Annotated in this window: 159 protein-coding genes, 1 tRNA gene and 4 pseudogenes (2 of these 164 only partly in view); 97 read left to right on the top strand and 67 right to left on the bottom strand. The window is 60.7% G+C overall.

Annotation, left to right across the window (positions count from 1 at the left end):
* The 3 genes from PSUM_RS03670 to PSUM_RS03680 all read right to left on the bottom strand — a co-directional run.
* A protein-coding gene (locus PSUM_RS03670; protein WP_083348996.1) for a DUF1254 domain-containing protein crosses the window boundary here: on the bottom strand, positions 1 to 346 show its beginning. It extends 1,106 nt beyond the left edge of the window; 346 of the gene's 1,452 nt are visible here — the first part of the coding sequence; it begins with the start codon at positions 344 to 346; the stop codon falls past the left edge of the window.
* Positions 347 to 358: 12 nt separating this feature from the next.
* On the bottom strand, positions 359 to 1,150 hold the full coding sequence (locus PSUM_RS03675; protein WP_083348997.1) for a hypothetical protein: 792 nt from the start codon (positions 1,148 to 1,150) through the stop codon (positions 359 to 361).
* Between the two features lie 330 nt (positions 1,151 to 1,480).
* Complete coding sequence (locus tag PSUM_RS03680; protein ID WP_020800094.1) at positions 1,481 to 1,906, bottom strand: YciI family protein; 426 nt, start codon at positions 1,904 to 1,906, stop codon at positions 1,481 to 1,483.
* Between the two features lie 336 nt (positions 1,907 to 2,242).
* Here PSUM_RS03680 and tpx point away from each other — a divergent pair, with 336 nt between their 5' ends.
* The 7 genes from tpx to PSUM_RS03715 all read left to right on the top strand — a co-directional run bounded on the left by tpx (position 2,243) and on the right by PSUM_RS03715 (position 15,219).
* Positions 2,243 to 2,743, top strand: a complete 501-nt coding sequence (gene tpx / locus PSUM_RS03685) for a thiol peroxidase (protein WP_020800095.1) — start codon at positions 2,243 to 2,245, stop codon at positions 2,741 to 2,743.
* Between the two features lie 177 nt (positions 2,744 to 2,920).
* A complete protein-coding gene (locus tag PSUM_RS03690; RefSeq protein WP_083348998.1) occupies positions 2,921 to 4,237 on the top strand; it encodes an MdtA/MuxA family multidrug efflux RND transporter periplasmic adaptor subunit in 1,317 nt (438 codons plus the stop codon).
* Complete coding sequence (locus PSUM_RS03695) at positions 4,234 to 7,329, top strand: MdtB/MuxB family multidrug efflux RND transporter permease subunit (RefSeq protein WP_083348999.1); 3,096 nt, start codon at positions 4,234 to 4,236, stop codon at positions 7,327 to 7,329. The genes PSUM_RS03690 and PSUM_RS03695 overlap by 4 nt, the downstream gene beginning before the upstream one ends.
* A 115-nt stretch (positions 7,330 to 7,444) precedes the next feature.
* On the top strand, positions 7,445 to 10,552 hold the full coding sequence (locus PSUM_RS03700) for an efflux RND transporter permease subunit (RefSeq protein WP_083349000.1): 3,108 nt from the start codon (positions 7,445 to 7,447) through the stop codon (positions 10,550 to 10,552).
* Positions 10,549 to 12,030, top strand: coding sequence for an efflux transporter outer membrane subunit (locus PSUM_RS03705; protein WP_020800099.1), 1,482 nt, complete (start codon positions 10,549 to 10,551; stop codon positions 12,028 to 12,030). Before PSUM_RS03700 ends, PSUM_RS03705 begins: the two co-directional genes overlap by 4 nt.
* Before the next feature lie 269 nt (positions 12,031 to 12,299).
* Positions 12,300 to 14,381, top strand: a complete 2,082-nt coding sequence (locus PSUM_RS03710; protein WP_083349001.1) for a putative bifunctional diguanylate cyclase/phosphodiesterase — start codon at positions 12,300 to 12,302, stop codon at positions 14,379 to 14,381.
* 91 nt (positions 14,382 to 14,472) lie between these two features.
* A complete protein-coding gene (locus PSUM_RS03715; protein WP_020800101.1) occupies positions 14,473 to 15,219 on the top strand; it encodes an SDR family oxidoreductase in 747 nt (248 codons plus the stop codon).
* A gap of 90 nt (positions 15,220 to 15,309) precedes the next feature.
* Here PSUM_RS03715 and mapR read toward each other — a convergent pair whose 3' ends face one another.
* The 3 genes from mapR to PSUM_RS03730 form a co-directional block, all read right to left on the bottom strand.
* Positions 15,310 to 16,719 (bottom strand): GntR family transcriptional regulator MpaR, encoded by a 1,410-nt coding sequence (gene mapR / locus PSUM_RS03720; RefSeq protein ID WP_020800103.1) that lies wholly within the window; start codon positions 16,717 to 16,719, stop codon positions 15,310 to 15,312.
* Between the two features lie 116 nt (positions 16,720 to 16,835).
* Complete coding sequence (gene ccoG, locus PSUM_RS03725; RefSeq protein WP_083349002.1) at positions 16,836 to 18,266, bottom strand: cytochrome c oxidase accessory protein CcoG; 1,431 nt, start codon at positions 18,264 to 18,266, stop codon at positions 16,836 to 16,838.
* Positions 18,267 to 18,461: 195 nt separating this feature from the next.
* Entirely contained in the window at positions 18,462 to 18,695 is a 234-nt protein-coding gene (locus tag PSUM_RS03730) for a DUF3203 family protein (RefSeq protein ID WP_020800105.1), read from the bottom strand.
* Between the two features lie 136 nt (positions 18,696 to 18,831).
* On the opposite strand from PSUM_RS03730, the gene PSUM_RS03735 reads away from it, so the two are divergent.
* Complete coding sequence (locus tag PSUM_RS03735) at positions 18,832 to 19,335, top strand: MgtC/SapB family protein (protein ID WP_083349003.1); 504 nt, start codon at positions 18,832 to 18,834, stop codon at positions 19,333 to 19,335.
* A 515-nt stretch (positions 19,336 to 19,850) separates the two neighbouring features.
* Here the strand turns inward: PSUM_RS03735 and PSUM_RS31770 are convergent.
* Positions 19,851 to 20,018: a hypothetical protein gene (locus tag PSUM_RS31770; protein WP_020800108.1), complete on the bottom strand. Its 168-nt coding sequence runs from the start codon at positions 20,016 to 20,018 to the stop codon at positions 19,851 to 19,853.
* Positions 20,019 to 20,223: 205 nt separating this feature from the next.
* Between PSUM_RS31770 and PSUM_RS03740 the strand changes: the two genes are divergently transcribed.
* The 3 genes from PSUM_RS03740 (at position 20,224) to glgB (ending at position 27,872) form a co-directional block, all read left to right on the top strand.
* Complete coding sequence (locus PSUM_RS03740; RefSeq protein WP_083349004.1) at positions 20,224 to 22,218, top strand: alpha-1,4-glucan--maltose-1-phosphate maltosyltransferase; 1,995 nt, start codon at positions 20,224 to 20,226, stop codon at positions 22,216 to 22,218.
* 75 nt (positions 22,219 to 22,293) lie between these two features.
* Positions 22,294 to 25,635, top strand: a complete 3,342-nt coding sequence (gene treS, locus PSUM_RS03745; RefSeq protein ID WP_083349005.1) for a maltose alpha-D-glucosyltransferase — start codon at positions 22,294 to 22,296, stop codon at positions 25,633 to 25,635.
* Positions 25,636 to 25,637: 2 nt separating this feature from the next.
* Positions 25,638 to 27,872 (top strand): 1,4-alpha-glucan branching protein GlgB, encoded by a 2,235-nt coding sequence (glgB, locus tag PSUM_RS03750; protein ID WP_020800627.1) that lies wholly within the window; start codon positions 25,638 to 25,640, stop codon positions 27,870 to 27,872.
* Positions 27,873 to 27,984: 112 nt separating this feature from the next.
* On the opposite strand, the gene PSUM_RS03755 is transcribed toward glgB, so the two are convergent.
* From PSUM_RS03755 to glgA, 12 genes are all read right to left on the bottom strand, one after another.
* A complete protein-coding gene (locus tag PSUM_RS03755; RefSeq protein WP_083349006.1) occupies positions 27,985 to 30,732 on the bottom strand; it encodes an autotransporter outer membrane beta-barrel domain-containing protein in 2,748 nt (915 codons plus the stop codon).
* Between the two features lie 340 nt (positions 30,733 to 31,072).
* Positions 31,073 to 32,140, bottom strand: a complete 1,068-nt coding sequence (locus PSUM_RS03760) for an autotransporter domain-containing protein (protein ID WP_033042701.1) — start codon at positions 32,138 to 32,140, stop codon at positions 31,073 to 31,075.
* A 312-nt stretch (positions 32,141 to 32,452) separates the two neighbouring features.
* Positions 32,453 to 35,008, bottom strand: a complete 2,556-nt coding sequence (locus tag PSUM_RS03765; protein WP_083349007.1) for an autotransporter family protein — start codon at positions 35,006 to 35,008, stop codon at positions 32,453 to 32,455.
* A gap of 229 nt (positions 35,009 to 35,237) precedes the next feature.
* The gene (locus tag PSUM_RS03770) at positions 35,238 to 36,038 is read right to left on the bottom strand and encodes an endonuclease/exonuclease/phosphatase family protein (RefSeq protein ID WP_020800631.1); all 801 of its coding nucleotides are present in this window, start codon (positions 36,036 to 36,038) and stop codon (positions 35,238 to 35,240) included.
* Positions 36,039 to 37,069: 1,031 nt separating this feature from the next.
* Positions 37,070 to 38,248: an integrase core domain-containing protein gene (locus PSUM_RS03780; RefSeq protein ID WP_020800720.1), complete on the bottom strand. Its 1,179-nt coding sequence runs from the start codon at positions 38,246 to 38,248 to the stop codon at positions 37,070 to 37,072.
* 408 nt (positions 38,249 to 38,656) lie between these two features.
* Positions 38,657 to 39,415, bottom strand: a complete 759-nt coding sequence (locus tag PSUM_RS03785) for a PIG-L deacetylase family protein (protein WP_033044621.1) — start codon at positions 39,413 to 39,415, stop codon at positions 38,657 to 38,659.
* A gap of 193 nt (positions 39,416 to 39,608) precedes the next feature.
* Complete coding sequence (glgX, locus tag PSUM_RS03790; protein WP_083349008.1) at positions 39,609 to 41,768, bottom strand: glycogen debranching protein GlgX; 2,160 nt, start codon at positions 41,766 to 41,768, stop codon at positions 39,609 to 39,611.
* Between the two features lie 115 nt (positions 41,769 to 41,883).
* Positions 41,884 to 42,207: a DUF2934 domain-containing protein gene (locus PSUM_RS03795; RefSeq protein WP_020799186.1), complete on the bottom strand. Its 324-nt coding sequence runs from the start codon at positions 42,205 to 42,207 to the stop codon at positions 41,884 to 41,886.
* A gap of 21 nt (positions 42,208 to 42,228) precedes the next feature.
* Positions 42,229 to 45,003, bottom strand: coding sequence for a malto-oligosyltrehalose synthase (locus PSUM_RS03800; RefSeq protein WP_083349009.1), 2,775 nt, complete (start codon positions 45,001 to 45,003; stop codon positions 42,229 to 42,231).
* Positions 45,000 to 47,078, bottom strand: coding sequence for a 4-alpha-glucanotransferase (malQ, locus tag PSUM_RS03805; RefSeq protein WP_020799188.1), 2,079 nt, complete (start codon positions 47,076 to 47,078; stop codon positions 45,000 to 45,002). The genes PSUM_RS03800 and malQ overlap by 4 nt, the downstream gene beginning before the upstream one ends.
* Positions 47,075 to 48,871, bottom strand: a complete 1,797-nt coding sequence (treZ, locus tag PSUM_RS03810; protein WP_083349010.1) for a malto-oligosyltrehalose trehalohydrolase — start codon at positions 48,869 to 48,871, stop codon at positions 47,075 to 47,077. Before treZ ends, malQ begins: the two co-directional genes overlap by 4 nt.
* Positions 48,872 to 48,883: 12 nt before the next feature.
* A complete protein-coding gene (gene glgA / locus PSUM_RS03815; protein WP_083349011.1) occupies positions 48,884 to 50,470 on the bottom strand; it encodes a glycogen synthase GlgA in 1,587 nt (528 codons plus the stop codon).
* Positions 50,471 to 51,011: 541 nt separating this feature from the next.
* Here glgA and PSUM_RS03820 point away from each other — a divergent pair.
* Both PSUM_RS03820 and nudC read left to right on the top strand, forming a co-directional pair.
* Positions 51,012 to 51,824 carry a crotonase/enoyl-CoA hydratase family protein gene (locus tag PSUM_RS03820; protein WP_020799191.1) on the top strand — a complete coding sequence of 271 codons (813 nt, stop codon included), beginning with the start codon at positions 51,012 to 51,014 and terminating at the stop codon, positions 51,822 to 51,824.
* Between the two features lie 7 nt (positions 51,825 to 51,831).
* Entirely contained in the window at positions 51,832 to 52,662 is an 831-nt protein-coding gene (gene nudC, locus PSUM_RS03825) for an NAD(+) diphosphatase (protein WP_020799192.1), read from the top strand.
* On the opposite strand, the gene PSUM_RS03830 is transcribed toward nudC, so the two are convergent.
* Together PSUM_RS03830 and PSUM_RS03835 are read right to left on the bottom strand one after the other, a co-directional pair.
* Positions 52,630 to 53,409 (bottom strand): TSUP family transporter, encoded by a 780-nt coding sequence (locus PSUM_RS03830; RefSeq protein ID WP_020799193.1) that lies wholly within the window; start codon positions 53,407 to 53,409, stop codon positions 52,630 to 52,632. The genes nudC and PSUM_RS03830 overlap by 33 nt on opposite strands.
* Positions 53,410 to 53,604: 195 nt before the next feature.
* On the bottom strand, positions 53,605 to 54,846 hold the full coding sequence (locus tag PSUM_RS03835) for an acyl-CoA dehydrogenase family protein (RefSeq protein WP_033045418.1): 1,242 nt from the start codon (positions 54,844 to 54,846) through the stop codon (positions 53,605 to 53,607).
* Between the two features lie 357 nt (positions 54,847 to 55,203).
* Between PSUM_RS03835 and sfnG the strand changes: the two genes are divergently transcribed.
* Complete coding sequence (sfnG, locus tag PSUM_RS03840) at positions 55,204 to 56,298, top strand: dimethylsulfone monooxygenase SfnG (RefSeq protein WP_083349012.1); 1,095 nt, start codon at positions 55,204 to 55,206, stop codon at positions 56,296 to 56,298.
* Between the two features lie 124 nt (positions 56,299 to 56,422).
* On the opposite strand, the gene PSUM_RS03850 is transcribed toward sfnG, so the two are convergent.
* Both PSUM_RS03850 and PSUM_RS03855 read right to left on the bottom strand, forming a co-directional pair.
* A complete protein-coding gene (locus tag PSUM_RS03850) occupies positions 56,423 to 56,899 on the bottom strand; it encodes a nuclear transport factor 2 family protein (protein WP_020799197.1) in 477 nt (158 codons plus the stop codon).
* Positions 56,900 to 56,955: 56 nt separating this feature from the next.
* A complete protein-coding gene (locus tag PSUM_RS03855; protein ID WP_083349013.1) occupies positions 56,956 to 57,519 on the bottom strand; it encodes a TetR/AcrR family transcriptional regulator in 564 nt (187 codons plus the stop codon).
* A gap of 203 nt (positions 57,520 to 57,722) precedes the next feature.
* Here PSUM_RS03855 and pssA point away from each other — a divergent pair, with 203 nt between their 5' ends.
* Positions 57,723 to 59,066, top strand: coding sequence for a CDP-diacylglycerol--serine O-phosphatidyltransferase (gene pssA / locus PSUM_RS03860; RefSeq protein ID WP_083349014.1), 1,344 nt, complete (start codon positions 57,723 to 57,725; stop codon positions 59,064 to 59,066).
* A 131-nt stretch (positions 59,067 to 59,197) separates the two neighbouring features.
* Here the strand turns inward: pssA and PSUM_RS30945 are convergent.
* Together PSUM_RS30945 and PSUM_RS03865 are read right to left on the bottom strand one after the other, a co-directional pair.
* Positions 59,198 to 59,293 (bottom strand): annotated as a pseudogene (locus PSUM_RS30945) (iron uptake system protein EfeO); the annotation flags it as partial.
* Positions 59,294 to 59,379: 86 nt separating this feature from the next.
* Complete coding sequence (locus tag PSUM_RS03865; protein WP_083349015.1) at positions 59,380 to 60,534, bottom strand: MalY/PatB family protein; 1,155 nt, start codon at positions 60,532 to 60,534, stop codon at positions 59,380 to 59,382.
* Positions 60,535 to 60,754: 220 nt separating this feature from the next.
* Between PSUM_RS03865 and fdnG the strand changes: the two genes are divergently transcribed.
* The 8 genes from fdnG (at position 60,755) to PSUM_RS03910 (ending at position 71,388) form a co-directional block, all read left to right on the top strand.
* Positions 60,755 to 63,820 (top strand): formate dehydrogenase-N subunit alpha, encoded by a 3,066-nt coding sequence (gene fdnG / locus PSUM_RS03875; RefSeq protein ID WP_141195475.1) that lies wholly within the window; start codon positions 60,755 to 60,757, stop codon positions 63,818 to 63,820.
* Entirely contained in the window at positions 63,821 to 64,756 is a 936-nt protein-coding gene (gene fdxH / locus PSUM_RS03880; RefSeq protein ID WP_083349017.1) for a formate dehydrogenase subunit beta, read from the top strand. It abuts the gene before it with no gap.
* A complete protein-coding gene (locus tag PSUM_RS03885) occupies positions 64,753 to 65,406 on the top strand; it encodes a formate dehydrogenase subunit gamma (RefSeq protein ID WP_020799205.1) in 654 nt (217 codons plus the stop codon). The genes fdxH and PSUM_RS03885 overlap by 4 nt, the downstream gene beginning before the upstream one ends.
* Positions 65,407 to 65,410: 4 nt before the next feature.
* Positions 65,411 to 66,337, top strand: a complete 927-nt coding sequence (fdhE, locus tag PSUM_RS03890) for a formate dehydrogenase accessory protein FdhE (protein ID WP_083349018.1) — start codon at positions 65,411 to 65,413, stop codon at positions 66,335 to 66,337.
* A gap of 45 nt (positions 66,338 to 66,382) precedes the next feature.
* Positions 66,383 to 67,813, top strand: coding sequence for an L-seryl-tRNA(Sec) selenium transferase (gene selA, locus PSUM_RS03895; protein ID WP_083349019.1), 1,431 nt, complete (start codon positions 66,383 to 66,385; stop codon positions 67,811 to 67,813).
* Positions 67,810 to 69,717, top strand: coding sequence for a selenocysteine-specific translation elongation factor (selB, locus tag PSUM_RS03900; protein ID WP_083349020.1), 1,908 nt, complete (start codon positions 67,810 to 67,812; stop codon positions 69,715 to 69,717). The genes selA and selB overlap by 4 nt, the downstream gene beginning before the upstream one ends.
* Positions 69,718 to 69,734: 17 nt before the next feature.
* Positions 69,735 to 69,830 (top strand) — tRNA-Sec (locus tag PSUM_RS03905).
* 469 nt (positions 69,831 to 70,299) lie between these two features.
* The gene (locus PSUM_RS03910) at positions 70,300 to 71,388 is read left to right on the top strand and encodes an AI-2E family transporter (protein WP_020801045.1); all 1,089 of its coding nucleotides are present in this window, start codon (positions 70,300 to 70,302) and stop codon (positions 71,386 to 71,388) included.
* A 59-nt stretch (positions 71,389 to 71,447) separates the two neighbouring features.
* On the opposite strand, the gene PSUM_RS03915 is transcribed toward PSUM_RS03910, so the two are convergent.
* The 3 genes from PSUM_RS03915 to PSUM_RS03925 all read right to left on the bottom strand — a co-directional run bounded on the left by PSUM_RS03915 (position 71,448) and on the right by PSUM_RS03925 (position 74,359).
* A complete protein-coding gene (locus PSUM_RS03915) occupies positions 71,448 to 72,032 on the bottom strand; it encodes a hypothetical protein (RefSeq protein WP_020801044.1) in 585 nt (194 codons plus the stop codon).
* Between the two features lie 170 nt (positions 72,033 to 72,202).
* Positions 72,203 to 72,646 carry a hypothetical protein gene (locus PSUM_RS03920; protein ID WP_020801043.1) on the bottom strand — a complete coding sequence of 148 codons (444 nt, stop codon included), beginning with the start codon at positions 72,644 to 72,646 and terminating at the stop codon, positions 72,203 to 72,205.
* A gap of 144 nt (positions 72,647 to 72,790) precedes the next feature.
* A complete protein-coding gene (locus PSUM_RS03925; protein WP_083349021.1) occupies positions 72,791 to 74,359 on the bottom strand; it encodes a sensor domain-containing diguanylate cyclase in 1,569 nt (522 codons plus the stop codon).
* 377 nt (positions 74,360 to 74,736) lie between these two features.
* Here PSUM_RS03925 and PSUM_RS03930 point away from each other — a divergent pair, with 377 nt between their 5' ends.
* The gene (locus PSUM_RS03930; RefSeq protein WP_020801041.1) at positions 74,737 to 75,954 is read left to right on the top strand and encodes a DUF3422 domain-containing protein; all 1,218 of its coding nucleotides are present in this window, start codon (positions 74,737 to 74,739) and stop codon (positions 75,952 to 75,954) included.
* Positions 75,955 to 77,590: 1,636 nt separating this feature from the next.
* On the opposite strand, the gene PSUM_RS03935 is transcribed toward PSUM_RS03930, so the two are convergent.
* Entirely contained in the window at positions 77,591 to 78,865 is a 1,275-nt protein-coding gene (locus PSUM_RS03935) for a peptidase MATCAP family protein (protein ID WP_083349022.1), read from the bottom strand.
* Positions 78,866 to 79,071: 206 nt separating this feature from the next.
* Here PSUM_RS03935 and PSUM_RS03940 point away from each other — a divergent pair, with 206 nt between their 5' ends.
* Genes PSUM_RS03940 through PSUM_RS03950 form a run of 3 tightly spaced genes read left to right on the top strand, consistent with a single transcriptional unit; the run spans position 79,072 to position 82,421 of the window.
* Positions 79,072 to 79,734: a VIT1/CCC1 transporter family protein gene (locus tag PSUM_RS03940; RefSeq protein ID WP_083349023.1), complete on the top strand. Its 663-nt coding sequence runs from the start codon at positions 79,072 to 79,074 to the stop codon at positions 79,732 to 79,734.
* A gap of 57 nt (positions 79,735 to 79,791) precedes the next feature.
* A complete protein-coding gene (gene ppk2, locus PSUM_RS03945) occupies positions 79,792 to 80,613 on the top strand; it encodes a polyphosphate kinase 2 (protein ID WP_020800806.1) in 822 nt (273 codons plus the stop codon).
* 47 nt (positions 80,614 to 80,660) lie between these two features.
* On the top strand, positions 80,661 to 82,421 hold the full coding sequence (locus PSUM_RS03950; protein ID WP_083349024.1) for a SulP family inorganic anion transporter: 1,761 nt from the start codon (positions 80,661 to 80,663) through the stop codon (positions 82,419 to 82,421).
* A 76-nt stretch (positions 82,422 to 82,497) separates the two neighbouring features.
* On the opposite strand, the gene yghU is transcribed toward PSUM_RS03950, so the two are convergent.
* Positions 82,498 to 83,337, bottom strand: a complete 840-nt coding sequence (gene yghU, locus PSUM_RS03955; protein ID WP_083349025.1) for a glutathione-dependent disulfide-bond oxidoreductase — start codon at positions 83,335 to 83,337, stop codon at positions 82,498 to 82,500.
* A 123-nt stretch (positions 83,338 to 83,460) separates the two neighbouring features.
* Between yghU and PSUM_RS32545 the strand changes: the two are divergent.
* Positions 83,461 to 83,601: pseudogene (locus tag PSUM_RS32545) on the top strand (dihydrofolate reductase family protein); the annotation flags it as partial.
* Positions 83,602 to 83,819: 218 nt separating this feature from the next.
* Here PSUM_RS32545 and PSUM_RS03960 read toward each other — a convergent pair.
* Positions 83,820 to 85,502 (bottom strand): sigma-54-dependent Fis family transcriptional regulator, encoded by a 1,683-nt coding sequence (locus tag PSUM_RS03960; protein ID WP_083349026.1) that lies wholly within the window; start codon positions 85,500 to 85,502, stop codon positions 83,820 to 83,822.
* 440 nt (positions 85,503 to 85,942) lie between these two features.
* Here PSUM_RS03960 and PSUM_RS03965 point away from each other — a divergent pair, with 440 nt between their 5' ends.
* The 7 genes from PSUM_RS03965 to PSUM_RS03995 all read left to right on the top strand — a co-directional run bounded on the left by PSUM_RS03965 (position 85,943) and on the right by PSUM_RS03995 (position 91,612).
* Positions 85,943 to 86,218, top strand: a complete 276-nt coding sequence (locus tag PSUM_RS03965; RefSeq protein ID WP_020800812.1) for a phenol hydroxylase subunit — start codon at positions 85,943 to 85,945, stop codon at positions 86,216 to 86,218.
* Positions 86,219 to 86,235: 17 nt separating this feature from the next.
* A complete protein-coding gene (locus PSUM_RS03970; RefSeq protein ID WP_083349027.1) occupies positions 86,236 to 87,231 on the top strand; it encodes an aromatic/alkene monooxygenase hydroxylase subunit beta in 996 nt (331 codons plus the stop codon).
* Entirely contained in the window at positions 87,228 to 87,500 is a 273-nt protein-coding gene (locus PSUM_RS03975; RefSeq protein ID WP_020800814.1) for an MmoB/DmpM family protein, read from the top strand. The genes PSUM_RS03970 and PSUM_RS03975 overlap by 4 nt, the downstream gene beginning before the upstream one ends.
* A gap of 53 nt (positions 87,501 to 87,553) precedes the next feature.
* Complete coding sequence (locus PSUM_RS03980; RefSeq protein ID WP_083349028.1) at positions 87,554 to 89,110, top strand: aromatic/alkene/methane monooxygenase hydroxylase/oxygenase subunit alpha; 1,557 nt, start codon at positions 87,554 to 87,556, stop codon at positions 89,108 to 89,110.
* Between the two features lie 63 nt (positions 89,111 to 89,173).
* Positions 89,174 to 89,533, top strand: coding sequence for a phenol hydroxylase subunit P4 (locus PSUM_RS03985; RefSeq protein ID WP_083349029.1), 360 nt, complete (start codon positions 89,174 to 89,176; stop codon positions 89,531 to 89,533).
* 10 nt (positions 89,534 to 89,543) lie between these two features.
* The gene (locus tag PSUM_RS03990) at positions 89,544 to 90,605 is read left to right on the top strand and encodes an NADH:ubiquinone reductase (Na(+)-transporting) subunit F (protein WP_083349030.1); all 1,062 of its coding nucleotides are present in this window, start codon (positions 89,544 to 89,546) and stop codon (positions 90,603 to 90,605) included.
* A gap of 95 nt (positions 90,606 to 90,700) precedes the next feature.
* The gene (locus tag PSUM_RS03995; RefSeq protein WP_083349031.1) at positions 90,701 to 91,612 is read left to right on the top strand and encodes a SphA family protein; all 912 of its coding nucleotides are present in this window, start codon (positions 90,701 to 90,703) and stop codon (positions 91,610 to 91,612) included.
* Between the two features lie 19 nt (positions 91,613 to 91,631).
* On the opposite strand, the gene PSUM_RS04000 is transcribed toward PSUM_RS03995, so the two are convergent.
* Positions 91,632 to 92,954 carry a DUF1329 domain-containing protein gene (locus PSUM_RS04000; RefSeq protein ID WP_020800819.1) on the bottom strand — a complete coding sequence of 441 codons (1,323 nt, stop codon included), beginning with the start codon at positions 92,952 to 92,954 and terminating at the stop codon, positions 91,632 to 91,634.
* Between the two features lie 316 nt (positions 92,955 to 93,270).
* On the opposite strand from PSUM_RS04000, the gene PSUM_RS04005 reads away from it, so the two are divergent.
* Complete coding sequence (locus PSUM_RS04005) at positions 93,271 to 94,134, top strand: MBL fold metallo-hydrolase (protein ID WP_020800820.1); 864 nt, start codon at positions 93,271 to 93,273, stop codon at positions 94,132 to 94,134.
* Between the two features lie 304 nt (positions 94,135 to 94,438).
* On the opposite strand, the gene PSUM_RS04010 is transcribed toward PSUM_RS04005, so the two are convergent.
* The 5 genes from PSUM_RS04010 to PSUM_RS04030 are packed head-to-tail and all read right to left on the bottom strand — an operon-like array spanning position 94,439 to position 99,807.
* Positions 94,439 to 96,034, bottom strand: a complete 1,596-nt coding sequence (locus tag PSUM_RS04010) for an arylsulfatase (protein ID WP_197677869.1) — start codon at positions 96,032 to 96,034, stop codon at positions 94,439 to 94,441.
* A gap of 44 nt (positions 96,035 to 96,078) precedes the next feature.
* Positions 96,079 to 96,981, bottom strand: a complete 903-nt coding sequence (locus tag PSUM_RS04015) for an SDR family oxidoreductase (RefSeq protein WP_083349032.1) — start codon at positions 96,979 to 96,981, stop codon at positions 96,079 to 96,081.
* The gene (locus PSUM_RS04020) at positions 96,978 to 97,418 is read right to left on the bottom strand and encodes an acyl-CoA thioesterase (protein ID WP_020796396.1); all 441 of its coding nucleotides are present in this window, start codon (positions 97,416 to 97,418) and stop codon (positions 96,978 to 96,980) included. Before PSUM_RS04020 ends, PSUM_RS04015 begins: the two co-directional genes overlap by 4 nt.
* Positions 97,419 to 97,422: 4 nt before the next feature.
* A complete protein-coding gene (gene hisD / locus PSUM_RS04025) occupies positions 97,423 to 98,706 on the bottom strand; it encodes a histidinol dehydrogenase (RefSeq protein WP_083349033.1) in 1,284 nt (427 codons plus the stop codon).
* 54 nt (positions 98,707 to 98,760) lie between these two features.
* Positions 98,761 to 99,807, bottom strand: a complete 1,047-nt coding sequence (locus PSUM_RS04030; RefSeq protein ID WP_083349034.1) for a LacI family DNA-binding transcriptional regulator — start codon at positions 99,805 to 99,807, stop codon at positions 98,761 to 98,763.
* 180 nt (positions 99,808 to 99,987) lie between these two features.
* On the opposite strand from PSUM_RS04030, the gene PSUM_RS04035 reads away from it, so the two are divergent.
* The 4 genes from PSUM_RS04035 (at position 99,988) to PSUM_RS04050 (ending at position 106,291) form a co-directional block, all read left to right on the top strand.
* Positions 99,988 to 100,677 carry a TetR/AcrR family transcriptional regulator gene (locus tag PSUM_RS04035; RefSeq protein ID WP_020796399.1) on the top strand — a complete coding sequence of 230 codons (690 nt, stop codon included), beginning with the start codon at positions 99,988 to 99,990 and terminating at the stop codon, positions 100,675 to 100,677.
* A 137-nt stretch (positions 100,678 to 100,814) separates the two neighbouring features.
* The gene (locus tag PSUM_RS04040; RefSeq protein WP_020796400.1) at positions 100,815 to 101,957 is read left to right on the top strand and encodes an acyl-CoA dehydrogenase family protein; all 1,143 of its coding nucleotides are present in this window, start codon (positions 100,815 to 100,817) and stop codon (positions 101,955 to 101,957) included.
* Between the two features lie 328 nt (positions 101,958 to 102,285).
* Positions 102,286 to 104,967: a winged helix-turn-helix domain-containing protein gene (locus PSUM_RS04045; RefSeq protein ID WP_083349035.1), complete on the top strand. Its 2,682-nt coding sequence runs from the start codon at positions 102,286 to 102,288 to the stop codon at positions 104,965 to 104,967.
* 493 nt (positions 104,968 to 105,460) lie between these two features.
* Complete coding sequence (locus tag PSUM_RS04050) at positions 105,461 to 106,291, top strand: SDR family oxidoreductase (protein WP_083349036.1); 831 nt, start codon at positions 105,461 to 105,463, stop codon at positions 106,289 to 106,291.
* 108 nt (positions 106,292 to 106,399) lie between these two features.
* On the opposite strand, the gene gfa is transcribed toward PSUM_RS04050, so the two are convergent.
* The gene (gene gfa, locus PSUM_RS04055) at positions 106,400 to 106,978 is read right to left on the bottom strand and encodes an S-(hydroxymethyl)glutathione synthase (RefSeq protein WP_020796403.1); all 579 of its coding nucleotides are present in this window, start codon (positions 106,976 to 106,978) and stop codon (positions 106,400 to 106,402) included.
* 185 nt (positions 106,979 to 107,163) lie between these two features.
* Between gfa and PSUM_RS04060 the strand changes: the two genes are divergently transcribed.
* The 5 genes from PSUM_RS04060 to PSUM_RS04080 all read left to right on the top strand — a co-directional run bounded on the left by PSUM_RS04060 (position 107,164) and on the right by PSUM_RS04080 (position 114,248).
* On the top strand, positions 107,164 to 108,309 hold the full coding sequence (locus PSUM_RS04060; protein WP_020796404.1) for an acyl-CoA dehydrogenase family protein: 1,146 nt from the start codon (positions 107,164 to 107,166) through the stop codon (positions 108,307 to 108,309).
* 31 nt (positions 108,310 to 108,340) lie between these two features.
* Positions 108,341 to 109,483, top strand: a complete 1,143-nt coding sequence (locus PSUM_RS04065; protein ID WP_231989923.1) for an acyl-CoA dehydrogenase family protein — start codon at positions 108,341 to 108,343, stop codon at positions 109,481 to 109,483.
* 22 nt (positions 109,484 to 109,505) lie between these two features.
* Complete coding sequence (locus PSUM_RS04070) at positions 109,506 to 111,323, top strand: SDR family oxidoreductase (protein WP_083349037.1); 1,818 nt, start codon at positions 109,506 to 109,508, stop codon at positions 111,321 to 111,323.
* 64 nt (positions 111,324 to 111,387) lie between these two features.
* Positions 111,388 to 112,479, top strand: a complete 1,092-nt coding sequence (locus tag PSUM_RS04075; RefSeq protein ID WP_020796407.1) for a thiolase C-terminal domain-containing protein — start codon at positions 111,388 to 111,390, stop codon at positions 112,477 to 112,479.
* Positions 112,480 to 112,550: 71 nt separating this feature from the next.
* Positions 112,551 to 114,248, top strand: coding sequence for an AMP-binding protein (locus tag PSUM_RS04080; RefSeq protein ID WP_083349038.1), 1,698 nt, complete (start codon positions 112,551 to 112,553; stop codon positions 114,246 to 114,248).
* Positions 114,249 to 114,811: 563 nt separating this feature from the next.
* On the opposite strand, the gene PSUM_RS04085 is transcribed toward PSUM_RS04080, so the two are convergent.
* Positions 114,812 to 116,182 (bottom strand): DUF1329 domain-containing protein, encoded by a 1,371-nt coding sequence (locus tag PSUM_RS04085; RefSeq protein ID WP_083349039.1) that lies wholly within the window; start codon positions 116,180 to 116,182, stop codon positions 114,812 to 114,814.
* A 25-nt stretch (positions 116,183 to 116,207) separates the two neighbouring features.
* Positions 116,208 to 118,076, bottom strand: coding sequence for a DUF1302 domain-containing protein (locus tag PSUM_RS04090; RefSeq protein WP_169840434.1), 1,869 nt, complete (start codon positions 118,074 to 118,076; stop codon positions 116,208 to 116,210).
* Positions 118,077 to 118,398: 322 nt separating this feature from the next.
* On the opposite strand from PSUM_RS04090, the gene PSUM_RS04095 reads away from it, so the two are divergent.
* The 4 genes from PSUM_RS04095 to PSUM_RS04110 are packed head-to-tail and all read left to right on the top strand — an operon-like array spanning position 118,399 to position 121,368.
* The gene (locus PSUM_RS04095; protein ID WP_083349041.1) at positions 118,399 to 119,586 is read left to right on the top strand and encodes a lipid-transfer protein; all 1,188 of its coding nucleotides are present in this window, start codon (positions 118,399 to 118,401) and stop codon (positions 119,584 to 119,586) included.
* A 56-nt stretch (positions 119,587 to 119,642) separates the two neighbouring features.
* A complete protein-coding gene (locus tag PSUM_RS04100) occupies positions 119,643 to 120,083 on the top strand; it encodes a MaoC family dehydratase N-terminal domain-containing protein (protein ID WP_083349042.1) in 441 nt (146 codons plus the stop codon).
* A 10-nt stretch (positions 120,084 to 120,093) separates the two neighbouring features.
* The gene (locus tag PSUM_RS04105; RefSeq protein ID WP_020798317.1) at positions 120,094 to 120,513 is read left to right on the top strand and encodes a MaoC/PaaZ C-terminal domain-containing protein; all 420 of its coding nucleotides are present in this window, start codon (positions 120,094 to 120,096) and stop codon (positions 120,511 to 120,513) included.
* Between the two features lie 27 nt (positions 120,514 to 120,540).
* The gene (locus tag PSUM_RS04110) at positions 120,541 to 121,368 is read left to right on the top strand and encodes an SDR family NAD(P)-dependent oxidoreductase (RefSeq protein WP_020798318.1); all 828 of its coding nucleotides are present in this window, start codon (positions 120,541 to 120,543) and stop codon (positions 121,366 to 121,368) included.
* Positions 121,369 to 121,648: 280 nt separating this feature from the next.
* Here PSUM_RS04110 and PSUM_RS04115 read toward each other — a convergent pair whose 3' ends face one another.
* A complete protein-coding gene (locus PSUM_RS04115; protein WP_083349043.1) occupies positions 121,649 to 123,157 on the bottom strand; it encodes a wax ester/triacylglycerol synthase family O-acyltransferase in 1,509 nt (502 codons plus the stop codon).
* A gap of 243 nt (positions 123,158 to 123,400) precedes the next feature.
* Between PSUM_RS04115 and PSUM_RS04120 the strand changes: the two genes are divergently transcribed.
* A complete protein-coding gene (locus PSUM_RS04120) occupies positions 123,401 to 124,585 on the top strand; it encodes an alpha/beta hydrolase family protein (protein ID WP_020798320.1) in 1,185 nt (394 codons plus the stop codon).
* A gap of 174 nt (positions 124,586 to 124,759) precedes the next feature.
* On the opposite strand, the gene PSUM_RS04125 is transcribed toward PSUM_RS04120, so the two are convergent.
* Positions 124,760 to 126,088: an MFS transporter gene (locus PSUM_RS04125; RefSeq protein ID WP_083349044.1), complete on the bottom strand. Its 1,329-nt coding sequence runs from the start codon at positions 126,086 to 126,088 to the stop codon at positions 124,760 to 124,762.
* A 46-nt stretch (positions 126,089 to 126,134) separates the two neighbouring features.
* Positions 126,135 to 127,694 carry an acetolactate synthase large subunit gene (locus PSUM_RS04130; RefSeq protein WP_020798322.1) on the bottom strand — a complete coding sequence of 520 codons (1,560 nt, stop codon included), beginning with the start codon at positions 127,692 to 127,694 and terminating at the stop codon, positions 126,135 to 126,137.
* A 292-nt stretch (positions 127,695 to 127,986) separates the two neighbouring features.
* Here PSUM_RS04130 and PSUM_RS04135 point away from each other — a divergent pair, with 292 nt between their 5' ends.
* Positions 127,987 to 129,138 carry an iron-containing alcohol dehydrogenase gene (locus PSUM_RS04135; protein WP_083349045.1) on the top strand — a complete coding sequence of 384 codons (1,152 nt, stop codon included), beginning with the start codon at positions 127,987 to 127,989 and terminating at the stop codon, positions 129,136 to 129,138.
* The gene (locus PSUM_RS04140) at positions 129,135 to 129,572 is read left to right on the top strand and encodes an acyl-CoA thioesterase (protein WP_083349046.1); all 438 of its coding nucleotides are present in this window, start codon (positions 129,135 to 129,137) and stop codon (positions 129,570 to 129,572) included. The genes PSUM_RS04135 and PSUM_RS04140 overlap by 4 nt, the downstream gene beginning before the upstream one ends.
* Before the next feature lie 108 nt (positions 129,573 to 129,680).
* Here the strand turns inward: PSUM_RS04140 and PSUM_RS04145 are convergent, their stop codons facing one another.
* Positions 129,681 to 131,468, bottom strand: a complete 1,788-nt coding sequence (locus PSUM_RS04145) for an IlvD/Edd family dehydratase (RefSeq protein ID WP_020798325.1) — start codon at positions 131,466 to 131,468, stop codon at positions 129,681 to 129,683.
* Positions 131,469 to 131,516: 48 nt separating this feature from the next.
* Positions 131,517 to 132,698 carry a fumarylacetoacetate hydrolase family protein gene (locus tag PSUM_RS04150; protein WP_020798326.1) on the bottom strand — a complete coding sequence of 394 codons (1,182 nt, stop codon included), beginning with the start codon at positions 132,696 to 132,698 and terminating at the stop codon, positions 131,517 to 131,519.
* 112 nt (positions 132,699 to 132,810) lie between these two features.
* Here PSUM_RS04150 and PSUM_RS04155 point away from each other — a divergent pair, with 112 nt between their 5' ends.
* The 7 genes from PSUM_RS04155 to PSUM_RS04205 all read left to right on the top strand — a co-directional run bounded on the left by PSUM_RS04155 (position 132,811) and on the right by PSUM_RS04205 (position 142,708).
* Positions 132,811 to 133,752 carry a LysR family transcriptional regulator gene (locus tag PSUM_RS04155; protein WP_020798327.1) on the top strand — a complete coding sequence of 314 codons (942 nt, stop codon included), beginning with the start codon at positions 132,811 to 132,813 and terminating at the stop codon, positions 133,750 to 133,752.
* A gap of 2,460 nt (positions 133,753 to 136,212) precedes the next feature.
* On the top strand, positions 136,213 to 137,793 hold the full coding sequence (locus tag PSUM_RS04180) for an aldehyde dehydrogenase (NADP(+)) (RefSeq protein WP_083349049.1): 1,581 nt from the start codon (positions 136,213 to 136,215) through the stop codon (positions 137,791 to 137,793).
* 90 nt (positions 137,794 to 137,883) lie between these two features.
* A complete protein-coding gene (locus PSUM_RS04185) occupies positions 137,884 to 139,266 on the top strand; it encodes an MFS transporter (protein WP_083349050.1) in 1,383 nt (460 codons plus the stop codon).
* Positions 139,263 to 140,003: an SDR family oxidoreductase gene (locus PSUM_RS04190; RefSeq protein ID WP_083349051.1), complete on the top strand. Its 741-nt coding sequence runs from the start codon at positions 139,263 to 139,265 to the stop codon at positions 140,001 to 140,003. Before PSUM_RS04185 ends, PSUM_RS04190 begins: the two co-directional genes overlap by 4 nt.
* 39 nt (positions 140,004 to 140,042) lie before the next feature.
* Positions 140,043 to 140,891, top strand: a complete 849-nt coding sequence (locus tag PSUM_RS04195; protein WP_083349052.1) for an ureidoglycolate lyase — start codon at positions 140,043 to 140,045, stop codon at positions 140,889 to 140,891.
* Between the two features lie 126 nt (positions 140,892 to 141,017).
* Complete coding sequence (locus PSUM_RS04200) at positions 141,018 to 141,767, top strand: electron transfer flavoprotein subunit beta/FixA family protein (protein WP_083349053.1); 750 nt, start codon at positions 141,018 to 141,020, stop codon at positions 141,765 to 141,767.
* The gene (locus tag PSUM_RS04205; RefSeq protein WP_083349054.1) at positions 141,767 to 142,708 is read left to right on the top strand and encodes an electron transfer flavoprotein subunit alpha/FixB family protein; all 942 of its coding nucleotides are present in this window, start codon (positions 141,767 to 141,769) and stop codon (positions 142,706 to 142,708) included. The genes PSUM_RS04200 and PSUM_RS04205 overlap by 1 nt, the downstream gene beginning before the upstream one ends.
* A gap of 34 nt (positions 142,709 to 142,742) precedes the next feature.
* Here the strand turns inward: PSUM_RS04205 and PSUM_RS04210 are convergent.
* Positions 142,743 to 142,925 (bottom strand): annotated as a pseudogene (locus tag PSUM_RS04210) (LysR family transcriptional regulator); the annotation flags it as partial.
* Between the two features lie 131 nt (positions 142,926 to 143,056).
* On the opposite strand from PSUM_RS04210, the gene PSUM_RS04215 reads away from it, so the two are divergent.
* Positions 143,057 to 144,838, top strand: a complete 1,782-nt coding sequence (locus PSUM_RS04215) for an acyl-CoA dehydrogenase C-terminal domain-containing protein (protein WP_083349055.1) — start codon at positions 143,057 to 143,059, stop codon at positions 144,836 to 144,838.
* A gap of 204 nt (positions 144,839 to 145,042) precedes the next feature.
* The gene (locus PSUM_RS04220; protein ID WP_020799135.1) at positions 145,043 to 146,227 is read left to right on the top strand and encodes an acetyl-CoA C-acyltransferase; all 1,185 of its coding nucleotides are present in this window, start codon (positions 145,043 to 145,045) and stop codon (positions 146,225 to 146,227) included.
* 48 nt (positions 146,228 to 146,275) lie between these two features.
* Here PSUM_RS04220 and PSUM_RS04225 read toward each other — a convergent pair whose 3' ends face one another.
* Positions 146,276 to 148,972 (bottom strand): winged helix-turn-helix domain-containing protein, encoded by a 2,697-nt coding sequence (locus PSUM_RS04225; RefSeq protein WP_083349056.1) that lies wholly within the window; start codon positions 148,970 to 148,972, stop codon positions 146,276 to 146,278.
* 222 nt (positions 148,973 to 149,194) lie between these two features.
* Between PSUM_RS04225 and PSUM_RS04230 the strand changes: the two genes are divergently transcribed.
* Positions 149,195 to 149,947 (top strand): SDR family NAD(P)-dependent oxidoreductase, encoded by a 753-nt coding sequence (locus PSUM_RS04230; RefSeq protein ID WP_083349057.1) that lies wholly within the window; start codon positions 149,195 to 149,197, stop codon positions 149,945 to 149,947.
* 329 nt (positions 149,948 to 150,276) lie between these two features.
* On the opposite strand, the gene PSUM_RS04245 is transcribed toward PSUM_RS04230, so the two are convergent.
* Positions 150,277 to 151,338 carry an MBL fold metallo-hydrolase gene (locus PSUM_RS04245; protein WP_083349060.1) on the bottom strand — a complete coding sequence of 354 codons (1,062 nt, stop codon included), beginning with the start codon at positions 151,336 to 151,338 and terminating at the stop codon, positions 150,277 to 150,279.
* Positions 151,339 to 151,559: 221 nt separating this feature from the next.
* Here PSUM_RS04245 and PSUM_RS04250 point away from each other — a divergent pair, with 221 nt between their 5' ends.
* From PSUM_RS04250 to PSUM_RS04295, 10 genes are all read left to right on the top strand, one after another.
* Positions 151,560 to 153,254 (top strand): DUF1302 domain-containing protein, encoded by a 1,695-nt coding sequence (locus tag PSUM_RS04250; RefSeq protein ID WP_020799130.1) that lies wholly within the window; start codon positions 151,560 to 151,562, stop codon positions 153,252 to 153,254.
* A gap of 99 nt (positions 153,255 to 153,353) precedes the next feature.
* Positions 153,354 to 154,439 carry a WD40/YVTN/BNR-like repeat-containing protein gene (locus PSUM_RS04255; protein ID WP_020799129.1) on the top strand — a complete coding sequence of 362 codons (1,086 nt, stop codon included), beginning with the start codon at positions 153,354 to 153,356 and terminating at the stop codon, positions 154,437 to 154,439.
* Positions 154,439 to 156,931 carry an efflux RND transporter permease subunit gene (locus tag PSUM_RS04260; protein ID WP_020799128.1) on the top strand — a complete coding sequence of 831 codons (2,493 nt, stop codon included), beginning with the start codon at positions 154,439 to 154,441 and terminating at the stop codon, positions 156,929 to 156,931. The genes PSUM_RS04255 and PSUM_RS04260 overlap by 1 nt, the downstream gene beginning before the upstream one ends.
* Before the next feature lie 25 nt (positions 156,932 to 156,956).
* Positions 156,957 to 158,105, top strand: coding sequence for an acyl-CoA dehydrogenase family protein (locus PSUM_RS04265; protein ID WP_083349061.1), 1,149 nt, complete (start codon positions 156,957 to 156,959; stop codon positions 158,103 to 158,105).
* Between the two features lie 120 nt (positions 158,106 to 158,225).
* Positions 158,226 to 159,371 carry an acyl-CoA dehydrogenase family protein gene (locus PSUM_RS04270; protein WP_083349062.1) on the top strand — a complete coding sequence of 382 codons (1,146 nt, stop codon included), beginning with the start codon at positions 158,226 to 158,228 and terminating at the stop codon, positions 159,369 to 159,371.
* 67 nt (positions 159,372 to 159,438) lie between these two features.
* On the top strand, positions 159,439 to 161,409 hold the full coding sequence (locus PSUM_RS04275) for an alkyl/aryl-sulfatase (RefSeq protein WP_020799125.1): 1,971 nt from the start codon (positions 159,439 to 159,441) through the stop codon (positions 161,407 to 161,409).
* A 252-nt stretch (positions 161,410 to 161,661) separates the two neighbouring features.
* The gene (locus PSUM_RS04280; protein ID WP_083349063.1) at positions 161,662 to 163,092 is read left to right on the top strand and encodes a hypothetical protein; all 1,431 of its coding nucleotides are present in this window, start codon (positions 161,662 to 161,664) and stop codon (positions 163,090 to 163,092) included.
* A gap of 3 nt (positions 163,093 to 163,095) precedes the next feature.
* Entirely contained in the window at positions 163,096 to 164,553 is a 1,458-nt protein-coding gene (locus PSUM_RS04285) for an acyl-CoA reductase (protein ID WP_020799123.1), read from the top strand.
* A gap of 144 nt (positions 164,554 to 164,697) precedes the next feature.
* Positions 164,698 to 165,759, top strand: coding sequence for an NAD(P)-dependent alcohol dehydrogenase (locus tag PSUM_RS04290; RefSeq protein ID WP_020799122.1), 1,062 nt, complete (start codon positions 164,698 to 164,700; stop codon positions 165,757 to 165,759).
* 110 nt (positions 165,760 to 165,869) lie between these two features.
* Entirely contained in the window at positions 165,870 to 167,222 is a 1,353-nt protein-coding gene (locus tag PSUM_RS04295) for a DUF1214 domain-containing protein (RefSeq protein WP_231989914.1), read from the top strand.
* Positions 167,223 to 167,501: 279 nt separating this feature from the next.
* Here PSUM_RS04295 and PSUM_RS04300 read toward each other — a convergent pair whose 3' ends face one another.
* The 4 genes from PSUM_RS04300 to PSUM_RS04315 all read right to left on the bottom strand — a co-directional run bounded on the left by PSUM_RS04300 (position 167,502) and on the right by PSUM_RS04315 (position 172,336).
* Complete coding sequence (locus PSUM_RS04300; RefSeq protein ID WP_141195478.1) at positions 167,502 to 169,073, bottom strand: AMP-binding protein; 1,572 nt, start codon at positions 169,071 to 169,073, stop codon at positions 167,502 to 167,504.
* Between the two features lie 85 nt (positions 169,074 to 169,158).
* Positions 169,159 to 170,079 (bottom strand): SDR family NAD(P)-dependent oxidoreductase, encoded by a 921-nt coding sequence (locus PSUM_RS04305; RefSeq protein WP_042955605.1) that lies wholly within the window; start codon positions 170,077 to 170,079, stop codon positions 169,159 to 169,161.
* A gap of 87 nt (positions 170,080 to 170,166) precedes the next feature.
* On the bottom strand, positions 170,167 to 171,411 hold the full coding sequence (locus tag PSUM_RS04310; protein ID WP_020799117.1) for a thiolase family protein: 1,245 nt from the start codon (positions 171,409 to 171,411) through the stop codon (positions 170,167 to 170,169).
* Between the two features lie 151 nt (positions 171,412 to 171,562).
* Complete coding sequence (locus PSUM_RS04315; RefSeq protein ID WP_020799116.1) at positions 171,563 to 172,336, bottom strand: enoyl-CoA hydratase/isomerase family protein; 774 nt, start codon at positions 172,334 to 172,336, stop codon at positions 171,563 to 171,565.
* A 164-nt stretch (positions 172,337 to 172,500) separates the two neighbouring features.
* On the opposite strand from PSUM_RS04315, the gene PSUM_RS04320 reads away from it, so the two are divergent.
* From PSUM_RS04320 to PSUM_RS04355, 8 genes are all read left to right on the top strand, one after another.
* Positions 172,501 to 175,212, top strand: coding sequence for a winged helix-turn-helix domain-containing protein (locus tag PSUM_RS04320; protein WP_020799115.1), 2,712 nt, complete (start codon positions 172,501 to 172,503; stop codon positions 175,210 to 175,212).
* A 114-nt stretch (positions 175,213 to 175,326) separates the two neighbouring features.
* The gene (locus PSUM_RS04325) at positions 175,327 to 176,472 is read left to right on the top strand and encodes an acyl-CoA dehydrogenase family protein (RefSeq protein ID WP_042955607.1); all 1,146 of its coding nucleotides are present in this window, start codon (positions 175,327 to 175,329) and stop codon (positions 176,470 to 176,472) included.
* 83 nt (positions 176,473 to 176,555) lie between these two features.
* Positions 176,556 to 177,356: an enoyl-CoA hydratase/isomerase family protein gene (locus PSUM_RS04330; RefSeq protein WP_020799113.1), complete on the top strand. Its 801-nt coding sequence runs from the start codon at positions 176,556 to 176,558 to the stop codon at positions 177,354 to 177,356.
* Between the two features lie 130 nt (positions 177,357 to 177,486).
* On the top strand, positions 177,487 to 178,674 hold the full coding sequence (locus PSUM_RS04335) for a lipid-transfer protein (protein ID WP_020799112.1): 1,188 nt from the start codon (positions 177,487 to 177,489) through the stop codon (positions 178,672 to 178,674).
* A 13-nt stretch (positions 178,675 to 178,687) separates the two neighbouring features.
* The gene (locus tag PSUM_RS04340) at positions 178,688 to 179,884 is read left to right on the top strand and encodes an acyl-CoA dehydrogenase family protein (protein ID WP_083349065.1); all 1,197 of its coding nucleotides are present in this window, start codon (positions 178,688 to 178,690) and stop codon (positions 179,882 to 179,884) included.
* A 15-nt stretch (positions 179,885 to 179,899) separates the two neighbouring features.
* Positions 179,900 to 181,039 (top strand): acyl-CoA dehydrogenase family protein, encoded by a 1,140-nt coding sequence (locus PSUM_RS04345; protein WP_020799110.1) that lies wholly within the window; start codon positions 179,900 to 179,902, stop codon positions 181,037 to 181,039.
* Positions 181,040 to 181,075: 36 nt separating this feature from the next.
* Complete coding sequence (locus PSUM_RS04350; protein WP_020799109.1) at positions 181,076 to 181,531, top strand: MaoC family dehydratase; 456 nt, start codon at positions 181,076 to 181,078, stop codon at positions 181,529 to 181,531.
* Positions 181,532 to 181,776: 245 nt separating this feature from the next.
* Positions 181,777 to 183,126 carry a DUF1329 domain-containing protein gene (locus PSUM_RS04355; protein ID WP_371106616.1) on the top strand — a complete coding sequence of 450 codons (1,350 nt, stop codon included), beginning with the start codon at positions 181,777 to 181,779 and terminating at the stop codon, positions 183,124 to 183,126.
* A gap of 652 nt (positions 183,127 to 183,778) precedes the next feature.
* Here PSUM_RS04355 and PSUM_RS04360 read toward each other — a convergent pair.
* Positions 183,779 to 185,356 carry an AMP-binding protein gene (locus PSUM_RS04360; protein WP_020801051.1) on the bottom strand — a complete coding sequence of 526 codons (1,578 nt, stop codon included), beginning with the start codon at positions 185,354 to 185,356 and terminating at the stop codon, positions 183,779 to 183,781.
* A gap of 235 nt (positions 185,357 to 185,591) precedes the next feature.
* Here PSUM_RS04360 and PSUM_RS04365 point away from each other — a divergent pair, with 235 nt between their 5' ends.
* Positions 185,592 to 186,536, top strand: a complete 945-nt coding sequence (locus PSUM_RS04365) for a SphA family protein (RefSeq protein WP_042955920.1) — start codon at positions 185,592 to 185,594, stop codon at positions 186,534 to 186,536.
* 188 nt (positions 186,537 to 186,724) lie between these two features.
* On the top strand, positions 186,725 to 188,185 hold the full coding sequence (locus PSUM_RS04370; protein ID WP_083349066.1) for a flavin monoamine oxidase family protein: 1,461 nt from the start codon (positions 186,725 to 186,727) through the stop codon (positions 188,183 to 188,185).
* Positions 188,186 to 188,221: 36 nt separating this feature from the next.
* On the opposite strand, the gene qhpR is transcribed toward PSUM_RS04370, so the two are convergent.
* Positions 188,222 to 189,232: an AraC-like transcriptional regulator QhpR gene (gene qhpR, locus PSUM_RS04375; RefSeq protein ID WP_083349067.1), complete on the bottom strand. Its 1,011-nt coding sequence runs from the start codon at positions 189,230 to 189,232 to the stop codon at positions 188,222 to 188,224.
* A gap of 259 nt (positions 189,233 to 189,491) precedes the next feature.
* Here qhpR and PSUM_RS04380 point away from each other — a divergent pair, with 259 nt between their 5' ends.
* The 7 genes from PSUM_RS04380 to PSUM_RS04420 all read left to right on the top strand — a co-directional run bounded on the left by PSUM_RS04380 (position 189,492) and on the right by PSUM_RS04420 (position 200,773).
* Positions 189,492 to 190,940: an arylsulfatase gene (locus PSUM_RS04380; RefSeq protein WP_083349068.1), complete on the top strand. Its 1,449-nt coding sequence runs from the start codon at positions 189,492 to 189,494 to the stop codon at positions 190,938 to 190,940.
* A gap of 141 nt (positions 190,941 to 191,081) precedes the next feature.
* Positions 191,082 to 191,453 carry a c-type cytochrome gene (locus PSUM_RS04385; RefSeq protein ID WP_020801056.1) on the top strand — a complete coding sequence of 124 codons (372 nt, stop codon included), beginning with the start codon at positions 191,082 to 191,084 and terminating at the stop codon, positions 191,451 to 191,453.
* A gap of 102 nt (positions 191,454 to 191,555) precedes the next feature.
* On the top strand, positions 191,556 to 193,313 hold the full coding sequence (locus PSUM_RS04390) for a DUF1302 domain-containing protein (protein ID WP_083350154.1): 1,758 nt from the start codon (positions 191,556 to 191,558) through the stop codon (positions 193,311 to 193,313).
* Positions 193,314 to 193,332: 19 nt separating this feature from the next.
* A complete protein-coding gene (locus PSUM_RS04395) occupies positions 193,333 to 194,703 on the top strand; it encodes a DUF1329 domain-containing protein (protein WP_083349069.1) in 1,371 nt (456 codons plus the stop codon).
* Positions 194,704 to 196,336: 1,633 nt separating this feature from the next.
* On the top strand, positions 196,337 to 198,058 hold the full coding sequence (locus PSUM_RS04410) for a type I secretion system permease/ATPase (protein ID WP_033043595.1): 1,722 nt from the start codon (positions 196,337 to 196,339) through the stop codon (positions 198,056 to 198,058).
* Entirely contained in the window at positions 198,051 to 199,421 is a 1,371-nt protein-coding gene (locus tag PSUM_RS04415; protein WP_020797467.1) for an HlyD family type I secretion periplasmic adaptor subunit, read from the top strand. Before PSUM_RS04410 ends, PSUM_RS04415 begins: the two co-directional genes overlap by 8 nt.
* 2 nt (positions 199,422 to 199,423) lie before the next feature.
* The gene (locus tag PSUM_RS04420; protein ID WP_083349071.1) at positions 199,424 to 200,773 is read left to right on the top strand and encodes a TolC family outer membrane protein; all 1,350 of its coding nucleotides are present in this window, start codon (positions 199,424 to 199,426) and stop codon (positions 200,771 to 200,773) included.
* Positions 200,774 to 200,998: 225 nt separating this feature from the next.
* Here PSUM_RS04420 and PSUM_RS04425 read toward each other — a convergent pair whose 3' ends face one another.
* From PSUM_RS04425 to PSUM_RS04435, 3 genes are all read right to left on the bottom strand, one after another.
* Positions 200,999 to 206,614 (bottom strand): putative Ig domain-containing protein, encoded by a 5,616-nt coding sequence (locus PSUM_RS04425; protein WP_033043591.1) that lies wholly within the window; start codon positions 206,612 to 206,614, stop codon positions 200,999 to 201,001.
* Between the two features lie 199 nt (positions 206,615 to 206,813).
* Entirely contained in the window at positions 206,814 to 207,779 is a 966-nt protein-coding gene (locus tag PSUM_RS04430) for an endonuclease (protein WP_042955351.1), read from the bottom strand.
* A gap of 126 nt (positions 207,780 to 207,905) precedes the next feature.
* Positions 207,906 to 209,729: an NAD(P)/FAD-dependent oxidoreductase gene (locus tag PSUM_RS04435; RefSeq protein ID WP_083349072.1), complete on the bottom strand. Its 1,824-nt coding sequence runs from the start codon at positions 209,727 to 209,729 to the stop codon at positions 207,906 to 207,908.
* A 245-nt stretch (positions 209,730 to 209,974) separates the two neighbouring features.
* Here PSUM_RS04435 and PSUM_RS04440 point away from each other — a divergent pair, with 245 nt between their 5' ends.
* Together PSUM_RS04440 and PSUM_RS32550 are read left to right on the top strand one after the other, a co-directional pair.
* Complete coding sequence (locus PSUM_RS04440; RefSeq protein ID WP_083349073.1) at positions 209,975 to 211,870, top strand: sigma-54-dependent Fis family transcriptional regulator; 1,896 nt, start codon at positions 209,975 to 209,977, stop codon at positions 211,868 to 211,870.
* A 795-nt stretch (positions 211,871 to 212,665) separates the two neighbouring features.
* Positions 212,666 to 213,058 (top strand): annotated as a pseudogene (locus tag PSUM_RS32550) (methyl-accepting chemotaxis protein); the annotation flags it as partial.
* Positions 213,059 to 213,226: 168 nt separating this feature from the next.
* Here PSUM_RS32550 and PSUM_RS04450 read toward each other — a convergent pair.
* On the bottom strand, positions 213,227 to 213,868 hold the full coding sequence (locus tag PSUM_RS04450) for a 3-oxoacid CoA-transferase subunit B (RefSeq protein ID WP_033043343.1): 642 nt from the start codon (positions 213,866 to 213,868) through the stop codon (positions 213,227 to 213,229).
* Between the two features lie 8 nt (positions 213,869 to 213,876).
* Positions 213,877 to 214,569, bottom strand: a complete 693-nt coding sequence (locus PSUM_RS04455) for a 3-oxoacid CoA-transferase subunit A (RefSeq protein WP_083349074.1) — start codon at positions 214,567 to 214,569, stop codon at positions 213,877 to 213,879.
* Positions 214,570 to 214,940: 371 nt separating this feature from the next.
* On the opposite strand from PSUM_RS04455, the gene PSUM_RS32040 reads away from it, so the two are divergent.
* Positions 214,941 to 215,177 carry a hypothetical protein gene (locus PSUM_RS32040; RefSeq protein ID WP_404821811.1) on the top strand — a complete coding sequence of 79 codons (237 nt, stop codon included), beginning with the start codon at positions 214,941 to 214,943 and terminating at the stop codon, positions 215,175 to 215,177.
* Here PSUM_RS32040 and PSUM_RS32045 read toward each other — a convergent pair.
* The 3 genes from PSUM_RS32045 to PSUM_RS04475 all read right to left on the bottom strand — a co-directional run bounded on the left by PSUM_RS32045 (position 215,164) and on the right by PSUM_RS04475 (position 216,694).
* Positions 215,164 to 215,415, bottom strand: coding sequence for a hypothetical protein (locus PSUM_RS32045; protein WP_370628215.1), 252 nt, complete (start codon positions 215,413 to 215,415; stop codon positions 215,164 to 215,166). The genes PSUM_RS32040 and PSUM_RS32045 overlap by 14 nt on opposite strands.
* Before the next feature lie 78 nt (positions 215,416 to 215,493).
* Positions 215,494 to 215,742 (bottom strand): hypothetical protein, encoded by a 249-nt coding sequence (locus tag PSUM_RS04470; protein WP_042955357.1) that lies wholly within the window; start codon positions 215,740 to 215,742, stop codon positions 215,494 to 215,496.
* 136 nt (positions 215,743 to 215,878) lie between these two features.
* Entirely contained in the window at positions 215,879 to 216,694 is an 816-nt protein-coding gene (locus tag PSUM_RS04475; protein WP_083349076.1) for a DUF1206 domain-containing protein, read from the bottom strand.
* Between the two features lie 495 nt (positions 216,695 to 217,189).
* On the opposite strand from PSUM_RS04475, the gene ilvA reads away from it, so the two are divergent.
* A complete protein-coding gene (ilvA, locus tag PSUM_RS04480) occupies positions 217,190 to 218,203 on the top strand; it encodes a threonine ammonia-lyase, biosynthetic (RefSeq protein ID WP_083349077.1) in 1,014 nt (337 codons plus the stop codon).
* A gap of 180 nt (positions 218,204 to 218,383) precedes the next feature.
* Here the strand turns inward: ilvA and PSUM_RS04485 are convergent, their stop codons facing one another.
* Both PSUM_RS04485 and PSUM_RS04490 read right to left on the bottom strand, forming a co-directional pair.
* Positions 218,384 to 220,168, bottom strand: a complete 1,785-nt coding sequence (locus tag PSUM_RS04485; protein ID WP_083349078.1) for an amidohydrolase — start codon at positions 220,166 to 220,168, stop codon at positions 218,384 to 218,386.
* Positions 220,169 to 220,476: 308 nt separating this feature from the next.
* Positions 220,477 to 221,367: a LysR family transcriptional regulator gene (locus tag PSUM_RS04490; protein ID WP_020797481.1), complete on the bottom strand. Its 891-nt coding sequence runs from the start codon at positions 221,365 to 221,367 to the stop codon at positions 220,477 to 220,479.
* A 167-nt stretch (positions 221,368 to 221,534) separates the two neighbouring features.
* Between PSUM_RS04490 and PSUM_RS04495 the strand changes: the two genes are divergently transcribed.
* The 4 genes from PSUM_RS04495 to PSUM_RS04510 all read left to right on the top strand — a co-directional run bounded on the left by PSUM_RS04495 (position 221,535) and on the right by PSUM_RS04510 (position 226,785).
* Positions 221,535 to 222,617, top strand: coding sequence for a 4-oxalomesaconate tautomerase (locus tag PSUM_RS04495; RefSeq protein WP_083349079.1), 1,083 nt, complete (start codon positions 221,535 to 221,537; stop codon positions 222,615 to 222,617).
* A gap of 44 nt (positions 222,618 to 222,661) precedes the next feature.
* Positions 222,662 to 223,993, top strand: a complete 1,332-nt coding sequence (gene dctA / locus PSUM_RS04500) for a C4-dicarboxylate transporter DctA (protein WP_083349080.1) — start codon at positions 222,662 to 222,664, stop codon at positions 223,991 to 223,993.
* A gap of 140 nt (positions 223,994 to 224,133) precedes the next feature.
* Positions 224,134 to 225,438 (top strand): CitMHS family transporter, encoded by a 1,305-nt coding sequence (locus PSUM_RS04505; RefSeq protein WP_020797484.1) that lies wholly within the window; start codon positions 224,134 to 224,136, stop codon positions 225,436 to 225,438.
* Positions 225,439 to 225,531: 93 nt separating this feature from the next.
* A complete protein-coding gene (locus PSUM_RS04510) occupies positions 225,532 to 226,785 on the top strand; it encodes an OprD family porin (protein ID WP_083349081.1) in 1,254 nt (417 codons plus the stop codon).
* 190 nt (positions 226,786 to 226,975) lie between these two features.
* Here the strand turns inward: PSUM_RS04510 and tcuC are convergent, their stop codons facing one another.
* The 3 genes in view from tcuC to tcuA are tightly spaced (at most 47 nt apart) and all read right to left on the bottom strand, a layout consistent with a single transcriptional unit that may run on beyond the window.
* Positions 226,976 to 228,274 (bottom strand): MFS transporter, encoded by a 1,299-nt coding sequence (gene tcuC, locus PSUM_RS04515; RefSeq protein ID WP_020797486.1) that lies wholly within the window; start codon positions 228,272 to 228,274, stop codon positions 226,976 to 226,978.
* A 47-nt stretch (positions 228,275 to 228,321) separates the two neighbouring features.
* On the bottom strand, positions 228,322 to 229,479 hold the full coding sequence (gene tcuB, locus PSUM_RS04520; protein ID WP_020797487.1) for a tricarballylate utilization 4Fe-4S protein TcuB: 1,158 nt from the start codon (positions 229,477 to 229,479) through the stop codon (positions 228,322 to 228,324).
* Positions 229,466 to 230,686 carry the 3' portion of an FAD-dependent tricarballylate dehydrogenase TcuA gene (tcuA, locus tag PSUM_RS04525; RefSeq protein ID WP_020797488.1) on the bottom strand. It continues 231 nt past the right edge of the window, so only the last 1,221 of its 1,452 coding nucleotides appear in the window; its start codon lies off the right edge, out of view; its stop codon occupies positions 229,466 to 229,468. Before tcuA ends, tcuB begins: the two co-directional genes overlap by 14 nt.

Raw genomic sequence — 230,686 nt, forward strand, 5'->3', positions numbered from 1 at the left:
GATCGACGAAACCAAGGATGTAGGGCGTGGTAGCGTTGGCGGTAATGACGCCGAGCTTGTCTTCGTAACTGTCGAGCACCATCAGGTCGCCACTGCGGGCACCCAGCTTGTCGCGGAACTCCTCCTGCCATTGCGCGTACGTCACCAGCGGCAACGCCCACAGATAACTCTGCGTGGCTTGCTGGAAATCCAGTTCGGCATAGAGTTTGGCGATGGATTCATGGGCCGGCAGTTCACCTTCCATGACGATCTGGCCGATTCGGGTATCCGGATCCTGGGCTCCGACCCCGCAACTGACGAACATCGTCATCAGGCTGAAACCGGCTGCGCGAATGGCTCCATGCATAGGGGGAGTTCCTTATTTGCCGAAGGTGGCGTTGAGGCCGACAAACAGCGTGAATTGCGGCATGCCATCGCCTTTCTTCTCGACGGTCCATTGCGGTTCGATGAAGGCGTTGAGGATATTGGACCCGTCTTTCCACACTTTGCCACCACCCAAGCCGAGTGGGATGTAGTGGGTGTCGTTCTTCAGGTCGAACGTCCAGATGCCGGTGGAGCGCAGGTACCAGCCCTTTTCCAGGTTATGGATGATGAAGGGTTGCATCGTTGCGCTTTCGACGTGGGGCCGGTCGTTGTCACCGGCGAACGAACTCTGGTATTGCACCAGCGCGCCCAGCAGCCCCCGTGGCGAAGAGTCGATGGCGATTGCAGCGAGGCCGCCTTGCCATTTGCCCGTGCCGAGCTCGTCCTGATCGGCAGTGGGGGCGGTTATCATCGGGCCGATGCCCAACTGCACGCCTTCAGTCTTCACCAGGAAAATATCGAACAGGTTCAGGTCACCTTCGCCGGTGCTGTAGCCACTGTTCGGGTCCGGGTGGGTACTGATTGGTGCCGTGGCGCGGATCAATTGCGGCACGCCGATGTAATCGTTGGGCGCAATCGGCAGCGTGCCGCGTATCAGCAGGTCATTGGTATGGATATTGGAGTCGTAATACCTGGGCGTGTAGTAGTCCTGAGCGCTCATGCCTGGCGCGAAGTTCAGCGGGTTGTTGCTTTTGTTGGCGGTCTCGGCATTGTCCGCCTGGGCGCACACAACAGGCGCAAGCGAAGCCACCAAAAGACAGGCGCGGATCCCCATTTTGTTTGTCATGATTCCCCAATTCCATGGTGGCTCATTTGGACAACCCGGCACTTGGTGGCCGTTACGACGTAGTCTCTTTGCCATGAAGTCTGTAGGACACGTCTCTTGAAACTAGCAGCAAAATGGGGGTTAGCCAGCCCAACGGATTAATTCTTTGGTTTCTTGTACTGAAAAGTTAATGCCAATCAATGGGTTGGAAAACACCAAGCCCGTCATCGGTATGAGCCAATGGCGGGCTTGTGGTTTCTTTGTAGGAAGTCGGTAGAGGTGGCGAAGGAGGAATCAAGGTTATCCAGACTCCGCTACCCAGCTGTCATCATGAGGATCGATAGTGAAATCTCAGCACTTCTTCCCCAGCCCAAACGCTCGCTCTTCCTGCTCGCGCAACTCGGGCGTTAATTCCTCGCCGAAATCCTCCAGCTCGAACACCTGGCGTATCTCGATTTCGGCTTCGGTGCCTGGCATCGGGTTGGGGCAGCGCTTGACCCATTCGATGGCTTCTTCTTTGGATTTCACTTGCCACAGCCAGTAGCCGGCGATCAGTTCCTTGGTTTCGGCGAAGGGGCCGTCGATCACCGTGCGCTTGTCTCCTTCGAAACGTACACGGGCACCTTTGCTGCTCGGCTGCAGGCCTTCGCCGGCGAGGAGGATGCCGGCCTTGGCCAGTTCTTCATTGTAGTTGCCCATGGCCGTCAGCAGTTCGGTGCTGGGCATGATGCCGGCTTCGGAGTCTTTGCTTGCCTTGATGATGATCATGAAACGCATGGTGTAGTCTCCGCTGGAGTGGAATTGTTCACTTATAGTCGAAGGATCACCGGCTGAATCGACAGCGATGGGTCAACATATTCCTGGATACCCCACCGAACCCTGTAGGAGCTGCCGCAGGCTGCGATCTTTTGATGTTGCTTTTGAAAGGTGCATCGAAGATCAAGATCAAAAGATCGCAGCCTGCGGCAGCTCCTACGGGGAAGTGCGGCGTGCGCCGGGTTTGTGCACCGACACATGACAATTTGTATCCACCCCATAGGTCGCCGGAGCATTTCGTGGTTAACTTCTGCCTCTTCAAGATTCTCTACACCAACGTTCAGAAGGACTCCGTTCATGGCTCAAGTCACTCTTAAAGGCAACCCGGTTCAAGTCAACGGCCAACTGCCTCAAGCCGGTTCCAAGGCGCCAGCCTTTTCCCTGGTTGCCGGCAATCTGTCCGACGTCACCCTGAAAGACTTTGCCGGCAAGCGCAAAGTGCTGAACATCTTCCCAAGCATCGATACCCCGACCTGCGCCACTTCCGTGCGCCAGTTCAACGCCAAGGCGAGCAGCGTCGACAACACCGTTGTGCTGTGCATCTCCGCTGACCTGCCGTTCGCCCAGGCCCGTTTCTGCGGCGCCGAAGGCCTTGAAAACGTGCAGAACCTGTCGACCCTGCGCGGTGCCGAGTTCATCGAGAACTACGGCGTTGCCATCGCCGACGGTCCGCTCAAGGGCCTGACCGCCCGTGCCGTGGTGGTTCTGGACGAGAACGACAACGTGCTGCACAGCGAACTGGTCAAGGAAATCGCTGATGAGCCGAACTACGAGGCTGCACTCGCTGTCTTGAAATAAGTACGGTTTTACAATTGTTAACGGCCTGGCCCTGTCCAGGCCGTTTTCATTTGTGTTTCAGTGTCTTGGATATATCTCCTGTTACGTAAGCCGAAGGTAAATTGCCGGTAAAGGCGCTTTGCTTCAGACCCGCCAGTGCTTATCGTTCAGCCTCATGTAATAAAGCCCACGCGCCCAATGGTTGATCACTCAATGCAATCCTCCGCTTCCCGTAGTCCCCGTCGCTGGCTGTTTGGCCTGCTTGTCCTGTTGGTCATCGCTGCCCTGTGCTGGAAGTTCTGGCCAGGCAGCGCTGCGCCGAAAGAGGGTGCGCAGCCAAAAGCCGTGGCCGGCCACACTGGCAGGTCAGGCGGGATGCGACCAGGATTCGGTGGCGCGGCAGGGCCGGTTCCGGTGCGCGTTGCGCCAGCGGTCACAGGGGATTTCCCGCTGTATTACAAGGCGCTGGGTACGGTGACGGCGCTGAACACCATCAACGTGCGCAGCCGTGTCGGCGGTGAGCTGATGAAGATCTATTTCGAGGAAGGGCAGATGGTCAAGGCTGGCGATTTGCTGGCAGAAATCGACCCGCGCCCCTACCAGAACGCCTTGCTCCAGGCTGAAGGTACCTTGCTGCAGAACCAGGCGCAGTTGAAGAATGCCCAGGTGGATGTCGAGCGTTATACCGGCCTGTACCGCGAGGACAGCATCGCCAAGCAGACCCTGGACACCGCCGTAGCGCTGGTCGGTCAGTTCCAGGGCACGGTCAAGACCAATCAGGCAGCGGTCAACGACGCCAAGCTCAACCTCGAATTCACCAAGATCCGCGCTCCCATCACCGGACGCGTCGGCCTGCGCCAGCTCGATGTTGGCAACCTGGTAGCGGCCAACGACACCACGGCGCTGGCCATCATCACCCAGACCCAACCGATCAGCGTGGTCTTCACCTTGCCGGAAAACAGTCTCGATGTGGTGCTGGCACGCTATCGCAGCGGCGCCAAACTGCCGGCCGAAGCCTGGGATCGCGGTGATACCAAGCTGCAAGCCACCGGCGTACTGCAGAGCCTGGACAACCAGATCGACGTCACCACCGGTACCCTGAAATTCAAGGCACGATACGAGAACCGCGACCAATCGTTGTTCCCCAACCAGTTCGTCAATGTGCGCCTGCTGGCGGACACCCTCAAAGGCGTGGTGCTTGCGCCATCGGCGGCGATCCAGTTCGGCACCAACGGCACGTTCGTCTATGCCCTGGACGGCGACAAGAAGGTCAAGATCCGCCCACTGAAGATCGGCGCCAGCGACGGCGAAAACACCGTGGTCACCGAAGGCCTTGCCGCCGGTGATCGTGTGGTGCTGGAAGGCACCGACCGCCTCAAGGACGGCAGCGACGTGGAAGTGGTCAATGAGCCGCAGCAAGTCCCGACCAGTCCCGCGGGCCACCTGCAGGGTAAATCGGCAGCCAACGCGCCTGAGCCGGCTGTTGCGGACAAGGCGAAAAAGGGCGGCGCATGAATCTCTCGCGGCTGTTCATCCTTCGCCCGGTAGCGACCACCCTGAGCATGCTGGCCATTATCCTGGCTGGCGTAATTGCCTATCGCTTGTTGCCGGTGTCGGCCTTGCCTCAGGTCGATTACCCGACCATCCGCGTCATGACCCTGTATCCCGGCGCGAGCCCGGATGTCATGACCAGCGCCGTGACCGCGCCGCTTGAGCGACAATTCGGGCAGATGCCCGGCCTGACCCAGATGGCGTCCACCAGCTCCGGTGGCGCTTCGGTGCTGACCCTGCGTTTCAGCCTCGACATCAACATGGACGTCGCTGAACAGCAGGTGCAGGCGGCCATCAACGCCGCGACCAATTTGCTGCCCAAGGATCTGCCGGCACCGCCGGTGTACAACAAGGTCAACCCGGCCGACACCCCCGTACTGACCCTGGCCATCACCTCCAAGACCATGCTGCTGCCCAAGCTCAATGACCTGGTCGACACCCGCATGGCGCAGAAAATCGCCCAGATCAGCGGCGTCGGCATGGTCAGCATTGCGGGCGGCCAGCGCCAGGCCGTGCGGATCAAGGTCAATCCCGAGGCCCTGGCGGCCAACGGCCTGAACCTGGCGGACGTGCGCACCCTGATCGGCGCATCCAACGTCAACCAGCCCAAGGGCAACTTCGACGGCCCGACCCGGGTCTCGATGCTCGATGCAAACGATCAACTGACCTCGCCCAAAGACTACGCCAACCTGATCCTGGCCTACGCCAACGGCGCGCCGCTGCGGCTCAAGGACGTGGCGGAGATCGTCGACGGTGCCGAGAACGAACGTCTTGCAGCCTGGGCCAACGAAAACCAGGCGGTATTGCTGAACATCCAGCGTCAGCCCGGGGCCAACGTCATCGAGGTAGTTGACCGGATCAAGGCCTTGCTGCCGAGCATTACCGACAACCTGCCAGCTGGCCTTGACGTCACGGTGCTCACCGACCGCACCCAGACCATCCGCGCTTCGGTCACGGACGTACAGCACGAATTGCTGATCGCCATCGCCCTGGTGGTGATGGTGACCTTCCTGTTCCTGCGTCGGGCCAGTGCCACGATCATTCCGTCGGTGGCCGTGCCGCTGTCGTTGATCGGCACCTTCGGCGTGATGTACCTCGCCGGCTTCTCGGTCAATAACCTGACCCTGATGGCCCTGACCATCGCCACCGGTTTTGTGGTGGACGATGCGATCGTGATGCTGGAAAACATTTCCCGGTTCATCGAAGAGGGCGACAGCCCGATGAACGCGGCGCTCAAGGGCGCCAAGCAGATCGGTTTCACCCTGATCTCCCTGACCCTGTCGCTGATAGCCGTGCTGATCCCGTTGTTGTTCATGGCCGACGTGGTGGGGCGGCTGTTCCGCGAATTCGCCATCACCCTGGCGGTGGCTATCCTGATTTCCCTGGTGGTGTCCCTGACCCTGACGCCGATGATGTGCGCGCGGCTGCTCAAGCGTGAACCCAAGGAAGCGGAGCAGGGGCGTTTCTATCGAGCCAGTGGCGCGGTAATTGATTGGATGATCGCAGCTTACGGGCGAAAGTTAACGTGGGTTCTCAAGCATCAGCCGCTGACGTTGCTGGTGGCCGTCGCCACCCTGGCGTTGACCGTGTTCCTGTACATGGTGGTGCCCAAGGGGTTCTTTCCGGTACAGGACACTGGGGTGATCCAGGGCATTTCCGAGGCACCGCAGTCGATTTCCTTCGCGGCGATGAGCGAACGTCAGCAGGAACTGGCCAAGGTGATCCTGGCTGACCCGGCGGTGGAGAGTCTTTCGTCCTACATCGGCGTCGACGGTGACAACTCGACGCTCAACAGCGGCCGTCTGCTGATCAACCTCAAGTCCCACAGCGACCGAGATCTGAGCGCGATGCAAGTGATCGCTCGCTTGCAACCGGAACTGGACAAACTGGTCGGTATTCGCCTGTTCATGCAACCGGTGCAGGACCTGACCATCGAGGATCGGGTCAGCCGAACGCAGTACCAGTTCAGCATGTCGTCGCCGGATTCCGAACTTCTCACCCTGTGGAGCGGGCGCCTGGTCGAAGCGTTGGCCCAGCGGCCGGAACTGACCGATGTCGCCAGCGACTTGCAGGACAAGGGCTTGCAGGTCTACCTGGTGATTGATCGCGACGCCGCGTCGCGGGTCGGGGTATCGGTGTCGGACATCACCGACGCGCTGTACGACGCCTTCGGCCAGCGGCAGATTTCCACCATCTACACCCAGGCCAGCCAGTACCGCGTGGTGTTGCAATCGCAGTCCGGCGAGAAGATCGGCCCACAGGCGCTGGACCAGATCCACGTCAAGACCGGCGATGGCGGGCAGGTGCGCCTGTCCAGCCTGGCGCACGTCGAAGAGCGCCAGGCGCAACTGGCGATTACTCACATCGGCCAGTTCCCGGCGGTGATGATGTCGTTCAACCTGGCCCCCGGCGTGGCGCTGGGGCATGCGGTAGAGATCATCGAACAGGTGCAGCAGGACATCGGCATGCCGATCGGCGTGCAGACCCAGTTCCAGGGCGCGGCCGAAGCGTTCCAGGCGTCGCTGTCGAGCACCTTGCTGCTGATCCTGGCGGCGGTGGTGACCATGTACATCGTGCTGGGCGTGCTCTACGAGAGCTATATCCACCCGATCACCATTCTGTCGACCTTGCCCTCGGCGGCCGTCGGCGCGTTGTTGGCGCTGATCCTCAGTGGCAATGACCTGGGGATGATCGCGATCATCGGCATTATCCTGCTGATCGGTATCGTGAAGAAAAACGCGATCATGATGATCGACTTCGCCCTAGACGCTGAACGCAATCAGGGCATGGACCCGCAAACGGCGATCTACCAGGCGGCCCTCCTGCGTTTCCGGCCGATCCTGATGACCACCCTGGCGGCCTTGTTCGGCGCGGTGCCGTTGATGCTGGCCACTGGCTCTGGCGCGGAACTGCGCCAGCCGCTGGGCCTGGTGATGGTCGGCGGCTTGCTGTTGAGCCAGGTGCTGACCCTGTTCACCACGCCAGTAATCTACCTGTACTTCGACCGCCTCGGTCGACGTTTTGGCAAAACCGACGTTCAGGAGACGGCGGTATGACGGCATGCACAACCTGTGGGAGCGAGCCTGCTCGCGAAAGCGGTGGGTCGGTGAGCATCGATGTTGAACGTGCAGGCCTCTTCGCGAGCAGGCTCGCTCCCACAGAGGTGGGTCAATGAACCTCTCGGGACCTTTCATCAAGCGCCCGGTCGCAACCATGCTGCTGAGCTTGGCCATTATGCTCCTGGGCGGTGTAAGTTTCGGCCTGTTGCCGGTCTCACCCCTGCCGCAAATGGACTTCCCGGTGATCGTGGTGCAGGCCAGCCTGCCGGGCGCCAGCCCCGAGGTCATGGCCTCGACGGTGGCGACCCCGCTGGAACGTTCCTTCGGCGCCATCGCCGGGGTCAACACCATGAGCAGCCGCTCCAGCCAGGGTTCGACCCGGGTCATCCTGCAATTTGACCTCGACCGCGACATCAACGGCGCGGCGCGGGAAGTGCAGGCGGCGATCAACGCCTCGCGCAACCTGCTGCCCAGCGGGATGCGCAGCATGCCGACCTACAAGAAGATCAACCCGTCCCAGGCACCGATCATGGTGCTGTCGCTGACCTCGGACGTGCTGGAAAAAGGCCAGCTCTATGACCTGGCCTCGACGATCCTGTCCCAGAGCCTGTCGCAGGTGCAGGGCGTTGGCGAAGTGCAGATCGGCGGCAGCTCCCTGCCGGCGGTGCGCATCGAACTTGAGCCCCAGGCGCTCAACCAGTACGGCGTGGCCCTGGACGATGTGCGCAACACCATCGCCAATGCCAACGTGCGCCGGCCCAAGGGTTCGGTCGAAGACGATCAACGCTTGTGGCAGGTACAGGCCAACGATCAGCTGGAAAAAGCCAAGGACTACGAGTCGCTGATCATCCACTACGCGGACGGCGCAGCCCTGCGCCTGAAGGATGTGGCCAAGGTCAGCGACGGCGTCGAGGATCGCTACAACAGCGGCTTCTTCAATAACGATTCGGCGGTACTGCTGGTGATCAACCGCCAGGCCGGTGCCAACATCATCGAGACGGTCAACGAGATCAAGGCCCAGTTGCCGGCGTTGCAGGCCGTGCTGCCGGCCAGCGTCAAGCTGAACCTGGCCATGGACCGCTCGCCGGTGATCAAGGCCACGCTGCACGAGGCGGAGATGACCCTGCTGATCGCCGTGGCGCTGGTGATCCTGGTGGTGTTCCTGTTTCTCGGCAACTTTCGCGCCTCGCTGATCCCGACCCTGGCGGTGCCGGTATCGCTGGTCGGCACCTTTGCCGTGATGTACCTCTATGGCTTCTCGCTGAACAACCTGTCGCTGATGGCGTTGATCCTGGCCACCGGGCTGGTGGTGGACGATGCCATCGTGGTGCTGGAGAACATCTCTCGGCACATCGACGCGGGTGTACGACCGATGAAGGCGGCGTACCTCGGCGCCCAGGAAGTCGGCTTTACCCTGCTATCGATGAACGTGTCGCTGGTGGCGGTGTTCCTGTCGATCCTGTTCATGGGCGGGATCATCGAGAGCCTGTTCCGCGAGTTCTCCATCACCCTGGCGGCGGCTATCGTGGTGTCGCTGGTGGTCTCGCTGACCTTGACGCCGATGCTCTGCGCCCGTTGGCTCAAGCCGCACACGCCAGGCCAGGAAAACCGCCTGCAACGCTGGAGTCAGCAGGCCAACGAATGGATGGTCGGCAAATACGCCACCAGCCTTGACTGGGTGTTGCGCCACCGTCGCCTGACCTTGCTCAGTTTATTCGTGACAATTGGCGTTAATATTGCGCTGTATGTTGTTGTTCCTAAAATATTTCTTCCTCAGCAAGACACTGGCCAACTGATCGGTTTCGTGCGTGGCGATGACGGTTTGTCGTTCAGTGTGATGCAACCGAAAATGGAGACCTTCCGCCGCGCCGTGCTCAAGGACGAAGCCGTTGAAAGCGTCGCCGGTTTCATTGGTGGCAGCAACGGCACCAACAACGCGTTCATGCTGGTGCGCCTCAAACCCATCAAGGAACGCAACCTTTCCGCGCAGAAGGTCATTGAACGCCTGCGCAAGGAAATGCCCAAGGTTGCCGGTGCGCAACTGATGCTGATGGCCGACCAGGACCTGCAGTTTGGCGGTGGCCGCGAACAGACCTCGTCGCAATATTCCTACATCCTGCAAAGCGGTGACCTGGGGGCGCTGCGCGAGTGGTATCCAAAAGTGCTGACGGCGCTCAAGGCGCTACCGGAACTGACCGCGATCGATGCCCGCGAAGGCCGGGGCGCCCAGCAGGTGAAGTTGATCGTCGATCGCGACCAGGCCAAGCGCCTGGGCGTGGACATGGCGATGGTCACGGCGGTGCTCAACAACGCCTATGCCCAGCGGCAGATTTCGACCATCTACGACAGCCTCAACCAGTATCAGGTGGTGATGGAGGTCAATCCCAAGTACGCCCAGGACCCGATCACGCTCAAACAGGTGCAGGTGATCACCGCGGACGGCGCGCGGATTCCGCTGTCGACCATCGCCCATTACGAGAACAGCCTGGCAGACGATCGGGTTAGCCATGAAGGCCAGTTCGCCTCGGAAAGCATCGCCTTCGACATGGCCGAAGGCGTGACCGTGGAGCAGGGCAGTGCCGCCATCGAGCGAGCGATTGCTTTGGTGGGCCTGCCGGAAGACGTCATCGCGAAAATGGCCGGCACCGCCGATGCCTTCGCCGCGACCCAGAAAAGCCAGCCGTGGATGATCCTTGGCGCGCTGGTGGCGGTGTACCTGGTGCTGGGCGTGCTATATGAGAGCTACATTCATCCGCTGACCATTCTGTCCACCTTGCCTTCGGCGGGTGTCGGCGCGTTGCTGTCGATCTACGCCCTGGGCGGTGAGTTCAGCCTGATCTCGTTGCTCGGCCTGTTCCTGTTGATCGGCGTGGTGAAGAAGAACGCCATCCTGATGATCGACCTGGCGTTGCAGCTTGAGCGGCATCAGGGCATGGCGCCGCTGGAGTCGATTCGCAACGCGTGCCTGCAACGTTTGCGGCCGATTTTGATGACGACCCTTGCCGCGATCCTCGGCGCCTTGCCGCTGTTGCTGAGCCGCGCGGAAGGTGCGGAAATGCGCCAACCGCTTGGCCTGACCATCATCGGCGGACTGATCTTCAGCCAGGTGCTGACCCTTTACACCACCCCGGTGGTCTATCTCTATCTCGACAAACTGCGCCATCGCTTCAACCACTGGCGTGGGGTGCGTACCGATGCTGCTTTGGAAACTCCGCTATGACTGACCGTTCGCTATTCAACCTGGCTGCACCGCTGATCAGCGCTCGAGGGTCGCGGTTGCTGAGCCTGTCGCTGTGCGTCGCGATGCTCAGTGCCTGCGCCATCGGCCCGGATTACCAGCGCCCGCAAACCGCAGAACCTGCGCAGTACAAGGAAGCAGCCGGCTGGCGCCAGGCCAACCCGAGCGATTCCCTGGCTCGCGGTGCGTGGTGGGAGCTGTACGGCGACCGGCAACTCAATGGCTTGATCGAGAAGCTCAACAGCGCCAACCAGACCGTTGCCCAGTCCGAAGCCCAGTACCGCCAGGCCCAGGCCTTGGTACGTAGCGCCCGTGGCGCGTTTTTTCCGACGGTGGACCTGACACTGGGGAAAAACCGCTCCAGCCAGGGTACCGGCAGTAGCAGTTCCAGCCTGACCAGTTCGTCCAGCGGTATTCGAGACACCTACACCGCCCAGGCCGGGGTCAGTTGGGAGGCCGATGTCTGGGGCAAGTTGCGCCGTGGTCTTGAAGCCGACACCGCCAATGCCCAAGCGAGTTTTGCCGACCTGGCGGCGATGCGCCTGAGCCAGCAGTCGGAGCTGGTGCAGAACTACCTGCAGTTGCGGGTGATCGACGAGCAGAAACGCTTGCTTGAAGCGACTGTCGCGGCCTACCAGCGTTCGCTGAAAATGACCGAAAACCAGTACCGTGCCGGGGTATCCGGCAAGGACGCGGTGGCCCAGGCCCAGACGCAACTCAAGGGCACCGAGGCAGACATGGTCGATCTGATCTGGCAACGCGCGCAGTTGGAAAACGCCATCGCGGTGCTGATCGGCTTACCACCGGCCGAATTCAGCCTGGCGGAAACACAAACGATCCCAGCCTTGCCCGAGGTGCCGCTGAGCCTGCCTTCGCAACTGCTGGAACGCCGGCCTGACATTGCTTCGGCTGAACGCTCGGTCATCGCCGCCAACGCCAACATCGGCGTGGCCAAGGCCGCCTATTACCCGGACCTGACCCTGAGTTTGAACGGTGGCTACAGCAGCAGCACGTCGAAAGACCTGTTCAGCCTGCCGAACCGTTTCTGGTCGGTCGGCCCGCAACTGGCAATGACCCTGTTCGACGGTGGGCAGCGTTCGGCGGAAGTGGACCGTAGCGAAGCAGCCTATGACGAAACCGTGGCCAAATATCGCCAGACTGTACTCGACGGTTTCCGGGAGGTGGAAAACTATCTGGTCCAGCTCAAGGTGCTGAAGGACGAAGCCGTGGTGCGACAACAGGCGTTGGACGCAGCCCGTGAGTCGTTGCGACTGACCGAGAACCAGTACAAGGCGGGGGTGATCGCTTATCTGGATGTAGTGGTGGTCCAGGCCGCGGCTTTGAGCAATGAACGCAGTAACCTGGACCTGTTGCAGAGCCGCCTGATCGCCAGCGTGCAGTTGATTGCGGCCCTGGGCGGCGGCTGGGACGGCCAGCTTCAGGTGACTGATAACCCCTGACGCCACCCCTCACTGTAGGAGCTGCCGCAGGCTGCGATCTTTTGACGTTGCTTTTTAAAAACAAGATCAAAGGATCGCAGCCTGCGGCAGCTCCTACAGGGATTAACATGTGCCGATGGAGTTAATGTAAAACCTTAAAACAAGCGTTTCATCGCCTTGCTGGCCTTTTGCTCATTTTGTGAGTGCGTTCTCATTTGGAATCAGTACAATCCCTCGGATTTACACCTCCGAGAACGGAAGCAGTACGGAGGTGATTGCGAGACATCTCCATGCTCATCGGTAGCTACTCCCCAACGCTGGTCATCATTTCGCTCTGTGTGGCAATTCTCGCGTCATACACTGCACTGGACCTGACCGGGCGCATTGCCACGGCCAAGGGCCGGGCGGTGCATTGCTGGACGGCCGGCGGTGCGTTCGCCATGGGCATCGGCGTATGGTCGATGCATTTCATCGGCATGCTAGCCTTCAAGCTACCCATCGACCTGGGGTACGACCTCTCTATTACCTTGCTGTCGCTGTTGATCGGCATCCTGTCCTGCGGCTTCGCCCTGTGGCTGGTCAGCCAGGCGCAGTTACCGGCCTGGCAGCTGGCGTTCGGTGCGCTGGTCATGGGCGCCGGGATCAGTGCCATGCACTACACCGGCATGGCGGCGATGCGCATGCAGCCGGGAATCGACTACGACCCGACGCTGTTCGGCGCATCCTTGCTCATAGCCGTAGTCGCCTCCGGCGCAGCACTATGGATTGCGTTCCGCCTGCGCCAGCACGCGCCTTATGTGCGCCTGATCCGCGGTGGCGCGGCGGTGCTGATGGGCATTGCCATTGTCGGCATGCACTACACCGGCATGGCCGCCGCGCAGTTTCCCGCAGGCAGCTTTTGCGGCGCAGCCGCCAATGGCCTGAGCGGCAACGGCCTCGACAACCTGGTGCTGATCACCACCCTGGCGGTATTGAGCATCGCCTTGCTGACTTCGATCCTCGATGCGCGCCTGGAGGCCCGTACCGCCAGTCTTGCCCAGGCGCTGACCGAAGCCAACCGCGAACTGACCCAACTGGCCTTGCACGACACCCTGACCGGTCTGCCGAATCGGATGTTGCTGGCCGACCGCATCGATCAGGGGATCTCCAGGGCCGACAACGAGGGTGGTTGCCTGGCGTTGATGTTCATCGATCTCGATGGCTTCAAGCCGGTCAATGACGCCTTCGGTCACCATATGGGCGACCAGTTGCTGCGTGAAGTCAGCTTGCGCCTGCGCGAAGACCTGCGTGGCCAGGACACCCTGGCACGCATCGGCGGCGATGAGTTCGTGCTGCTCGTTCAATTGAGCGTACCGGATGACGCAGTGAGCCTCGCAGCCCGGCAAGTGAGCTTGATCGCCCGGGCATTCCGGGTGGCCGAGCATGATCTGCAGATATCCGCCAGTGTCGGCATCGCCCTGTATCCGGGCAATGGCCAGACGGCTCATGAATTGCTGATGAACGCCGATGCGGCGATGTATCACGCCAAGGGGACGGGAAAGAACGGCTACAGTTTTTTCGATGTCTCGATGAACAGCAACGCGCGCAAGCAGCTGCAATTGCTGCAAGACCTGCGCAACGCCGTGGACCAGAACGAGTTCAGCCTGCATTACCAGCCCAAATTCGACGCTCACAACGGCCGTCCGGTGGGCGCTGAAGCGTTACTGCGCTGGGAGCATCCGACCCAGGGCATGCTGCTGCCGGACAAATTCATCGAGCTGGCGGAGAAAACCGGGCTGATCATTCCCATCGGCGAATGGGTCCTCAACGAAGCCTGTCGCCAGATGCGCGAATGGTATGTGCTCGGCTACACCCACTGGCGCATCGCGGTTAATCTCTCGGCGTTGCAGTTCTGCCACGCGGGCCTGGTGCAGAGCGTCGCCAAGGCGCTGGCCACCCACCATTTGCCAGCCAACAGCCTGACCCTGGAGATCACTGAAACCACGGCCATGAGCGACGCCGATGCCAGCATGACGGTGCTGCAGGAGCTGTCGGATATGGGCGTTGATTTGTCCATCGACGATTTCGGTACCGGCTATTCGAGCTTGATGTACCTCAAGCGCCTGCCGGCCAACGAGCTGAAAATCGACCGCGGTTTCGTCCGCGACCTGGAGCGTGACAGCGACGACGCCGCCATCGTTTCAGCCATCGTCGCCCTCGGCCAGGCACTGGGCTTGCGGATCGTCGCGGAAGGCGTCGAAACAGGCTCGCAGCAGGACTTCCTGACCCAACTCGGTTGCGATTCGCTGCAGGGTTATTTGCTGGGGCACCCGCTGCCGGCCGAACGCTTCATGAAGGAAATCCACCGCAGCGAGCAATTGGAACTGGCTTGATCTGGCGGGACCGATGACGGTGCCATGCAAAATCCGCAAATGGCGGTTATTCTTCCCCCCGACTGCATAGGTTTGAAGGGGGAAAGTGGGCATGGACAAAGTCATCGTCATCACCGGTGGAAGTCGCGGCATCGGTGCCGCCACTGCGCTGTTGGCCGCCAGGCAAGGTTATAGGATCTGCATCAACTACCAGTCCGATGAGCAGGCGGCGCAAACGGTGCTGGACCAGGTCCGCGCCTTGGGTGCCCAAGCCATCGCCGTGCGCGCCGACGTCAGCATCGAAGACGAAGTCGTCGCTTTGTTCAACCGGGTGGACAGCGAGCTGGGTCGAGTCACCGCGCTGGTGAATAACGCCGGCACCGTGGGGCAAAAATCCCGGGTCGACGAAATGTCCGAATTCCGCATCCTCAAAATTCTCAAGACCAACGTGTTGGCGCCAGTCCTCTGCGCCAAGCACGCCATCTTGCGCATGTCGCCCAAGCACGGCGGGCAGGGCGGCAGCATTGTCAACGTATCCTCGGTCGCCGCGCGTTTGGGCGCCCCCAACGAATACGTCGACTATGCAGCCTCCAAGGGTGCGCTCGACACCTTCACCATTGGCCTGTCCAAGGAAGTGGCCGGTGAGGGGATTCGAGTCAACGCCGTGCGTCCGGGCTATATCTACACCGATTTTCACGCCCTGAGCGGCGATCCGGATCGGGTCAGCAAGCTGGAGTCGGCGATTCCAATGGCCCGTGGCGGGCGCCCGGATGAGGTGGCGGAGGCGATTGTGTGGTTGTTGTCGGATAAAGCGTCCTATGCAACCGGGACCTTTGTCGACCTTGGCGGCGGCCGGTAAACATCAAGATCAAAAGATCGCAGCCTGCGGCAGCTCCTACATGGGATTGCATTTCCTTGTAGGAGCTGCCGCAGGCTGCGATCTTTGCTTTTAGAAGGATCTTACAATCCGCCCCAGCGTCTCCATCGCCTTCTCCGAAGCCTCATCCCACGGGCTGCCATAATTCAGCCGAATACAATTCCTGAAGCGCTGCGTTGGCGAGAAAATCGGCCCTGGCGCAATGCTGATCCCTTGCGCCAACGCCATCTGGAACAACTTCAGCGAATCCATCTGCTCGGGTAATTCCAGCCAGAGGAAGTAGCCGCCAGCGGGTTGACTGACGCGGGTCTGCGCCGGGAAATAGCGGGCAATGGCCGACAGCATGGCGCTTTGCTGTTCCTCCAGGGCATAACGCAACCTGCGCAAATGCCGATCATAACCCCCGTGCTGCAGGTAGTCGGCAATGGCTGCCTGGGCCGGCATCGAAGCGCAAAGGGAGGTCATGAGTTTTAACCGCTCGATCTTCTGTGCATACCGCCCGGCGGCGACCCAGCCAATGCGGTAACCCGGGGCCAGGCTCTTGGCGAAAGACCCACAGTGCATCACCAGTCCTTCGGTATCAAAGGCCTTTGCCGGTTTCGGTGCCTGCTGACCGTAATAGAGTTCGGCGTAGACATCGTCCTCGATCAACGGCACTTGATGGACGCGCAGCAATTCCACCAGTTCGCGCTTTTTCGCTTCGGGCATGGTCGCGCCCATGGGGTTCTGGAAACTGGTCATGCACCAGCAGGCCTTGATCGGGTGGCGTTCCAGGGTTTGCGCGAGCACCCCGAGGTCGATGCCGTCGCGCGGGTGCACGGGGATTTCCACGGCCTTGAGTTTCAAGCGTTCGAGCACTTGCAGGCAGGCGTAGAACGCCGGGGCCTCGATGGCTACCAGGTCGCCGGGTTGTGTCACGGCTTGCAGGCACAGGTTCAGCGCTTCCAACGCACCGTTGGTGATCAGCAATTCTTCCATGGGCAGCATCAAGCCGCCCACCATGTAGCGCAGGGCAATTTGTCGGCGCAATTGCGGGTTGCCCGGCGACATGTCGGTGACCACCATGCGCGGGTCCATGTCTCGGGCAGCGCTGGCCAGGGAGCGCGACAGGCGCTGCAGCGGAAACAGGGTCGGGCTGGGGAATGCCGAGCCGAAGGCTACGGTGTTCGGGTCCTTGATCGATTCAAGGACCGAGAACACCAGTTCGCTGACATCGACTTCGGTGGATTCATTGACCTGGCTGCTGATCCCCGGCTCGGAAAATGGCCGTGGTGCATGGGCGTTGACGAAGTATCCAGAGCGCGGTCGGGCGCGAATCAGGCCGCGACGCTCAAGCAAGTAATACGCCTGGAACACCGTTGACGGGCTTACCCCATGGGTCTGGCTGGCATAGCGCACCGACGGCACACGCTGGCCGGGCCCGAGAACGCCGGTGCGGATCAGTTCAGCAATGTCATCGGCGAATTTTTCGTAGCGTTTCATCGTATGCCCGGATTGGTGTCTTTCAGAAAAGACGAGGTGACTTCTTCGCGAGCAGGCTCGCTCCCACAAGAACGATGCGGCGTCTGCTCGCGAATGGCGCACTGCAGTCTAAGGGATCAACGGTTCATGGGTGCAACAAACCGGCTCTTGGCCTCGCTGAAGATGCCCGGCTCATCGCTGTCGACGATCTTGAAGACGATGCTTTGCGAACTGCTGCCCGGCCGCTCCGTGGTCATCGCCACCGACACGGGAACATCAACAATCTCACCCGGCGCCAGGCTCAAGTCGGTCTTGCCCTGTAGTTGGAAGCCATCGCCATCCACCAGCGTCAGGCGGTAGTCCTGGCGTTGCTGGGTCTTGTTGATGACCTTGAGGCTGTAGATGTTTTCGATCTGCCCCTGGCTGTTCTCACGGAACAGTCCACGGTCCTTGCTCACGTCCAGCGACACCATCGGCCGTTCCATCAGCGCAACGACCAGCGCACCGATCATCACCAGCAACACGGCGGTGTAACCAATCAATCGTGGCCGCAACAGGCGGGTCTTGCCGCCTTGCAGTTGGTGCTCCGAGGTATAGCTGATCAGCCCGCGCTCGTAGCCCATTTTGTCCATGATCGAATCACAGGCGTCGATGCATGCCGCGCAACCGATGCATTCCATCTGCAAACCGTCGCGAATGTCGATGCCGGTCGGACAGACCTGCACGCAGAGCTGGCAATCGATGCAGTCACCCAGGCCGACCTCAGCCGGCTTGACCTCGCGCTTTCTTGGGCCACGGTGCTCGCCACGAGCCACGTCGTAGGAAATGGTCAGGGTATCCTTGTCGAACATCACGCTCTGGAATCGCGCATACGGGCACATGTGCATGCACACCGCTTCACGCAGCCAGCCTGCATTGATGTAGGTGGCACCGGTGAAGAACAGCACCCAGAACAGGCTGACGCCACCCATTTGCCAGGTCAGGAGTTCTTCGGCCAGCGGGCGGATCGGCGTGAAATAGCCAACGAAGGTCAGGCCGGTCAACAGGCTGATGGCCAGCCACAGGGTGTGTTTGGCCGAGCGGCGCAGCAGTTTGTTCAGTCCCCAGGGCGCCGCTTGCAGTTTGATCCGCTGGTTGCGTTCGCCTTCGGTGATCTTCTCGCACCACATGAAAATCCAGGTCCAGGAGCTCTGCGGGCAGGTATAGCCGCACCATACGCGGCCGGCGAACACTGTGATCGCGAACAAGCCGAACGCGGCAATGATCAGCAGCGCCGAGAGCAGGATGAAATCCTGTGGCCAGAACGTCGCGCCAAAAATGTGGAATTTACTTTCGGAAAGGTCCCAGAGCACCGCCTGGCGGCCACCCCAGTTCAGCCATACGGTGCCGAAGAACAGCAGGAACAGAAAACCCGCGCCGCTGATGCGCAGGGAACGGAACAGGCCGGTGAAACTACGGGTGTGGATCAGGTTGTCGCTGGACTTGGCCTTCATCTTTGGACGCGAGGGCTCGAAAGTCTTGACTACGGGGGCGCTTTCCAGGGTTCGGACGGGGATTCTATCGCTCATGGTCTTTCGCTCATCAGCCTCCATCAGGCAGGAGCACTATGAGCGCCGATCTGTTTGCATAACAGACTCAGGTATTGCTTTAAAAACCGGATCAGATGGTCGCGGTACCCCCGCCTGCGACAAGTTGAAGCAGCTGGCGCTGCGGGGCCGGGGGACCTATACCAGACGTTTTCGGGCTTTATTGATCCAGGGCAGTCAAATCACCGAATCACTGTCGGTCGCTTTCAAATGCCGGCGACCATCCACCGCACCTGCTACGGTCAATGCGTCCGCTTCTGCTTCGGTGATGTAGATGCGCTGGCCGTCGAGATCGACCGCCGACATGGCTTTTTCCCCGTCGGTGATGATAGTCACATCGGGACACAGGCGAATTTCCTCGCCGTTTGCGGTGATAAAGAAGCAGGTCTGGTTCTCAATGCGTACGGTCATGGCGTAATCCTGGTTTTTTACGATGGATGAAACATTAGGCTTTCGGCATCGAGCATCGTTCTGTGCAACTGATTAATGGTCGGCGCGGTCCATCCTCCATGACCCATTTGCAAAGCTCTCTACAAGGGAATTCGCCATGAATGCCTGGTGGCACGAAGTCTGGGTTACCCTGCAAGCCGAGTTCGCCGACATCGGCGATGCCTCGCAATTGACCCGCATCACCGTGCGCCTGTTGATGGCCGCGGTACTGGGCGGCATTCTCGGTTTCGAGCGCGAGCACAAGGGCAAGGCCGCGGGGGTGCGCACCCACATGCTGGTGGCGCTGGGCGCGGCGTTGTTCGTACTGGTGCCACAAATGTCCGGCTCCCAGGCGGATGCCATGAGCCGGGTCGTCCAGGGGGTGATCGCCGGGATCGGCTTCCTCGGTGCCGGCACCATCCTGAAAAACCAGGAAGGCGACGAAGGCCACGTTAAAGGCCTGACCACCGCCGCCGGATTGTGGATGACTGCCGCGATCGGGGTGTCTGCGGGGTTGGGAAGGGAAGCCACGGCGGTGTTGAGTACATTGCTGGCGTTAGTGATTCTTGGCGTGATGCCTAGGATCGTGAATATGCTGGATAAAGAAAAAGACCAACTGTAGGAGCGAGCACGCTCGCGAAAAACTCAAGACCGCCTCGGGGTGCCTGGCTACCAGCATTATCGTTCACGATCTTCGCGAGCATGCTCGCTCCTACAGTCGTGAAGTTCATGCTGGCTATAGTCGAAGTCACGATGGGTTAGCTGATTCTCCAGTTCCTTGAGTATCGAGCTTCTAGTGTCCTCTTGAAGACTGCGTTCGATATGGAAGCAGAGAAACTCGTAATTGAAGATTTTCAAAGTGAGGCCAGCCGTCGACGATGGGTTCACGAATAAGCGTGTTTTGCCGTGCGCTTGCTCTTTCGGTGAATCTGCTGCCGTCGAAAAAGGTGTTCATGGCTGGCCGTACTCAAGGGGGGTGAAGTAGTTGCTATGTAAAGCCCTGGGCAAATTCCCGTAAAGCGCCGCCTGGGCAAAAAAATCCAATTCAGGACCGGTACTACACGTTCGCCGGAAACGTCATTCGGACTATTCCTTCGATCGGTCCCCCAGCGCGGCAGGGGGACCGATCAACTGTCTTCATTCAGGGGTCACAATCACCGGTGGCATTGTCGTAGGCGGCTCTTCCCTGGGTGGCGGATTGCTCCCCGGAGGGTCCTGCTCAGGCACAGGCTGCGGATCGCTGGGTGGTATCACCGGGTTGTCGATGTTCGGATCGGGTGTTTCTGCCGGGAATGGATTGTTCATTGTTCATACCTCCAGTGGCACATGGCGTGAGTCGTGCTTAAGTTGGTTGACCACTGTGTAAAGGGTTTGATTCCAGCCAATTGCCGATGAACTTTTCCCGACGCCCGTCGCTCGGAACCTAAGTGAGTTCATTCGGTGAGGGACTGACCGATGTGGATGACAATTGCAGACATGAGCGTCCTTGGGGCGTAAGGAGAGATGCTCGATGACGGCTGAAAAACCTGGTGAGTTGAGCTACAACCCGCACATTCCACTGTCACAGGCGTTGTTATTGCCGCGAATCGTAATCGAAAACACCATGCCGACCCTGGATGGCGGGCAGTTCGCCGTCAAGGCCGTGGAAGGCCAGGATGTGGTGGTGACCAGCAAGGTTTTTGCCGACGGTCACGACAAACTGGCCGTGCGGATTCGCTGGCAGGCCGATGGCGATGAGGCCTGGCATAGCGAGGTCATGATCGAGCTGGGTAATAATGGCTGGCAGGGGCAGTTTCGCGTGCAGGCGCAGGGGCGTCATGTTTTCTGTATCGAGGCCTGGATCGATCAGTTCGCCAGCTTTTGCTATGAACTGGAGAAAAAGCACACTGCGGGCGTGCCTGTCAGCCTGGAACTGCAAGAAGGTCGCCTTCACGTTCAGCAAGCCGCCGAACGCACCGAAGGTCAATTGAGTGAGCAATTGGCAGCCTTGCATCACGAACTGTCGGGGCTGCTCGAAACCGAGCAGGTTGCACTGTTTCTGCACCCTCGTAGCGCTGATTTGATGGCCCAGGCCAATCATCGTGCCTACCTGAGCCTGAGCCCGGAGTACCCGGTCGATGTGGAACGTGAGCTGGCGCAGTTCGCCAGCTGGTATGAACTGTTCCCGCGCTCGATCACCGACGATCCCGCGCGCCACGGTACTTTCAATGACGTGCATTCGCGGCTGGCGATGATCCAGGACATGGGCTTCGACGTGTTGTACTTCCCGCCGATCCACCCCATCGGTCGCAGTTATCGCAAAGGCCCGAACAACTCCCTGACCGCCGGTCCCGACGATCCCGGCAGCCCCTATGCCATCGGCAGTGAAGAGGGCGGGCACGAGGCGATTCATTCGCAGTTGGGCACCCGCGAAGACTTCCGCCGCCTGGTCGCAGCCGCGGCTGATCATGGTCTGGAAATTGCCCTCGATTTTGCCATTCAATGTTCCCAGGACCACCCATGGCTGCAGCAACATCCGGGCTGGTTCAATTGGCGGCCGGACGGCACGATCAAGTACGCGGAGAACCCGCCGAAAAAATACCAGGACATCGTCAATGTCGACTTTTATGCCGTCGAGGCGATTCCCAGCCTCTGGATCGAGTTGCGCGATATCGTCGTGGGTTGGGTGCTGGAGGGCGTGAAGTTGTTTCGCGTGGACAATCCGCACACCAAACCGTTGCCGTTCTGGCAATGGCTGATCGCCGATGTGCGGGCGCTGTACCCTGACGTGATCTTCCTCGCCGAAGCGTTTACCACTCCGGCGATGATGGCGCGGCTGGGCAAGGTCGGTTATTCGCAGAGCTACACCTACTTCACCTGGCGCAACACCAAGCAGGAGCTGGCCACCTATTTCACCGAACTCAACGAGTCGCCGTGGCGCGAGTGCTACCGGCCGAATTTCTTCGTCAATACGCCGGACATCAACCCGGCATTCCTGCATGAATCCGGCCGCCCCGGTTTTCTGATTCGCGCCGCCCTGGCAACCATGGGTTCGGGGTTGTGGGGCATGTACTCCGGCTTTGAATTGTGTGAGTCGGCGGCGATTCCAGGCAAGGAGGAATACCTCGACTCCGAGAAGTACGAGATCCGACCCAGGGACTTCAACGCCCCCGGCAACATCATTGCCGAGATCGCCCAGCTCAATCGTATCCGCCGGCAAAACCCGGCGCTGCACACGCACCTGGGCCTGAAGGTCTACAACACCTGGAACGACAACATCCTCTACTTCGGCAAGCGTAGCGCCGATGGCAGCAATTTCATCCTGGTGGCGGTCAACCTCGATCCGCACAACGTGCAGGAGGCGAATTTCGAGTTGCCGCTGTGGGAGATGGGTTTGCCGGACGATGCCAGCACCCAGGGCGAAGACTTGATGAACGGCCATCGCTGGACCTGGCACGGCAAGTACCAGTTCATGCGCATCGATCCGGCGTATCAGCCGTTCGGGATCTGGCGAATTACCCCCTAGCCCAAGATCGTTCCCACGCTCTGCGTGGGAACGATCCGCGTCAGGGCGTTCTTTCGTATTCAACAGGAGTTTCAAATGGCGAAGAAACCCAAGGCAGCCACCTTTATCAAGGACCCGCTCTGGTACAAGGACGCGGTCATCTATCAAGTTCACGTCAAATCCTATTTCGACTCCAATAACGACGGGATCGGCGATTTTCCGGGCCTGATCGCCAAGCTCGACTACATTGCCGACCTGGGCGTCAATACTATCTGGCTGTTGCCGTTCTATCCTTCGCCGCGTCGCGACGATGGTTATGACATCGCCGAATATCGTGGCGTGCACAGCGACTACGGCACCATGGCCGACGCCAAGCGCTTCATCGCCGAGGCGCATAAACGTGGTCTGCGGGTGATCACCGAACTGGTCATCAACCACACCTCGGACCAGCACGCCTGGTTCCAGCGCGCACGCAAGGCCAAGAAAGGTTCGGCCGCGCGGGATTTCTACGTGTGGTCCGATGACGATCAAAAGTACGACGGCACCCGCATCATCTTTCTCGACACTGAAAAATCCAACTGGACCTGGGACCCGGTGGCCGGCCAATACTTTTGGCACCGCTTCTATTCACACCAGCCCGATCTGAATTTCGATAACCCGCAGGTGATGAAAGCGGTGCTGTCGGTCATGCGCTACTGGCTGGACATGGGCATCGACGGGTTGCGCCTCGACGCGATCCCGTACCTGATCGAGCGCGACGGCACCAACAACGAGAACCTGCCGGAAACCCACGACGTTCTCAAAAAGATCCGTGCCGAAATCGACGCCAATTACCCCGACCGCATGCTGCTGGCCGAGGCCAACCAATGGCCGGAGGACACGCAGCTGTATTTCGGCGACACCGATAAAAAGGGCCTGAACGGCGACGAATGCCACATGGCGTTTCACTTCCCGTTGATGCCGCGCATGTACATGGCGCTGGCCCAGGAAGACCGTTTTCCGATCACCGACATCTTGCGCCAGACCCCGGAGATCCCGGCCAATTGCCAATGGGCGATTTTCCTGCGCAACCACGATGAGCTCACCTTGGAGATGGTCACCGACAAGGAGCGTGACTACCTGTGGAATTACTACGCGGCCGATCGACGGGCGCGGATCAACCTGGGGATTCGCCGGCGCCTGGCGCCGTTGATGGAGCGTGATCGCCGGCGCGTGGAGTTGCTCAACAGCCTGTTGCTGTCGATGCCCGGCACGCCGACCTTGTACTACGGTGACGAGATCGGCATGGGCGACAACATCTACCTCGGCGATCGCGACGGTGTGCGCACGCCGATGCAGTGGTCGATCGACCGCAACGGCGGGTTTTCCCGCGCCGACCCGGCCAGCCTGGTGCTGCCGCCGATCATGGACCCGCAATATGGCTACCTGTCGGTCAATGTCGAAACCCAGGCCGGCGACCCGCATTCGCTGTTGAACTGGACCAGGCGCATGTTAACGGTGCGCAAGCAGTCCAAGGCGTTCGGGCGCGGTACCTTGAAAATGCTCTCGCCGACCAATCGCCGGGTGCTGGCCTATACCCGCGAATACACCGGGCCTGACGGCAAGCATGAAATCATCCTGTGCGTGGCCAACGTTTCGCGCAGCGCCCAGGCCGTGGAGCTGGACCTGTCGGCATACGTCGGCATGGTGCCTGTGGAGATGCTTGGCGGTAATGCGTTTCCACCCATCGGCCAATTGAGCTTCCTCCTGACCCTGGCGCCCTATGGGTTCTACTGGTTCGGCCTCGCCGCGGAGAACCAGATGCCGAGCTGGCATGTGGAACCGGCGCAAAGCCTACCGGACTTCACCACGCTGGTGCTGAAAAAGCGCATGGAAGAGTTGCTCGAAGCGCCTTCACGCACCACGCTGGAGCAGGGCATCCTGCCGAACTGGCTGCAGAACCGCCGCTGGTTCGCCGGCAAGGACGCGGCCATCGAGAAGGTCAATCTGGCCTACGGTGTGCGATTTGGCGATGCGCAGCACCCCGTGTTGTTGAGTGAAATCGAAGTCACCGGTGGCGGCCAGACCAGTCGCTACCAACTGCCGTTCGGCTTTATTGCCGAAGACCAGGTCGGCACGGCATTGCCCCAGCAACTGGCCTTGTCACGGGTGCGCCGTGGCCCGCAGGTTGGCCTGATCACTGATGCCTTCAGCCTGGAAAACTTTATTCGCGCGGTATTGCAGGGCATGCAGAACAGCACGGTGTTGCCTTCCGATGGCGGTGAAATCCGTTTTGAACCCACCGCCGAGCTCGCCAAACTGGGCCTGACGGCAGAGTCGGATGTGCGTTACCTGTCCGCCGAGCAATCCAACAGTTCGGTGGTGGTCGGCAACAGCCTGGTGTTGAAACTGATCCGCAAGGTTGCGTCGGGCGTGCACCCGGAACTGGAAATGAGCGCCTATCTGACCGCTGCCGGCTTCGGCAATATCTCGCCGTTGCTGGGCGCGGTAGTGCGTCGGGATGCGGCAGGCGAAGATAACCTGCTGATGATCGCCCAAGGCTACTTGAGTAATCAGGGCGATGCCTGGGAATGGACCCAGAACAATCTGGAGCGAGCGTTGCGCGACGAACTCGCGGACGCCATGTCCGAGCAGGAACAGCATTACAACGCACTTGGCGAGTTGAAGGATTTCGCCGCCATGCTCGGCCAGCGCCTGGGTGAAATGCACCAAGTGCTGGCGGCATCAAGTGAAAATCCTGACTTTGATCCGCAGATCACTACGCAAAAGGATGCGTCCGCGACGGGCAAGGATGTCGTGGCACAAATCGAGCATGCATTGAAATTGCTCAAGCAGCATCAACATGAACTGAACCCTGCGGACAAAACCCTGGTCAGCCGTTTACTGGAGCATAAAAAGGCCATTCTCAGCCATGTCCAGGAGTTGGCCAAAAAGACCGCGGGTGGACTGCGGATCCGTGTACACGGTGATTTGCACCTCGGCCAGGTGCTGGTGATCAAGGGTGACGCGTACCTGATCGACTTCGAAGGCGAACCGGCGCGGCCTTTGCCGGAGCGTCGGGGCAAGCACAGCCCGTACAAGGATGTCAGTGGTGTACTGCGCTCTTTCGACTATGCGGCGGCCATGACCATCAACGTGCATAACGTTGATAACACAGCCCATGCCCAGGACGCTCGCCGGCGGGTCGGCGATCGCTATTTGAGTGAGGCAAGGCAGGCATTTATCCACGCTTATCGGCTGGCGGCAGCTACGCTTGGCCATGCGTGGCAAGATCCGGATGGCGAAGATGCCGCCTTGGCATTGTTCGGCCTGGAGAAGGCGGCGTATGAAGTGGCCTACGAGGCGGAAAACCGCCCCGGCTGGCTGCCCGTGCCGTTGCACGGTTTATATGGATTATTGAGTGGGCTTAAACCCTTTTCCGATCTTGGTGGAGAGTAGTCATGAGTTTCTCGAACAAGGAACAGGGTCATCATCACAGTGAAGCGCTGCTACCCAGGGCGCGGGATATCGATGCGCTGGTGCGTGCCGAGCATCGCGATCCCTTTGCCATTCTCGGCCCCCACGGCGATGGTGCCGGCGGACAATTCATCCGCGCTTATCTACCGGGCGCCTTGAGCGTGCAGGTGGTGGGCAAGGAATCCGGGGAGGAGCTGGGCAACCTGGAAGCGACCCAGACCCCAGGGTTGTTCGTCGGGCATTTCCCGCGGGCACAGCCGTATCTGTTGCGAACCCGCTGGGCCGGTGGCGAACAAATTTCCGAAGATCCCTACAGTTTTGGTCCATTGCTGGGTGACATGGATTTGTACCTGTTTGCCGAAGGCAATCACCGCGACTTGAGCAGCGCCCTGGGTGCCCAGTTGAAGACCGTGGACGGTGTCGATGGCGTGCGGTTCGCCGTATGGGCACCGAACGCCAGGCGGGTGTCGGTGGTAGGTGACTTCAACGTCTGGGACGGTCGTCGCCACCCCATGCGCCTGCGCCATCCCACCGGTGTCTGGGAACTGTTCATTCCACGCCTGCAAGCGGGGGAGGCCTACAAATACGAAATCCTCGGCAAGGACGGAATCCTGCCGCTCAAGGCAGACCCCATGGCGCTGGCCACCAGCCTGCCACCGGACACCGCCTCGAAAGTCGCCCCACCTTTACGGATCGACTGGCAGGATCAGGACTGGATGCAGTCGCGTGGCGAGCGCCAGCGCCCGACGGCGCCGTTGTCGATCTACGAATTGCACGCCGGTTCCTGGCAGTGCGAGCTGGACGACCTGGGTGAAGTGGCCCGTCAATACACCTGGCCGGAACTGGCCGAGCGGCTGATTCCGTATGTCAAGGAGCTGGGTTTTACCCACATTGAGCTGATGCCGATCATGGAACACCCGTTCGGCGGCTCCTGGGGCTATCAGTTGCTTTCGCAGTTTGCCACCAGCGCCCGCTACGGAACGGGCGACGAATTCGCTGCCTTCGTCAACGATTGTCACGTGGCGGGAATCGGCGTGATCCTCGACTGGGTGCCGGCGCATTTCCCCACCGACACCCATGGCCTGGCCCAGTTCGACGGCACTGCGCTGTACGAATACGGTAATCCTCAGGAAGGCTTTCACCAGGACTGGGACACCCTGATCTACAACCTGGGCCGCACCGAAGTGCACGGCTACATGCTGGCGTCGGCGCTGCACTGGCTCAAGCATTTCCACGTCGATGGCCTGCGGGTCGATGCAGTGGCGTCGATGCTGTACCGCGATTACTCGCGCAAGGCCGGCGAGTGGGTGCCCAACCGCCATGGCGGTCGCGAGAACCTGGAGGCCATCGACTTCCTGCGTCACCTCAATGACGTCGTGGCAGTGGAAGCTCCCGGGGCGCTGGTGATCGCCGAAGAGTCCACGGCCTGGCCCGGCGTCAGCCAGAGCACACAGCAGGGTGGCCTGGGTTTCGCCTATAAGTGGAACATGGGCTGGATGCACGATTCGCTGCACTACATTCAGCAAGACCCGGTGTACCGCGCCCATCACCACAACGAACTCAGTTTCGGCCTGGTGTACGCCTGGTCCGAGCGATTCATCCTGCCGATTTCCCACGATGAAGTGGTGCACGGCAAGCACTCGCTGATCGACAAGATGCCCGGCGACCGCTGGCAGAAATTCGCCAACCTGCGAGCCTACCTGAGTTTCATGTGGACCCACCCGGGCAAGAAACTGTTGTTCATGGGTTGCGAGTTCGGCCAATGGCGCGAGTGGAACCACGACCAGCAGCTCGATTGGTACCTGTTGCAGTACTCCGAGCACAAAGGCGTGCAGAAGCTGGTGAGTGACCTCAATCGGCTGTATCGCGAGGAGCCGGCGCTGCATGAGCAGGACGACGTGCCCCAAGGCTTCCAGTGGCTGATCGGCGACGACGCGATCAACAGTGTCTACGCCTGGATGCGCTGGAGCAAGGACGGCCAGCCGATCCTGGTGGTTGCCAACTTCACGCCGGTGCCACGCGAGGGTTATCGGGTGGGCGTGCCGTTTGCCGGGCAGTGGAGCGAGATGTTCAACAGCGATTCGTCGATCTATGCCGGGTCCAACTATGGCAACAGTGGCGGGGTGACCGCCGAGCAAACGCCGAGCCATGGCCAGGCCCTGTCGCTGGCGCTGAACCTGCCGCCGCTGGCGGTGTTGATGTTGCGGCCGGCGGGGTAAGTCAGGCAGCCTGCGCTATCTCCGAATCGCTCTCCAGAGCGGGCTCGCCTCTACAGGGTATTGATCACGACATCAATCCACTCTGGAGGCGGGCCCGCCTGGATGTCGCCCATCAAAAATCCAGCCTCAGCCCGATTGTCGTCTTGCGACCATTCAACTCATTACTGTCAAGCTGGGTGTCGTAGCCTGCTTCGCCATACAGGCTCAAGGCGTCCGACACTTGCAGCGTCATGCCCATGCTCAGGTTCAGTGTCGTGGATTTCTGCTGGGTGTCGATCGCTGTGGTGTCATTGAATGTCACCCGGTCGGTGCCGGACAAGGTATGCCAGACATGGGTGCGCACGTAGGGCTGCAGGGGCATATGGGCAACCTGATAAGTGCCGCGCAGTCGGGCACCGAAACGGGCTGTCAGGCTATTATCGGCATCGAAGGTGACATCGGAGATGCCGTCGTTCTGGCTATCCAGGGCGCGTTGCTGGTGGATAAGTTGTACCTGCGGCTCCAGGACCCAGTCGCCGGAAACCTTTAGCGGGTAACCGGCCTCAAGCGAGAACGTAACGGCATGCCCATGGGTGTTGAGCTTGATCCCGCGGTTGGATTCGCTGTTGATATCCACACCCGTCCACATCAGTACAGTGTCGACGTACCAGCCGTAGGGGTCGATGAGCGTCCAGTACAGGCCCACGCTATCGCCACGCAGTGTGCTTGTACCGGCGTCCCGATGTTCGATTGCGCGATTGAATCCATCGATATCGCCTTGCGATTGGCTGTGACCGACGAAGATACCCAACTTTTGCGTCTGTCCATCGTCGCGGGTCCATCCATACAAATCACTGCCGACCTGGTAACCCGATATCGAGCCGTCCAGACGTGGGCTGACCGTGCCGGCAAAACCTTGGCGACTGTCACTGGCATACATCCGGCCCCAGCCTGCCGGGAAGGCGCCGGCCTGATGCTGTTGGCTTTGGTCGCCTTGGCGTTCATGGAAAGTACCGAGTGCATTGAGCAGCATCTGATTGATGGCAGGTAACAGCGCCGAATACACCGGGACTTCAGGGCGATAGGTCGGGATCGGCGGCTTGCCTGGTTCGATTTCCGGTAACTCCGGTCGAGTCGGCGGAAGCTCGTCTTCGGGGCTATCGATAATACCTGGCAGGGGCACGGGTGGATGTTCCGGCTCTGGCAATGGTACAGGCGGATTTTCCGGCTCGGGCAGAGGCACGTGTGGATCTTCCGGCCCCGGCAGGGGCACAGGCGGGTTTTCGGGCTCGGGCAGGGGCACCGGTGGATGTTCCGGCCCCGGCAAGGGCACAGGTGGATGTTCCGGTTCGGGCAGAGGAGGTGCTACCACGGCGGAGCGCAAGTACCAGTTCTGCGCAGTGCCCGGGATGACCCCTCCCTTGTACAGGTAATACTCAAAGGCACCTGCGGAGATGGGCCCGGGGTAAGTGAATGCCCGGTCACTGCCTGTGGCGCCCTTGAGTGCTTCCACCACCAGGATGCCGTTTTCCCGGGTCAAGTCTCCGGGGCCGGCGAGGTTGGTGATGTGCAGTGCGGTGGAACCTTGCAAAGTGCCTCGCTCCACAACCAGTTTGTCGCTGGCGGCGTTATCACCCGCCAACACGCTGTGCAGCCGCAGTTCGCCCTTGTCGCCAATGTAGTTGCCCTCGACGGTAAGTCGATTGTCTGCACGGGCGTTGCCACTGGTCATGTCGATCAGCCCTTTGTTGTTCAAAGTGGCGAGCTGGCCAGAGTCATAAGGAGTGATGCTGCCCTGTTCGACCAGCAACACACTGCTGCCATGAATGTTGAGCGTGCCGGTGCCTGATACGCTGTCACCGAGGACGAAATTGCCGTCCAGGTTAAACCGCGAACCATTGTCCATGTTCACGGTTTCCCAGTGGGGATAGCGTGTGGGGCTCGCCGATTGGCTGTTGTCGAACGTCAGGGTGTCGCTGCCCAGGCCACCATCGATACTGGGAGTCGATGCCAGGCTGGTTTCCGTGTGATTGAGCAGTAGTGATTGATCGTCGCCGCCATTCAACAGCACAGCCGAGTGAATGAGCCCATGGGTGTCCCAGGTGAACAGGTCGTTGCCGCTGCCGGCAGGGACCTGGCCATGGATCTCGCCGCCGCTGACCGTGATGAAGTTTGCACCGCCACTGACCATGATATTACCGCCGACGGTGCCGCCCTTGATGATGACGTTGTTGTTGTCGGTGCCGGCATCCAGATCACCGAGGATCCGACCGCCAAGCATTTCAAAGGTGTTGGCGTCCTGATTCATCGCGACCGCGCCAATCTGTCCTCCACTCATGAGTGCATGCTCGCCGTTTTCTAAAAGTCCGGTGATGACGCCGGTGCTCATGGTGAAGGTGTCATCGCCTGGCCCCTGGTTCACGGATATGAGGGTGCCACCGCTGATCGCCAATCGGTCGTTGCCGGCCCCTTGGTCGATAAGAGCTGCCGTACCGGCGCTGACCTGTGCGATGTCGGCACCGTCGCCCTGGCGGACCGTGCCACCAATGGTCCCATTGAAGAGTTGAAAGATGTTTGCGCCATCGCCCATGTCCACCGGGCCGAGGATGGCACCGGAGTTCATTGTCAGCAGATCATGGCCAGCGCCGAAAATAACAGGGCCATTGATGTTGCCGTTTCCGCTCTCGGGGAAAACCAGGCTGTTATTGCCGCTTGTGTCGGTGAGCCCTGGGCTGCTTCCGCTGCTGCAGGTGAAGCTGTCATCGGCGTTGGTGGGCACGAGCGTGCAGTCAGCATGGGAGGCCAGGGGCCAGAAAAACAGGGTAAAAATCGACAGGGCAATAGTGCCCGGGAGCCTGAAGGCTGAAAACGGATTGCTCATGATCCATCCTCGCAAGACGTGCTGCTCCCGCTCCTGCGGGGCAGGCCATGGCAACGTCAAGAGCGATACGGATCAGGAACTGCAGGTTTCCTGCGCGAAGTCATCGGGCAATGCAACCGGTCGGCATGGTTTTTACGACTGCGCATTACAAGGCACAGTGTTTTCCCACGGTACCAACAGGTTGTTTGAGGCGCTACTGTCAGAAATAACAGGTGACGAACTATTGGGGCTGGCGAACCTCCGGTTCAGGCGTCATGGGGTAGCCGGCATTGCGGTGTGTCGGACACACCGCATCGTTGCCTTCACCAGCAAATTGGCTATCACCAGTGCGCGCAGCTGCTCACCAACGCATCCGCACGCCCAGGCTGCCGATCAAGCCATTCAAGTCATTGTCATCCACATCGCTGCTGTAGTCGGCGCTGACGTACAGGCTCACGGTCGGCGTCATTCTGGCCACCAGGCCCAAGCCCAGTTCGACCGTCGAGGAGTTTCGGCTGCTGCTGATCTTGTCGACCTGGTCGAGGGTTACGGTATTGCCGGTGTACACCGTGTGCCACAAGTTGGTTCGAACATAGGGTTCGACGGGCAGGCCGTTGATGTCGTAGCTACCTTTCAACTTGGCACCGACCCGGCCGCTCCAGGAGGAGAGGTCGCTGGAGGATGCATTCCCTGAACCCGCATAGGGAGTGTCCAGGGTGATTCGCTGGTTGATCAATTGCGCTTGGGGTTCCACCACCCAGTTCTCACTGATGCCAATCGGGAATCCGCCTTCGACCGAGAGGGTCACTGCGCTGCCTTCGGTGGCTTGCCTCGCGCCTTGTTCATTGCGACTGAAACCGTTGACCCGACCACCACTGGCCGACAGATCGACGTGCCAGCCTTGTGGGCCGGTCAGGCTCCAGTAGGCGCCGAGGCTCTGTCCCTGCAGGTTGAGGGTGTCGGTGTGCGGGTCCGATTGTGCGCGATTGGTCAGCAAGCCGTTGCCGGTGCCGTGGAACTCAGCGGTGCCGCCGATCAGGCCGACCCGTTGGGTATGGCCACTGTTGCTTTGCAAGGTCAGGATCGCCGGGCTTTTCAGTTCGCCGGAGCCGGCAATGGAAAACCCCTGGGCCATGGCGTCGGTTTGCGCCTGGCGTGAAGCCTGGCCATACAGTTGATCCCAGGCTCCGGGTGCAGCCGCTTCGACGGTCAGGCTCGAGCTTCGCGTATCGGCAATCGGGCTGAAGCGGCCGGGATAGGACGTTGTTGGTGCAGACAAGGTAAGCGACGGGACGTCCTGGCGGTACCAGGGCGTGGTTTCTTCCTCTGTGGGGGAAGCCTGCACTTCCATGGAAGAACATAACAGCAGTGTACTGGAGACGGTGCAAACACTAATCCGGATCTCTTGAGGGGTGAATGAAGTTTTCATGGAGGTCTACCTTGCAATCGCATGCGGTATCTCGCTGTGGCGTCTCTCCTACCCCGAGTGAGGGGCGACCGAAAGAATTAGGGCAAGCCGACTCCCGCCCGTTTTTACGGGTAGTCATCGGATTGATCCTGGTGGTGGTTCCGGGGTAGTAACGTGAAGTCAAGAGGACCCCTGGCATTGCGTCAAGAAAATGGCCGATAAGTGGTAGAGGTATTTTAGATCATATAAGTGACTGATTTACGACGCATGCTTAAGTGCTTGTTTATTGGTTGAAACGTCAAAAAACTCTCGAGCTAGAGCCTTTGCTCAGTCTTACCAGCTCATCCTGATTCCCAGGTTACCGCTCATTCCCCGCAAAGGATTGCTGTCGATATTGCTGCTGTAATCTGCATTGGCGTAAACGCTGACAGCTTGCGCTAGTGTCAGGATGGCACCCAAACCCAGATCCGCCGATGAGGAGCGTTGGCGGGTGTTGATTTCGGTGCTGTCGTCGAAAGTCACCGTGTCGGTTCCCGACATGGTGTGCCACAGGTTCACGCGCAGGTAGGGTTCCAGCGGCAGGCCGGCGACGTCGTAGCGCCCCTTGAGCCGGGCGCCGAGACGACCGGTCCAGGCGGTGTCGGAATCGAACGACACCTTTGAAATGCCGTCGTCCTGACGCTTCAGGTCAACCGTTTGATTGATGGCTTGCAGCTGGGGTTCGACCACCCAGTTGTCCGCCACGGCAACAGGGTAGCCGGCCTCGACGGAGAGGGTCATGGCGTGGCCGTCATTATCGATTTTCAGGCCGCGCTCGGAGTGACTGTCGCCGTTGAGCCAGGTGTACATCGCCACCGTATCGAGATACCAACCCTTGGGGTCGGTCAGGGTCCAGTAGAGCCCGAGGCTATCGCCTTGCAATTCGACCTTGCCGGCACGTTTGTCCTGGAAACCCTGGTTGAAACCGTCGACGTCACCCTTCAAGCGGCTATGGCCGACGAAGAAGCCGGTGCGCTGGGTTTGCCCACCGGAAGTTTGCGAGCCGAACAGGTCGTTGCCCACCTGAAATCCGTTCAGCGAGCCGTCGAGTCGTGGCGTGACGGTGCCGGCCCAGGTCTGCTCGATGTTTTTGCCATAGACCCGGCCCCAGCCCGCGCCAAAGGCGCCGGTTTCTTTCAGCAGGCGTTGATCACCCTGTCGATCATGGAAGGTGCCGAGTGCCGTCAGGGCCAACTGCGCGGCCGCCGGAGGCAACGCTGACCAGACCGGGACTTCCTGGCGGTACAGGAGAATGGGCGCCGCGCCGGCAACGGGCGTCGGCAAGGGTGGTGTGCCGACAGCCGCCACCGGTAACGGCACTAGAGGCACCAGGACGGGCGGCACGGTTGGATCGGGATTGGGCACTGCCGCTGCAACCAGCGGCGGCGCAACAACGGACGAACGCAGGTACCAGCTGTTTGCGCTGCCGGCAGTGACGCCCCCCTTGAATAGTCGATAATCAAACGCGCCGACCGACAACGGGGCTTTGAGTCTGAAGGCGCCACTGTCGCTGATGGCCGTGCCTTGGGCCTGGACAACTTGAATACCGTTTTGCAAGGTGGCGGCGCCCGTGCCGCCAAGGTTGCTGACGGTAATGGACGTGGACCCAGCCAAGGTACCGTCGTTGACCACCAGTTTGTCACTGGGGGAGCTGTCATCGCCCAGTACGCTTTGCAGCCATAGCTGGCCGCCGTTGCCCGCATAGTTGCCCTGTACTGTCAGGGTGTCGCTGGTGCGACTGTTGCCACTGCCAAGGTCGATGATCCCGGCGTTGTTCAGCGTCGCCCGCTGGCCTGCGGAGAAGGGGGTGAGGCTACCCCTGGCCGAGGTCACGACACTGCTGCTGTCAATGTTGAATACACCGCTACCGCTGGTGCTGTCACCCAGGACAAAGTTGCCGTCGAAGTCCAGTTGAGACTTATTGTTCAGGTTGACGGTCTCCCAATTGATGTAGCGAGCGACGCCGCTGGTGGTGGTGTTATCGAAAGTCAGCAGATCGCTGCCGTTGCCCCCATCCAGGGTCGGAGTCTGGGCCAGGCGGCTGGCACTGAGATTGCGCAGGGTTGCCCGGTCATCGCCATCACCCATCAGGATCGCCGAACGGATGATGCCGCCGCCATCCCAGGTCAAGCTGTCACTGCCCGCGCTGGCCCGGATCTCCCCGACGATTTCGCCTCCAGTCACCGTAATGCTGTCATTGCCACCGCTGACACTGATGTTGCCGCCAATCCTGCCACCGGACACGATGATGGTGTCAGTCCCAAACCCGGTGACCAGATTGCCGAGGATCTCGCCACCAGACAGGTCGAACAGATTGTCATCGAGCTTCATATCGACCCGGCCGATGCTGCCACCTGTCATTTTGGCGGTGTCACCGTCTTCGAAGGCGCCAATGATCGTGCCTGCGCTCATCTGGAAAAAGTCGCGACTGTCGCCCTGGGCCAGCGACTGGATAGTCCCGCCACGTATGAGGGCGGTGTCGACGCCATTGCCCTGGTTCACCGCCCCGGTGATCTGGCCGGCGTCAATGCTGAAAGTATCGCTGCCGTCCCCCAGTTGGACGATCCCGCTAATGACGCCGGACTTCATGTCCAGGGTATCGTTGCCGGCGCCGAACGTCACATTGCCTGTGTTCGTGCCGGTGCCATTGGCGGGGAAGGCCAGGTTGTTGTTTCCCGTCAAATCAGTCAGCGGCCCGTTGTTGCCGCTGTCGCACACGAAGTTGTCGTTGCCAGTGGAAGGGACCAAGGTACAAGCCGCCTGGCCGGGCAGGGACCAGCCCATGCACAGCCAGATCGAAATGGCACAGGCGCTGTAACGGTAGCTGGGCAGTGCTTTACAAAGGTCCATGCGCGTCTCCGCTCAAGATTCGACACCCGATGCCTTGCAGGAACGGCAAGGTAGGGGGTGTATCTGCAGCGCGAGTCGCGAGACATCATCAGGAAGGCATAAGACCCTTCAGGCAACGACGGCTACGGGGCATGTCCATCCGAGTCATTCGAACGGACGAGAGCACCGTAGCAAGTGTTTTTGGATGTATCTACTGTCATAAATGACAGTTAGAGATCAGTTTTACGTGTTACAGGTGCACTTCAACCGCCAATGGCAAATGATCCGACAGGTGTGTCCAGGGCTTGTGGCCGAGGATTTTCGGATCGTGGCTACTGGCGTTGCGCAGGTAGATCCGATCCAGGCGCAGCAGCGGGAAGCGTGCCGGGTAGGTTTTTGCCGGCCGGCCATGGTGGCGTTCGAACGCTTCGTGCAAGTAGTCGCGGCGCGAGAGAGCGGCGTTGCCCTGCAACTGCCAGTCGTTGAAGTCGCCGGCAATGATGACGGGGGCGTCATCGGGCAAGGATTCGAGCAACTGGCAGAGCAACTGCAACTGCAACTGTCGATGACTCTCCAGCAGGCTCAGGTGTACGCAGATAGCATGGACCTCGGCATGGCCCGGTACATCCAGCACGCAGTGCAACAGCCCCCGGCGCTCTGGGCCGGTAATGGAGACGTCAAGGTTGCGGTATTCACGGATCGGGTATTTGGACAGCAGTGCGTTGCCATGGTGACCGTCGGGGTAAACCGCATTTCGCCCGTAGGCGAAGTCGCTCCACATGCTGTCGGCCAGGAACTCGTACTGCGAGGTTTGTGGCCAATCGTTGTAGCGCGAAGAATGGCGCTCGTGTTCACCGACGACTTCTTGCAGGAACACCAGGTCCGCTGAGGTACTGCGTACCGCTTCACGTAATTCCGGGAGGATGAAACGCCGATTGAGGGCGGTAAAGCCTTTGTGGGTGTTGACGGTCAACACGCGCAGTCGATGGATAGCCTCGGGGCTGTTCAACGGCACTGATCCTGCTGCCAGCCGATTAGAGTCACTGCTCACTTTCACTCCTCTGAATCCGGGTTGCTTATGCATGCGACTGATAGGGGAGCGTGCAGTTCAGCGCGTTATGCCGTGATGCCAAAAAATCGTCCGAACGCAGCGGGAATCGCATCGCAGCGATGGCGTTCTGTTCGCCGACCTGATTATAGGTTTGTCCGCCATGCCATTGCGGGAGCCAGCCCGCTGGTGAAATACGTCCAGACAGCGCGTTCATCCAGACAGGGCGCGTTATCGTTGACCTCCATCGCCAGCAGGCTGGCTCCCCACAGGGGATTGGGGGTATCTGTAAAAGTCAGGTCGGCTTTAAGGCCGCCTCGCTTTGGCTTTTGATCGCGCGCGCCCCGTTAACCACGATGGCCGAACGCAGGCATTGCGCAGTGGGTGAACCGGCAGGACGCCGGTTTAGCCGCGCTGGGCCATGGATGGCCCATCGCGGCGACCCACGGAGCAATGCCGGAGAGAGGGCATGCCGAGCCTTGGCGAGGCACCGAGTGGTGGGGCAAAGCCTTTTGCTTCCTTTTTGGTGTTTGAAAAAGGGAGTCGCCGTAAGGGCGAAACCATAGGAGGCCGTTACCGCAGCAATGGATATGCACTCCGACAGCCAATTTCACACAGGGCTTCCTGTGACGCCCGTATCACCGTTGCGCACGGCTCAACTAATGCGTCGTCAGTGGAACGCGGAGCGTCCCTGGCGGCATTCCCACGCAGAGCGTGGGAACGATCAACATGCTCGCTCCTACAGGGGATCGAGGTACACCCGTCAAAGTTAGGTCGGCTTTAAGGCCGCCTCGCTTTGCTGTTGATCGCGGGCGCCCCGTTAACCACGATGGCCGAACGCAGGCATTGCGCAGTGGGGAAACCGGCAGGACGCCGGTTTAGCCGCGCTGGGCCATGGATGGCCCATCGCGGCGACCCACGGAGCAATGCCGGAGAGAGGGCATGCCGAGCCTAAGCGAGGCACCGAGTGGTGGGGCAAGAATGGAACAACCACATAGGTAACAGTAAAGTTCAGGCACATGGGTAACACCTGATCACTTATTTTTGATTACTTTGAGCGTCAGATAACCATCCTTAGCGTCTCGTTCATCAACCCGTCCCAGTAGAACAGGCCCAAAGATGATGTCCCAAGCCCCTTCGCTGATGTTCTCCAATCCGACTATCTGATGTTTCAGGACATAGCCGACATAGATTCTGAGCCTTCCTTTGTTCACCACGCCGTTGGAGTCCGTTCGGTATGCCTCAACATGGCTTGGGTACTTCATCTCCGGCAGCTTCCTCGGAAATGCCCGTGACGAGCTTGTATAGCAGGAGCCTGGTGTTTTCTGCCCCAAAGCCTCATGAAGACGTTCATGATTATAGTGCTGCATGAACAGGTCAAAATGCTTCTGCTGGGCTCCCCACTCAATTTCCGGCGGCCTTGGCAATGTGCTCTTAAGCGTGCGGTGCATGCGCTCATGCCGTCCATTCTGCTCGGGTCGACCCGGCTGAATCCTTTCGTGAATGATGCCCAGGCGGGCCCACCAGATAGACAACTGCGATAACCCGGCACGCCCACCGCTGGCGAAAGGGACTCCGTTGTCCGTACGGATCCGCTCAGGCATTCCATACATCTTGAATAACCGCTCGAAGGTGGCCTTGGCGTCCTTGAAAGTCGTGCTCGGCATGCTTTCACAAGCCAGTAAAAATCGACTGGCGTGATCCATTACCGTCAACGGGTAACACCAGACACCGTCTCCTGTCAGGTATTGGCCTTTGTAATCAGCGCTCCAGAGCTGGTTAGGAAGGTCGGCTTTCTGAAGTGGTTTGGGATAAACGGCGACACGTTGGCGCAACCGCCGAGACACCACCAATCCCGCTTTTTTAAGCACGTTGTAGATCGTGGTTTTGGAGGGTGGCGGCTGATCTGGAAACCGCTCTCTCAGGGCTGTCTGGATCTTTTTCGGGCCTGGCGTGGTTTGCCCTTGGCCGCGCAGCTCAAGAATGGCCTCTTTGACCGCAAACGGCACAGCCTGAGCTTGAGAGTGGCGCTTGCGACTGCACTCCGCCAATCCGTTGATGCTGTCCGCGTTGTAGCGGGCTACCCACTTGTAACCGGTCTTGCGACTGATGCTGTGAGCCGCACAAAGTTGGCTGAAATTAAGTCGACCGGACAGATAGTCGGCAATGAACATCACTTTCAGGTCCATAGGTTTGAGCTCTCGCCACGGCATGGTCAGATCCTCGGAATCGACCAGTGCCAGTTAAAAACTGTTACCTATGTGCTTGAACTGTTTTGTTACCTATGTGGGTGAGTCATACCGGCAAAGCCTTTTGCTTCCTTTTTGGCGTTTGAAAAAGGGAGTCGCTGTAAAAGCGAAACCATAAGCCGCCGTTACCGCACCAATGGATATGTACGCAGGCAGCAAATTTCACACAGGGCTTCCTGTGACGCCCCGCATCACCGTTGCGCACGCCTCAATTAATGCGTTGTCAGTGGAACGCGGAGCGTCCCTGGCGGCATTCCCACGCAGAGCGTGGGAACGATCAAAACAAAGGCATCACCAAAAGTCAGGTCGGCTTTAAGGCCGCCTCGCTTTGGCTTTTGATCGCGCGCGCCCCGTTAAACACGCTGGTCACTTTCAGACAAACACAATCTCATAAGGCAACCGCATCCGCTCCAGCAAAATCCGCGGCAGCCGTGGCGCAATCCCGACGGCCGGTTCACCGTCAAGTTGACTGGCATAGGCATGGGTAGCATGGCTCTTGCGCGCCACCGTCCAGGTGTCCAGGCGCACTTTGCGTGCCCGGTGCCAGGGGATCAAGGCGCTGTCTCGCGATGGCCAATGCCAGGCCCAGACCGGTATCTCGGTGAAAACTGCACCGGCGATGGTGGCGGCATTGGCGCTGGCGCGGCCGACGGCGTCATGGTCGCTGTTGCCATCCTCGCACCAGGTGCTGAACACCACATCGCCCGGCCGTAGATAACGGACGATGAATTGGGTGAGCGCCTGTTCATGCTCCGCCAGGGTATGGTCGGTGAAGCCGCCGCGTATCCATTTCAGGCTGTGCATCGGCAAGCCAAGCCGGCGCAAGGCCTCGACACTTTCCTGGGAGCGAAACACGCTCAGGCGTTTCTCCGACCACTGTTGGGAGCCTGGATGACTGGCGCTGCCATCGGTCACCGAAATCAATTGCAAGGGGTGTCCCATGGCGCTGAGCAACTGCAGCAGACCGCCGCAAGTCAACACTTCGTCGCCGGGATGTGGGGCGATCACCACGGCGCGCGCACCCGGGGGGAGAAGGGATTGAGTACCGATGACCGGAATATTGGCCAGTTGCGGGGCGCTGTTCCAGATTTGCTCTGTACAGCTGCTGTCACTGATGGACACAGATTTCATGGCGTTACGTCCTTGTTCCATACGCCCCCAGTCCTGCGCAACGCAAGCGCTGCTACAGCCGTGAGGGCGGGTTGATAGCGAAGCGCGGCGCTCCGGACCCTGGACAGCCGCGCATCGAGTATTGCTCATGTATCGCTATTCGTCGCGCCGGAAGTGCACGCATGGCTCAATTTTTCCATTGCGCCGGTGATTTCTACTCCTCTTCCTCACGTTGCAATTCGAACAACAGCAGCGAACGTCCGGTGACCGAGTACTCGCGCCCGAAATCGAAGCGTTCCTGACCGCGTATGGACGGTTGATTGGTGTCCATCAGGCAGGTCCAGAAGCTGCCGTCCGGTACCTCCGGCAGGAGGAAGTTGACGATGTCGTGATGGGCGTTGACCACCAGCAACAACGTGGCGTCCGCGCCTTTGCGGCGGATCCCGGTTTCCTGGGCTCGCCCGTCGAGCAACATGCCCAGGCAGCGATTGTGCGCATCGTGCCAGTGCTCGGTGGTCATCTCGCTACCATCGGGCGCCAGCCAGGTGACATCCTTGACGCCGATGTCCTCATTGTAGTTGCCCACCAGGAAGCGCCCCCGGCGCAAAATCGGATAGGCCAGGCGCAACTTGATCAGACGCTTGACGAACTTGAGCAACGCCTTGCCGTCCTCGCTCAGGTCCCAATTGACCCAGCCGATCTCGCTGTCCTGGCAATAAGCATTGTTGTTGCCTTCCTGAGTCCGGGCGAATTCGTCGCCGGCCACGATCATTGGCGTACCCTGCGCCAGCAGCAAAGTGGCGAAGAAGTTGCGCATCTGTCGAAAGCGCAGTTCGTTGATTTGCGGATCGTCGGTGGGGCCTTCTACGCCATGGTTCCAGGACAGGTTGTTGTTGCTGCCGTCCTGATTGTTCTCGTCATTGGCTTCGTTGTGCTTGTCGTTGTACGACACCAGGTCGTTGAGGGTGAAACCGTCGTGGGCGGTGATGAAATTCAGCGATGAATAAGGACGCCGACCACGCTGGTTGAACATTTCGCCGGACGCGGTCATGCGGCTGGCAAAGTCCGCCAATTGGCCGTCGTCACCTTTCCAGAAAGCGCGCACCGTGTCGCGAAACTTGTCGTTCCACTCCACCCAGCCCGGCGGGAAGTTGCCGACCTGATAACCACCGGGCCCGCAATCCCAGGGCTCGGAGATCAGCTTGACCTGGCGCAGTACCGGGTCCTGGCGGCAAGCCACGAGGAAACTGTGACGTTCGTCGAAACCGTCGTGATAACGCCCCAGTATGGTCGCCAGGTCGAAGCGGAAACCGTCCACGTGCATTTCCGAGGCCCAGTAGCGCAGCGAATCGGTGACCATCTGCAATACGCACGGATGGCTGAGGTCCAGGGTGTTGCCGGTGCCGGAATCGTTGATGTAGAAGCGCTTGTCGTCAGGCATCAAGCGGTAATAAGAGGCGTTGTCGATACCGCGCATGGACAGGGTCGGGCCCTGTTCGTTGCCCTCGGCGGTGTGGTTGTAGACCACGTCGAGGATGACTTCCAGGTTGGCTTCGTGCAGGTGCGCGACCATTTCCTTGAACTCTGCGATCTTGCCGCTGGCCAGGTAACGCGGGTCGGGGGCGAAGAACGCAATGCTGTTGTAGCCCCAGTAGTTGGTCATGCCTTTGTGCAGCAGGTGCTGGTCGTTGACGAAGGCGTGGATCGGCAGCAGCTCGACGGTCGACACCCCCAGCTTGCGGATATGCTCCAGCACTTCGTCGACCATCAAGCCGGCAAAGGTCCCGCGCTGGTTTTCGGGAACGGCGGGGTGGCGCATGCTGAAGCCGCGCACGTGGGTTTCATAGATGATCGTTTTGTCCCATGGCACGCTGACCCGGTGATCGTGGCCCCAGGTGTGCGCCGGATCGATCACCTTGCATTTTGGCACGTAGGGCGCGCTGTCGCGCTCGTCGAAACTGAGGTCTGCGTCGGGGTGGCCAATGGTGTAGCCAAACAAGGCTTCGGACCATTTCAACTGACCGACCAACTGTTTGGCGTAAGGGTCGATCAACAGCTTGTTGGGGTTAAAACGATGACCATTGACCGGATCATACGGGCCGTACACGCGGTAGCCGTAGATCAGCCCCGGATGGGCATCGGGGAGGTAGCCGTGGTAGATCTCGTCGGTGTACTCCGGCAGTTCGATGCGTTCGAGCTCCACTTCGCCGGCGTCATCGAAAATGCACAGTTCGACGCGGGTGGCGTTGGCCGAGAACAGGGCGAAGTTGACCCCCAGGCCATCCCAGGTCGCACCGAGCGGGAAGGGCAGTCCTTCGCGGATGCGCGAGGGTTCGGCACGGGGAGGTGGTGTTTCTTTCTTGGTTCGGGTCATAAATGCTCCAGTAACGGCAGGCAGTGACGGGGCTCAAAATTTTTTCGCGGGCGAGCGAATCCCTCGGTGGCGAGCGGGCTCGCCACTGGAATCTTCAGGACAGCGTGAGAAAAGCTTAGACCGCAGGCGGTTTTCGCGGTGCGCGAGGTTTTTTCTCGGCGGCCTTTTCCCCCGGTGGTATCACCGCGGAAGCAGCTGCCGGCTTGGCCTTGGCCTTGGGTTTTGCTTCCCCGGCCTTGCCATTGAGTTTGCCATCGCCGGCTTTGCCCACGGTTGTCTTGCTCGACGCTGCTTTGGCCGGCTTTTTCGGTGCCAGGGCTTCGGCTTCAGCCAGTTTGCACGCCATCTCCCAATGCCGTGCTTCCTGGCCCTCAGGTTTGCCTTCGGATTCCCAGATCTGATAGGCAAACTCGCGGATGCGTTTATCGTCGGTACTCATCGCATTGCTCCTGAACTGAACTCAAATGTTTGTAGCCTGGATAAAGAGATTGACCGGGAAATCCCCCAGCGCGGCGCTGATCATCAGCTCCCTGTGTTTTGTGACTGCGACGCTTGAAAAAAGTCCCTTCAGATTTTCGTCGGCGATTGTGAACGGCAAGCTGATCCGGGTATCGCCCCACTGCGGCGCGTCCACGTGAGGCACGGCACTGTTTTCCAGCAATGCCGAACAACGGATCGGCACGATGACGATGGCGCGGATACCCTCCCATTCACGGACAAATCCCAGCACCCGATTGGCCTGGCTGCCGATGACTTCGAGGGGCTGGTAAGTCCCGCGTCGAAACAGCTCGGCGTGCTCGGCACGGGTGGTTAATGTCCGCACAATCAAGGCTTGCTTGATGCGCCCGTCGTGCCAGTGCTCCAACAGATCAGGCAGATCCAATGGCTGCTGCAAGGCCTGCTGGCGGCTGGCGTAATCCACTGGCCGGCGGTTGTCCGGATCGACCAGCGTGAAGTCCCAGAAGTCGTTGCCCTGATACAGGTCCGGTACTCCCGGTACCGTCATGCGCAGCAAGGTTTGCGCCAATCCGTTGAGGGCGCCAGGCAGGGCAATCGTGCGGGCTGCCTTGCCCAGGGCGGTGCGCAATAGATCACCTTCCGGGCTCAGCAGCAGGCGCCGGGTAAAGTTTTCGCTGGCTTGTTCATACGCTTCATTGGGTGCGCTCCAGCTGCTTTGCAGCTTGGCTTCGCGCAGGGCCTTGCGTTGCCATTGGCTGATGCGTTGGGCGTAGTCCTCCAAGGCCGCTGGGTCGTCGGTGCGCAGGTTCAGCGGCCAGCTGCCCAGCAGTGCCTGATAGAGAATCAATTCATCGCCGGCTGACGGCATCTGCTCATCGTCGCGCAAGGGCCGGGCGAGGGCGTGCCAGAGGCCGATCTGTTCGACGTACCATTGACTGCGTTCACTCAAGACGGACAGGCGCGCGCGCGTATCCTCGCCACGCTTGTGATCGTGGGTCGCGGTGGCGAGCAGGTTGTCCGGGAAATCGGCCAGGCGCTGGGCACAGGCAGCATGGAAATCGGCCACAGGCGCACTGAATTGCTCGGTGCTGAAGCCGACGTCATTGCGCGAAAGCAACACCGCCGAACGATAGAACGCGGTGTCTTCCACGGCCTTCGCGGCGGCAGGTGAAGTCAGTTGCTGAAAGCGCACGCAGGCATGCTTGAGCCGTTTGCGCAGCCGGCCAGCCGGACGTTTTCGCCAGCTCTCGCCCCCCAGCCACCCCGCCAGGCACTCGAGCACTGGCCAGTCGGCTTCGCCAAGGGTTTGTCGGGCGCCTTCCATGGCTTGCTGGAAAAACACTTCGTCCTGCGCCGAACGGCCCAGAGCGCCGATGTAGGTGCGATACACCGAGAAATGCACGATCAGTTCCTGCAGCGCGCGACGGATCGCCCCCAGCGTCAGGTCACGGGTCATCAGGTCATCCCGGGCCACTTGCAACAACGCCTGGGCGACACTTTCGAAATCCCCGGCCAGCGAGCCATTGAGAATCTGCTGGCGCGCCAGTTGCGCTTCCTGGCGGAAGTCAGCCGGGCGCCCGCTATAGCGGTGCCAGAGCTCACCCAAGATGGGTTGACCGGCGGGATCGTGCTGCAGCAGTGACAACTGGTTCATGAACTCGTAGCCGGTGGTGCCATCCACCGACCAGTCGCGGTGCAGGGTTTCGCCTTCGCCCAGGATCTTTTCCACATAGATCGGCAGGTGTCGACCCGCTGCCAGGCTGTCGACGCGCCGACGCAGTTTGCGACAGTAACCCCGTGGGTCGGCGAGACCGTCTATATGGTCGATGCGCAACCCGTCGACCAGTCCTTGTTCCACCAACTGGAAGATCTTCGCGTGGGTCGCCTCGAACACTGCTGGGCGCTCGACGCGCAAACCGCCTAGCTCGTTGACATCGAAAAACCGCCGCCAGTTAATGTCGTCCGCGGCGGTGCGCCAACTGGCGAGGCGGTAACTCTGGCGCTCCAGTAAGTCATGCAGGCGTTGAAAACCTTCGCTGGTCAGCGAATCGTAGGCCTGCAGGTTTTGTTCGATGGCGTGCAGTATTGCGGGATCGCTGGCCAGTTCGCGCAATGCTTCTTTTAACGCAATCGCCAGGGTGTAGGCATCTGTCTGATAGCTCAAGGTGTTGAACCGGTCCGCCAGCAATTTCAGCGGCTCGGCATCCGTCTTGAGCAGCTCGCCGTAATGACTGGGGCATATCGGAAAGTGATGATCGTAATGCTCCACATGAAACGCGCCGCGCTGCGCATTGAAACGCAATGCCAGGGTGCCGTCCTGCAAGGCGATGCCGTAGTCGCTGCCCAGGAACGGCAACAGCAACTGGCCTTCCATCAAGGGGTCGGGCGAGTGCCACTGGATATCGAAGAACTCGCCGTACGGGCTCAGGCGACCCCACTCCAGCAAGTCCAGCCACCAGGGATTGTCGTTACCGCCGACTGCCATGTGGTTGGAGACGATGTCGAGGATCAACCCCATGCCCTGTTCACGCAGCGCGGCGACCAAGCGGCGTAGCGCAGATTCACCGCCCAGTTCCGGGTTGACCGTGGTCGGGTCCACCACGTCGTAGCCGTGCATGGAGCCCGCGCGGGCGCTCAGCAGCGGCGAGGCGTAGACATGGCTGATGCCCAGGCGGGCGAAATAGGGCACCAGCGGCACGGCATCATCGAGAGTAAAGCCTTTGTGAAATTGCAGCCGCAGGGTGGCCCGTAGCGGCGCGATAGCGACCGGGTTCATTGGTCACGCTCGGCCGCCTGAAGTCGCGCGCAGGCGAGCAGTTCCAGGCGTCTGGCGGCGTCCGGGCCATCGAGCAAGGCTTCGCTGGTGACGGGTAAACGGCGGGACCAGTTGGGGTGGGTATCGATGGTGCCGGGCAGGTTGGCCTGCTGTTCGATGCCCAGTGCATCCTCCAGAGGCAGCAGTACCAACGGCGCGCGGGTGTGGCCGAGGAAACGCACACTGGCATCGAGGACCTGATCGGTTTCGTGGGACTCTTCGCGAAAGTTCTGCGGGTCTTGGCTCAAGGTCCGGCGCAGGCCTTCGCGTTCGCGCTCGCGATGCTGGCGCCACTCGATTTCAGAACTGGCATCGATCAGGCCGAGGCGGGCGTTCCAGTCGATATCGCGGCCATGCCACCAGCCATTGAGGGTGGGCAGGTCGTGGGTACTGGTGGTGGCGAGGGCGTTGTCCGGCCAGTCGAGGATCGGTTTGAAGTGAGTGTTGTCCTGTTCGAACAGCAACACTCGCATACCGAGGATCGAACGGGCGCTGAGTTTTTCCCGCAGACCGTCCGGCACCGTGCCCAGGTCTTCACCGAGGACGATGGCCTGGTGGCGATGGGACTCGAGGGTCAGCAGGCGCAACAAGTCGTCAAACGGGTAATACAGGTAAGCCCCATCAGCGGGCGATGCGCCATTGGGGATCACCCACAACCGTTGCAAGCCCATGACATGGTCGATCCGCAGGCCACCGGCGTGGGCGAAGTTGGCGCGCAGCATTTCAATGAACGCACGAAAGCCGTTGCGCACCAGGCCTTCGGGTGAGAAAGCGGAGATCCCCCAACCCTGGCCGGTGCGGTTGAGAATGTCCGGTGGCGCGCCAACGGTGAGGGAAGCGAGCAATTCGTCCTGGCGGCTCCAGGCCTGGCTGCCACCGCCATCGGCACCAACGGCCAGGTCGGCGATCAGGCCAATGCCCATGCCGCTGCTGCGGGCGGCGGCTTGCGCGCGCTCCAGGCAACGGGTGATCAACCATTGGCAGAAGGCGAAGAAGCCGATGCGGCCAGCGTTCTCTTCGGCGAATTCGGCCAGGGCAGCGCTGCGCGGGTTGCGCCACTGCGGCGGCCACTCACGCCAGTCGAGGCTTTCGCCCCGGGCGGCACGGGTTTCTTGAATGGCCTCGAAGCGGCAATGATTTTCCAGCGCTTCACCGCCGGCATGGCGAAAGCTGCTGAAGTCGGCGTGCAGTGGATGTTCGCCGTGCACGAATCCGTCGTACAGCGCCTGTAATAGGCGATGCTTGGCTTCGGCAGCGGCCGGCCAATCGATCAATGGCAGTTCTTGCAAACGCAGAAGTTCGGCAGCCAGGCCGGTGGCATCGATAGCGGTGCGCATCGCGCGCTCACCGAGAATCGCCCCCGGCGCGCAATACAGGCTATTGAGAAACAGACGGCTTGACGGCGAATAGGGGCTATAGCGCTGGGTGTCGTTGGCAAACATGGCATGCAAGGGACTGATCGCCAGTGCGTCGGCGCCGCGTTCGCCCGCCACCCGGGCCAGGTCTTCCAGTGCCTGGGTGTCGCCAAAGCCGCCATCGCCGGCACGGCGCAATGCATACAGTTGCACGCTCAGGCCCCAGGCGCGCGGGATCGGGCTGTCCACCGCATCGGCTACGCTGTAGCAACGGGCGGGAGCCACGGCCAGGGTAAAGCTTTGTCCATCGATCTCGACGTGTTGGTAACCGACCGGGATCAGCCCCGGCAGAACGGCTTCGGCATCCAGCTTGAGACTGAGTTTCGAGCCATCTTCAAGATGGATCTCGCAGGGTGTCAGCGGCTCAAAAAAGTGCGCCAGGTTAAGTCCCACGCCGACATCGGCGGTGATCAGAGGCGGCAGGTGGCGGGTCTGTTGTACTTGTTGCAGTTCGAGCAGGCTGGCGTCGATTTCCTGGGCGCTGCCGGCCGGGTGGCCGAGTCCCGTGAGGACGTTGCGCAGAACCGAAGGCGCGACTTTTTGCGGACGACCGTTGGCGTCGATCCAGTCGACCGCCAGGCCAGCCCGGCTAGCAAGGATTTCCAGTTGCGCATCACTCATTGGCGCTCTCCATCAAGGTGTAGCAAAGGGGCCGCGGCCGTGAGGCTGACAATTGCGCAATACGGGGGCAAGGTGCCCTGGTCCAGCCGTTGGCCAGACCCGGGCGGGTGTTCGAACAGCAAGCTTGCGTCCACCTGTGGCATATGGCGGACCGGCGTGTCGCTGAGGTTGAGGTCGATGCGCAATTGACTGCCATCGCCCAGGCACCATGACGCGCTGACCGCGCCAAAACCCAGCACCTGGGCATTGCGCGCCCGGGTCCCAGGCAAGTGCGGGACGATGTGCCGATGGCGGATCTGCAGCAGTTGGCGGTAGAACTCATGCATCGCCGAAGCCCCGTTGACCGTGAGGGTAGGGCGGGACGCTTCGAAGGTCTGTGGTGCGTTGGGATCGGGAATCCGTTCACGTTGATGCGGGTCGGCAAACGCGCTGAACGCGGCAAATTCGTTGCGCCGCCCTTCGCGCACCAAGCGTGCGAGTTCGCCGTGGTGGCTGGTGAAAAACAGGAACGGTTGTTCGGCGGCAAACTCATCGCCCATGAACATCAGGGGGATCATCGGTGATAGCAGCAACAGCGCCGTCGCGGCTTTTAATGCGTCGGGGTGGGCCAGTTGATGCAGGCGCTCGCCAAAGGCGCGGTTGCCGATCTGGTCGTGATTCTGCAGAAACAGCACGAACGCGCTGGGTGGCAAATGCCCGCTGGGCTCGCCGCGCGCTTGGCCATGGCGGTTGAGGTGGCCCTGGAACACGAAGCCCTGGCTCAGGCAGCGGGCCAACTGTTCGGTGGGATTTTTTGCATAGTCGGCGTAATAGGCATCGGTCTCGCCGGTCAGCAGCACGTGCAAGGCGTTATGACCGTCATCGTTCCACTGTGCGTCGAAGCCCTGTTCGAGCAGGCTGGCCTGGTTATGTTCATTTTCCACCACCAGCCACACATGTCGCGACGGATCGGTTTGCTGGCGCACCCGCTGGGCCAGTTCCTGGAGAAAGTCCGGGTCTTCGATGGCATGCACCGCGTCCAGGCGCAAGCCGTCAAAGCGGTACTCCAGCAACCACATCAAGGCGTTGTCGATGAAGAAGTCGCGCACCTCGCGCCGGCGAAAATCGATGGCCGCTCCCCAAGGCGTGTGCCGGTCTTCGCGGAAGAACCCCTTGGCGTAGCGGTGCAGGTAATTGCCATCCGGCCCGAAGTGGTTGTAGACCACATCGAGCATCACCGCCAGGCCAAGGCCATGGGCGGTGTCGATCAGGTGCTTGAGTTGTTCGGGAGAACCATAGGAGGCCTGGGGTGCATAGAGCAGCACCCCGTCGTAGCCCCAATTGCGCTCGCCGGGAAATTGCGCGATCGGCATCAACTCGATTGCGGTGACCCCAAGCTCCACCAGATGTGCCAGGTGCTCCTCGACGGCGAGAAAGCCGCCGAGGGCGCCGACGTGCAACTCGTAGATCACCGCTTCATTCCACGGACGTCCCAGCCAAGTGCTGTGCCGCCACTCGTAGGCCAACGGGTCGACCACCACGCTGTGCTGGTCAATGTCCCCGGCCTGGGCGCGGGAGGCCGGGTCGGGCACCTCCAGTTCGCCATCGATGTTGTAGCGGTATCGGGTACCCGCCGGGCAGCGGGTGTTGATCACGAACCAACCGTCGGCCTGAGGCAGCAACGGCAAGGACTGTCCATTTTCCAGTTCGACACTGACGTAGAACGCATCGGGTGCCCACAACGCGAATCGCGTGTTTTGCGGGTCCAGTTTGATTGCGCCGTGGGGCCAGGTCTCAAGGGTCCGTAACGGCATTGCGTGAGCCTCTTACTGTTTGTGCGATTTCCCCAAGGCTTTGGCTACAAGCTGCTCGTAGAGTTCGGCATAGGGTTCGACCGCCTTGCACCAGTTGAACGGTGCCGCCATGGCGCGGCAGCGCATGGCATTCAGCAGGTCGGGGAAGGCGAACACCTTGAACGCTCGGCTCAAGGCTTGCTGATAACTTTCCACCGTGGATTCATTGAACAGGAAGCCGGTCACGCCATCTTCGATGGTGTCTGCCAGGCCACCGGTATTGCGCGCCACCGGCAACGAGCCGAAACGCTGGGCGTACATCTGGCTGAGGCCACAAGGTTCATAGCGCGACGGCATCAGGAGGAAATCGCTACCGGCAAACATCCGTCGGGCATCGGTTTCGTTGAAGCCGATGCGCACACCGATCTGCCCGGGAAAACGCAGGGCCAGTTCGCGCATGGCTTGTTCTTCTTCCGGCTCGCCACGACCGATGATCGCGATCTGGCCGCCGGATTTGACGATGTATTCGGAGACCGCTTCGGTCAGGTCCAGGCCTTTTTGGTAAACCAGGCGCGAGACCACGGCAAATAGCGGGCCTTTGCTGTCTTGCAGGCCGAACAACTGGCGAACGTGGGCGGCGTTGACCGCCTTGCCGTCCCAGTCACCGATTTTGAAGGGGCAAAAGAGGTGCGGGTCGGTGGCCGAGTCCCAGCTTTCGTCGATGCCGTTGGGAATGCCGCTGAGCAGGCCTTGCTGGGTCTTGGCGGCGAGAAATCCGTCGAGACCGCAGCCGAAGTCCGGGGTGGTGATTTCCTGGGCGTAGGTCGCGCTGACTGTGGTGATGTGGCTCGAATAGGCCATGCCAGCCTTGAGGAACGACATCTTGCCGTAGAACTCCATGCCTTCCTGTTGCAAGGCGTGCTGCGGAATGCCCAGTTCGGGGCAAGACCCCAGGCTCGTCACGCCCTGGTACGCCAGGTTATGGATGGTGAACAGGGTCGGCGTGCGCTGCCCACGCCAGTGCATATAGGCAGGGGCCAGGCCGGCGGGCCAGTCATGGGCGTGCACCAGGTCCGGGCACCAGTGGATCTGTGCGAGGTTGGCGGCAATATCGGCGGCCGCCAGGCCCAGGCGGGCGAAACGAATATGGTTGTCCGGCCAGTCGCGGCCGTTGTTGGCGCCATAGGGCGAACCTTCGCGCTCGTAGAGCTCAGGGCAGATCAACACATAGATAACCAGACCATCAGGCATGTCCATGCGCCCGATCTTGCACGGCGGGAGCGCCGCGTGCCCACCGAGTTCACCGATAATGTGAATCGGATTTTCACTGTGCATCACCTGCGGATAACCGGGGATCAGGACACGTACATCGTGCAGATGCGCCATGGCCCGTGGCAGCGCGGCGGAAACGTCTCCCAGGCCGCCGGTTTTCACCAGGTCGGCAATTTCGGAGGTGACGAACAACACTTTCTTCTTGTTGGGATTCTGACTGGCCACCGGCACCAGCGTCCGCGTAGTGCTAACGCTGATCGGTTGGGCACTTAGAGCAGTCGCGGCGCTCGATTCGCCGATCTGTTGATGAGCCAGCTCTCCCTGAACATCCAAAGCCGCACTAATCATATGAATCTCCCGTGTTGTTGATCTAGTTCTTGGGTCTGGCAAATCGTTACCTGGCCAATGGGTGTGGCCACGCGCAAAGCGCTATGCCTCGGCGAGCAAGCGCTCCCCAAATGCGCTGAAGCAAAATGGGTGAATTAACCATTGCAAGGATTGCACCAGTCGCAACGCACCTTCTTTTCACTCGACCGATCCCGTGTGGCAAAAGTTTCGACTTTTTTTCCACTTTTTGACTGACCGGTCGCCCTTGGGGAAATCAGTCTAGGCCAGAACTTAGAGCGGTAAAGTGCTGATGGCAAAATTGTTCGACAATCGGTTGTTTAGGTACGAACGTGCCTGATACCGGTGCGAAAGCACCGACGAAATGCAGTTTTTTTTGAATTTTTGCCCTGGAAATTCACGGGGTGGTCACATGGATGTGCGTAACGTCTTGCTACGCGCGCACCGTTATGGTGCGCGTGCAAGTCCCGCTTTTGGCTGAACCACTGCCTTGCTGCCTTGTTATAGTTCAGGCTTCTTTTTTGCCCGGTAAAGGATCACTAGCATGTCTGAGTACACAGCGTTCAGCGTCGAACTGGTAGATAAAATCGCTCATGTGCAGATCAATCGCCCGGACAAGATCAACGCGATGAATGCTGCCTTCTGGACCGAAATCATCGAGATTTTCCAATGGATCGACGACACCGACGAAGTTCGGGTAGTCGTACTCAGTGGCGCCGGAAAGCATTTTTCCTCAGGCATTGACCTGATGATGCTGGCTGGCGTGGCCAATGAGCTGGGCAAGGACGTCGGACGCAATGCGCGCTTGCTGCGCCGCAAGATCCTTGATCTGCAGGCTTCCTTCAATGCGGTCGACCAATGCCGCAAACCGGTGCTCGCGGCCATCCAGGGTTATTGCCTGGGCGGTGCCATCGACCTGATTGCCGCCTGTGACATGCGCTACGCCGCCGAAGACGCGCAATTCTCGATCAAGGAAATCGATATCGGCATGGCCGCTGACGTCGGTACACTGCAACGCTTGCCGCGGATCATCGGGGACGGCATGCTGCGTGAACTGGCTTACACTGGTCGCATTTTCGGCGCCGAAGAAGCGCGAGGCATGGGCCTGGTCAATCGCGTCTACAGCGATACCGCCAGCCTGCTCGACGGCGTCATGGGCATTGCCCGCGAGATTGCGAGCAAGTCGCCGATTGCCGTTACTGGCACCAAGGAGATGATCAGCTATATGCGCGATCATCGCATCGACGACGGCCTGGAATACGTCGCCACCTGGAACGCCGCCATGCTGCAATCGACCGATCTGCGCGTGGCCATGGCCGCCCATATGAGCAAACAGAAACCCGAATTTCTGGATTGATTGAAAAATGACTCCACGTTGGACCACGGCAGTACTGGACACCGACCAGCCCGGCGGCTGGGCGGTAGCGCGCAGCCCCGAAGGCTTTTTGTTCGATGACAACGGCGCGTTGTTTCCCCGCGAATGGCTCAAGCGCCAGGACCTGGCGATACTCGCCGAGCACGGCATTGGCCATCTGGATGGCGAACCTGTCTATCTGCTGGAGTTGCGCGCCCACAGCGAGGTGCCGGGCTGTAACTGGAAAGGCTTGCGGGCGTTCATGCTTGAAGGCGATCACACGGTGTTCAAGGTCCTGGGTTACGCGGCGCAGATCGGCACCTGGGCCCGAGAGCACCGTTTTTGCGGCAACTGCGGCCAGGCCATGATCCAGGTGCCGCGTGAGCGGGCGATGTATTGCCAGCCGTGTGATTTACGCAGCTATCCACGGATTTCCCCAAGCATGATCGTGCTGGTGACGCGTGGCGATGAGGTGCTGCTGGCACGCTCGCCGCGCTTCGTCGCCGGGGTCTACAGCACGTTGGCAGGGTTTGCCGAACCTGGCGAATCGGCCGAGGATTGCCTGATTCGCGAAGTGCGTGAAGAAGTGCAGATCGAAGTGAAGAACGTCCAGTACCTGGGCAGCCAGTGCTGGCCGTTCCCGCACTCGATGATGCTCGGCTTCCATGCCGAATACGCCGGTGGCGAGATCGTCTGCCAGGAGGACGAGATCGAAGACGCCCAGTGGTTCAATGTGCATGATCTACCGCCGTTGCCGGCGTCACGTTCGATCGCCCGCTACCTGATCGACGTCTACGTGGCGCGGCGCTTAGGCCACGCTGAACCAGTGTTGCCAGGCTAGCCGGACGGTCAGGCCCAATACCACGGTGATGAAAACCGGACGAATGAACTTCGCGCCACCGCTGATGGCGGTGCGGGCGCCGAAGAATGCCCCGACCATTACCGACAGGCCCATGCTCAGGCCGATGATCCAGTCCACCTGCCCGGAAAACACGAACACCGACAAGGCCGCAATGTTGCTGACGAAGTTCATGCTGCGTGCCACGCCGCTGGCCTTCACCAGATCGATCGGGTACATCAGCAGGCTGCTGACGGTCCAGAACGCGCCAGTACCGGGACCGGCCACGCCATCGTAGAAGCCAAGGCTGAAGCCTTGGGTCGATTGCCACTTTTTCCTGATCGGGGCGTTGCTGTCCAGCGGCGCTTTCGGCGTGCCACCGAACAAAAGATAGAGGCCACAGGCAAACACGATCACCGGCAGCATCTTGTTCAACCATTCGGCCGGCAGGTAATGAGCGACTACCGCACCGGTCAGTGCTCCGACCAGGGTGCCGACGATGGCGTGTGTCCACTGCCTGGGGTGGAACAACTTGCGGCGGTAAAAAGTGAAGCTGGCCGTGGCCGAGCCAAAGGTCGAACTGAGTTTGTTGGTGCCCAGCACCAGGTGCGGTGGCAGGCCAGCGGTCAGCAAGGCCGGGGTGGTCAACAAGCCGCCGCCTCCAGCGATGGCGTCGATGAAACCGGCAATGAAAGCGACAATGGCCAGGATGGCCAGGGTAGTGAGGTCAACGCTGAGTTCGAAAGGCATGGAATCGGCTTAATCGGCGGGGGGCAGCGAAGGGCTGCAGGGAAGGGCCGGTATCTTACCTTTATCCAACTCTTGCTGCGACCGCGCTGACGCAACCCCCTGTAGGAGCTGCCGCAGGCTGCGATCTTTGATCTTGTTTTTGAGGGGGCAAGATCAAAAGATCGCAGCCTGCGGCAGCTCCTACGGGGATCGGGCTCAGATTTTACGGTCAGGCCCATTGCCGATCTGCCACACGAATGGCGGCTCGGTCCGGTTGATTTCCCAGTCCCCGACAATCCGCGACTTGTAGATCACCGGATTGTGCGACGACACGGTACGCGCATTGCGCCAGTGCCGATCCAGCGATTTGCCCTGGCGAATATCCGAAGCCCCCAGCGCATTGAACAACTGCGTGGACGCGCGCTGGATCAACTCCGTGACCACCACCTGTGCTTTCGCCGATTCGATTTCCGCTGCGACGTTTGCCGAACGCTCCCATTGTTCATCGCCGGCGAACCGCGCCAGATAAGCCTGTTGTGCCGGCTGCGCCGCCCGCAAAGTGGCGGCCTCGGCGGCATACACCCACGCGGCAATATCGCCGACCACTTGCTGGACCTGCGCATCCTCACTGACGCGCTGGGCATTGCCATGGCTGTAGATGCGTTGGCGTTCGCGCACCTGCCGGGACACATCGCGCAACGCCGCACGGCCGATCCCGGCCAGGGTTGCCAGCAACACCAACTGATAAAACGCGGTCTGGTACTTGAAGCGCGTAGCGAAGTCGATGATGTTTTGTGCGTCCACCTCGGCGTCGACAAAGCGCGACGTGCCGCTGCCCGTGGTGCGCTGGCCGAACCCGTCCCAGTCGTCGCTTTGCACGATCCCAGGCTGGCGGGTGCGCACCGCGGCAATCACGTCGCCACCGGTATCGCTACGTTGGGCATAGACATCGATCCAGTCGGAAAACAGGCTACCGGTGCTGTAGAACTTCTCGCCGTTCAGCCGCCATTGCTCGCCATGGAGCGACACCTTGGTGATGACGTCGCCAATCTCCACGTTGCCGATTTCGGTCCAGGCGCAACCGACGACGTCACCGTCTACAAACCGTTTGAACCAGATGTCCCGGGCCGCGCCAGGCGGGGAATTGAGGCGATCTTCGGCAAAGGCGAAGTGACCGCGCAATGCCTGCGGAATGTTCGAGTCAGCCTCGGCCAGTTCGATCAACAACTCAACCAGCTGCGGCAGCGAGGCGCCGCCACCGCCGTATTCAACGGGCACCCGCACTGCGCCAAAGCCAGCGTCCTTGAGCCATTGGATCGGCTCATGGGGCAGGGTGCGCGACTGCTCGCGTTCGAGGGCACCTTCGGCGATTCGCTGGAAAATCGGGCGATACCGGGCGGCCAGCGCTTCGTAGTCAGTGCCGATGGACAGCGGGTTGATTACCTGGTGTTCGGTCATGGAAACAGCTCCTTGGCTGGGCAGAAAAAATGATGTTTGTGCAAGGAGCGATTGCACAGTCCATGCCGGAGGCTAACGCGTGGATTTACTGGCCGGCGCTAATACCATGACGTCCTCAACTGTTGCCGGATCAACAGTGCATCAGCAAATTGCTTCTGACACAGCTCAATCATTGTGGGAGCGAGCCTGCTCGCGAAGGGGCCATCCGACTCAACATCGATGTTGACAGACAAGCCGCCTTCGCGAGCAGGCTCGCTCCCACAAGGGGATCTCGTTCGGTTCAGGGAAGTCGTTGCAGGCACTGGCACGCTTGCTGCTCTACCCCTGGGACATTCCCAATGTCCCGAGGACACGCCAATGAGTCAGCAAGCCGTCAAATTCGCCTACTGGGTACCGAACGTCAGCGGAGGGCTGGTGGTCAGCAAGATCGAGCAACGGACCCACTGGGGCATCGACTACAACCGCAAACTGGCGCAACTGGCCGAAGAGGCGGGGTTCGAATATGCGCTCACGCAGATTCGCTTCACTGCCGGTTACGGCGCCGAATACCAGCATGAGTCCGTCGCCTTCAGCCATGCATTGCTGGCCGCCACCCACAAACTGAAAGTCATCGCCGCGATCCTGCCGGGGCCATGGCAACCGGCACTGGCGGCCAAGCAACTGGCGACCATCGATCAACTGACCAACGGCCGGGTGGCGGTCAATATCGTCAGCGGATGGTTCAAGGGCGAATTCCAGGCCATTGGCGAGCATTGGCTGGAGCACGACGAACGCTATCGCCGTTCCGAAGAGTTCATTCGCTCGCTCAGAGGCGTGTGGACCGAGGACAACTTCACCTTTCGCGGCGATTTCTATCGTTTTGACAACTACAGCCTCAAGCCAAAGCCACTCGGCCTGCCGGAGATCTTCCAGGGCGGCAGTTCCCGTGCGGCGCGGGACATGGCAGCGCGGGTGTCGGACTGGTACTTCACCAACGGCAATACCCCGGAAGGCATCAAGGCCCAGGTCGACGACATTCGCGCCAAGGCCGCGGCGAACAATCACTCGGTGAAGGTTGGCGTAAACGCCTTTGTCATCGCCCGCGATACCGAAGAAGAGGCGCGAGCGGTGCTGGCGCAGATCATCGACCAGGCCGATCCGCAGGCAGTGAATGCCTTTGGTGATGCGGCGAAACAGGCGGGCAGGGCATCACCCGAAGGTGAAGGCAATTGGGCCAAGTCGACGTTCGAGGACCTGGTGCAGTACAACGACGGCTTCAAGACCAACCTGATCGGTACGCCGCAACAGATCGCCGAGCGCATCGTCGCATTGAAAGCGGTGGGTGTAGACCTGGTACTGGCGGGGTTCCTGCACTTTCTGGAAGAAGTCGAATACTTCGGCAAGCGGGTGTTGCCGCTGGTGCGTGAGTTGGAGGCCAAGGCGCTGGTGAAGCCGCAATCAGCCGTCGCCTGAACACGACTGATCGTTCCCACGCTCTGCGTGGGAACGCCTCACCGGACGCTCCGCGTCCGCTTCAGGGACGCGGAGCGTCCCGGGCTGCATTCCCACGCAGAGCGTGGGAACGATCAGTGCCGGGTTACAGGCCGAGGTCCGACAGGCTCGGATGGTCGTCAGGACGACGCCCCAGCGGCCAGTGGAACTTGCGCTCGCTTTCCTTGATCGGCATGTCGTTGATGCAGGCGAAGCGCCGCGCCATCAGGCCGTCTTCGTTGAACTCCCAGTTTTCGTTGCCATAGGAGCGGAACCAGTTGCCCGAATCGTCGTGCCATTCATAGGCGTAACGCACGGCGATGCGGTTATCGGTAAACGCCCAAAGCTCCTTGATCAGGCGATAATCCAGTTCCTTGGCCCATTTGCGCGTCAGAAAGCCCTTGGCTTCTTCGCGGTTGTAGGCGAACTCGGCGCGGTTTCGCCATTTCGTGTCCAGGGTGTAGGCCAGCGAAACGCGTTCCGGGTCGCGGGAGTTCCAGCCATCTTCAGCCAGGCGAACTTTTTCAATGGCCGATTCACGGGTGAACGGCGGCAATGGCGGACGAACTTCGGCGTTAGACATTTCATGTCTCCCTATTAAATTAAAGTTCAAGCAAGTTGTCGGTCTTGATCAAGTTATTACAGGCCCAATAACTTCCGCGCCATGCATTGCGCATTATCGGCAGCCCTGTGGTCACCCATGACAAGTGCGACGGTAATGGCTCCGTCGATCAGGATCAGCAGCTGTTTGGCCAGCGTCTGCGGATCTTCAGCGCCATATTCGGTACACAGCTCGCACACGTAGTCGAGCAGCTTCTGTTTGTGGTCCCTGGCGACCAGGCGAACCGGGTCTCGCGGATCGCCGGTTTCACCGCTGGTGTTGATGAATGCGCAGCCGCGAAAGCCTTCGCTGGCGAACCAGGACGTGAGTACGGTGAACAGGTTGAGCAGGCGTTCGGCTGGCGTTTGGGCCTGTCCGACTTCGCTTCTGTACCACTGCATCCAGCGTTCATCCCGGCGTTGCAGGGCGGCGACGGTCAGCTCCTCCTTGTTGGCGAAGTAGCGATAGATACTTTTTCTGGAGACGCCGGCGGTTTTCACCAGGAGATCCATGCCCGTGGCGGCAATGCCACTTTTGTAGATCAACTTTTCGGTGACATCCAGAATGATGTCGCGTGTGTCGTTGCTGGTTATCTTGTTCATGTGACTACAGTAGAACGATCGTTCTCCTTGGTCAACCTGTTCTTGAGATCAAAAGATCGCAGCCTTCGGCAGCGCCTACACCGATCTCTGTAGGAGCTGCCGCAGGCTGCGATCTTTTATAGGGTATGAGCCTCATCGCAAGACCCGAACCGAACGATGGTGTAAGCTCTCGGGTTCTTCGGATTCGACCCATTGCGAGCCCTATGCCGTCGCTTTTCAAACGCCCCCTGCTGCCAAAACTGCGCAGTTTTCCGCTGACCGCCGATGCCGTCACCATCCTCTCTGGCGCCGCCGAGTTCCGCCGTTGCCTGCTGGAAAAAATCGCCAGCGCCACCCAGCGCATCTATATCGTTGCGCTGTATCTGCAACAGGACGAGGCCGGCCAGGAAATTCTCGATGCCTTGCACGCGGCCAAGCTGGCGCGGCCGGAACTGGAAGTGGCGGTGGTCGTTGACTGGCTGCGCGCTCAGCGCGGGCTGATCGGTGCCGGCAAGCAGCCGGGCAATTCGGCCTGGTATCAGGAAATGACCCGCACCCACCAAAGCGTGGTGCCGGTGTACGGCGTGCCCGTGCAGACCCGCGAGCTGTTTGGCGTGTTGCACTTGAAGGGTTTTGTCATCGATGACTGCGTGATCTACAGCGGTGCGAGCCTGAACAACGTCTACCTGCACAAGTTCGACAAGTACCGGTATGACCGTTACCACCTGCTGCACAACCGCGCGCTGGCCGACTCGATGCATCACCTGGTGCAGCACGGCCTGGTGGCTTCAAAGGCGGTGCATCGCCTGGACCTGCCAAACCTGCCGACCACCCGCAGCCTGCGCAACGACATCGGCGACCTGCGCAGCCGTCTCAAGCACGCGGCCTACGACACGACCCAGGGCACCACGGACAAAGATGGCCTGTCGGTCAGCCCGCTGCTGGGCGTAGGCAAGAACAACCCGTTGAGCCGGGTGATTGGCGAGCTGATCGGCAGCGCCCGGCAGCAGCTGACCATCTGCACGCCATATTTCAACCTGCCCTTGGCGGTGACCCGGGAAATCAACCGGGCGCTGGCCAGGGGTGTGAAGATCGACATCGTGGTCGGAGACAAGACCGCCAACGATTTCTACATTCCACCCAGCGAACCGTTCAAGGTGATCTCGGCGCTGCCGTATCTCTACGAGATCAGCCTGCGCCGCTTTGCCAAGCGGCATCAACGCAACATCGACAGCGGACAGTTGAACCTGCACCTGTGGAAGGACGGCGACAACACCTACCACCTCAAGGGCATGTGGGTCGATCAGCGCTACACCTTGCTGACCGGCAATAACCTCAATCCGCGGGCGTTCCGTCTCGACCTGGAAAACGCCTTGCTGATCGATGATCCGCAAAACGAATTGCTCGAACCACGCCGCGCCGAGCTGGCACAGATCTTCCAGCACACCCGGCGCATCGAGCGCTACCAGGACCTGCAAACCCTGCCGGATTACCCGGCAGGGGTGGCGAAGTTTCTCAAGCGGGTAAGCCGGGTGCGCATCGAGCGGTTGCTCTACCGCATTCTTTAGAAGCTGTAGCGCGACCACTGACGCCATCGCGAGCAGGCTCGCTCCCACAGTGTCCGATGTGAACACAAATTATGTGTACATCATCAATCACTGTGGGAGCGAGCCTGCTCGCGAAGAGGCCCGTCCAGGCACTACAACACTCCATTCAACCCAAGCTTGCCCCGCATCATCGACAGATCTTCAGCCAGCATATTCACCAGCCCAACCAGCGCCTTGCGATCGTCTTCGCCGGCAAGCCTGGCTCCTACAGGCAAGCCAGGCGATGCAGCGTGTCTGTTGCACCGCGATATCGTTTTTCGCGGGCAAATCGGGATCAGCCGTTACGATGCCGCAAACTGCGCTCCATCCGAGCAATCCCTTCTTCCAGCATCGACCGCGGGCAGCCGAAGTTCAGGCGCACGAACTGTTGGCAGCCATCGCCGAAATCCAGGCCTGGGCTCAAGCCGACCTTGGCCTGTTCGAGGAAGAACTGTTGCGGGTTATCCAACCCGAGAGCCGAGCAATCGAGCCAGGCCAGGTAGGTGCTTTGCGGCACATTCATCGTAATGCCCGGTAAACGGCTGCGCACGGCGTCGACCAGGTAATCGCGGTTGCCCTGCAGGTAGTCCTTCAGCGCGGCCAGCCAGGGGGCGGCTTCGCTGTAGGCGACGCGGGTGGCTTCCATGCCCAGTGGATTGACGCTGTCGACCATGCCGCAACGGGCGTGATTGACCTTCTCGCGCAGGTGGCGATCCTGGATGATCATGAACGAGGTTTTCAGGCCGGCGATGTTGTAGGCCTTGCTGGCCGACATCAGCGTGATGGTGCGCTGGGCGATTTGGGGGCTCAGGGACGCCATCGGCAGGTGTTGGCGACCGTCAAAGCACAGTTCGGCGTGGATCTCGTCAGAAATGATCCAGGCCTCGTTGGCCAGGCAGATGTCGGCAATGGCTTGCAGTTCATCCCGGGCGAAGGCTTTGCCCAACGGATTGTGCGGGTTGCTCAGGAGCAGCGCGCCGCCGCCTTCCAGGGATTCGTTCAAGGTCGCCAATGGCGTGGCGTAGGTGCCGTCGGGCTGCGGGTCGAAGCCCAGCTCGACCTTGTTCAGGCCCCAATGACCCGCTGCGTGACGCAGGGGCGGGTAGTTGGGAACCTGCACCACTACATTCTGTGCCGGCTGTACCAGCGCCTTGAGCGCCATGTTGAAGCCCGACTCGACGCCCGGCAGGAAGATCAGCTCTTGCGGCTCGACGCGCCAGGCGTACTTGTTCCACAAATCGGCAACGATGGCTTCGCGCAAATCGTCCTTGGCCACGCTGTAGCCGAGCAACGGGTGTTCCAGGCGCTTTTGCAGGGCCTGGATGATCATCGGCGGCGCGGCGAAATCCATGTCGGCGACCCACATCGGCAGCACATCGGTCGGGTAACGGCTCCACTTGGTGCTACCAGTGCCGTGGCGGTCGAACACCTGATCAAAATCGAAAGTCATGCGCAGTCTCGTAAACGCTGGGTTGGAATGGCAACCATGATAATCGCCAAGCCCCTGTGGGTGCGAGCAAGGATGTCGATGGTTGCTCGACGGTCGGTTTTCACACAAGACGCGTACCCATTGTCTACAGTTTCAGGTGTCGGTAGCGAGACTGCCGCCACCGTGATTGTCCAGAAAAATCCGGCAACGCACCGGATTTCCACCTGATAAGGAGTGCACGATGGACCTCAGCCGTCGTCAGTTCTTCAAGGTCGCCGGTATCGGCCTTGCAGGCTCGAGCCTGGGCGCGTTGGGCATGGCCCCGACTGCCGCTTTCGCCGAGCAGGTGCGCCATTTCAAGCTTGCCCACACCCATGAAACCCGCAACACCTGCCCGTATTGCTCGGTCGGTTGCGGGGTAATCATGTACAGCCAGGGCGATGCGGCCAAGAATGTCGCGCAAAATATCATCCACATCGAAGGTGACGCCGACCATCCGGTGAACCGCGGCACCCTGTGCCCCAAAGGCGCAGGCCTGCTGGACTTCATTCACAGTCCCGGCCGCCTGCAATATCCGCAGGTGCGCAAACCCGGCAGCAGCGAGTGGACGCGAATCTCCTGGGAGGAAGCGCTCGATCGCATCGCCGACCTGATGAAGACCGACCGCGACGCCAACTTCATCGAGAAGAACGCCCAGGGGCAGACGGTCAACCGCTGGCTGACCACTGGTTTCCTCGCGGCATCGGCGGCGTCCAACGAAGCGGGCTACATCACCCATAAGGTGGTTCGCAGTCTCGGCATGCTGGGGTTCGATAACCAGGCGCGTGTCTGACACGGCCCGACGGTGGCAAGTCTTGCCCCGACGTACGGCCGTGGTGCCATGACCAACCACTGGACCGATATCGCCAACGCGAATCTGGTTCTGGTAATGGGCGGCAACGCAGCGGAGGCGCACCCCTGTGGTTTCAAGTGGGTGACCGAAGCCAAGGCGCACAACAAGGCTCGGTTGATCGTGGTCGACCCGCGATTCACCCGCACGGCCTCCGTGGCCGATTATTACGCGCCGATCCGCACCGGCACCGACATCGCCTTCATGGGCGGGCTGATCAATTACCTGCTGACCGAGGACAAGATCCAGCACGAGTACGTGCGCAACTACACCGACGTGTCGTTCCTGGTCAAACCCGGGTACGGCTTCGAGGACGGGATTTTCAGCGGTTACGACGCGGCCAAGCGTGTGTACACCGACAAAACCGGCTGGGGCTATGAGCTGGGCGAAGACGGCTTCGTCAAGACTGACCCGACCCTGCAGGACCCGCGCTGCGTCTATCAACTGATGAAGCAGCATTACAGCCGCTACAACATTGAAATGGCGAGCCAGATTTGCGGGATGCCGGTCGATGCCATGCAGAAAATCTGGGAGGAAATCGCCACTTGCTCGCAACCGGGCAAGACCATGACCATCCTCTATGCACTGGGTTGGACCCAGCACTCGATTGGCGCGCAGATCATCCGCAGCGCGGCGATGGTGCAACTGTTGCTGGGCAACGTCGGCATGCCGGGCGGTGGGGTGAATGCCTTGCGCGGGCACTCCAATATCCAGGGGCTGACCGACCTGGGCCTGCTGTCCAACTCGCTGCCGGGCTACCTCACGCTGCCCGGCGACGGCGAGCAGGACTACACCGCCTACATCCTCAAGCGCACGCAAAAACCGTTACGGCCGGGTCAACTGTCCTATTGGCAGAACTACAGTAAATTCCACGTCAGCCTGATGAAGGCCTGGTACGGGGCCAATGCCACGCTGGAAAACAACTGGGCCTTTGATTATCTGCCGAAACTGGACATTCCCAACTACGACATCCTCAAGGTGTTCGACCTGATGGGCCAGGGCAAGGTCAACGGCTATATGTGCCAGGGCTTCAACCCCATTGCCGCGTTGCCGGACAAGAACCGCGTGATGGCCGCGCTGGCCAAGCTCAAATGGCTGGTGGTGATGGACCCGTTGGCCACCGAAACCTCGGAGTTCTGGCAAAAGGTCGGGCCCTATAACGACGTGGACAGCTCCGCGATCCAGACCGAAGTGATTCGCCTGCCCACTACCTGTTTCGCCGAGGAAGACGGCTCGCTGGTCAATAGCAGTCGCTGGTTGCAATGGCACTGGAAGGGCGCCGACGGCCCTGGGGAGGCCTACACCGACATTCGCATCATGAGCGAGCTGTTCCTGCGCCTGCGCCAGCGTTATCAGGCTGAAGGCGGTGCCTATCCCGACCCGTTGCTGAAACTGTCGTGGCCGTACAAGGTTCCTGACGAACCGTCACCGGAAGAACTGGCCAAGGAGATCAACGGTTACGCCGTCACCGACTTTACCGACGCCACGGGGGCGCTTATCAAGGGCAACGCGCAACTGGCCGGGTTTGGCCAGCTCAAGGACGACGGTGGTACGGCGTCCGGGTGCTGGATTTTCTGTGGCAGCTGGACCGAAACGGGCAACCAGATGGCCCGCCGCGATAACAACGACCCGTACGGCATGCACCAGCACCAGGGTTGGGCCTGGGCCTGGCCGGCAAACCGGCGGATTCTCTACAACCGCGCCTCGGCCGACCTGAAAGGCAAGCCCTGGGACGATAAAAAGCGTCTTGTGTGGTGGAACGGCAAGGCCTGGGCCGGCACCGATGTGCCGGACTACAAGGCTGACGTGGCGCCAGAGGCGGGGATGAACCCGTTCATCATGAACCCCGAAGGCGTGGCGCGGTTCTTCGCCGTCGACAAGATGAATGAGGGGCCATTCCCCGAGCACTACGAGCCATTCGAGACGCCGATCGGCATCAACCCACTGCACCCGCAAAACAAGAAAGCCACCAGCAATCCGGCGGCGCGGATCTTCGATTCGGTATGGGACACGCTGGGTGTGGCCAAGGATTACCCCTACGCCGCCACCAGCTACCGGCTGACCGAGCATTTCCACTTCTGGAGCAAGCACTGCAAGCTCAACGCCATTACCCAGCCCGAACAGTTCGTCGAAATCGGCGAAGTGCTCGCCAGTGAACTCGGCATCGTCGCCGGCGACCGTGTGCGGGTCAGCAGCAAGCGAGGCTTCATCGAGGCGGTGGCGGTGGTGACCAAGCGGATTCGTCCGTTGCAGGTCAACAATCAGATCGTGCACCAGATCGGTATCCCTTTGCACTGGGGATTCACCGGGCTCACGCGCCACGGCTACCTGACCAACACCCTGGTGCCGTTCCTCGGCGATGGCAACACCCAGACCCCGGAATCCAAGTCATTCCTGGTCAACGTGGAGAAAGTCTAAATGGCCAGCCAAGACATCATTGCCCGCTCGGCCACTACCACCGTACCGCCATCGGTACGCAATCAGGAGGAAGTCGCCAAGCTGATCGACACCACCAAGTGCATTGGCTGCAAGGCCTGCCAGGTCGCCTGCTCGGAATGGAACGAGCTGCGCGACGAGGTCGGCCACAACCTCGGCACCTACGACAACCCGCAGGACCTGACAGCAGAAACCTGGACCCTGATGCGTTTCAGCGAGCACGAAACCGACGCCGGCAACCTGGAATGGCTGATCCGCAAGGACGGCTGCATGCATTGCGCCGAACCCGGTTGCCTGGCGGCTTGCCCCAGTCCCGGAGCGATCATCAAGCACGCCAACGGCATCGTCGACTTCAATCAGGATCACTGCATCGGCTGTGGCTACTGCATCACCGGTTGTCCGTTCAACATTCCGCGCATTTCGCAGAAGGACCACAAAGCCTACAAATGCACCTTGTGCTCGGATCGGGTGGCGGTGGGGCTGGAACCGGCCTGTGTGAAAACCTGTCCGACCGGCGCCATCGTGTTCGGCTCCAAGCAGGACATGAAGGAACATGCCGCCGAGCGCATCGTCGACCTCAAGAGTCGTGGCTTCGACAACGCCGGCCTGTACGACCCCGCGGGCGTTGGCGGCACGCACGTGATGTATGTGCTGCACCACGCCGACACCCCCAGGCTGTACGCCGGACTGCCGAGCGATCCGGTCATCAGCCCGTTGGTGAGCCTGTGGAAGGGCGTCAGCAAGCCCCTGGCGCTGCTGGCCATGGGCGCGGCGGTGCTGGCCGGGTTCTTCCATTACGTGCGCGTCGGGCCACAGGTGGTCGAGGAAGATGAACGGCCGCCGTCGAGCGATCCTGCGGTGCATGAAGTCGATCCATCGGTGCATACCTATGATCCGAAGCGGGAGGACAGGCCATGATCCGCAAACAGATCCTGCGCTACACCAGCAACCAGCGCACCAACCACTGGCTGGTGGCGATTCTGTTCCTGATGGCGGGGTTATCGGGCCTGGCGCTGTTCCATCCGGCGCTGTTCTGGTTGAGCAACCTGTTCGGTGGCGGGCCGTGGACGCGCATCCTGCATCCGTTCATGGGCGTGCTGATGTTCGTGTTCTTCTTCGGCCTGGTGCTGAGTTTCTGGCGCGCCAATATCTTTATCGCCAATGATCGATTGTGGCTGCGGCGGATCGACCGGGTGATGAAAAATGAAGAGGAGGGCGTGCCTGCCATCGGCAAATACAATCCCGGGCAAAAGCTGCTGTTCTGGACTTTACTGCTGTGCATGCTGGTGCTGTTGTTCAGCGGGCTGGTGATCTGGCGCGCCTACTTCAGCGCCTATTTCGGCATCACCAGCATTCGCTGGGCAATGCTGTTGCACGCGTTGGCCGGTTTCGTGCTGATCCTGAGCATCATCGTGCACATCTACGCCGGCATCTGGATCAAGGGATCGGTCAGCGCCATGCTGCATGGTTGGGTCAGTCGCGCCTGGGCGAAAAAACACCATGAGCTCTGGTACCGTGAAGTGACCCGGGATGAGCGTCCCGATCCGCCGCTGAACAGAAAAGGATAACCACTTGGCCACGATCCTGGAGCCGGGACAGATTGAAGCGGCGGCGACATCGCCGCCGTTTCTGCACCTGCCACCGCCGAACCTGTTTGCCTTGCGTGCGTCGCGCCTGGAGCGCCTTGCCGACGGTCATCCATTGGCCGATTACCTGCGTCTGGTGGCGGGGTTGTGCAACGTGCAGCAACGTCTGATGGACGATCCCCCCGAGGCGGCACAGCCGGACCCGCAACGCGTCAGGCAGTGCCTGGATCTCGGCCTGCCACCGTTTGCCGCCGACAGCCTGGTGCGCGAGGATGCGTGGCTGGCGTACCTGCAAGCGCTGTTGCAGCGCTATCAGCCACCGGCGCAACCGGCGGTGGAAAACGCCGTGGCAACCTTGCGTGAGGCCAACGTCGGGCAGCGCAAGGCGTGGGCGATAGCCTTGGTCAGCGGACAGTTCACCTTGCTGCCGGCGGCGCTGGTGCCATTTCTGGGGGCTGCGTTGCAAGTCGCGTGGAGCCATTGGCTGCTGAGTACCCCCGACCTCGCCTTGAAACCCGGCAACAGTCTTAACCAGTGCCCGGCGTGCGGCTCACCGGCCATGGCTGGGGTGATCCGCCATCGCGGCAAGTACAACGGCTTGCGCTATCTGGTGTGCTCACTGTGTGCCTGTGAATGGCATGTAGTGCGGGTCAAGTGCGTCTATTGCGAGCAGAGCAAAGGCTTGCAATACGTCAGCCTCGACAGCGACCGTCACGCCGCGGACAAGGCACCGTTACGCGCCGAAACCTGCCCCGGTTGTCGCAGTTATCTGAAGCAGCTGTACCTGGAATGCGACGCCGAGGGCGAAGCGCTGTCCGCGGACCTGAGCAGCCTGATGCTCGACATGCGCCTGGAAGAGGAGGGTTTTGCGCGCCCTGCGCCCAACCTGCTGCTGGCACCCGGGGGCGATTGAAGCGAACGTCTACACTCAGGCGGTCAACGTTTGCCGGAGTGCCTGATGTCTGCCAGATCCACCAGCCAAGCCTTGCGACTGCCTTCCATCGATAGCCTGCTGCGCCACCCGGCCTGCCATCCCTTGGCCGAACGCTATGGGCGCGAGGCCTTGCTCGCAAGCTTGCGCCAGTTGCTCGATGACTTGCGCCAACCGGTCCTGGCGGGGCAACTCGACGCGGTCGAACTCACCCCGCAAGTACTGGCGGGCAGGGCGGGCGAGCGTCTGGCCAGCCAGCATCGCAGTCACGTGCGTCGGGTGTTCAACCTCACCGGGACGGTCCTGCACACCAATCTGGGGCGCGCCTTGTTGCCGCAGGAAGCGATCGACGCCGTGCAAATGGCCGCGCGCTATCCGTTGAACCTGGAGTTCGACCTGCACAGCGGCAAACGCGGCGACCGCGACGATCTGATCGAGGGCCTGATTCGCGAACTGACCGGTGCCGAAGCGGTGACCGTGGTCAACAACAATGCCGCCGCGGTGCTGCTCACCCTAAACAGCCTGGGTGCGCGCAAGGAAGGCATCATCTCCAGGGGCGAGTTGATCGAAATCGGCGGCGCCTTTCGCATCCCCGACATCATGGCGCGCGCGGGGGTCAAACTGGTTGAGATCGGCACCACCAACCGCACCCATGCCCGCGACTATGAAGCCGCGATCGGCGCACGTAGCGGCTTGATCATGCGGGTACATGCGAGCAACTACAGCATCGAGGGGTTCACCACCCGGGTGCCGACCGTCGAGCTGGCGCGCCTGGCCCATCAACATGGCTTGCCACTGCTTGAAGACCTCGGCAGCGGCAGCCTGCTGGACCTGACCCGCTGGGGCTTGCCGGCCGAACCGACGGTGCGCCAGGCCCTGCTTGATGGCGCGGACATCGTCACGTTCAGCGGCGACAAATTACTCGGCGGTCCCCAGGCCGGGTTGATTGTCGGCCGCAAGGCCCTGATTGCACGGATCAAGAAGAACCCGCTGAAACGGGCGCTGCGGGTCGACAAGCTGACCCTGGCCGCCCTCGAAGCGGTGTTGGGCCTGTACCGCGACCCGGACCGCCTGGCCGAGCGACTGCCCAGCCTGCGCCTGCTTACCCGTGCGCAACCCGACATCCTGGCCCAGGCCGAGCGCCTGCAACCGTCGCTGGCCACGCGGTTGGGCGCGGGCTGGAGCGTCAGCGCGGTGCCGGCGCTGGGAATGATCGGCAGTGGCAGCCAGCCGGTGGCACGCTTGCCGAGTGCCGCGCTATGCCTGCGTGCCAATACTTCCAAGCGTCAGCGCGGGCGCGCGCTATTGAATCTGGAACGGGCCCTTCGAGCCTTGCCGATACCGGTGCTGGGGCGTATCGATGACGACGCGCTGTGGCTCGACGTGCGCCAACTGGATGACGAACCGGCGTGGCTGGCGCAACTGGAGCAACTGCAGGTGGAGGGCCGGGCAGGGTGATCGTCGGCACGGCGGGGCACATCGACCACGGCAAGACGGCATTGCTCGAGGCACTGACCGGGCAGGCTGGTGATCGCCGCCGCGAGGAGCGCGAACGCGGCATGACCATCGACCTGGGCTATCTTTACGCCGCACTGGAGCCCGGTGCGGCCTTGACTGGTTTCATTGATGTGCCGGGGCATGAGCGCTTCACCCATAACATGCTCGCCGGTGCACACGGCATCGACCTGGTGCTGCTGGTGGTGGCAGCCGATGATGGCGTGATGCCGCAAACCCGGGAACACCTGGCCATCGTCGAACTACTGGGTATTCCCCGTGCCATTGTGGCGATCACCAAATGCGACCGGGTCGAGCCGTCCAGGGTGCAGGCTGTGCGCGAGCAGATTGCAACGTTGCTGGCGCCCGGCCCGTACGCCGAGGCGCAGTTGATTGCGTTGTCGAGCGTGACTCTGGAGGGGGTGCAGACCCTGCGCCAAGCGTTGCTCAAGGCCCAGTCCGAAGTGCTGCAGCGCAGTCAGGACGGCGGTTTTCGCCTGGCCATCGATCGCGCGTTCAGTGTCCCCGGTGCGGGCATCGTGGTGACCGGCACGGCGCTGTCCGGCCAGGTCACGGTGGGCGACTCCCTGGTGCTCGGCCCCCTTGGCAAAACCGTGCGGGTTCGCGGCCTGCACGCGCAGAATCAGGCGGCCAACGTGGCGGTCGCCGGGCAGCGGGTCGCCTTGAACTTGAGTGCCGAGCGCCTGGCGTTGTCACAAATCCACCGCGGCCAGTGGTTGTCGGCGCCGTGGTTGCACGCACCGACCCAGCGCCTGGACATCGACCTGCAGCTGTTACCCGCTGAACCGCGCGCCTTCGAACACTTTGAAGCGGTGCACGTGCACCTGGGGACACGGGACGTCACCGGGCGGGTGGCCTTGCTGGAGGGTGACAGCCTGGCGCCGGGGCAACGGATGTTCGCGCAACTGCTGGTCAATGCGCCGGTGCAAGCGGTGCTGGGCGACCGGTTGATCCTGCGTGACCAGAGCGCTCAGCGCACCCTCGGCGGCGGCAGGGTGCTCGATCCCTTCGCGCCCAGTCGACACCGCCGCAGCCCCGAGCGATTGGCGCAGCTGACGGCATTGGCCGCGAGCACTCGCCTGGAAGACGTGCTGCCACCGTTACTGGCCAACAGCGATAGCGGGCTCGATCCGCAACAGCTTGAACGCCAGTTCAACCGCCCGCGCGCTACCTGGGTGCTGCCCGGCGACATACGCCTGATTGAAACCCGCCAGGCACCGGTCTTGTTCAGCGCCAGCCGATGGCAGGCCTTGCAGGATGAATTGCAGCAACACCTGGCGCGCTTCCATGAACAGGAACCGGACCACATGGGCCCGGATCGCGATCGCCTGCGCCGATTCGCCGGCAGCGCCCTGGATCGTCCGGTATTCATCAGCCTGCTTGAGCAATTGCTGGCCGCCGGACGCATCGCGGCCAGTGGGCCGTGGCTGCACCTGCCGGGGCATGAGGTACGCCTGAGCGACGAGGAGCAAGCCTTATGGCTGCAATTGCAGCCGCGGTTCGATACCGCCGGGTTCGACCCACCGTGGGTGCGCGATCTGGGATACGACGAAGCCACTGTGCGCGCACTGCTGCGCAAAATGGCGCGCCTGGGCCTGTTGCATCCGGTGGTGCGTGATCTGTTCTACACCGACACGATGATCCGTCGCCTGGCGGCTATGCTGTTGCAACTGGCCGACGACAACCCGGTCATCGAGGTATCGGCCTTTCGTGATGCGGTGGGCCTGGGACGCAAGCGCAGTATCCAGATCCTTGAGTACTTCGACCGACTCGGCCTGACCCGCCGCGTGGGCGATCGACGGCAGATCCGCCCGGACAATGCCCTGGCACGCAGGCCGAAAGATTGATCCGGGGTTCTTTTAAAGGAAGGTAATCGCGCCCGGTGGCGCGGCCGGGCTTCAAACCCGGTTGGGGACGGCATCCGTTCCCGGGCAGGTTCGACTCCGGCTACCTTCCGCCATTTTCCTTGAACATAGGTGCAGGAGCCAGCGGTGCTGCGTATCTGATCATTCCCACGCCCCGCGTGGGAATGCATCCTGTGACGCTCCGCGTCACCAGTGCGCACGGCTCACGTCCTGCGTCGTCTGCGGAACGCAGAGCGTCCCTGGCGGCATTCCCACGCAGAGCGTGGGAATGATCCAACATCGGTACAGTAGCCAGCGGTGCTGCGTACCTGATCGTTCCCACGCTCCGCGTGGGAATGCATCCTGTGACGCTCCGCGTCACCATTGCGCACGGCTCACGTCCTGCGTTGTCGCAGAGCGTCCCTGGCGGCATTCCTTTGCGGCGCATGGGAGCGATCACATCTGTTGCACCGCGTTATCGTTCTTCGCCGGCAAGCCTGGCGCCTACACGGAAACGCATTGACCCTTCGAACCTTGAAATCAGCGTCTATGCTGGGCTAACCGAATACTAGCCAGGAGACATCCATGGTACCCATGCCGCTGTCAGAGAAGGCCTTGTCCCGCGGGTTACTCGATACCTTGATCCGCGCCGGACTGATTGTCGTACTGGTGCTGTTCTGCTTCGAAATTTTCCGTCCGTTTCGCGACCTGATGCTGTGGTCGATCATCCTGGCGATCACGCTTTACCCGTTGCTAGAGCGGCTTCGGGGCCCGCTGGGGCGAAAAGACGGGCGCATTGCGACGCTGATCGTGCTGGTGGCCATCGTCATTCTCATGGTGCCGATCTACCTGATGGGCACCTCGATTGCCGATTCGGTCGAAAACGCCATGACCGTGGTTCGCGATGAAGGCATCCGCATTCCGCCTCCGGCCGATTCCGTCGCCACATGGCCACTGGTGGGCAAACCTTTGTCGGCGCTGTGGCTGCAGGCGGCCACTGACTTGCCTGGCCTGACGGCGAAATACATACCGCAAATCAAAGATTTCAGCCTGTCGTTGTTGGGCAAGCTGGCTGGCGTCGGCATGGGTTTTCTGATGTTTATCTTCGCGCTGATCATTGCCGGGATCTTCATGGCCTACGGCGAAGCCGGTAGCCGCGCATCGGTACAGATCGCCTCGCGAATCAGCGGACCGGCAAGAGGCCCTCAGATAGCGACCTTGTGTACCGCAACCATCCGCGCCGTTGCGCTTGGGGTGGTTGGTATCGCGTTCATCCAGATGCTGCTGGTGGGGTTAGGATTTGTCTTCAAGGGCGTTCCCGGTGCCGGGCTGCTGGCATTGGCGGTGTTGTTGCTGGGCATCATGCAGTTGCCGGCAACGCTGGTGACAGTCCCCGTCATTGCCTATGTTTTCGCCACCGAAGGGGCAAGCACCGCGACCATCGTCTTTGCCATCTACGTCTTCGTCGCGGGCCTGGTGGACAACGTGCTCAAGCCCTTGTTGCTGGGGCGCGGTGTCGACGTGCCGATGCCGGTGATATTGATCGGAGCCCTGGGCGGAATGGTCACCGGCGGTATCCTTGGCTTGTTCATCGGCCCGGTGGTGCTGGCGGTCGGTTACCAGCTGTTCTGGCAGTGGGTGCAAGAGCCGCCGGTGGTAGAGGAAAGGCTGTAGCGGATCATTCATGGGATCGACCGTTCAGGGACCGGCCAGATCGTTGGCGGGTTCCTGGTTCAGAACCCGAGATAGCAGCAGTAGACCAGGGCCAACGCGGCGGCGATCCCGAAGGACCTCAGTGCCTTGATGGTCGAGGGGTGCGCTGTCAGGGGGCTGATCAAGCGCTGCAGGCGAGGATCCGAATAGGCCACGGGCTGATAGCGTCCCTGCATGATTGCCAGATAGGTATAGCGAAAACCGATCAACAGGAACAGGCTTGCCAGGCTGAGGACCAGGGCGGAAAAGGTTGTGGTTTCACCTTTCGCTACCGGGTGTTCTACATCGCAGGCAGCGCTATCGACCTGCACGACAGTGATTTGCCCATGTTCGGTCGAAGCCCGTGCTCCTTCATTGAGCAGCCTGGCCTGTTGAACCAGGTCCAGGGTCTGGTACTGCCAAAGTGTCGAAGAGCCTTCCCGGCAGTAAGTGAACGTTCCCGGGTGTGGGGCGGCAATGATGCACGCGTCGTCGATCCCATGCTTTTTCAGGGTTTCAATGGCCGTTCTGGTGAAATCCAGATCGAGGATAGGAGCAATCCCTGTAGCCGAAACCGCGCCCGAGACCAGCAGACTCCCCACAACGCCGATAGTTGAAGTTTTCAAGGCTGTATCTTCCTGGTTTTTATTGGCGTTATGTCAGGGACGCGGAGCTTGAATAAACCTGCAATTAGTGGAGTCTAGAACGCGTTAGTCACTTTGAGAAGCATGCGCATTTAAAAAATCTGCACTGCAAGATTTTGCTCCGGCAGGTTTAGGGAAATGCACGGGCCAGACTATTGACAGTCATCGGCGACGGCCTTCTCGGCCCGTTGGATTTCCTGTTTCATGTCGGTGGTGATGCGCTGTTCCTTGCGTTCCTGACCGAGGAACTTCTGCTCACCCCGAGACTTGACCTCCGCGTCTTCAGCATGGATCTGCGCTTCGATGGCGGCAGAATGCTGATCGATCACCGCGTCAACCTCGGCTTCGTTCTTTGCAGTATCCAGCGCCGAAACCAGTTTGCCAGCCTCGGCTTTTTCGGCCTCGGCATAGGCCTCGACCGACAACCCGGCGGCCAGGGCCCGAGCCTGTACTTCCAGATCCTTGAGGTGCTGGCGCGCTAACGCACATACCGCTTCCTGGCGCTGACTCTGCTGCGCTTTCCAGTTGTTAAGTCCATAGACAGTGGTACCGATGACGATGATCGTTGCAGCGACCCCCAGTAATTGGACTTTCACATTCCATCCCCTCGAGTGGCCGGCGAAACAGCCTTATGGCAATGATTGCCCGAATCCATCCGGAGAATGAAAAGCGTAGCAGACTGGGTGGGACTCAAGGTCGCTCCAATTCATTGGACAGGATTTTGAACACAAAGCGGGTGCTTACAGTGGATGACTTGCGCTTGGCTCGTTGGCGCAGCACCAACGATTTCGTCCTTGATGTTTTGCCACATAGAGCAGGGCATCAGCGGCTTTGATCAAGCTGGCCGGCGTCACGCTTTCGAAACTCGGGCGGGCAGTGGTGATACCCGCGCTGGCCGTGACCTTTCCCAGGGGATGCGCACAATGCTCGATGTCCAGTGCTCGAATGGCTTGCAGAATTTCTTCGGCAACCTGTGCAGCGCCAGCGCCATCGGTGTTGGGAAGCAGCACCGTGAACTCCTCTCCACCGTATCTGACGGCCAGATCCCCCGGTCGCTTGACCGCCTGCTGGATCGCCGTCCCTACGGCGCCCAGGCAATCATCACCGGCAGCGTGCCCATAGCTGTCGTTGTAGCGCTTGAAGTAATCGACATCGAGCATGATCAATGAAAGCGTGGACCCTTGGCGCGCAGCCAGGCGAATCTGCTCGGGCAGCGCTGTATCCAGGCGTCTGCGATTGCCCAGGCCCGTCAGGCTGTCGGTCAGCGCCATGTCGCGCATGGCTTGGTGTGCGCGGCGCAATTTTCTTTCCGTCACCATTCTCTGGCGCAACTGACTCAAGACGATGAGTCCGAACACCGCGAGCACCCCGATCAGAACCACCAGCACCCACCCGGTTTTCAGTAGATCACGGCGCCAGGGCGCGATGATGGAGTCACGGGAAAGTCCGGCTTCCACCACCAGGGGATAGGTGGTCAATGCGCGGTAGCCGTACAGGCGTTCGGTGTCGTCCACGACGGCCTTGACTTCGGCGATGCCTTGGCTGGCATTGGGAAGATAACGCTTGAAAATCTCACTGTCCGCCAGGCTCTTACCCACCACGGATGCAATGAAGGGACGCCGTACCAGGATGGTCCCGTTGCGCATGGCCAGCACCAATGCACCCTTGTCATCGATCTTGAAGTCGCCGTAGTAGTCGACGAAGTAGCTGACCTTGATCGTTCCAAGGAGCACGCCGGCGAAGCTTCCATCCAGATTGTTCAAGCGACGAGAGATGGGGATGATCAGATCGTTGGTGGATCTGCTCTTCACCACCTCGCCGATGCGCACGTTTTTATCCTCGTGCGTGCGGTGATACTGGAAATAATCGCGGTCGGCGTTGTTGACGGGTTCCGGCGTGGTCTCCTTGTCGGTGACGATCCATTGGCCGTCCGCGCCGTAGATGAACAGGCCGTGCAGTTGCGGCATGATTTTCGATTGCTGGACCAACAGCTTATGAATGCGCGGGACGTTGATGTTCTGTAGTCCGTCGCCTTCCACCCGTTCACCGAGGGTGCCGGTCAGTACATCCACTTGCCGAATGGCATCTTCGGCGTGCTGCGCAGTAGCGCGCGCCAGGTTCGTCACCGAATCGCGGGCAGAGTCGAAGGCTGACCGGTAATCGCGCCACATTCGCCAACCCTCGACAGCGAGGAACGCCAGGACCACCACCAGCATGAAGCTCACGGTAAGTCGGAAGACAGTGCCACCGCGCACGGTTTTTGCGACGTCTTCATCAACCATGGGCGATGGCTGCTTGCGTCCGGGCATCAACATCTCCTTTTGCGTGCGACCTGCACACGCCGCTCACCCTCTTCAGCTGCCCAGGCTCGCCAGAGGGCAGCCTAGACTAGACAAGACCGACAAATGACAGGATCACCAGGACGATCACGACGGCACCAACGATGTAGATAATATTGTTCATGAAGACCACCTCTGTCTCTCAAGGGGTTGCGACACCAACGTGTCTAGTACAAAAGACCCCATGGTGAGCACTTGCGTTCCGCAACCCGCTTTCACAGAGCGCGCGAAAATCGGTGACTCTCGCGGGCGTCGACCTGTCCCACTGACAATAGCAGTCGAAAACGCCCTGTAAGCCCGGGCATTTATCGCAGACGCCAAAAACAACTCCAAGATGGCCACACCCTATGCACCCGTTACGACAAAGCCTGCACAACGAACTGCACGCACGCCCGTCACTGTATTTCGATGAGCCGGCCCATGTGTTTCACCTGGCTTTCCTCGGCAGCGAGCAGGTGTGCAATACCTTTCTTCAAGACTGCTGCCCTGCCTCCCTCGATCTCAAGGCTGCCCAAGGCATTACCCAGCTTGATGGCCACGCGCTGAAGTGGGAGCGCCATACCGAGTTTTTCACCTTGACCCTGGTGGTCACGTCCTCCAGCGATGATTTGTCCTGGACGGCGCTGCCCGACGCACTGGCGCGGAAAATCCAGGTGCATTTGCCGACCCTGATCAATTCGGTACAGATCGTTGTGCGTGGTGAAGCGCAGCTGGAGCTCTCGCGCTACGGTTTCAAGGACCCTTGCGGTTCCTGTGTGGGGGGAGGCGATGCGGTGGTCTGGAGTGATTTCCGGATCAGCGAGGATGGCAGTAACCACTTGTTATTCATCAACCGGCGCCTGAATGCCTACCGCCAGGGACGGATGATCCGCCGCCTCCTGGAAATCGAGACTTACCGGATGATGGCCTCGTTGTCCTTGACCATGGCCAAGGACTTGAGTGCCCAGCTCGATGTGTTCGACAAGACCTTGGTCACCCTCTCAGAACGCAACGCAGACCCTGCCGGCAGTCATGCCAAAGCCCTGCTGGCGGATATCTCCAACCTTTCTGCCCAGGTGGTCAGCACGACGGCGAAAACGCGCCATCGCTTCAGTGCCACCCAGGCCTATGCGCAATTGGTGTTCGAACGCCTGGGTGAACTGCGAGAAAGTCATGTAGGTGATTGCCAGCGCCTTGGCGTATTTATCGAGCGCCGCTTCAAGCCCACCGTCAGGTATTGCACGGCTACCGAGCAGCGACTGGAGCATCTGGCCGAAAGCGTGGCCAATCTGGGCGACCTCTTGCAGGCAAGGGTCCAGGTGGAAATGGAAGAGCAGAACTCGGCAATTCTCAGCAGCCTGAACGCCCGCGCCGATGCCCAGATCAAGATCCAGCGAGCAGTGGAGGGTCTTTCGATCATTGCTATCAGCTACTACCTGCTGAGCCTGCTCAAGCTGGGTTACTCGGGACTGCACCTGCTCGGCGTGGCGCTGACCCCACGCGAGGCCATGTTGGCCATGGCGCCCCTTGCGATCGGGATTCTTGTCTGGATCATCCTGCATATCAGGAAAGTCAAAGAGCATTGACGCAACGACGCGTATGCTCGGTTTTCGATGTATATCCATTTGCGCGGCAACGGCCACTAAGGTTTCGCCCTTACTGTAGGAGCGAGCATGCTCGCGAAAAACCTGAGAGCGCCGCGGGGTATCAGATGCCCCGAAGCATGCCGGCGAAGGCGTACTGGTAGGCGATAATTGTCTTTCAGGTGTACATATCCGTTGCTGCGGTAACGGCCACTTAGGGTTTCGCTTTTACAGCGAGTCACTTGGAAAAACGGAACGCCGCCCGGCCCCAAGTAACCAAGGGCTCTTGCCCCTGGCGTTCGGCCCCTCGCTAAGGCTCGGGGTACCCTCGCTCCGGTCCTGCTCCGTGGGCCCGCCGCGATGGGCCATCCTTGGCCCAGCGCGGCTAAACCGGCATCCATGCCGGTTTACCCACTGCGCAGAACCTCCACTCGGCCTCTCGAGGGGGCAAGAAAATCAAAAGCCAGATCACAATCAAAAGCGAGGCGGCCGACCGGCCGGCCTTGATTGGAAGCCATACGCGTACCTTCTGTAGGAGCGAGCATGCTCGCGAAAAACCTGAGAGCACCGCGGGCTACCAGGTGCCCAGCGTCATCGTTGACGACCATCGTCGGAACGCCGCCCGAAGCATGCTCGCTCCTACAGAGGATATCGGTGCCTCGGTCAAAGTTAGGTCGGCTTTCAGGCCGCCTCGCTTTGCTGTTGATCGCGAGCGCCCCGTTAACCACGATGGCCGAACGCAGGCATTGCGCAGTGGGTAAACCGACAGGACACCGGTTTAGCCGCGCTAGGCCATGGAAGGCCCATCGCGGCGACCCACGGAGCAATGCCGGAGAGAGGGCATGCCGAGCCTTAGCGAGGCACCGAGTGGTGGGGCAAAGCCTTTTGCTTCCTTTTTGGCGTTTGAAAAAGGGAGTCGCTGTAAAAGCGAAACCATAAGCGGCCTTTACCGCAGCAATGGATATGCACTCCGACAACCAATTTCACACAGGGCTTGTGACGCTTCGCATCACCGTTGCGCACGGCTCAATTAATGCGTCGTCAGCGGAACGCGGAGCGTCCCTGGCGGCATTCCCACGCAGAGCGTGGGAACGATCAATCGCCAGCAGGCTCGCTACCACAGGGGATCCAGGTACACCGGTAAAAGTCAGGTCGGCTTTAAGGCCGCCTCGCTTTGGCTTTTGATCTGGGGCGCCCCGTTAACCACGCTGGCCGAACGCAGGCATTGCGCAGTGGGGAAACCGGCAGGACGCCGGTTTAGCTGCGCTGGGCCAGGGACGGCCCATCGCGGCGACCCACGGAGCAATGCCGGAGAGAGGGCATGCCGAGCCTAAGCGAGGCACCGAGTGGTGGGGCAAAGCCTTTTGCTTCCTTTTTGGCGTTTGAAAAAGGGAGTCGCTGTAAAAGCGAAACCATAGGAGGCCGTTACCGCAGCAATGGATATGTACGCAGGCAACCAATTTCACACAGGGCTTCCTGTGACGCCCGCATCACCGTTGCGCACAGCTCAATTAATGCGTTGTCAGCGGAACGCAGAGCGTCCCTGGCGGCATTCCCACGCAGAGCGTGGGAACGATCAACTCCCCGCGGTGGTTGTGCCACCATCGCGAGCATGCTCGCTCCTACAGGTCCTACCTTCCTAGGCACTGGCATCGGCTTCATGTGCATCGGCGAAGGCCATGAGCACGTCAAGGTCGAGCACATCCAGCTTGATCCTCGAGATGAAAGCAGAGAAGGCCAGATTGGCGGCGAGCAGGCGCAGGTCCGAGGCCCAGGCCGGCAGATGGACTGGCCCCTGGAGCCAACCGGACTCGAAGAGCGGGGCCAGGCGTACGGTGTCCCCCAGGCTCAGGCGCCCGGCGAACAGATAGCCGACCAGTTCCGGTCGGTTGTCGCGGATCGCGATGCGCAGCAAGGTGTGCACGCCAAGCAAGCCGGTCAGGTAGGCCGCATCCTTGGTGAACGCCGAACCACCGTGCAGATCCGCACCGCGAAATACCCGCTGGGTCGAGCGGAAGGATTCCTCCTGGGTCTGGCCGGCAGAGAGAAAACCTTCGAACACCTGGATGAAATCGGCGCCATCGAGCGCCTGTTGCACCGCGAGCACACGCAAGGCGAGGCGACGCAGGCGGTTGATGTCCATGCTGCCGGTGAACAGCTCGGCGAGGGTGGCGATACCTTCCTGGGTCTGGGTGGTACGCGGTGCTCCCAGGCCAAGACTCTTGAGGTTTGATTGCAACGCGCCGTTCTGCGCCGTGGCGACATGCACGAAAGCCTCGTGCTGCAACAGCTGGTTCTTGTCCAGTTGCGAAAACAGTGCGCTGGCCCGCAGGCGAATGCGGCTCGCCCCGGCGATGGCCTTGGCGGCCAGGGTCGGATCGAGCACCACTGTGATCCGGCCCGGGCCGAAGAAGCGGTCCAGTTCCGGTTGCATCCAGGCGGCGAAGGCCTCGGCCGGGATCTCAGCAGGGCTCGGAGGAATCCGCGCTCCGCCCAAAAGGGCGTCGGTGGTCTTGAGGAAGAAGTGGGCCGCGTCCAGCATGCTCAGGTTCAGGCTCGGATAGTAGAAGTCCGGACGCCGATACAAGGCTGACGAAAACTGGGTAAAGGCGGGCGTGCCTATGGCACCGAGCATGTGCCCGGCCGTGGCATAGCTGCGCGCGGTCATGGCCAGGTGGCGCCCGGCTGGATGCCCCTCATCGCAGCGACCGATAAAGGCTTCGAGCGCACAAATGTCGGCGCCGTGATCACGCGGGCGCAACTCGACCCTGGGCAATTGCGCTTGTCCGGCGCGCCAGCGCGCCAGGAAATTTTCCTCGACCCCCTCCGGCCAGGCCAGGGCATCCAGCACGCGGATCTTGCGCACCAGACCGGGCAGGGCGGCATCGAGTTCGGACAGGGGAGCGCTGCTCACGCACATCTCCATGGGCAATCAGGTTCAATTGTAAAAGCTTAGTCGGTGCCGAGGCGTCGCGGTGCGACGGTGCAGTCTGAATCGTCAGCGAAACAAGCTTTTCAAACTACACTGAAAATCTGTTGAAACCGCCCAGTGATAAAAGACCGCTGCAGTGGCCTGTCTCAAAGGGCCTCACGTGGACGCGGCCGTGCGAGGATGACTGCATGCAAGGTACAGCAGAGCAAAAGCGGGCACGAGTACTTGATCCGGTCGATCGCGTGACGGAAGTGATCTTTGGCCTGCTCATGGCAATGACCTTCACCGGAACCATCAGCGTGGCAACATCTGGCCAGGAGGCGGAACGCACGATGATGTTCGCAGCGCTGGGTTGCAACCTGGCCTGGGGGCTTGCCGACGCAGTGATGTATTTACTGCGCAGCCTGATCGAGCGCACGCGCAAACGTACGCTGTTCACCGCCCTGAGCGGCGCAGCGGATGCGGCGACCGGGCAAGCGCTGATTGCCGATGCACTGCCACCACGTCTCGTCGCCGCGGCCGGTCCCGAAGAGCTGGAGTCGCTGCGTCTGCGCTTGGTCAAATTTGCCAACACGTCGGTGCAGCCACGCCTTACCTGGGACGACATCAGGGGCGCGGTCGGGGTGTTCCTGTTGGTGGTGGCATCGACATTTCCCCTCGTGGTGCCGTTTCTGTTGCTCGACCAGACAGCGCTTGCCGTACGCCTGTCCAACCTGGTCGGGCTGGTGGTGCTGTTCCTCGCCGGTTGGATACTGGCGCGCTATGCCGGCGCAAAACCCTGGGTTGGCGGCGTTGCGATGGCGGTCACCGGTGCCGTGCTGATCGTCGCGATCATTGCACTCGGTGGCTGAGCAGCCAGCAATCACACTGCGTACCTGTCGACAACCTGTTTTCTTGAGGTCTTGGTCATGGCAAAGGACAAAAAGAAAGCCGCTAAGGGTTATCCCGCACAAAGCCTGAAGCTGAAGAACAGCGATTACCTTGAGCAACTGCGCCTGCTGCACGTCGAGTTGGTCAAATTGCAGGAATGGGTAAAAGCCAAGGGCATCAAGATCTGCATTGTCTTCGAGGGGCGCGACGGCGCCGGCAAGGGCGGGACCATCAAGGCACTGACCGAGCGTGTGAGCCCGCGGGTGTTTCGCGTGGTGGCGCTACCGGCACCGACTGATCGGGAAAAAAGCCAGATGTATGTCCAGCGCTACCTGCCGCACCTGCCGGCAGCTGGCGAAGTGGTGATCTTCGATCGCAGTTGGTACAACCGTGCGGGCGTGGAGCGGGTGATGGGGTTCTGCACTAAGGAGCAGGTTGCACGGTTTCTGAAAACGGTGCCCAACGTGGAGCGGGCGATTGTCGATTCGGGCATTATTTTGCTTAAGTATTGGCTGGAAGTCAGTCCTGAGGAACAGACCCGACGACTGGAAGAGCGTATCAAGGATGGGCGCAAAATCTGGAAGCTTACCCCCATGGATCTCAAATCCTACAGCCGTTGGTATGACTACTCGCGAGCCCGTGACGACATGTTCCAGGCGACCGACACCGAGCACGCCCCCTGGTTGGTCGCCAACTCAAACGACAAGCGCCGCGCGCGGCTGAACATCATTTCTGATTTGCTCAGTCGTGTTCCCTATGAGGACGTCGCACGCGAGAAGGTGGTGTTACCCAAGCGGCAGAAGCCTGGCGGTTATCGCGAGCCGGATTATCCGCTGCGGCGAATTCCCGAAAAATTCTGAGAGGCACCTTCCGCGGCGCTATGCCGGACACTAAAGGCCATAGACACATGAGCCATTCGGATATTTCGCCGCCCACCCCGGAACCGGGTCGCATTGCACCTCGCGATAGCGGCGTCGGCAACGGCTGGAGCCGTTGGCTCCCCGGGCTTGTTACGCTGCGAGAGTACCAGATAGCCTGGTTGCGCCATGACATCATGGCCGGCCTGGTGCTCACCACCATGCTGGTGCCCGTCGGCATCGCCTACGCCGTGGCGTCAGGCGTGCCCGGCATCTATGGCCTGTACGCGACCATCGTTCCGCTCATCGCTTATGCACTGTTCGGCCCCAGCCGGATCCTGGTGCTGGGGCCGGATTCCTCGCTGGCGGCAGTGATCCTTGCCGTCGTCTTGCCACTGTCGGGCGGCGACCCTCATCGCGCGGTTGCCCTGGCGAGCATGATGGCGATCGTGTCGGGCGCCGTGTGCATCCTGGCGGGCATCGCACGCCTGGGCTTCATTACCGAGCTGCTGTCCAAACCGATCCGTTACGGCTACATGAACGGCATCGCCATCACGGTGTTGATCAGTCAATTGCCGAAAATCTTCGGTTTTTCGATCGAGTCCGACGGTCCGTTCAGAAACCTGTGGGCGATCACCACCGGGGTGATGGAGGGCAAGGCCAACTGGACCACTTTCATGGTGGGCGCCGCCACGCTGGCGGTGATCCTGCTGCTCAAAGGCCACAAGCGTATCCCGGGCATCCTCATCGCCGTGGCAGGCGCGACCATCGCCGCGGGTGTGCTGGGCCTGGCCAAGGGCGCGGGTGTGGCGGTCCTCGGTGCGCTTCCCCAAGGTTTACCAGCGTTCGCGATCCCCTGGATCACCCGCGACGACCTGGTCCCGGTGATTATCGGCGGTTGCGCCGTCGCCCTTGTTTCGTTTGCCGACACCAGTGTGCTCTCGCGGGTCTACGCGGCGCGCACCCGTACCTATGTCAACCCGAACCAGGAGATGGCGGGGCTGGGCTTTGCCAATCTGGCGGCGGGGTTTTTCCAGGGTTTTCCCATCAGCAGCAGTTCTTCACGCACGCCCGTGGCCGAAGCCGCCGGCGCCAAGACCCAGTTGACTGGCGTGGTCGGCGCACTGGCGGTGGCCGTGCTGTTGATGGTGGCGCCGAACCTGCTGGAAAACCTGCCCAACAGCGCACTGGCAGCCGTGGTGATCGCCTCGGCCATCGGCTTGATCGAAGTCGCCGACCTGCGACGCATTTATCGTATCCAGCGCTGGGAGTTCTGGCTGTCGATCGCCTGCACCATTGGCGTCGCCGTGTTCGGGGCGATCGAAGGTATCGCCCTGGCTATCGTGATCGCCGTTATCGAGTTCCTGTGGGATGGCTGGCGGCCGTACTCCGCAGTGCTGGGGCAAGCCGAGGGGGTCAAGGGCTACCACGACATCCAGCGTTATCCGAACGCGCACCTGATCCCCGGTCTGGTCTTGTTTCGATGGGATGCGCCATTGTTTTTCGCCAACGCCGAACTGTTCAACGAGCGTGTGCTGAACGCCGTGGCGGCCTCGCCCACGCCGGTGCGCTGGTTGGTCGTGGCGGCGGAGCCGGTCACCAGTGTCGACGTGACCTCGGCCGACATGTTGGCAGAGCTCGACGACACCCTGCACGCGGCGGGCATCAAGTTGTGCGTGGCAGAGATGAAGGACCCGGTCAAGGACAAACTCAAGCGCTTCGGGCTTTTCGCAAGGTTTGGCGAATCGGCGTTTTTTCCCACGATAGGGGCTGCAGTCGACAACTATCTGGCGATGCACCCCGAGCAATAGCTGGCGGGTTGGAAGGGGAAGTAACGGGCGCCGCTCTTGTCGCCCGGCGCTGTGAACGCCGGACGTATGCGGTCCTTCAGCCCAGATCAGCAGCCTGATGCCGTTCAGGCACCTGGCTCGCCTCATCCCCCCACGTCCGATTTACACGCTGACCGCGGATGACCGCCGGTCGATTGGCGATTTCTTGCGCCCATCTTTGCACGTGGGTGTATTGGTGGGCGGATAGAAATTCGGCAGCCGAATACACGTTGTTGCGCACCAACTGGCCGTACCAGGGCCAGACCGCGATGTCGGCGATGGTGTAGCGGTCACCGGCCAGGTAGGGGCTTTGCGCAAGTCGGCGGTCGAGGACATCCAGTTGCCGCTTGGTCTCCATCGTGAAGCGGTTGATCGGGTATTCGAGCTTCTCCGGCGCATAGGCGTAGAAGTGCCCGAAGCCGCCGCCCAGGTAAGGCGCCGAACCCATTTGCCAGAACAGCCAGTTCAGGGTTTCGGTGCGTCCCGCGAGATCGGTGGGCAGGAAGGCGCCGAACTTTTCCGCCAGGTAGAGCAGGATCGAACCGGATTCGAACACGCGCAGCGGCGGCTCGACGCTGCGATCCAGCAACGCCGGGATCTTCGAGTTCGGGTTGATCTCGACAAAGCCGCTGGAAAACTGTTCGCCCTCGCTGATGCGTATCAGCCAGGCGTCGTATTCGGCACCGGTATGCCCAAGCGCCAATAGCTCCTCGAGCATGATCGTCACTTTTACGCCATTGGGCGTCGCCAGCGAATACAGTTGCAACGGATGCGTGCCTGTCGGCAGTGTCTTGTCATGGGTCGGGCCGGCAACAGGGCGGTTGATATTGGCAAACTCGCCGCCAGAGGGCGCGTTGTTTTTCCAGACCTTGGGAGGAACATAAGACGCTTTGCTCACGTGATGGACCCCATAGTTCGTTGTGATGACGTTGACCTGGGGTAAAACAGTATGTCGCCGGGGCGCTTCGAGCAACTGCTGTCGATTTCGCAGAGGTCCATTCGACCAGGGTTCAGGGAATGCATCTGGTTCGATGTTCCCAGGGCAGGAACTTTCACGAGGGCGAATCAGGAGAAGAGTATGCGCAAGCTTATCGTTGCCGCTTTCATCAGCCTCGATGGCGTCATTCAAGCACCCGGCGGGCCTGATGAAGACACCAGCGGCGAGGCGCGCACGGGATCTTTTGAAGAGGTGGAACGGCAGTGACCGCAACGTGCTCCCGGCGACGGCTCGTTGAAGGAGAAGGCCTGATCAGAACAACTCGCGGGTGTAGGTGATGTACACCCGCTCATCGATATCCCGTTGATTAGGGACAGTGCTGCGCAGTGACACGCTCAAGCCTTTAAGCGCCAGTGGAGACCCGTGCGCTTGAAGGCCAGGCCTCAATCCGGCTTCTTTTTCAGCCGGTAAGCCAGTGCCGGTCGCGTCATTCCGAGCAGGCGCGCTGCTTCCGAAACGTTCTGCCCGGCGCGTTCCATGGCACCTTGCAGGAGTTGCTCTTCCATGGCTTCAAGGCTCACTCCAAGATCGAGCAGGCGGCCCACCCACTCATCGGTGGGCGCCAGCTTCTGGCTGATCAAAGCACCTTCGCTCGACAGGCCAATACTGTAGGCCTCGTCGGACTGGTGCGGGAACAGTGCCTCCACGGAAATGCTCTGATTGCTGTCTGTGATGATCACGCCACGTTCGATGAGATTTTGCAGCTCACGGATATTGCCTGGCCAGTCATAACGCAAGCAGGCCTCGCTGGCGCGATCCGACAGGCCGAGGGTTTTTTTCTGGTAGCTCTGATGCAGTTTCTCAAGGAAGTGCTCAATCAACAGCGGGATGTCTTCGCGACGCTCGCGCAACGCGGGCACCCGCACCGGGTAGACGTTCAATCGGTAATAAAGGTCGGCACGGAAACGTCCTTCCTTCACCGCCTGCGCGAGATCCTCATGCGTAGCACCGATGACGCGCACATCGACAGTGCGCGTCTGGTTATCGCCCACCCGTTCCAGCTCACCCTCCTGCAACACCCGTAGCAGGCTGGCCTGGGCACGAGGCGTCAGTTCGATGATTTCATCGAGAAACAAGGTGCCGCCATGTGCGCGTTCGAAGCGACCCATGCGCGCTTGTTGAGCGCCGGTGTAAGCGCCTTTTTCGACGCCAAACAGCTCCGCTTCAATCAGGTCTGGCGAGATGGCTGCGCAGTTCAGGGCTATGAAAGGACCGCCAGCGCGCTCGCTGCGCAAATGCAGACTGCGCGCGATGACTTCCTTGCCGACGCCGGTTTCACCCAGTAGCAGGACTGAAGCCTTGCCTGGGGCGACTTTGTCGATCAGGTCGCAGGTCTTGCGGTAGATCGCTGACCGGCCGATGCCGTAAAACTGGCCTGCACCCAGTTGCAGGCGCTGGTTCATGTTTTCTACTTGAAGCTGCAGGGTGTGTAATTCATCGATGATTGAATCACTTTGGAAATAGCGCATGAACGTGTCGGCATCCTCCCATTCCTCGGCGGGCTTGCCGATAATCCGACACATTGTGTCCCCGCATCCCCGGCAGCTGACCTCCTTGTAAATGATCTGCCGGCCGATGAAAAACGACGAATAGCTGATTGCGTAGCCCAGGAGCATCCAGCAAATCGGCTGATCGGAATGCAGTTGTTCACTCTGGTGGTTTTCCACTTCGAAAGAGTCTATCCACTCGATGTCGGCATAGAAGGTTCCGGCCTCGATATCGATGTCCATCTTCAACGGACGCACCTTGACCATGCCCTTGAGCGAGTGCAGTTGCGGTCCGATAAGGAACATATCGATGTCACTGGCATTGGGCCGTAGTTTTCGTGCCAGCTGCGCATCCTTGAGCCCGGACTGATAGCCCAGGCGAAGGAAAAAGCCCTTTGCACGTTCTGCTCCGATCATCTCGATCAGCTCCCTGCGAAACGACGCCATCGCCGAAACCTGCATCAGCATCATGCGTTGCTCATCGAGCCAGATCTTTCCTTCGCCGCCGAGAAAGTGCACGCGGTCGGTCAGGTCCTTGAGCTGTGCAGAATGCTCGGAGGCCCGGTATTTCATGGTCATGAAAACAAACCCCTATGTCTTTTTGTTTGTGGGGATAACAGGGCTCCTTGCACCCAGGCTGGGGCGTGACCGAGGGACCGTGTCAGAAAAAGCGATGAAAATTCCTATATAGAACGTCCCGAATTTCAATTGAAAGTCAAATGGATATTCACCGACTGAGCGCCGGGTCTTGGGTCGACATCACGACTGATCCGGAGCGGTTACGGCCTTTGCAGCGACGTTTGTTCATTTGCTCGAACCGCCTGCCCTGGATTGATCAAATCATCAATTCGTCCATGTCGACAGATCTCCGCATGCGAATACTTGCACCCTGCAGGGCCTACTGCGATCTATGTAACCATCTGTTTTTATTAGGTTTATTCTTTATTTAAGATTCCAGCTGTTGCGCTGGCACTCATGTTGCTCTGCATCCCTGCATAACAACAAGGGAGTTTCCGAGCATGAACCCATCTGGCAGCACCTTCGATCAAATGCCGCGCTACGTCCGTGTGCGCAGCGAGCCAGACGCTGCCTTTGTCGAGTTCGATTTCGCCATCGGCTTTCCCGACCTGTACGTCGAGCTTGTACTGCCGCATCAGGCATTCAGGCAATTTTGTGAAACCCACCACGTTCAGCACATGGACGCGCAAATGTCCCAGGCCCTCGACGCCGATGCGCACAAGTGGCGCTACGGCGAAACCCGCGGCGCCGCAGGTGACCAGGCCCCCCAACAATAATTACAGGAGTCCACACCATGAGTGTCGAGATCAAGACGACGACCGTCGAGACGATCCGCAACACCTTCAGCCATACCCGTCGCCGCTTTGGCGACAAGGTTGCCAGCCGATATCAGGAGGCGAGTTTCGACCTGGAGTCGGCGACCAATTTTCATTACCGGCCGTTGTGGCAACCGGACAAACTGCTCAATGACGCCACCCGCACTGCGGTGGTGATGGCTGACTGGTATGCCGTCAGCGACCCTCGCCAGTACTACTACGGCGCCTACGTCCAGGCCCGGGCCAAGATGCAGGAAAATGCCGAGCATGATTACGCGTTCTGCGAAAAGCGCGACATGCTTGCCGGGCTGTCCGCGCGCAATGTGCAGTTGATCAGCAGGCTGTTGTTGCCGCTTCGGCACGCCGAGATGGGCGCCAACATGAACAACAGCAGCATCGCCGCCGACGGGTTCGGCACGAGCGTCACGCAAATGCACATGTTCCAGGCCATGGATCGCCTGGGCATCGCCCAGTACCTCTCACGGATCGGCCTGATGCTCGATGACGGCGACGTATTGCTGCTGGCCGAGGCCAAGCAACAGTGGCTCGGCGACCCGGCATGGCAAGGGCTTCGCCGCTACGTCGAAGACACCCTGGTGGTTCGCGACTGGTTCGAATTGACCCTGGCGCAAAACCTGGTCAGCGATGGCCTGGTGTACCCGCTGCTGTTCCACAAGCTCGACGAACAACTCTCGGCCAATGGTGCTGGCCAGGTCGGCATGCTCACCGAGTTCATGCGCCTGTGGTTCGTCGAAAGCCAACGCTGGGTCGACGGGCTGCTCAAGACTGTTATCAACGAAAGCCCGGCCAACAAGGACCTGGTGCAAGGCTGGGTCGATCATTGGAGTGCCCGTTGCGTGGAGGCACTCGAGCCCCTGGCGGCCCTGACTCTCGATACGTCCGCGCTGGATACCGTGTGCACCGAGTTCAGCGCACGCCTGAAGAAAATCGGCCTGACAGGAGCCCGCCCATGACTTCCCTCGTCTACATCAACCTGCAGGACACCGACTACGCGCGCTCGATTGTCGACGCGATCGTCCAGGACAACCCGCATGCCGAGATTCAGCACCAACCGTCGATGATCCGCATTGAGGCCAGGGGCCGCCTGGATATCCATCGCGAGACAGTCGAGCAACTGACCGGCAGCCCCTGGGACATCCAGGAAATGCTGATGTACGTCATCACCCTCGGCGGCAATGTCGTGGAAGAGGACGACAGCTTCTCCCTCCACTGGAACAACTGACCGCCGGTTTCAAGCCAGGGTTTGATCCATAACAAGAATTCGGGAGCGCCATCATGGCCGTGAAAAAACGCCTTAATGCCAAAGAAAAATACCGCTGCATGACCCGTGACCTGGACTGGGAGCCCAGCTACCAGACCCACGAGGACATCTACCCGCACGAACGTTTCGAAGGCATCAAGATCACCGATTGGGACAAGTGGGAAGATCCGTTCCGCTTGACCATGGATACCTACTGGAAATACCAGGCTGAGAAAGAGAAAAAACTCTACGCGATCTTCGACGCCTTCTCGCAGAACAATGGGCATACCACGCTGTCGGACGCCCGCTACGTCAACGCGCTGAAGCTGTTCCTGTCCGGTGTGACACCGCTGGAATATCAGGCCTACCAAGGGTTCGCACGGGTTGGACGACAGTTCAGTGGCGCCGGTGCACGAATTGCCTGCCAGATGCAGGCTATCGACGAACTGCGCCACGTACAGACCCAGATTCATGCAATGAGCCACTACAACAAGCACTTCAACGGTTTGCATGATTTCGCCCATATGCATGACCGCGTGTGGTTCCTCTCGGTGCCCAAGTCGTTCTTCGAGGACGCGCGGACGGCGGGGCCGTTCGAGTTCCTCACGGCCATCTCGTTTTCGTTCGAGTACGTGCTGACCAATCTGCTGTTCGTTCCTTTCATGTCCGGCGCCGCGTTCAACGGCGACATGGCCACCGTGACCTTCGGCTTCTCCGCACAATCGGATGAGGCCCGCCACATGACGCTGGGCCTTGAGGTCATCAAGTTTTTGCTGGAGCAACACGAGGACAACGTACCGATCATCCAGCGCTGGATCGACAAGTGGTTCTGGCGTGGTTACCGCTTGCTCACACTGGTCGGGATGATGATGGACTACATGCTGCCCAACAAGGTGATGTCCTGGTCCGAAGCCTGGGGCGTGTATTTCGAAGAGGCGGGCGGGGCATTGTTCAAGGACCTGGAGCGCTACGGTATTCGCCCGCCCAAGCATGTCGAAGAAGCCAATATTGCCAAGGATCACGTCAGCCATCAGGCCTGGTCGATCTTCTATCAGTACAGCCAGGCGACCAACTTCCATACCTGGATGCCGACCGACGAGGAGCTGGACTGGCTCTCGTCCAAGTACCCGGACACCTTCGACAAGATCTACCGCCCACGGTTTGAGCACTGGCGCGCGCTCCAGGAGAAGGGCGAGCGTTTCTACAACCCGACCCTGCCGATGCTGTGCCAGATCTGCCAGATCCCACTGTCGTTTGGCGAGCCGGATGACCAGACCACTCTCAGCCATCGCAGCACCGAGCACGAAGGCGAGCGTTATCACTTCTGTTCCCAGGGCTGCTGCGACATTTTCCAGTACGAGCCGACCAAGTACATCCAGGCCTGGCTACCGGTGCATCAGATATTGCAGGGCAACTGCGGTGGCGCGGATGTCGAGTCGGTGGTGCGCGACTACTACAACATCGAACCCGGCCAGGACAACTTTGAATACCTGGGCTCCACCGAGCATCGGCGCTGGCAGGACTGGCACCCCAATGATCGTCACAGTGCGCCGGCCAATCCCGTCGACCCGGATCTGCTCAAGACCGCCTGATGCCCTGCGCCGAAGCGGGCCTGCTGGTCCGCTTCAAACCCACCTGACAGGAAGGACAAAATCATGCCCGTGACCTCCATCGGTGCCTATGAGGCCCAACCCCTGGATCGCCAGGAAAACTTCCATGGCCTGCAACTGGTGTACCTGTGCTGGGAAAAACACCTGATGTTTTGCGCCCCGTTCACTTTCCCGCTGCCACCGGCAATGCCGTTCGCTGACTTCATCGAGCAGGTGGTCAAGCCCTCGATTTCCCAGCACCCGGATGCCAGTCGAGTGGATTTCAGCCAGGCGCTATGGCGCCTGAACGATCAACCGTTCACACCCGACAATGCGGCAAGCCTGATCGATAACGGCATCGACCATAAAAGCCTGCTGCACCTCGCTACTCCGGGCTTGAACGGCATTGCCGGCACCTTCAACTGAGGACACGGTGATGAGCTACCAAGTAACCATCGAGCCTACGGGCGAAACAATCGAAGTGGAGGAGGGCCAGACCATCCTCCAGGCAGCGTTGCGCCAGGGCGTCTGGCTGCCCTTCGCTTGCGGACATGGCACCTGCGCCACCTGCAAGATCCAGGTCCTTGAAGGCGAAGCGGATCTGGGTGCGGCGTCTTCCTTTGCACTGATGGATATCGAGCGTGACGAAGGCAAGGTCCTGGCGTGTTGCGCCATTCCGCAAAGCGACATGGTGATCGAAGCGGATATCGACGCCGACCCGGATTTTCTCGGGCACCCGGTCGAGGACTTCCGCGCAGTGGTCAGTGCGCTGGTGGACTTGTCGCCGACCATCAAGGGCGTGCACCTCAAGCTCGATCGACCCATGGCGTTCCAGGCCGGGCAGTACATCAACCTGCAATTGCCTGGCGTTGACGGCACTCGCGCGTTTTCGCTGGCCAACCCGCCAAGTCGCGCCGACGAAGTGGAACTGCACGTGCGCCGGGTCGAGGGCGGGCGGGTGACCGGCAGGATTCACGATGAACTGAAGGTCGGAGACAGGGTGGAATTGTCCGGGCCGTATGGGCAGTTTTTTGTGCGCACCTCGCAAAGCGGAGACTTGATATTCATCGCGGGGGGCTCGGGATTATCCAGCCCTCAATCGATGATTCTCGATCTGCTGGAGGCAGGGGATACGCGCCAGATCGTGCTGTTCCAGGGCGCGCGCAATCGCGCGGAGCTCTACAACCAGGAACTGTTCGAGGCATTGCAGCGCGACTACGCCAATTTCACCTACGTACCCGCACTCAGCCAGGCAGAGGACGATATCGCCTGGACGGGGTTCAAAGGCTACGTGCATGACGCCGCGAAGCAACATTTCGAGGGCCGCTTCAGTACGCGTAAAGCCTACCTGTGCGGGCCACCGGTGATGATCGATTCGGCCATTACTTGCCTGATGCAAGGGCGGCTGTTCGAGCGCGACATCTTCATGGAGCGCTTCTACAGCGCCGCCGATGGCGCCAGCGAAAGCACTCGCTCAGCGTTGTTCAAGCGCATCTGAGTTTACCCGCAACACACAACGCCGGACGCTGCTGACCTCCCGAAGGTCGGCAGGGTTTCGGCTGACTATAAAAACAACAAAAGGGTCATCAACCTATGAAAGCCGTACCGCGTAACAAGCGTGGCAATTGCCTGTGCCGTGCCGCAGTGAGCCTGCTGGCGGTGGTCAGTGGCGGGGCGCTGGCCACCGAAAGCGGTGGATCTTCCTACCCGATGGGGGCGGAAAACTACATGTCCGGTGCCATGCCACCGCCGGGCTTGTATTCGCAGTTCTATGTCGGCCACTACGAAGCCGACTCGCTGCGCGACAATCGGGGTGACAAAGTGCCTGTGGACTTCCGCGTGCGGGCCAACTCCATTGCGCCACGACTGATCTGGGTCACCGAGCAGCAGGTGCTCGGTGGCAACCTGGCGTTCCACGCCATCGTGCCGTTGGTAGACCTCAAGGTTGAGCTCAATGGCCAGTCCCAAAGCAAACAGGGATTGGGCGACATCATCTTCGGGCCGGCGCTCGGCTTTCATCACAGTGAGAAGCTACACAGTATTGTCGCCGTGGATTTCATTGCGCCGTCGGGTGAATACGATCGCGATGACCTGGCCAACATCGGACGCAATTACTGGGTAGTCGAACCCGTGGTGGCGGTGTCTTACGTCGACCCCAATGGCCTGAACGTCGACGCGAAAATCATGTATGACTTCAACCGCCGCAACCCCGCGACCGACTACCGTTCCGGCTCGGAACTGCATGCCGATTACGCAGTGGGTTGGGGCCTGGGCAATGGCTGGGTGGTGGGCGTGGGCGGTTACATCGTTCACCAGACCACCGATGACCGACAAGACGGTGAACGGGTCAAGGACAACAAAGGCAGGGCGCTAGCGATTGGCCCGTCGGTGAAATATACGAGCGATAAAGGCTGGTTTCTGACCGCCAAGTGGGAGCAGGAAACCCAGGTTCGCAACCGCGCGGAAGGTAATGCCTACTGGATGAAATTGACCGTCCCTTTTTGATCGGTCTCCATCGCCGCTCCTAGCGAATACCGCTCACCGCCATGGACTCTGGCGCCCACTGCGCCGTCGACAGCGGTTCGATGTAGCGGATGCCACCGTGGGGGCCGACCACGCCATTGATGTTGTAGGTGCCACGCGACAGGTCGTACGTCATGAACGGGGTGGCATCGGGAACCTGCTGGTCATAGCTCTGGCTGAAGAAGGCGAAGGAGCCCCGATACAGCTGGCCATCGGTGTCGTACTGATCGGAGGCCACCGCGGCCCAGGTATCTTCATCCAGGTAAAAGCGGCGCTTCTGGTAGATGTGCTTGGCACCGGGCTTGAGATTGCCCTCGACGACGTAGACCCGGTGTTTTTCCCAGCGCACGTAATCCGGGGCAATGAAATTGGGGGTGGTCAGCGATTTGGCTTCGCGGGCGTAGGTGAGTTTGTAAGTGTTGTACGGCACGATCATTTCCCGCTTGCCTACCAGCGTCCAGTCATACAGCTCCAACGCACGGGCGGTGCCGGGGTTGGGCGTGTCGTAGGCCAGGATCGAAATCTGCTTGACCCGGCGCTGGGCCGGCATGTACTGCCAGGCGCGGCCAGGAAACTCCGTGGCATTGGTGGCGTTCTTGAGCATGATCGACTCGCCGGCTCGGCGCGCAGGCCCGGTGTAGGACAGTTTCAACTGATAATAGATGTCCGAGCTGCTGAACGGCTTCGACATGTTCTCGTAGATCGGGAAGGACACGTACGCTTCGCCGGTGACCGCCAGGCTCGGCACGCCCGCCGTGTCGACGCTCCAGGAGTCGTACTTGGAATGGATGTTGACGCCCTGGTAGCGCAACAGGAAATTCCACATCGCTTCGGCACCGGACTGCGGGATCGGGAACGGCACGCCGGGCATCACATTGTCGATGGCGGTTCCGCCGTCGAGGGACCTGGCGTTGGTGGCATTCTTGCGACTGTTGTCCAGCACCGCCTGTGGCAACGATGCGGTGCGGTGGGTCGGATACACATCGACTCGAAAGCCAGGGTAGCGCTTGGCCAACGCGACAGTGGTGGCGGTCAGCATGCCTTTGTACGCATCGACGTTCTTGCCGTTGATCACCAGCAGCGGTTTTTCGTGGGCAAAGGGGTCGGGGCGCATGCTGTCGCCGGCCTTGAAACTGGCGGGGGCCGTGGTCAGGCCACCGCTGTAGGGCGGAATGGAACCGTCGGCATTGCCGGCCTGTTCGGCACCCACTCCCGTCAGGCTGGTGCCCAGCCGGGCGGCTTCCTGGCTCGATACATAGGCGTGGGCATCGATGACCAGCCCCATGAGGGGGATGGCTGCCAGAAGACTTTTCACCAATTTCATCTTGTTATTCTCCTGCCAGGCGGACCAGGCAACTCGTGACTCAGAGGCCACGGTCACATCCGTCGGCTCAATTGCCAGAGTTTGTAGCGCTATTAGAAGACCTGCGATTGAGGGGTGCTTCGCATTTGACGACAGATACTTGGCTATTGATGACAGGGGTAGAGCTTCGGCGAGGATGTGGAATGTGTTGGCCAGTGATCCGTCCGGGCCCCACTCCACACGGGTGGGGGCGTGGACGTGAAGGCGGATTATCCTTCAGGCCTCATAAAACCCGCACGTTCTGCAAAGTTGGGGCGAATTCGAAGAGGTGTCTGTCGTGAACCGTTGTTTATCCACTCTGGCCGGTAGCAGTCGCAAGCTTGATGGTGGCGTGATGTTCGGTAATACGCCGCGGCAGTTATGGGCTGAATGGATCAAGCCCGACCAGGACAACCTGGTGGACCTGGCCTCGCGGGGCCTGCTGGTGCAGCAAGGGGGCAAGAATATCCTGGTGCTGGCCGGTGCCAGCGCCTTGCTGGCGCCGCTGCGACGGACCTGCAGCTGTCAGAAACATCCGCCGGGATTGCTCGACAGCCTGGCGCAACAGGGGCTGGCTGAAGGCGATATCAGTGCGGTGGTGCTGACGCATCTGCACGCGCAACTGACTCCCGAACTGAGTGCGGCGATCGAGGAGGGCAATACGCCGCGCTTGCTGTTTCCTGCTGCGCATTACATTACCGGAGAGCGTCACTGGTCCCGTGCGCTTCACAACCATCCCCATGATCGCGCTTTATTCGTCCGCCAGATCGTGCGCAGGCTGCAAGGCAGTGGGCGGCTGGTGCTGGTCGATGACGCGCGCTGCAAAGAGCTCGGCGACGGTTGGCAGTTTCACTTCAGCGATGGCTACACCCCCGGACAATTGATCCCGGAAATCGCCATGCCCGGCGGGCCGGTGGTGTTTGCCGGCGACCTGATTCCCGGTACCCATTGGTTGCGCCTGGACGTAACGACGGCCAACGATCGCAATCCCGAAGGGTTGGTGGGCGAGAAAGAACGGCTGTTGGACCACCTGGTGGCCAGCGGCGGGCGCCTGGTGTTCTCCAGTGATCCGCAGATTGCGATGATCAAGATCATGCGTGATCGACATTCGCGTTACCAGGCGTTTGATACGTACACCACGTTGAGCCGTTTCTCGTGTTGATGCATGCCCTTGCAGGAGGTCTGCTCGCGAAAAACGTCCAGACAACGCGGGTATCCAGACACCCCGCGTCACCGTTAAAGACCATCGCGAGCAGGCTCGCTCCCACAAAGGTCCGTGTGGAACCTGTAGGAGCGAGCCTGCTCGCGAAAAACGTCCAGGCAACGCGGGTATCCAGACACCCCGCATCACCGTTAAAGACCATCGCGAGCAGGCTCGCTCCTACAAAGGTCCGTGTGGAACCTGTAGGAGCGAGCCTGCTCGCGAAAAACGTCCAGACAACGCGGGTATCCAGACACCCCGCGTTTCAGCGTGGCGGCTGCTGACTTCTCAGGAAATCCTGCACCAGGTTCGATCGGTCAAATGACTTGGCCGCCTGCACGGGCGGGTACTCGGCCAGGGTCTTCAAATGGCTGCCGATCAGTTCCCCCATGGATGCGGCAATCCAGGCGGACTTCTGAACCATGTGGCCGTAGGAGTCGTTGCTGTCGTAGCTCTCGAACGGATCGCTGCGCAGGTTGAACATCAGCGGGGCAAACAACGGTTTTATCGGGGCGTAGTAGTCTTCTTTGGTCGAGAAGTGCAGCTTCCATGGGCCCATGCGCACGGCGGTCAGTTTGCTTTCGATGTAATAGAGCAGGCTGGTGCGTGCGCTGGCGGGTGACTTGCCGGTCCAATAGTCGATGTTGTTGATGCCGTCGATGTACTGCTTCTTCTCGGTTTTCATGCGCTCGACCACATCCGGCACGCCCGCTGCCGCGGCGAGGGTGGTGAACATGTCCTGGTGCGCCTGGATGCCATTCTTGATCTGCCCTGGCTTGATGACACCCGGCCAGCGCAACATCGACGGTACGCGCACGCCGCCTTCATACGTGGTCATTTTCTCGCCACGGAAGGGGGTCGTGGCGCCATGTGGCCAGGAAGCGTGTTCAGGGCCGTTGTCGGTGGAATACCAGACGATGGTGTTCTGATCCAGGCCGTTCTCCTTCAGGAAATCCAGCAACAAACCGATGTCGTGGTCGTGCTGCATCATGCCGCTACCTTGGGTGTCGTCCTCGTGGGTGTATTGGGCAGCAGCGTGTTTCCATTTATCGTTGAGATGGGTGTAGATGTGCATTCTTGTGGTGTTGACCCATACGAAAAATGGCTTGTCGTCGCTCTTCGCCTTGCGCATGAAGTCCATCGCATGAGGGATCAGTTCTGCGCCATCGAAGTCTTCCATTCGCTTGGTCGTCAGTGGTCCGGTGTCTTCGATGACCTGTTTGCCAACCAACCCGAAACGAGGGTCTGTCGTCGTATCGTCCTTGTCCGTGGCGAAGCTGTGCAGCACGCCGCGGGTGGCGAATTTTTTGGCGTAGGCCTGCGGTCCACCCGGATAGTCCTTGGCAAAATTCTGGTAATCGGCGTACTCACTCTGTTCCTCGGTATTGAGGTGGTACAGGTTGCCGAAAAACTCGTCGAAACCATGCACCGTTGGCAAGTTGGGGTTGTTGTCGCCCAAGTGGTTCTTGCCAAACTGACCGGTGCGGTAACCCACCTGTTTCAATACCTCGGCCAGGCTCGGTGAAGCAGCCTGCAGGCCGAGCTTGTCGCCCGGCTGCCCCACGGTGGTCATGCCGGAGCGAATCGGGTACTGGCCGGTGATGAACGCCGCTCGGCCGGCAGTGCAGGAAGGTTGTCCGTAGTGATCGGTAAAGCGAATGCCCTCCATGCCGATCTGGTCGATATTCGGCGTGGTGTAGCCCATGGTGCCCATGCCATAGGCACTCACGTTCTGCCAGCCAATGTCGTCGCCCCAGATGACCAGGATATTGGGCTTGGTCGTCTGGGCCTGTGCCATCGGCGCGGCGAGCATGGCGCAAGCCATGCCTGCCATGGCCAGCCGCTTGATGCTTTCGATCATGAAGTGTCTCCTCATTGTCAAAGTGAATGCCAGGTCAGGGTGAGTCAGGCGAGCAACGTCTCGACCAACTGAGCCCGCAGCTCCGGTTTGCCCGCGTACGGGTCGGGTGGATTGCGCTGCTCGACGATCGCATCGAAGCGCTCGCGCACGGAGCCCATGGCGTGGGGATGCGAGTAGATATAGAAGTTGCGCTGGCGGACAGCCTCGAAGGTCAGGTGGGCGATCTGCTGGGCACTGACCTTGGCCGCGGCAGTAGCCTTCTGGTTCTGCGCCAGAGCCGCCGCCTGGGAGCGTGTCGGTGCGCCGGCATTGGCCAGATCGTTCGGGCGATTCCGAGCGGACAAGCTGATACCGGTGGGTACGAAGTAGGGGCACAGCACCGAGCAGTGCACCTGACAGGAAACCAGCGCGAGGTCGTGGTACAGCGTCTCGCTGAGCGACACCACCGCCTGTTTGGTGAGGTTGTAGGCGCCCAGCGTCGGCGCGTTGAGCAGCCCGGCCATCGAGGCGGTATTGATGATGTGCCCTTCGTAGTCCGGGTCATGCGCAGCGGCCGCCAGCATCAGCGGTGTGAAGATGCGCACTCCGTGGATCACGCTGCGCACGTTGACACCCAGAACCCAGTCCCAGTCCTTTTCACTGTTCTCCCACACAAGGCCGCCGGCGAGCACGCCGGCGTTGTTGAACAGCAGGTGTACGGCGCCGAACTCCGCCACTGCGGCATCGGCCAGAGCCTGGACTTGCGTGGCCTGCGAGACGTCGGTTCGCAGACCGATGACCGAGGCGCCGCGGGCGCGCAGTTCGGCGACCGTGGCCTCGAGCGCGTCAGCCTGGATATCGGCCAGCACCAGCTTTATGCCAAGCCCTGCACCCATCTCGGCGAAAGCCTTGCCGAAACCGGATGCGGCGCCGGTAATCACCGCTACGCGACCCTCGAAGTTCTTCATGACGCCACCGCCAGGGTCTCGAGCGCATGGCGCAGCGCTGCCGGCAGCGGCACCGGCCGGCGCGTCACGCGATCGACGTAGACGTGGACGAAGTGGCCCTGCGCCGAAGCCTCGGTGTTGTCGTTGGCAAACAGACCGACTTCATAGCGCACGCTTGAAGTGCCCAGGCTTGCCACGCGCAGGCCGGCGCGCACCAGGTCGGGGAAGGCGATGGACGAGAAGTAGCTGCAATGGGTGTCGACCACCAGACCGACTACAGGGCATTGCTCGAAGTCGAGCAGGTTCTGCTCCAGCAGCCAGCCGTTGACCACGGTGTCGAACCAGCTGTAGTAGATGACGTTGTTGACGTGACCGTAGACGTCGTTGTCCATCCAGCGTGTGGTGATGTCGCGCAGGTAACGATAGTCGCCGCGCTCATGCGGTAGGGGTTTGTTCATGACTTCAAGCCTCCTGCTTCATGCGGCGCACGCGAATATCCGCCTGCTCTTTGTGGCCGGACATATGTTCATAGCCACACAGCCGCGAGCAGTACTCGCCAATCATCACGCTGGCCTCGTCGGTCAGCACGCGTTGGTAGGTGTGGGTCTTGATGAACTTGCCCACCCACAATCCTCCGGTGTAGCGACCCGCGCCCATCGTCGGCAGTGTGTGGTTGGTGCCGATGACCTTGTCGCCATAGCTCACATTGGTGCGGTGGCCAAGGAACAGGGCGCCGTAACGGGTCATGCGATCGTGATACCAGTCCGGATCCTTGGTCATTACCTGCACATGCTCGGAGCACAAACGCTCGGCGACTTCCAGGGCTTCTTCGTCGGTGTCGCATAGATGGATCTCACCGAAGTCGTTCCAGGCCACGCTAGCGACCGGCGCGGTGTCCAGGCGCGACAGTACCCGGTCGATAGCAGCAGGCAGCTCTTCGGCGATTTTCTTGCTGGTGGTAACGCAATAAGCGGGGGAGGTCGGGCCGTGTTCGGCCTGGCCCAGCAAGTCGACGGCGACCAGTTCGGCGTCCACGGTGTCATCACAGATCACCATGGTTTCGGTAGGGCCGGCGAACAGGTCGATACCGACGCGGCCGAACAGCTGGCGCTTGGCCTCGGCCACATAAGCGTTGCCGGGGCCAACGATCATGTCGACGCCGACGATGCTCTGTGTACCGATCGCCATCGCAGCCACTGCCTGCACGCCGCCAAGGCAGTAGATCTCGTCTGCACCGGCCAAGTGCATCGCCGCAACGATTTCAGGGCACGGCTTGCCTTCGAACGGCGGTGCACTGGCGATCACGCGCTTGACGCCGGCCACCTTGGCGGTGAGTACGCTCATGTGCGCGCTGGCGATCAATGGGTACTTGCCGCCGGGGATATAGCAGCCGACCGAGTTGACCGGAATATTGCGATGGCCGAGTACGACGCCGGGCAAGGTTTCGACCTCGACATCGTGCATCGAATCCTTCTGAATCTGGGCGAAGCGGCGAATCTGATCCTGGGCGAACCGGATGTCGTCGAGCGTCTGCCGGGGCAGACTGGCAATGCAGGCGTCGATCTGTTCCTGGGTCAGACGCATGCTTTGCGGCGCCCAGTTGTCGAATTTCTCGGAGTACTCGCGCACCGCTGCATCACCGCGCTGCTCGATGTCGGCGAGGATGCCTTCTACGGTGGCGCGCACCTGGGCTTGATTGCTGGCTTTCGCCTGGGCCGATTGACCCTTTTTGAGTTGTTGAATCACCGATTATTTCCTCTGGATTGTTTTTGCTTTTGTGAGCTGGGTGTAGAGGTGACGCTACGCGGAGGCGCGGTGTACCAGATGTCCCGGCACCTCGTGGAGCGCCTGGTTGGCGCCGTTGCCAGGGCGACCCTGGCCCAGCAAGCCGAGGGCGCATTCGATCATTTGGCCCAGGGGCTGGTGCACCGTGGTCAGTGAGTTTTCGGGCCAGGCGGCGGCGCGGATGTCGTCGAAGCCGACCACCGCGACATCCTCGGGTACGCGCAGGTGGGTGTTAATCCGCAGGTAACTCAGTACGCCGAGGGCCATCACGTCGTTGGCGCAGAACACCGCGTCGATAGCAGGTTGGCCGACACTGAACAGTCGGGCCGCCGCCTCGCGTGCGCCTTCATAGGTGTATCCACCCTCAACGCAGGCCACCAGGCGTTGACCCTGCGCGGCCAGGCCTCGCTCGAAGCCGCGCAAGCGGTCAGCCGTGGTGGAGATGCCCGGATCGCCGGACACAAAGGCGCAGGCCTGGCGGCGTTGCCCCACCAGATAGTCGGCCACCTCGGCGGCCATGCGCTCGTTATCGCAGCACACCGACCAGACGGTCACGTCCTCGACGCGGCGGTTCATGAACACCAGGCCGACACCCTGGCGTGCGCAAATGTCGGCCATGTGCGAAGACAACTTCGCGGCGGTCACCACGATCCCATCGACCTGGTACTGCAGCAGTTGCGGCAGCAGTTCGTCCGCATCGCCCCCCGGTGGCACCACGAACAGCAGCAGTTGTCGGCCCGCCTGGCGCAGTTGCAGGGAAAGCTCCTCAACCAGAGCCGGATAGAAGGGGTTGGCCATATCGCCGACCACCAGCGCAACGATGCCTGTCTTGCGCTGGTTCAAGGAGCGGGCGATGGCATTGGGTCGATAGCCCAGTTCATCGGCCATGGCGAGGATGCGCACGCGTAGCTTGGCCGAGATACGCGATTGCGCATCGAAGGCGCGAGTGACCGTGGAGGTGGCGACCCCGATGCGTTGCGCAAGGTCCTTGGCGGATACCCGTACGACGGTCGCGCGGTTTGTTGCAGCGCAGCAATCGCCGGCAGTGCTGTCGTGCTTCATGTCGTTTGGTCCGGTCGCGTCTCAGTCTTGTGCAAACGTGTGCACTCATGGCCCCGATGCTAACGGTGCCGCACTGGCGTGAGCTCCCCCCAAAGAGAGGGGGGCGACCGGCTCGCCATGCACATAGCCTGTGTGAAATGGCGAAAAGCAGTGGACGAGATCCACACTGAAGGAGTCGATATGCGCAGTTCGGACATGGCCGCTCCAGGCCTGGATACCAATGACGACATTGTGCTCAAACTGCCCGCCAGGCCACGCAAGCAGCCCAGGCAGGCACGTTCGGTGGCCTTGGTCGAAGCCTTGAAAACAGCCGGGCGGGACGTCCTCGAACGGGAAGGGCGCGACGCGCTGTCGATCTATCGTCTTTCCGATTATTCCGGGGTGGCGATCAGTTCCATCTACGAATACTTCCCCACGATGGAATCGCTGATCGCCGCCATTTTCGAGGATTACCGCGCTGATACCCGCCAGCAAATCATCCTCGAGATCCATGCACTGCCTGCATCGGCGACGCTGTATGACGGCATCGAATTGGTGTTGCGCACCGGCCTTGCAGCCTTGCATCGCTGGGAGCAGATCGACTCGCAATTGAGCATCAAGGCCGCCTACTACGCCGAACTGGTGCGGCTGGACATCGTCAAGCCGGAGCGTTTCTGGATCTCGAAGGTCATGCCAGCCCTGGTACAACGCTTCTGCAACGAGGTTCGGGTACGTGATCGCGAGAAGGCAGGCTTCCTTGCCTATCAGGCGGTCACCGCGTTGCCCCGGGCGTTGCTGATCGAAAAACCGGATTACCTGCTTGAAGAGGACACCGTTCGCATGCTGGCGCGCATGCTCCATGCCTTGCTGACGACGGCGGATGAACAGTGACGCCGCCAGCGCAGGCAGGTTCGCTTGGCGCAACTGAAGCGGGCCTACCCGCTTCGAGGGGGCAGAAGGAGCGTAAGTCGTCCTAAGGTGGCGTAAAGGCGTTCATCGCCAGAGCCCATCTTTTTGGAGGTAATTGAATGATCCCGCGCACTCTCTTCGATCATGAACATGAAGCGTTTCGCGATAGCGTAAAACGTTTTCTCGCGCAGCAATGCACGCCGTTCCATGAACAGTGGGAAGAGGATCATCGGGTTCCCCGGCAGATCTGGGAGCGCGCCGGTGAGCTGGGCATGCTCAACGCCACGACCCCCCAGGCCTATGGCGGCCTGGGTTTGGACCGGCGCTTTTCGATGATCGCCGTCGAGGAAGTGGCCCGCGCCGGGCTTTCCGGCTTGAATGGCTTCAATGTGCACGACATCTGCGCCGGCTACCTGATCAACTTCGGCACCGAAGAGCAGAAACAGCAATGGCTGCCGAAAATGGCCAGCGGAGAAGTCATCTCTGCCGTGGCCATGACCGAACCCGATACCGGCTCCGATCTGCAAGCGGTCAAGACCCGCGCCGTGCTCGACGGTGATGACTACGTGATCAATGGCGCCAAGACGTTCATTTCCAATGGCACCAACAGCGACCTTATCGTGGTGATCGCCAAGACCGGTAATACCGGCAAAGGCTCGCGGGACATCTCGCTGATCCTGGTGGAGGCCGACCGGGTCGGCGTCACCAAGTCCAAACCGCTGCGCAAGGTCGGCCTGCATGCCCAGGACACCACCATGCTGTTCTTCCAGGACGTGCGAGTGCCCAAGGACAACATCCTGGGGGGCGAGCCTGGCCAGGGGTTCTACCAATTGATGAAGGAGCTGGCCTGGGAGCGCCTGAGCATTGGTATCCTGGCCATTGCGGCAAGCCAGGCGGTGCTCGAGCAGACCATTGACTACACGCGCGAGCGCAAGGCATTCGGTACGCCGATCATCGAATTCCAGAATTCGCGCTTCAAGCTGGCGGACCTCAAGACCGAAATCGTCATCGGCCAGACCTACATCGATCGCTGCATGGAGCTCATCCTGCAAAACGAACTGAGCCCGCAGGCAGCGGCGGCGGCCAAGCTTTGGTGCACCGAACTGTATTCCAAGGTAGTGGATCAGTGCGTGCAGCTGCATGGCGGTAACGGCTATATGCTGGAGTACCCGGTTGCCCGTCATTACCTGGACAGCCGCGTCAACCGCATCTACGGTGGAGCCAACGACATCATGCGCGAACTGGTAGCGCGAACCCTCTGAATTGGCCTCACGTCTACCTGGCCTCTTGTAGGAGCGAGCATGCTCGCGATGGACGTCAACGATGACGCGTGCTGCCTGAATGATCGCGTTGTTCAAGCGTTTATCGCGAGTATGCTCGCTCCTACAGGGTAGCCCCCCTCGATTGTGGGGGGTGGGCTGTCTGTTTTCCCCGCCACAATCCTGCGCGCAACCATGACACGCGCTGTCTTTTAGCGGTGTTCGGGTAAATAATCCGACAATCGCCATAAATGTGGCCATACCTCGCCGATTCGTATCGACCAGCCTCACGCTGTTTCGACGGATCTGGGGATCGGAGACTAGGCAGGACATGCATACCGACAAGCTGCTCGTATCGACCAAATTCGCGCCACCGCGCATTGGTACCCAGACCATCCTGCGCGAGCGCCTGCTCGAGGATCTGCGCGGCATGACGCAATGCCGCGTCGGCCTGGTAACCGGTAGCCCGGGTTTCGGCAAGACCACGCTGCTGGCCCAATGGCGGCAGGTGATGATGCGCTCCGGAGCGGAGGTGGCCTGGCTGGCACTGAGCGCCGATGACAAGCACGTGCCGATTTTCTTCGCTTATCTACGTGGCGCGTTGCAGCGACTTGGCATCGTCATGGACAGCGGCGTGCCGTTGGAGGGCGCGCGGCCGGAGTTCATCGACGAGGTGGTGGCGACCATCGTCGAAGGCGCTGCCAGTATCAACAAAGAGTTGTTCCTGGTGATCGATGACTACCAACACGTCAGCGACCCGCGCTCGCACCAGCTCATGCAGAAGCTGCTGGATCACAGCCCCGAGAACCTGCACTTCGTCATCTCGTCCCGGGTGGGTCCACCGTTGAGTTTCAGTCGGCTGCGCCTGAGCGGGCAGTTACTGGAGCTCGATTGCGCCACCTTGCCATTCGATCTGGCCGAGTCCCGCGCTTTTCTCGAACAGAGCCTGGCGGCCTTGAAGCTCAGCCCGGAAGAATTCCATCAGATCCACGAGCTCACCAGTGGTTGGCCAGCCACGTTGCAGCTGGTGATCATCCTGTTGCGCAGCGACCCGCAATCGCGCGGTGCCTTGCGCGAAATGGGCTGGCGTTCCGACGACCTGCAGAGCTACCTGGCCGAAGACGTCATGGCCCATCTGCCACCCGAGTTGGCGCAGTTCATGGAAAGCGTCAGTATTTGCCGTCGCTTCAACGCCTCCCTGGCGCAAGCGATTACCGGCGTCAACTCGGCGCAAGCCATGCTCAAGCGGCTGGACGAAGAAAACCTGCTGATCTTTCGCGTCGAAGCCGATGACCGTCAGCCGTGGTACCGCTTTCATGCATTGTTCGGCGATTTCCTGGCCACGCGGCTCGCCCGTCGTGACAGCGCAGCCCTGATCGAACTGCATAATCGGGCCGCTCACTGGTTCGCCGAGCGCAAGCTGCTGGCCGAGGCCGTACGCCATGCCACATTGGCAGGTGACCTGGACTTCGCTGCGCAACTGATCGAACGGGCAGCCCCGGCGACCTGGAGCCTGAGTCAGCTAAGCCCGCTGCTACGCCTGCTCGACCGCTTGCCGCAGGACATCCTGTTTTCCCGACCGCGCCTGTTCTTTCTCGGTTGCCTGGCCTATGCACTCACGGCCCGCCCGGCCAAGGCCGAGATCTGGCTGGAACAGTTCCATCGCAGTGGTGCGGCGCAACACGCTGACGTTGCCTATCGACTGCCGCTGGTGCAGGCGGCCATCGAAGTGCAGCGTGATCGCACTGAGCCCATCATTGGTTTGCTCGAGGATTTCCAGGCGTTGCCGGATGACTATTCCGTAACGCGTTTCGGCGCGCCGGCGCTGCTGACCATCGCTTACCTGGCGGCCGGACGCATCGAGGAAGCGCTGCAATGCCTGGATGACAACCCCATCCCCGAAGCCGAGCGCAATGGCGAGATGGCGTTGGTGGCCGAAGGGGCCCGGACCCTTTGTTACCTGCAGGCCGGCCAGATGCGCGAGGCTGAGCGGATCGGTTCGGCACAACTGGCCCGTGCGGTGTCAGTGCACGGCCACCGTGCCGCCAGTGCCTATCTGGGGGCCGCCACGCTGGCCGAGGTCTACCGCGAGGTGGACCGTACCGATGAAGCGCGGGAAATCCTCGCCAACCGTAATGGCCTGCTGCAATGGGCCATGCCCGACACCATGCTGCGGGCGACGATTTGCCGGGCACGCCTGGACCTGCTCCAGGACAGCGCCGCCGTGGCCATGGCATTTCTGGAACGCCAGGAACGACACTTTCGCACCATCAACCAGGACCGAGCCCTGGCGCACTGCCTGGCCGAGCAGGCCCGCATCGCGTTGCTGGAAAACGACAAGACACTGGCCGCCGACAGGGTAGCCAAACTACAGGTACTGGCCGATAAACACCGCGACTCCCCGGGCTTCCAGGCAGACATCCCGGCAATTGCCGCGCTGGCGCAAGCGCGTCTGCTGCTGGCCACCAACTACCCGGACAAGGCGCTCGCAGCCCTGGCTATCCTGGGCACCTACGCGACGAAGTTCAGCCGCGGGCAATTGCAGGTCACCGGCCAGTTGCTCGAAGCGTGCGCGAAAAGCGACCTGCTGCAGCCCGAACAGGCGCAAGCGCGCTTGCTGGAAGCCGTGTCCCTGGGCCGGCGCCTGGGACTGGTGCGCACCTTCCTCGACGAAGGCGAAGTGTTGCGCAAAATGCTCGTGGCACTGTCGAGCAAGCCGCTGGCCAGTGAGGATGAGATTTACTTGAGAGCGCTGCTTGAGCGCTTCGGTCCTGGAAACGTCGGTCGCTCCAGCGAGTCTTCGGCCAATGGCGCGTCTTCAATGCTCACGCCGCGGGAGCTGGCCATCCTCGAATTGATCAGCCAGGCGATGGCCAACAAGCGCGTGGCCCTGACGTTAAACATCTCGCTGGAAACAGTGAAGTGGAACCTGAAGAACATCTACGCCAAACTGGGCGTTTCGAGTCGTTATGATGCAGTGTCATGGGCGCGCAAGAATGGGTTGATTGAGTAGCAGGGGGTTGCCAGGCTGAAAATCTACAGGTCAATGCACCTTCTTGCGCAGTTGTTGGACTTTTCCTACATCTCAATCGGCGCCAACCACTGTAGGAGCTGCCGAAGGCCGCGATCTTTTGAAAATCACCGCGAACCGGGTGTTGGATCAGATAGATCCGTCTCAATAGCTGTAGCTGTTGTCCAACCTGACACTCCACTTGTGGCGAGGGGATTCATCCCCGTTGGGTCGCGAAGCGGCCCCAAAAGAGGGCCTGCTGCGCAGTCCAACGGGGATGAATCCACTCACCACAAAGTACTCAGTGCTGCTGGATCCCAAGCGCAAAACACCAGCGCGGCAAAGGAGGGGTGCGTTGCGTGGACGCGCCGATGACTTCCCCCGCTGGCGTTTTGCGAGGGCAGTCTATACTCGGGATCGATTTTGGTAGCCAACCCTGTTGGAGGGGGTAACTGCTTTTTCCGAGTATCAAACCAAAAAGGTCGCCGCATCACTCATGGCCAATAAACTCACTGCAAAGACTGCCATCGTCACCGGGGCGGCCCAAGGGATTGGCGCCGCGATCGTGCGACTCTTCGCGCAAGAGGATTGCTTTGTCTACGTCACGGATATCAATGATGAGCTCGGCAGCGCCGTTGCAGATTCACTCGGCGATCGCGCCAGCTATCTGCGCCTCGATGTGCGGCGCGAAGAAGATTGGCAGCGAGTGACCACGCAAATCCTCAAGGAGCGCGGCAGACTGGACGTGCTGGTGAACAATGCAGGTATCACCGGATTTGAGCACGGTGCCGTGGCGCATGACCCGGAGCATGCGCGCCTGGAGGACTGGCACGCCGTGCATCGGACCAATCTCGATGGTGTATTCCTGGGTTGCAAGTACGCCATTCGTGCCATGCGGCCTCACGGAACAGGCTCCATTATCAACATCTCCTCCCGGTCAGGCCTGGTTGGCATTCCGGGCGCCGCGGCCTATGCGTCGTCCAAGGGCGCAGTGCGTAACCACACCAAGACGGTGGCGCTGTACTGCGCCGAGCAAGGGCTCAGAATCCGGTGCAACTCGATTCATCCCGCGGCCATCCTCACGCCCCTGTGGGAGCCCATGTTGGGCACCGGCGAGGATCGTCACGAACGCATGGCTGCACTGGTTCGAGACACTCCACTGCGAAGGTTCGGGATGCCCGAAGAGGTGGCGGCGCTGGCGCTGCTACTTGCCTCTGATGAAGCGACGTACATGACCGGCAGTGAGCTCAACATCGACGGCGGCCTCCTGGCAGGCACCGCCGCGACGCCCAGCGTAGTGGACGACAGCGACGCGGTGCAAAACTGATCGCTATCGATCCATCCCGTTCGCTCACCGCGGAAAAATGCCACCAGCACATTGCGTTACTGCCGGGCCTGGCCGCAGTTCGGTGAAGAAACTGCGGCGGCCGATCAATCAGGCATCGGGGAGCAGGCCTTTCTTTTTAGCCACATGCGTCGCCAGTGCGTCCATCAAGTCCGGAGACAGGCAGTCGTAGGGCTCCAGGCCGATCGAGCGCAGGCGCTCACGGATAGCAGGCATTTGCGCAGGCGGTGTGCCGGTTTCGATGATCGAGGACACGAAAGCGGCGAAGCCCGGCGCGGCCCATCCTTTCTGTGGGGAGAGTTCGGTGTGGACGAAGTCGAGGCCGTAAAACGCGTGGTCCTTGTTCTCGATGCGTCCGAAAAGATGGGCGTGACACTGCTTGCAGGCGTGGCGTTGGATGGTAGCGGTCTCATCGACAATCGCCAGTTTTTCGCCGTGGGCAGTCACGCTAACCTTATCCCGGGGGACGACGGCAATGACGGCGAATATCGCGCCTTGCGGTTTCCAGCATTTACTGCAGCCGCACGCGTGGTTATGCAGGGTTTGTGCATCGATCCGGACCTCGACCTTATCGGTCGCACACAGGCATTGCAGGGTGCCACCGGTGAAGTTCGCGGCGGCGGGTTGGATACCGTTGTCCAGTGCAGGGTGAAGTTTCAAGGTGGCCATGCGGGCTCCTCCTGTTCAGGTTGCCCCCAGGTAAATGCCCCCAGATAAAGAATAGCGCGCCGTGTGTTTTTCGAATGCACGAATCCCCCCCTCCCCGAGGGGGCGTATCGGCGAAACCTGCTCCTATGATCGATCCAGAGCCCCTTCAAAGGTGGCCGACCGACGACCGAAGGAGAGAACCACCGATGATACCCCGTACCCTGTTTGACCATGAGCACGAGGAGTTTCGCAGCAGCGTGCGGCGCTTCCTGGCTGAGGAATGTGCACCCTGCCTCGAACAGTGGGAAACAGACCATCGGGTCCCGCGGTACATCTGGGAGCGGGCTGGCGCGCTGGGCATGCTTAATGCCACCACTCCCGAAGCCTATGGCGGACTGGGGCTGGATCGGCGTTTCTCGATGATCGCCACCGAGGAAATCTACCGCGCGGGCCAGGCATCGGGGCTGATCGGTTTCGGCGTGCATGACATTGTCGCCGGTTACCTGGTGAATTTCGGCAGCGAACAGCAAAAGCACACCTGGCTGCCGAAAATGGCGGCAGGCCAGGCCATTGGCGCGGTGGCGATGACCGAGCCGGATACCGGCTCCGACCTGCAAGCGGTCAAGACCCGCGCTGTGCTGGACGGTGATGAGTACGTCATCAACGGCGCCAAGACGTTCATATCCAACGGCAGCAACTGCGACCTGGTGGTCGTCGTCGCCAAGACCGGTAATACCGGCAAGGGCGCCCAGGACATCTCACTGATCCTGGTCGAAGCCGACCGCGCAGGCTTCAGTCGGTCCCAGCCCTTGCGCAAGGTCGGCCTGCACGCCCAGGACACCACCATGCTGTTCTTCGACAACGTCCGGGTGCCCAGGGAAAACCTGCTGGGTGGCGTGGCCGGGCAGGGCTTCATCCAGTTGATGAAGGAGTTGGCCTGGGAACGGCTGTCCATCGCCATCAGCAGCGTTGCCGGCGCCGACGCGGTGCTCGACAGCACGCTGGACTACACCAAGGGCCGCAGCGTATTCGGCAAGCCCATCTTCGCCTTCCAGAACACCCGCTTCAAATTGGCCGACTTGAAGATGCAATTGGCGGTGTCGCAGAACTACGTCGACCGCTGCATGGAGCAAAGCCTGGCGCGCACCCTCAGCCCCGAAGCGGCGGCCTCGGCCAAATTGTGGTGCTCGGACCTCTACACCAAGGTCGTGGACGAATGCGTCCAGTTGCATGGCGGTAACGGCTACATGCTCGAGTACCCGGTCGCCCGTCACTACCTCGATCACCGCGTCCTGCGCATTGCCGGCGGCGCCAACGACATCATGAAAGATCTGGTCGGGCGCACGCTCTGATCAGGGTTGCAGAGGATTACCCATGGAATACCTGATACCCCGTAGCTTGTTCAGCACTGAGCACGATGAGTTTCGACGCGCCTGCCGCCGCTTCATGGAGCAGCAGGTCAACCCGTTCCATGCCCAGTGGGAGAAAGACAAGTGCGTACCCCGCGAGGTCTGGCGCAAGGCTGGCGAGATGGGAATGCTCTTGCCTTCGATGCCAGAGGAATATGGCGGGCCCGGCGCCGATCGCCTGTTCGACATGGTCTTTGCCGAAGAATTCATGCGTGCCGGCGCTTCCGGCCTGATTGGTTTCGGTGTGCACGGCCTGGTGGCCAACTACATCCTCAACTACGGCACCGAGGCGCAGAAGCAGGCCTGGTTGCCGAAAATGATCGCGGGTACAGCCGTGGGCGCCATCGCCATGACCGAACCCAACACCGGTTCGGACCTGCAGGCGGTGCGCACGCGCGCCAGGGCCGAAGGTGACGAGTTAATCATCAACGGCTCCAAGACGTTCATTTCCAATGGCGCGTCCTGCGATCTGGCGTTGGTGGTCTGCAAGACCGGCGAAAGTGGCAAGGGCGCCCAGGACATCTCGCTGATCATCGTCGAGAAAGAGCGTGAAGGCTTCAGCCGATCGCAGCCGCTGGAAAAGATCGGCCTGCACGCCCAGGACACCAGCATGCTGTTCTTCGACGATTGCCGCGTGCCGGCCGAAAACGTGCTCGGCGGCGTGCAAGGGCAGGGCTTCTACCAGCTCATGCATGACCTGGCGTGGGAACGGATCATCGGCGCCGTCGGTTTTCAGGCCCAGGCCGAGGCGGCACTGGATCACACCATCGAATACACCCGTACGCGCATGGTCTTCGGCAAGCCGGTGCTGGACTTCCAGAACTCGCGTTTCACCCTGGCGCAACTCAAGACCGAAATACAGATCGGCCGCTCATGGATCGACAGCTGCATGGCCTTGCTGCTGCGCGACGAACTGACAGCCGAAGTGGCCGCGGTAGCCAAGTACTGGACCGCGGAGCTCAGCAGCCGTGTGGTCGATGCGTGCCTGCAACTGCATGGCGGCAATGGCTACATGACCGAATACCCGATTGCCAGGTTGTACCTCGACACCCGTGGCAACCGGATCTGGGGTGGCACCAACGAAATCATGAAAGAAATCATCGCTCGCACGTTGTGAGCGCGATCATAGGAGAGCAAACGTGTCTCAAGAAATTCGCTTTGACGGCAAAGTTGCCATCGTCACCGGCGCCGGCAACGGCCTGGGACGCGCCCACGCCTTGCTGCTGGGTTCGCGGGGTGCCAGGGTCGTGGTCAATGACCTGGGCGTCAGCACCGAAGGCCTGGGCAGTTCAAGCGCGGCGGCCGATGAAGTAGTTGCGCAGATCCGCGCCATGGGTGGCGAGGCTGTCGCCGACTACCACTCGGTGACCGAGGGCGAGAAAATCGTCGCCACCGCGCTCGAGGTGTTTGGCACGGTCGATATCCTGATCAACAACGCCGGCGTCCTGCGCGACAGTTCGTTCCACAAGATGACCGAAGAGCAGTGGGACCTGATCCAGGAAGTGCACGTCAAGGGCGCCTTCCGCCTGACCCACGCCGTGTGGCCGATCATGCGTGAAAAAGGCTACGGGCGCATCATCATGACCGCATCCGGCGCCGGCATCTTCGGTAATTTCGGCCAGTGCAACTATTCCACCGCCAAGTCGGGCTTGATCGGTTTCGCCAACTCGTTGGCCATCGAGGGCGCGAGCAAGAACATCCGGGTCAACACCATTGCCCCGGTCGCCGCTTCACGCATGGTGATCGCCAGCGGGCTGTTCCCCCAGGAGCTGCACGACAAAGTCAAAGTCGAAGACTGCGCGCCGCTGGTGGGTTGGCTGTGCAGCGAGGAGTGCACAGACACCGGCGGCCTGTTCGAGGTCGGTGGCGGCTTCCATGCGAAATACCGTTGGGAGCGTTCCCACGGCCGGTTCCTGCACACCAATACCCTGAGCCCGGAACTGGTTCGCGATAACTGGACGCGCATCACTCATTTCGATGAGCGCAGCGTTCATCACACCGACGGCGCCGATGGACTCAAAGAGCTGTTTACACGCATGGAGTCGCCTGCCAAGGGTGGCAATGCTTTCGTTGATATGGAAGTGGCAGCCAACGCTGTCTCCCACCTCGAAACCGAGTACGACCAGAACGATGCCGCGCTCTATGCCCTGGCCGTAGGCGCTGCCAAAGACCCGTTGGACCGCGATGAGTTGAAGTACGTCAACGAGTTCCTCGGTGATGAATTCCGTGTACTGCCGACCATGGCCGTGTTGCCGGCGACCGAAGTGTTCCTGCGTGCCGCCAAGTCCGGCGAGCCACAGCTGGAAGGCCTGAACGTGCCATTCGCCAAAGGCCTGCATGGCGAACAATACACCGTGATGTATCGTCCCTTGCCCCCTAAAGCCAAGCTCAAGCACAGCATGCGCTTGAAGTCGGCGATCGACAAAGGCAAGAGCACCGTCACCATCCTGGCCATCGAGACCACCGACGAGCACGGCACGCCGCTGTTCTACAACGAAGTGACGGGCTTCTACCCTGGCGTGCCGGGTGCTGGGCTGCAACGTGTGCCCAGCGAAGAGATCAACGTAGCGCCAGATCGTGAACCCGATGCGGTGCTGGCGGACCAGACCGAAGTCAACCAGGCGCTGCTGTATCGCCTGTGCGGGGACTGGAACCCGATGCACATCGATCCGGACTATGCCGCCAAGGCCGGCTACGAGAAACCGTTCCTGCATGGCCTGTGCACCTTCGGCTACCTCGGTCGCCATGTGATCAAGGCGTTCTGCGGTAACGATTCGCGTCTGTTCAAGAGCGTGCGCGCGCGCTTCGCCGCCATCGTGATGCCCGGCGACACCTTGGAAACCCGTATGTGGCGTGAGTCGCCGACGCGCATCATCGTCGAGATGCGTGCGGTCGAGCGTGACGTTGTCGTATTGAAAAATGGTGCGGTCGAATTGTTCGAGTCCGTACCGGCCTGATTGCCTGGCCACCTGCCGCTTACATGAACGGTAAGCGGCAGTTTTTCTATTTCAGGAGAGCACGATGCAACGTTGCGTCAATGTGATTGGCGTAGGTATGTCGCCCTTCAGTCCAGCCGCGCTGGCTCCCGATGCGCACGTACGGATCGGCACTACGATAGGACAGGCGCTTACCGACGCCGGTTTGTCCGCAAGCAATATTGCGGCGGTCCATGCCGTTACAGGCGCGATGGATGGTGTGACCTTGCAGCGTGCTCTGCAAACAGCAGGGCTTGCGCAAGTCCCGCTCTTTCACTTTGCACCGAACGACGCTGATGGCAGCGCGTTGTTTGCACGCGCTTGCCAGGCCATCCTCCTCGGGCAGGCGGAAAGCATTCTGGTGCTGGGTATCGAGGGCGCGCCTGCGCCAACCCTCGGGCTTGAACGGCTTGGCGCCGTGGCTCAGGAGTACATGGCGCGTTATCTGGCTCGACGAGAAACCTTCGCCATGATCGCCGTCAAGGCGCGCCAGCATGCCGCGCTCAATCCACTGGTCGCGTTCAATAGCCTTCTGACGCTCGATCGTGTATTGCAGGCGCAGATGATCGCCGATCCACTAACCCATCCGCAGGTGGCCTGGGCCAGCTCAGGTGTAGCAGCGGTTTTGTTGTGTTCCAGTGAATTTGCCAGGCGCCACGGCAACGGCGCGCTGGTTCAAGTCGTAGCCCAGGCCTGTGTAACCCCACAGCAAGTGAACGATCAGGGGGCGACCTTCGCCGGTGTCGACTATGAGGTCAACGTGGCCGCCGCTCGTGAGTTGTATGAGCAAGCGGGCAGGGGGCCGCAGGAGGTTGATGTTTGCGAACTGCACGACCTCAGCACGGTCAGCGAGTTGTTACTCTACGAAGCGCTGGGTTTCTGTGCCGAAGGCTACGGTGAGAAACTGGTCGAAGACGGCGACAATACCTACGGCGGCAACCTGGTCATCAATCCTTCCGGTGGCTTGCTGACCTTGGGGCAAGCCTCGGCGGCGAGCGCCCTGGCGCAATGTATAGAGCTTGTGCACCAACTGCGTGGCAGCGCCGGCCGACGCCAGGTAGCCGATGCGCAACTGGCGCTGCAGCATCAGACGGGTGACGACGGCACGGTGACCACTACGCTTTTTCAGCGCGGGTAAGGTGCCGCGACGGGTTACGAAAAGAATAATTCAAATGGGTGGGACACCTCCCTTCAAATGCAGGATCTGTCATGAACAACAATAATAAGCACCCGACACTGTTGCATCGCTTCCTTCATTGGGAGCACAGCACGCCAGATGCCATCTACCTGACCCAGCCCTTGCCCGATGGCGGCGTGCAAGACTACAGCTGGCGTGAAGTGGGCGACCAGGCGCGGCGCATGGCTGCTCACCTGCAGAGCCTGGACTTGCCGGCGAAGTCTTCCATTGGCATCTACGGCAAGAACACCGCCCACTGGATCATCGCCGACCTGGCGATCTGGATGGCCGGGCATGTCAGCGTCCCGCTGTACACCACTGCCAATAGCGACACGGTGCGTTACGTGGTGGAACATGCTGAAGTTCGGCTGCTTTTCGTCGGACGCCTTGAGGGCGAAGTGGCGGGCTGGAACGCCGTTTGTGCTTCGATTCCGCCCGATTTGCCATTGATCGATTTGCCTATGTCCAGCTGCGGCAAGGGTGAACCCTGGGATCAGATCATCGCCCGTACCGCGCCCCTGCAAGCGGTGGTCGAAGCCGTGCCAGGCGAACTTGCCACCATCATTTACACCTCGGGCAGCACCGGCGCTCCCAAAGGTGTGATGCACAGCTTCGGCGCCATGTACGCCGCACCGGCGGTGACCGGTTGCATGTATGCCAACGGCAAGGGCACGAGCAACAATGATCGGCTATTGTCCTACCTGCCATTGGCCCATACCGCCGAACGGGCGGTGGTGGAAGCGGTGTCGCTGTACAGCGGCTGCCGGGTGTTCTTCAACCTGGGCCTGGAAACCTTCAGTGATGACCTGCGCCGAGCGCGCCCGACGATTTTCCTGTCCATGCCCAGGTTGTGGGGCAAGTTCTATCAGGGCATCAACGAGCGGATCGATCCTGCCAGACAGGCCGCCGTCTTCGCCGATCCGGTGGAAGGCAAGCTGATGAAGGTGCAGATTCTCTCGGCCCTTGGGCTTGACCAGGTGCATACCGGCCTGTCCGGCTCCGCGCCGCTGCCGGTCAAGGTGATGGAGTGGTACCGTGAGTTGGGACTTGAGCTGCTGGAAGGCTATGGCATGTCGGAGAACTTCGGCACCTCGCACTTCAGCCTGCCGGGCCAGGTGCGTGTTGGTTACGTTGGGGCGGCGATCCCGGGTGTCGAATGTCGTATCGGTGACAATAACGAAATCCTGGTGAAAAGCCCGGCGCAGATGCTGGGCTATTACAAGCAACCCGATCTGACCGCCCAGAGCTACACCAGCGACGGTCTGTTCTGCACAGGTGACCGTGGCGAACTGGATGAGCAAGGGCGCCTGCGTATCACCGGACGGGTCAAGGAGTTGTTCAAGACCGCCAAGGGCAAGTACGTCGCGCCTGTCCCTATCGAAGCCAAACTGGGCAATCATCCGCGTGTCGAGGCGTCGTGTGTCACTGGGGTTGGCCTGGCGCAGCCGCTGGCCTTGCTCAATGTTTCACCTGATACCCGCGCCGCACTCGCCACCGCCGAAGGTCGCGACAAGGTTGCCACTGAGCTCGAGGTTTTCCTGGCTGAGGTCAACTCCCTGTTCGAGGCGCATGAGCAATTGGGCGCCCTGGTGGTGGTGGCCGAACCCTGGACCGTCACCAATGCGCTGCTGACACCGACCCTGAAGATCCGCCGTAGTCTGATCGAGGAGCGCTATCAGGACCAGATCGAAGCCTGGGACGCCAGCCGCTGCAAGGTTGTTTTTGAGTAAAGCCCCGCTGCCACTTAAGTAAGCCGACTTTTGGGTCGGCTTTTTTATTGCTCGTTCCACGCAGAGCATGGAAACGATCCAATACCCGCGCTGCGTAACATCGGCCAGTTTGCCGCGCACATGATCGTTCCCACGCTCCGCGTGGGAATGCATCCCGTGACGCTCCGCGTCACCCTTGCGCAAGGCTCACGTCATGCGTGGTCAGCGGAACGCGGAGCGTCCCTGGCGGCATTCCCACGCAGAGCGTGGGAACGATCCAAGTAAGCCGACTTTTGGGTCGGCTTTTTTATTGCTCGTTCCACGCGGAGCGTGGGAACGATCCAATACCCGCGCTGCGTAACATCGGCCAGTTTGCCGCGCACATGATCGTTCCCACGCTCCGCGTGGGAATGCATCCCGTGACGCTCCGCGTCACCCGTGCGCAGGGCTCACGTCATGCGTGGTCAGCGGAACGCGGAGCGTCCCTGGCGGCGTTCCCGGGCAGAGCGTGGGAACGATCATGTACGCCGGCAAACGCAAAACGCCCCGCAAGCGGGGCGTCTGTTCAACCAGTGTTGCTTGTGTCAGCGAATACCTGCGTTACGCAACGCCGCCGGCGTGAAGTCTGCCAGTTTGGTGCGGGCGCCGTACTGAGGCGCCGATTTCGCTTCGTTGCTCATGGTAGCGACGATGTAGCGACCGGCCAGAAGGTCGTAGAACCCCTGGGCGGCAGGTGCATTCAAGCTTTTTTCATAGTTGTTGTAGGTGTAGTTTTCACCGACGCGCCACAGTTGGCCGCGGCCGTCGTAATGGTCCACCTCGGAGAGTACCCAGGTGTCTTCATCGAAATACATGTCGCGCTTGGCGTAGATATGCCGTTCGCCCGCCTTCAGTGTCGCCTGCACGTGCCACACGCGATGCAGCTCGTAGCGGGTCAAGTCCTGGTTGATATGGCCAGGCTTGATGATGTCCGCGTACTTCAGGTTTGGCGACTGCAGCTTGTAGTTGTTGTAGGGAATGTACATCTCCTTCTTGCCGATCAGCTTCCAGTCATAGCGATCGGGCGAGCCGTTCATCATGTCGGCGTTGTCGGAAGTGCGCATGCCATCCGAGGCCAGTCCAGGAGCATCGTAGGCCAGCTGTGGCGCGCGGCGAACACGGCGCTGACCGGCGTTGTAGGTCCAGGCCTTGCGCGGCTCGGTGACCTGGTCGATGGTTTCATGGGCCATGGACACCGTGCCGGCCAGGCGCGCCGGCGCGTCGACGGCGAAAATGTAGTAATAGAGGATGTTCTTCTCGGCTTGCAGGTCCACGCCCTCCATGTATTGCGGGAAGCTGTTCTGGTCGTGCGTCTCGACGATGGTGTAGTCACCATTGACCTGCGGCACCGCCTGGACCGACCAGCGCTCGACGTTCTCGCCGCGAAAGCGCGTTACAAAGTTCCAGTAGACCTCGACGCCACTCTTGGGGATCGGGAAGGCGTAGTAACGCGAATCGGCGAAATTAGCCAAGCCAGTACCGTCGTTGACCAACTGCACATTGACCGCACTTTTCTTCGCGGCCGCGTAGATGCCCACAGGCGCCGCAGCGGTACGGTGACTGGGATAGACCGGAATTTTGTAAGTGTCCGGATAGCGCTGGAACATGGCGAGCTGGCCGGGTGTCAGCTTGTCCTTGTATTGCTGGGCGTTGGCCGCAGTGATGGTGAACAGCGGCTTCTCGTTCTTGAAGGGGTCGCCCAGGAAACCCTTGGCGTCCACCGGCGCGGCGCCGGGCTTGAGGCCGCCATCCCACGCGGGAATGCTCTTGTCGGCGTTGCCTTCCTTTTGCGCGCCCAGTGGCGTCAACGAAGTGCCAAGCTGTGCCGCTTCCTGTTCGCTGACGGCGGCCATGACGCCGCTGGCCAGCAGGGAGAGCGCCAGGCCTGCGCAGGTGATGATCTTGCTTGCTTTCATGGATGTACCCTCTGTCTGTTGCGGCTCAGAAGTTGACGCCGAAGCTGAGCGAGACGAAGTCCCGGTCTGTGGTGGTGTTGAATTGGCCGCCGAAGAAGTCCGTGTAGCTCAGGCTTGCGGTGTAGGTGGAGAGGTAGTCGGCATCCACGCCGACGCTGACGGCCTTCGCGCCTTCCTCGAAGTTCGGGCCCCAGCCGTCCACGTCATGGGACCAGGCCAGGTTCGGCGAGAGGTTGATGCCGGCGATGACGTTGGTGTAGTCCAGCTTCGCTCGCGCTCGATAACCCCAGGAATCGGTGGTGTAGAAGCCGTGGCTGTTGCACTCCTTCTGCGGGTTGGTCGCGGTGGCGCAGACGCTGGCATTCTGGGTGCCGGGGAATTCACCGGCGCCAAACACCGGGCTACGGCCAAAACGGATATCGGTGCCATCCGCCGAGCCAAGGCCATTGATGCGGTTGTAGCCGACTTCGCCGACCAGGGTCAGGCGGCTGGCACCCAGGATCTGATCGAAGAACTGCGTGGCCGTCACCTGCGCCTGCATCACCGGCATCCGTTTGTAGCCAGGCAGGTCACCGCCCAGCGCCTGCGCGGTTTCGCCGGAGGTAAAGACCGGAGAGGTCTGGGTAGTGAAATTGGTATCGGTGGATTGGATCGCTGCCAGGTTCAGGTCGGCGGTGTTGATTTGCAGCGGCATGTTCGGGCGGTAGCTCAGCTCGCCACCGACGGAGGTTTCGCCCAGGGTGGTCTGGAAACTCAGCCCATAAAGGCGGATGTCTTCCGGATAATCGACGAAGTAGCGCGCGGCACGTACCCGGTCGAACTGGTTCTGCGCCACGCCCAGTGCCCGTGCAGCGGGTGGCAGGGCGCCCACCTGGGCAGCCGTGATCGGCGCGACGGTGGTTTGCTTGAAGCTAAGGTAAGGGTTGCGGCTGTGGTAGTTCATGGCATAGAAGCCGAACTCGGTGTCGTGCAGGTCCGGGGCGAACCAGCGCAAGGCGATGCCGTATTGGCCACTGTCCCGCGGATCGTTGTCCTTGACGCGGGGCATGTAGACGTCGTCCACCACGCGGCCGCTGAGAATCTGCGCCGCGGTCGCGGTGTTGTTGGCTACGCCTGGGGCGAGGTCGGGGCCGGCGAACACCAGGCGATCGTTGCAGCCCTGGGGCAGGGGATCGGAACCGAAGAAGGTGCCGCAGTTATCGACCACCGAATTGGCCCATTGGATCTGGTAGAAGCCCTCGACGGTAAGGTTCTCCGCCAGGCCCTGGGACAAATAGAGCATGTTGACCGGGATCAGGCCTTCCTTCACTTCCGCGCCAGGGCGGCGCAAGGCGGCGACGTCGACCGGGTTGATGCTGTTGATCGAGTTGCCGATGAAGGTGCTCTCGCCCCAGCTCACCACCTGTTTACCCAGGCGCACGTTGCCCGGCAGGTCGCCCAGGTTGTAGTTGTGATAGATGAAGGCGTCGAGGAACTCCGCCCCCGAAGACTTGGCCAGGTCATCGCGGCCGCTGTCGTCGATGTCGTAGAACAGGCGGTGCTCGTCCTTCAGTTCGAAGTCATACCAATACTTGCCGCGCACGAAGACGCCGCTGTCGCCGTACTTCAGTTCAAGGTCATGCACGCCCTTGAAGATCTTCGAGAAGGTTTCTCCCTTCTTGAAGTTCTGCCGGTTGTCATCCGCTGTGCGAGTGGCCGATTCACCCCGAAGGCCAAGGGTGTTGGCGGCGTTGATGAATTTGGGGTCAGGCCCACGTACGGCCCAACTGGAACCGATGGATAGGGATGAATCGAACTGACCTTCGATTTCGCCGATCTGGAAGTCGACAGCGTTGGCACCGGCGCACGACCCAAGGCCCACGGCCAAGGCCAGCAGGTGAGGGCGCAACTCGATGGGAAAAGTGGTGGTGGACCACTGGCGTCGGGAGCTCTTATGTCTTGCGAAAGTCACGTGTTGGTTACCCCTTTGATCTTGTTGTTCTTGTGTACCGCCACGCAACGCTAACGCCACTGCCTTTTGTGCCTCCCCCTCGAGTGGGGGGGGATCCCCCTCCACTGGTCGCGCCCCCCGATTGCTTTGCGCACGCCCCCATACCCCCTCCACCGGAGGGGGTATGGGGGCGTGCGGTGTACGTGACCATCGTTCGACGGTTTGCTGCGCTCGCTCCAGGCTGGGGCGTGCGGCACAGGCCTGATAACTGACCTTGGAGAAAGTGATGTCCCAGAAAGTAATTGTTGCCGGTGTCGGCATGATCCCCTTTGCCAAGCCCGGCCAGAGCGGTACCTACGTCGAGATGGGCGCGCAAGCCATTCGCCAGGCGCTGCAGGATGCCGGCCTGGATTACCGCAAGGTGCAGCAGGCCTACGCCGGTTATGTGTACGGCGACTCCACCAGCGGCCAGTCGGCGCTCTACGAGGTGGGCCTGACCGGTATTCCGGTAATCAACGTCAACAACAACTGCGGCAGCGGCTCTTCCGCGCTCTATCTGGCGCGCCAGGCGGTGGAAAGCGGTGCGGTGGATTGCGCACTGGCGTTTGGCTTTGAGCAGATGCAGCCCGGCGCCCTCAAATCCCATTGGCTTGATCGGCCGATCACGTATGGCAAGGGCCATGAAGTGGCTGACGCGATCTTCCCTGAAGGCCGTGAAATGCCGGACGCCCTGAAGTTCTTCGGCGGCGCGGGCAAAGAGCACATGGAGAAATACGGCACGAAGATGGAAACCTTCGCCGCCATTCGCGCCAAGGCCAGCCGCCATGGTGCGAACAACCCGTTGTCGGTATTCAAGAAGGTACTGACGACCGAAGAAGTCATGGCCGACCAGGTGATTTTCCCGGGCGTCATGACCCGTCTGATGGCGTGCCCGCCGACCTGTGGCGGTGCTGCAACCATTCTGGTTTCTGAGCGTTTCGCCAAGCAACACGGTTTGCGTACCGATGCCTGCATCCTGGCCCAGTCCCTGGTGACCGACCAGCCGCAAGCTTTCGAACCGCGTTCGCTGATCAGCATCGTCGGCGTTGGCATGACTCGTCAGGCGTCCACTGAAGTCTACGAAAAAGCGGGCGTCGGCCCGGAAGACATCCGCATCTGCGAACTGCACGACTGCTTCGCCCACAACGAGTTGTTGACCTATGAAGGCCTGGGTTTCTGCCCGGAAGGCGGTGCCGAAAAATTCGTCATGGACGGCGACAACACGTATGGCGGGCAAGTGGTGATCAATCCGTCCGGCGGTCTGCTGTCCAAAGGTCACCCGCTGGGCGCCACCGGCCTGGCCCAATGCTACGAGCTGACCCATCAGCTTCGCGGCACCGCCGACAAACGCCAGGTCGACAATATCCAGCACGCCTTGCAGCACAACCTGGGCTTGGGCGGCGCGGGCATCGTGACGCTTTTCGGCCGCGGCTGATGACACGGCGTGCCTGTCGAGGGCGCGCCTTTTTCTCACAATGAGGACTGCGTGACATGCCAGACAAGAGTCTGATCGGCCGCTCATTGGGCGTGACCACTTGCGAAGTTGAAAAGGGGCGCCTGCGCTTTTTCGCCAAGGCCATCGGCGAAACCGACCCGGTGTACACCGACGAAGATGCCGCCCGAAACGCCGGGCACCGCTCATTGCCGGTACCGCCCAGTTTCCTGATGTGCCTGGAAGCCGAAGGGCGCGACAGCGACCATATCGTCCAGGACATATTCGGCTTCGACCTGGGGCGCATCCTGCATGCCGAACAGGGGTTCGACTATCACGGCCTGGCCTATGCCGGCGACGTGCTCACCTTCGACACCCGGGTGGTGGATGTCTACGAGAAGAAAGGCGGGGCGCTGACCTTCGTGGTGCAACAAACCCGTGTCACCAACCAGGAAGGTCAGCACATCGCTGATATCCGCTCTTCACTCGTGCAACGCTGAGGAACCCGTCATGAACTTGCCCCAGCTGCACGATGTGCAGATCGGCTTTGAGCTGCCGCCGCTGGTTTTACCTGCTATCAACCGTACTACCCTGGCGTTGTATGCGGGCGCCTCGGGTGATCACAACCAGGTGCACATCGACCTGGATTTCGCCCGCAAGGCCCGTCAGCCCGATGTCTTTGCCCACGGCATGCTCTCGGTGGCCTACCTCGGCCGCCTGCTCACCGCCTGGATACCGCAGCAGCAGATCCGCAGCCTGGCAGTGCGCTTCACCGGCATTACCCAACTGGGTCACATCCCCACGTGCCACGGCAAGGTCATTGAGCTGTTCGAGGTCGATGGCGAACGACGTGCGCGCCTGGCGATTCGCTGTGTCAATCAGTACGGCGACGAAAAACTGCTCGGCGAAGCGACCGTGGCACTCACCTGAAATCCAACAAAAACAAGGTATATCCCCATGAAAAAGCTCGAAGGCAAAGTCGCCCTGGTCACCGGTTCCGGTCGTGGCATCGGGCGCAGTGTCGCCCTTAAACTGGCCAGCGACGGCGCGCGCGTCGTGGTCAACGACCTGGACGCCGGCCCCGCTGAAGAAGTGGTTGCGCAAATCCGTGCCCTGGGTGGTGAAGCCGTTGCGTGTGTCGGCAGCGTCACTGCGGCCGACTTTGCCGACCGCTTCGTCAAGACCGCGGTCGACAACTATGGCGCCATTGACATCATCGTCAACAACGCCGGCTACACCTGGGACAACGTGATCCAGAAGATGAGCGATGAGCAGTGGTACGCGATCATCGACTGTCACATCACTGCGCCGTTTCGCATCCTGCGCGCTGCCCAGCCGATCATCAGCGCCATGGCCAAGAAAGAGGCGGCCGAAGGTCGAGTGGTCAATCGCAAGGTGGTCAATATCGCGTCGACGTCCGCTGGCGGTAACCCAGGCCAGGTCAACTACTCCACGGCCAAGGCTGGCGTGCTGGGCATGACCAAATGCCTGGCCAAGGAATGGGGGCGCATGAAGGTCAACGTCAATGCGGTGGCCTTTGGTCATATCGAAACCCGCCAGACCCAGCCGGTGGAGGGTGACCCGCACTTCATCAACATCGAAGGTCGCGAGATCAAGGTGGGCATCAGCCCCGCCATTGTCGAACAGTCCAAAAGCATGATTCCACTGGGTCGCCCAGGCAACACCGAGGAGGCTGCTGGCGCGGTGTACCTGTTCTGCATCCCGGAATCGGATTACGTCAGCGGCCAGGTACTGGTCTGCGGCGGTGGTCTGGGTAACGTCTGAGTACAGGGCGGGGCGTTTCGGCGCTCCGCCTTGCCTGCGTTCCCGATGGTGTACATATCCGGTTCGGCGGCTGGCGTTTCCGCTTTTACAGCTACTCACTTGGTAGAACCTGTAGGAGCGAGCATGCTCGCGATGAGCCTGAGAGCACCGAGGGGTATCAGGTGCCCAGTGTTATCGTTGACGACCCTCGCGAGCATGCTCGCTCCTACAGGGCCTCGCGCGCCGGTTTGATCGTTCCCACGCTCGGCGTGGGAACGATCATGAGGCATCAGGCCTGCAGTCAGATCGCCTGCTTGTCTTCAACCTTCGGTGCGAGCGGTTTTCGGCCAACGCGTCGACCTTTCGCTACCTTCGGTGCCTGTTGTGCCAAGCCCTTCATCTCCTCGTACGAATCCATAAGACACTGCGCGAGAAAGTCCGGGTCGGGAACGACGTTCGGTGAGCTGGTCAGTGAAATGAACATCTTCCCGCAGTAGCTGGAGGGGTTCCAGATCAACGACAGTCCATCGACCAGCGGGCCGACACCGCACCAATACACCAGCTTGGCGCCGAGCATGTAGAGCGGCACATTGGGGCCGGGGACGTTGGTCACCATGCAATTGTGCAGGATCACCGGGCCCTTGCCGCCCATGCCCATCAACGTCGCCAGGCGACCGGCCAGGCCCAGGGTGGCGGGGGGCGCGAATTTCTGCAGGTTGGTCAGGTCGCTTGCACCAACTGCATTCTGGATCGCCTTGGATTGCGAGGTGGCAACCTGCAACGCCTCCAGGCGGGCGACCGGGTCTTCGATGTCTGTGCGCAGGGGGAAGGTCAGCATTGACACAGTGTTGCCGGCGGCGACGCTTTCATTGCCCTGGCGGGTGTTGACTGGTGCCAGGGTCACCAACGATTTCTCTGGCAGTTCATCCTTCGCGATCAGGTAGCGACGCATCGCGCCGCCGACCAAGGCCAGTACCGCATCGTTGACCGTGGCCCCGGGCACCAGGCTCTTGATCTGTTTCACTACGCCCAGATCGAGCGTGACCGAATCCCAGACCCGGCTGGACGTCACGTTACTGTTGAAGCGGGTGCGCGGCGCGCCGCCTTCGGAGCCCAATACCGAATAGGCCATTTTGCGCAGGCTGGCCATGGTGAGCTTGGGCAGCACGCGCGCCAACGGCAGGGCCATGCGCGCGCAGGACATGGCGTTGTCGGTCAGCATGCGGCTGAGCGTGTCCAGCGGTCCCCGGCCCGTCGGCAAGCTCTCCGCTGCGCTCGCCTTGTCCACCACTACAACGGGCTTGCCCTGCGCGCCGGCCACATCGTGCAGGGCCCAGGTCAGTTCCGCTGCGGCGGCGCCATCCATCGCAGCGTGGTGGGTCTTGGTGAGAATGGCGAAGCTGCCCTTGGGGATGCCCTCGATGTTGTCGAGGCCTTCGATCACGTACATCTCCCAGGGTGCCCGGGAAAGATCCACGGAGCGGGCATGGATACGCGACACCATGATGCAGAACTGGTGCCAGTCGCCTGGTTTGGGCAGCGCGAAATGGCGAACGTGGAAGTCGATGTCGAACAGATCGTCTTCCACCCAATAGGGATAACCGAGACCGAAGGGCACTTGGACGATCTTGCGCTTGAACACCGGCGAGACGTCCAGGCGCTCGGCGATATGCTGGACGATCTGCCGAAAGCCGAGGCGTTGCCCCTCTACCGTGGATTGATCGTAGATGTAGATCATGGTGCAGTGCGACGCGGCATGCGGACGATCGACTTTCAGGAACAGGGCGTCTAGCCCGCTCAGTTTGCTCATCGTTGAGGCTCTCACTAGGTAGTAGATGTGGAATGCCCGAGAGCTGTCGATCGAGCTCGTCCGGGCCCCGTCAATGCGACGAAGGTCGACGGCTGTCAGATTCGTCGATCTGCGGTTGCCCGGTCCCCCTGCAAAAGGGGGGGAGTACCTGGCTGGCGCGGTCTTTATCCTGCACGCTGTCGCAGGGGCCTGTGCGCGTCGTCGGGACGCGCGAGCTGACCCTCGGCCGCAGAGGAGTTTTGTGTGTTGATTGAAGAACGCTGCGCGAGTGTGCAACAGTCAGGCGATTCACTCAGTCCCTGGTGGGAGCGTTTGCCCGAAGACTTCTGGCGGCAGGCCGATGGCACTGAACTGGATCCCCGACACCCCTTGAAGATCCATGGCACTGCCGCTATCGAACGAGTGATGCGCACCGCCTTGTCGACTACGGTCGCGGCAAGCGCCCTGGCGACGCTATCCAGGCCTGGCCGTTTGCAGCGTGAATTCGAGGCACTGAGTTTCTACGAACCGCTGGCGCGCGCCGCCGACGCCTCGCGGGTATTTCTGCCGCCGCCAAAGGACATCGTGATCGCGCAGCGCGAGTTGCCCGGCAAGGACATCCGCCGCCTGCAGTTGCGTTTCGCAAGCCCGTTCAAACCACTCAACCCGTACGCCCGCCCGCAGTTCGAGTCCATGCAGCGCAACGCCTACGCACATGCGCAGCACTGGTGCCATGGCGATCGGCCGCGACCGACGCTGATCGTCATCCATGGTTTCGCCGCTGACCCGCACTGGATCAATGCCCACGTCCTGTCGCTGGCCGGTTTTTACCGACGCGGCTACGACGTCCTGTTATTCACGTTTCCGCACCACGGCCCGCGCGCCGAACGCGGTAACTGGTTCAGCGGCCAGGGACTGTTCGGCAGTGGGCTGGCGGCGTTTAACGAGGCGCCGCTGCATGCGATCCACGACCTGAGGGTGTTCATCAGTTATCTGCAGGGGCGTGGCGTCGAGCAGATCGGTGTGACGGGCATTTCCCTGGGAGGTTACACCGCGGCGCTGCTGGCGGCCGTTGACGAGCGCCTGGCCTGGTGCGTGCCGATTGTGCCCGCGGTCAGCCCGATCGATGCGTTCCTTGAGTGGCAACCCACGGGGCTACTGCTTTCCCGGCTGATGCGCAGCCAGGGCATTGGCGTGGCGCAAATGCGCGGGTTATTGGCCGTGCACAACCCGCTGACCTACGCCCCGTGCCTGGACGGCGAGCGCATGCTGGTCATCGGCGGCGCGGGAGACCGGGTCACCTTGCCACGACATGTGCGCCTGCTGCACCAGCACTGGCCGGGCAGCGAGATGCACTGGTTTGCGGGCAACCACATCCTGCATCTGGGCCGGGGTGAGTACCTGGCACGCATGGGTCAATTGATGGATCGTTACGCTGGCACCTTGTAGGCGCGAGCCTGCTCGCTCCTACAAGATGCCGCGTTTCCCAAGTTCCTCGGCATAACCCGATACCCCTGTAGGAGCGAGCCTGCTCGCGATGGACGTTAACGAAAACACGGATTCCTGGATGAACTCGGCGTCTTCACACTCATCGCGAGCAGGCTCGCTCCTAAAGGTTATGGTTTATGCCTTGGAATCCCGTCGATCCTTCAGGGCGTGAGCCGGTATCCAGATCAGCAACACCAGCGCTCCTAGCACCATCACGAGCGCCATCACATCGAACGCCAGGTACAGGCTGCCAGTGGCGGATTTAATCGAGCCGACAGCGGCCTGGCTGAGCACGCCGGCAAGGTTGCCCAGGCTGCTGATGACTGCAATGCCACCTGCCGCACCGGCCTTGTTCAGCAAAGCCGGCGGGATCGTCCAGAACAGCGGTATTGCCGACAGCGCAGCAGCGGAGCCCAAGCTCATGAGAAAGATCGACAGCACCACATTGCCCTGCGCCAGGCCGAGCAGGGCAAAACTGCCCGCACCCACGATCATGGTCAGGCCCAGATGCCAGCGGCGTTCCATATGCCGGTCGGAACTGCGCCCCAGCAAATACATGGCGCACACCGCGACGATAAAGGGCAGGGCGGCCAGCATGCCGATCAGCTTCAGGTCTTCCAGGCCGAAGCCGCGGATCAGCGTCGGGATCCAGTAGGTCACGGTGTTTGAACCGCTGTAGATGCAAAAGTAGACGAGTCCGGCGATGTACATTCGAGGCTCGCGCAGCACGCCGCCGAAGTGACTGCCAACCGCGCCCGGCTCACTGCAAATGTCCTGGGCGATCTGGCGCTTTTCTTCAGCGGTCAGCCAATTGGACTGCTCGGGACGGTCAGTCAGCCAGAACCAGCCGAAGATGCCCAGTAGAATGGTGGGCGCGCCGGTCAGGATGAACAGCATTTGCCAGTCCTTGAACCCCAGCCAGCCATCCAGGTGGGTCATGATCACGCCAGACAGCGGTCCGCAAATGATCCCGGCCATCATGCCCGCCATCAACAATCCGGCCGTTACCCGCCCACGCAAGGACGCTGGCAACCAGTACGTCATGTACAGGATTATTCCCGGAAAGAACCCGGCCTCAGCCATGCCCAGCAGGAACCGTGCGGCGATCAATTGGTTGGCCGTGGTGACGAAGGCCGTCGCCACGGTGACCATGCCCCACAGCAACATGATGCGCGTGATGGTGCGGCGAGCGCCGACCCGTTGCATATACAGGTTGCTGGGGACCTCGAAGAGGATATAGCCGAGGTAGAAAATCCCCGCGCCGATACCGTAGGCAGCGTCGCTGAGCAGAATGTCCTCGGCCATGCGCAGCTTGGCAAACGACAGGTTTATACGGTCGATGGCATTGACGATGAACGCCAGCATCAGGAAGGGCATCAACCGCCACAGCACCTTGGCGTAGACGCGCCTCGTGCCAGGGTCTGCGCTAGCGATGTCTGGATACTGCGAGAGGGTGTCATTCATGTGTCGCTCCGACGCGGATAGTGGTGATTGGGAGACTTGAGGTTGTTCACACGACGAGCTCGATCAGGAACGGCCCCGGTCGGCGATTGGCCATGGCGAACAGTTCGTTGAAACGCTCCATGGTGTCGGCCCTTGCCGCTTCCACACCCATGCCCGTGGCGATCTGCACCCAGTCCAGGTCCGGGTTGCCGAGATCGAGCATGTTCATGGCGGTCGCACCGGCCGTGGCACCGACGTTGGCTAGTTCGAGTTGGAGGATGGCGTACTTGCGGTTGGCGAGGATCACTACGGTGACGTCGAGCCGCTCGCGGGCCATGGTCCACAGTGCCTGCGGCGTATACATGGCGGAACCGTCGGCCTGCAGGGCGACTACCCGTCGCTCGGGAGCGGCGACCGCGGCGCCGAGGGCCATAGGCAGGCCGTGACCGATGGCGCCACCGGTGTTCTGCAGCCAGTCATGGGGTGCGGCATGCCGGGTTCCTGGATAGAACGCATGGCCAAAGGTCGCGGCCTCATCGACCACGATCGCATGTTCCGGCAGCAGGACACTGAGTGACTGGGCGACCGCTGCGGAACTCAGCGGGCCGCTGCCGAGTTGGGTTTCGGCAGCGGTCTGGGGGCAGGTCAGCGGCGGCGCTGCCAGCTCCTCGGCCAAGCGGCGCAGAGCATCGGCCAGGTCCTCTTCCGGGCGCGCCAGCACGTGGACCGTGGCATCGTCTGCATAGGGCCGCGAGGATTTGCCCGGGTAGGCGAAAAAATTCGCGGGTGCCGGGGCGCCGACCAGGATGACATTGGCGATGCCGTCGAGCCGGGCGCGGGCGGCGTCTGCGAAGTAGGGTATCCGCTCGATCTCGAAGCGCCCGCGCCCGCGGGGTATGCGCGCGTTTTGCACCGGACAGAAGAGTTGCGCACCTGTCGCCGCCGCGATGCGCTGGGCATCGGCCATGGCATCCTCTGCCAGGGCACGACCGGCCACCAGCAACAGGCTGGGCCGGCCACTGCGCAAGGTGCGGGCGATATTCAGCAGCACATCGGGGGAAACGCGTGGCGCGGGTATCGACGGCATGGGTGCTGCGACCTGGCCGCCTGCATCCCAGCTGACATCAGAGGGCAGGATCAGGCTGGCGATGCCGCCCGGTGCGGTACAGGCAGCCTGGATCGCCGCCGCAGCGGCGGTTCCGACCGCGCCAACCTCTGTAGCGGTGCGCGTCCAGACCGAGACGGGACGTGCCCAACCTTCGACGTCGGCGGTCAGTGGCGTGTCGTACTGGCGGTGATGGGTGGCGTGGTCGCCAATGATGTTGATGACCGGCGAGTTCGCTCGTCGCGCGTTGTGCAGATTGGCCAGGCCGTTTGCCAGGCCGGGGCCGCAGTGCAGCAACGTGGCCGCAGGCTTGCCGGCAATGCGCGCATAGCCATCCGCCGCGCCGGTAACGACGCCTTCGAACAGGCCCAGCACGCAGCGCATGCCGGGGACGCGGTCGAGCGCGGCAACAAAATGCATTTCGCTGGTCCCGGGATTGGCGAAGCACGTGTCCACTCCACCTTCCAGCAGCGTGCGTACCAGGCTTTCGGCACCATTGATTGGCGCACAACGGTTGCTCATGTGTATTCCTCTTGGACTTGTTGTTGTAGGCGAGGTCGTTCGTAGGGCGAGTATAGGGATCGGGCGAGTGCGTTCGTTCCGGATTCGGGTGGTCGTTGTCGTGCTGCCAACCCTATGAAAAAAATAGGTTTATTCGTTTTTTGGGAAATAGGCTCAGCGACGCCTCCGGATAACGTGGCCCCCACTCTGAAGGAGGGGGGAGAGGGATTGAGACGAACCTCTACGGTATCGGTCTGGAGCCTCACGCCAGACGAGCGGAGGTCGTCAAAACCAAAACTGGAGAACCCTTGCGATGCTATCGATGGCATTCAATACCACCCGCTCGATCATCATCGAGCGCGGTGCCGCTACCCGTCTTGCCACGCAGGTGCTGGACCTGGGGGCCAGCTCTGTGCTGCTGGTGACCGACGCGGGCGTCATGGCAGCCGGGTTGCTCGAACCGGTGCTGAGTGGTTTTGCTGCAGCGGGCGTGCCGGTGCAGGTATTTGCCGAGGTACTGGCCGACCCGCCAGAGGCAGTGATTCTCGCTGCGGTTGAAGCGGGCAGGGCTTGCGGCGCCGATTGCGTGGTCGGATTTGGTGGCGGCAGTTCGCTGGATGCCGCCAAGCTGGCTGCGTTGCTGTTGCGCGGCGGCGAGGAGCTGGCGCAGATCTATGGCATCAACCAGAGCAAGGGCGCACGCCTGCCGCTGATCCTGGTGCCCACCACCGCCGGTACTGGCTCTGAGGTTACCGCTGTCTCGGTGGTCACCACCGGTGCCGGTAAAAAGAATGTGGTGATCTCGCCATCCCTGTTGCCAGACCTGGCGGTGCTGGATGCCGAACTGACGTTGGGGTTGCCAGCGCATATCACTGCCGCGACCGGTATTGATGCCATGGTCCATGCGGTGGAGGCCTACACCAGTCGCCACCTGAAAAACCCGCTCTCCGATTGCCTCGCCAAAGATGCCTTGCGCCTGCTCTGCGGTAGCCTGCATCAAGCCTGTCACGAGGGTGCCGACCTGGTCGCTCGGGAGAACATGTTGCTGGGTGCATGCCTGGCCGGCATGGCCTTTGCCAACTCACCGGTGGCTGCGGTGCACGCACTGGCCTACCCGATTGGCGCGCGTTTCCATGTGCCGCACGGGGTGTCCAACGCGCTGGTGCTGGGTGCGGTGATGCGCTTCAACCTGGAGGCGGCAGCGCCACTCTACGCGCAGCTCGCCGAGATCGTGCTGCCAAACGAGACGGGCAGCGAACTGCAGAGAGCACGCGCCCTGGCCGATTATCTGGGCGGGCTGGCCGGTGAACTGCAATTGCCGACCCGTTTGCGCGACGTGGGCATCGGTGAGGCCGATATCCAGGCACTGGCCGAGGATGCGATGAAGCAAGCGCGCCTGCTCGGCAACAACCCGCGCACGGTAAGCCAGGCGGACGTCCTGGCCATCTACCGGGAGGTGCTATGAGCAGCAAGGCCTACCGTCCCCGACGCGAAGATTTCCGGTGCTTCTATACCCTCGGCACACGTTGGGGTGACCACGATTCCTACGGTCATGTGCAGAACATCGTCTACTACTCGTTCTTCGATTCGGCGATCAGTCATTTCCTGGTGGAGCAGGGTACCCTGGACATCGACAGCAGCCCGGTCATCGGCCTGATCGTCGAGTCGAGCTGCACTTTCCTTTCACCCATCACCTTTCCCGACGTGGTGACGGTGGGTTTGCGCATCAGCCACCTGGGCAACAGCAGTGCGCGTTACGAGCTGGGTATCTTCCGCAACGACGAATCCGAGGCGTCGGCGCTGGGCTATGTCGTCTATGTGTACGTCGATCGCGCGAGTAACGCCTCGGTCGCGATACCTGAGGGGGTACGGGAGGCGTTGCGCCGGCTTGTCGACTGATCACCAACGTGGTTGCGAATAGCCCATCAACACCACTGTGCATAGCGCACAGTGGTGTTGATGGGTTTGTATCCACGATCACAGGGACGGCAGCTGCCGCAACAGCCGTCAGTGCGAATGCCGTGGTTCGCCGCCGCTTCGGGCAATGACGCGCAAATGCAGGGTGGCCGGTTCCAGGCAGCCGCCCGTGGACAGCTGTCCGACCAGTTGCCGGTAAAGCTCTTGCCAAGGGGTTTGCGAAGCCTTGATGTTGGGCGTCCACTCGGCGCGGCGGCGGGCCATTTCGGCTTCGTCGACCAGCAGGTTCACCGATCTGGCGTTGAGGTCCACGCGCAGGCGGTCGTTGGTTTTCAGTAACGCCAGGCCACCGCCCACGGCCGCTTCCGGCGACATGTTGAGGATCGAAGGGCTGGCCGATGTGCCGCTCTGGCGACCGTCGCCAAGGCAGGGCAGGGAGTCGATACCTTGCTTGATCAGCGCTGCCGGGGGCGCCATATTCACCACTTCGGCACTGCCCGGGTAGCCCACGGTGCCCGCACCGCGAATGACCAGGATGCAGCGCTCATCGATGTCCAGCGCCGGGTCGTCGATCCGCGCGTGATAATCCTCCGGCCCTTCGAACACGATCGCCCGCGCTTCGAAGCTGTTTTCCGCGCCAGGCTCGGACAGGTAGGTCTTGCGAAAGGCTTCACCCACCACCGACATCTTCATGATCGCACTGTCGAAGAAGTTGCCGCTGAGCACGATGAAACCTGCGCGGTGCTTGAGTGGCGTTTCAAAGGGGTAGATCACATCGGCGTTACTGGTCAGCGTGCTGCTGACGATCTCGCCAATGCGCTTGCCGCTGACCGTGGCGCAGTCTTCGTGCAGGCGCCCGGCCTTTTTCAGTTCATGCATCACCGCCGGAACGCCGCCGGCGCGATGGAAACCTTCGCCAAGGTACTTGCCGGCCGGCATGCAATTGACCAGCAACGGTACGTCTTCGCCAATGCGTTGCCAGTCGTCGAGGCTCAGCTCGACGCCCATGTGCCGGGCGATGGCGATCAGGTGGGGAGGGCAGTTACTCGATGCCCCCAGTGCCGAGGCCACGGCGATGGCATTTTCGAAGGCCTCGCGGGTCATGATCTGCGAGGGCCGCACATCCTGCATCACCAGTTCGCAGATGCGCTTGCCGGTGGCGTAGGCCATTTGCCCGCGCTCGCGATACGGCGCCGGAATACTCGCGCAACCCGGTAGCGACATGCCCAGCGCTTCGGCCAGGGCGTTCATCGACAGGGCCGTGCCCATGGTGTTGCAGTGACCCACCGAAGGCGATGCCGCGGTAGTCATTTCCATGAAGCCTTCGTAATCGATTTCCCCGGCGGCCATCAGGTTGCGCGCATGCCAGAGCACGGTGCCGGAGCCGATCAATTCGCCTTTGTGGTGGCCGTCGAGCATCGGCCCGCCAGACAGGACAATGGAAGGAAGATCCGTGGTCGCGGCGGCCATCAGGCAGGCCGGGGTGGTCTTGTCGCAACCGGTGGTGAGCACGACACCATCGAGTGGATAGCCGTGGAGAATCTCCACCAGCCCCAGATAGGCCAGGTTACGATCCAGTGCGGCGGTCGGCCGGCGTGACTGTTCGGCGATCGGATGGACGGGGAACTCCATGGGGATCCCGCCCGCATCACGAATGCCGGCCTTGACCCGCTGCGCAAGTTCCAGATGATGACGGTTGCAAGGCGTCAGGTCGCTGCCCGTCTGGGCGATACCAATGATCGGACGTCCCGATTGCAGCTCTTCACGGGTCATGCCGTAGTTCATGTAGCGTTCGACATACAGGGCAGTCATGTCGGCGTGGGCAGGGTCATTGAACCATTGCTCGCTGCGCAGGCGACGTCCAGGCGTATCACTCATGATGCATTTCTCTCTTGTAATTGGATGAAGCGACACTCTTTTGCGGCATCAGCGTGCAAGCAGTCCACGGGAGGCCAGGTTACGCAGCAAGGCACTCACGCCAAAGGTCCATGGCGTTGCTTCGCAGCTGAGTGTCACCTCGTTGTGCAAACGACCAAGCAATGGGCTGCTGATACTGACCCGGTCTCCCACCTTGTGGGTGAAACCGCTGCCGACATGATCGCGATCTTCGGTCGGAGCGAACAGGGTACCGAGAAACAGCAGGAAACCATCGGGATATTGGTGATTGGCGTTGAGGGTCTGGTCGGCCAGGTCCTGTGGGTCACGGCTGATCTGGCTCATGGAACTCGATCCGTGCATGCGGTAGCCGTCCTCGCCTTGTACCTCAAGGTCGACCACGCAGGCGCGGACATCGTCCAGGCTGAAATGCTCATCGAACAGGCGGATGAAAGGCCCGATCGAGCAGGAGGCATTATTGTCCTTGGCCTTGCTCAGCAACAGCGCGCTACGGCCTTCGAAGTCGCGCAGATTGACGTCGTTGCCCAGGGTGGCACCGTGGATCTGCCCGCGGCTGTTGACCGCCAGCACCACTTCCGGTTCCGGGTTGTTCCACTGCGATCCGGGGTGAATGCCAATTCGGCTGCCACTGCCCACAGAGGCCAGCACCGGTGCCTTGGTGAAGATTTCCGCGTCCGGCCCGATACCCACTTCCAGATACTGTGACCACATGCCCTGTTCGATCAACAAGGCTTTCAAGTGCATGGCCTGTTCCGATCCCGGAACGATCGAGCGCAGGTTGTCGCCGATCACGCCGTGCACGGTGGCCCGCACAGCTTCGGCCTTGGCGGCATCGCCACCGGCCTGCTCCTCGATCACTCGCTCGATCATGCTGGCGGCGAAGGTCACGCCGGCCGCCTTGATCACTTGCAGATCCAGGGGCGCCAGCAAGTAAGGCCTGGACGGATCGGTGCCGGGGCCGGTGTTGGCCAGCAGGTCCTGGACACTGGCGATGAAAGTGCCGGGGGTCTGGCGTACTGCCGCGAGCGGGGCATCGGATTCAAGCAAGTCACTCAAGGTCGCGAAGCGCTCCGACAGGTCGAATACGCCGTCGGCGCGCAGGACGATCGGCGAAGGGCCGGCGATTCGCCCCGGCACCCAGGCACGGCCGATCAAGGTACCGGCCACGCCATCGACCGGCAGGGTGTTTTCGGGAGTAAGCATCAGCGACATGGCAATCTTCCTGGTTCGTAAAGGCTTCACGCTAGGGCGCACAGTCGATAAACTCCAATGAGATAATTTCAGTATTCGATAACGTGCAGTTATTGCTCGACGAGGGGTGCCCATGTCGGAACTTTCATTTTCCAGCGTTTGCGGATGGCTCAAATTCAGGCATTTGCAGCTGATCGATACCCTCGGGCGCACGCGCAACATGCACCTGGCAGCGCAACAGATGAATCTCAGCCAACCGGCCATCAGCAAGATGCTCAAGGAAATCGAAAGCCTGCTCGGTTTTGCCTTGTTCGAACGCCTGCCGCGCAGCATGCCGCCCACGGCGCTCGGTGAGCATGTGCTGCGCTATGCGCAGATTGCCCTGAACGATGCACGTTCGTTTGTCGAACAGATAAGCAGCCTGCGCGAGGGTGGTCACGGCCACCTCAGGATTGGCGGTATTTTCGCCGCCACCGCCGTGGCCTTGCCCGAGGCCATTTTGCAGATCAAGGAACGCTGGCCCTTACTGTCGATCGAGGTGGTGGAGCAAACCAGTAACCACCTGATGAAAATGCTCGAGGAAAAAAACCTCGACCTGGCCATCGCCCGGTTCACCGATCAAACCCAGCAGCAGCGCTACGACTTCCAGCCGCTGGCGCCCGAACCGTTCTGCATCGTGGTCAACGACCGTCATCCGCTGGCCGGTGCCGGACCTCTCTCATTGCAGCAATTGGTGGACTTGCCGTGGATTCTCTACCCGGTAGGCACCCCCATTCGCGGCCGCATGGAACTGGCATTCGCCGAAGCTGGCGTGGGCATGCCTCGCAACACCGTCGATACCATCTCCATGCAGACCTTCCTGCAGGTGCTGCAACGCGGGCCAATGATCGGCATGCTACCCCATGCCATGGTCGATCCGCTGCTCAAGAGCGGCCAGCTCAAGACCCTGGATACACCACTGCACCTGGTGCCACAGGACTACGGCATCCTCACGCGCAAGGGCGAGCAACTGCTGGGGCCAGCCCTGGAGTTTGCCGAGATATTGAAAGAGAACGCCCGGCTGGCGGCGAGTTGAAAACGATCGCAATGCGGATAGACCTGCAGAAATTTGTGATTTTTTGTAGATGGCTCCAATGCCCTGTGGGCGATTGTTGTCGGAGTACATATCCATTGCTGCGGTAACGGCCACCTATGGTTTCGCCCTTACGGCGACTCCCTTTTTCAAACGCCGGAGTGCCCGCCCAGCAAAAAGGAAGCAAAAGGCTTTTGCCCCACCACTCGGTGCCTCGCTGGGGCTCGGCATGCCCTCACTTCGGCCATCGTGGTTAACGGGGCGCTCGCGATCAACAGCAAAGCGAGGCGGCCTTAAAGCCGACCTGACTTTGACCGGTGCACCTGGATCCCCGGTGGGAGCGAGCCTGCTCGCGATTGATCGTTCCCACGCTCTGCGTGGGAATGCCGCCAGGGACGCTCCGCGTTCCGCTGACGACGCATTAATTGAGCCGTGCGCAACGTTGATGCGGTGTGTCACAGGAAGCCCTGTGTGAAATTGGCTGTCGGAGTGCATATCCATTGCCGCGGTAACGGCCTCCTATGGTTTCGCCCTTACGGCGACTCCCTTTTTCAAACGCCAAAAAGGAAGCAAAAGGCTTTTCCCCACCACTCGGTGCCTCGCTGGGGCTCGGCATGCCCTCACTCCGGCATTGCTCCGTGGGTCGCCGCGATGGGCCGTCCTTGGCCCAGCGCGGCTAAACCGGCGTCCTGCCGGTTTCCCCACTGCGCAATGCCTGCGTTCGGCCATCGTGGTTAACGGGGCGCCCGCGATCAAAAGCAAAGCGAGGCGGCCTTAAGGCCGACCTGACTTTGACGGGTGTACCTCGATCCCCTGTTGGCGATTGATCGTTCCCACGCTCTGCGTGGGAATGCCGCCAGGGACGCTCTGCGTTCCACTGACGACGCATTAACTGAGCCGTACGCAACGGTGATGCGAAGCGTCACAGGAAGCTATAGTGAGATTTATTGTCGGAGTGCATATCCATTGCTGCGATAACGGCCACTTATGGTTTCGCCCTTACGGCGACTCCCTTTTTCAAACACCAAAAAGGAAGCAAAAGGCTTTGCCCCACCACTCGGTGCCTCGCTTAGGCTCGGCATGCCCTCACTCCGGCATTGCTCCGTGGGTCGCCGCGATGGGCCATCCCTGGCCCAGCGCGGCTAAACCGGCGTCCTGCCGGTTTCCCCACTGCGCAATGCCTGCGTTCGGCCATCGTGGTTAACGGGGCGCCCGCGATCAACAGCAAAGCGAGGCGGCCTTAAAGCCGACCTGACTGTTACGGGTGAACCTGGATTTGATCGTTCCCACGCGCAGCAAAGGAATGCCGCCAGGGACGCTCCGCGTTCCGCTGACGACGCATTAATTGAGCCGTGCGCGACGGTGATGCGGGGCGTCACAGGAAGCCCTGTGTGAAATGGGTTGTCGGAGTGCATATCCATTGCTGCGGTAACGGCCACCTATGGTTTCGCTTTTACAGCGACTCCCTTTTTCAAACACCAAAAAGGAAGCAAAAGGCTTTGCCCCACCACTCGGTGCCTCGCTGTAGCTCGGCATGCCCTCTCTCCGGCATTGCTCCGTGGGTCGCCGCGATGGGCCGTCCCTGGCCCAGCGCGGCTAAACCGGCGTCCTGCCGGTTTACCCACTGCGCAATGCCTGCGTTCGGCCATCGTGGTTTAACGGGGCGCCCCAGATCAAAAGCCAAAGCGAGGCGGCCTTAAAGCCGACCCTGACTGTTATGGGTGTACCTGATCACTTGTGGGAGCGAGCATGTCGAATCGTCGCACCGTCGCGATGGTCGTTAACGATAATGCGGGGCACCTGGTAGCCCGCGGTGCTCTCAGGTTTTTCGCGAGCATGCTCGCTCCTACAAGGGGATCGCGGACAAGCCTGCAATCAGGTCGGCTTTAAGGCCGCCTCGCTGTTGCTCTGGCTTTTGATGTTCTTGCCCCCTCGAGAGGCCGAGTGGAGGTTCTGCGCAGTGGGTAAACCGGCATGGATGCCGGTTTAGCCGCGCTGGGCCAGGGATGGCCCATCGCGGCGGGCCCACGGAGCAGGACCGGAGCGAGGGTACCCCGAGCCTTAGCGAGGGGCCGAACGCCAGGGGCAAGAGCCCTTGGTTACTTAGGGCCGGGCGGCGTTCCGTTTTTCCAAGTGACTCGCTGTAAGAGCGAAACCCTAAGTGGCCGTTACCGCAGCAATGGATATGTACTCAGTCACAAACCCCCATTGGCCGCCAGTACGCCTTCGCCGGCAAGCCTGCTCCTACAGTAAAAGCGAAACCCTAGCTGGCCGTTACCGCAGCAACGGATACAAACCCGAATAAGGGACCCGCAGCCCCCTACCTAAAGTGAACAGCATCATGGAATTGATGGTTTTTTCGATAACAGATCGTTATCGGTTAATCCGAAAATGCCATTGGGAATGAATCGATTCGCGACAGTAAAGTAGCGCCTGGCTTCCAATCAGGGTTAGGAGACTGTCATGCCCGAACTGTCCGGACACAATTTCATCGCCGGTGGCCGCAGCGCCGCCGGACCGGTCGTGCTGCACAGCGTTGACGCGACGACCGGGCAAGCGCTGCCCACGGCCTTCTTCCAGGCCACGGCCGAGGAAGTGGACGCCGCTGCCAGGGCCGCAGCTTCAGCAGATCCGATCTACCGTAACTTGTCAGCCGCGCGCCGGGCCGAATTTCTTGAAGCGATTGCCAACGAGCTGGATGCACTGGGTGATGATTTTGTAGCCCTGGTCTGCCAGGAGACGGCCCTGCCGTCGGCACGCATCCAAGGTGAACGCTCGCGTACCAGCGGCCAGATGCGGTTGTTTGCCCAGACCCTGCGTCGCGGCGACTTCTACGGGGCGCGCATCGATCTGCCACTGCCTGAACGTCAACCCTTGCCGCGTGTCGATATACGCCAGTGTCGCCTGGGTGTCGGCCCGGTTGCGGTGTTCGGCGCGAGTAACTTTCCGTTGGCATTCTCGACCGCCGGTGGTGATACCGCCGCTGCGCTTGCCGCGGGCTGCCCGGTGGTGTTCAAGGCCCACAGCGGGCACATAGCGACCGCCGAACGGGTGGCCGAAGCCATCATTCGAGCCGCCGAGCAGACCGACATGCCCAAGGGCGTGTTCAACATGATCTTCGGTGCTGGCGTCGGCGAGGCGCTGGTCAAGCATCCGCTGATACAGGCCGTCGGGTTCACCGGTTCACTCAAGGGCGGCAGGGCGCTGTGCGACATGGCGGCTGCACGTGCGCAGCCGATCCCGGTGTTCGCCGAGATGAGCAGCATCAACCCGGTATTGGTGTTGCCTCAAGCGTTGCAGGTTCGCGGCGAGCGTATCGCCAGCGAACTGGCGGCGTCGGTGGTCATGGGGGCGGGGCAGTTTTGCACCAATCCCGGCCTGGTCATCGGCATCCGCTCTGCGGCGTTCAGCGGGTTCGTGCAGACCCTCGCGGCTTTGTTGGCCGATCAATCGCCGCAAACCCTGCTCAATGCCGGTGGCCTGCGCAGTTATGTGCAGGGTTGCGAAGCGTTGCTGGCGCACCCGCAAATCACCCGGCTGGCCGGCCAGGCGCAGCAGGGCAACCAGGCTTGTGCCCAGTTGTTCCAGGCCGATGTCAGCCTGCTGCTGACAGGTAATGAACTGTTGCAGGAAGAAATCTTCGGCCCGGCCACCGTGGTGGTTGAAGTCGCTGATCGAGCTGAGCTGTTGGCGGCCTTGCAAGGGTTGCGCGGTCAGTTGACAGCGACATTGGTGGGTGAGCTCGAGGAGCTTGAAGCGTCTGCCGACCTGGTCGCGCTGCTTGAGCATAAAGTCGGCCGCGTACTGATCAATGGCTATCCAACGGGTGTGGAAGTCTGCGAGGCCATGGTCCACGGCGGCCCTTGGCCGGCGACGTCGGATGCCCGTGGCACGTCGGTAGGCACGTTGGCCATCGATCGCTTCCTGCGTCCGGTGTGCTATCAGAACTTCCCTGATGCCTTGCTCCCGCAAGCCCTGCAGAACCGCAACCCATTGGGGCTTGCGCGCCTGGTCAATGGAGAAAAAACCACAGCGGCACTCTAGTCATCGTTCCATCGCCGAGTGAACGGTTCGCTCGGCCTGACCCATTCGATAAAAACAATCAGGCATGTCCACATGCCCAGGGGTTACCTCATGCAAACGATATCCGAGCAAATACCTGCGCAGGCGAGCGCTGGCGAGCTCGACTTTGAAGACCGGACCTACCGCAAGGTCATCTGGCGCATCCTGCCCGTCCTGCTCCTGTGCTATATGGCGGCCTACCTGGACCGGGTCAACATCGGCTTTGCCAAGCTCGACATGCTCAACGAGCTGCAATTCAGCAATACCGTCTATGCCTTGGGCGCCAGTATGTTCTTCTGGGGCTACTTCCTCTTTGAAGTGCCGAGCAACCTGTTGCTGCATCGCTACGGTGCACGCTTCTGGATTGCGCGGATCATGTTGACCTGGGCCGTGATCTCCATGGCCGTAGCCTTCACCGTACCGCTGGCGGGTTTTTTCCATATCGAATCGAGCACCATGTTCTACGTGCTGCGTTTCCTGTTGGGGATCTGTGAAGCCGGCTTCTTCCCCGGGGTGATTCTCTACCTCAACTACTGGTTTCCGACCCATCGGCAAAGCCGGGTGATGTCCGGATTCCTGATGGCCATGCCGATCAGCCTGACCTTGGGCGGTATCCTTTCCGGTTGGTTGATGAACAGCATGCAAGGTGTGCATGGTATGTCCGGCTGGCAGTGGATGCTGATCATCGAAGGCATTCCTTCGGTAATCATGGCGTTCGTCGTGATCGTCTGCCTGGCCAATAACATCGACTCCGCCAAATGGCTGTCGGCTGCGGAAAAAGCCTTGCTCAAGGCTAATCTGCAAACCGACAACCAGGGCAAGGCCTCGCGCTTGAGCGAAGTGTTCTTCAACCCGCGGGTGTGGCTGCTGGTGCTGATCCTGCTGACCTTCAACACCGGATTCTACGGCCTGGCGTTCTGGATGCCCTCGATCATCAAGAGCACGGGTATCACCAACAGCCTGCACATTGGCTTGCTGACCGCCATTCCCTATGCCGTGGCAGTCGTGGCAATGCTGCTCAACGCCCGCCACTCCAACCGCACCGGTGAGCGACGCATGCACGCGGCGATTCCGGCATTCATCGGTGGCGTCGGCCTGATCCTCAGCGCTTACTTTGCGAACAACCTGGTGCTGTCGGTGTTCTTCCTCAGTATCGCCGCTTCCGGGATTCTCAGCCTGATGCCGATTTTCTGGACCCTCCCGGGAACCGTGCTGTCGGGTGTCGCTGCGGCAGCCGGCATCGGCATGATCAACGCCTTCGGCAATCTGTCTGGCTTCACCGGTTCGATGATCACTGCCGTGGCGGAGAACCTCACCGGCAATATCAACAACGGAACTTATGTATTGGCGCTGTGCCTGTTCGTCAGCGGCGGGCTGATCCTGGCCATTCCCGCATCGATGCTCGGCAGGACTGCCAAAACCGCAATCACTCCCGCGAAGCTGGAGACGGCATGAACCTGCAGGACAAACGCGTGCTGATCACGGCAGCAGGCCAAGGCATCGGCATGGCCAGCGCCCTGGCCTTTGCCAGGGCCGGTGCCGAGGTGTTTGCCACGGACATCGATATCCAGGGGTTGGCGGGCGTCGAGGGCATCACTGCCCTCAGCCTGGACGTGACGTCAGCCCGTGCCATCGGCGAAACCAGTGAACGTATCGGTGGACTGGACGTACTTTTCAACTGCGCGGGTTATGTGGCCAGTGGCAACATTCTCGAATGTGACGAAGCGTCCTGGGCGCGTTCGATGGACATCAACGTCACCGCCATGTACCGGATGATCCGCACGTTCTTGCCTGGCATGCTGGAGCGTGGTGGCGGTTCGATCATCAACATGTCTTCGGTGGTATCGAGCGTCAAAGGCGTGCCCAACCGATTCGCCTATGCTGCCAGCAAGGCCGCCGTGGTGGGATTGACCAAAGCCGTTGCCGCTGACTTCATTGGCCAGGGCATTCGCTGCAATGCGATTTGCCCGGGTACCGTGGAGTCGCCGTCGCTGCGCCAGCGCATTGCTGTCCAGGCCGCGCAACAAGGCGTTGACGAAGCGCAGGTCTACCGGCAATTCCTCGACCGCCAGCCCATGGGACGAATCGGCAGCGCCGAAGAGATCGCCCAGTTGGCCTTGTACCTGGGCAGCGATGCGTCTGCCTATACCACGGGCGGTGTGCATGTCATCGATGGCGGCATGAGCATCTGACACCCGCTTTGCACTATTGCGTTCAAGCAGGAGAACCACATGAAACTGTTGCGTTATGGCGAAAAGGGGTCGGAGAAGCCGGGCCTGCTGGATGCCGACAATCAAATCCGCGATCTCTCTGGCCACGTGCAGGATATCACCGGGCAGGTCCTGAGCCCTGAAAGCCTGGCAACGCTTGCTGCGATCGATCCAGCCAGCCTGCCGATCGTTGCCGGGCAGCCGCGTATTGGTGCTTGTGTGGGGCAAGTCGGGAAGTTTATCTGCATCGGGCTGAACTACGCCGACCATGCGGCAGAGTCGAACATGGAAGTGCCCAAGGAGCCAATCATCTTCGGCAAATGGACCAGTGCCATCTGCGGCCCGAACGACAACCTTGAGATTCCGCGGGGCTCGCTCAAGACTGATTGGGAGGTGGAACTTGGCGTGGTCATCGGCAAAGGCGGGCGATACATCGATGAAGCCAACGCCATGGAGCATGTCGCCGGCTACTGCGTGATCAACGATGTCTCTGAGCGTGAATGGCAACTGGAGCGCGGCGGTACCTGGGACAAGGGCAAAGGCTTCGATACGTTCGGCCCGCTCGGCCCGTGGCTGGTCACCCGGGATGAAATTGCCGACCCGCATGCCCTGGACCTGTGGCTGGAGGTTGACGGCCACCGCTACCAGCAAGGCAACACGCGCACGCTGATCTTCAATGTGCCGCAACTGATTGCCTACCTGAGTCGCTGCATGAGCCTGCAACCGGGCGATGTGATTTCCACGGGCACGCCACCGGGCGTCGGGCTGGGCATCAAGCCGCAGCCGGTCTTCCTGCGTGCGGGGCAGACGATTCGCCTGGGCATCGCGGGCTTGGGCGAGCAGCGACAGGTGACCGTGCAAGCGGATTGACCAAGGATAACGACGCCGAAGGAGGGGGGTGTACGGACGTATCACCCACCCATTCAAGGGAGGGTAAGGCATGTCGCCCTTTGGGTAAGCTTCGAATACCCAATCTTTATGCAGGCGACAATTCCAATGAAAGTAATGGCTGCAGTAAAGCGAGTGGTCGACTACAACGTCAAAGTCCGGGTGAAGGCGGACGGTACTGGCGTCGACCTCTCCAACGTGAAAATGGCAATGAACCCCTTTTGCGAAATCGCCGTGGAAGAAGCGGTTCGCCTCAAGGAACAAGGGGTCGCCAGCGAAGTGGTAGTAGTCACCGTGGGTTCTTCGGGTGCGCAGGAGCAGTTGCGCACCGCACTGGCGCTGGGTGCTGATCGTGCCATTCTCGTCGAAGCGGCAGATGACCTGGGTTCGCTGGCGGTTGCCAGGCTGCTCAAGGCGGTGGTCGACAAGGAACAACCGCAATTGGTGATCCTCGGCAAGCAAGCGATCGACAGTGATAACAACCAGACTGGCCAGATGCTTGCTGCATTGAGCGGCTACGGTCAGGGCACGTTCGCCTCCAAAGTCGAAATCAGCGGCGACAGCGTAGCCGTCACCCGTGAAATCGACGGCGGCGCGCAGACCGTTTCCCTGAAGCTGCCGGCCATCGTCACCACCGACCTGCGTTTGAACGAGCCGCGCTACGCGTCCCTGCCCAATATCATGAAAGCCAAAAAGAAGCCTCTCGAGACGCTGACTCCCGACGCTTTGGGCGTTTCCACTGTCTCCACCAACAAGACCCTAAAAGTCGAGGCCCCGGCGGCACGCAGCGCGGGAATCAAGGTCAAGTCGGTGGCAGAACTGGTCGAGAAACTGAAAAACGAAGCGAAGGTGATCTGATGACTATTTTGGTAATTGCTGAACACGACAACCACACAGTGGCTGCGGCCACACTGAATACCGTGGCTGCCGCTGCCAAAATCGGTGGTGAGGTGCACGTGTTGGTGGCAGGTGCCGGCGTGGCTGCGGTGGCTGAAGCCGCCGCAAGGATCGTGGGTGTGGCCAAGGTTTTGCTGGCCGACAACGTTGCGTACGCCCATCAACTGCCTGAGAACGTTGCGCCGCTGGTGACCGGGCTGGTGCTGGAACAGCGCTCGATCTACAACCACGTCCTGGCCCCGGCGACGTCCAACGGCAAAAATGTCCTGCCCCGGGTTGCCGCCGCGCTGGACGTCGACCAGATTTCCGAGATCATCGCCGTGCAAAGCGCCGACACCTTCCAGCGTCCCATCTACGCCGGTAACGCCATTGCCACCGTGCAATCCAACGCCTCGGTGAAAGTGATCACCGTGCGCGCTACCGGTTTCGATCCGGTGGCCGCTGTTGGCGGCTCGGCAACCGTCGAAGTCGTTGACACGCTTTACGACGCCGGCACTTCCAGCTTCGTTGGCGAAACCCTGGCTAAATCCGACCGCCCCGAGCTGACCGCCGCCAAGGTCATCGTTTCGGGGGGGCGTGGTATGCAGAACGGTGACAACTTCAAGCACCTGTACGCGCTGGCGGACAAACTCGGCGCAGGTGTCGGCGCTTCGCGTGCGGCGGTCGACGCAGGTTTTGTCGCCAACGACATGCAGGTCGGGCAGACCGGCAAGATCGTAGCGCCGCAGCTGTACATTGCCGTCGGTATTTCCGGCGCGATCCAGCACTTGGCGGGGATGAAGGACTCCAAAGTGATCGTGGCGATCAACAAGGACGAAGAAGCACCGATCTTCCAGGTGGCGGATTACGGGCTGGTGGCGGATTTGTTCGAAGCCGTGCCGGAGTTTGAGCGACTGGTTTGATTTTTCACGTGCTGAATTGGAGTTCGCTCATAGAGCGCATGCGCCGCCCAACCCGTACCAACAGCGGGTCATCGAGTTGTTCGCGCAAACGCGCCAGGGCGTTGCTCACGGTTGGCTGGCTGAGCGCCAGGCGCGAGGCAGCGCGGGAGACGTTCTGCTCGCGCAGCAGCACATCGAGGATGCGCAGCAGGTTGAGATCGAAGTTGGTTGTATTCACTTAGCAAATATCACGCATATGAAAATGAAATTTCTCAAATAGTAGGCGGCTGCTTAGGGTGTCGGCAATCCTTGTTTTTCTACTTGGAATATGGGTGTGGGCAAACTTTTTGACGATGTGGAGAGTAGGGCATGAGTTATCAAGCGCCGCTGCGCGATATGCGTTTTGTGCTGCACGAACTGTTTGACGTGAGCGGGCATTGCCAGCAACTGGACAACGGTCTGGACCGCGACACCATCGACGGAGTTCTCGAAGAGGCCGCGCGGTTTGCCGCCGAAGTAGTAGCACCGCTCAACCGCAACAGCGACGAGCAGGGCTGTCGGTTGCAGGATGGCGAGGTGACCACGCCGGATGGTTTTCGCCAGGCTTATAAACAGTTTGTCGAGCAGGGCTGGGCGAGCATGACCGGACCGCTGGAGTTCGGCGGGCAAGGCTTCCCGCAGATGCTGTCGGCGAGTTTCCACGAGATGCTGATGAGTGCCTCGTTGTCGTTTCGCGTCTACTCCGGGCTGACCGAAGGCACGGTCCTGGCCCTGGATCGCCATGGCAGCGCCGAACTCAAGCAGCGATACCTTGCGCAACTGGTCAGCGGCGAGTGGACGGGCACCATGTGCCTCACCGAACCCCAGGCCGGCTCAGACCTGGCACTGCTGCGCACCCGCGCCCAGCCCCAGGTGGATGGCAGCTACCAGCTCAGCGGCAGCAAGATCTTCATCAGCGGCGGCGAACAGGATTTGAGCGACAACATCATTCACCTGGTGCTCGCTCGATTGCCGGATGCACCGCCGGGTATCAAAGGGATCAGCCTGTTCCTGGTACCCAAGCGGCTGCTCGACGCCGATGGATCGCCCGCTGCGCGCAATGCCCTGAGCTGCGGGGCGCTGGAGCACAAGATGGGCATCAAGGGTGCGTCTACCTGCGTGATGAATTTCGACGGCGCCACGGGTTGGTTGGTCGGTCAGCCGAATCAAGGCCTGGCCTGCATGTTCACGATGATGAACGATGCGCGCTTCCAGGTTGGATTGCAGGGCCTGGGCATTGCCGAAGCGGCATTCCAGGGCGGCCTGGCCTATGCGCGCGAACGCTTGCAATCACGCGCCATCAAAGGTCCCGTGGCACTGGACAAGCCTGCCGATCCGATCATCGTTCACCCTGACGTACGGCGCATGCTGCTGATCCAGAAGACCCTCAGTGAAGGCTGCCGGATGCTTGCGGCCTATGCGGCCAGGCAACTGGATCTGGAGCACGGCGCCAGCGATCCGGCGGCACGTGAAGCCGCGGCCCGTCGTGCCGCTTTCCTCATTCCTGTGGTCAAGGCGTTCTTCACCGATTGCGGCCAGGAGGTGGCCAGCCTTGGCGTGCAGCTGTACGGCGGCCATGGGTTTATCCGCGAGTGGGGCATGGAGCAGTTGATGCGCGACAGCCGCATCACCCAGCTTTACGAAGGCACCAACGGCATCCAGGCACTGGACCTGATCCGTCGCAAGTTACTCGGTGATGGCGGCAGCGAACTCAACGCGTTGATCGACGAGTTGGCCACGCAGGTGCATCAGGCGACGGCTCAGCCAGAGATGGCCGAGCGGGTCGGACAGCGCCTTGAAGAGTGGCGAGCGCTGGGCCACTCGGTGCTGCAAGCCTGTCGCCACGATCCCGAGGAAATCGGCGCGGTGTCGGTGGATTTCCTCGCCTACTCGGCGTACGTGATGTTGGCGGCGCTGTGGTTGCAGGCGGCTGTACGTGCCAGCCAGGCATTGGCGGCGGGCAGTGGTGACGCGGCGTTCTACCAGGCCAAGCTGCAATCGGCGGACTTTTATCTGCGCCGGGTCCTGCCACGGGCCGGCGCGCATCGAGAGGCCTTGCTGGCCGGTGCGGGCTGCCTGATGGCCATGCCGGAGCGATCCTTCGCGTTCTGAAAAACCTGGGCTGTAACCTCAAAAGGGGGGGGCGGCCCAGCCAGTGAGCTGGCTACGCTTGCCCCACCCGGATCCTCTCGTTCTCATTAATCCACCTGCCCAACAGATGGACACTCGAACGCCGGAAATCGCCCGGTCCCTATCCCTCACCCCCAGCGGGCGGCACGTTGCCGCCTCTGCGACTGATCGTTGGAGCGCAATACCATGCAAGACGCCGTTATCGTTTCCACTGCCCGCACGCCCATCGCCAAGGCCTTCCGAGGGGCGTTCAACGATTTCAAATCGCCGTCGATGAGCGCGGTGGCGATTCGCGCCGCCGTCGAACGCGCGGCCATCGAGCCGGGCGAAATCGATGACCTGGTGCTGGGCACCGCCATGCAAAGCGGCACTGCAGCAACCAATCTGGCGCGCCTGTCTGCCTTGGCGGCTGGCTTGCCATTGTCGGTCAGCGGCCAGACCATCGATCGCCAATGCGCTTCGGGCCTGATGGCGATTGCCATTGCCGCCAAACAGATCATGGTGGATGGCATGCAGGTGACCATCGGTGCCGGTCAGGAGCAGATCAGCCTGGTACAAAACCCGCACACGCAATTCGCCGCCAATGAGCAGGATGCCAATGTGCAGCGCATGGCCGAGCATGCCTATATGCCGATGCTGCAGACCGCAGAAATCGTTGCCCGGCGCTACAACATCAGTCGCGAAGCCCAGGACGCCTACAGCCTGCAATCCCAGCAACGTACCGCAGCGGCCCAGGCAGCCGGCTTGTTCGCCGACGAGATCATACCGGTCAGCGTGCGCAAGAAAGTCGTCGACAAGCAAAGCGGTGCCATTAGCTACGAAGATGTGCGCCTGACCCTGGACGAAGGCAATCGCCCGCAAACCACCCTGGCCAATCTGCAAGCTCTGGCGCCAGTGCGCGAAGGCGGTTGCATCACCGCGGGCAATGCCAGTCAATTGTCCGATGGCGCCAGCGCGTGTGTGTTGATGAGCGGTGCATTGGCAGCCCGTTCCTCGGTAAGTCCATTGGGCTTGTATCGCGGCATCGCGGTGGCAGGTTTGGCGCCGGAAGAGATGGGCATCGGCCCGGTGCTGGCAATCCCCAAATTGCTCCGTCAGCACGGCCTGCGCGTGGATGATATCGGGCTGTGGGAAATCAACGAGGCCTTTGCCTGTCAGGTGTTGTATAGCGCGCAAACACTGGGCATCGACCCCGCAAAACTGAACGTCAATGGCGGGTCGATCGCCATCGGTCATCCCTACGGCATGAGTGGCGCGCGCATGGTTGGCCACGCGTTACTGGAGGGCAAACGCCGTGGGGTGAAGTACGTGGTGGTGAGCATGTGCGTCGGCGGTGGCATGGGCGCCGCCGGTTTATTCGAAGTGCTCTGATTTTCCCGGGCGCGCCATGTCATCTGGACGGCGCGCAATTGGCAAAAATCAGTCGATCAGCTTGTGATTGCGTGCCCAGACCATGGCGTCGTACCGGCTCGAAACGCCCAGCTTGGCGTAGATGTTGCGCAGGTTCCATTTCACCGTGTCCAGGCTGATGTCCAGCGTGTGGGCGATGCGCTTGCTCGACATGGCCTGGGAAACGAGGCTGAGGATCTCGCGTTCGCGTGGCGTCAATTGCGGCGCTTGCCCGGTGGTCGTGGTCCGCCGCGAACGTGATGTCGGGAGGGGCGGCGCGCAAGGGCCGGTGAGCTTGCCGAGCAGTTCGTCGACGTACTGACGCAGGGGGGTGTCCAGGGGGCTTTGGGATAGACGCGAAAGCAGTTTCTCGCTCAATGCCCCTTCATCCAGCAAGGTACGGACCAGCCCCAGGCGTCGCCCGTTCTCCACGGCCTCACGGAGTCGTGCGAGGGAGTCTTCCGGGCGATCGAGATCATCCAGCACGCCGGCACGCAGCAGGTCGGCGAGCACGCCAAGGCGGTGGCGCTGGAAACTATCGGCGTAGTGTCTCACTTCGTCCAAGGCTTGCAGGGCGGCTTGGGAGTCGACGCTAGTGAGAATCCGCGCCCGCGCCAAAGCGGCAATGGCCGGCAGTTCTGCCCGGCCACCGTGCTCGCTGCTGTGGTCGCGGGCAATCTCTTCGAGGGTTTGCAACAACTCCACGGCCTGATTACGCTGGCCCTTGACCAGGCTCACGCGGATCTGTTCGCCCAATAACTGAGCCACTGGGCGAATTTGTCCGAGGCTGCGCAGGTGGGAAATTTGCTGGCGCAGGAAGGCGAGGGCGGTATCCGGGCCTTTTTGCAACAGGTCCAGGCGGCTGCGGCTGATGTTGGTGCGCACAATGACATCGGGAACGGAGGAGTGCAGCAAGCCAGAGCGGTTGGCGATCAACTCGCGCGCGTCATCGATCCGGTCAAGCTCGTAAAACGCATCGGCCAGCAGGCTGGCACAGAGGTTGGCGCAGATCGATCGATGCCCACCCTCGCGTGTGGAGCGCTCGAGCAGTTCGGATACCAGCGGTTCGGCCACGCCGATTTCGCCGCAAACGATATAGGTGGTCAAGCGTGCCGATTCCGCGACCAATGCCATGTCATTGCCGCGATCCTGCGGGGGTATAGGATGAATGTCGAACAGGCGTCGGGCATCGGCATAGCGTCCCGCCGTGTAATAGGCCACGCACAGTGCCGCCAGCAGCATGTAGCGTAAGAAGGGATTGTCCATAGGTGCATCACGCACAGGTTCCAGCAAGGCAATGGTGCGCTCGCTGTCATCTTCCTGCACGGCGATGGCGGCATGGATCAGCGGTATGCCGCTGGCCAGTTCAGGGTGTTCGCTCAGGCCACTCGCCTGTAGACGCTCTAGCCAGGCTTTTGCACGTTCCGGACGCGAGGTCAGCGAAACCGTGATGCAGGCCAGGAACAGCAGGCGCTGGTGGCGAAACAGCACGTCCTCGGGCAAACGCTCCAACAGGCGTAAGGTCGGAGCGAGATAAGCCAGGCTCCAGGTCTTTGGCGCGCTCTGCTCTATCACCTGAATGGCAAACTCGACGTCGTCGCCCAGGCTGGCGTGGCGAACTGCCTCGGTCAGGCAGCTGTGTCCGGCGAACCAATGGGCTGCGAGGCGGTGCAAGGCACGGATGTCCTTTTTTCGACGCTCCAGGCGTGCGCTGAGGAATTCCCCGAACAGCGGCTGGAAGCGATACCAGGTCATGCGGTCTTCGGAGTCGACCCGATTGATCAGCAGGTTCTCGTCTTCCATGCGCTGAAGCAGTTCACCGGCGTTGGCATGGCCGGTCACGGCAGCGGCCATCGGGGCGTTGAAGCGGCGGAAGATCGACAACGTTTCGGCAACTTCGACCAGTTCTTCGGGCAGGTGCGCCACCACCTCTTCGCTCAGGTAGCTTTGCAGGTCGCTTGAGCGCCAGACCAGATCGTTGAGAATCGAGCGGGTTGAAGGGCGGTTCTTGAGCATGATGACGATCAGTTGCAGGCAAGAGGGCCAGCCGCTGGTCAGTTCCTGGATCAGGCTCAGTTCATCGGCATTGATCTTGTCCGTGCCCAGGTTCTCCTCCACGAAGGTGCGGGTCTCGGCCAGGTCAAACGGCAGTTCGACGCTTTCGATTTCAGCCAGTTGGTCCATGACGCGCAGTCGAGAGAGGCTTAACGGCGGATTGACCCGCGACACGAGCACCAGGTGCAGGTTGCCCGGACTCTGGTCGAGCAGCTTTTGAATCAGCTTGTGGGCAAGAGGGGTTTCCACATGGTGATAGTCGTCGACAATCAGGTAGAGCTCTTTGCTCAACTGGGTCGCAGCCTCGACGATAATCGCGACGCAGGCTTGCAACGCAGGCTCCGTGGTGTCCTCGCGGAGCAGGTCAATGTCCACTTCAATGCCCAACCGCCGCAATCCTTCGAAAAACGCTGAGCAGAAGGCGGTGTAGCCCTTGTCCTCGACCGTCAGCGACACCCAGGCCACTTCCGCGCCGGCCATGAGCCGGTCCTGGCGCCACTGCGCCATCAGGGTCGTTTTACCGTAACCCGCAGCGCCGGTGACCAGCGCCAATTTGCAATGCTGCATGCGCTGAAGCTGAGCGAGCAGCGCGGTGCGAGGCACATGGCGGGTACCGATGCGCGGTGGTGAAAACTTGGTCGAAACCAGATGTCTGGCTGGGGTGTCTGGCAACTTCTTATCCTCGCGCCACGGTCACGGCGACTCACGCGCCGGGCGAAACTAGCCAACCTGTCGATGCAGGTCAAGATTTTACGATAGCTGCAGTTAAGCGCTTGTGGGATCAGGAGGTGCTCCAGTCAGTTCATGTCCTTCCGCAATGGGAGGGACGAGCGGGTGGATTTGTTTTTTAAGATCCGCCAGGTCCCCAATCCGGGTGCCAACGAAGGAATCACAATGAAACTGGATAATAAAGTAGCCGTCGTCACGGGCGCGGCATCAGGGCTTGGCCTGGCCACTTGCAAGGCGCTGGCGGCCGCGGGAGCCCAGGTAGTGGGGTTTGACCTGGATCAACAACGGCTCGATGCCGCGCTGGATGGCATCACCGGTATCACCGGCATCGCGGTCGACGTTGCCGACGAAGCCAGTGTCAGGGCGGGTATCGATACGGTGGTGCAGCGCTTTGGCGGGGTGCATGTGGCGGTGAACTGCGCGGGGATCCTGGGCCCCTGCAAGACGCTATCCAAAGGCCAGCTGTTTCCGACCGAGCTGTGGAACCGGGTGTTGGGGGTCAACCTCACGGGGACTTTCAATATCATCCGCCACGCGGCGTTGGCCATGTCCACGAACACACCCGAAGACAGTGGCGAGCGCGGTGTGATCATCAACACCGCCTCGGGTGCTGCCCGTGAGGGGCAGATGGGGCAGGCGGCCTACAGTGCGAGCAAGGCCGGCATCATAGGCATGACGCTGCCGATTGCCCGCGACCTGGCTGAACACGGCATACGCGTGGTGAGCCTGGCGCCAGGACTGTTCGAGTCCGGGATGTCCGCCGGCATGCCGGAAAAAGTCTCGGAAACCATCGTCAACGGTCTGCTGTTCCCACGCCGCATGGGCCATCCGCAAGAGTTCGCCGCGCTGGTGCGACATGTGGTCGAAAACGCCTACCTCAACGCGCTGACCCTGGACATACAGTGCGGCACTCGTTGAGTGGAACACGATCCTTGGCGGTGGCCCGAGTCATTATCGATCGCGTGAGGGCCTGAATCCTCTGTAGGAGCGAGCATGCTCGCGATAAACCCGAGAGCGCCGCGGGGTGTCAGGCTTGCCGCGTTATCGTTGACTTCCATCGCGAGCATGCTCGCTCCTACGCACACCGCAGCGACAAGGGATTGAGACAGTAGACGACCCTCGCGAGCGATCGCGTGAGCGGCCTGAGTCTTCTGTAGGAGCGAGCATGCTCGCGATAAACCCGAGAACGCCGCGGGGTGTCAGGCTTCCCGCGTTATCGTTGACGACCCTCGCGGGCATGCTCGCTCCTACAGGGGGGCGTACCAGGCTACGCCTTGTTCATCAAGAGAGACACTGACCTCACCGCGCAGCAACAAGTGGTTGAGGCAGGCCAGGGTTTCGCCGGTCGCCAGGGTGAAGCGGGTGGGGTCGTCGTTGCATACGGCGGTGCTGAACAGCAGCGTGAACAGATCGATGGCGCGTGCGGGCTCGTGCAAGCCTGCGCGTAACCGATCCAGCGCTCCCCATGCATCGGCTTGCAGTTGTTCGATGCGTGCATGCAGGACCCGGAAAGGTTTACCGTGAGACGGCAGCACCAGCACGTCGTCGGGCACACGACGACGCAGGGTGGCCAGGGATTCAAGCCAGTCGCTCAGCGGATCGGCATCCGGCTCGCTGGGCTGCACCGAGACGTTGGACGAGATACGCGGCAGCACCTGGTCGCCGGATATCAGCAGCTTGCGGTCGGCGTCATACAGGCAGGCGTGTTCCGGTGAATGGCCGGCACCCACCACCACTTCCCATGAATGCCCGCCGATGTTCAGCCGCTCGCCGTCGCGTATGCGTCGGTAGCTGTCGGGCAAGGGCGAGATCATGCGGCCGAAACTGCCGAAGCGCTGGCGGTATCGCTCCAGGGTCGGCCCGTCCCATCCGGCGCGCCGGTAGAACGCCAGCGTCTCCTCTGGCGCCGTGCGTGCGCTATCGCTGGCCAACAGGCGGCCTTGCAGGTACTCCAGGCGCGTCATCCACAAGCGACTGCCGGTGTGCCGGGTCAGCCAGCCGGCCATTCCGACATGGTCCGGATGAAGATGGGTAGCGATGACCCGGCTCAAGGGGGCCTCGCGTAACGTGCCTTCCAGCAATGGGCGCCATAACGCAACTGTCTGCTCGTCGTAAATGCCGCTATCGACCAGTGTGGTGCCAGCCCCGTCAGCCAGGAGCCAGACGTTGATGGCGCCCAGGGACACCGGCAGCGGTAGCCGCAGCCACTGCACGCCCGGCGCTATCGGTTCGGGTGCTCCGGCGGTGGGCAGCATGGCGAAAGGGTAGCTGATCGGCGCGCCCGCGCTGGCCGGTGTGTCGTGCGTCATGGTGTTCTCCCGTTTGTTGTTACCGCCGCCGCACCCGGTCAGGTGCGCAATCAGCTCGATGGGCCAGACGTTACCGGAGGGGGGGTAGGGGGGGCCCCCCCCTTTCAGAAAGGGGGGGGAGGACATCGGGCTGACGCTGGCACCCTTCGGAGCACTCGATCACTGATTGAGTGGCTTGCGAACCTGGATGTCCAGGTTCACCCAGGGGAGGAGGCACCCAGATGAATAACAAGAACAAATCGAATCAAAGTCATCCCGCCAGTTCTCATGCATTGAAGGCTACGGTCGTGGCCATGTGCGCGATTGCCTGCGGCAGCGCCAGTGCTATCGAGATCGATACCGGTAACGAAGACATCCAGCTGCGTTGGGACAACACCCTGCGCTACAACTTGGGTATGCGTACCGAAGGGCAGGACAGGGCGATCCTGGGCAACCCGAACAACGATGACGGCGACCGCAACTTCGACAAGCATCGACTGGTCAACAATCGCCTGGACGTACTCACAGAGTCGGACCTCATCTACAAGGGCAAGTATGGCGCCCGTGTCAGCGCCGCCCTATGGTATGACGCCGCCTATGCTGGAGATCTGGACAACGATAGCGTTGCCACCTCCAACCACCTCAACTCCAGTGGTCGCCCAGCCACCGGTCTAAGCCGCTACACCGACCGCTACTACGAAGGCCCGTCCGGTGAATGGATGGACGCCTTCGTGTTTGGCGAGTACGAAATGGGGGACATGCCGCTCAAGGCGCGCCTGGGTCGGCATACGGTCAACTGGGGTGAGTCGTTGCTCGGGGCTGGCGCCATCCATGGTATCTCCTACGGCCAGGCGCCACTGGATCAGGGCAAGGCATTGGCCTTGCCGGGGATCGAGGCCAAGGAACTGTACCTGCCGCGCAACCAGATTTCCGCGCAGTTGCAAGTCAACCCAGAGTGGTCGTTTGCTGCGCAGTATTTCTTCGAATGGCGGCCTTCGCGCGTGCCTGAGTCCGGCAGTTACCTGGGCTTCGCCGACATCTACCAGCAAGGTGGCGAGTCGTTCATCCTCAGCCCGACCCTGCGCGCCATCCATGGCGACGACATCGAGCCGCGCAACTCCGGTGACTGGGGCGTGATGACGCGTTGGAGCCCGGAATGGCTGGACGGCACCCTGGGGTTCTACGTACGCCAGTTCTCCGACACCCTGCCGCAGGTCATTCTGCTGGCCAACGCCCGCCCGCAGTACTACCTCAACTACGCCGACAAAATCGACATGTACGGCATCAGCCTGTCGAAGGAAATCGGCGGCATCAGCGTCGGTGCCGACCTCAACTACCGACGCAACATGCCGCTGGTGAGTTCGGCGGCGCGGGTCACCTCGACCGCGCAACTGCCGGACGACGGCGACATTCTCGGCGCCCGTGGCGACACCCTGCATGGTGTGCTCAACGCTATCGGCACCGTGAGCCCGACACCGTTCTTCGATGGCGCCAATTGGTCTACCGAGCTGACCTGGAGCCGTTGGATCTCGGTCAACGACGATCCGCTGCACCTGTTCAAGGGCTCGTCTGCCTACAAGGCCGTACCGACCAACATCGACGAAGTGTCCCGCGACGCCTACGGCATCGCGATCAACTTCACGCCCAACTGGTATCAGGTGTTCCCCGGTGGCGACCTGTCGCTGCCGATCAGTTACTCCCAGGGCCTCTCCGGCAACTCGGCGGTGGCGTCCGGCGGTAACAAGGATGCCGGCAGCTACGCGGTGGGCCTGGCGCTCGATCTCTACAGTCGCTACCGCTTCGACCTGAAGTACGTGGACTACTTCGGTGACTACTCGACCAACCCGGTGACCGGCGCGGCCCTGACCCCGAGTGGCAGCCAGGCTTTGCTGGAAGACCGTGGTGCGGTGTTCTTCACCTTCAAGACCACGCTTTGAGCTGCGCTTGACGTAATCGCAAGTCCGCCCACGGCGGTCCCGCCGCGGACCGCCGTTGGTGCAATGCGCGCCCGCGCGCAACTGATGTGAGGTGACAACGTGTTCAAACAACTCTTGCGACCACCGCTGCTGATCCTGACCACGCTTCTGGCGGTGCCGGCGTTCGCCCAGTCGGGCTTTGTCTCGCCCCTCGACACGCCTGCGTTGCAAAGCGCCAAGGCGATCCAGGCACCCATCAACGCGTTGGCCAGGGCCGCAGGAAGGCTGATCGCGGCCGGCCAGCGCGGCCATATTCTTTTTTCAGACAACGCCACCGACTGGGTCCAGGCCCAGGTGCCGGTCAGCTCGGACCTGACGGCACTGGCGTTTCCCACTGCCATCCAGGGCTGGGCCGTTGGCCACGAAGGTGTTGTGTTGCACAGCAGCGACTCGGGAAAAACCTGGACCAAACAGCTCGACGGTCAGCAGATCGCCGCGATCCTGCTCAAGCAATACGGCAACCCCGCCAACCCGGATGATCCCCAGGCGCAGCGCTTGCAACAGGATGCGCAATTGTTCGCCACCCAGGGCGCCGACAAACCGCTGCTGGACGTGTGGTTTGCCGATGAACGCACCGGGTTCGTCACCGGCGCGTTCAATTTGATCCTGCGTACCGAGGATGGTGGCCAGACCTGGACCGCCTGGCAGGACCGAATCGACAACCCGCGCAGCATGCACCTGTATGGCCTGCGCCCGGCAGCCGGCACGCTGTTCATGGTCGCCGAACAAGGCCTGGTGCTGAAACTGGACCGCGCCAGCCAGCGTTTCGTCAAGGTCGAACTGCCCTATGAGGGCACGTTGTTCGGCCTGCTCGGCGACGACCGTCTGGTGCTGGTCTACGGCCTGCGCGGCAATGCCTTGCGCAGTCTCGATGGCGGGGCAAGCTGGAGCACGGTCGACACCGGCATCAAGGAGGGCATCACCAGCGGCCTGATCGCCGAAGACGGCTCGATCCTGCTGGCCAGCCAAACCGGCCAATTGCTGCGCTCCACCGACCGCGGGGCAACGTTCAGCCGAGTCCCACTGGACCACGTGGCACCCAACTTCGCACTGGCACCCGCCGCCAACGGGGCCGTCGCCCTGGCGGGACTGGGTGGCGTGCGCGTGCAAAGCCTGCAACAGAACAAGCAAGTCGGAGAGCTGTGATGGGTATCCACAACGCCAGCGACAACCTGCAGTCCATCAGCAACATTGCTGATTTCAATCACCAGTCAGGCAGTCGTCTGGAGCGGTTGATCTTCAACCATCGGCTGCTGGTCATCCTGCTTTGCAGCGTGGTCACGGTCATCCTCGGCTGGGATTCGTCGCGCCTGACGCTCAATGCCGCGTTTGAGAAAACCATCCCGCTGAACCAGCCGTACATTCGTAACTTCCTGGAAAACCGCGACGAGCTCAAGGGCCTGGGCAATGCCGTGCGGGTGGTGGTGGAGAACCGCAAGGGCGATATTTTCGATCCCGCGTACCTGCAGGCACTCAAGCAAATCAACGATGAGCTGTTCCTGACGCCGGGTGTCGACCGGGCTAACGTCAAGTCCCTGTGGATGCCGGTGGTGCGCTGGAACGAGGTCACCGAAGAGGGCTTCGCCGGGGGACCGGTGATGCCAGACAACTACACCGGCTCCCAGGCCAGTACCGACGCCTTGCGCCAGAACATCGGCCGGGCGCAGTTGCTGGGTAATCTGGTGGGGACCGATTTCCGTTCCAGCATGATTTTCGTGCCGCTGCTGGACAAAGACATCAATACCGGCCAGCCGCTGGATTATTGGGAATTGTCCAAGCGCCTGGAGGGCATCCGCGCGCAGTTCTCCGGTACCCAGGGCAGCGCTGACCTGGACATCCGCATTGTCGGTTTCTCCAAGGTCGTGGGCGATCTGCTCGACGGCTTGCAGCAGATGATCCTGTACTTCGCCGTGGCGGCGGTGATCGCCGCGCTGATCATTTTTGCCTGGACCCGTTGTGTGCGCAGCACCGTGCTGGTGCTGGGCTGTTCCTGCATCGCCGTGTTGTGGCAGCTCGGCCTGATTGCCCGCCTGGGTTACGCGCTGGACCCTTATTCGATTCTCGTGCCGTTCCTGGTGTTCGCCATTGGCGTGTCCCATGGCGCGCAGAAAATGAACGGGATCATGCAGGACGTGGCCCGTGGCACCCATCGGCTGGTCGCCGCCCGCTACACGTTCCGCCGCCTGTTCCTGGCCGGGGTCACGGCGCTGGTGGCCGACGCCGTGGGCTTTGGCGTGTTGATATTGATCGACATCCCGGTGATCCAGGACCTGGCGATCACCGCGTCCATCGGCGTTGCCCTGCTGGTGTTCACCAACCTGATTCTGCTGCCGGTGATGCTGTCCTACACCGGCGTCAGTCCCAAGGCTGCGGCGCGTAGCCTGCGCAAAGAACAGCGTGAAACGAGCGGGGCCTGGCGTCTGCTGGAGCGTTTCACCGAGCGCCGCTGGGCCACGGCATTGCTGCTGGGCTCGGCGTTGCTGACGGTGGCGGGCTTTGTCGTCAGCACCCATCTGCAAATCGGCGATCTGGATGCCGGGGCTTCGGAACTGCGACCCAACTCGCGCTACAACCTGGACAACGCCTATATCAACAGCAAGTACTCGCTGTCTTCCGACCAGTTCGCGGTCATCGTCAAGACCAAGGCCGAGGGCTGCCTGGAATACCAGACACTGGTCGATGCCGACCGCCTGGGCTGGGTCCTGCAGCAAGTGCCGGGGGTGCAAAGCACGGTGTCCTTGGCCGATGCGGTGCGCAAGATCACGGCGGGTTCCTACGAGGGCAGTCCCAAGTGGATGTCGATCTCGCCCAACCAGGACGTACTCAACTATGCGGCGCGGACCGCGAGCACCAGCAATCCGGAACTGTTCAACAACGACTGTTCGGTGATGCCGGTGGTGGCCTACCTCTCCGATCATAAGGCGCAGACACTCGATCAAGTGGTGCAGGCCGCGCAAGCCTTTGCCAGCGCGCACAGCACGCCGGACCGCCAGTTCCTGCTGGCCGCCGGCAGCGCCGGGATCGAAGCGGCCACCAACATCGTGGTCAAGAAGGCCAACCTGACCATGTTGATGTACGTGTACGCGGCGGTCATCGTGCTGTGCTTCATCACCTTTCGCAGCTGGCGCGCGGTGGTGGTGGCCGTGGTACCGCTGGTGATCACTTCGATTCTGTGCGAAGCGCTGATGGTGCTGCTGGGCATGGGCGTAAAGGTCGCGACCCTGCCGGTGATCGCACTCGGGGTGGGCATCGGCGTCGACTACGCCCTGTATCTGCTGAGCATCCAGCTGGCCCGTCAACGTGCAGGCGACACCTTGGCCCAGGCCTACCGACATGCCTTGCGGTTCACTGGCAAAGTCGTGGCGCTGGTGGGCGTGACCCTGGCCGCGGGGGTGATCACCTGGGCGTTCTCACCCATCAAGTTCCAGGCCGACATGGGCATCCTGCTGACCTTCATGTTCCTGTGGAACATGCTCGGCGCCCTGGCCCTGATCCCGGCGCTGTCGCACTTCCTGCTCAGGAACGAGCATGTCTGCGGTTCGCCGACGGTCACCCCGGCAACCACAGACACATCCACCGTCATTGCATCCAAGGTCCGGACTGTACAGCGTGTACAGGCCGATCCGAACCCTGTCTGACCCCCTGAATTCATAAGGAATCACCATGAGCGATACAAACGCAGCGTTCCTCGGCGAACAGGAACTCATGATCCGCGATTCGGCGCGCAAGGTTGCCGCCGAAGTGGTTGCCCCCACGGCTGCCGAACGTGATCGCAGTGCCGCCTGGCCTCGCAATGAGCTGCAAGCCGTTGCCGAACTGGGCTTCCTCGGCATGCTGATCCCTGAAGAGTACGGCGGTGCCGGTGCCAGCTTCGTCGAGTACTGCCTGGCCATCGAGGAGTTCGCCGCCGCTGACACCGGCTTCGCCACCCTGATTCACGTCCATAACTCAGTGGGCCTGACCGTGGCGCGACTGGGTAACGAACAACAGAAGCGCAAATACCTGCCGGACCTGGCCAGCGGTAAACGCATCGGTGCCTTTTTGCTCAGCGAGCCGCACGCCGGCTCCGACACGGCAGCGTTCCGCACTCAGGCACGGCGCGAAGGCGAGCACTACGTCATCAATGGCAGCAAGCAATTCATCTCCAACGGCAACGAAGCGGGCCTGGGCCTGGTGCTGGCGGTCACTGACAAGGCTGCCGGCAAGAAGGGCAGCAGCCTGCTGATGGTCGACCCGCAGGAAAGTCCCGGTTACGTCGTGGCTCGCGTCGAGCACAAGATGGGCCAGCGCTCGGCCCATGTCGCGCAAATCCAGCTGGACCAATGCCGGGTACCGGTGGCCAACCTGCTGGGCGAAGAAGGCGCTGGCTATCGCAACGTGATGGGGTCGTTGTCGGAAGGACGGGTGGCGATTGCCGCTGTCGCCACCGGCACCGCTCGCGCTGCGCTGGACTCGGCGGTGGGCTATGCCAAGGAACGCGAAGCCTACGGCGAGCCGATCATCAAACTGCAAGGGGTGGCGTTCGACCTTGCCGACATGGCCGCGCAAGTGGATGTCGCCCACCACTACATGGTTCATGCCGCGCGATTGTGTGAAGCACACGTGCCCTGCGCCAAGGAAGCCTCGGTGGCCAAGCTGTTCGCCAGCGAAATGGCGGAGAAGGTGTGCTCCGACGCGCTGCAGATCCATGGAGGCTATGGCTACCTCAATGATTTCCCGGTGGAGCGTTACTGCCGGGACGTACGGGTGACCAAAATCTATGAAGGCACCAGCCATATCCAGAAATTGATCATCGCGCGCAGCCTGGCCTGACATGTGTGCAGCCCCCCTCTACTTGGAGGGGGTGACCGGACAGCTATCGGGCATAACCTGTTGTTCAAAGCGGGCTCGAATACGCCGGTGGATTCGCGACGATTGGCAGGGAACCAGACCATGCAGATACAGAACTCGACCGATGCACAGCGTCATGCAGTGGACAGCTTCCGTATCTTCCTTGCGACGGAGGTGGCGCCGGTCGCCAGTGCGTTCCGGGGTGGGCCGATTCCCCGGGAGAGAATGCGCGAAATCGCCCAGGGCATCGCCGAATTCGGCCTGCCCGGCGCCAGTATTGCGCCGCACCTGGGTGGCATGGGTTTATCGGTGGTCACCGAAGCCATGCTTCTTGCAGAGTTGTGCGTGGTTTCCAGCGAAATCGCCCACTGCGTCATCGTCAACATGCTCGTCGCCAGCGTCCTGGTCGAATTGCCTGAAGCGCAGCAACCGCTGCGCGAACGCTACCTGCCGGACTTGCTCGCCGGTCGCCGCTTCGGCGGCTATTACCTGCATCAGGCCGATGCTCAGGCAACGCTAGCCGAAGGGGGCGTCAACGCCTGGACCACGGCGCACGGTTGGGTCATCAATGGTGCCCACGAGCGGGTGTGCAACGGCCATTACTCGGACATCCTCATTACCGGGATGCTGACCGAGGAGGGCGTGTCATGTCATGTGCTGGTGGACCGTGAGCAGCAGGGTTACTCCTCGCGCATCATCGACAGATCGACACCGACCGGCACGTTCAATACCCGGGTGTCCTTCAACAATGTGCGCGTGCCGGCCGGCCATACGATCTGGCAAGAACAGGAAGGCCAGGCCGGGCTGCTGGAAAAGATCGACGCCGGCGCAGCCTTGCTGTCGATCGGCCTGGCCCGGTCGGTTCTGGAGGCGTGCATCAACAACGCGCGAAATCCTGACGATTGCGGCAGGGCGGCGGCATCGCAGCCGTTGGTGGCACTCAGGATTGCCGAGATGGCGACCCGAATCGAAGCGGCGAAACTCATGTGCTTTCAGGCCTATTCGCTGATCGATAACGACACTCCCTGCCAGATTCAGGCGTGCATGGCTCGCTGGCTGGCCAGTGAAACGCTGCTCAAGGCTTGCCAGGACGCGCTGCAGCTGCCCGGTGGCAAGGGGGTGAGCGCCGCATTGGACCTTGAGCGCATGGTGCGAGAGTCCATCGTGCTACCGGCGCCCAACGGCCTGACCGACCGGCAAAAATTGTCCATCGCCAAGGCGCTCACGGGCATCAGTACCGCGGGCTGACGGCTGTATTGACGGCGGCCACCCCGGCACGCCTGACTTATCACTCTGAACCATTCAAGGATTTTGTATGCGCTATTGCCTTGTTGCACTGTCTGTTGCCTTCGCCCTGTCCAGCAGCTTGTCATGGGCCGAGGACGCCCCGATCACGCCCGCAAAAGCTGCCAGCCCGACAACGGCAGCTGTCAACCAGGCGGTGCTCAAACAATTGCCGTTTCAGGATCGCGCCGACTATGAAGCCGCGCGGCGCGGGTTGGTCGCCGCCTTTGAGGGCGAAATCAAGGATGCCAATGGCAAGACCGTGTGGAATTCCCACCAGTACGACTTCCTCAAGCAAGAGCAGGCCCCGGACACGGTGAACCCCAGCCTGTGGCGTTTGGCGCAGCTCAATGCCAATGCCGGCTTGTTCCAGGTCACCGACAGAATCTACCAGGTGCGTGGTATCGACCTGGCTAACATGACCATCATCGAAGGTGACGATGGCCTGATCATCATCGACCCGCTCTACGTCACCGAAACCGCGAAGGCCGGCCTTGAAATGTACTACCGCAATCGCCCGCGCAAACCGGTGGTGGCGGTGATCTATAGCCACAGCCATGTCGATCATTTCGGCGGTGTGCGTGGGGTGGTCGACGAGGCAGACGTCAAGGCCGGCAAGGTTCGCATCTATGCGCCAGGCGGTTTCATGGAACACGCCATCCAGGAAAACGTCCTGGCGGGTACCGCGATGTTTCGTCGCGGCATGTTCCAGAGTGGCGGCGCGGTGGCCGGTAGCGAGCGGGGGCAGGTGGATTCGGGGATAGGCAAAGGTGTGCCGGTGGGCGGCACGATCAGCCTGATCGCACCGAGCGACCTGATCGTAAAACCGGAGGAAACCCACGATATTTCCGGTGTGCAGGTGGTATTCCAACTCACCCCGGGAACCGAGGCCCCCTCGGAGATGAACCTGTACCTGCCGCAAATGCAGGCGCTCTGTATTTCCGAGAACGCCGTGCGCTCGATGCACAACCTGCTCACGCCCCGTGGTGCCGAAGTGCGTGACGGTAAAGCCTGGGCGCATTTTCTCGACGACGCGCTGGTGCGCTATGGCGACAAGGCACAAGTGATGTTCGCTCAACACAACTGGCCGACCTGGGGCGGGGACAATATCCGCAACATGCTGGCCGATGAGCGTGACATGTACGCCTTTATCAACAACCGGACCCTGAACTTGCTCAACCAGGGCATGAATCCGCTGGAAATTGCCGACGCGGTGAAGAAGTTGCCCGGCGACCTCGATCAGAAATGGTATGCCAGGGGCTACTACGGCACGCTGAGTTTCAACACCCGCGCGGTGTACCAGCGCTATCTGGGCTTCTACGACGGCAATCCGTCGACGCTTGACCCACTGCCTCCGGTCGAAGCCGGCAAACACTACGTGCAAGCCATGGGCGGTGCTGACAAGGTATTGGCGCAGATGCGCGCGGCAATGGACAGCGGCGATTACCGCTGGGCAGCCCAGTTGGGCAATCATCTGGTGTTCGCCGAGCCCGAGAACAAGGCGGCACGCGAAGCCCAGGCCGATGCGCTGGAGCAATTGGGTTACCGCAGCGAATCGGCGATCTGGCGCAACATGTACCTCACCGGCGTGCAAGAGTTGCGTCAGATCAAGCCGCAGCAGGGCGCCCGTGCCACGGCCGACCTGATCCGGGCGGCGACGCCAACCATGTTCATGGACCTGCTGGCCGTGCGCATGGATTCGGACAAAGCCCAAGGCCACGACATGACCCTGAACTGGAACTTCGATGATCTTGACCAGCATTTTGCCTTGACCCTGCGCAATGGAGTGCTGACCTACCGCGAACAGGCCAGCCATGCCAAGGCCGATGTGTCGGTCACGATGAGCAAGGCCGTGCTGGACCGGATCAGCCTGCGCCAGCTCGACTTCCCGACGGCGCTCAAACAGGGGGATATCAAGCTTGCAGGGGACGCAGACCGTTTCAAGGCGATGCTCGGCATGCTGACCAGCTTCCAGCCAATGTTCAACGTCGTGACGCCCTGAGCGGTGGCACGTTGAGGCTCGTTGGTTGACGCACAGGCCATGCGCTGCTGACCAGGGAGGACCCGGAACAACACGGCGCATGGTTCATAAAAATAGAAAAAAACCCATATAAAACAGAGTGTTGAGGTGACTTTACCAATACCGGAATACGGAAATGATTTTGCCTGGCGCGCCCTTAAACTGGGTCCGCCATCAAGGCCGTTACGCATCGACGGCCAAGGCACGACCCCGTGAATCCCCGGAGACAGTCCCGTGACAAGAACAATAGAAGAACAGGTCGATCTGCTGCTGAGCGATCCGGCGGCCCTGGTCGGGCATAGCCTGCAAAACTGGAAGCAAATGCCTGCCGAACAGATCAATGCGCTGCAGCTGGCCGGGCTGAAACGGCGTTTCGGCGAAATGCGCGACCGTATCGCGGTGTTGAAGAAACTGGCGGACGCCGAGGGCATCGAGCGAATCGAACAACTGGACGACGTGGTGCCCCTGCTGTTCGAGCACACCCTGTTCAAGTCCTACCCGCCATCGCTACTGGAAAAAAACAACTTCGCCGCGATCAACAAATGGTTGGGCAAGCTGGTGGTTCCGGAACTGGCCGAGAAGATTGCCGCCGTCGACGTCACTGCGTGCAAAGGACTGGACGACTGGTTCGAAACCATGGACAGCGCCATCCCCGAGCTGTGCCTGAGCCATACGTCGGGCACTTCCGGGACGCTGTCGTTTTTGCCTTGCAGTGCCCGTGAGTTCGAAAAAGCTTCCCAGGTGCGCAAACTCTACGCCTGGAACATGACCGGCGCGGACACACCAGACCCGGACCTGCACACGGCGTATCCGTACTACCGCAAAGGCTACCTCAGCCACCTGCGCGGCATGGGCTCGCTGGTGCGGGTACTGCTGCCCGATCTCTCACACTTCCACCCGGCCTATCCCTCGACCCTGTCCAGCGACGTACTGCGCCTGGGCGCCAGGCTGCGGGCCGCCCACGCCAATGGCACGCTGGATCGCCTGGTGGTGGCGCCTGAGCTGCTGGCCAAGAAAAAAGCCTTCGACCAGCAGCAGGCCGAGATGCCGCAGCACCTGGCGGCCTTTTTCGATGACATCGCGACCCGTCTCAAGGGCAAGCGCGTGTACATCGGCGGTACCTGGAACCTGCTGCACAACATGGCCCTGGCTGGCCTGGAGCGTGGCCTGGAAGGGGTGTTCCATCCCGATTCCTACATCATCACCACCGGCGGCGCCAAAGGCGTGGTGCCGCCCGAGAACTGGCGCGAAGACGTGATGCGCTTCCTGGGGGTGAAGACGCTGAACGAGTCCTATGCCATGTCGGAGGTGGTCAGTGGTTCGCACCTCAAATGCGAACAGGGCAACTACCACTTCTCGCACACCGCGATTCCCTTCCTGCTCGACCCCGAAACCAGCAAGCCGCTGCCGCGCCACGGCCGCCAGACCGGGCGCGCGGCGTTCTTCGACCTTGGCGCTGATATCCACTGGGGCGGCTTCATCACGGGCGACGAAGTCACCATCGAGTGGGATCAACCCTGCACCTGCGGGCGCCATAGCCGCTACGTGGTTGGGGCGATCCAGCGCTACAGCGAAAAGAACGGCGGCGACGACAAGATCACCTGCGCCGCATCCGAGCAGTCCCATCGCGAAGCGATGGATTTCCTCAACACCCTGGAAGGCTGAGCCATGTCCCATCCCATTGCTCCGATGATCATTCGTGGTCAAGTCATCACCGATAACCTGATCGAAGTGGGCGGTCGCGGCGGCGACCTGAGTTTTCTCACCCCCGACGCCAGCAAGTACATCGACCAGTTGCCCCTGGGCAATCCGGCGAAGCTCGCCGACCTGTACCGCTTGAGTTTCGACGACATTCTCGATTACGCCGTCGAACTCGGCGCGCGCCTGGACCTGGACAAGAACCAGTACCTGCAGGAAGCCTGTGAACTGTCGTTCCTCACGGCGCCGACCACCCCGACCATCGTCAAGGGCTCCTACATGGGCCTCAAGCACTTGCTGTCCCGTGAGTTCATCACCGAGATGGCAGAAAGCACGGTGGGTATCAAATACCTGGAAGGCTGGGTCCCGCAGACACTGCTCGACGGCACCGAACTGGAAGTGCGCTGCTTTGGCGCCCGGACCTTGCACATCGTCGCCGGCAACGCAGTGTCCCTGTCGTTGTGGACCATCATCCGCAACATGGTGCTGCGCAGCGACGCGATCATCAAGGCGCCGTCCAACGACCCGTTCACGGCGCTGGCCATCGCCCGCACCATGGTCGACATGGCGCCGGATCATCCGCTGACCAAACACCTTTCGGTGGCTTACTGGAAGGGCGGCGACGAGGCGTTCGAGCAGCGCCTTTACCAACCGCAGAACCTGGAAAAAATCGTCGCCTGGGGCGGTTTCGCCTCGATGAAGCACGTGACCAAATACATCCAGCCCGGCCTTGAACTGATTTCCCTGGACCCCAAGCGCAGCGCCAGCATCATTGGCCAGGAGGCCTTCTACAACGAAGAGAACATGCGCGAAGCGGCGGTGCGCCTGGCGGCCGACATCGGTGCAATCAACCAGAAGGGCTGTGTCTGCGCGCGTGTGGTGTATGTGCAGAGCGGCACGGACGAGCAGGGCCTGGAGCGGCTCAACACCTTTGGCCAGTATGTCTATGAAGCCATGCTGGGCTTGCCCAATACCCTGAGCACCGCGCCCAAGCGTTACGACCAGGGCCTAAAGGCCCACGTCGACGCGCTGCGCCTGGATGACGAGTGGTACAAGGTCATCGGTGGCAAGGAAGGCGAGGGCGCGATTATCTGCTCGCAATTGCCGGAACCGGTGTCCTTCGCCGCCAGCCTCGATGACCGGACCGCCAACCTGGTGCCGGTCGACGACTTGAGCGAAATGATGGCGGCGGTTGACGCCTACACCCAAACCGTCGGCGTCTATCCCGAAAGCATCAAGGATCAACTCAAGGATGTGCTGCCGCTGTATGGCGCTCAACGCATCGTTTCCCTGGGCTACGCCGCTGCCATGAAGTTTGCCGCGCCCCAGGATTCCATCGAGCCGATGCGTCGCATGGGCAAGTGGATTTCCAACCAGATCGCCGCACCAGAAACCAGTGCCGCGCCCTGGTTACGGCCTTCGATCTGACACCATTCCCTGTAGGAGCGAGCCTGCTCGCGAAAAACGTCCAGGCAACGCGGGCATTCAGACACCCCGCGTCATCGATAGCGACCATCGCGAGCATGCTCGCTCCTACAGGGGAGCGCTCATTCAATCTGTGGAGAAATGAACATGACCACCTGCATCGGCTATGGCGTCCATGAAGCCAACGCTCCCCTCGAACCCCTGCGCTTCGAACGCCGTGAGCTGCGCGCCGACGATGTCGCCATCGATATCGACTACTGCGGCGTCTGCCATTCCGACCTGCATTACGTGCATAACGACTGGAAAAGCACGCGGTTTCCCTGTGTGCCGGGCCATGAAATCGTCGGTCGGGTCACTGCCGTGGGGCCTGCTGTCAATCGTTATCGTCCCGGTGATCGGGTGGCTGTCGGTTGCATGGTCGACAGCTGCCAGCAATGTGCGGCCTGCGAGCAACATCAGGAGCCGCATTGCACCCAGGGCATGACACCCACCTATAACGGCCTGGACCGCATCAGCGGCGAGGTGACCCGCGGCGGTTACGCCCAACACATCGTGGTACGCGAGCGTTTCGTGTTGCGGGTACCGCCGGCGCTGGATCCGCGCTTCACCGGTCCGTTGCTGTGTGCCGGCATCACTGTCTGGACGCCGATGCGCGAGCATGACGTCAAGACCGGTACGCGCCTGGCGGTCATCGGGCTGGGCGGACTGGGCCACATGGCGGTCAAGCTCGGCGTTGCGTTGGGCGCCGAGGTCACCGTGATCACCACTTCACCCGGCAAGGCCGAGGACGCCCTGGCGCTTGGCGCGCATCATGTACTGTTGTCGTCCGACCCGCAGGCCATGAAAACCGCCGCCAGCAGCTTCGACCTGATTCTGGACACCATCCCGCGCGGCCACAACGTCAACCCTTACCTGATGCTGCTGGGCCGCAATGGCAAACTTGTGCTGGTTGGCGCCCTGGAACCGCTGGAGCCGATTCACGGTGCATTGCTGGCGATCAACAACCGTTCGATAACCGGCGCGTTGATCGGTGGACTGGAGCAGACCCAGGAGTTGCTGGACTTCTGCGCCGAGCATCAAGTGCTGCCAAGTTGCGAAATGATCGACATCCAGGACATCAACCAGGCGTTCACCCGCATGCAGAACAATGACGTGAAGTATCGATTCGTGATCGACATGGCGTCGCTCAAGGATGTCGACGTGGCCTGACAACGGTTCTCCCCCTCGGCTAGCATCCTCATACCTCCCTTAACGAGAGGGGCGGTATGGGGCTGGCAGAGGCATAACGGTTCGTTCATGGACCACGATGGAGAACAACAATGTCCGTTAGATCGCACCTTATGCGCTGCAGTGGCGCTTTTGCCGCTTCCGTCCTCGCGTTGGCCATCCAGGCCGGAGCAGCCTGCGCAGACGAAGCACCTCCCGCCTCGCCACCTGCCTTCACCGATCAACAAGTCAGCGATGCCTATATCTACCTGCTCGGGCGCTTGCTGGTCATGCGCCAGCAGCAGCTGGACTTTCAGGACGGCATGACCTGGAACCAGTTGGTGCACCGTAAACCCGGTGCGGTTGACTGGCCCAATCCCAATCTCGACGTCGCCTATTCGGAAGCCTGGATCGCCGTCGATGAACGCAGTTGTACCCAGGTAAGCGTGCCGAAGGTCACCAATCGCTATTACACGGTGCAATTTCTCAATGGCTGGGGGGAAACCCTGGCCAACATAAATGAACGTGTGTTCGCCGACCATCCGTATGGTGAGTTCGCGGTGTGCCTCAGAGGTGCAAAAGTGGATCTGCCGGCCAATACCCGGCGAATCGACCTGCCCGTACGCACGGCCCGGGTGCTGTCGCGGGTCGAGTTGGGGGCCGATCGGCAGGTGGCCGAGCAACTGCAGCATCAGTTCACAATGCGCGCGACGGGCTCGCCAGAGCTGCCGTCGACACCGCACGGGCCGGTATTCGAGCTGTACAGGTTGCCGACGGTGGAGGCCTTCGATGCCGCTGCGGCGGCACTTGAGGAGCCCGATCTCAATCCAGGCATGCAGACGCTGCAAGCGCAAGTGCGTGCCATTGCCGAACAGATCAAGCAACCTGGCGAACGTGCGCGCATCGACCAGCAAATCAAGACCCGTACCTTTGCGGCCCTTGCCAGCGCAGCGGCCACCATCGGTCCGGGTACCGTGCACAACGGTTGGGTGCGCCCGGCTGTTTCCGGGGCTTATGGCGAGGATTACCTGACCCGGACGCTGATCGATCTGGGCGGCATCTGGGCCAACACCAGCGCGGAGGTCAACTATTACCGTGGCGCGCGGGATGCTGATGGTCAGGTCCTTGATGGCGGGAAAAGCTACTCGCTGACATTCCCGCGTGAACAATTGCCTTCCGGGTTCGCACGGTACTTCTGGTCCGTCACGGCCACTAACAGCAAAACCTTCCGGGTGTTGCCCAACGCGCTTGACCGCTTTTTGCTGAACAACCAATCCGACCTTCACTACAACGCCGATGGCTCCCTCACGCTGTATTTCGGACCGCAATTGCCCCAGGGCGCGGCCGAAAACAATTGGCTGCCGACGGTGGCAGGCGAGCCGTTCCGACTGATGCTGCGCTACTACGGCGGCAAGGGCCCGGTGGCCAGCGGCGAATACTTCCCCCCGGCGCTGGTGCGGCTATGAGGCGCTGACCTGCAGGAGCGGGCTTGCCCTCAACCATAGAATCTCCCACAGGTTGAACGCGGTCCTTGTGGGAGCGGGCTTGCCCGCGATGGTCGTTAACGATAATACGGGCTGCCTGGACGAACGCGTTTTCGCGAGCAGGCTTGCTCCCACAACGGCCGGGCCCGCCAACCCAGGCCAGCCTGACGAAAAAAAGCCCTGATGTCCCCAGCCTGACCAAGGGCGGTAGGAGACATCAGGGCGAAAACGAAGGGGTAAACGTTCAGAACAAACAGAGGTTCAGGACACGCAACGCGCCTTGTCTTTCCAGTACTTTTCACGCACCTGACGGCGCAGCACCTTGCCCACCACACTGAGCGGCAGGGCCTCGACGAACTGGATGGACTTGGGCGCCTTGAAGCGGCCCAGGCGACCCTTGACGTGTTCGATCAGCGCGTCGACCGACACGACCTGGCCATTCTTGAGGATCACTTCGGCGTGCACCGCCTCACCCCATTCCTCATGGGGAATGCCCACGACGGCCGAGTTCAGCACCGCGGGGTGAGCATTGAGCGCCGCTTCCACCTCGATGGCATACACGTTGAAACCACCGGTGATGATCATGTCCTTCTTGCGGTCGACCAGGTACAGGAAACCCTCCTGATCGATGTAGCCCAGGTCGCCGGATTTCCAGTAACCATTGTGGAACTCCTGCGCGGTGCCTTGCGGGTTGTTGAAGTAACCCGAAATGGTGCCCCGGGACCGCACCCACAGCTCACCCGTGGTGCCCAGCGGAACTTCCTGGCCATTGTCATCGACGATCAGGATCTCGGCGCCGACGGCGATGCGCCCGGCCGAGGACAGCTGCTTCTCGTTCTGGGTCAAGTGGTCGGCCTTGCCCAGCAACGCTACGGCGTGCAAACACTCAGTGGCGCCATAAATCTGCATGAAAATATTGCCGAAGCGCTCCTGGGCCTGGCGCAGTTTCGCCGGGCTCATTGGTGCGGCCCCATAGGCCATGGTCTGCAGTGAGGACAGGTCAAACTCGCGCGCCTCGGGCAATTCCAGCAGGCGATAGATCATGGTTGGCACGAGCAGGGTCATGGTGACCTTTTCCGCTTCGATATTGCGGCACAGGCGAGCCAGGTCCGGGATGTTCTGGGTCAGGGTGCAGCCGCCGCGAAACAGCGTCGGCAGCAGGCCCAGCCCGGAGCCGTGGCTGATCGGCGCCATGTGCAGGAAGCGGGTATCCGGCTGATAGGGTTGCTCGGCTTCCAGATACATCGAATCGCGCAGCGCCATCCAGTTTTCGATGGTGTAGGCAACACACTTGCTCTGGCCGGTGGTGCCCCCGGTGAAGCGATAGACCAGGGTGTCCTTTTGTGTGTCGTTGTCGACGCCCGGATTGTGATCCGGCACGCCTTCGAGCAGGTCCCAGAAGTACAGCAACCCGTCACGCGGGTGTTCGGGAGGATCCATGCAGACGACGGTGATGCCTTGATCGTGAAGCGCATCAAAGTAACGATCGATCAACGCGTTTTCGATGAACACCACTTTTGGGCGCAGGAACTCTATTTGCCAGCGGTGCTCCTCGAACGCGTCGCGATAGTTCGCGTAGGCCGCGGCGGCGTCGCCCTTGAGCGCCGTCCAGGCATGGAACAGCGAGATGTTGTCGTTTTCCAGGATGCAGAGGTAGACATCCCCGCGGCACAGCCCAAGTCGCCCACGCAACATGTTGACGATGCGATTGGTCAGCGAATGGAATTCACGGAAGTTGTAGCGGCGATTGCGCTCGATGTTGACCAGGGCTTCCCGATCGCCGAACCGCACGGCCAGGTTACCGACCGTGTGTGCGAAGTTCATTATTGTCATTATTCATTCTCCGTCCGGGCGTGTGGCTGCACGCCCGTTGCGATCATCGTCGCGAGTTTAACCCGGGGCATGGCCCCGGGAATACTCAGGCCTGTTGAGCCTTGATAGCCGCCATGGCCGTGTCAATGAAAACCTTGACCTGCTGGTTGGCGTCGAAGCGTTCGACGGCAGTGCCCCAGTCGGTGATACGCGCGATGTTCGCCTCGATGGCTTCGGGTGTCAGGTCTTCGTTGCCGATGAATACCGGAGTGGTCTCTTCCATGCGCACGGCCGAGAACACACCGGCGCCGGCACCCAGGATCAGCTTGGTCGGTGCGTTTTCGCTGACCAGGAACAGCGCGCCCGGGGTTACCTGCTCAGGTCGGCTGGCCGCCAGCAGTTCGGCCGGCATTACGTCTTCGGTCATGCGCGTGGCCGCCATCGGCGCCAGGGTGTTGACCAGGATGTTGTTCTTGCGACCTTCGATGGCGAGCATGTTCATCAGGCCCACTACCGCCATCTTCGCCGCGCCGTAGTTGGCCTGGCCGAAGTTGCCGAACAGGCCGGCGGCAGAAGTGGTCATCAGCACGCGACCGTAGTTTTGCTCGCGCATCAGGTCCCACACTGCCTTGGTGCAATTGATCGAGCCCATCAGGTGAACATTGATCACCGCATGGATATCGGCCATTTCCATCTTGGCGAACGACTTGTCGCGCAGGATCCCGGCGTTGTTGATCAGGATGTCGACGCGACCGAAGGCTTCGACCGTTTGCTTGACCATGGCCTGGACTTGTTCGTAGTCGGCCACGTTAGCGCCGTTGGCAATGGCAACACCGCCGGCCTGGCGGATTTCCTCGACCACGGCCAGGGCCGCATCGGACGAACTGCCGGAACCGTCACGGCTACCGCCGAAATCATTGATCACAACCTTCGCGCCGCGCGCAGCCAGGTTCAACGCATGAACGCGCCCAAGGCCATTGCCGGCGCCGGTGACGATAGCGACGCGATCATCAAAACGAATGGTCATCATGTTTTCCTCTGGTGAAATAATAGTAGGTGGAGTGCGGCGCAGGAAATGCGTGGTTTCCTCGAAGACGCCGACCTCCATAAACGATCAGGCGCGGCCGAAAATGCCGACGTGCTCGGTGGACTCTTCGACGCGCCACAGGCCGCCGCCGTTGCCTTGCAAGGCGATACGCGCGCCTTCGACCTGACGCGGACCGCAGTTGCCGCGCAGTTGCTCGACCAGTTCAAAGATCTGGCCGATGCCGGTGGCACCAATCGGATGCCCCTTGGATTCCAGGCCGCCAGACGGGTTGACCGGCAACCGGCCGCCCAGGGCGCTGTCGCCATTTTCCGCCATCACACCGCTCATGCCCGGCTCGCACAGGCCCAGGGCCTCGATCGCCAGCAGTTCGCCGACGGCGGTGGCGTCATGCACTTCAGCCACATCGACATCTTGCGGGCTGATGCCGGCCTGCTCGAAGGCCGCCTTGCCGGCCAGGTGGGTGCATCCCTTGTCGAAGTCGTCGGCGGCACGGGCCGAGGCCGAGCGCACCACGCTGGCCAGGACCTTGATGGCCCGGTTCCTGTTGAAGCCGTATTTCTTCATGGCCGATTCAGTGCACAGGATCGCGGCAGCCGCGCCGTCGGAAATCGGCGAGCACATCGGCAGGGTGATCGGGTAGGTGATCGGCGGGGCGGCGAGGATTTCCTCGATGCTCATGGCATTACGGTACTGGGAGCGCTCGTTGTGCACTGAGTGGCCGTGGTTCTTCGAGGATACGGCGGCCAGTTGACGCTGGGTAATGCCGTAGCGCTCCATCAGGCCGCCACGGCCCAGGGCGGCGTAGACGTCCATGAACGGGCTGTAGGGTTTTTCGGATTGCGAACCGGCAGGCGGCACGATGCCCTTGCCCATGCTCGCCAGGTAGTTCTTGTTTTCCTCGAAGGTTTCGATGTCCCAGGCAGACTCGAAGGCCGAGAACATCTTCGATTTGTCGCTGTAGAACATCTTTTCGGCGCCTACTGCCAATGCCACTTCGGCAGCGCCGGCCTGCAACTGGGTCACGGCCAGGTTAAAGGCATGGCTCGACGAGGCGCAGGCCCCTTCGATGTTGAAGATCGGGATGCCGTCCAGGCCCAGCGGCAGCAGCGCCACTTGTCCACGGATCATGTGCTGGCCATCGAAGTGGCCCTGGGTGCAGTTGCCGAAGAAACCGACCTGAATCCACTTTCGGTCGCAGTCGGCATCTTTAAGGGCGTCTTCCACTGCCCAGGCGGTCAGTTGCTTGATGGTCTTGTCGGTGTGACGGCCGAAGGCGGTCATGCCGACGCCGACGATGTATACGTTTTCCATCGTTACCTCGAATAGTCAGAAAAGGCAGGCGCAGGCCTCTGTAGGAGCGGGCATGCTCGCAATGGAGGTCATCGATCACGCGGGCTGTCTGTTTGCCCGCGCTGGCATGACGTTTTTCGCGAGCATGCTCGCTCCTGCAGGGGAGGCGTAATCAGTAACCCTTGAAATCAGGTTTGCGTTTCTCGGCGAAGGCGCGCACGCCTTCGGCCATGTCGTAGGAGCGCTGGTGGTCGCGCAGTTCCAGCAGCTCCTGGCGCAATGCATCGGCGCGGGATTTGTCGCCGGCTTCGTCGGCGACTTTCTTCATCTTGCGCAGCACCAGCGGGCTTTTCCCGGCGAGCTTGTCGCCCAGGGCCTGGACGCGTTCGACCAGTTCGCCGTCGGCCACCACTTCGCTGACCAGGCCATAGTTCTTCATGTCCTGGGCGGGCAGGGCGTCACCGGTGAACAACATGTACTTGGCAACGTTCTCGGGGATCTTGCGTGGCAATACCGCGGCACCGCCGCCGCCCGGGAACACACCGAAGTTTGAATGGGCATCACCAAAACGTGCGCTTTGCGCGGCGATTACCAGGTCGCAGCACAATACGGCTTCCAGGCCACCGGCCAGGGCGAGCCCGTTGACCGCGGCAATCACCGGTTTGGGGAATGCGCGCAGCGCGTCGAAGAAGGTGACGATGGTGTCCAGCAGGTCTTTTTCGCCGGGCTGCGGGGTTCCGCCAGCCTTGAGGTCGGCGCCGGCGCAAAACGCCGCACCGGTGGCGGTCAGGGCGATCACCCGCACCTGATCGTCGTGTTCCCAGGCGTTCAGGCGGGCGGTCATGGCCTCCAGCATTTCACGGTTGAGGGCATTCATGGCTTTTGGACGGGTCAGGGTGATCCAGCCCACCTGGCCCTTGATGTCAAAAGAAACGGACTCGCTCATCTCCAATCCTCGATCTCATGCAATTGACGTTTCTGTCTGGATTGAAAATTACGCGACTCCCGAGAGCGCTATCCCCCCCCCTTGCGGACGGGGCGAGCGCCGCTTCGTCTGTTGCAGGATAGGCGTCACATCCAGGCAACATGCCAAGGGCGGAGAAGTCAATAATGCAGACAAATGTCATCAACGCCGGCGATCTACTGGTCGCCACCAAGTTCGCGCCGCCGCGCCTGAGCGCCCGGCACATTCCCCGTGCACACCTGCTGAACCGCTTGCGCGAATCGCAACACTGCAGTGCAACCCTGATTACTGGCGGCGCCGGGTTCGGTAAAACCATTTTGCTCGCCCAATGGCGCCTGGAACTGATGAAGGCCGGGCTGGACGTGGCCTGGGTATCGTTCAGCCTCGATGACCGCCAGTTCGCCAGCTTCCTGTCCTATCTGCTGGCCGCCTTGCAACGCCTGGGCATTGCAATGGATCAGGACTGGCTCAACAGCGACGGCAGCGAACAGTCGATCAACGCCTTGATCGCCCTGATCACCCACGCCGTACAAGACCTCGAAAGAGAGTTGCACCTGCTGCTCGACGATTTTCAACACGTCGAATCACCGAGCGCGCACCGCTTGATGCAGAAATTGCTCGATCATTGCCCAGGCAACCTGCACATCACCATTGCCTCGAGGACCACGCCGCCACTGAGCCTGGGCCGCTTGCGCATGCAAGGGCATGTCGCCGAGATCGACACCGTCGAATTGCCGTTCGATGTCGATGAAACCCAGGCATTCTTCAAGCAAAACCTCAGCGTTTTGCCACTCACCGCCGACGAGGAACGCCTGATCCATGACCTGACCAGCGGCTGGCCGGCCAGCCTGCAGCCCATCGCCACCATGCTGCGGGTGCGGCCAACGCGGCGTTCGCAACTGCGTTCGATCCTGCGCAACTCGGCGGACCTGCAGGCTTACCTGACCGAGGACGTGGTGGCCTGCCTGCCGCCGCAGCTGCTGGAATTCATGGAAAAGGTCTCGATCCTGCGGCGCTTCAACGCTGAGGTCGGCGAATTTGTCAGTGGCTGTCCCCATGCGCAGGACATGATCAAGCGCGCCGAGGATGAGAATCTGCTGATCCAGCGCATCGAATCAGACGACAGTACGCCCTGGTATCGCTTCCATCCTCTGTTCGGCGAGTTTCTCAACCAGCGCCTGGCGGCCCGTGGCGAGGTGGTGGTGCAGGCGCTTCATCGGCACGCCAGCCAGTGGTTTGCCGAGCATGATTATCTGGTGGAGGCGGTGCGCCACGCCAATCTGGGCGGCGATCGCGATTACGCGGTCAAGGCCATGGAGCAAGCGGCGTCCAGTATCTGGAGCATGGCCTACACCAGCCCGATGCTGCATTTGCTCGAACGCCTGCCCCAGGACACGCTGTTCGCTCATCCGCAACTGTTCATCATGGGCTGCCTGACCTATGCCTTCACCGCCCGGCCGGAAAAAGCCGAGCGCTGGGTGGAGCAGATCCGCCGCAGCGAAGCCTCACGCAACCCCGCGATCTCCTCGAAACTGGTGCTGGCCGACGCCGCGATTGCCCTGACACTGGATCAGCCGCTACGGGTCATCGGCCTGCTGGAACCGACCTTGCAGACGCCATTGGAAAACCGCTCGTTGCGCTACATCAGTCTCTCGGGACTGGCCACTGCCTATTTGTCGGTGGGGCGTGTAGATGACGCGCGCAAGCTCCATGAGCAGCACCCGATAGACCTGCAGTATCGCGACAACGACATGGCCATGGTCTTCGAATCCACCCGGGCGCTGACCAGCCTGCGCGAAGGCAATGCACGCCAGGCGCAAAGCATCGGGGCCAGCGTGACCGAGCGTGCCGAGCAAGCCTATGGACGCGATTCGGTTTCCGCCAATCTGTGCGCCGCCACACTCTGCGACGCTTATTACGAACTGGACCAGCTGGACGAGGCGTTGCGGGTCCTGGCCAACCGCAGCGGGATCCTGCGCTCATCCATGCCCGAAGTGATGGGCCGGGCCTCACTGTGTCGTGCGCGCATCACCTTGCAGCGCGAATCGGCCCAGGCGGCCTTGAGTTTCCTCGAAACCCAGGGCGCGCACTTTCACGTGCTGGGCCTGGACCGGTTGCTGGCAATGATGCTGGCCGAGCAAGTCCGGGTGCTGATTGAGCAGGGTGAAAGTCGTCGCGCCGGCGAACTGGTGACGCGACTGGCTGCGCTGGAGGCGGCCCAGCGGCCAAATGCCGAAACCCGCGGGGAAATCAGTTGCCAGGTGGCGATGTCCAGGGTGCGACTGGCACTGGCCGGGCGTGACCCTGGCCTTGCGCTGGAACAGTTGCAGGCCGTCAGCGTCTATGCCGAGCAGTCGGCGCGGGGACGCACGCGGGTTCGCCTGCTTCTGCTCAGTGCCCTGGCGCACGACATGCTCGGCCAGCCAGAGCAGGCGTTGACGTACTTGCAACAGGCCATGCAAGCGAGTGCCCGGATGGGGTTAGTGCGCACACTGCTCGATGAAGGCCCGGCGGTGCTCGCATTGCTGAATCAATGGCAAGGCGAAATCGCCCGGGACATTTCTGTCGCCGAGTATCTGGACGCGCTGCTCAACCGCGAAAACTTGCACGAGGTACCCGTGCAGGTAGCCGTTGCCCCCAGGAAGATGAACGACGGGCCACGAGCCACCCTGACCCCACGTGAGCTGGAAATCCTCGGTTTGGTCGCCCAGGCGATGTCGAACAAGCGCATCGCCCTGACGCTCAACATCACCTTCGGCACCGTGAAGTGGAACGTGAAAAACATCCTCGCCAAGCTCGGTGTGTCGAGCCGCTACGCGGCGATCTCCCTGGCTCGCCAGCAAGGCCTGCTCAAGTAACCGGATGCGGGCGTCAGCCCGCGCACCCTCCCGAGACGGGAGGCGCATGCGATGTCGGCCACCGCGCATGCTCAGGTCAGCATCGATTACCCGACCCGGTACAAGAGGAAGACCATGAGTGATACATCCGCAGCATTCCTGAGTGAGCAGGAAATCATGATTCGCGACGCTGCCCGCAAGGTGGCGCAAGAAGTAGTGGGCGCCACCGCCGCCGAACGCGACCGCACGGGTGCCTGGCCCCATGCTGAGCTCAAGGCCGTGGCCGACCTGGGCTTCCTGGGCATGCAGATTCCCGAGGAGGCGGGCGGAGCGGGCATGTCCTTTCCGGAATACTGCCTGTGCATCGAGGAGTTTGCCGCCGCCGATGCCGGTTTTGCGACCATTTTGCATGTTCATAATGGTATGACCGACATGCTGCATCGCTTCGGCACCGAGTTGCAGAAGCAGAAATACCTAGCCGGGATGATTAGCGGCGAGCTGATTGCCGCCGGCCTGCTGACCGAACCCCAGGCCGGTTCCGACACCGCCGCGTTTCGCACCACGGCGCGCCGCGATGGCGACCATTACGTGCTCAACGGCAGCAAGCAGTTCATCTCCAATGGCAGCGAAGCAGGCATCGCCTTTGCCATCGCCGCCACCACCGAAACCACCGAAGGCCGCAAGGGCCCGAGCATGTTCATCATCGACCCGCGTGAGCCCGGTTACATCGTCACGCGCGTGGAAAGCAAGATGGGCCAGCGCTCGGCGCATGTAGCGGCCATTCAACTGGATAACTGCCGCGTGCCGGCCCATAACCTGCTGGCGGAGGAGGGCACCGCTTACAAACGCTTGATGGCGACCCTGTCCGAAGGCCGTATCGGCATCGCCGCCGTGGCCGTGGGCGCCGCCCGCGCCGCGCTGGAAGCGGCGGTGAAGTATGCCAACGAGCGTGAAGCCTACGGTGCGCCGATCATCAAGTTGCAAGGCGTGGCGTTCGACCTGGCGGACATGGCCACCCAGTTCGAAGTCGCCCAGCACTACATGCTGCACGCCTCGCGCCTGCACTACGCCGGCGTGCCCTGCGCCAAGGAAGCGTCCATCGCCAAGCTGTTCGCCAGCGAAATGGCCGAGAAAGTCTGCTCCGAAGCGCTGCAAATTCATGGCGGCTACGGCTACCTCAGCGATTTTCCGGTGGAGCGCTATTGCCGTGACGTGCGGGTGACCAAGATCTACGAGGGCACCAGCCACATCCAGAAGGTGATCATCGCCCGCAATTTGTAACGGGCGGCGTTCGTGTTCCTGACCATCGCACCCTGGGCACGGCCGGCATGCACCGGCCGGTGTCGCATCAGGAGGAGTTGAATGTGACTGACAGTGCAGTGCTGTACGAAAAAATCGGCAAGACAGCGTTGATCACCCTGAATCGTCCGCACAAACGCAACGCGTTCGAAGCAGCCATCAATGAAGCCTTGCCCGTAGCCCTGATGACGGCGCGGGACGATCGTTCGATTCGTTCCATCGTCCTGACTGGCGCTGGCGGGGCCTTTTGCTCGGGCTTTGACCTGGGTAGCCTGGAGGAGGGTGACGACCCCGCGTTTGCCGGACGCCAGCTGGTGCTGGGTTTTCATGAATGGTTCGCCAGCCTGGTCGACTTGGGCAAACCAGTGATCGCGGCAGTCGATGGCGCGGCCGTAGGGGCGGGGTTCTCGCTGGCGCTGGCCGCGGACTTCATGTTCGTTACGCCGCGTGCCCGGCTGCTGCCAACCTTCCTGAGCCTGGGGCTGGTGCCAGACCTGTCGATGCTGTACGTGCTGCCCAGGGTGGTGGGGTTGGCCAAGGCCAAGGAACTGATATTTTGCGCCCGGCCGCTCGATGCACAGCAGGCACTGGCGCTGGGCCTGGCCCAGGCGGTCATTGACCAGGAGCAGTTGCTGGACAGCGCCTTGCAGTTCGCTCGCCAGTTCGATGACGCACCGCCCGATGCGTTAGGATTGGCCAAGACCCTGCTCAACCGCTCGTTCGAGACCGACCGCCACGCGATGACCCAGTTCGAAGCCAGCGCCCAGTCATTGTGCGGGGCCAGTCGATACCATGTCGAAGCCGTGAACCGCTTCCTTGGCAAGCAAGGGTTGCCTTATCCCGGTGCGGTGCTGCCACAGCCATGAAGCCCCAAAGAGGGAGGGGCAACCGGCCATGGGGCCTGCCTATCCTTGAGACTCAAGACCTGCCGAGCGCCATTGCCCGGCGCAGAACGCCCAGGGCGCCGGCAGGGTTTTCAATACTGAGGAGTAAGACATGATGCAGAAAGTCGTCGTCGCGGGTGTAGGTATGATCCCCTTCGTCAAGCCTGGCCAGAGCGAGACCTATGCGGTCATGGGCGAGCAGGCCGTGCGGTTGGCACTGGCGGATGCCGGCGTAGGTTACGAGTCGGTCCAGCAGGCATATGCCAGCTACGTCTTCGGTGATTCCACCAGCGGCCAGCGTGTGCTGTATAACGTCGGCATGACCGGTATCCCGGTGATCAACGTCAACAACAATTGTGCCAGCGGCTCAACGGCGCTGTTCCTGGCCAACCAGGCGATCGCCAGCGGCATGGTGGATATCGTCCTGGCCTTCGGTTTCGAACAGATGGTGCCCGGTGCCATTCCCAGCTCCTTCCCGGACCGTCCGAGCCCGTTGGAGCCGTTCCTCGATCAGTGCGATGAAGCGATTCCCGGTGCGGCGCAGATTCCGGCAGCACTGCGTATCTTCGGCAGCGCGGGCGTGGAGCACATGAATCGTTTCGGCACGCCGCTGGAAACCTTCGCTAAAATTCGCGCCAAGGCCAGCCGTCACGCGGCGAACAATCCCAAAGCCGTATTCCGTAAAGTGGTGACTACCGAAGAGGTCATGGCCGATCAAGTGGTGTGGCCGGGCGTCATGACGCGCCTGATGGCCTGCCCGCCGACCTGCGGCGCCGCCGCGGTGGTGTTGTGCAGCGAATCCTATGCGAAAAAGCACGGCCTGGATCGCAGCGTATCGATTGCCGGTCAAGCCCTCACCACCGATGGCGCGGAGACATTCAAGTCGGGCGACATGCGTGATGTTGCCGGTTATTCGATGTCCCGCGCGGCGGCGCGCAAGGCTTACGAAATGGCCGGCATCGGTGTCGAGGACGTGCACGTCGTCGAGCTCCACGACTGTTTCGCCCAGAATGAGTTGCTGACTTACGAATCGTTGGGCCTGTGCCCGGAAGGTGGGGCGCAGAAGTTTGTCGACGATGGCGACAACACCTACGGCGGACGCTACGTGGTCAACCCGTCTGGCGGCCTGCTTTCCAAGGGCCATCCGATTGGCGCGACGGGCCTGGCGCAATGCACCGAGCTGGTTCAGCAACTGCGTGGTCGCGCGGAGCAGCGCCAGGTCGAGGGCGCACGCATTGCCTTGCAACACAACGTTGGCATCGGTGGCGCCTGCGTCGTCACCCTGTACCGCAAAGACTGACAGGGGAACCGCGATGGATTTTCAACCTGATGCCAGCCTCGAAGCATTCCGCGAGCAAGTGCGCGGCTTCCTTCGCGACCAGGTCCCGGCGGACCTGAAAGGGCAACAGCGCTGCACGCGCTCGCCGCGAGAGCAGATCACACGCTGGCAAAAGCTCCTCACCGAACGCGGCTGGGGTGCGCCTTACTGGCCCAAGGAGCACGGTGGCACAGGTTGGTCGGTGCCGCAGATCCTGGTGTTCGATGACGAGTGCAGCGCGGCGGGCACGCCCACCCTGGATGGCTTCGTGCACAAGATGCTTGGCCCGGTGCTCAATAGCTTCGCCACGCCTGAGCAAAAGGCCGAACACCTGCCTCCGGTGTTCAATGGCGAGCGCCTGTGGTGCCAGGGCTTTTCGGAGCCGGGCGCAGGTTCCGACCTGGCATCGCTGCGCACCCGTGCCGAGCGCGATGGCGACCATTATGTGGTCAATGGCCAGAAAATCTGGACCAGTTATGCCCATGACGCGGACTGGATCTTCCTGCTGGTGCGCACTAACATGGATGTGAAGAAGCAGGCCGGGATCAGCTTTTTGCTGGTGGACATGCGCACGCCCGGCATCACCGTGCGCCCGATCCGCAGCATCGATGATGCGCATCACTTGAATGAAACCTTTTTCGACAATGTACGGGTGCCGGTAGCCAACCTGATCGGTGGCGAAGGGCAGGGTTGGAACATCACCAAGTTTTTGCTCAACAACGAACATGCCACCGTTGCCGACCTGCCCGAGCTCAAGCGCTACATGCGCGAGCTGCGGCTGATCGGCAGCACGCTGCAAGTGGATGACCAGCCACTTTTCGAGCAGCCCGGGTTTGCCCTGAAGCTGGCACGCCTGGATGCCGAACTGCAGGCCATCGAAATGCTGGTGCAACGGGTGGCACGCCTGGAACAACAGCACAATCCGGCGTCGCACACCTTGGGCTCGATCCTCAAGATCCGCGCCACCGAACTGCAGCAGCGCATGACCGAAGCGCAAATTGAGGCGCTGGCTGACTACGGTGCGATTGCCTATCCGCATCCCCACGAGGCGGACCCGCAACAGCCGTTCCCGCAACAGGCACTGGCACGAGGCATCAGCCATGACATGTTCCTGCGCCGTGCCTCGACCATTTACGGCGGCACCAGTGAAGTGCAGCGGGGCATTATCGCCAAGATGCTGTTCCAACTCTGATATCAGGAAACCGCTATGGATTTCGAATTCACTTCGGAACAACGACTGTTGCAGGACAGCCTGCGACGCTATGTAGACAAGGCCTACAGTTTCGAGGCACGCACCGCCTTGCTCAAGGCGGGCAAGGACGGGAGTGCGGACAACTGGGGCCTGTTCGCCGCCAACGGCTGGTTGATGGCCGCGTTGCCGGAAGAATACGGCGGCCTTGGCGGCACGCTGGTGGACACGGTGATCATCGCCCAGGAACTGGGGCGTGGATTGGTACTGGAACCCTTCATGGCTTGTGCTGTGCTGGCGGCCCAGACGCTGTTGGCAACAGGCAGCGAGGCGCAAAAAGCGCGACTTGTACCGCAACTCGCCGACGGGACCTACCGCATTGCGCTGGCCTATGGCGAGGCTGGTTCACGGGGCATGCCATTGCCGGTGACCCTTCAGGCGGAACCGGTGCATGACGGATTTCGCCTGTCCGGGCGCAAGAGCCTGGTGCTCGGTGCCGTGGGAGCCAAGGCGTTTATCGTCTCGGCGCAAATCCCCCAGGCACCGGGCATCAGCCTGCTGTTGGTCGATGCCGATCGTCCGGGCCTGACCTGCCAGACGCTGCCTTTGCACGACGGCACCTGGGCGCAGGCGTTGCACTTCGATGGTGTCGAGGTTGGCGCCGATGCCTTGTTAGGCGAAGCGGGGCAGGGTTTGTCGGGGTTACGCCAAGGCCTGGCCAACGGCATCGTTGCTCTGTGCGCAGAGCTGGTCGGCGGGATGGAAAAAACCATTGAAGTCACAGCCGATTACCTCAAGGTGCGCCAGCAATTCGGTGTGCCCATCGGTTCATTCCAGGCATTGCAGCACCGGATGGCGGATATGGCGGCGGAGCTGGAACTGGCACGTTCAAGCCTGCACGCGGCCCTGGATGCCATGGCCAATGATGACGCGGTCACTCGTGACAGGACGGTGTCGGCCAGCAAGATGCTCATTTGTCGCGCGGCCAAGTCGGTTTGCGGCCAGGGCATCCAGTTGCACGGCGGCATCGGCATGACCGAGGAGTACCTGGTCGGCCATTACTACAAACGGGCCGTCGTCGCCGATTTGCTCCTGGGCAGCAGCGACAGCCACGAAGCCGCTTGCGCGGCCGCACTGCAGGCGCAACTGCGCGCCTGATCCGCCATTGAACAGATTATCGAGAGCACAACAACAATGAAAAGCTACGAAACCCTGGCCGAACTGCAAGGCCTCGTCGGCGAAGTCGTGGGCACTAGTGACTGGGTGGCCATCGACCAAGATCGAATCAATACCTTTGCGCAAGCCACCGGGGATCACCAGTGGATTCATACCGACCCCGAACGCGCCGCCCAAGGGCCATTCGGCAAGACGATCGCCCATGGCTTCCTGACCCTGAGCCTGCTACCCACCTTCATGACCAACGCGTTCGAACTGCGCAACGTGAAGATGGGCGTGAACTACGGCATGAACAAGGTACGCTTCGTCCAGCCGGTGCCAGTGGACAGTCGGTTACGCGGGCACTTCAAGGTGCTGTCCTTCGAGCCGCTGGAAGGTAACGGTGCCCAAGTGACCTACGAGATGATCGTGGAGATCGAGGGCGCCGCCAAACCCGCGTGTGTGGCCGAGACCATCCTTCGGGTATTCGCCTGAGCCATAACGCCTGCAACGCCGTTTTGACAAAACGCCACGCGCATTCCCATGCCGCGTGGCGTTTGCGTTTTTCAGCCTGACAAAAAGTCTGCCCCTCCCTTTGTGCGCCAATAAGGGGGGGGCGAAGACAGGGGGCGGTTGGTTAAAAAAACACTGCCGGGACGGGACGTTATTCCGCAGTTCCTTGAAGGGCAGGGCGTGCTTGGAAAGACGCTCAAACCATCATCCTAGAGGTTGGAGACATGATTAAACTCACAAGAACCCTGATTGCGCTTGGCCTGTTGGCTGCGCATGCAGGCGTGCTCCATGCAGCAGTATCAGAGCAAGAAGCCAAGCAATTGGGCACCAGCTTGACCCCCGTGGGTGCCGAGATGGCCGGTAATGCCGATGGCACCATTCCGGCCTATAACGGCGGGCTGAAAACCGCGCCCGCGGGCTTCGACAAAGCCTCGGGCATTCGTCCCGACCCCTTTGCCAATGAAAAGCCGCAGTTCTCGATCACAGCCAGCAACGTGGACACCTACGCCGATAAGCTCACGGAAGGAACCAAGGCACTGATCAAGAAACTGCCGGGTTTTCGCGTCGACGTTTATCCGACGCATCGCACCGTAGGCTACCCGCAGTTCGTGCTGGACAACACGTTGAAGAACGCCACCAGCGCCGCGCTGACCAATAATAACGAAACGCTGCAAGGCGCCCATGCCGGTGTACCGTTCCCGATTCCCAAGACCGGCATCGAAGTGATGTTCAACCACCTCGCGCGCTACCAGGGCCTGGCCTGGATCGCGCCCAAGTACGGCGCCTACAACGTCGATGCGGCGGGCAAACTGGTCACGTCTACGTTGGGCCGCTGGACCTACGAGATGCCTTACTACGATACGTCGAAAAGTGGCGACGACATTCTGCTTACCCGCGCCCGTGCCAATTACAGTGGCCCTGCACGCCGCGCGGGTGAGGCAGTGATGACATTCGACTACACCGCGACCGAGCGGGGGCGCAAGGCCTACCAGTATCTGCCTGGACAACGCCGTGTGCGCCTGGCCCCCGACCTGGCCTACGACACGCCGAACGCCAGTACCTCAGGGATGTCCACCATCGACGACATCAACCTGTTCAACGGCCGGATGGACCGTTTCGACTGGAAGCTGACAGGCAAGAAGGAGATGTACGTTCCGTACAACGCCTATCGCTTCGCCTACGCCGAGAATCCTGAGCAGGTGTTTGGCTCCAAATTCATCAATCCAGACCTGGTGCGCTGGGAGCGGCACCGCGTCTGGGTGGTAGAGGCGACCCTCAAGCCTGGCATGCGCCACATTTACTCCAAACGCACTTTCTACATCGACGAAGACAGCTGGACCGCCGTGGCGGTGGACCAATACGACGGTCGCGGTCAACTGTGGCGGCCTGGCTTCAACTACCTCCATCAGATGTATGACGCCGTTGCCGTCAACAGCACCGCCGGACACTACGACCTGATTGCGGGCACCTATTACATCAACGTCTGGCCGGGCAAGGCCGGCGTACAGGTCATGGACAAGCTCAGCCCGGACAATGGCTGGAGCTCCGATAGCCTGGCGGGGGCCGGGGTTCGCTGATCACTGCTGGACTGTCCATTGTGGTGGAACGGGACCGACTTGCGCGGTTCCGTTTTTTTTTGGCTAGTAGAAACAGGAGTGCATATCCGTTATTCAGGTAACGGCCGCTTGTGGTTTCGTTCTAACAGCGAGTTACTTGGAAAAGCCCGCAGGAGCGATAGGTCATCTTTGGCAAAAGCCAAAGCAACAGCGAGCCCTGCTGATCGTTCCCATGCGCGGCAAAGGAATGCATCCTGCGACGCTCCGCGTCACCGTTGCGCATGGCTCAGGTCAGGTGTCGTCAGTGGAACGCGGAGCGTCCCTGGCGGCATTCTCACGCAGAGCATGGGAACGATCAAATACCCACATCCCCCCTGCTGATCGTTCCCATGCTCTGCGTGGGAATGCATCCTGTGACGCTCCGCGTCACCATTGCACATGGCTCAGGTCATGCGTCGTCAGTGGAACGCGGAGCGTCCCTGGCGGCATTCCCACGCAGAGCGTGGGAACGATCAAAAGCAACAGCGAGCCCTGCTGATCATTCCCACGCGCAGCAAAGGAATGCATCCTGTGACCCTCTGCGTCACCGTTGCGCATGGCTCAGGCAAGTGTCGTCAGTGGAACGCGGAGCGTCCCTGGCGGCATTCTTTTGCTGCGCGTGGAAACGATCAGATCAAGAAACTCGCCGAGACTGATCCACCCAGTACCCCTCACGAACCTGTCGCCGCAGCACCTTGCCAACAGCGCTCAAGGGCAGGGCCTCCACCAGTTTCACCGACTTGGGTGCCTTGAAGCGGCCAAGGCGCTCCTTGACCAGGGCGATCAGTTCTTCTTCAGCGACGATCATTCCCGGTTTAAGCACGACTTCGGCATGTACCGCCTCACCCCACTTGTCATGAGGAATGCCGACCACGGCCGACATCGACACCGCGGGGTGACTATTGAGCGTCGATTCGACCTCCACGGCGTAGACATTGAACCCTCCAGTAATGATCACGTCTTTCTTGCGATCGACGATGAACACATAACCGGCCTCGTCCACGTAGCCCAGATCACCAGACTTCCAGAAACCCTCGCTGAACTCAGCAGCGGTGCCCTGGGGATTGTTGTGATAGCCGCTGATGGTTCCGCGCCCACGTAGCCAGATTTCACCGGTGACGCCATTGGCAACGCGATTGCCCGCCTCATCGACGATCTTCAATTCGATGCCCGTGGCAGGCCGTCCGGCAGAGGCCAGGCGTCCCGTTTCGACCGCACAGAGGTGGTCGGCCTTGGTCAGGGTGCACACCGCCTGGGCGCATTCGGTGGCGCCGTACAGCTGGAAAAAGATGTTGCCGAAACGCTCCCGCGATTGCTTGAGCTTGCTCGGGCTCATAGGCGCCGCGCCGTAATAGAGGGTCTGCAAGCTCGACAGATCGTATTGCGTGGCCTCGGGCAACTCCAGCAGCCAACCCACCAGCGTCGGCACCATCAGCGCCGTGGTAATCCGCTCCGCTTCGACATTGCTGCACCATGCCTTGAGGTCGGCGGCGTTCTGGGTAACGGTGCACCCGCCCCGAAACAGCGTGGGCAACAGCGACAACCCCGAGCCATGGCTGATGGGCGCAATGTGCAGGTAGCGAGTGTGTTCGTTGAGGGCCTGGCTCTGCTCGCTGTCGGCATACATCGAGTCGCGCGCCGCCAGCCAGTTATCGATGGTGTAGCGGGCGCATTTGCTCTTGCCGGTGGTGCCGCCGGTAAAGCGGTAGATCAGCGTGTCCTGGTACACATCGGATTCGACATCAGGCTCCTCATCCGATACCCCTTCCAGCAACGTCCAGAAGGACTGCGCGAAGCCACAATCGGCGGGAGGCTCATCCATGCACACCACGACGGCACCGCTGGCGCACAGCATTTCGCGGTAGCGCTGCAACAACGTGAGCTCGATGAAAATGACCTTGGGCGCGATGAACTCCACCTGCCAGCGATGTTCTTCAAGGGAATCGCGAAAGTTCGTATGCGCAATCGCTGCTTCGCCTTTAAACGCTGTCCAGGCGTGCAGCAACGACAGATTGTCGTTTTCCAGGATGCACATAGCCGTATCGCCACGCTGCAAATGCAGGCGCGTACGCAAGGCGTTGGCGATGCGATTGGTCAGCCGATGCAACTGATCAAAGCGATAACGCCGGTTGCGCTCCACATTCACCAACGCCTCCTGGCTGGCATAGCGTTGCGCAACCTGAGCCATGACCCTGGAAAAATTCATCTTCATTGTGGTCTCCGTTGTTTGTTCTGGCTGGTGGAAAACGCATTCTAGGAAGGGGGCCAAGGTGTGCCGCGCCCCCCTTCTGGAGAGGGGGGAGGCTCGCGGTGTCGGTGCTAAAGTCAATGGATGTGCCGTAGGCAGGGGCAACGAAAAAAACCCCTCCAATAAATGGCGTTTTGCGTAACAGCCTCTGTAACCATTGCGCAGTCAGCCATGGGTTTGCAGTGAGTCGAGGGCTTCGATGACAACAGGGAACAGACTTGCATTGGGCCTGCTGGCCTTACTGCCCGCCATGCTGGCCCAGGCGGATAACGGCGGTATCGGTTTCTGGCTGCCAGGCCAGTTCGGCGCGTTGGCGGCGGTACCCACCGAGCCCGGCTGGAGCCTGCCGCTGATCTACTACCACGCCCACGCCAAGGACGACGCCAGCAAACCCGTTCCCCGAGGCGGACTGACAACGGTTGGCCTGGATGCGACAGCGGATATCCTGTTCGCCTTCCCGAGCTACACCTTCGCCGAGCCTTTGCTCGGCGCTCAGGCTGCCCTGGCAATGGGCGCAGCCGTGGCGCGCTCCGAAGGCAGTGTCGATCTCACGCTGACAGGCCCGCGGGGCCGGACCGTCTCCGGCAGTACCGACGACACGTTGAAAGGCGGCAGCGACCTTTATGTGATGGGCACCCTGAAATGGAACCATGGCGTTCACAACTTCATTGCCTACAGCATGGGAGACATTCCGGTCGGTGCCTACGACCCCAATCGCCTGGTTAACATCGGCCTGGGTCACGCCGCTCTGGATGCGGGAGGCGGCTACACCTATTTTGACAAGAAGAACGAGTTTTCCGCCGTGGCGGGACTGACGTACAACTGGGAAAACAGCGATATCGACTATCAGAACGGTGTCGATGCCCACCTTGACCTGAGCGCCTCGCACTTCATCAATGACCAGACTCACCTGGGCCTGGTTGGCTATGTCTACCAGCAGGTCACCGGCGATAGCGGCAGCGGTGCCACCTTTGGTGATTTCAAATCCAGGGTCAATGGCATTGGGCCCCAAGCCGGGCACTTCTTCAAAGTCGGTAAAGACCTTTGGTACGCCAACCTCAAGGGCTACTACGAGTTCGATGCGAAGAATCGGGCAGAAGGCTGGAACACCTGGTTATCCGTGGTCATTCCTCTATCGAATTGAACGCAATCGACCAAGGAGGCACGCACCCCGAGGCCCCGGTACCGGTAACAGTCGACCACGACGCTTGAAAACGTGCTTGGCACCCAAGGCTAAATCATTGGCATCCCCTGACAATTGCTGCGCCCCGTCTTCTGTCATGTTTACCCCAGACTGCCAACAGGCATCATGACGACATTCAAAGGTGGGGTATGGATAACAAGCAGGGGCAGGGCGTAAGTCGCCGCAAGTTTCTCAGAAATGCCGGCGTTGTCGGTGCGGCAGGGGCAGCGGTGTCGGCGGGTGCCGTTTCGATCGGTACCGCGGTGGCCGGTGACAAGGGCGGCGCCAAATGCGCTGATTGCGATTACGACGTAGTGGTCATCGGCGGCGGATTTGCCGGCGTCACCGCGGCGCGCGAGAGCATGAAGAACGGCTACAAGACCGTGATTCTCGAAGCTCGCAACCGGCTCGGCGGGCGTACGTTCAGCAGTGAGTTTGCCGGTCACAAGGTCGAGTTGGGCGGAACCTGGATCCACTGGACGCAGCCCAACGTCTGGGCCGAAGTACAGCGCTACGGCCTGGAACTCAAAGAGACGCCGGAGCCGTTTGTCGAAGAACAGCAGACGGTGCGCATTATTCACGAAGGCAAGGCCGTCGAGCCAAAGCTTGAGGAATTAATCGGTATTTCGAAGGCGGTAAAGGACTTCTTCGCCGATGCGCCCAAGCTCTGGGAGCGTCCCTACGACGCCAAGCATACCTGGGAGCAACTGCTCGCCGTCGATGGCATGACCGGCGCTGACCGTTTTGCGCAACTGAAGCTGACGCCGCTGGAGCGTAGCTTCATCGATGCCTATGTTGCCGGTATCGCCCATACCACCAGCGATCGCACGTCCTATCTGGAAACGGCGCGCTGGTGGTCGCTGCCCGGCTGGAACATGACAGCTTTCGTCGATGCCTGTGGTCGCTACAGCTTCAAGGACGGCACCATCAGCCTGATCAACGCGATGATCGAGGACGGCAAGCCGCAGGTGCGCTTGTCCACACCGGTGGCCAAGGTCGAAGAGCAGGGCAAGCGCGTGCTGATTACCACCGAAGGCGGGGAGGTGATCCGTGCCGGTGCGGTGATCGTAACAGTCCCGATGAACGTGTTGCCGCGTATCGCGTTCACCCCGGCGCTGGATCCGGCGCTGGTCCAGGCGGCGGAGGAAAAACACACCGGCAGTGGCATCAAGGTGTTCGTCCGCACCAAGGGCAAGTTGCCGGAAGCGGGCAAGCGGCTCGGCCTCGCCGGTTCCGCTCACCCGATCAACATATTGGCGACCTATGCCAAGGCCGAGGATCACACCCTGTTCGTCGGGTTTGGCGCCGACCCTGCAAAACTCGATATCCAGGACCGTGACGCCGTGCAGGCGATGATGAGCTCCTTCTATCCGGACCTCGAAGTCGAAGCCTGCTACGGCTACGAATGGACCCTGGACCCGTATGCCCGCGGCACCTATTGCAGCTACAAGCCTAACTGGATACGCAAGTACTACGATCACTTCCAGAAGGATCGCGGTCGTGTGGTGTTTGGCCAGGGCGACCACGGCGAAGGCTGGCGTGGTTTCATTGACGGCGCTATCAGTGCCGGCAGCCAGGCTGCATTGCGCACGCACAAACTGTTGGGCTGACGAACCGGCCGGCGGGGCGCATCCCCGCCGGCTTCCTTACTCAGGCTTTTGCTGACGAAATTCCCGCGGCGTCATCCCGACCCAGCGACGGAATGCGCGGGTGAAAGAACTGGCCTCGTTATAGCCCAGACGCTGGGCTATTTCCGTCAGGCTTTGTGGGGACTGGCGAACGAGATCGATCGCCAGCGCCTGGCGTATTTCCTCCACCAACTCGGCAAATTCCACTTCAAGTTCCTGCAACCGCCGTTGCAGTGTGCGCTTGCTCATGCACAGGTGGCGCGCCACCTGATCGATGCCGATCTTGCCGTTGCTGATGTTGGCTTCAATCACCATGCCGATCCGGGTGGTCAGGTCGGTGTCGGCCAACCGGCGGCGGCGCTCGGCCTCCAGCCCTGGCAACAATGCCTGGAACAGGCGCGGATCGGCTGTCACCAAGGGTTGATCAAGCATCTCGCCGGGCCAGGCCATCACGTTCTTCGGCTGGTCGAAACGCAGCGGACATTTGAACGCAGCCTTGTGCAGTTCGATATCGACCGGTTGCGGATGCGCGAAATCGACACGTAACGGCGCAAACCGCTCACCGGTGACCTCGCGCAAAAGGGCGTACAGCGTTCCGATAGCGAACTCGGCATCCTGGCGCCGGTGCAGAACACTGGGGTCGGTGATCTGGTAGCTGATTTCCAGGCGACCCGCCTGCAGGCACCAGTCGAGCTCATTGGCCTGGGCGTGCACCACGATGTAGCGGCTGGCGGATACAAGCATCCCACGCACGTCCGGTGCGCTGCGCGCGGCATGACCGACCCCGCCCAACAGGCTGCTGTTGATACCGCTGCACAGCAAACCCAGGCCCATGCGCAACCCGAGGCTGGCGTCGCCATGGGCGGCGGCGACTTCCAGCAGGGCGTTGTATTGGCTCAACGGAATGGTGGCATCCGGTCGTTCCAGTAGCCCTTCGTCCAGGCCGACGGTCGCCAGGTGAGGGCGAAAAATGTCGGCATGACGCTGCAGCAGGGCTTCGGCATAAACGGTGTGTTTCAGACGAGACATACGAAATCGCTCCTGGCACGGCGGGTGGATCCCGTTCGCGTGAAATCGGGGATCAGCAAAAACGATGGCATGCACAATCCCGAGCGAATCCTAACAAGTGACGCAACGCCGCTCCCCCCTCCTTAGGTGGGGCGCGCGAAATTGGCGCCGAATGAAAAGTGTCTGGCATCCGCGGGCAATCACGGCAGTGGAGGGCGGCCTATGGTCTGGCCACGCTGGCGATTGTCATGCCGACAACCATCGCGCACTGGAGATTGAAATGAGAAACCTATTGGCATGCCTGGCCTTGCCAGGTGTTCTGTTGGCGAGTCCGTTTGTGGTTGCCCAGGACGCGGCGCCGAACATCGTCGTCTTACTGTTCGACAACCTCGGATATGGCGAACTCGGTGTTTATGGCGGCGGCGCGCTGCGCGGGGCCGAGACGCCGCGCATCGACCAGTTGGCCGCTGAAGGGATGCGTTTCACCGACTTCAATGTCGAGGCGCAGTGCACGCCTTCGCGGTCGGCGTTGATGACCGGCCGCTTTCCGATCCGCTCCGGGACGTACAAGGTGCCTCGTCCCGGCCAGCCCGATGGCCTGACCCTGTGGGAAGTCACCTTGCCTGAGCTGCTGTCGGCCAAGGGATATGCGACGGGCATCTGGGGCAAGTGGCACCTGGGCAGCAGCGAGGAGCGCTTTCCGACCCAGCAGGGATTTGACGAATGGTACGGCGTGCCGCGTACCTACGATGAGGCCATGTGGTCGGCTTCGGACGTAGCCAGCGGCCTGACGCCGGCCATTGGTAGCAAACAGGGCTGGGACCAGAAGCTGGCGCCGGCGCAGTTTATTTACGAGGCCCGCAAGGGCGAGGCGCCAAAGGCCGTCAAGAAACTCGATCTCGACACCCGGCGAACCATGGATGAAGAAATCACCCAGCGGGCAACGGCGTTCATCAACCACAATGCACAATCGGGCAAACCCTTTTTCGCCTACGTGTCCTTCTCGCAACCCCACATGCCCACGCAGCCAAATCCAGCGTTTGCCGGTAAAACAGGCAATGGTTCATGGGCCGACGTGCTCGCCGAGATCGACTTTCGGACCGGACAAGTGCTCGATGCCCTGAAAGCGGCGGGGGTCGAACAAAATACCCTGGTAGTGCTGGCCAGCGACAACGGTGGCGAGTCCACCTATCCGTGGCAGGGTGCCAACGGTCCGTGGCGCGGGACTTACTTCACCGCCATGGAGGGCAGCCTGCGGGCGCCGTTCATTCTGCGTTGGCCAGGTCATGTTTCGACTGGCAAGGTCAGCAACGAGATCGTCCATATCGTCGATCTCTACACCACCCTGGCCCATGCCGCAGGGGCCGAGATACCCACCGACCGCGCCGTGGACGGGGTCGACCAGATGGCGTTCTTCACCGGCAAACAGCCCAAATCCAACCGTGAAGGATTCCCGGCCTATGTCGCCGATCGCCTGTCGGCGGTGAAATGGCGTAACTGGAAACTGCAATTGATCTTGCAAGACGATATGTACGATCCGCCGCAAACACTGGCGCTACCGCGTCTGTACAACCTGCTTACGGACCTTCGCGAGGAACACAACGTGGCAGCGCAGAACACCTGGGTGATCACGCCCATGATGAGCATCGTCGGCGCCTTGAAGACGAGCCTGGCCAAATACCCGCCTATCGAAAGCGGCACGCCTGATCCGTACGTTCCATCGCACTGACGGCATCGAGCCGTCCATGCCCGAGGCGCCTTTCGCCATCGAATGGCGCCCAATGGCAAATCTCTGGCGTTGACCAGCGATTAGTCAGTCCCCCGCGGATGTCACCTTAGGTTCACCACCAATACTGCTGGGGAACCTCTTATGCGCTACCTGATTCAACCGCTTGCCGGCCTGTCGCTGCTGGCGCTCAGTCACGCCATTGCGGCTGCCGAGTGCGATGCCGGCGCCGGTCAACAAGCGTTCCAGACCAAGTGTGCCGCCTGCCATGCCCTCGACGCCGACCGCGTTGGCCCGCGCCTCAATGGCGTGGTCGGTCGCCCCATCGGTTCGATACCGGGCTTCAAATACTCGAAGGACCTGGCCGGGGCGAACAGCTCCTGGACCGTCGAACAGCTGGATCGTTGGCTGACTTCCCCGGCACAAATGTTCCCAGACACGGCAATGGCGTTCGGTGGCCTGCGCAATGCCAGCGAGCGCCAGGCCGTGCTCTGTTTCCTGCAAACACAAGGCTGACCTTGCCGGGCGGGGAAGCCAAAGCCCGCCGATGGGTGACACATCAATAATAAGGAAAAAAAGTCAGTGCATATCACTCCTCTCAAGCGCTGCCTGCTGGCAATGGCCGTGGCGGCGGCAACGGCACCGGTTTGCGCCGCAAGCTTCGACCTCGGTGAGCTTCACGGCCAATTCGACTCGGCGTTGTCGATCGGTGCCAGTTGGGCCATGGCCGAACCCAAGTCCAAATTGATCGGTAGCGACAATGGCGGCACCGGCTTCTCCACCTCCGGTGACGACGGGCGCCAGAATTTCAAGAAAGGTGAAACCTATTCGAAGATCTTCAAGGGCGTGCATGACCTCGAACTGTCCTACGGCGACACCCGCGCTTTTGTCCGGGGCAAATACTGGTACGACTTCGAGCTGCAGGACGAACACCGTCCCTTCAAGGACATCAGCGACGACGGGCGTGTCATGTCCACGCGTTCCTCGGGCGCCGAATTTCTCGACGCGTTCGTCGCGCAACGCTACGAATTAGCCGATCGTCCAGGGGAAGTTCGCTTGGGCAAGCAGGTGGTGAGCTGGGGCGAAAGCCTGTTCATCGGCAACTCGATCAACGCAATCAACCCGCTGGACGTCTCGGCGCTGGTCCGGCCGGGCTCGGAACTCAAGGAAGGCCTGATTCCGGTCAACATGCTCTATGTCTCCCAAAGCCTGACGGAAAACCTTAACGTCGAAGGTTTCTACCAGTTGCAGTGGAAGCCCTACGCGCTACCCAACTGCGGCACTTTCTTCGGGGCCGACCCCGTACCCAAGGGCTGTGATCGCAATCTCAACGCCGGCCTGGCCGACATCGCGCCGCTGGAGCCGATCGCCGCCAATGCCGGATTGGGCTTTGACATCCTCGACCGTCGCATCAGCAACGAGGGCGTCATCCTGCCGCGCGACAAGGACCACGAGGCGCGCGACAGCGGGCAGTTCGGTCTGGCCCTGCGTTGGCTCGGCGAGGGTACGGAGTACGGTGCCTATTACATCAACTACCACTCGCGTAAGCCCAAGTTCGCCTTGCGCACCGAGAGCGGCGTCGCCAACTTCATCCAGAACGACCCGGGTTTCGCCGCGTTGCCGTCGGACGAGCAGTTTGCCCTGGGCCTGGCCACCGGCGCCGGCAATACGCACTACTTCATCGATTACCCGGAAAACATCCACCTGTTCGGCTTGAGTTTCGCCACCGTGCTTCCCACCGGCACGGCGTGGAGCGGCGAAATCAGCTACCGCCCCAATGAACCACTGTCAATCAACACCGCCGACCTCTCCGGCGGTGCGCTGAACCCGGTGTTCCAGGCACTGACCGGGAGCATCGTCGAACCGACCGTACCCGCCGAAGAAGGGCAGGTCATCCAGGGCTGGAAGCGCAAGGAAGTCACCCAGGCGCAGACCACCTTGCTGCACCTGTTCGATCCGGTGATCGGTGCCGATTCGATGTCGCTGGCGGTGGAAATCGGCATGACCCACATCGGCGGGCTGGAAGGCCTGGACAAGCAGCGTTATGGCCGCGACTCGGTCTTCGGCGACTTGAGCCAGGCCGGGCGCCACGGCTACTACACGCAAAACTCCTGGGGTTACCGGGCGTTCAGCGCCCTGAAGTACACCAGCGTGTTCGCCGGGGTCAACCTCAGCCCCAATCTGGCGTGGTCCCACGATGTCGACGGCTACGGTCCGACCTTCAACGAAGGCTCCAAGGCCGTGAGCGTCGGCCTCGATGCCGACTACCGCAACACCTACACCGTCAGCCTGAGTTACACCGATTACTTCGGCGGCGACTTCAATACTGACATTGACCGCGACAACCTGTCGCTCAGCGTCGGCGTGACCTTTTGATCCCGGAGCCTTTGAAAACATGAAAGCATACGCACAGTTCACGAGCGCATCCCTTGCATTGATGCTGTTGGCCTCCAGCGTCATGGCCGCCGTCTCGCCCCAGCAGGCTGACCAGCTCGGCACCAGCCTGACCCCCCTTGGCGCGCAGAAAGAAGGCAATGCCAATGGCAGCATTCCGGCCTGGACCGGCGGGCTGCCGAAAAATGCCGGCCAGGTGGGCGCCAACGGGTTCCTCGCCGACCCTTTCGCCAGTGAGAAACCGCTGTTTATCATCACTGCGCAGAACGCCGAGCAGTACAAGGACAAGCTCAGCGCCGGGCAGTTGGCGCTGTTCAAACGCTTCCCCCAAAGTTATCGGATACCGGTCTACCCAACCCATCGTTCGGCGACGATTCCGCCAGACATCATGAAGCTGGCGAAGGACAGTGCCCTGCATGTCACGTCAACCGACGATGGCAACAACCTGGCCAACTTCGCCGACAGCGGCTACTACGCGTTTCCGATTCCGAGAAATGGTGTCGAGGTAGTCTGGAACCACATCACGCGATATCTCGGCGGCAGCTATCAGCGCAGCTTCATCCAGGCCACGCCACAGGTGAACGGCGACTACACGGCGGTGCGTTTCGAGGAAGAGCAAGTGTACCCCCGGCAAGTGACCGACCTGCCTGCCGGCGACGCGCAAAACCTGTTGTATTACTACAAGCAACGCGTGACGTCGCCAGCACGATTGGCCGGCACGGTTGCGCTCGTGCATGAGACCATCGATCAAGTCAAGGAGCCCCGTCGCGCCTGGGTCTACAACGCCGGTCAGCGTCGCGTGCGACGTGCCCCGCAACTGGCCTACGACGGGCCGGGCACCGCTTCCGACGGCCTGCGCACGGCGGACAACCTCGACATGTTCAACGGAGCACCTGATCGCTACGACTGGAAGTTGATTGGCAAGAAGGAAATGTACATTCCCTACAACAGCTATCGCCTGGAATCTTCTGCGCTGAAGTACGACGACATCGTCAAGGCCGGGCACCTCAACCCTGACCATACCCGCTATGAGCTGCACCGCGTATGGGAGGTGGAGGCGACCCTCAAGCCTGGCCAGCGCCATGTCTATGCCAAGCGTCATATGTACCTCGACGAAGATACCTGGCAACTGGCGGAAGTCGATCATTACGATCAGAAAGGCCAGCTATGGCGGGTAGCGGAGGGGCATGCGCTGTATCGATACGACGAACAGGCCAGCTACTTTGCCGCCGAAACCCTGTACGACTTGATCTCAGGTCGCTACATGGTGGTTGGGTTGCGCAACGAGGAACCGCGTAACACCGAGTACGGCCTGACCGCCAAGAACTTCGAATTCACCCCCGCAGCACTGCGCTCCGATGGACTGCGCTAACCCTTCTGAGATGCAGGCAGTGTGACCGACAGACGTGGGTGGTGATTTTGCGACCACCCCGTCAACCTCCCTTGAGGCGGCCTGATAGCCGACCTATTGTTGGTTGACTGAGTAAATGTCCATTCATGCGGTAACGGTTGGGTTTCGCTCTTACTGTAGGAGCCAGGCTTGCCGGCGAAGGCGTTCTGACGGCCAATGGGGATTTTGTGACTGAGTACATATCCATTCCTGCGGTAACGGTTGGGTTTCGCCCTTACTGTAGGAGCCAGGCTTGCCGGCGAAGGCGTTCTGACGGCCAATGGGGATTTTGTGACTGAGTACATATCCATTCCTGCGGTAACGGCCACTTAGGGTTTCGCCCTTACGGCGAGTCACTTGGAAAAGCCCCAAGTAACCAAGGGCTCTTGCCCCTGGCGTTCGGTGCCTCGCTAAGGCTCGGCATACCCTCGCTCCGGTCCTGCTCCGTGGGCCCGCCGCGATGGGCCATCCTTGGCCCAGCGCGGCTAAACCGGCATCCTTGCCGGTTTACCCACTGCGCAGAACCTCCACTCGGCCTCTCGAGGGGGCAAGAAAATCAAAAGCCAGATCACAATCAAAAGCGAGGCGGCCTGACAGCCGACCTGACCGGAAGCCATACGCATACCCTCTGTAGGAGCGAGCATGCTCGCGATGAACCTGAGAGCACCGCGGGCTACCAGGTGCCCCGCGTCATCGTTGACGACCATCGCGACGGTGCGACGATTCGACATGCTCGCTCCTACAGGGAACTTGGGGGTATCTGCCAAAGTCAGGTCGGCTTTAAGGCCGCCTCGCTTTGCTGTTGATCGCGAGCGTCCCGTTAACCACGCTGGCCGAACGCAGGCATTGCGCAGTGGGGAAACCGGCAGGACGCCGGTTTAGCCGCGCTGGGCCAAGGATGGCCCATCGCGGCGACCCCACGGAGCAATGCCGGAGTGAGGGCATGCCGAGCCCCAGCGAGGCACCGAGTGGTGGGGAAAGCCTTTTGCTTCCTTTTTGGTGTTTGAAAAAGGGAGTCGCCGTAAGGGCGAAACCATAGGAGGCCGTTACCGCAGTAATGGATATGCACTCCGACAGCAAATTTCACACAGGGCTTCCTGTGACGCCCCCCGCATCACCGTCGCGCACGGCTCAATTAACGCGTTTTCAGCGGAACGCGGAGCGTCCCTGGCGGCATTCCCACGCAGAGCGTGGGAACGATCAATCGCCAGCAGGCTGGCTCCTACAGGGGATCCAGGTGCACCCGTCAAAGTCAGGTCGGCTTTAAGGCCGCCTCGCTTTGCTGTTGATCGCGGGCGACCCACGGAGCAATGCCTTCGTTCTGGTAGTGGGGTGAAGCGAAACCCTAAGCCGCCGCTACCGCAGCAATGGACATGTACTCCAACAACAAGCGCCCGTGCCGATGCGCAACATACCCGCCCGTCACCCAATTAAAAGCCCGATGTCCATGACCGGCACTATCCCGAAGTCACGTTGTCAGTTATTGGCGCCTCTAACGACGAGATTCGTCTCTGATAGCGGCACGTCAGGCTGCATTTAGTGTTTCGCCCCTTGGGCTTACGCTCGCGATGGATTGCGTCCCGAACCGACTCATTCTTTTACGAGCGACATTCTATTGGGTTCTCTTCTCGATCCACGGCACGACATCGATGCCGCTCTATTAAGCTACCGCCGGGTGTTCTGGTCGTTGGCGCTGTTCAGTGGTGTGATCAACCTGCTGGTGCTGGTGCCGTCGCTCTACATGATGCAGGTGTACGACCGGGTACTCACCAGTCGCAACGAAACCACGTTGTTCATGCTCACCTTCATCGCCCTGGGCCTGTTGATGTTCAGCGCCCTGATCGAATGGGTTCGCGGTGTGGTGATGATTCGCATGGGCGCGGGGCTTGACGATGCCTTGGGTGAGCGGATTTTCGACGCGGCTTTCGCCCGCAGTCTTCGCGAACACAACGCCAACCCGGCGCAAGTGCTCATCGATTTGGCGACGCTACGGCAATTGATCACCGGCCAGGGCCTGATTGCGTTGCTCGATGCGCCCTGGTTGCCGATTTTTGTGCTGGTAGCGTTCATTATCCACCCCTGGTTCGGCGTGCTGACGGTGGTGCTGGCCCTGGTGCTGATCGGTCTGGCCCTGTGGGGCGAATTGGCGACTCGAACGCCTCTGGGCGAAGCCAATCGGCTCGGCGTGCAGTCCTCGATTTACCTGAACAGCTCCTTCCAGAATGCCGAAGTCATCCAGGCCCTGGGCATGCTCGGGCCATTACGCCAGCGCTGGAGCCTGCTGCAGCAGCGCATCGTTGCCGCCCAGGCCCATGCCAGCGACCGAAGCGCGCGGATCACCTCGATGACACGTTTCGTGCGCATCTCCGGGCAGTCGCTGGCCCTGGGCCTGGGCGCATTGCTGGTGCTCGAAGGCCAGTTATCGGCGGGCATGATGATCGCCATGTCGCTGCTGTTGGGGCGCGCCCTGGCACCCGTGGAAATCGCCATCGGCTCGTGGAAGCAATTCACCGCTGGCCGTCAGAGTTACCAGCGCCTGAGCCTGCTGCTTGCCCAACACCCGCGCGAGCGCCTGCGCATGCCTTTGCCGCCACCCACCGGCGCAGTACGTCTGGAGCAGGTGTACGTTGGCCCGCCCGGTGCCTCGCAACCGATCCTGCGCGGGATCAATTTCAGCCTCGCCAGCGGCGAAGTGCTCGCTGTCGTCGGCCCCAGCGCCAGTGGCAAATCAACGCTGGCCAGGGCGCTGGTCGGGATCTGGCCGGCGATGGGCGGATCGGTGCGCCTGGACGACGCCGAGATCAGTCAATGGTCTCACGACGCCTTGGGCCCCTACCTCGGATACCTGCCACAGGACATCGAATTGTTCGACGGCAGCGTGGCCGACAATATTGCCCGCTTCGGTGAGCAGGACGCCGACAAGATCATCGCGGCCGGACGTCATGCCGGCATTCACGAGATGATCCTGAAGTTCCCCAAGGGTTACGACACGCCGCTGGGCCCCGGCGGGCTTGGCTTGTCCGGCGGACAAAAGCAGCGCCTGGGGCTGGCCCGCGCACTTTACAGGCTTCCGTCGCTGATCGTGCTAGATGAGCCGAACTCCAATCTCGATGAAGCCGGAGAGTTGGCGCTGGTCCAGGCTATTCGTGCGCTCAAGGCGGCCGGAAGCACCGTGGTACTGATAACCCATCGACCCAATGTACTGGCGGTGGTCGATCACATCCTGGTGCTCAAGGACGGCACCCAACAAGCCTTCGGTCCACGGGATCGGGTGCTCAAGGCATTGATTGCGGCGCCAAGGCCGGCAGCGGTCAAGGAGGCTGGCGAAGATGCATGATCTGACTCCGGGCACACAGGTGTACAGCGAGCAGCGACCGATCCTGCGCGCAAACCCGGCGCCGGCGGGTGCCAATACCGACGCGGGAAGCGTGGCGCGCTATGGCGTGGGTTTCCTGGTCCTGGCGCTTGGCGGCTTCCTGCTATGGGCCTGCTTGGCGCCGCTCGACCAGGGAGTCGTGGGCAGCGGCACGGTGGTCGTGGCGGGCGAACGCAAAGCGGTGCAGTCGTTGGTGGGTGGCGTTGTGGAAAAACTGTTGGTCAGCGATGGCGACCGCGTCAACCAGGGGCAGTTGCTGGTGCAGCTCAACACGGTGCAAGCGCGGTCACAACTCGACGTGACCCGGGGCAAGTTGCTCAACGCTCGCAGCGTCGAGGCGCGGTTGATTGCCGAGCGCTTGGGCACAACCGGCATCCAATGGCCCGCCGAACTGCTGGACCACGCTGAAGAGCCCCGGGTCAAGGCCGCCATGGCCTTGCAGAGCCAGCTGTTTGAGACCCGTCGCGCAGAATTGGGCAGTCGCTTGCAGATCATCGAACACGAAGCCGCGGCCTTGCAGCAGCAATTGCTTGGCTACGAAGGCGTCAAGCGCAACTACGACACGCAGATGCGCTTCCAGCAGCAGGAGCTCGAAGGCCTGCGTGAGCTGGCTCGCGAGGGCTATGTGGCACGCAACAAGCTGTTCGAGGCCGAGCGCAACGCCGCCCAGATGGCCGGGCAAATCGCTTCCGGGGTGGGCGATATCGGCCGGACACGCCAGGCGATCAATGAAAGTCGGCTCAAGGCCTTGCAGGCGCAGCAGGAATTTCGTCGCGATGCTGAAATCCAGCTCAGTGAAGTCTCGGTCGAGGCGTCAGGCTATGCCGATCAGATCCAGGCCTTTGAGTTTGAAGTCGACAACGGTGCGATCCGGGCACCGGTGTCCGGGCAGGTAATGGACGTGAGCATTCATACGGTCGGCGGCGTTGCGCAGGCCGGTCAAACCCTGATGCAGGTGGTGCCGCTGGATGCGCCGATGGCGATCACCGCGCGTTTCGAGCCGTTGATGGCCAATAAATTGCGTCCGGGGCTGCCGGTGCACGTGCATTTCACGGCGCTGCAACGGGTGGACACCCCGACGGTCACCGGCACGGTGACGACGGTGTCGGCCGACCAGTTGATCGATGAACAGACCCACCAGCCGTATTTTTCCGCCAAGGTGGAAATTCCCGCAGACACCGTGGTGTCGCTACAGACCGCCGGCCTGCTGGTGCGCCCAGGCATGCTGGCCGACGTCACGGTGGTCACGGGTGAGCGCACCTTGATGAACTACCTGATGAAACCCTTGCGCGAACGCTTGCTCGCAGCCTTCAAAGAGGAATGAGCATGACCGTACGGTTCCGTTATAGCGCCCGCCTGTTGCTGAGTCTGTGTACCGGTTGGGGAGCATTCAGTCCCGTCTGGGCGTCCCAGGAGGCACTGAGCCTGACCGCCGCGTACGATGCTTCGCGCGTCAACGACCCGACCGTGCAATCGGCCGCCCATGCCTTTGAGGCGTCGACCCATGAAGAGGCGATCGGCCGCGGTGGCCTCTATCCGCAAGTGTCGCTGACGTCGCGCTACGGCTACGGCGGTCGTACCGATGGCGGCGATGACAGCAGTTACGTCAACAGTAACGATTACCAGTCGAACAATGTCACCCTGGCGGCGCAGCAACCGCTGTACGACAAGGGGCGCTGGGCGGCGTATCAGGAGGGCAAGGCGCGTGGGCAATTGGGTACCCAATTGTTCGACGTTGCCGGCCAGACACTGTACGACCGGGTTGCGAAAGGATACTTCGACGTCGCCCGGGCCGAGAACGAGATCAAGTTGATCGCCCAGCAAAAGGCCGCCATCAACGGGTTGGTGACGCAGAGCAAAAAACTCTACCAGGGCGGGCAGGGCGCGATCACCGATGTTGATGAAGCCCAGGCCCGGCTCGACCTGGTCGAAGCCCAGGAGGCCGAGGCCCAGGCTCGTCGGGTGGCGGCGTTGCGGGCATTGTCCGGTCGCGCCAGTGTCGCCATCGATGACATCCAGGCGATGGGCGAAGAACTGCCCGCTGGCACCCCGATACCGCCGGAACGGGATCTGTCGTACTGGACGGACATTGCCCGTGAAGCCAACCCCGAGCTGGCAGCGCGGCTGGCGGCGGTGAAAGTCGCCGAGGCCCAGGCCGACAGCCAACGCGCCGGGCATTATCCGACCTTGTCGCTGACCAGCCAGCTGAGTCGCCGGGAAAACCGTCAGTATCAGGAGCAAGACCCGCGACAGGACGCCTATTACGTGGGGGTTCAACTGGATATCCCGTTGTATAGCGGCGGTGCGGTGCGTGCGTCGGTGGCCAAGGCCGAGGCCCAGGTGGCCGGCGCCCAGTCCGATTATGATGTACAGCGCCAACAATTGGCCGAGGATATCGAGGCCGACTACCTGGGTGTGGTGGCCGGATTTGCCAAGAGCAAGGCCATGCAGCGGGCGGTGGAGTCCAATCAGCGGGCGCTGATCTCCACTCAAAAAGGTTTCCAGGGTGGCGTGCGATCCACGGTGGATATTCTCGATGCCCAGCAGCGGGTGTTCCAGGCACGACGGGATTTGCTCGATACCAAGCTAGACATGCTGCAAAGCTATGTAAGCCTGCACACCCATACCGGCCAGATGAACCGGGCAGTCCTGGAGCAAGTGCAAAACCTGTTCTGAGACATGAAGCAAGGGCAAGATTGACGCCTGCCTCCCCTCAAAGTGCAAATCCCTGTGGGAGCGGGCAAGCCCGCTCCCACATTTTGATTTGTGGTTGTCCTTGGATTAGTGGGCACGACAAACCACCTGTGGGAGCGGGCTTGCCCGCGAAAGCGGTGGGTCGGTCAGCATCCATGCTGGATCTGCCACCGCTTCACGAGCGGGCTCGCGCCTACAGGTGTTGACTCATGCGGTGAAATCGCTGGCGTGCAGCTCCTTGACCCCCACCAGTGCGAACTCGAACTCCGGGGTGGCGTCGGCGTTGACGCTGCCGTAGAGAATGCCATCGGCAAAGCGCAGCTGGCCGGTGGCGTTGGCAGGGTCGAACGCGTTGCTGCCGATGAAGGTGAAGGTATCGACAGTGGCGGTCAACGGGTTGGCGTCCAGGCCGGTGAAATCCAGGTGATCGCCCTCAGTGGTCTTGAAGCCATTGATCACATCGCGCAAATCCCCAATACCCATGTCCGACAGCGCACCAAATGCGTAAGTGTCCGCACCCGTGCCACCGGTGAGCGTGTCGGTGCCTGCTCCGCCGATCAAGCGGTCATCGCCGGAACCGCCCACCAGCGTATCGTTGCCCGCACCGCCGTTGAGTACGTTCGCCGCGCTGTTGCCCGACAGACTGTCGGCGTAGGCACTGCCGGTCAGGTTTTCGAAGAACTTCAAGGTGTCGAGCCCTGAACCCACGGTGTTTTGTTGCGCTGACGTCGAGAGCGTGACGGTGACACCGGACAGGGCGCGTTCGAAAGACACGGTGTCATTACCCTCGCGCCCGTCCAGCACATTGTTGCCCGCTGCGGCGAACAGTGTGTTGTCCAACGCATTGCCCGTTCCGTTGGCGGCGCCGGTGCTATCGATATACAGGTTTTCGACATTGGCACTGAGGGTGTAGGCCGCCAAACTGCTGTGCACGCTGTCGATACCTCCTGGCACCGGATTGCTTTGGGCCTCGATCACGCTGTCGTCGACGTTGTCGACATAGTAGGTGTCGTTACCGTCGCCGCCACTCATGCTGTCGGCCCCTGCGGCACCATTGAGCACGTTGGCGGCGGCATTGCCGGTGATGAAGTTACGCAGCTCATTACCGTTACCGTCGATCTCCGACACACCGGTAAGCACCAGATTTTCCAGATTGGCGCCCAAGGTCCAACTGACCGAGGCCTGTACCGTATCGATCTGCGCGGGTGAGGTGTTGGTCTCAACCACGCTGTCGGATGCGTTATCGACCACATAGATGTCATTGCCGTCGCCACCGGTCATGGTGTCGGCACCCAGGTCGCCATCCAGGGTGTCATTGCCCGAGCTGCCCACCAGGGTATCGGCCTGGTCAGTACCGGAGATCATGCCGCCCTGGTTTTGAGCGTTGTCGAAAATCGCCTGAACACTATTGTTGTCGCTGGGGTCACCTTGAAACCCAAGGTCATTGGCGATGTAGTCGGCCAGGCGCTGGCCGACGATTTCCGCCGATTCCTCGTGCAGGTGCCAGACGTCGTCCGGATACACCAGCGGATCGACTTCGTAGCGCAAGGGCAGGTCGGTGTAGTCCACCGCCAGCTTGACGTCGGTGCGCTCTGCAGCGATCTCCTCTTGGACGGCGCGGACATAACCAACGCCCTCGACGATGGAGGCAATCTTCTCGGGCGAATAACCACGGGCGCGCGCCGCATCCTCCTGGTAGTGGCCGGTTTCCATCATGTACACGCTGAAGCTGCCGAACTGGGTATGCAGGTAATCAAACACCTTCAGGGTTGCCGCCTTGTAGGCCGCGGCTGCCGCCGTCTTGTCGGTGGCGCGGCCAATCTCCTGGGCGGCTTCTTCGCCTTGTCCCCAAATGATGCCCATGGTGACGTTATCGATCGATTTCAGTTCGGTCAGTTGATCTCCCAGCAACGCTACGGCACGCAATAGCGCGGGCCCCGGTTGATCGGTGTCGGTCAGCCACCAGCACAACTTGAGTTCCTCGGCGCTTAGGGTCGACAGGCCGTTGACCGTGCTACCACCTACCGCGATGTCGATACCGTTGCCATCGGCATCGGTGAACTGGCTGCGCACGTCATAAGGCGTGTAGCGGTCCAGGTCCTTGACCAGCATCGAGGTGCCGGACTGATCGTCGTCTTCGGTCATGCGCAGCAGGCGCGCATTGGATTGGCCGAGGGTGGGCAGGTAGAGGATGTCCTGTTGCGCGCGCTCACCGAACACGAAGTCGCTGGCGGTCAGGGTGTTGAGGTAATTGCCATTGAGGGCAATCTCAAAACGGTTGCCATCGGCATCCGCTTCGGCGGACTTGACGTAAGTCTTGTCGCCAGCGGCGTTGAGGGTCATGTACAGCGTGCCATTGCTGCCATCGCCCAGACCGAGAAAGCCCAGGCCCGACACATCGATCTTGTCGACGCCTGCGGTAAAGTCATAAATCGTATCGGTGGCGGTGATGCCGCCGGTGTCGTAGTCACGGTAGCTGTCGAGCACGTCGGTGTAGCGGAAGGTGTCGGCGCCATCGCCTCCGTACAGCGAGTCGCGCCCAGCGCCACCATCAAGGATGTCCGCGCCGGTGCCGGCCTTGATGGTGTCATTGCCACCCAGGCCAAGGATCAGGTCCGCGCCCGCCGTGCCGTTGAGGGTTTCGGCGTTGTTGGTGCCGGCGATGGTAGTGGCCGGCGCATCGGCCACCGCCAGGGCGAAGCTGTCGCTGACCGAGGCTCCCGATGGATCGGTGGCCTTGACCAGGACGTTGTAATTGCCGGACGCCGTGCTCAGCGGCGTGCCGCTGAACGAAAGGCTGGTGGCGTTGAAACTCAGCCAGGCAGGCAGGGCGCTGCCGTCGGCCAGGGTCGCGGTATAGACCAATGCATCCTGGTTGGCGTCGGTGAAGCTGTCACGGGCCACCGTGTAACTGAATGGCGTGCTTTCGGTGGCGTTCTGGTCGAGCAGGGGAATGGTCACCACCGGCGCGACATTGCTCGAGGTGTTCTGGCCGGCGAAGACAAAATGACTCGCCGTCAGACTGCTCACCAGGTTGCCCGCCATCGACACTTCGAAGCGGTTGCCGTTGGCGTCGACGGTGAGGTCCTTGAGGTAAGTGCGGTTGGTCGACGCGCTGTAGGTCAGTTGCAGGGTGCCATTCAGACCGTTGCCCAGGGCCGTGTAACCAAGCGCCGCCACATCGATCTTGTCGGCGGTCACGTCGAAATCGAGGATCTGGTCGCTGACGCTGGTGGAACTGGTGCGGTAACTGTCGAGCGACGAGGTGTAGCGGAACACATCAGCACCCGCGCCGCCGGTGAGCTTGTCCGCCCCCGTGCCACCCACCAGAATATCGTTGCCCGCGCCGCCATTGAGCGTGTCGTTGCCGGCGCCACCGAACAGTTGTTCATTGGCAGCGGTGCCGGTCAGGGTGTCATTGTTCGGCGTGCCGTTGATCTGCGTGGAAGAGGCCGGCACATCCTGCACCGCGAGGGTAAAGCTGTCGCTGACCGTGGCGTTGCTGCCATCCGTCGCGGTGACCTGGATAGAGTAAGTGCCCGATGCGGTATCGCTCGGTGTTCCGCTGAACGTACGAGTCGCTGCATCGAACGTCAGCCAGGCGGGCAGGGCGCTGCCATCGGCCAGTTTGGCGATGTAGCTGAGGCTGTCGTTATCCGGATCGGTGAAGCTGGTGGCCGGCACCACGTAGCTGAACGGGGTGCTTTCCGTGGCGTTCTGATCGAGCAGGGGGGTAGCCAGCACCGGCGCCTGGTTGGTCGTAGACGCCGTGGCAAAGACAAAGTTGGCGCTGGTCAGCTTGTCGAGGTAGTTGCCAGTGAGCGTCACTTCGAAACGGTTGCCATCGGCGTCGGCTGCCAGCGACTTGATGTAGGTCTTGGTGCCGGTACTGTTCAGCGCCAGGTACACCGTGTTGTTCTTGCCATCGCCCAGGCCGGTAAAACCGATGGCCGAGAGGTCGATCTTGTCGGCGCTGATATCGAAATCGGTGATCACGTCGCTGAGGTTGGCGCCGCCAGTGTTGTAGTTGCGATAACTGTCCATGCGGCTGGAGAAGACAAAAGTGTCCGCTCCGGCGCCACCGGAAAGGCTGTCCATGCCGGCGCCGCCGTCAAGCTTGTCATCGCCCGCGCCGCCAGCCAGGCTGTCGTTGCCTGCCAGGCCAAGCAAGGTGTCGGCCGAATCGCTGCCTGACAACGCGTCACTGGCGCTGGTGCCGGTGACCACGCGATTGAAGATGAAATTGCTGGCGGTCAGGGTGCTGGCGAGATTGCCCGAAAGAATCAGCTCGAAGCGATTGCCGCTGGCGTCGGCGTCGTAGTCCTTGATGTAGGTACGGTCATTGCTGGCGCTGTAGCTGACCTGCAGCGTGCCGCCACGGCCATTGCCCAGGCCGGTGAAACCAAGGCCGGCGAGGTCGATCTTGTCCTGGGTGACGTCGAAGTCGGTGATCGTGTCATCGAAGCTTGCGGTGGCGTTGCGGTAACTGTCGGACTGCGAGGAGAAACGGAAGGTATCGGCGCCGGTACCGCCCGTGAGTTTGTCGATGCCCGCACCGCCCACCAGAATGTCGGCACCGGCTCCGCCGTTGATGGTGTCGTTCCCGGCTGCGCCGAAGAAGATCTCGCTGGCGGTGCTGCCCAGCAGGGTGTCGTTGCCAGCCGTGCCTTGCACAGTGGTCATCGGCACCGTGGCACTGGCGTAGCTGCCGTCGCCATAGACCAGCGTCGCGCCTTTGCTGGTGTGGCTGATGGTGTTGCCGACGATGGCGTTGCGATCGGTGCCGTCTTCATTGCGCTCTGCAACGCCATAGGTCGACAGGTCGCTGCCGCTGATGATGTTGCCCTGGATCGTATTGTCACTGCCGTTGAAGTACTTGCCGGACACGCCCAGGGTGTCGTCGTAGGACTGGATGATGATTTCCGGAACGGGGTTGCCCAGGGAGTTGTTGTTGAGCGTGTTGTCGATGATCTCGACGTGGTTGCTGCCGTAGATGCGCACCCCGGCGCTGGCGTTGTCGTGGATATCGACGCCAGTGACCGTCACCTCGCTGGACAGCTTGATCAGCACCCCTTCGGCGCCGTTGCCGTACACCTCGCCACCGGTAATGGTGATATTGCTCGGGGAGGGAATGTCTTCGCTGCCGCGCTGCACCACGATGCCATTGCCGCCGTTGTCGTAGGCAATGTTATTGGTCAGGGTGAAGTCGTGGGTGCTGGTAACGACGTTGAAACCGTGGCGGTCGTTGTCGTAGGCAATGTTGTTTTCAAAGGTGCTGTCGCTCAGGAAGTCAGCGACGAAGCCGTCCAGGCCATTGCCATGGGACACGCTGTTCTTGATGACCATGTTGACGGTCTGCTCGTGGGGATCGAAACCATACCCGGAGCAATCCTTGATCTCGACGCTGTCGAGGGTGACGTTGGAATCGTAGCCTTCTTCGCCGGGAATGTAGCCGTTGAACCATCCGTCGACCTTGCCCGTGGTGTTGTCGCGGTTGCCGTCGATGGTGAGATTACTGACCCCGAAATCGTGGGTTTCCTCACCATAGGCGGAGCGGATAACGCCCGTGATCTTGGTGTCGGAGCCGTCGGCCACCTTGACGTTGGTGACGCCCATCCCGTCGCCGTACAGGTAGACGTTGCTCTTGAGCATCAGGCAACCGTCTGAGGGTTCCGTCCCTGCGGAAACGATGTAGGTTCCGGCTGGCATATACACCTGACCGCCACCAGCAGCAGCTGCCGCATCAATGGCACTCTGTATCGCCGCCGTGTCGTCGGTACTTCCATCGCCTTTAGCGCCAAAATTTTGTACGTTGAATATCATTAACTTATCTCCGTAACAGGCTAAACCGCAGCGCACGCCAATATTCCATCGACGATCAGCTTGTTAGGACTCGGAGGAACGCGAAAGTTATGACCGCATATCGGAAGTACGGGAAAAGCACGAATATAAATGATCAGTGGTCGGAACGGCCTTTGCTGGAAAGGCCGTTCTCTTGACGTTGCCGGGGGCGGCAAACCCCCTATTTGCAGTTGCCTGCCTTTCGATATCCCGCCGCCTGAGCTTCCGATTCTGACGTGAAGGAGACCTGATTTTTCGCGGACATCTGAGCATACCCAGGGCACCCGATGGAGAGGTGGTAGACCTGGCTATTTCGGTTGCCAATGATCAAGCCTGCGCCGGTCGCGCTGGCCAAGGTTGGCTGGGCTGCTGTTCGCGGAGGATTAACAGGAATGGCGCTAACCACCCCATCACCCACTGCCTTGTATCCTTGCGACCATCGACGCTCGCCCGTTACGAATGGATTGGAGTGCCCCATGATCGCTGCAATGCGTCGATCCCGCTCTATTTCCCAAGGCGAAACCGGGTACTGCTTGTCCCAAGCCATCAGTAGCTGTTGCTGCTGACGTGACATGCTCAGTTTGTATCTGTCGAACATGTAAAAGGTTGTTCGGGCAACCAGCCCTTTGACCTCGTCACGCGGTTCCGCAGCATGTTGGTCGAAATCCACCCGCGTCTTGCATTGGCCATACTGCGGCGCTATCCCGGCGGCCATGCCGTAGTTGAAATTACTCCGGTCGCCGTTCACCTCTCCAACAGAGGGGTACAGGTTGAACAGGTCTGCTTCCATTGCTCGAAACACAGGATCATCGTCTACACAGTGTTCGCGCCCGCCGTTCTTCCAGCATTGGCGTTGGTTACCGAACGTCCAGGCGGGAACGATGTGTTCCCACTCAGTCCGCTGCGCACGATTCTCGTGTTTCCTGGCCTTGAGGCCGCATGATTCGGCATCGATACGGCCACCCGACTTACCGACCCACGTCCATTTGCAGCCGCAATAGAGCTCGCCCATGGCGCTGTTCGCCTGGTCGAGGTAGATCTTCTGCTTTGCGATGACCTTGGCTTCGGAGAAGGTCGATGGAGGACTGGAAAAGGCGGGGGTAATGATCGAGAGCGACAGCGCTACGATGGCAAGCAGTTTTTTCATTGGACAGCTTAAGCGATTGAAAGGAAACGCATTATACGCACGACTCGATGGCGACGGATGGAGAACCAGAAGACCCAATGGGGCCAGAGTGCAGAGGCGCCTAGCCAAGACTGGGCGCCATTTGACTCAGCCGGTGTGGTGACGCTTTGCAAGGCGGTAGACGGATGTATTGATCCCTTCGAAGCGCGCCTTCAACTGCAGCGCCAGATACAGCGAATAATGCCGTGATTGATGCAGGTTGCCGCCGTGGAACCAGAGGTTCTCCTGCTGGGTTGGCTTCCACATGTTCCGCAGTTCGCCCTCGTAGGGGCCAGGATCATTCGTGGTTCCGGAACCCAAGCCCCAGCAACGACCGACCTTGTCAGCGACTTCCTGGGAAATCAGCTTCGCCGCCCAACCATTCATTGAGCCATAGCCCGTGGCGTAGACGATCAGATCGGCCGGTAGCCGGCTGCCATCGTTGAGCACGACGGCATCCGCTTCGATGCGTTCGACACCCAGGCCAGGCGCGCTCTTGAGCTTGATCGTGCCGTTGGCGATCAGTTCAGAGGCGCCGACGTCGATGTAGTAACCAGAACCACGGCGTACGTACTTCATGAATAGCCCGGACTCATCGTCACCGAAATCGAGCATGAAGCCGGCCTTGGCCAAGCGCTCGTAGAAGTCCTTGTCACGCTCCTTGATCGCGTCAAAGACGGGTTGATGAAAGCTTGGCATGACCTTGTAGGGGATCGAGGCGAACAGCATGTCAGCCTTGTCCGTGGTCAAACCCGATTCCACGGCGTCTTCAGAGTAGAGCCCGCCGAACACGAGCTCCATCAAACTGTCGGAACGCACGATGTGGGTGCTGGAGCGCTGCACCATGGTCACCTCGGCGCCGTTCTCCACCAGGTCGGCGCAGATGTCGTGAGCCGAATTGTTCGCACCGATGACCACCGCACGCTTGCCGCGCCAGGCGTCTCCGCCGGGATGGCGGCTGGAATGATGCTGCTGGCCTTTGAATGCCTCGGCACCCGGATAACTGGGCACATTGGGTACGCCAGACATGCCGGTGGCGAGGATCAACTGGGTCGGCTGCAAAGTCAGACGCTCGCCATCGCGCTGCACTTCAACCTTCCAGGTGCCACTTTGTTCGTCAAAGCTGGCGCTCACGCATTCTGTGCGCGGCCAATAATTGAGCTCCATGACTTTGGTGTACATTTCCAGCCAGTCGCCAATCTGGTCTTTCGGGGTGAAGACCGGCCAGTGATCGGGGAAGGGCAGGTAGGGCATGTGGTCGTACCAGACCGGGTCGTGCAAACACAGCGACTTGTAGCGACCGCGCCACTGATCGCCAGGCCGTTCGGCCTTGTCGACGATCAGGGTTGGCACGCCCATTCGCTTGAGCCGCGCTGCGAGCCCCAGCCCGCCCTGGCCGCCGCCCACGATCAGGCAGTACGGTTGGCTGGTGATGCCGAGCGCGGCTTCTTCATCACGACGGCGCTCCAGCCAGTTGCGTTTGTCGGCATGGGTGTGACCATGACTGGCCCCCATTGGGCGACGGCGGCCGCTGGGTTCTTCATAACCCTTGAGCTCACGCATGGTCGTCAGCAGCGTCCAGCACAAGCCTTCCTTCAAGCGCACGTAGCCTTTACCTCGCGCCGCGTCGGTTTCCAGGCTGATCCAGCCTTCGAGCACACCGTTGTTCAGCGTCGCCTCACCTTCCAGTATCCATCGCCCGGGATGAGTCTGGTCGAGGCGCGTTTCGAGCATATCCCGGATGGCAGGCTTGCCTTCCAAGGTCACCAGGTTCCAGCTGAAAAGTAGCAGGTCCCGCCAGTGACACTCCTCGGCAAACAGTTCCAGCGTGCCGTCCAGATCACGTTGGGCGAGGCGCTCGCCGAGGGTTTCGACCCAGGTCGCGAGCTGGGCAGTTGGCGTTTGCAGGGGTGTTTCGACAGCGATGTTCATGGAGCCTCTCCCGATCTTGTTGTTTTGGTAACGACCAGTCCTAGAGCAAGGCGCGGGCCATCTTCACGAAAGCGTTGTTGCAGAGCGGCTGGCGTAATATTGCCCAGGCCTTGATCAGGATTCATGTCACGAATTCGGGAATGGCGGATGACAGAGTGTCACGCGGCGCAAAAAACGCTCGTTGCCGTCTTTTCATATAAGCTGCGAATAGACCCGTGTCCTGACCGTAGCGGAGAACAACAACAATGAAGCCGGCTTTGATCAACGCCCATGCACAACAAGTGCTACAAGCTGTGCAGGGCACTGTCGCCAGCCACAGTCCCGTTGCTGACCTGGCCATCACGCGATCCTGGCGCCGATGCCTGGATCAGTATCAGCTCGATCCCGCCAGCCGCCGCGCACCTAATGTGGTTGAACAAGCACGCTTGCAGGATCACCGAGCGCCTCTGGAACACATTATTGCCGTGGCGCACTGGCAGATGAACAGTTTGCACCAACAGCTCGGGCGGGACGGCCACGTGGTACTGCTCACCGATGCTCGCGGTGTGGCGATCGACAGTGTGTTCAACGAATCGGAACGCGCCGATGCCCAGCGCTCCGGGCTGTGGCTCGGCTCGGTGTGGAGTGAGGATTGTGAGGGCACCAACGGTGTCGGCACCTGCCTGGTCGAGCGCCAACATGTGACCATCCGTCGAGATGAGCATTTCCGTGGCAAACACGTCGGCCTGACCTGTTCGGCCAGCCCGATATTCGATGCCGGTGGAGAGTTGCTTGCCGTGCTCAACCTCTCTTCTGCAAGGGATGACCACAGTCTTCAGCAACACTTCCAGGCCATGGCATTGACCAACCTGTCAGCCAAGTTGATCGAGAACTGTTTTTTCCTGGGGCATGATCCGCAACGATACTTGCTGCGCTTCCATCCTGAGGCCGGCTTCGTTGGGCTGCTGGGTGAAGGACTGCTCAGTTTCGACGAGGGCGCCCGTATCTGTTCCGTCAATCAAGCGGCGCTGGATCTGCTGGGCCTCAGCCGTGATCAAGTGATCGGGCAATCTCTGACGATGCTGCTGGAAACACCTATCGATCAGGTGATGAGTCAGGCCAGCGCCCAACCGAGTGTCTGTTGGCCAATGCGGCTGGTGGACGGGCGCCTGCTCTACGGACAGCTGCGAGAACCCCTGCGCCAGGTGCCTTTGGTCACTCCTGCTGTCCCCAAGATCAACGATGTGCGCGTGTGCCTCGAAGACCCGCGCCTGCAACGCGGCTTTGCTCGCGCATTGCGTGTTTTGGAACGTGACGTTCCGGTGTTCCTGCAGGGCGAAACCGGTACCGGCAAAGAAGCCTTTGCGGCGGCGCTGCATCGCGCCAGCGCCAGGGCGAGCCAGCCGTTTGTGGCGATCAATTGTGCGGCCATTCCAGAAACGCTGATCGAGAGCGAACTGTTCGGCTATCGCGGCGGCAGCTTCACCGGTGCACGCAAGGACGGGATGATCGGTAAGCTGGAACAGGCCCATGGCGGCATTCTATTTCTCGATGAGATCGCCGATATGCCACTGGCGTTACAGACTCGCCTGCTGCGGGTGCTGGAGGAGCGTGAAGTGGTGCCGCTAGGTAGCGCGACGGCGCGTCCCCTCGACGTACGCCTTATCAGTGCCAGCCACCAGGATCTGCTGACCTGTGTGGCCGAAGGGCGCTTTCGCGAAGATCTGTTTTATCGCATCGCCGGATTCGCCGTGCAGCTCCCGCCGTTGCGCGAACGATCAGACAAAGGCAGTGTGCTCGACCTGCTGCTACGCGAAGAGACGAAAGGTGCAAGGATTCGGCTGGAGGCGGGCGTCAGGGAACGCTTGCTGAAACAACCGTGGCCGGGCAATGTCCGGCAGCTGCGTACGTGTTTGCGCACACTGGTAGCGTTGGCGTTGGAGGGACGTGTCACCCTGGACGACTTGGCAGAGTTGCTGCCGGAACCGCCAGCGACCGCCGCGCTGGCTGAAGATCCGCTTGGGGTATCCGAACGGCAGACGCTGCTGACGCTGATTGAGGCAGAACACTGGCATATCGCCCATGTTGCCGCACGCCTGGGGATTAGCCGCAATACGCTCTATCGCAAACTGCGTCAGCACGGTATTTCACGGCCCGGTTGAACCGGGCGCGCTCATGCTGTTCAGAACACCTTGATCGGTACGTTGGCGTCATTGATTTTGCCTTCGGTCTTTGCAGAATCGGTACGCGCGCTGATCAGCATCTATGTCGTGCCCTTGCACAAAGCGGATAGCGATAAGCGCAAAGCGGATATTGCCACGCTCACCGTCTCAATACCTTCCACTTGCATCCTGCGTGACGGTGCTTTACATGGCGCGCAACAATGCTGACGCCACGCCTTGCCTCGTTCATAACAACAATAAGAGCACACTGATCCTGAGCTTCACCTGGACGTTGCTGTGAGTGACCTGGAGACAAGTATGAGCAATAAAATTCTGGCGCGATTGGCCTTGGTTGCCGCTGGCAGCGCGGTGTTGCTGCTCGCTGCCGGCAATGGCCTGCACCTGATATATGCCGGCATCATCGACCTGTTGCTGCTGGCAGCGGCGGTGCTTTATCACCGTCAGCCAGTGCGGGTGGTTGAAGTGCTTGTACAGCAGGAGCCGGAACCGATGATTTGCAACGCGCCGGTCCCGCTTGTGTCGTTGCCTGTGGCCGAGCCCGCTTGGCCGGGGGCTCAAGTAAAGGTGGCACTTGAACACCTGACCCGAGTGGTGCTGCAAACTGAAGAAGACATGCGCTTCGCCAACCAGTTGGCGCGAGGCGCGGGCGAGCGGGTACAGGCCAGTGCGGTGAGCATGCAGTCTTCGGCTGCGGTGCTTGGGGACCTGGATCAGTATCTGCAGCGCCTGGACCAGGTGTTCGATGAGCTGGGCAGCCAGTCGGTACGCATCGGTGCGATTGTCGGCAGCATCCAGGACATCGCCCGACAGACCAACCTGCTGGCACTCAATGCCGCGATCGAGGCCGCGCGGGCCGGTGATCATGGCCGCGGTTTTGCAGTGGTGGCGGACGAGGTCCGTAATCTGTCGCGCCAGGCAGCGGACTCCAGTGCGCAAATCCGGCAGATCGCCACAGGCCTGGAAAAGTCGGCCCAAGATGCCCGTCAGGGGCTTGAACAGCTTACCGATTCAACGCGCCTGGGGCTGGACAAGGCCGAGGTCGCCTTGCAATCGATGGGGGAGTTGCGCAGTGGTGCGGTGGCCAGGCTGGAAGTGGTCGAGCGCGTCATGCAGCGTTTGGCCAGTTTGCACGAGTTGGCACTGCAGGCAACCCGGATAGCGGCCTGAACAGGCTGACTCTTCTTCCCAGTTCGACCCAGGGCCACAACGTCGAGATGACGTTCAGTTCAGCCTGCGTCCGGCCGCCAGCGAACAAGCAACCCATCGCAGCCATGTTGCCGGACACGCTTGAAGTCGTCCGGCAACATGGCTGCGTGGCCACGCAAACTCGATCCGTTATCGAATCAGCGGCACGCCACTGAGCGCTTGCAAGTCTTCAAAGCTGATATCGGCGACGATCTCCCGCACCTTCAAGCCTTGCGCAGTCACGTCCAGAATAGCCAGGTCGGTATAAATCCGAGTCACGCAGCCAATGCCGGTCAGTGGGTAAGTGCATTGCGGCACCAATTTGCTTTCGCCAGTCTTGGTCAGGTGATCCATCATGACGAACACCTGGCGTGCGCCTGTCGCGAGGTCCATTGCGCCACCCACTGCGGGAATGGAACCTTCGGCACCGGTGTGCCAGTTGGCAAGGTCGCCGTTGACCGAAACCTGGAAGGCGCCAAGCACGGCAATATCGATGTGCCCACCGCGCATCATCGAAAACGAATCGGCGTGGTGAAAGTAGGCCCCACCGGGCAGCAGCGTCACATGCTGTTTGCCCGCGTTGATCAGGTCATCGTCTTCCTCGCCCGGCGCAGGACTCGGGCCCATGCCCAGTACACCGTTTTCACTGTGCAGGAACACTTCCTTGTCACCCAGGTAGTTGGCCACCAGCGTGGGCACGCCAATGCCCAGGTTCACGTAATAGCCTTCGAGAATATCGTCGGCCACACGCTGGGCCATTTCGCTACGCGATAGTTTTTTCATGACAGTCATGGCGGGCCTCAGTTGACGTTGGCATTCGAGATAGGGGTGAGCGGCACTGCAACCACGCGCTGAACGAAGATCCCTGGCGTGATGATGTGCTCGGGGTCCAGCTCTCCCAACTCGACAATCCGCTTGACCTGGGCGATTGTCGTTTTCGCTGCCATCGCCATGATCGGTCCAAAATTACGCGCGGCTTTGCGATAGGTGAGGTTGCCCCAGCGATCGCCACTTTCAGCCTTGATCAGTGCGACATCGGCATGCAACGGCATTTCCAGCACATAGTTACGACCGTCGATTACCCGGGTTTCCTTGCCTTCGGCCAGTAAGGTGCCATATCCGGTAGGCGAATAAAACGCACCGATTCCAGAGCCAGCCGCACGAATACGTTCGGCCAGATTGCCTTGCGGCACCACCTCAAGCTGTACTTTTCCCGCCAGGTAGAGTTCGTCGAATACATAGGAATCGGATTGGCGCGGAAACGAACAGATGACCTTGGCAACGCGCCCGGCCTTGAGCAAGGCGGCCAGGCCGATTTCACCATTGCCGGCATTGTTGCTGATGATGGTCAGATCGCGAGCACCCGAAGCGATGACGCCATCTACCAACTCCGACGGCATCCCGGCAGTACCGAAGCCACCCACCATGATGACCGAACCATCGGCAATACCGTCCAGTGCAGCAGCGACGGATTCAAATGTTTTATTGATCAAGGCTTACTCCTGTTTTCAAGTTGGCCGAACAGAATGCTCTGACGCCAAACCGCATGAATTCATGGTTACTGCAACGATGTGCATAGGGTGCCAAACAATGGGCGCAGGCGGGTGTCCTGGCAGGAGATGTCGTGCGATTAGCGAACGAAACCGTAACCCGAAGGCTTCGCTTAGAACTTTGAGCTGTGCAGCGGTGTCCAGCCCCTTACATCTACCGCGTCGATGGCCCGAATCACCTATTCGCCATATCCACGGTTTGAGTGGACTGCCCACTCTCAACTCGCTGGCGAGTGCTGGCGTTGCACATTGAATAAGGCTGTAGCGCGAGGGGAGTTGGCTTGGAATATATCGATCTTGTGCAATGGCCCGCTATGGTGGTCACGGTGATCTCGGCCTGGTTCGTCGGTTCCCAACGACCACGCCGACGGATGATCGCGTTTTGGGGGTTCATCGCGAGCAATGCGTTGTGGGTTGTCTGGGGTCTTCACTCGCACGCTTATGCGTTGATCGTACTTGAGTGTGTGCTTCTAGGGATGAACGCCCGGGGTTTCAGAAAGAATCTCAAAGATTCGAGGGTATCCCGGGATCCTGATGCTACGGGCCTCTAGAGTTCTTTTTGAACCCACGGAGATTCATCAGGAACAGGCAAATCTGTAACACGATAAGCGCATGAGCTTGCGCATAAATGCCCCAAATCACCCATAGCACGTTACTCAAGCTGAACAATACGAACCCGGTCATTCGCCTTCTTGGGCGCTGAGATCCGATCAGCCACGCCGCAAGTACCGTGACGAACATAGCGGGCCATTGAACCCAATCAAGATTGTCCAAATGCTCCACCTTCATGGCGAAGGTACTGATCGCGGTTGCGAACAACTCGGCCTGAGTAAGCTAGGGCGTAAAGCCCTAGCAAATACCAGGATGTCACTTTTTCTTTTTCGTCGACTTTTCTGCTTTCTCTGATTTCTTGGCCTTTTCTGGCTTGCTATCAGCTTTTTTTGCAGATTTCTTTGGTTCGGCATCTTTTTTCTTGTCTTTCTTTTCGGAAGACTTCGAAAGAGCCGAGGCCGCAGCTGATTTCTTCGCCGGTGATGCCTTTTTGTCTTTCAAATCCTTGCTTGCTTTCGAAGCGTCACCTTTGCTTTTCTTCTCGTCTTTAGCCACGTCGATCACCTCTCGGAGTATGCCGTTATTGGCACATTGCCTGTGCAATTCATCACAAGCTGATCATTAGGCGAGCACGTCTCAAAGCGGTTCAAATTAATTTAATACGGAGGGTTCCGCTTCGGCGATGCCTCCTGCCACGCGCCTATGTTTTCGTTACCCCAGGCACATCCATGTTTATCTTGCGCCATGCGGCTTCGGAGAAGCTGTAGGCCGAAAAGGCAATTAACCCCAAAGCCATCACCATCAGAATCAAACCGCCAACCGGTAGGTTCTGCAGAGCATCGAGCGCTTCCTTCATGCCAGGTGGATCCGTGGCCTGATAACGGGAGCCGCTGATTGCCAGGAGCAGGGCGATCTCAAGAAACACCACGCCGCGAGCCATGAGTCCGAAACGAGCCACCGGACGGACGTATCGCATCACGTCCTCATCAGCCTCAAAATACTTCTCGAACGACGCTTTCCATCCTTTGATGATGTGAGCAATTCCTACGCCTAATGGAACGAGCGCCATGAGGTAGACGACCACGTTTGAGTGATCCCAGGACAAAAGATGCGCCAGTAGATCCTTCGTCTCCCCACCTCCGGCATTACCTGAGCTTCTGACGCCGCTAATGAGCAGCCCTAATGCAAAAAACGCAAGAGCACCATTGAGTAAACCGCCCGCCAACAAACCCGCACGAATCACCAGCCCCTTTAGTTTCGTACCGTGATGATCGACGTCGCGAATGGCTTGCAGCACTCGCCACCCTGCGAAGGCCAGTAGTCCCGCCACCACTAGCCCAACCAGGACATATCCAAATGGCTGGCTCAATAACGCTTCAAGGCTTTTGTGGCTGTCCTTCGGTTTTGTTGAGTCTTGAGCCGCCAGCAGCGCGAAGATACCAATGATCAGATACAGAACGCCTCGAGCGGCATATCCGCCCCGAGCGAGGACGACAAGGGTGTGTTGAGCGGACATTCGATTATTTCCGTGGACGTGTACAAGAGCAGACCTATCGCTTCGGCAAGGGTTCGATAAAGGTCGAGTTCTTCAGTCACTCAGAACGGACGCTCTGTAGTGGGCAACTAATCCCGGACACGACGTTAAGTTTTTTCTCGGCCTTAGCTGGAGCCAGTCCGTTGTTGAATGGGTGCGGTCTAATCCACTGCAATGTTTCAGATAAAGGGGCAACTGCGTTACGGAACACTGCAAAGTCCGATGCTTTTGGCGCCACGCAAACGTAAATGAGGCGTTGCCGATCAGCTACCGAAGAATTTGGAAATTGGCCGTTGACTTGCCGTCGGCGCCCGGCTAATTTCCGAGCATGACTTTCATCGTATTGCGCTGCCAGCCAAGCATTATTACCGCCATTCCTCATTTGGCGGGCTAGCTCACGACTGCAGCACCCAACCCGCCCTGGAGGCGGGTTTTCATTTTCTGTCTCGGGGCTCTGATCAATGTCAGGAGACGATCATGCCCAGTACGCTCGCCCAACACACCCTACTTGAGCAGTACGTCAAAAAGATCCTCGCCGCGCCGGTTTACGAACTGGCCGTGCATACGCCCCTGCAGCCGGCACCTGCATTATCGTTGGCATTGGGTAACCAGATCCTGCTCAAGCGCGAAGATCTTCAACCGACCTTTTCCTTCAAGATCCGAGGCGCCTACAACAAACTGGTCAACTTGAGCGCGGCGCAAAAGAAGCGCGGAGTGATCACCGCTTCAGCGGGTAATCATGCCCAGGGTGTGGCATTGGCAGCACGGCAACTTGGCATCGACGCCATGATTGTCATGCCCACCACGACGCCAGAGTTGAAGGTGTCAGGAGTCCGTAGTCGTGGCGCCCAGGCACTGCTGCACGGCGAAAGCTTTCCGTTTGCCTTGTCTCATGCACTAGAACTGGCAAGCCAAACCGGCAAAACTTTTGTTTCGCCTTTCGATGATCCAGATGTCATTGCCGGGCAGGGCACGGTCGCCATGGAAATACTGCGTCAGCATCAAGGGGGGCTGGATGCCATCTTTGTTCCGGTGGACGGTGGCGGTTTGATCGCCGGCATCGCGGCTTACGTTAAATACTTGCGGCCAGAGGTGCGCATCATTGGCGTCGAGTCGGAACATTCAGCCTGTTTGAATGCAGCCCTCCAGGCCGATGATCGAGTGGTGCTGCCAAGTGTGGGCACCTTTGCCGATGGTGTGGCGGTCGCGCAGATCGGCGCCCACGGCTTTGAGGTGTGCAGGTTTTGCGTCGATGAGGTACTGACTGTCAGTAACGATGAGCTTTGCATCGCGATGAAGAATATCTACGACGATACACGCTCTATCACAGAGCCTTCTGGCGCTCTGGCCGTTGCTGGCATCAAGAAATACGTTGCGCGAACGGGTGTGCGGGATCAGACACTGATTGCCATCGACTCCGGCGCCAATATCAATTTCGACTCTTTACGGCATGTGGCCGAACGCGCTGCATTGAGTGAGGCATCAGCGTAATGCTGGATTCCAGGGCGTGATAATCCGGCCATGCGGTTGGATCGCCCTTCACCTGTTTGGGAGCCAGGGCCCCGCGTATGTTCTCGGCAGCCTCACCTTGTCCGCGCATCATGCGTAAGCGTTTGCCAAACACACCTACCGGCTTCCAACACCGCGATAAGCCGCGACTTCTAGAAATAGTTATCCTTCTACTGCCTGATAGACAGTGTCGCCCTCTTTGATCGTTTCGAGAACTTGGATGTCCTTGATGGTTTCAGGGGCAACCTTGGTAGGATCCTTGTTCAAGATAACGAAGTCGGCGAGTTTGCCTGGCTGCAAGGTTCCTTTGCTCCGTTCTTCAAAATATTGATAAGCCGCAGAGGCCGTAATGGACTTCAAAGCCACGTATGGGCTGATGCGCTGGTCAGGTCCAATCACCTCTCCCGAGCGACTGGTGCGGTTGACTGAGGCAAAGACGATCATCATTGCGCTAGGTGTGGCGACTGGCGCGTCGTGATGCTCAGTGAAAAGCATTCCGCGTTTGATGGCAGAGGCGGCAGGATCCCAACGAAATGCACGCTCTTTGCCCATGGTCACATCGCGGTGCCAGTCCCCCCAATAGAAGGTCTGCATGCCGAAGAAAGACGGGATTATGCCCAGCGATTTCATCTTGTCCAACTGATCTTCACGAACAGCCTGAGCATGAATCATCACCGTCCGACGATCACCTTTGCCGTACCTTTTTTCGGCTTTTGTCACCGCATCAATGAATGCGTCGGATGCAGCATCACCATTGCAATGGGCAAGCACCTGCCAGTTACTCTCAAATGCCTGATTGACAAGCGCTTCTCTATCTTCAGCTTTGGGAATTGCAGGGTAGCCTTTGTAGTCGGCTGCCTGGCCTGGCGGCGGAACCTTGTACGGTTCTGTCAGCCAAGCAGTGCGTCCTTGGGGAGAGCCATCCAAACTGAGCTTTACCCCGGCGATCCGGAAGTGGTTGTCGTACTCGACACTCGGAGAAACCGTTTTCATGAAAGCCTGCTCAGCCTGAAGGTCTGGATAGGCTGCCACATCAATCTTCATCTTTTTCTGGCTGGCCAGTTTTTGCCAGGTCTCTACCTGCGCTTTGCTGGCTCGGCCTTCCTGGGCCGTGGTAAATCCGTATTGTGCGTAGTAATCGGCACCGGCCAAGGCAATTTTTTCATTCACCGAAGGGTCAAAAGTGGCCAGCAGTTTGAAGATCGGGGCGAAAAACGCCATTTCCTCCAGCACGCCGTCAGGGGTTTTACCGTCGCTTGTACGACGAATCACGCCGCCGGAAGGGTCGGTGCTCTGCGCCGAAATGCCGGACATTTCCAGTGCTTTATGATTCATCACTGCCAGGTGGGCTGACTGATGGATAATGACAACAGGCAGCTCGGTAGAAACCTGGTCAAGATCATCTGCGTTGGGATGGCGCTGCTCCACCAATTGAGAGTCGTCATAGCCAAATCCGACAATCCAGCCAACCTTATCGATAGCGACAGCGTTTTTTTGCTGCCAGCTTTTCAACGCAGCTACCACCGCTGGAATGGATTTGCCCCCGCCATCCGGAGGTGGCAGCAGGTTAGCGGACAGTTTCTGAAAGCCCGTTGTCCAGGCATGGCCATGCGCATCAATGAATCCCGGAAGAAGTACCTTACCTTTCAAATCCACAAGGCGACTGTGATCTCCCTGACCCTTCAGGACATCAGTCTTGTTTCCGACAGACAGAATCTTTCCGTCCTTCACGGAAATCGCCTCAGCATAGGTTGGATTATCACCTTCCATGGTCAAGATAGAGCCGCCGAAATAGACGGTGTCTGCGACTTGAGTAGCCGCCTTTGCAGCGCTGAGGCCGCTGAGCGGAAAGCTGAATACCAACATCCCAATGGCTGTCCATTGAAATGCAACGCGTTTTTTAGGCATTTTTCCCGGATGATTTTCTTTCAACTGGATGCACTTCATCGATCATTCCCTAGATGGCGTTGACTAAGTCCTAAGGACAGGTCGAAATCGAGCGCTCCTGTCCGCTTGGCAGTAAAGACCAAGGATCGAAGGGGTGTACGATAAAAACAGTGCCGGACGATCCAGTCGCTTAGATTTCTGCGAGTGTTATTCGTAAGCGGCTGAGTGTCACAGGTAGGAGGCGACCCGATTACGGCTGACACGCGCCAAAATGTGATCATTGATTTGATGCACCGGCGCGTTTTGCTGGATAAGCCGCCCAAGCCGATCGGCCTTTCTCTCAACTTAGGCTAGCGGAAACTCAAGGGTCATTGCTCCCACTGTTCCAGTAGGATGGAGACGAATTTTTCCGCTGCAGGGGAGAGGGAGGCGCCTCGTCGGTAAACCAGTCCCAACGATCGGTTCACAACAGGCTCGATCAAAGGGATGCTCACCAACGTTGGATGATCCACTGCAGGCATTGCCAGGCTCGGCATTGCCGAAACGCCTAATCCAGCTTCTACCAGACCCAGCGATGTAGACAGGTGTTGCACCTCATAAAACCACTGCGGGCGCCAGCTCAAGCCCGACAAAGCGTGGTCAAGCAACATTCGGTTGCCGCTCAGGCGACCGACCCCGATCAGGCGGTAATTGCTGAGTTCAGACCAGGTGACGGCGCTTCGTTTGGCCAACTCATGATCGCGTCGACACGCCAGTACAAAAGGCTCGTTGACCAACGGCACGAACTCTATGTCCGGGTGCTGGCCGCTCATCATGTTGATGCCAAAGTCGGCTTCGCCACGCAGGACAGCCTCCAGCCCTTCGTTCGCACTCAGGTCAAGCAAGCGAATGCGAATTTGTGGATAGCGCTCGTTGTAGAGACGGATGACCGATGGCAAAAAATAGAAGGCTGCGGTGGGGATGCAGGCCAGGGTTACCCGGCCGCTTTGGCGTTCCGCCAGCTCCCGGATGTTGAGTATCGAGTCGTCGAAGTCATCCAGTAAGCGTCGTGCCTTGGGCAGGAAGTCTCGCCCGACACTGGTGAGGCTTACCCTTCTTGTCGTGCGATCGAGGAGCGCTGTTCCCAATCCCTCTTCAAGCTTTTTCATTCTGCGACTCAACGCAGGTTGAGAGAGATGCAATGCATCGGCAGCTTCGTGGAAACTGCCAAGTTCTGCGATCTTCACGAAAGATCGAATGTCATTGAGCTCATAATTCACTTTTTTTATCCCCTCAGAGGAGCGTTGGTCAGCCCAGTCATCCTAGGTTTATCATTCGTCAAACGCAATAATCAGGCTGATATTTGCATTGGAAACAATTTTGAAAGCCTGCGACTCTTGCTCACAAGACATCAATAACCCCCATTGATCAACAAGAGTCAGTATTCATGCAACGAATTCCCTGTGTGCTAATGCGCGGTGGTACTTCCAAGGGCCCGGTATTCCTCGCCTGGGATTTACCTGTTGCGATCGCAGAGCGTGATGAACTGTTGCTCAACCTTATGGGTTCTGGGCATGAGCTGGAAATTGACGGTATCGGTGGCGGTAGCCCACAAACCAGCAAGGTGGCGATCGTCAGCCCGTCGCTGCATCCTGATGCGGATGTCGACTATTTGTTCGTTCAGGTCATGGTCTCCCAGCGTCGAGTCGATACCGCGCCCAATTGCGGAAACATGCTCTGCGCCGTTGGCCCGTTCGCCATCGAGCAGGGGCTGGTCAAAGCCTGCAAAGACCTGACCCGTGTGCGTATTCGCAACCTCAATACCGGGACTTTTGTGAACGCCGAGGTACAGACCCCCGGTGGCACGGTCAGCTATGAAGGCGACACCGCCATCGATGGAGTGCCGGGTACCGCCGCTCCTGTGCAACTGACGTTCCTGGATGCTGCGGGCAGCAAGACCGGCAAACTTTTCCCGACGGGGCAAACGCAGGATTTAATCGACGGTATCCCCGTGACCTGCATCGACATGGCAATGCCGATGATGATCGTCGAAGCCGGCCAACTGGGTAAACAGGGTGATGAAAGCCCTGCTGAACTGGATGCCGATAAAGAGTTCCTGCGTCGCCTGGAGTCCTTGCGACTGCAAGCGGGCCTGGCAATGGGCCTGGGTGATGTCAGCGATAAAGTGATTCCCAAGCCCGTACTGGTATCTCCGGCCAAGGCCGGCGGCACAATCCAGGTGCGCTACTTCATGCCCCACAACTGCCACCGGGCCTTGGCGATCACCGGTTCCATCGGCCTGGCCACCGCTTGCGTCACGCCAGGCAGTGTGGTCGCGCAATTGCTTGGCGGGGTTAGCGAGCCGCGCTTGAAGCAAGTACGCATTGAACATCCAAGTGGTGGAATAGATGTCGTATTGTCTTACACCGGCGATCAGGGTGAGACCATTCGCGCCTCGGTGGTACGTACATCGCGTCGACTGTTCTCCGGTTTTGTCTACGCCGCGGCTTCCCAACGACTCGCCGGATAATTCCCCCCAGTCATTGCCGTTGTTGCATCAGCACAATTCTAAAAATGGGTGATGCCATGAAAGTTGTAAAATCGCTCTACTTCCAGATCCTCCTCGCCGTGCTGTTGGGCGTGCTGGTCGGACATTTTTGGTCGCAACAGGCCATTGCCTTGAAACCGCTGGGTGATGCCTTCATCAAGCTGATCAAGATGATGATCGCTCCGGTGGTTTTCTGCACCATCGTCACCGGCATCGCCGGCATGAGCGACAAACGCTCCCTCGGCCGCCTGTTGAGCAAGACCATGCTGCTGTTCCTGGCGCTGACCGTGATCAGTTTGATCATCGGCCTGGTGTCGGTCTACCTGTTCAAGCCCGGTGTGGGCATGAACATTGACCCCACCCAGTTGAGCACCAAGGGCCTGTCGCAGTACACCGATTCTGCCGCGAAGCTGGGAGTGGTCGAGTTTTTCATGCACATCATCCCGGACACGTTCATCGGTGCTTTCAATAAAGGTGAAGTACTGCCGGTGTTGTTCATCGCAGTGCTTTGCGGTTTTGCACTCTCGGCGATCGGCGAGCGTGGCAAGCCGGTGCTGGATGTACTGGAATCCGCCTCGCACATGGTGTTCAAGATCTTCTCCTACCTGATGCGCTTCGCTCCGATCGGTGCCTTCGGCGCTTTGGCGTTCACCGTAGGCCAGTACGGTATTACATCGCTGGGCTCGTTAGCCAAGTTGATCATGACGTTGTACATCGCCTGCGCGTTCTTCGTCTTTGTGGTGCTGGGGAGCATTTGCCGGGCCAATGGTTTCAGCCTCTGGAAGTTGCTGCGCTACTTCCGTGAAGAATTCCTGGTGGTGTTGGGGACTTCTTCCACTGAGCCTGTGATGCCGCGGATGCTGGAAAAGCTGCAAGCCCTGGGTTGCAAGAAAGGTGTGGTGGGGTTGGTGCTGCCAACGGGTTACTCGTTTAACCTCGACGGTACGGCGATCTACCTCTCGCTGGCAGCAGTGTTCATTGCCCAAGCCTGCAACATCGAACTGAGCATGACCCAGACCGTGACCATGCTGGCGATCATGCTCTTGTCCTCCAAGGGGGCCGCGGGTGTCACCGGCGCCGGTTTTGTCGCGCTGGCTTCGACACTCACCGTGATCCATGACATTCCCCTGGCCGGCCTCGCCCTGCTGATCGGTATCGACCGCTTCATGTCGGAAGCCCGGGCATTGACCAGTCTGGCAAGCAACGCGGTGGCTACCGTGGTGATGTCCATCTCGGAGAACGCCTGCGATCGCGAGACCCTGATGCGCACCCTGGACGGCACACCTTTGCCCGCGGTGGCCTCTACCCAAGTCCAGACGCCGGACTGGGACGGCCTGAAGGTCACGGAACACGTCTAACCGGTCACGGCTGAATCGAGCCCCCTTCAATACTTCAATTAACACCCCCGCCAGGTACCGTTGATCGTGCCATCTGGCGGGCACGGGGTCGTGCGTCTGTGCGTCGGCCACGCTACTCATAAGAACAAGAGAACTTAACTATGCTCGCATTGCTTGGCTTGGCCATGGTGGTGGTCTTCACAGTCCTGATAATGACCAAACGGTTGTCGCCGATTGTCGCCCTGACAGTGGTGCCGATTGTGTTTGCCGTCATTGGCGGTTTTGGGGGCACTACCGGCAAGATGATGCTCGACGGCTTGAAAATGGTCGCACCTTCGGCCGCGCTCCTGCTGTTCGCGATCTTGTTTTTTGGCTTGATGATCGACGCCGGCCTGTTTGACCCACTGATTCGCAAGATCCTCAAGCGCGTCAACGGCGACCCGATGAAAATCGCGGTCGGCACAGCGTTGTTGTCGCTGCTGGTAGCTCTGGACGGTGATGGCACCACCACCTACATGATTACCTGTGCGGCAATGCTTCCCCTGTACAAACGTATCGGGATGAATCCAATGATCCTGGCGACCATTGCCATGCTATCTCTGAGCATCATGAGTGGCATGACCCCTTGGGGAGGGCCCGCGACCCGAGCGATCGCGGCGCTGGGCCTGGATGCCGGCGCCTACTTCGTTCCCTTGCTGCCGACCATGATCGGCGGTGCAATGTGGGTGGTCTTCACTGCCTTCCTGCTGGGCCGTGCCGAGCGCAAGCGTATCGGTAATATCCAACTGGAAAGCGGCGGCGGTGATTGCTACATCAAGGCGATTCTTGAAGACACTCCGCACAAGCGCCCGAAGCTGGCCTACGTCAACCTGCTGTTGGTGATCGTGGTGATGGTAGCGCTGGTGATGGGGATCATGCATTCCGCGATCCTGTTCCTGATCGGATTCGTACTGGCGCTGATGATCAACTATCCGCAACTGGATATTCAGAAGGAACGCATCCTTGCCCATTCGGGCAACGCGATGACAGTCGTACTCCTGGTGTTTGCCGCCGGTATCTTTGCCGGGATTTTTTCCGGCACCAAGATGGTCGACTCGCTGGCGCAAACCCTGGTTGACTGGATTCCACCGTCTTGGGGGCATCTGTTCCCACTGGTAGTGGCGATTACCAGCATGCCGCTGACCTTCGTCCTGTCCAACGATGCTTACTATTTCGGTGTGGTGCCCATCCTGGCGAATGCCGCTGCGGCGTATGGCATTGATCCGGTGGAGATCGCCCGCGCATCGATTCTCGGCCAGCCAGTACACCTGATGAGTCCGTTGGTAGCTTCAACCCTGTTGCTGGTGGGAATGGTTGATCGCGATATCGGCGACTTCCAGAAAGCCACCGTCAAATGGGCGGTGCTCACTTCCCTGGTGATTACCGCGCTAGCGCTGTTGACCGGGGCGATCAGTCTCTTCACCTGATTCCCCCAACACCACTTGCTTTTTCCCGACGCGCCTCGCCAGTGAGGCGCGCGCTGTCCTGCACTCCAAAAAAACAACAATGAGTAGCTTGTCATGACCACTTTGCACACCCAACGGGCGCTATTTCCACTTCTTTGTTTGATGCCGCTGGCCAGTGCCAGTGCGCAAGGATTTATCGATGACAGCAAGCTCAAGCTGCAATTGCGTAATGTCTATTTCAATGAAAATTTCCGCGACGAGCATGGTTTGAGTGCCAAATCGGCAAGGACGGCGAAGAGCGAGCGAACCGAGTGGGCCCAGGGATTCCTGTTGGATTACCAGTCAGGGTTTACCCCCGGCACCATCGGGTTTGGTGTGGATGCCCTTGGCCTGCTCGGGGTCAAGCTTGACTCCGGCCGGGGCCGTAGCGGCACTGGCTTGTTGCCTGTCCATGATGACGGACGTGCGGCTGACGAGTTTTCAAGCCTGGGCATGACCGCCAAGGCCCAATTGGCGAAGACCACGGTCAAATACGGCACCTTGTTACCCAAGACTCCGGTGCTGATCTACAACGATGCGCGACTATTGCCGCAAACGTTCCAGGGCACACATATCAGTAGCGTCGACATCGACAACCTCACCCTCACCGGGGGCTACCTGGATCGATTCAAACAGCGTGATTCCACCGACAGCATGCCGATTGTGCCCGACGGTTATGGCGGTGATAAATCAGGCGACTTCAGCTACGCAGGGGCCGAGTACAAGCTGGGGAAAACCATTCGCTTGAGTTACTTCTACGGCGAGCTGGAAAATTTCTACCGTCAGAATTTTGCGGGTATCCAGCACGATCTTCCGTTGGGCGGCGGCGTGCTGACCAGTGATTTGCGCTACTTCAACAGTGTTGATACCGGTTCTGCCTACAGCGGCAAGATCGACAACAACATGCTGAGCGGGCAACTGTCCTACGCCATCTCCGGCCATACCTTCGGTGGCGGATACCAGACCCTGAGTGGTGATGCTGGTTTGCCCTTTATCAGTGGCGCTACGGTTTACTCGTTCAGCAACGCCGGGATAGGCAAGTTCGTCGAGGAAGATGAAAAAACCTGGATGCTCAATTACGGCTATAACTTTGCTGCCGTTGGTGTGCCGGGCCTGACGTTCTCCACCCGCTATTTGAGCGGCAACGACGGTAAATCCAACACCACGGTAAAAGAGTGGGAGCGTGATGCCGAACTGGCTTACGTCGTACAGCAAGGCACCTTCAAAGGCCTGGGTGTGCGGTTGCGTAACTACGTTTACCGTTCGGATTATTCCCGTGGCCGAGACAGCAACCGGGTCTACTTTACCTACGACATCGTTCTTTGGTGATCCCCTGATCGCGGCCTCGCGCACCCGAGATGTTGTTTGCTCTGGTTTTAGGTTTGGGCACCGTGGAGCAGGGCTCTGGAAAGGATAGGTAGGTTGTTGGCCTGCATTGAGACGAAGAGGACTCAATGCAGGCCAGGGCGCGATATCTATTCAGCGCAAAGCCCTGAATTCCGCCGAAACCTATCTTTGATCAAGCGTTGACTGGCACTGCTTTTTGCCTGCGATACAGGATCGTCGTCGCTGTGAACCCACACACCGCAGCAAACATCAGCCAGTAGGCGGGCGACGCCTTGTCTCCTGTTGCCTGTACCAGGATTGTTGAGATGGCGGGTGTAAAACCGCCAAACACAGCCGTTGCCAAACTGAATGCCAGTGAAAATCCTACGACTCGTACGTTCTGCGGCATTACCTCGGTCAATGCCGCAACCATCGCGCCGTTGTAAATGCCAAAGAAAAAAGAGAAGTACAGCAGCACGGCGAGCAGTCGTTCGAAGCTTGCCGCCGCGGCCAGCCAATGCATGGCGGGATAGGCGGTGAAGATGCACAGCAAGCTGACCGCCAGCAACAAGGGGCGGCGACCAATGCGATCAGAGATCGTACCGCCGATGGGTAGCCAGATGAAGTTGCTCAGGCCGACGAAGAGCGTGACCACCAGACTGTCGCTGGTGCTCAGGTTCAGTACAGACCGGCCAAAAGTCGGGGTGTAGACGGTAATGAGATAGAACGTGGTGGTGGTCATCGACGCTAACAGACCACCAGCCAGTACCGTGCGCCAGTTGTCGCGCATCGAGCGAAAGACTTCACTGGCACTTGGGTGATGGCTGCGCGCTTTGAAAGCATCGGTTTCCTGAAGCGAGCGGCGAATGATGAAGATGAACGGGATAATCAGGCAACCAATGAAGAATGGGATACGCCAGCCCCAGGCTGCAACGTCCGCAGCGTCCATGGACGCGTTAATCGCATAACCCAACGAAGCCGCAAGAATGATTGCCACTTGTTGGCTGGCCGACTGCCAACTGGTAAAGAAACCCCGGCGTCCGGGCGTGGCGATTTCAGCCAGGTACACGGAAACACCCCCCATTTCCGCACCCGCGGAGAATCCCTGCAACAGTCGCCCGAGCAACACCAATATCGGCGCTGCGATGCCTATGCTGGCGTAGCCGGGTACCAAGGCGATCAATACTGTTCCGGCAGCCATGATCGACAGCGTCACGATCAGTCCCTTGCGCCGTCCCACCTTGTCGATGTACGCCCCCAGCACGATAGCGCCCAACGGACGCATCAGGAACCCCGAGCCGAATACGGCGAAGGTCATCATCAGCGAAGCAAACTCGCTGGTGGCAGGGAAGAAAGTCTGCGAGATGTAGGTCGCGTAGAACCCGAACAGAAAGAAGTCGAACTGTTCGAGAAAATTGCCGCTGGTGACACGCAGGATGGCGCCCAGTTTCGACCCCTTGGATCGGGTGTCTTGAGTTGTTGTTTTCATCATGGCTACCGTGGTGATCAATATTGTTTTTGGAATAGATGGCTCAACGATCAGTCGCTTCCAGCGTTGATCGGGTTCGGTTGGCGTTTTTCGATGGAGTATTTGAGCAGCGCGGCGCTGCGGAAAATGCCATGGGCGAATTTGCTGTAGGGCATGGTCAGGAAAAACGCCATGACCAGGCCGAGATGGATCGCCAGCAGCAGGCCCAGGGCAGTGGTGTCGCGAAACGCGAGAAGTGCGAGGCCGCTGGCGCTAACTAGAAACAGCAGCGCGATAAAGCCGCGATCCATGGGTTTCTGATTCTCGTCGCCGTGCTCGGGGTGGCGACGCAGATTCAGCCACAACAGGCCTGCGGGGCCGATCAGCAGGCCGAGTCCACCGGTGATACCCAGCATTACCGGCAAGCTCAGGACGGGGTAGGGCGCCGACCAGTCCAACAGGAAATGGTAGAGCGTGGCGACACCGGTGGCGGCGAAGCACAGCATGAAGCCGTAGAAGGTGAAGTGGTGGAAGCGCCGCCGCCACTGGGTGAATTGATCATCGGCGTTATTGCAGCCCTCGCCATGACCCCCGTCCAGGTATTTGAGTTGGGCGACGTTGGCCGTGGCCTCCAGCACAGCGGCTGTCTTTTCCTGGCGGGGCGCATCCGCCGGTGAAACGTTGCGCCAGAAGCGTCGCACGCCAATCGTCAAAGCCAGTACCGCGAAGCCGAAGACCGCACCGAACATCAGTGCCAGGGTGTTATGCGGGAAGATCCCGTAGAAATTTCCCCCGGGCATTGCGGTAAACAGATTGCCCATCGCCAACAACGTGAGGCAGAGAAACAGCGCGAGCCCTGCACCGGATGCCAGCGCCAAAGTCAGTCCGTTGCGCCGGTACAACTTGCCCATCACCTGTGGCCAGGCGTACTCGGCGTAAGTGTCGAGGCGGACCTTGGCCATGGCCTTGGGCACATTGATTTCGAACTCGTGAGGGGCAGCGTACTGACAGGCATGCAGGCACGCACCGCAGTTATGGCAAAGGTTCGCCAGGTAATGGATATCTGCCTGAGAAAACTCCAGACGCCTTGTCATGGCCGGGAATACAGCGCAGAAGCCCTCGCAATAACGACAGGCATTGCAAACGGTCATTTGTCGCTGGACTTCACTTTCTTCAAGGTTGAGTACCGGTATCAATTGACCCGGTGCCTGGGGATCAAACAGCTGCATGTTGGGGCTCCGTGAATGAAGGGGTAAGGAAGCCGGCCGCAGCCGCGGCTTGCACACCGGCGATGCGACCGAATGCGGTACCGATGGCCATGCCGATGCCGGCGGTATAGCCCTTGCCCAATACGTTGCCCGCCATCATTTCTCCTGCAACAAACAGGTTGGGGCTAGGCTTGTCGTTGAAGTGAACGGCGGCGGTTTCGTCGGTAGCGAGACCTAAATAGGTGAATGTCACGCCGGGCTTGAGTGGGTAGGCGCAGAACGGTGGCTTTACCAGCGGGCGGGCCCAATGGGTTTTGGCGGGCGCCAAACCCTCGGTGTGGCAATCGTCCAGTGCGGTGTGGTCGAACGTGCCGACGCGGCAGGCCGCGTTGTATTGCTCGATGGTTTTGACGAATTGGGTAACGGGAAGCTTCAACTGGCGGGCCAGATCTTCCAACGAGTTGGCTTTAGTGCCCGGAAACACAGGCGGCATGAACCGGCCGAGGGCTTGTTGGTCGATGATCGAGTAAGCCTGTTGGCCGGGTTGACCCGCGACCAGGCGCCCCCAGATCGCATACCGCTTGGGCCAGAAGTCTTCGCCCTCGTCATAGAAGCGTTCACCGTCGCGATTAACCACCACGCCCAGCGATACGCAATCGATACGGGTACAGATACCACCGTCATACAGGGGCGCACGGGCGTCGATGGCCACCATGTGCGCTTGCGTCGGGTCGCCAATGAAATCGGCGCCCAGGGCCTGCATGCGCCGAAGCAGTACGCCGGTATTGAAACGCGTCCCGCGAATCAGAAAGTTGTCTGAAGGCCATTCTCCGCGCTCGTTTTGACCCCAGGCTTCGCGGAGCCATTCGCGGTTGGATTCGAATCCGCCAGCGGCCAGAACGCAGGCCTTGGCCTGGATACGCTCGGCGGGAAAACGCTGACCATCGACCTCACGTTCACCGATGTACGCCGCGACGAACTCTCCACCCTTCAACTCAATGTCAGTGACTTGTGCGTTGTAGCGGATCTTGACGCCCAGCTGCTCGGCGCTGCGGAAGTAGGCATTAACCAACGCTTTGCCGCCGCCCATGAAAAACGCATTGGTGCGCGCAACATGTAGGGCTCCAGACAACGACGGCTGAAAATGCACACCATGGGAGCGCATCCAGTCACGGCAGTTCGACGAGGCGCGGATGACAATACGAGCAAGCTTTTCGTTGGTAATCCC

The organism is Pseudomonas umsongensis (genome assembly GCF_002236105.1).
Lineage (GTDB): Bacteria > Pseudomonadota > Gammaproteobacteria > Pseudomonadales > Pseudomonadaceae > Aquipseudomonas > Aquipseudomonas umsongensis.

What these genes read in the sequence shown, in the direction of transcription:
- PSUM_RS04325 (WP_042955607.1), top strand. Translation starts at nt 175,327, where the DNA reads ATGAGTGATACATCCGCAGCATTCCTGAGTGAGCAGGAAATCATGATT.
- PSUM_RS04200 (WP_083349053.1), top strand. Translation starts at nt 141,018, where the DNA reads ATGAAAGTAATGGCTGCAGTAAAGCGAGTGGTCGACTACAACGTCAAA.
- PSUM_RS04015 (WP_083349032.1), bottom strand. Translation starts at nt 96,981, where the DNA reads ATGAAGAACTTCGAGGGTCGCGTAGCGGTGATTACCGGCGCCGCATCC.
- PSUM_RS04260 (WP_020799128.1), top strand. Translation starts at nt 154,439, where the DNA reads ATGGGTATCCACAACGCCAGCGACAACCTGCAGTCCATCAGCAACATT.
- PSUM_RS04390 (WP_083350154.1), top strand. Translation starts at nt 191,556, where the DNA reads ATGGCCGTGGCGGCGGCAACGGCACCGGTTTGCGCCGCAAGCTTCGAC.
- PSUM_RS04295 (WP_231989914.1), top strand. Translation starts at nt 165,870, where the DNA reads ATGTCCGTTAGATCGCACCTTATGCGCTGCAGTGGCGCTTTTGCCGCT.
- PSUM_RS04180 (WP_083349049.1), top strand. Translation starts at nt 136,213, where the DNA reads ATGCCCGAACTGTCCGGACACAATTTCATCGCCGGTGGCCGCAGCGCC.
- gfa (WP_020796403.1), bottom strand. Translation starts at nt 106,978, where the DNA reads ATGGCCACCTTGAAACTTCACCCTGCACTGGACAACGGTATCCAACCC.
- PSUM_RS03850 (WP_020799197.1), bottom strand. Translation starts at nt 56,899, where the DNA reads ATGTCTAACGCCGAAGTTCGTCCGCCATTGCCGCCGTTCACCCGTGAA.
- PSUM_RS04100 (WP_083349042.1), top strand. Translation starts at nt 119,643, where the DNA reads ATGCCAGACAAGAGTCTGATCGGCCGCTCATTGGGCGTGACCACTTGC.
- glgA (WP_083349011.1), bottom strand. Translation starts at nt 50,470, where the DNA reads ATGATTAGTGCGGCTTTGGATGTTCAGGGAGAGCTGGCTCATCAACAG.
- PSUM_RS03950 (WP_083349024.1), top strand. Translation starts at nt 80,661, where the DNA reads ATGAGCCATTCGGATATTTCGCCGCCCACCCCGGAACCGGGTCGCATT.
- PSUM_RS04485 (WP_083349078.1), bottom strand. Translation starts at nt 220,168, where the DNA reads ATGAAGTGCATCCAGTTGAAAGAAAATCATCCGGGAAAAATGCCTAAA.
- PSUM_RS04350 (WP_020799109.1), top strand. Translation starts at nt 181,076, where the DNA reads ATGAAAAGCTACGAAACCCTGGCCGAACTGCAAGGCCTCGTCGGCGAA.
- ccoG (WP_083349002.1), bottom strand. Translation starts at nt 18,266, where the DNA reads ATGAGCGATAGAATCCCCGTCCGAACCCTGGAAAGCGCCCCCGTAGTC.
- PSUM_RS04505 (WP_020797484.1), top strand. Translation starts at nt 224,134, where the DNA reads ATGCTCGCATTGCTTGGCTTGGCCATGGTGGTGGTCTTCACAGTCCTG.
- PSUM_RS04215 (WP_083349055.1), top strand. Translation starts at nt 143,057, where the DNA reads ATGAGTTATCAAGCGCCGCTGCGCGATATGCGTTTTGTGCTGCACGAA.
- sfnG (WP_083349012.1), top strand. Translation starts at nt 55,204, where the DNA reads ATGAGTCAGCAAGCCGTCAAATTCGCCTACTGGGTACCGAACGTCAGC.
- PSUM_RS03695 (WP_083348999.1), top strand. Translation starts at nt 4,234, where the DNA reads ATGAATCTCTCGCGGCTGTTCATCCTTCGCCCGGTAGCGACCACCCTG.
- PSUM_RS04340 (WP_083349065.1), top strand. Translation starts at nt 178,688, where the DNA reads ATGGATTTTCAACCTGATGCCAGCCTCGAAGCATTCCGCGAGCAAGTG.
- PSUM_RS03965 (WP_020800812.1), top strand. Translation starts at nt 85,943, where the DNA reads ATGAACCCATCTGGCAGCACCTTCGATCAAATGCCGCGCTACGTCCGT.
- PSUM_RS03795 (WP_020799186.1), bottom strand. Translation starts at nt 42,207, where the DNA reads ATGAGTACCGACGATAAACGCATCCGCGAGTTTGCCTATCAGATCTGG.
- PSUM_RS04060 (WP_020796404.1), top strand. Translation starts at nt 107,164, where the DNA reads ATGATACCCCGTACCCTGTTTGACCATGAGCACGAGGAGTTTCGCAGC.
- PSUM_RS03700 (WP_083349000.1), top strand. Translation starts at nt 7,445, where the DNA reads ATGAACCTCTCGGGACCTTTCATCAAGCGCCCGGTCGCAACCATGCTG.
- PSUM_RS03995 (WP_083349031.1), top strand. Translation starts at nt 90,701, where the DNA reads ATGAAAGCCGTACCGCGTAACAAGCGTGGCAATTGCCTGTGCCGTGCC.
- PSUM_RS04510 (WP_083349081.1), top strand. Translation starts at nt 225,532, where the DNA reads ATGACCACTTTGCACACCCAACGGGCGCTATTTCCACTTCTTTGTTTG.
- glgX (WP_083349008.1), bottom strand. Translation starts at nt 41,768, where the DNA reads ATGACCCGAACCAAGAAAGAAACACCACCTCCCCGTGCCGAACCCTCG.
- PSUM_RS04315 (WP_020799116.1), bottom strand. Translation starts at nt 172,336, where the DNA reads ATGAGCGAGTCCGTTTCTTTTGACATCAAGGGCCAGGTGGGCTGGATC.
- PSUM_RS03835 (WP_033045418.1), bottom strand. Translation starts at nt 54,846, where the DNA reads ATGACCGAACACCAGGTAATCAACCCGCTGTCCATCGGCACTGACTAC.
- PSUM_RS04205 (WP_083349054.1), top strand. Translation starts at nt 141,767, where the DNA reads ATGACTATTTTGGTAATTGCTGAACACGACAACCACACAGTGGCTGCG.
- PSUM_RS04020 (WP_020796396.1), bottom strand. Translation starts at nt 97,418, where the DNA reads ATGAACAAACCCCTACCGCATGAGCGCGGCGACTATCGTTACCTGCGC.
- PSUM_RS03980 (WP_083349028.1), top strand. Translation starts at nt 87,554, where the DNA reads ATGGCCGTGAAAAAACGCCTTAATGCCAAAGAAAAATACCGCTGCATG.
- PSUM_RS04115 (WP_083349043.1), bottom strand. Translation starts at nt 123,157, where the DNA reads ATGAGCAAACTGAGCGGGCTAGACGCCCTGTTCCTGAAAGTCGATCGT.
- malQ (WP_020799188.1), bottom strand. Translation starts at nt 47,078, where the DNA reads ATGAGTGATGCGCAACTGGAAATCCTTGCTAGCCGGGCTGGCCTGGCG.
- treS (WP_083349005.1), top strand. Translation starts at nt 22,294, where the DNA reads ATGGCGAAGAAACCCAAGGCAGCCACCTTTATCAAGGACCCGCTCTGG.
- PSUM_RS04140 (WP_083349046.1), top strand. Translation starts at nt 129,135, where the DNA reads ATGAGCAGCAAGGCCTACCGTCCCCGACGCGAAGATTTCCGGTGCTTC.
- PSUM_RS04425 (WP_033043591.1), bottom strand. Translation starts at nt 206,614, where the DNA reads ATGATATTCAACGTACAAAATTTTGGCGCTAAAGGCGATGGAAGTACC.
- PSUM_RS04385 (WP_020801056.1), top strand. Translation starts at nt 191,082, where the DNA reads ATGCGCTACCTGATTCAACCGCTTGCCGGCCTGTCGCTGCTGGCGCTC.
- PSUM_RS04290 (WP_020799122.1), top strand. Translation starts at nt 164,698, where the DNA reads ATGACCACCTGCATCGGCTATGGCGTCCATGAAGCCAACGCTCCCCTC.
- PSUM_RS31770 (WP_020800108.1), bottom strand. Translation starts at nt 20,018, where the DNA reads ATGAACAATCCATTCCCGGCAGAAACACCCGATCCGAACATCGACAAC.
- PSUM_RS04250 (WP_020799130.1), top strand. Translation starts at nt 151,560, where the DNA reads ATGAATAACAAGAACAAATCGAATCAAAGTCATCCCGCCAGTTCTCAT.
- PSUM_RS03885 (WP_020799205.1), top strand. Translation starts at nt 64,753, where the DNA reads ATGATCCGCAAACAGATCCTGCGCTACACCAGCAACCAGCGCACCAAC.
- PSUM_RS04335 (WP_020799112.1), top strand. Translation starts at nt 177,487, where the DNA reads ATGATGCAGAAAGTCGTCGTCGCGGGTGTAGGTATGATCCCCTTCGTC.
- nudC (WP_020799192.1), top strand. Translation starts at nt 51,832, where the DNA reads ATGACTCCACGTTGGACCACGGCAGTACTGGACACCGACCAGCCCGGC.
- PSUM_RS04270 (WP_083349062.1), top strand. Translation starts at nt 158,226, where the DNA reads ATGCAGATACAGAACTCGACCGATGCACAGCGTCATGCAGTGGACAGC.
- PSUM_RS04155 (WP_020798327.1), top strand. Translation starts at nt 132,811, where the DNA reads ATGTCGGAACTTTCATTTTCCAGCGTTTGCGGATGGCTCAAATTCAGG.
- PSUM_RS03800 (WP_083349009.1), bottom strand. Translation starts at nt 45,003, where the DNA reads ATGAACCCGGTCGCTATCGCGCCGCTACGGGCCACCCTGCGGCTGCAA.
- PSUM_RS03865 (WP_083349015.1), bottom strand. Translation starts at nt 60,534, where the DNA reads ATGACTTTCGATTTTGATCAGGTGTTCGACCGCCACGGCACTGGTAGC.
- PSUM_RS04450 (WP_033043343.1), bottom strand. Translation starts at nt 213,868, where the DNA reads ATGACTGTCATGAAAAAACTATCGCGTAGCGAAATGGCCCAGCGTGTG.
- PSUM_RS04430 (WP_042955351.1), bottom strand. Translation starts at nt 207,779, where the DNA reads ATGAAAAAACTGCTTGCCATCGTAGCGCTGTCGCTCTCGATCATTACC.
- PSUM_RS04265 (WP_083349061.1), top strand. Translation starts at nt 156,957, where the DNA reads ATGAGCGATACAAACGCAGCGTTCCTCGGCGAACAGGAACTCATGATC.
- PSUM_RS03910 (WP_020801045.1), top strand. Translation starts at nt 70,300, where the DNA reads ATGGTACCCATGCCGCTGTCAGAGAAGGCCTTGTCCCGCGGGTTACTC.
- PSUM_RS04000 (WP_020800819.1), bottom strand. Translation starts at nt 92,954, where the DNA reads ATGAAATTGGTGAAAAGTCTTCTGGCAGCCATCCCCCTCATGGGGCTG.
- PSUM_RS04440 (WP_083349073.1), top strand. Translation starts at nt 209,975, where the DNA reads ATGAAGCCGGCTTTGATCAACGCCCATGCACAACAAGTGCTACAAGCT.
- PSUM_RS03820 (WP_020799191.1), top strand. Translation starts at nt 51,012, where the DNA reads ATGTCTGAGTACACAGCGTTCAGCGTCGAACTGGTAGATAAAATCGCT.
- PSUM_RS03710 (WP_083349001.1), top strand. Translation starts at nt 12,300, where the DNA reads ATGCTCATCGGTAGCTACTCCCCAACGCTGGTCATCATTTCGCTCTGT.
- PSUM_RS03785 (WP_033044621.1), bottom strand. Translation starts at nt 39,415, where the DNA reads ATGAAATCTGTGTCCATCAGTGACAGCAGCTGTACAGAGCAAATCTGG.
- PSUM_RS04310 (WP_020799117.1), bottom strand. Translation starts at nt 171,411, where the DNA reads ATGGAAAACGTATACATCGTCGGCGTCGGCATGACCGCCTTCGGCCGT.
- PSUM_RS04145 (WP_020798325.1), bottom strand. Translation starts at nt 131,468, where the DNA reads ATGAGTGATACGCCTGGACGTCGCCTGCGCAGCGAGCAATGGTTCAAT.
- PSUM_RS03780 (WP_020800720.1), bottom strand. Translation starts at nt 38,248, where the DNA reads ATGCCGTGGCGAGAGCTCAAACCTATGGACCTGAAAGTGATGTTCATT.
- PSUM_RS04360 (WP_020801051.1), bottom strand. Translation starts at nt 185,356, where the DNA reads ATGAAGATGAATTTTTCCAGGGTCATGGCTCAGGTTGCGCAACGCTAT.
- PSUM_RS03985 (WP_083349029.1), top strand. Translation starts at nt 89,174, where the DNA reads ATGCCCGTGACCTCCATCGGTGCCTATGAGGCCCAACCCCTGGATCGC.
- PSUM_RS03735 (WP_083349003.1), top strand. Translation starts at nt 18,832, where the DNA reads ATGAATGCCTGGTGGCACGAAGTCTGGGTTACCCTGCAAGCCGAGTTC.
- PSUM_RS03830 (WP_020799193.1), bottom strand. Translation starts at nt 53,409, where the DNA reads ATGCCTTTCGAACTCAGCGTTGACCTCACTACCCTGGCCATCCTGGCC.
- PSUM_RS04370 (WP_083349066.1), top strand. Translation starts at nt 186,725, where the DNA reads ATGGATAACAAGCAGGGGCAGGGCGTAAGTCGCCGCAAGTTTCTCAGA.
- dctA (WP_083349080.1), top strand. Translation starts at nt 222,662, where the DNA reads ATGGGTGATGCCATGAAAGTTGTAAAATCGCTCTACTTCCAGATCCTC.
- PSUM_RS03730 (WP_020800105.1), bottom strand. Translation starts at nt 18,695, where the DNA reads ATGACCGTACGCATTGAGAACCAGACCTGCTTCTTTATCACCGCAAAC.
- PSUM_RS04415 (WP_020797467.1), top strand. Translation starts at nt 198,051, where the DNA reads ATGCATGATCTGACTCCGGGCACACAGGTGTACAGCGAGCAGCGACCG.
- PSUM_RS04495 (WP_083349079.1), top strand. Translation starts at nt 221,535, where the DNA reads ATGCAACGAATTCCCTGTGTGCTAATGCGCGGTGGTACTTCCAAGGGC.
- PSUM_RS04040 (WP_020796400.1), top strand. Translation starts at nt 100,815, where the DNA reads ATGATCCCGCGCACTCTCTTCGATCATGAACATGAAGCGTTTCGCGAT.
- PSUM_RS32045 (WP_370628215.1), bottom strand. Translation starts at nt 215,415, where the DNA reads ATGAAGGTGGAGCATTTGGACAATCTTGATTGGGTTCAATGGCCCGCT.
- PSUM_RS04085 (WP_083349039.1), bottom strand. Translation starts at nt 116,182, where the DNA reads ATGAAAGCAAGCAAGATCATCACCTGCGCAGGCCTGGCGCTCTCCCTG.
- PSUM_RS04135 (WP_083349045.1), top strand. Translation starts at nt 127,987, where the DNA reads ATGCTATCGATGGCATTCAATACCACCCGCTCGATCATCATCGAGCGC.
- PSUM_RS04190 (WP_083349051.1), top strand. Translation starts at nt 139,263, where the DNA reads ATGAACCTGCAGGACAAACGCGTGCTGATCACGGCAGCAGGCCAAGGC.
- PSUM_RS03675 (WP_083348997.1), bottom strand. Translation starts at nt 1,150, where the DNA reads ATGACAAACAAAATGGGGATCCGCGCCTGTCTTTTGGTGGCTTCGCTT.
- PSUM_RS03925 (WP_083349021.1), bottom strand. Translation starts at nt 74,359, where the DNA reads ATGCCCGGACGCAAGCAGCCATCGCCCATGGTTGATGAAGACGTCGCA.
- tpx (WP_020800095.1), top strand. Translation starts at nt 2,243, where the DNA reads ATGGCTCAAGTCACTCTTAAAGGCAACCCGGTTCAAGTCAACGGCCAA.
- PSUM_RS04035 (WP_020796399.1), top strand. Translation starts at nt 99,988, where the DNA reads ATGCGCAGTTCGGACATGGCCGCTCCAGGCCTGGATACCAATGACGAC.
- mapR (WP_020800103.1), bottom strand. Translation starts at nt 16,719, where the DNA reads ATGAAACGCTACGAAAAATTCGCCGATGACATTGCTGAACTGATCCGC.
- PSUM_RS04275 (WP_020799125.1), top strand. Translation starts at nt 159,439, where the DNA reads ATGCGCTATTGCCTTGTTGCACTGTCTGTTGCCTTCGCCCTGTCCAGC.
- PSUM_RS04075 (WP_020796407.1), top strand. Translation starts at nt 111,388, where the DNA reads ATGCAACGTTGCGTCAATGTGATTGGCGTAGGTATGTCGCCCTTCAGT.
- PSUM_RS03975 (WP_020800814.1), top strand. Translation starts at nt 87,228, where the DNA reads ATGACTTCCCTCGTCTACATCAACCTGCAGGACACCGACTACGCGCGC.
- PSUM_RS04345 (WP_020799110.1), top strand. Translation starts at nt 179,900, where the DNA reads ATGGATTTCGAATTCACTTCGGAACAACGACTGTTGCAGGACAGCCTG.
- PSUM_RS04285 (WP_020799123.1), top strand. Translation starts at nt 163,096, where the DNA reads ATGTCCCATCCCATTGCTCCGATGATCATTCGTGGTCAAGTCATCACC.
- PSUM_RS03680 (WP_020800094.1), bottom strand. Translation starts at nt 1,906, where the DNA reads ATGCGTTTCATGATCATCATCAAGGCAAGCAAAGACTCCGAAGCCGGC.
- tcuC (WP_020797486.1), bottom strand. Translation starts at nt 228,274, where the DNA reads ATGATGAAAACAACAACTCAAGACACCCGATCCAAGGGGTCGAAACTG.
- PSUM_RS03690 (WP_083348998.1), top strand. Translation starts at nt 2,921, where the DNA reads ATGGTTGATCACTCAATGCAATCCTCCGCTTCCCGTAGTCCCCGTCGC.
- PSUM_RS04045 (WP_083349035.1), top strand. Translation starts at nt 102,286, where the DNA reads ATGCATACCGACAAGCTGCTCGTATCGACCAAATTCGCGCCACCGCGC.
- PSUM_RS04380 (WP_083349068.1), top strand. Translation starts at nt 189,492, where the DNA reads ATGAGAAACCTATTGGCATGCCTGGCCTTGCCAGGTGTTCTGTTGGCG.
- PSUM_RS04095 (WP_083349041.1), top strand. Translation starts at nt 118,399, where the DNA reads ATGTCCCAGAAAGTAATTGTTGCCGGTGTCGGCATGATCCCCTTTGCC.
- PSUM_RS04305 (WP_042955605.1), bottom strand. Translation starts at nt 170,079, where the DNA reads ATGACCATTCGTTTTGATGATCGCGTCGCTATCGTCACCGGCGCCGGC.
- fdxH (WP_083349017.1), top strand. Translation starts at nt 63,821, where the DNA reads ATGGCCAGCCAAGACATCATTGCCCGCTCGGCCACTACCACCGTACCG.
- PSUM_RS04220 (WP_020799135.1), top strand. Translation starts at nt 145,043, where the DNA reads ATGCAAGACGCCGTTATCGTTTCCACTGCCCGCACGCCCATCGCCAAG.
- PSUM_RS03755 (WP_083349006.1), bottom strand. Translation starts at nt 30,732, where the DNA reads ATGAGCAATCCGTTTTCAGCCTTCAGGCTCCCGGGCACTATTGCCCTG.
- PSUM_RS03990 (WP_083349030.1), top strand. Translation starts at nt 89,544, where the DNA reads ATGAGCTACCAAGTAACCATCGAGCCTACGGGCGAAACAATCGAAGTG.
- PSUM_RS04195 (WP_083349052.1), top strand. Translation starts at nt 140,043, where the DNA reads ATGAAACTGTTGCGTTATGGCGAAAAGGGGTCGGAGAAGCCGGGCCTG.
- PSUM_RS04080 (WP_083349038.1), top strand. Translation starts at nt 112,551, where the DNA reads ATGAACAACAATAATAAGCACCCGACACTGTTGCATCGCTTCCTTCAT.
- qhpR (WP_083349067.1), bottom strand. Translation starts at nt 189,232, where the DNA reads ATGTCTCGTCTGAAACACACCGTTTATGCCGAAGCCCTGCTGCAGCGT.
- PSUM_RS03765 (WP_083349007.1), bottom strand. Translation starts at nt 35,008, where the DNA reads ATGGACCTTTGTAAAGCACTGCCCAGCTACCGTTACAGCGCCTGTGCC.
- PSUM_RS04420 (WP_083349071.1), top strand. Translation starts at nt 199,424, where the DNA reads ATGACCGTACGGTTCCGTTATAGCGCCCGCCTGTTGCTGAGTCTGTGT.
- PSUM_RS04365 (WP_042955920.1), top strand. Translation starts at nt 185,592, where the DNA reads ATGACAACAGGGAACAGACTTGCATTGGGCCTGCTGGCCTTACTGCCC.
- PSUM_RS04110 (WP_020798318.1), top strand. Translation starts at nt 120,541, where the DNA reads ATGAAAAAGCTCGAAGGCAAAGTCGCCCTGGTCACCGGTTCCGGTCGT.
- PSUM_RS04130 (WP_020798322.1), bottom strand. Translation starts at nt 127,694, where the DNA reads ATGAGCAACCGTTGTGCGCCAATCAATGGTGCCGAAAGCCTGGTACGC.
- PSUM_RS03705 (WP_020800099.1), top strand. Translation starts at nt 10,549, where the DNA reads ATGACTGACCGTTCGCTATTCAACCTGGCTGCACCGCTGATCAGCGCT.
- PSUM_RS04150 (WP_020798326.1), bottom strand. Translation starts at nt 132,698, where the DNA reads ATGTCGCTGATGCTTACTCCCGAAAACACCCTGCCGGTCGATGGCGTG.
- PSUM_RS04050 (WP_083349036.1), top strand. Translation starts at nt 105,461, where the DNA reads ATGGCCAATAAACTCACTGCAAAGACTGCCATCGTCACCGGGGCGGCC.
- PSUM_RS04185 (WP_083349050.1), top strand. Translation starts at nt 137,884, where the DNA reads ATGCAAACGATATCCGAGCAAATACCTGCGCAGGCGAGCGCTGGCGAG.
- PSUM_RS03970 (WP_083349027.1), top strand. Translation starts at nt 86,236, where the DNA reads ATGAGTGTCGAGATCAAGACGACGACCGTCGAGACGATCCGCAACACC.
- PSUM_RS03740 (WP_083349004.1), top strand. Translation starts at nt 20,224, where the DNA reads ATGACGGCTGAAAAACCTGGTGAGTTGAGCTACAACCCGCACATTCCA.
- ppk2 (WP_020800806.1), top strand. Translation starts at nt 79,792, where the DNA reads ATGGCAAAGGACAAAAAGAAAGCCGCTAAGGGTTATCCCGCACAAAGC.
- PSUM_RS04010 (WP_197677869.1), bottom strand. Translation starts at nt 96,034, where the DNA reads ATGATCGAAAGCATCAAGCGGCTGGCCATGGCAGGCATGGCTTGCGCC.
- PSUM_RS04320 (WP_020799115.1), top strand. Translation starts at nt 172,501, where the DNA reads ATGCAGACAAATGTCATCAACGCCGGCGATCTACTGGTCGCCACCAAG.
- PSUM_RS04245 (WP_083349060.1), bottom strand. Translation starts at nt 151,338, where the DNA reads ATGACGCACGACACACCGGCCAGCGCGGGCGCGCCGATCAGCTACCCT.
- glgB (WP_020800627.1), top strand. Translation starts at nt 25,638, where the DNA reads ATGAGTTTCTCGAACAAGGAACAGGGTCATCATCACAGTGAAGCGCTG.
- PSUM_RS04125 (WP_083349044.1), bottom strand. Translation starts at nt 126,088, where the DNA reads ATGAATGACACCCTCTCGCAGTATCCAGACATCGCTAGCGCAGACCCT.
- PSUM_RS03855 (WP_083349013.1), bottom strand. Translation starts at nt 57,519, where the DNA reads ATGAACAAGATAACCAGCAACGACACACGCGACATCATTCTGGATGTC.
- ilvA (WP_083349077.1), top strand. Translation starts at nt 217,190, where the DNA reads ATGCCCAGTACGCTCGCCCAACACACCCTACTTGAGCAGTACGTCAAA.
- PSUM_RS04300 (WP_141195478.1), bottom strand. Translation starts at nt 169,073, where the DNA reads ATGACAATAATGAACTTCGCACACACGGTCGGTAACCTGGCCGTGCGG.
- PSUM_RS04230 (WP_083349057.1), top strand. Translation starts at nt 149,195, where the DNA reads ATGAAACTGGATAATAAAGTAGCCGTCGTCACGGGCGCGGCATCAGGG.
- PSUM_RS03960 (WP_083349026.1), bottom strand. Translation starts at nt 85,502, where the DNA reads ATGACCATGAAATACCGGGCCTCCGAGCATTCTGCACAGCTCAAGGAC.
- PSUM_RS03715 (WP_020800101.1), top strand. Translation starts at nt 14,473, where the DNA reads ATGGACAAAGTCATCGTCATCACCGGTGGAAGTCGCGGCATCGGTGCC.
- PSUM_RS03760 (WP_033042701.1), bottom strand. Translation starts at nt 32,140, where the DNA reads ATGAAAACTTCATTCACCCCTCAAGAGATCCGGATTAGTGTTTGCACC.
- selA (WP_083349019.1), top strand. Translation starts at nt 66,383, where the DNA reads ATGTCTGCCAGATCCACCAGCCAAGCCTTGCGACTGCCTTCCATCGAT.
- PSUM_RS04475 (WP_083349076.1), bottom strand. Translation starts at nt 216,694, where the DNA reads ATGTCCGCTCAACACACCCTTGTCGTCCTCGCTCGGGGCGGATATGCC.
- treZ (WP_083349010.1), bottom strand. Translation starts at nt 48,871, where the DNA reads ATGCCGTTACGGACCCTTGAGACCTGGCCCCACGGCGCAATCAAACTG.
- PSUM_RS04395 (WP_083349069.1), top strand. Translation starts at nt 193,333, where the DNA reads ATGAAAGCATACGCACAGTTCACGAGCGCATCCCTTGCATTGATGCTG.
- tcuB (WP_020797487.1), bottom strand. Translation starts at nt 229,479, where the DNA reads ATGCAGCTGTTTGATCCCCAGGCACCGGGTCAATTGATACCGGTACTC.
- PSUM_RS03940 (WP_083349023.1), top strand. Translation starts at nt 79,072, where the DNA reads ATGCAAGGTACAGCAGAGCAAAAGCGGGCACGAGTACTTGATCCGGTC.
- PSUM_RS04030 (WP_083349034.1), bottom strand. Translation starts at nt 99,807, where the DNA reads ATGAAGCACGACAGCACTGCCGGCGATTGCTGCGCTGCAACAAACCGC.
- PSUM_RS03930 (WP_020801041.1), top strand. Translation starts at nt 74,737, where the DNA reads ATGCACCCGTTACGACAAAGCCTGCACAACGAACTGCACGCACGCCCG.
- pssA (WP_083349014.1), top strand. Translation starts at nt 57,723, where the DNA reads ATGCCGTCGCTTTTCAAACGCCCCCTGCTGCCAAAACTGCGCAGTTTT.
- PSUM_RS04435 (WP_083349072.1), bottom strand. Translation starts at nt 209,729, where the DNA reads ATGAACATCGCTGTCGAAACACCCCTGCAAACGCCAACTGCCCAGCTC.
- PSUM_RS32040 (WP_404821811.1), top strand. Translation starts at nt 214,941, where the DNA reads ATGGTGGTCACGGTGATCTCGGCCTGGTTCGTCGGTTCCCAACGACCA.
- PSUM_RS04105 (WP_020798317.1), top strand. Translation starts at nt 120,094, where the DNA reads ATGAACTTGCCCCAGCTGCACGATGTGCAGATCGGCTTTGAGCTGCCG.